184 protein-coding genes, 4 tRNA genes and 3 pseudogenes (1 of these 191 cut by a window edge) are annotated in these 230686 nt (G+C 67.6%); 84 read left to right on the forward strand and 107 right to left on the reverse strand.

Annotated features, from left to right (window positions below):
• The 3 genes from F1599_RS10005 to metC form a co-directional block, all read left to right on the forward strand.
• On the forward strand, nucleotides 1-433 hold a 433-nt coding region (locus F1599_RS10005), incomplete at its 5' end, for a rhodanese-like domain-containing protein (protein ID WP_263364034.1).
• Nucleotides 434-482: 49 nt separating this feature from the next.
• The gene (locus F1599_RS10010) at nucleotides 483-1463 is read left to right on the forward strand and encodes a Bug family tripartite tricarboxylate transporter substrate binding protein (RefSeq protein WP_395895383.1); all 981 of its coding nucleotides are present in this window, start codon (nucleotides 483-485) and stop codon (nucleotides 1461-1463) included.
• 22 nt (nucleotides 1464-1485) lie between these two features.
• Nucleotides 1486-2670, forward strand: coding sequence for a cystathionine beta-lyase (metC, locus tag F1599_RS10015; RefSeq protein ID WP_150082947.1), 1185 nt, complete (start codon nucleotides 1486-1488; stop codon nucleotides 2668-2670).
• Nucleotides 2671-2750: 80 nt separating this feature from the next.
• Here metC and F1599_RS10020 read toward each other — a convergent pair whose 3' ends face one another.
• Nucleotides 2751-3752 carry a tripartite tricarboxylate transporter substrate-binding protein gene (locus F1599_RS10020; RefSeq protein WP_150082948.1) on the reverse strand — a complete coding sequence of 334 codons (1002 nt, stop codon included), beginning with the start codon at nucleotides 3750-3752 and terminating at the stop codon, nucleotides 2751-2753.
• Between the two features lie 224 nt (nucleotides 3753-3976).
• Between F1599_RS10020 and F1599_RS10025 the strand changes: the two genes are divergently transcribed.
• Nucleotides 3977-5299 carry an NAD(P)/FAD-dependent oxidoreductase gene (locus F1599_RS10025; protein ID WP_187829235.1) on the forward strand — a complete coding sequence of 441 codons (1323 nt, stop codon included), beginning with the start codon at nucleotides 3977-3979 and terminating at the stop codon, nucleotides 5297-5299.
• Here F1599_RS10025 and F1599_RS10030 read toward each other — a convergent pair.
• A complete protein-coding gene (locus tag F1599_RS10030; RefSeq protein ID WP_190286336.1) occupies nucleotides 5275-6198 on the reverse strand; it encodes a LysR substrate-binding domain-containing protein in 924 nt (307 codons plus the stop codon). The two genes, F1599_RS10025 and F1599_RS10030, sit on opposite strands and share 25 nt — an antisense overlap.
• A gap of 634 nt (nucleotides 6199-6832) precedes the next feature.
• On the opposite strand from F1599_RS10030, the gene F1599_RS10035 reads away from it, so the two are divergent.
• The gene (locus F1599_RS10035; protein WP_150082950.1) at nucleotides 6833-7924 is read left to right on the forward strand and encodes a porin; all 1092 of its coding nucleotides are present in this window, start codon (nucleotides 6833-6835) and stop codon (nucleotides 7922-7924) included.
• On the opposite strand, the gene F1599_RS10040 is transcribed toward F1599_RS10035, so the two are convergent.
• Nucleotides 7915-9507 carry a glycine betaine ABC transporter substrate-binding protein gene (locus F1599_RS10040; RefSeq protein WP_190286339.1) on the reverse strand — a complete coding sequence of 531 codons (1593 nt, stop codon included), beginning with the start codon at nucleotides 9505-9507 and terminating at the stop codon, nucleotides 7915-7917. The two genes, F1599_RS10035 and F1599_RS10040, sit on opposite strands and share 10 nt — an antisense overlap.
• Before the next feature lie 387 nt (nucleotides 9508-9894).
• On the opposite strand from F1599_RS10040, the pseudogene F1599_RS10045 reads away from it, so the two are divergent.
• The 3 genes and pseudogenes from F1599_RS10045 to F1599_RS10055 form a co-directional block, all read left to right on the forward strand.
• Nucleotides 9895-10776 (forward strand): annotated as a pseudogene (locus F1599_RS10045) (LysR family transcriptional regulator); the annotation flags it as partial.
• 300 nt (nucleotides 10777-11076) lie between these two features.
• Nucleotides 11077-12570, forward strand: a complete 1494-nt coding sequence (locus F1599_RS10050; protein WP_150082953.1) for an NAD(P)-binding domain-containing protein — start codon at nucleotides 11077-11079, stop codon at nucleotides 12568-12570.
• 161 nt (nucleotides 12571-12731) lie between these two features.
• Nucleotides 12732-13898, forward strand: a complete 1167-nt coding sequence (locus tag F1599_RS10055) for a CMD domain-containing protein (protein WP_150082954.1) — start codon at nucleotides 12732-12734, stop codon at nucleotides 13896-13898.
• Between the two features lie 249 nt (nucleotides 13899-14147).
• Here F1599_RS10055 and F1599_RS10060 read toward each other — a convergent pair whose 3' ends face one another.
• From F1599_RS10060 to F1599_RS10070, 3 genes are all read right to left on the reverse strand, one after another.
• The gene (locus F1599_RS10060; RefSeq protein ID WP_150082955.1) at nucleotides 14148-17405 is read right to left on the reverse strand and encodes a DNA translocase FtsK 4TM domain-containing protein; all 3258 of its coding nucleotides are present in this window, start codon (nucleotides 17403-17405) and stop codon (nucleotides 14148-14150) included.
• 96 nt (nucleotides 17406-17501) lie between these two features.
• On the reverse strand, nucleotides 17502-17915 hold the full coding sequence (locus F1599_RS10065; RefSeq protein ID WP_149318773.1) for a DoxX family protein: 414 nt from the start codon (nucleotides 17913-17915) through the stop codon (nucleotides 17502-17504).
• A gap of 295 nt (nucleotides 17916-18210) precedes the next feature.
• Nucleotides 18211-19176: a LysR family transcriptional regulator gene (locus F1599_RS10070; RefSeq protein ID WP_149318774.1), complete on the reverse strand. Its 966-nt coding sequence runs from the start codon at nucleotides 19174-19176 to the stop codon at nucleotides 18211-18213.
• 150 nt (nucleotides 19177-19326) lie between these two features.
• On the opposite strand from F1599_RS10070, the gene F1599_RS10075 reads away from it, so the two are divergent.
• Complete coding sequence (locus F1599_RS10075) at nucleotides 19327-19950, forward strand: FMN-dependent NADH-azoreductase (RefSeq protein WP_150082956.1); 624 nt, start codon at nucleotides 19327-19329, stop codon at nucleotides 19948-19950.
• 245 nt (nucleotides 19951-20195) lie between these two features.
• Nucleotides 20196-21497 carry an ergothioneine biosynthesis protein EgtB gene (gene egtB, locus F1599_RS10080; protein WP_150082957.1) on the forward strand — a complete coding sequence of 434 codons (1302 nt, stop codon included), beginning with the start codon at nucleotides 20196-20198 and terminating at the stop codon, nucleotides 21495-21497.
• Nucleotides 21498-21536: 39 nt separating this feature from the next.
• Here the strand turns inward: egtB and F1599_RS10085 are convergent, their stop codons facing one another.
• From F1599_RS10085 to mltG, 6 genes are all read right to left on the reverse strand, one after another.
• Entirely contained in the window at nucleotides 21537-22253 is a 717-nt protein-coding gene (locus tag F1599_RS10085; protein ID WP_149318777.1) for an ankyrin repeat domain-containing protein, read from the reverse strand.
• Nucleotides 22246-23043: a TatD family hydrolase gene (locus F1599_RS10090; RefSeq protein WP_150082958.1), complete on the reverse strand. Its 798-nt coding sequence runs from the start codon at nucleotides 23041-23043 to the stop codon at nucleotides 22246-22248. Before F1599_RS10090 ends, F1599_RS10085 begins: the two co-directional genes overlap by 8 nt.
• A gap of 63 nt (nucleotides 23044-23106) precedes the next feature.
• Nucleotides 23107-23625 (reverse strand): GNAT family N-acetyltransferase, encoded by a 519-nt coding sequence (locus F1599_RS10095; RefSeq protein ID WP_149318779.1) that lies wholly within the window; start codon nucleotides 23623-23625, stop codon nucleotides 23107-23109.
• A gap of 91 nt (nucleotides 23626-23716) precedes the next feature.
• Nucleotides 23717-24748, reverse strand: coding sequence for a DNA polymerase III subunit delta' (locus F1599_RS10100; protein WP_150083106.1), 1032 nt, complete (start codon nucleotides 24746-24748; stop codon nucleotides 23717-23719).
• A 128-nt stretch (nucleotides 24749-24876) separates the two neighbouring features.
• On the reverse strand, nucleotides 24877-25491 hold the full coding sequence (gene tmk, locus F1599_RS10105) for a dTMP kinase (protein WP_150082959.1): 615 nt from the start codon (nucleotides 25489-25491) through the stop codon (nucleotides 24877-24879).
• 17 nt (nucleotides 25492-25508) lie between these two features.
• On the reverse strand, nucleotides 25509-26504 hold the full coding sequence (mltG, locus tag F1599_RS10110; RefSeq protein WP_149318781.1) for an endolytic transglycosylase MltG: 996 nt from the start codon (nucleotides 26502-26504) through the stop codon (nucleotides 25509-25511).
• Nucleotides 26505-26813: 309 nt separating this feature from the next.
• On the opposite strand from mltG, the gene ygfZ reads away from it, so the two are divergent.
• The 3 genes from ygfZ to F1599_RS10125 all read left to right on the forward strand — a co-directional run bounded on the left by ygfZ (nucleotide 26814) and on the right by F1599_RS10125 (nucleotide 29183).
• Nucleotides 26814-27821: a CAF17-like 4Fe-4S cluster assembly/insertion protein YgfZ gene (gene ygfZ / locus F1599_RS10115; RefSeq protein ID WP_150082960.1), complete on the forward strand. Its 1008-nt coding sequence runs from the start codon at nucleotides 26814-26816 to the stop codon at nucleotides 27819-27821.
• Between the two features lie 167 nt (nucleotides 27822-27988).
• The gene (locus F1599_RS10120; RefSeq protein WP_149318783.1) at nucleotides 27989-28279 is read left to right on the forward strand and encodes a DUF4936 family protein; all 291 of its coding nucleotides are present in this window, start codon (nucleotides 27989-27991) and stop codon (nucleotides 28277-28279) included.
• A gap of 61 nt (nucleotides 28280-28340) precedes the next feature.
• Nucleotides 28341-29183 (forward strand): NRDE family protein, encoded by an 843-nt coding sequence (locus tag F1599_RS10125; protein ID WP_150082961.1) that lies wholly within the window; start codon nucleotides 28341-28343, stop codon nucleotides 29181-29183.
• A gap of 117 nt (nucleotides 29184-29300) precedes the next feature.
• Here the strand turns inward: F1599_RS10125 and F1599_RS10130 are convergent.
• The 5 genes and pseudogenes from F1599_RS10130 to F1599_RS10155 all read right to left on the reverse strand — a co-directional run.
• Nucleotides 29301-30626, reverse strand: a pseudogene (locus F1599_RS10130) (MFS transporter); the annotation flags it as partial.
• Between the two features lie 159 nt (nucleotides 30627-30785).
• A complete protein-coding gene (locus tag F1599_RS10135) occupies nucleotides 30786-31226 on the reverse strand; it encodes a GNAT family N-acetyltransferase (RefSeq protein ID WP_149318785.1) in 441 nt (146 codons plus the stop codon).
• 265 nt (nucleotides 31227-31491) lie between these two features.
• Complete coding sequence (locus tag F1599_RS10145) at nucleotides 31492-31929, reverse strand: YbgC/FadM family acyl-CoA thioesterase (RefSeq protein ID WP_023264187.1); 438 nt, start codon at nucleotides 31927-31929, stop codon at nucleotides 31492-31494.
• Between the two features lie 205 nt (nucleotides 31930-32134).
• Nucleotides 32135-33121, reverse strand: a complete 987-nt coding sequence (locus F1599_RS10150; RefSeq protein WP_064573510.1) for a tripartite tricarboxylate transporter substrate binding protein — start codon at nucleotides 33119-33121, stop codon at nucleotides 32135-32137.
• Nucleotides 33122-33224: 103 nt separating this feature from the next.
• Nucleotides 33225-34202 (reverse strand): alpha/beta hydrolase, encoded by a 978-nt coding sequence (locus tag F1599_RS10155; protein ID WP_455423656.1) that lies wholly within the window; start codon nucleotides 34200-34202, stop codon nucleotides 33225-33227.
• Between the two features lie 362 nt (nucleotides 34203-34564).
• On the opposite strand from F1599_RS10155, the gene F1599_RS10160 reads away from it, so the two are divergent.
• Together F1599_RS10160 and F1599_RS10165 are read left to right on the forward strand one after the other, a co-directional pair.
• On the forward strand, nucleotides 34565-35713 hold the full coding sequence (locus F1599_RS10160; protein ID WP_149318788.1) for an iron-containing alcohol dehydrogenase: 1149 nt from the start codon (nucleotides 34565-34567) through the stop codon (nucleotides 35711-35713).
• 105 nt (nucleotides 35714-35818) lie between these two features.
• The gene (locus F1599_RS10165) at nucleotides 35819-36355 is read left to right on the forward strand and encodes an O-acetyl-ADP-ribose deacetylase (RefSeq protein ID WP_149318789.1); all 537 of its coding nucleotides are present in this window, start codon (nucleotides 35819-35821) and stop codon (nucleotides 36353-36355) included.
• Nucleotides 36356-36466: 111 nt separating this feature from the next.
• Here F1599_RS10165 and F1599_RS10170 read toward each other — a convergent pair whose 3' ends face one another.
• From F1599_RS10170 to F1599_RS10255, 18 genes are all read right to left on the reverse strand, one after another.
• Complete coding sequence (locus F1599_RS10170) at nucleotides 36467-37384, reverse strand: alpha/beta fold hydrolase (RefSeq protein WP_150082964.1); 918 nt, start codon at nucleotides 37382-37384, stop codon at nucleotides 36467-36469.
• Nucleotides 37385-37487: 103 nt separating this feature from the next.
• Nucleotides 37488-38390, reverse strand: a complete 903-nt coding sequence (locus tag F1599_RS10175; RefSeq protein WP_150082965.1) for an SDR family oxidoreductase — start codon at nucleotides 38388-38390, stop codon at nucleotides 37488-37490.
• Between the two features lie 106 nt (nucleotides 38391-38496).
• Nucleotides 38497-39351, reverse strand: a complete 855-nt coding sequence (locus F1599_RS10180; RefSeq protein ID WP_150082966.1) for a class II aldolase/adducin family protein — start codon at nucleotides 39349-39351, stop codon at nucleotides 38497-38499.
• A gap of 68 nt (nucleotides 39352-39419) precedes the next feature.
• The gene (locus tag F1599_RS10185) at nucleotides 39420-40430 is read right to left on the reverse strand and encodes an NADP-dependent oxidoreductase (RefSeq protein WP_150082967.1); all 1011 of its coding nucleotides are present in this window, start codon (nucleotides 40428-40430) and stop codon (nucleotides 39420-39422) included.
• 70 nt (nucleotides 40431-40500) lie between these two features.
• Complete coding sequence (locus F1599_RS10190) at nucleotides 40501-41766, reverse strand: serine hydrolase domain-containing protein (RefSeq protein ID WP_223819561.1); 1266 nt, start codon at nucleotides 41764-41766, stop codon at nucleotides 40501-40503.
• Between the two features lie 211 nt (nucleotides 41767-41977).
• On the reverse strand, nucleotides 41978-42424 hold the full coding sequence (locus F1599_RS10195; protein ID WP_149318794.1) for a PaaI family thioesterase: 447 nt from the start codon (nucleotides 42422-42424) through the stop codon (nucleotides 41978-41980).
• A gap of 19 nt (nucleotides 42425-42443) precedes the next feature.
• Nucleotides 42444-43226 (reverse strand): SDR family oxidoreductase, encoded by a 783-nt coding sequence (locus F1599_RS10200; RefSeq protein WP_149318795.1) that lies wholly within the window; start codon nucleotides 43224-43226, stop codon nucleotides 42444-42446.
• 60 nt (nucleotides 43227-43286) lie between these two features.
• The gene (locus F1599_RS10205; RefSeq protein WP_150082968.1) at nucleotides 43287-45152 is read right to left on the reverse strand and encodes an acyl-CoA dehydrogenase; all 1866 of its coding nucleotides are present in this window, start codon (nucleotides 45150-45152) and stop codon (nucleotides 43287-43289) included.
• 79 nt (nucleotides 45153-45231) lie between these two features.
• Nucleotides 45232-45657: a PaaI family thioesterase gene (locus F1599_RS10210; protein WP_149318938.1), complete on the reverse strand. Its 426-nt coding sequence runs from the start codon at nucleotides 45655-45657 to the stop codon at nucleotides 45232-45234.
• Nucleotides 45658-45787: 130 nt separating this feature from the next.
• Complete coding sequence (locus F1599_RS10215) at nucleotides 45788-46966, reverse strand: acetyl-CoA C-acyltransferase (protein WP_150082969.1); 1179 nt, start codon at nucleotides 46964-46966, stop codon at nucleotides 45788-45790.
• 81 nt (nucleotides 46967-47047) lie between these two features.
• Entirely contained in the window at nucleotides 47048-47695 is a 648-nt protein-coding gene (pncA, locus tag F1599_RS10220; protein ID WP_150082970.1) for a bifunctional nicotinamidase/pyrazinamidase, read from the reverse strand.
• A gap of 35 nt (nucleotides 47696-47730) precedes the next feature.
• Nucleotides 47731-49812: a 3-hydroxyacyl-CoA dehydrogenase NAD-binding domain-containing protein gene (locus tag F1599_RS10225; RefSeq protein WP_150082971.1), complete on the reverse strand. Its 2082-nt coding sequence runs from the start codon at nucleotides 49810-49812 to the stop codon at nucleotides 47731-47733.
• A 322-nt stretch (nucleotides 49813-50134) separates the two neighbouring features.
• Nucleotides 50135-50848 carry an ABC transporter ATP-binding protein gene (locus F1599_RS10230; protein WP_149318800.1) on the reverse strand — a complete coding sequence of 238 codons (714 nt, stop codon included), beginning with the start codon at nucleotides 50846-50848 and terminating at the stop codon, nucleotides 50135-50137.
• Nucleotides 50848-51672 carry an ABC transporter ATP-binding protein gene (locus F1599_RS10235; protein ID WP_149318801.1) on the reverse strand — a complete coding sequence of 275 codons (825 nt, stop codon included), beginning with the start codon at nucleotides 51670-51672 and terminating at the stop codon, nucleotides 50848-50850. Before F1599_RS10235 ends, F1599_RS10230 begins: the two co-directional genes overlap by 1 nt.
• Nucleotides 51669-52982, reverse strand: coding sequence for a branched-chain amino acid ABC transporter permease (locus F1599_RS10240; RefSeq protein ID WP_149318802.1), 1314 nt, complete (start codon nucleotides 52980-52982; stop codon nucleotides 51669-51671). The genes F1599_RS10235 and F1599_RS10240 overlap by 4 nt, the downstream gene beginning before the upstream one ends.
• Nucleotides 52983-52986: 4 nt before the next feature.
• Nucleotides 52987-53934: a branched-chain amino acid ABC transporter permease gene (locus tag F1599_RS10245; protein WP_150082973.1), complete on the reverse strand. Its 948-nt coding sequence runs from the start codon at nucleotides 53932-53934 to the stop codon at nucleotides 52987-52989.
• Between the two features lie 169 nt (nucleotides 53935-54103).
• Nucleotides 54104-55342: a branched-chain amino acid ABC transporter substrate-binding protein gene (locus F1599_RS10250; protein ID WP_149318803.1), complete on the reverse strand. Its 1239-nt coding sequence runs from the start codon at nucleotides 55340-55342 to the stop codon at nucleotides 54104-54106.
• A 158-nt stretch (nucleotides 55343-55500) separates the two neighbouring features.
• A complete protein-coding gene (locus F1599_RS10255) occupies nucleotides 55501-57126 on the reverse strand; it encodes a 3-(methylthio)propionyl-CoA ligase (RefSeq protein WP_150082975.1) in 1626 nt (541 codons plus the stop codon).
• 439 nt (nucleotides 57127-57565) lie between these two features.
• Here F1599_RS10255 and F1599_RS10260 point away from each other — a divergent pair, with 439 nt between their 5' ends.
• The 5 genes from F1599_RS10260 (at nucleotide 57566) to F1599_RS10280 (ending at nucleotide 61658) form a co-directional block, all read left to right on the forward strand.
• Nucleotides 57566-59233, forward strand: coding sequence for a YdiU family protein (locus F1599_RS10260; protein WP_395895288.1), 1668 nt, complete (start codon nucleotides 57566-57568; stop codon nucleotides 59231-59233).
• A 118-nt stretch (nucleotides 59234-59351) separates the two neighbouring features.
• On the forward strand, nucleotides 59352-59792 hold the full coding sequence (gene msrB, locus F1599_RS10265; protein ID WP_149318806.1) for a peptide-methionine (R)-S-oxide reductase MsrB: 441 nt from the start codon (nucleotides 59352-59354) through the stop codon (nucleotides 59790-59792).
• A gap of 86 nt (nucleotides 59793-59878) precedes the next feature.
• Nucleotides 59879-60442 carry a septation protein A gene (locus F1599_RS10270; RefSeq protein WP_149318807.1) on the forward strand — a complete coding sequence of 188 codons (564 nt, stop codon included), beginning with the start codon at nucleotides 59879-59881 and terminating at the stop codon, nucleotides 60440-60442.
• Between the two features lie 16 nt (nucleotides 60443-60458).
• Nucleotides 60459-60788 carry a BolA family protein gene (locus F1599_RS10275; RefSeq protein WP_223819562.1) on the forward strand — a complete coding sequence of 110 codons (330 nt, stop codon included), beginning with the start codon at nucleotides 60459-60461 and terminating at the stop codon, nucleotides 60786-60788.
• A gap of 75 nt (nucleotides 60789-60863) precedes the next feature.
• Entirely contained in the window at nucleotides 60864-61658 is a 795-nt protein-coding gene (locus tag F1599_RS10280) for a peptidylprolyl isomerase (protein WP_149318808.1), read from the forward strand.
• A 213-nt stretch (nucleotides 61659-61871) separates the two neighbouring features.
• Here F1599_RS10280 and F1599_RS10290 read toward each other — a convergent pair whose 3' ends face one another.
• The 3 genes from F1599_RS10290 to F1599_RS10300 form a co-directional block, all read right to left on the reverse strand.
• Nucleotides 61872-62474 carry a DUF1439 domain-containing protein gene (locus F1599_RS10290; protein ID WP_149318809.1) on the reverse strand — a complete coding sequence of 201 codons (603 nt, stop codon included), beginning with the start codon at nucleotides 62472-62474 and terminating at the stop codon, nucleotides 61872-61874.
• Between the two features lie 82 nt (nucleotides 62475-62556).
• Nucleotides 62557-62757, reverse strand: coding sequence for a SlyX family protein (locus tag F1599_RS10295; RefSeq protein WP_149318810.1), 201 nt, complete (start codon nucleotides 62755-62757; stop codon nucleotides 62557-62559).
• A 528-nt stretch (nucleotides 62758-63285) separates the two neighbouring features.
• The gene (locus F1599_RS10300) at nucleotides 63286-63474 is read right to left on the reverse strand and encodes a hypothetical protein (RefSeq protein WP_150082981.1); all 189 of its coding nucleotides are present in this window, start codon (nucleotides 63472-63474) and stop codon (nucleotides 63286-63288) included.
• Here F1599_RS10300 and F1599_RS10305 point away from each other — a divergent pair.
• A complete protein-coding gene (locus F1599_RS10305; protein ID WP_150082983.1) occupies nucleotides 63451-64506 on the forward strand; it encodes a DMT family transporter in 1056 nt (351 codons plus the stop codon). The genes F1599_RS10300 and F1599_RS10305 overlap by 24 nt on opposite strands.
• A gap of 188 nt (nucleotides 64507-64694) precedes the next feature.
• On the opposite strand, the gene F1599_RS10310 is transcribed toward F1599_RS10305, so the two are convergent.
• The 3 genes from F1599_RS10310 to F1599_RS10320 all read right to left on the reverse strand — a co-directional run bounded on the left by F1599_RS10310 (nucleotide 64695) and on the right by F1599_RS10320 (nucleotide 67169).
• Nucleotides 64695-65078: a hypothetical protein gene (locus F1599_RS10310; RefSeq protein ID WP_149318812.1), complete on the reverse strand. Its 384-nt coding sequence runs from the start codon at nucleotides 65076-65078 to the stop codon at nucleotides 64695-64697.
• A gap of 58 nt (nucleotides 65079-65136) precedes the next feature.
• A complete protein-coding gene (locus F1599_RS10315; RefSeq protein WP_150082985.1) occupies nucleotides 65137-65673 on the reverse strand; it encodes a nucleoside deaminase in 537 nt (178 codons plus the stop codon).
• Between the two features lie 71 nt (nucleotides 65674-65744).
• A complete protein-coding gene (locus F1599_RS10320; RefSeq protein WP_223819563.1) occupies nucleotides 65745-67169 on the reverse strand; it encodes a nucleobase:cation symporter-2 family protein in 1425 nt (474 codons plus the stop codon).
• A 151-nt stretch (nucleotides 67170-67320) separates the two neighbouring features.
• Between F1599_RS10320 and F1599_RS10325 the strand changes: the two genes are divergently transcribed.
• Nucleotides 67321-68235, forward strand: a complete 915-nt coding sequence (locus F1599_RS10325; protein WP_149318814.1) for a LysR family transcriptional regulator — start codon at nucleotides 67321-67323, stop codon at nucleotides 68233-68235.
• Between the two features lie 7 nt (nucleotides 68236-68242).
• Here F1599_RS10325 and F1599_RS10330 read toward each other — a convergent pair whose 3' ends face one another.
• The 14 genes from F1599_RS10330 to F1599_RS10395 all read right to left on the reverse strand — a co-directional run bounded on the left by F1599_RS10330 (nucleotide 68243) and on the right by F1599_RS10395 (nucleotide 87494).
• Nucleotides 68243-69364, reverse strand: coding sequence for a DUF6708 domain-containing protein (locus F1599_RS10330; RefSeq protein WP_150082987.1), 1122 nt, complete (start codon nucleotides 69362-69364; stop codon nucleotides 68243-68245).
• Between the two features lie 19 nt (nucleotides 69365-69383).
• Nucleotides 69384-70298: an energy transducer TonB gene (locus tag F1599_RS10335; RefSeq protein ID WP_150082989.1), complete on the reverse strand. Its 915-nt coding sequence runs from the start codon at nucleotides 70296-70298 to the stop codon at nucleotides 69384-69386.
• Nucleotides 70258-71193: a DUF6708 domain-containing protein gene (locus F1599_RS10340; RefSeq protein WP_150082991.1), complete on the reverse strand. Its 936-nt coding sequence runs from the start codon at nucleotides 71191-71193 to the stop codon at nucleotides 70258-70260. The genes F1599_RS10335 and F1599_RS10340 overlap by 41 nt, the downstream gene beginning before the upstream one ends.
• A gap of 1 nt (nucleotide 71194) precedes the next feature.
• Nucleotides 71195-73855, reverse strand: coding sequence for a T6SS effector BTH_I2691 family protein (locus F1599_RS10345; protein ID WP_150082993.1), 2661 nt, complete (start codon nucleotides 73853-73855; stop codon nucleotides 71195-71197).
• Complete coding sequence (locus tag F1599_RS10350) at nucleotides 73852-74709, reverse strand: DUF4123 domain-containing protein (protein WP_150082995.1); 858 nt, start codon at nucleotides 74707-74709, stop codon at nucleotides 73852-73854. Before F1599_RS10350 ends, F1599_RS10345 begins: the two co-directional genes overlap by 4 nt.
• Before the next feature lie 5 nt (nucleotides 74710-74714).
• Nucleotides 74715-77558: a type VI secretion system Vgr family protein gene (locus tag F1599_RS10355; RefSeq protein WP_150082997.1), complete on the reverse strand. Its 2844-nt coding sequence runs from the start codon at nucleotides 77556-77558 to the stop codon at nucleotides 74715-74717.
• 46 nt (nucleotides 77559-77604) lie between these two features.
• Nucleotides 77605-80373, reverse strand: a complete 2769-nt coding sequence (gene tssH, locus F1599_RS10360) for a type VI secretion system ATPase TssH (protein WP_150082999.1) — start codon at nucleotides 80371-80373, stop codon at nucleotides 77605-77607.
• Between the two features lie 20 nt (nucleotides 80374-80393).
• Complete coding sequence (gene tssG, locus F1599_RS10365; RefSeq protein ID WP_150083001.1) at nucleotides 80394-81632, reverse strand: type VI secretion system baseplate subunit TssG; 1239 nt, start codon at nucleotides 81630-81632, stop codon at nucleotides 80394-80396.
• On the reverse strand, nucleotides 81596-83449 hold the full coding sequence (tssF, locus tag F1599_RS10370) for a type VI secretion system baseplate subunit TssF (RefSeq protein WP_150083003.1): 1854 nt from the start codon (nucleotides 83447-83449) through the stop codon (nucleotides 81596-81598). The genes tssG and tssF overlap by 37 nt, the downstream gene beginning before the upstream one ends.
• 128 nt (nucleotides 83450-83577) lie before the next feature.
• Entirely contained in the window at nucleotides 83578-84051 is a 474-nt protein-coding gene (tssE, locus tag F1599_RS10375) for a type VI secretion system baseplate subunit TssE (RefSeq protein ID WP_149318824.1), read from the reverse strand.
• A gap of 98 nt (nucleotides 84052-84149) precedes the next feature.
• Nucleotides 84150-84653: an Hcp family type VI secretion system effector gene (locus F1599_RS10380; protein WP_006577978.1), complete on the reverse strand. Its 504-nt coding sequence runs from the start codon at nucleotides 84651-84653 to the stop codon at nucleotides 84150-84152.
• Between the two features lie 99 nt (nucleotides 84654-84752).
• Complete coding sequence (gene tssC, locus F1599_RS10385) at nucleotides 84753-86240, reverse strand: type VI secretion system contractile sheath large subunit (RefSeq protein ID WP_149318825.1); 1488 nt, start codon at nucleotides 86238-86240, stop codon at nucleotides 84753-84755.
• Nucleotides 86233-86754, reverse strand: a complete 522-nt coding sequence (gene tssB / locus F1599_RS10390; protein WP_149318826.1) for a type VI secretion system contractile sheath small subunit — start codon at nucleotides 86752-86754, stop codon at nucleotides 86233-86235. The genes tssC and tssB overlap by 8 nt, the downstream gene beginning before the upstream one ends.
• 98 nt (nucleotides 86755-86852) lie before the next feature.
• Nucleotides 86853-87494 (reverse strand): outer membrane protein assembly factor BamD, encoded by a 642-nt coding sequence (locus F1599_RS10395; RefSeq protein WP_149318941.1) that lies wholly within the window; start codon nucleotides 87492-87494, stop codon nucleotides 86853-86855.
• 300 nt (nucleotides 87495-87794) lie between these two features.
• Here F1599_RS10395 and tssJ point away from each other — a divergent pair, with 300 nt between their 5' ends.
• The 10 genes from tssJ (at nucleotide 87795) to F1599_RS10445 (ending at nucleotide 101725) form a co-directional block, all read left to right on the forward strand.
• Complete coding sequence (gene tssJ / locus F1599_RS10400) at nucleotides 87795-88424, forward strand: type VI secretion system lipoprotein TssJ (RefSeq protein ID WP_149318942.1); 630 nt, start codon at nucleotides 87795-87797, stop codon at nucleotides 88422-88424.
• Between the two features lie 72 nt (nucleotides 88425-88496).
• Nucleotides 88497-89843, forward strand: a complete 1347-nt coding sequence (gene tssK / locus F1599_RS10405; RefSeq protein WP_149318827.1) for a type VI secretion system baseplate subunit TssK — start codon at nucleotides 88497-88499, stop codon at nucleotides 89841-89843.
• Nucleotides 89840-90631, forward strand: a complete 792-nt coding sequence (icmH, locus tag F1599_RS10410) for a type IVB secretion system protein IcmH/DotU (RefSeq protein WP_150083005.1) — start codon at nucleotides 89840-89842, stop codon at nucleotides 90629-90631. Before tssK ends, icmH begins: the two co-directional genes overlap by 4 nt.
• An 89-nt stretch (nucleotides 90632-90720) precedes the next feature.
• Nucleotides 90721-93687 (forward strand): type VI secretion system Vgr family protein, encoded by a 2967-nt coding sequence (locus tag F1599_RS10415; RefSeq protein ID WP_150083007.1) that lies wholly within the window; start codon nucleotides 90721-90723, stop codon nucleotides 93685-93687.
• Nucleotides 93684-95117, forward strand: a complete 1434-nt coding sequence (locus F1599_RS10420; RefSeq protein ID WP_150083009.1) for a hypothetical protein — start codon at nucleotides 93684-93686, stop codon at nucleotides 95115-95117. Before F1599_RS10415 ends, F1599_RS10420 begins: the two co-directional genes overlap by 4 nt.
• 10 nt (nucleotides 95118-95127) lie before the next feature.
• Nucleotides 95128-96123 (forward strand): PoNe immunity protein domain-containing protein, encoded by a 996-nt coding sequence (locus F1599_RS10425; RefSeq protein ID WP_150083010.1) that lies wholly within the window; start codon nucleotides 95128-95130, stop codon nucleotides 96121-96123.
• A 130-nt stretch (nucleotides 96124-96253) separates the two neighbouring features.
• Complete coding sequence (locus F1599_RS10430) at nucleotides 96254-99001, forward strand: type VI secretion system Vgr family protein (RefSeq protein ID WP_223819564.1); 2748 nt, start codon at nucleotides 96254-96256, stop codon at nucleotides 98999-99001.
• A 16-nt stretch (nucleotides 99002-99017) separates the two neighbouring features.
• Nucleotides 99018-99410 (forward strand): hypothetical protein, encoded by a 393-nt coding sequence (locus F1599_RS10435; RefSeq protein WP_150083012.1) that lies wholly within the window; start codon nucleotides 99018-99020, stop codon nucleotides 99408-99410.
• Between the two features lie 42 nt (nucleotides 99411-99452).
• Nucleotides 99453-100694 (forward strand): hypothetical protein, encoded by a 1242-nt coding sequence (locus tag F1599_RS10440; protein ID WP_150083014.1) that lies wholly within the window; start codon nucleotides 99453-99455, stop codon nucleotides 100692-100694.
• A 2-nt stretch (nucleotides 100695-100696) separates the two neighbouring features.
• A complete protein-coding gene (locus F1599_RS10445) occupies nucleotides 100697-101725 on the forward strand; it encodes a hypothetical protein (protein WP_150083016.1) in 1029 nt (342 codons plus the stop codon).
• Between the two features lie 83 nt (nucleotides 101726-101808).
• On the opposite strand, the gene F1599_RS10450 is transcribed toward F1599_RS10445, so the two are convergent.
• The 5 genes from F1599_RS10450 to F1599_RS25815 all read right to left on the reverse strand — a co-directional run bounded on the left by F1599_RS10450 (nucleotide 101809) and on the right by F1599_RS25815 (nucleotide 108976).
• A complete protein-coding gene (locus F1599_RS10450; RefSeq protein ID WP_150083018.1) occupies nucleotides 101809-103587 on the reverse strand; it encodes a T6SS phospholipase effector Tle1-like catalytic domain-containing protein in 1779 nt (592 codons plus the stop codon).
• A 93-nt stretch (nucleotides 103588-103680) separates the two neighbouring features.
• Nucleotides 103681-104142 carry a DUF3304 domain-containing protein gene (locus F1599_RS10455; protein WP_223819565.1) on the reverse strand — a complete coding sequence of 154 codons (462 nt, stop codon included), beginning with the start codon at nucleotides 104140-104142 and terminating at the stop codon, nucleotides 103681-103683.
• Nucleotides 104143-104163: 21 nt separating this feature from the next.
• A complete protein-coding gene (locus tag F1599_RS10460; protein ID WP_150083020.1) occupies nucleotides 104164-105036 on the reverse strand; it encodes a DUF4123 domain-containing protein in 873 nt (290 codons plus the stop codon).
• Between the two features lies 1 nt (nucleotide 105037).
• Nucleotides 105038-107899 (reverse strand): type VI secretion system Vgr family protein, encoded by a 2862-nt coding sequence (locus tag F1599_RS10465; RefSeq protein WP_150083022.1) that lies wholly within the window; start codon nucleotides 107897-107899, stop codon nucleotides 105038-105040.
• Nucleotides 107900-108040: 141 nt separating this feature from the next.
• Nucleotides 108041-108976 (reverse strand): flagellar basal body-associated FliL family protein, encoded by a 936-nt coding sequence (locus F1599_RS25815; protein ID WP_190286337.1) that lies wholly within the window; start codon nucleotides 108974-108976, stop codon nucleotides 108041-108043.
• 328 nt (nucleotides 108977-109304) lie between these two features.
• Between F1599_RS25815 and F1599_RS10485 the strand changes: the two genes are divergently transcribed.
• The 6 genes from F1599_RS10485 to F1599_RS10510 all read left to right on the forward strand — a co-directional run bounded on the left by F1599_RS10485 (nucleotide 109305) and on the right by F1599_RS10510 (nucleotide 118038).
• Nucleotides 109305-110150 (forward strand): M15 family metallopeptidase, encoded by an 846-nt coding sequence (locus F1599_RS10485; protein ID WP_150083026.1) that lies wholly within the window; start codon nucleotides 109305-109307, stop codon nucleotides 110148-110150.
• A 104-nt stretch (nucleotides 110151-110254) separates the two neighbouring features.
• Nucleotides 110255-110521, forward strand: a complete 267-nt coding sequence (locus tag F1599_RS10490) for a PAAR domain-containing protein (protein ID WP_149318842.1) — start codon at nucleotides 110255-110257, stop codon at nucleotides 110519-110521.
• Between the two features lie 58 nt (nucleotides 110522-110579).
• Complete coding sequence (locus F1599_RS10495; RefSeq protein WP_150083028.1) at nucleotides 110580-112082, forward strand: hypothetical protein; 1503 nt, start codon at nucleotides 110580-110582, stop codon at nucleotides 112080-112082.
• Between the two features lie 153 nt (nucleotides 112083-112235).
• Complete coding sequence (tssM, locus tag F1599_RS10500; protein WP_150083030.1) at nucleotides 112236-116213, forward strand: type VI secretion system membrane subunit TssM; 3978 nt, start codon at nucleotides 112236-112238, stop codon at nucleotides 116211-116213.
• On the forward strand, nucleotides 116210-117235 hold the full coding sequence (tagF, locus tag F1599_RS10505; RefSeq protein WP_149318845.1) for a type VI secretion system-associated protein TagF: 1026 nt from the start codon (nucleotides 116210-116212) through the stop codon (nucleotides 117233-117235). The genes tssM and tagF overlap by 4 nt, the downstream gene beginning before the upstream one ends.
• A 2-nt stretch (nucleotides 117236-117237) precedes the next feature.
• Nucleotides 117238-118038, forward strand: coding sequence for an OmpA family protein (locus F1599_RS10510; RefSeq protein ID WP_265632348.1), 801 nt, complete (start codon nucleotides 117238-117240; stop codon nucleotides 118036-118038).
• Between the two features lie 160 nt (nucleotides 118039-118198).
• Here the strand turns inward: F1599_RS10510 and tssA are convergent, their stop codons facing one another.
• The 6 genes from tssA to F1599_RS10540 all read right to left on the reverse strand — a co-directional run bounded on the left by tssA (nucleotide 118199) and on the right by F1599_RS10540 (nucleotide 128985).
• Nucleotides 118199-119296, reverse strand: a complete 1098-nt coding sequence (gene tssA / locus F1599_RS10515) for a type VI secretion system protein TssA (protein WP_149318846.1) — start codon at nucleotides 119294-119296, stop codon at nucleotides 118199-118201.
• Nucleotides 119297-119398: 102 nt separating this feature from the next.
• Complete coding sequence (locus tag F1599_RS10520) at nucleotides 119399-119776, reverse strand: helix-turn-helix domain-containing protein (protein WP_150083032.1); 378 nt, start codon at nucleotides 119774-119776, stop codon at nucleotides 119399-119401.
• Nucleotides 119773-120030: a type II toxin-antitoxin system RelE family toxin gene (locus F1599_RS10525; RefSeq protein WP_149318848.1), complete on the reverse strand. Its 258-nt coding sequence runs from the start codon at nucleotides 120028-120030 to the stop codon at nucleotides 119773-119775. The genes F1599_RS10520 and F1599_RS10525 overlap by 4 nt, the downstream gene beginning before the upstream one ends.
• Before the next feature lie 177 nt (nucleotides 120031-120207).
• Nucleotides 120208-124254 carry a phosphoribosylformylglycinamidine synthase gene (gene purL, locus F1599_RS10530; protein ID WP_150083034.1) on the reverse strand — a complete coding sequence of 1349 codons (4047 nt, stop codon included), beginning with the start codon at nucleotides 124252-124254 and terminating at the stop codon, nucleotides 120208-120210.
• Nucleotides 124255-124589: 335 nt separating this feature from the next.
• Nucleotides 124590-128240, reverse strand: a complete 3651-nt coding sequence (locus tag F1599_RS10535; protein ID WP_150083036.1) for a hydantoinase B/oxoprolinase family protein — start codon at nucleotides 128238-128240, stop codon at nucleotides 124590-124592.
• Between the two features lie 136 nt (nucleotides 128241-128376).
• Nucleotides 128377-128985: a winged helix DNA-binding protein gene (locus tag F1599_RS10540; RefSeq protein ID WP_149318850.1), complete on the reverse strand. Its 609-nt coding sequence runs from the start codon at nucleotides 128983-128985 to the stop codon at nucleotides 128377-128379.
• A gap of 468 nt (nucleotides 128986-129453) precedes the next feature.
• Here F1599_RS10540 and F1599_RS10545 point away from each other — a divergent pair, with 468 nt between their 5' ends.
• The 8 genes from F1599_RS10545 (at nucleotide 129454) to pgi (ending at nucleotide 139801) form a co-directional block, all read left to right on the forward strand.
• Nucleotides 129454-130815, forward strand: coding sequence for an amidase (locus F1599_RS10545; RefSeq protein WP_150083038.1), 1362 nt, complete (start codon nucleotides 129454-129456; stop codon nucleotides 130813-130815).
• A 209-nt stretch (nucleotides 130816-131024) separates the two neighbouring features.
• A complete protein-coding gene (locus tag F1599_RS10550; protein ID WP_149318946.1) occupies nucleotides 131025-132014 on the forward strand; it encodes a TRAP transporter substrate-binding protein in 990 nt (329 codons plus the stop codon).
• Between the two features lie 167 nt (nucleotides 132015-132181).
• Nucleotides 132182-132694, forward strand: a complete 513-nt coding sequence (locus F1599_RS10555) for a TRAP transporter small permease (protein ID WP_149318852.1) — start codon at nucleotides 132182-132184, stop codon at nucleotides 132692-132694.
• 43 nt (nucleotides 132695-132737) lie between these two features.
• A complete protein-coding gene (locus F1599_RS10560) occupies nucleotides 132738-134036 on the forward strand; it encodes a TRAP transporter large permease (RefSeq protein WP_149318853.1) in 1299 nt (432 codons plus the stop codon).
• A gap of 5 nt (nucleotides 134037-134041) precedes the next feature.
• Nucleotides 134042-135316 carry a D-amino acid dehydrogenase gene (locus F1599_RS10565; RefSeq protein WP_150083040.1) on the forward strand — a complete coding sequence of 425 codons (1275 nt, stop codon included), beginning with the start codon at nucleotides 134042-134044 and terminating at the stop codon, nucleotides 135314-135316.
• 33 nt (nucleotides 135317-135349) lie between these two features.
• Entirely contained in the window at nucleotides 135350-137047 is a 1698-nt protein-coding gene (locus tag F1599_RS10570; RefSeq protein ID WP_150083042.1) for an NAD(P)H-hydrate dehydratase, read from the forward strand.
• Nucleotides 137044-137988, forward strand: coding sequence for a DMT family transporter (locus F1599_RS10575; protein ID WP_149318856.1), 945 nt, complete (start codon nucleotides 137044-137046; stop codon nucleotides 137986-137988). The genes F1599_RS10570 and F1599_RS10575 overlap by 4 nt, the downstream gene beginning before the upstream one ends.
• A 160-nt stretch (nucleotides 137989-138148) precedes the next feature.
• Nucleotides 138149-139801, forward strand: coding sequence for a glucose-6-phosphate isomerase (gene pgi / locus F1599_RS10580; RefSeq protein ID WP_150083044.1), 1653 nt, complete (start codon nucleotides 138149-138151; stop codon nucleotides 139799-139801).
• 21 nt (nucleotides 139802-139822) lie between these two features.
• On the opposite strand, the gene F1599_RS10585 is transcribed toward pgi, so the two are convergent.
• Nucleotides 139823-140521: an ABC transporter ATP-binding protein gene (locus F1599_RS10585; protein ID WP_053823111.1), complete on the reverse strand. Its 699-nt coding sequence runs from the start codon at nucleotides 140519-140521 to the stop codon at nucleotides 139823-139825.
• Between F1599_RS10585 and F1599_RS10590 the strand changes: the two genes are divergently transcribed.
• Nucleotides 140520-141227 carry an arylesterase gene (locus F1599_RS10590; protein WP_150083046.1) on the forward strand — a complete coding sequence of 236 codons (708 nt, stop codon included), beginning with the start codon at nucleotides 140520-140522 and terminating at the stop codon, nucleotides 141225-141227. The two genes, F1599_RS10585 and F1599_RS10590, sit on opposite strands and share 2 nt — an antisense overlap.
• Before the next feature lie 186 nt (nucleotides 141228-141413).
• On the opposite strand, the gene F1599_RS10595 is transcribed toward F1599_RS10590, so the two are convergent.
• The 8 genes from F1599_RS10595 to mnmC all read right to left on the reverse strand — a co-directional run bounded on the left by F1599_RS10595 (nucleotide 141414) and on the right by mnmC (nucleotide 152518).
• The gene (locus tag F1599_RS10595) at nucleotides 141414-143348 is read right to left on the reverse strand and encodes a SurA N-terminal domain-containing protein (protein ID WP_150083048.1); all 1935 of its coding nucleotides are present in this window, start codon (nucleotides 143346-143348) and stop codon (nucleotides 141414-141416) included.
• Nucleotides 143349-143532: 184 nt separating this feature from the next.
• Nucleotides 143533-143609: transfer RNA gene (locus tag F1599_RS10600), tRNA-Asp, on the reverse strand.
• A gap of 69 nt (nucleotides 143610-143678) precedes the next feature.
• Nucleotides 143679-143754 (reverse strand) — tRNA-Val (locus F1599_RS10605).
• Between the two features lie 230 nt (nucleotides 143755-143984).
• Entirely contained in the window at nucleotides 143985-146399 is a 2415-nt protein-coding gene (gene lon, locus F1599_RS10610) for an endopeptidase La (protein WP_149318860.1), read from the reverse strand.
• Nucleotides 146400-146642: 243 nt separating this feature from the next.
• The gene (clpX, locus tag F1599_RS10615; RefSeq protein WP_149318861.1) at nucleotides 146643-147917 is read right to left on the reverse strand and encodes an ATP-dependent Clp protease ATP-binding subunit ClpX; all 1275 of its coding nucleotides are present in this window, start codon (nucleotides 147915-147917) and stop codon (nucleotides 146643-146645) included.
• A gap of 215 nt (nucleotides 147918-148132) precedes the next feature.
• Nucleotides 148133-148783, reverse strand: coding sequence for an ATP-dependent Clp endopeptidase proteolytic subunit ClpP (gene clpP, locus F1599_RS10620; protein WP_006575957.1), 651 nt, complete (start codon nucleotides 148781-148783; stop codon nucleotides 148133-148135).
• Between the two features lie 83 nt (nucleotides 148784-148866).
• The gene (gene tig, locus F1599_RS10625) at nucleotides 148867-150225 is read right to left on the reverse strand and encodes a trigger factor (RefSeq protein ID WP_149318862.1); all 1359 of its coding nucleotides are present in this window, start codon (nucleotides 150223-150225) and stop codon (nucleotides 148867-148869) included.
• Nucleotides 150226-150454: 229 nt separating this feature from the next.
• On the reverse strand, nucleotides 150455-152518 hold the full coding sequence (mnmC, locus tag F1599_RS10630; RefSeq protein WP_150083050.1) for a bifunctional tRNA (5-methylaminomethyl-2-thiouridine)(34)-methyltransferase MnmD/FAD-dependent 5-carboxymethylaminomethyl-2-thiouridine(34) oxidoreductase MnmC: 2064 nt from the start codon (nucleotides 152516-152518) through the stop codon (nucleotides 150455-150457).
• Nucleotides 152519-152725: 207 nt separating this feature from the next.
• On the opposite strand from mnmC, the gene F1599_RS10635 reads away from it, so the two are divergent.
• Nucleotides 152726-153583 (forward strand): 23S rRNA (adenine(2030)-N(6))-methyltransferase RlmJ, encoded by an 858-nt coding sequence (locus tag F1599_RS10635; protein ID WP_149318864.1) that lies wholly within the window; start codon nucleotides 152726-152728, stop codon nucleotides 153581-153583.
• Nucleotides 153584-153669: 86 nt separating this feature from the next.
• Here F1599_RS10635 and F1599_RS10640 read toward each other — a convergent pair whose 3' ends face one another.
• From F1599_RS10640 to F1599_RS10660, 5 genes and pseudogenes are all read right to left on the reverse strand, one after another.
• Nucleotides 153670-154143 (reverse strand): aminoacyl-tRNA deacylase, encoded by a 474-nt coding sequence (locus F1599_RS10640; protein WP_149318865.1) that lies wholly within the window; start codon nucleotides 154141-154143, stop codon nucleotides 153670-153672.
• Nucleotides 154144-154418: 275 nt separating this feature from the next.
• Complete coding sequence (locus F1599_RS10645) at nucleotides 154419-154760, reverse strand: PXPV repeat protein (protein ID WP_223819567.1); 342 nt, start codon at nucleotides 154758-154760, stop codon at nucleotides 154419-154421.
• Nucleotides 154761-154926: 166 nt separating this feature from the next.
• Nucleotides 154927-155013 (reverse strand) — tRNA-Leu (locus F1599_RS10650).
• A 230-nt stretch (nucleotides 155014-155243) separates the two neighbouring features.
• Nucleotides 155244-158351 carry an efflux RND transporter permease subunit gene (locus F1599_RS10655; RefSeq protein ID WP_150083052.1) on the reverse strand — a complete coding sequence of 1036 codons (3108 nt, stop codon included), beginning with the start codon at nucleotides 158349-158351 and terminating at the stop codon, nucleotides 155244-155246.
• Nucleotides 158352-158619: 268 nt separating this feature from the next.
• Nucleotides 158620-159759 (reverse strand): annotated as a pseudogene (locus F1599_RS10660) (efflux RND transporter periplasmic adaptor subunit); the annotation flags it as partial.
• Nucleotides 159760-160174: 415 nt separating this feature from the next.
• Here F1599_RS10660 and hpnC point away from each other — a divergent pair.
• From hpnC to F1599_RS10680, 5 genes are all read left to right on the forward strand, one after another.
• Complete coding sequence (hpnC, locus tag F1599_RS10665; protein WP_150083116.1) at nucleotides 160175-161068, forward strand: squalene synthase HpnC; 894 nt, start codon at nucleotides 160175-160177, stop codon at nucleotides 161066-161068.
• Between the two features lie 99 nt (nucleotides 161069-161167).
• A complete protein-coding gene (gene hpnD / locus F1599_RS10670) occupies nucleotides 161168-162004 on the forward strand; it encodes a presqualene diphosphate synthase HpnD (protein WP_149318868.1) in 837 nt (278 codons plus the stop codon).
• 111 nt (nucleotides 162005-162115) lie between these two features.
• The gene (locus F1599_RS26445; protein WP_263364036.1) at nucleotides 162116-162250 is read left to right on the forward strand and encodes a hypothetical protein; all 135 of its coding nucleotides are present in this window, start codon (nucleotides 162116-162118) and stop codon (nucleotides 162248-162250) included.
• Between the two features lie 5 nt (nucleotides 162251-162255).
• Nucleotides 162256-163863 carry a hydroxysqualene dehydroxylase gene (locus F1599_RS26170; protein WP_223819575.1) on the forward strand — a complete coding sequence of 536 codons (1608 nt, stop codon included), beginning with the start codon at nucleotides 162256-162258 and terminating at the stop codon, nucleotides 163861-163863.
• A 35-nt stretch (nucleotides 163864-163898) separates the two neighbouring features.
• Nucleotides 163899-165161 (forward strand): Zn-dependent hydrolase, encoded by a 1263-nt coding sequence (locus F1599_RS10680; protein ID WP_149318949.1) that lies wholly within the window; start codon nucleotides 163899-163901, stop codon nucleotides 165159-165161.
• A 97-nt stretch (nucleotides 165162-165258) separates the two neighbouring features.
• On the opposite strand, the gene F1599_RS10685 is transcribed toward F1599_RS10680, so the two are convergent.
• A complete protein-coding gene (locus F1599_RS10685; protein WP_150083054.1) occupies nucleotides 165259-165639 on the reverse strand; it encodes a hypothetical protein in 381 nt (126 codons plus the stop codon).
• Nucleotides 165640-165845: 206 nt separating this feature from the next.
• Between F1599_RS10685 and ompR the strand changes: the two genes are divergently transcribed.
• From ompR to F1599_RS10710, 5 genes are all read left to right on the forward strand, one after another.
• The gene (gene ompR / locus F1599_RS10690) at nucleotides 165846-166568 is read left to right on the forward strand and encodes an osmolarity response regulator transcription factor OmpR (RefSeq protein WP_006576352.1); all 723 of its coding nucleotides are present in this window, start codon (nucleotides 165846-165848) and stop codon (nucleotides 166566-166568) included.
• A gap of 15 nt (nucleotides 166569-166583) precedes the next feature.
• Complete coding sequence (locus F1599_RS10695; protein WP_149318870.1) at nucleotides 166584-167933, forward strand: ATP-binding protein; 1350 nt, start codon at nucleotides 166584-166586, stop codon at nucleotides 167931-167933.
• A gap of 341 nt (nucleotides 167934-168274) precedes the next feature.
• On the forward strand, nucleotides 168275-168823 hold the full coding sequence (locus F1599_RS10700; protein ID WP_053823112.1) for a peroxiredoxin: 549 nt from the start codon (nucleotides 168275-168277) through the stop codon (nucleotides 168821-168823).
• Nucleotides 168824-168932: 109 nt separating this feature from the next.
• Nucleotides 168933-169454, forward strand: a complete 522-nt coding sequence (locus F1599_RS10705) for a carboxymuconolactone decarboxylase family protein (protein ID WP_150083056.1) — start codon at nucleotides 168933-168935, stop codon at nucleotides 169452-169454.
• Between the two features lie 268 nt (nucleotides 169455-169722).
• On the forward strand, nucleotides 169723-170298 hold the full coding sequence (locus F1599_RS10710) for a GNAT family N-acetyltransferase (protein ID WP_053821940.1): 576 nt from the start codon (nucleotides 169723-169725) through the stop codon (nucleotides 170296-170298).
• A 117-nt stretch (nucleotides 170299-170415) separates the two neighbouring features.
• Here the strand turns inward: F1599_RS10710 and ispF are convergent, their stop codons facing one another.
• Entirely contained in the window at nucleotides 170416-170925 is a 510-nt protein-coding gene (gene ispF / locus F1599_RS10715) for a 2-C-methyl-D-erythritol 2,4-cyclodiphosphate synthase (RefSeq protein WP_150083058.1), read from the reverse strand.
• On the reverse strand, nucleotides 170922-171764 hold the full coding sequence (locus F1599_RS10720; protein ID WP_190286338.1) for an IspD/TarI family cytidylyltransferase: 843 nt from the start codon (nucleotides 171762-171764) through the stop codon (nucleotides 170922-170924). Before F1599_RS10720 ends, ispF begins: the two co-directional genes overlap by 4 nt.
• A 230-nt stretch (nucleotides 171765-171994) precedes the next feature.
• Between F1599_RS10720 and mfd the strand changes: the two genes are divergently transcribed.
• From mfd to F1599_RS10760, 9 genes are all read left to right on the forward strand, one after another.
• Nucleotides 171995-175468, forward strand: a complete 3474-nt coding sequence (mfd, locus tag F1599_RS10725; protein ID WP_149318872.1) for a transcription-repair coupling factor — start codon at nucleotides 171995-171997, stop codon at nucleotides 175466-175468.
• A gap of 311 nt (nucleotides 175469-175779) precedes the next feature.
• Nucleotides 175780-177018 (forward strand): acetylornithine deacetylase, encoded by a 1239-nt coding sequence (gene argE / locus F1599_RS10730; RefSeq protein WP_223819568.1) that lies wholly within the window; start codon nucleotides 175780-175782, stop codon nucleotides 177016-177018.
• Between the two features lie 228 nt (nucleotides 177019-177246).
• Entirely contained in the window at nucleotides 177247-178716 is a 1470-nt protein-coding gene (locus F1599_RS10735; protein WP_223819569.1) for an amidohydrolase, read from the forward strand.
• 178 nt (nucleotides 178717-178894) lie between these two features.
• A complete protein-coding gene (gene serB, locus F1599_RS10740) occupies nucleotides 178895-179749 on the forward strand; it encodes a phosphoserine phosphatase SerB (RefSeq protein WP_150083059.1) in 855 nt (284 codons plus the stop codon).
• A gap of 409 nt (nucleotides 179750-180158) precedes the next feature.
• Complete coding sequence (locus F1599_RS10745; RefSeq protein WP_149318874.1) at nucleotides 180159-180434, forward strand: hypothetical protein; 276 nt, start codon at nucleotides 180159-180161, stop codon at nucleotides 180432-180434.
• Nucleotides 180431-180715, forward strand: coding sequence for a hypothetical protein (locus F1599_RS10750; protein WP_149318875.1), 285 nt, complete (start codon nucleotides 180431-180433; stop codon nucleotides 180713-180715). Before F1599_RS10745 ends, F1599_RS10750 begins: the two co-directional genes overlap by 4 nt.
• Nucleotides 180716-180725: 10 nt before the next feature.
• A complete protein-coding gene (locus tag F1599_RS10755) occupies nucleotides 180726-182357 on the forward strand; it encodes a PepSY-associated TM helix domain-containing protein (protein WP_150083060.1) in 1632 nt (543 codons plus the stop codon).
• Nucleotides 182354-182515 (forward strand): hypothetical protein, encoded by a 162-nt coding sequence (locus tag F1599_RS25830; protein WP_187829241.1) that lies wholly within the window; start codon nucleotides 182354-182356, stop codon nucleotides 182513-182515. The genes F1599_RS10755 and F1599_RS25830 overlap by 4 nt, the downstream gene beginning before the upstream one ends.
• A 150-nt stretch (nucleotides 182516-182665) precedes the next feature.
• Nucleotides 182666-184912 carry a TonB-dependent siderophore receptor gene (locus F1599_RS10760; protein WP_150083062.1) on the forward strand — a complete coding sequence of 749 codons (2247 nt, stop codon included), beginning with the start codon at nucleotides 182666-182668 and terminating at the stop codon, nucleotides 184910-184912.
• Between the two features lie 139 nt (nucleotides 184913-185051).
• Here the strand turns inward: F1599_RS10760 and F1599_RS10765 are convergent, their stop codons facing one another.
• The 8 genes from F1599_RS10765 to phaC form a co-directional block, all read right to left on the reverse strand.
• Nucleotides 185052-186293: a cystathionine beta-lyase gene (locus F1599_RS10765; RefSeq protein ID WP_150083124.1), complete on the reverse strand. Its 1242-nt coding sequence runs from the start codon at nucleotides 186291-186293 to the stop codon at nucleotides 185052-185054.
• Nucleotides 186294-186508: 215 nt separating this feature from the next.
• Nucleotides 186509-186955, reverse strand: coding sequence for a hypothetical protein (locus F1599_RS10770; RefSeq protein WP_150083064.1), 447 nt, complete (start codon nucleotides 186953-186955; stop codon nucleotides 186509-186511).
• A 2-nt stretch (nucleotides 186956-186957) separates the two neighbouring features.
• Nucleotides 186958-188142, reverse strand: a complete 1185-nt coding sequence (gene bktB / locus F1599_RS10775) for a beta-ketothiolase BktB (protein WP_150083066.1) — start codon at nucleotides 188140-188142, stop codon at nucleotides 186958-186960.
• 121 nt (nucleotides 188143-188263) lie between these two features.
• Nucleotides 188264-189676, reverse strand: coding sequence for a 30S ribosomal protein S12 methylthiotransferase RimO (gene rimO, locus F1599_RS10780; RefSeq protein WP_149318880.1), 1413 nt, complete (start codon nucleotides 189674-189676; stop codon nucleotides 188264-188266).
• A 182-nt stretch (nucleotides 189677-189858) separates the two neighbouring features.
• On the reverse strand, nucleotides 189859-190428 hold the full coding sequence (phaR, locus tag F1599_RS10785; protein WP_023264416.1) for a polyhydroxyalkanoate synthesis repressor PhaR: 570 nt from the start codon (nucleotides 190426-190428) through the stop codon (nucleotides 189859-189861).
• A 482-nt stretch (nucleotides 190429-190910) separates the two neighbouring features.
• A complete protein-coding gene (locus F1599_RS10790) occupies nucleotides 190911-191651 on the reverse strand; it encodes a 3-ketoacyl-ACP reductase (RefSeq protein ID WP_149318881.1) in 741 nt (246 codons plus the stop codon).
• Nucleotides 191652-191749: 98 nt separating this feature from the next.
• Entirely contained in the window at nucleotides 191750-192928 is a 1179-nt protein-coding gene (locus F1599_RS10795; protein ID WP_150083068.1) for an acetyl-CoA C-acetyltransferase, read from the reverse strand.
• Nucleotides 192929-193116: 188 nt separating this feature from the next.
• Nucleotides 193117-194949: a class I poly(R)-hydroxyalkanoic acid synthase gene (gene phaC, locus F1599_RS10800; RefSeq protein ID WP_150083070.1), complete on the reverse strand. Its 1833-nt coding sequence runs from the start codon at nucleotides 194947-194949 to the stop codon at nucleotides 193117-193119.
• A gap of 314 nt (nucleotides 194950-195263) precedes the next feature.
• Here phaC and F1599_RS26175 point away from each other — a divergent pair, with 314 nt between their 5' ends.
• Nucleotides 195264-195581: a hypothetical protein gene (locus F1599_RS26175; protein WP_223819570.1), complete on the forward strand. Its 318-nt coding sequence runs from the start codon at nucleotides 195264-195266 to the stop codon at nucleotides 195579-195581.
• Between the two features lie 104 nt (nucleotides 195582-195685).
• Here the strand turns inward: F1599_RS26175 and pgeF are convergent, their stop codons facing one another.
• Both pgeF and F1599_RS10815 read right to left on the reverse strand, forming a co-directional pair.
• A complete protein-coding gene (gene pgeF, locus F1599_RS10810; RefSeq protein WP_150083072.1) occupies nucleotides 195686-196600 on the reverse strand; it encodes a peptidoglycan editing factor PgeF in 915 nt (304 codons plus the stop codon).
• Nucleotides 196597-197838 carry an RluA family pseudouridine synthase gene (locus F1599_RS10815; protein WP_150083074.1) on the reverse strand — a complete coding sequence of 414 codons (1242 nt, stop codon included), beginning with the start codon at nucleotides 197836-197838 and terminating at the stop codon, nucleotides 196597-196599. Before F1599_RS10815 ends, pgeF begins: the two co-directional genes overlap by 4 nt.
• 16 nt (nucleotides 197839-197854) lie before the next feature.
• Between F1599_RS10815 and F1599_RS10820 the strand changes: the two genes are divergently transcribed.
• Entirely contained in the window at nucleotides 197855-198688 is an 834-nt protein-coding gene (locus F1599_RS10820) for an outer membrane protein assembly factor BamD (RefSeq protein ID WP_149318885.1), read from the forward strand.
• A gap of 225 nt (nucleotides 198689-198913) precedes the next feature.
• Here the strand turns inward: F1599_RS10820 and F1599_RS26180 are convergent, their stop codons facing one another.
• From F1599_RS26180 to F1599_RS10840, 3 genes are all read right to left on the reverse strand, one after another.
• Nucleotides 198914-201190 carry an ATP-dependent DNA helicase gene (locus tag F1599_RS26180; RefSeq protein WP_395895362.1) on the reverse strand — a complete coding sequence of 759 codons (2277 nt, stop codon included), beginning with the start codon at nucleotides 201188-201190 and terminating at the stop codon, nucleotides 198914-198916.
• Nucleotides 201191-201269: 79 nt separating this feature from the next.
• Nucleotides 201270-201473: a DUF465 domain-containing protein gene (locus F1599_RS10835; RefSeq protein WP_149318886.1), complete on the reverse strand. Its 204-nt coding sequence runs from the start codon at nucleotides 201471-201473 to the stop codon at nucleotides 201270-201272.
• Nucleotides 201474-201508: 35 nt separating this feature from the next.
• The gene (locus tag F1599_RS10840) at nucleotides 201509-202360 is read right to left on the reverse strand and encodes a hypothetical protein (protein WP_149318887.1); all 852 of its coding nucleotides are present in this window, start codon (nucleotides 202358-202360) and stop codon (nucleotides 201509-201511) included.
• 151 nt (nucleotides 202361-202511) lie between these two features.
• On the opposite strand from F1599_RS10840, the gene F1599_RS10845 reads away from it, so the two are divergent.
• Nucleotides 202512-204866: a Tex family protein gene (locus F1599_RS10845; RefSeq protein WP_150083076.1), complete on the forward strand. Its 2355-nt coding sequence runs from the start codon at nucleotides 202512-202514 to the stop codon at nucleotides 204864-204866.
• 178 nt (nucleotides 204867-205044) lie between these two features.
• Here the strand turns inward: F1599_RS10845 and F1599_RS10850 are convergent, their stop codons facing one another.
• The 7 genes from F1599_RS10850 to F1599_RS10880 all read right to left on the reverse strand — a co-directional run bounded on the left by F1599_RS10850 (nucleotide 205045) and on the right by F1599_RS10880 (nucleotide 214217).
• Nucleotides 205045-206943 carry a potassium transporter Kup gene (locus F1599_RS10850; protein WP_150083078.1) on the reverse strand — a complete coding sequence of 633 codons (1899 nt, stop codon included), beginning with the start codon at nucleotides 206941-206943 and terminating at the stop codon, nucleotides 205045-205047.
• Between the two features lie 406 nt (nucleotides 206944-207349).
• Nucleotides 207350-208051 (reverse strand): ABC transporter ATP-binding protein, encoded by a 702-nt coding sequence (locus F1599_RS10855; RefSeq protein ID WP_149318956.1) that lies wholly within the window; start codon nucleotides 208049-208051, stop codon nucleotides 207350-207352.
• A gap of 5 nt (nucleotides 208052-208056) precedes the next feature.
• Nucleotides 208057-208914 carry an ABC transporter ATP-binding protein gene (locus tag F1599_RS10860; RefSeq protein ID WP_150083080.1) on the reverse strand — a complete coding sequence of 286 codons (858 nt, stop codon included), beginning with the start codon at nucleotides 208912-208914 and terminating at the stop codon, nucleotides 208057-208059.
• On the reverse strand, nucleotides 208911-210020 hold the full coding sequence (locus F1599_RS10865) for a branched-chain amino acid ABC transporter permease (RefSeq protein WP_223819571.1): 1110 nt from the start codon (nucleotides 210018-210020) through the stop codon (nucleotides 208911-208913). The genes F1599_RS10860 and F1599_RS10865 overlap by 4 nt, the downstream gene beginning before the upstream one ends.
• Nucleotides 210021-210024: 4 nt before the next feature.
• Complete coding sequence (locus tag F1599_RS10870) at nucleotides 210025-210891, reverse strand: branched-chain amino acid ABC transporter permease (RefSeq protein ID WP_149318893.1); 867 nt, start codon at nucleotides 210889-210891, stop codon at nucleotides 210025-210027.
• A 114-nt stretch (nucleotides 210892-211005) separates the two neighbouring features.
• A complete protein-coding gene (locus tag F1599_RS10875; RefSeq protein WP_149318894.1) occupies nucleotides 211006-212199 on the reverse strand; it encodes an ABC transporter substrate-binding protein in 1194 nt (397 codons plus the stop codon).
• 344 nt (nucleotides 212200-212543) lie between these two features.
• On the reverse strand, nucleotides 212544-214217 hold the full coding sequence (locus F1599_RS10880) for a benzoate-CoA ligase family protein (RefSeq protein WP_150083082.1): 1674 nt from the start codon (nucleotides 214215-214217) through the stop codon (nucleotides 212544-212546).
• Nucleotides 214218-214466: 249 nt separating this feature from the next.
• Here F1599_RS10880 and F1599_RS10885 point away from each other — a divergent pair, with 249 nt between their 5' ends.
• From F1599_RS10885 to F1599_RS10940, 12 genes are all read left to right on the forward strand, one after another.
• A complete protein-coding gene (locus F1599_RS10885; RefSeq protein WP_150083085.1) occupies nucleotides 214467-215396 on the forward strand; it encodes a helix-turn-helix transcriptional regulator in 930 nt (309 codons plus the stop codon).
• A gap of 331 nt (nucleotides 215397-215727) precedes the next feature.
• Complete coding sequence (locus F1599_RS10890) at nucleotides 215728-216123, forward strand: antitoxin Xre/MbcA/ParS toxin-binding domain-containing protein (protein ID WP_370639503.1); 396 nt, start codon at nucleotides 215728-215730, stop codon at nucleotides 216121-216123.
• Nucleotides 216083-216841 carry an RES family NAD+ phosphorylase gene (locus F1599_RS10895; protein WP_150083088.1) on the forward strand — a complete coding sequence of 253 codons (759 nt, stop codon included), beginning with the start codon at nucleotides 216083-216085 and terminating at the stop codon, nucleotides 216839-216841. The genes F1599_RS10890 and F1599_RS10895 overlap by 41 nt, the downstream gene beginning before the upstream one ends.
• Before the next feature lie 79 nt (nucleotides 216842-216920).
• Nucleotides 216921-216997 (forward strand) — tRNA-Met (locus F1599_RS10900).
• Between the two features lie 188 nt (nucleotides 216998-217185).
• Nucleotides 217186-217770 carry an NUDIX hydrolase gene (locus F1599_RS10905; protein WP_053821981.1) on the forward strand — a complete coding sequence of 195 codons (585 nt, stop codon included), beginning with the start codon at nucleotides 217186-217188 and terminating at the stop codon, nucleotides 217768-217770.
• 166 nt (nucleotides 217771-217936) lie between these two features.
• Nucleotides 217937-218686 carry a leucyl/phenylalanyl-tRNA--protein transferase gene (gene aat / locus F1599_RS10910; RefSeq protein ID WP_149318898.1) on the forward strand — a complete coding sequence of 250 codons (750 nt, stop codon included), beginning with the start codon at nucleotides 217937-217939 and terminating at the stop codon, nucleotides 218684-218686.
• A 46-nt stretch (nucleotides 218687-218732) separates the two neighbouring features.
• Complete coding sequence (locus F1599_RS10915; protein WP_149318899.1) at nucleotides 218733-219485, forward strand: arginyltransferase; 753 nt, start codon at nucleotides 218733-218735, stop codon at nucleotides 219483-219485.
• A 273-nt stretch (nucleotides 219486-219758) separates the two neighbouring features.
• On the forward strand, nucleotides 219759-220793 hold the full coding sequence (locus tag F1599_RS10920) for a quinone-dependent dihydroorotate dehydrogenase (protein WP_150083090.1): 1035 nt from the start codon (nucleotides 219759-219761) through the stop codon (nucleotides 220791-220793).
• A 142-nt stretch (nucleotides 220794-220935) separates the two neighbouring features.
• Nucleotides 220936-221994 carry an aldo/keto reductase gene (locus F1599_RS10925; protein WP_150083092.1) on the forward strand — a complete coding sequence of 353 codons (1059 nt, stop codon included), beginning with the start codon at nucleotides 220936-220938 and terminating at the stop codon, nucleotides 221992-221994.
• A 346-nt stretch (nucleotides 221995-222340) separates the two neighbouring features.
• Nucleotides 222341-223312, forward strand: coding sequence for an ABC transporter substrate-binding protein (locus F1599_RS10930; RefSeq protein ID WP_150083094.1), 972 nt, complete (start codon nucleotides 222341-222343; stop codon nucleotides 223310-223312).
• A gap of 199 nt (nucleotides 223313-223511) precedes the next feature.
• Complete coding sequence (locus F1599_RS10935) at nucleotides 223512-224408, forward strand: ABC transporter permease (protein WP_053821985.1); 897 nt, start codon at nucleotides 223512-223514, stop codon at nucleotides 224406-224408.
• Nucleotide 224409: 1 nt separating this feature from the next.
• Complete coding sequence (locus F1599_RS10940) at nucleotides 224410-225204, forward strand: ABC transporter ATP-binding protein (protein WP_149318903.1); 795 nt, start codon at nucleotides 224410-224412, stop codon at nucleotides 225202-225204.
• Between the two features lie 114 nt (nucleotides 225205-225318).
• Here the strand turns inward: F1599_RS10940 and F1599_RS10945 are convergent, their stop codons facing one another.
• The 3 genes from F1599_RS10945 to F1599_RS10955 all read right to left on the reverse strand — a co-directional run bounded on the left by F1599_RS10945 (nucleotide 225319) and on the right by F1599_RS10955 (nucleotide 227845).
• Complete coding sequence (locus F1599_RS10945) at nucleotides 225319-225555, reverse strand: hypothetical protein (protein ID WP_149318957.1); 237 nt, start codon at nucleotides 225553-225555, stop codon at nucleotides 225319-225321.
• Nucleotides 225556-225656: 101 nt separating this feature from the next.
• The gene (locus F1599_RS10950; RefSeq protein WP_149318904.1) at nucleotides 225657-227069 is read right to left on the reverse strand and encodes a LutB/LldF family L-lactate oxidation iron-sulfur protein; all 1413 of its coding nucleotides are present in this window, start codon (nucleotides 227067-227069) and stop codon (nucleotides 225657-225659) included.
• A 50-nt stretch (nucleotides 227070-227119) separates the two neighbouring features.
• Nucleotides 227120-227845 (reverse strand): (Fe-S)-binding protein, encoded by a 726-nt coding sequence (locus F1599_RS10955; protein WP_150083096.1) that lies wholly within the window; start codon nucleotides 227843-227845, stop codon nucleotides 227120-227122.
• Nucleotides 227846-228095: 250 nt separating this feature from the next.
• On the opposite strand from F1599_RS10955, the gene F1599_RS10960 reads away from it, so the two are divergent.
• Nucleotides 228096-228881: an IclR family transcriptional regulator gene (locus F1599_RS10960; protein ID WP_006578410.1), complete on the forward strand. Its 786-nt coding sequence runs from the start codon at nucleotides 228096-228098 to the stop codon at nucleotides 228879-228881.
• 152 nt (nucleotides 228882-229033) lie between these two features.
• Nucleotides 229034-230446 (forward strand): FAD-binding oxidoreductase, encoded by a 1413-nt coding sequence (locus F1599_RS10965; RefSeq protein ID WP_150083098.1) that lies wholly within the window; start codon nucleotides 229034-229036, stop codon nucleotides 230444-230446.
• A 142-nt stretch (nucleotides 230447-230588) separates the two neighbouring features.
• Here the strand turns inward: F1599_RS10965 and pbpG are convergent, their stop codons facing one another.
• Nucleotides 230589-230686 carry the 3' portion of a D-alanyl-D-alanine endopeptidase gene (gene pbpG / locus F1599_RS10970; RefSeq protein WP_150083100.1) on the reverse strand. Its footprint extends 1138 nt past the window's final position, so 98 of the gene's 1236 nt are visible here — the last part of the coding sequence; its start codon lies off the right edge, out of view; its stop codon occupies nucleotides 230589-230591.

The raw sequence follows: 230686 nt of genomic DNA on the forward strand, positions 1-230686 counted from the left end.
CCGCGCGCTCGACGGCGGCGAGGCCGTCGCGATCGATCTGCGCGCCAGCATGGACTACCGCAAGGCGCATGTTCCCGGTGCGCGCTGGTCGATCCGCCCGCGCCTGGCGCAGGCGGTGGCCGGCGAGACCCGCCCGCTGGTGCTGATCGCCGATCAGCCGCAGATCGCCGCGGCCGCCGCGCTGTCGCTGCCCGCGCAGCAACGCGGCCTGGCGCGCGTGCTCGACGGCGGCATGTCCGCCTGGACCGCCGCCGGCCTGCCGCTGTCGGCCTCGCCGAACGAGCCCGCCGACCGCGACTGCATCGACTACCTGTTCTTCGTGCACGACCGCCACGACGGCAACAAGGCCGCCGCGCGCCAGTACCTGGCGTGGGAAACCAACCTGATCTCCCAGCTCGATGACGCCGAGCTGGGCAGCTACCGCCTGCCGTAGTACCACCACGCCTGGAGGAGTCCCCATGAAAAGAACCATATCCCTGTCGATGCTCGGCCTGCTGGCCGCGGCGCACCTGACCGCGGTCCCCCTCGCCACCGCCAGCGCGCAGCCGCTGACGCCGGTCGGCGGCTATCCGAGCCAGCCGATCCGCTTCGTCTCGCCCTTCCCCGCCGGCGGCGGCAACGATGCGATCACGCGCATCGTCACCAACAAGCTGACCGCCATCACGGGCCAGCCCGCGGTGGTCGACAACCGCGGCGGCGCGGGCGGCAATATCGGCGCGAAGCTGGTGGCCGAGACCAAGCCGGACGGCTATACGCTGCTGACCTCGCAGGTGTCGCTGATGGCCGTCAATCCGACGCTGTACTCGTCGGCGGGCTTCGATCCGATCAAGAGCTTCACGCCCATCACGCAGTTGAACGCCGCGCCGCTGGCCATCGTCGTCGCCGCCGATTCGCCGCTGAAGACCTTCGCCGACCTGGTCACGCAGGCCAGGGCCGAGCCGGGCAAGCTGACCTACGCGACGCCGGGCAACGGCACGCTGTCGCATCTGGTCGGCGTGGTGCTCGACAAGGACCACAAGATCGCGCTGACGCACGTGCCGTACAAGGGTGCGGGTCCGGCCATCACCGATCTGCTCGGCGGCCAGGTGGCGACGCTGATTACCTCGACCTCGTCGGTCGCGGGCTTCGTGCAGAGCGGCAAGATGCGCGTGCTGGCGGTGACCAGCCCGAAGCGCCTGGGCGTGTTCGCCAAGGTCCCGACGCTCGACGAGCTTGGCTACAAGAACACCAGCTTCGAGGACTGGTACGGGATCTTCGCGCCGGCCGGCACCTCGCCGGAGCGCGTCGCCTACCTGCGCGCCTCGATCGTGCGGGTGCTGCAGTCGCCCGAGGTCGTCAAGCTGATCCACGACGGCGGCAGCGAGGTCGTCGCCAGCACGCCCGAGGCCTTTGCCGCGCAGCTCAACAGCGATATCGCGAAGTGGTCGCGCATCGTCAAGCTGTCGGGCGCGAAGATCGACTGATTGCCGATGCCGCTTTGACGCCATGCCAGATCCCATCCAACATTCGCCGCTGACCACGCTGATCCACGCCGGCAAGGCGCTCGACTATCCGGGCGGCCGCCCCGTCAATCCTCCGGTCGTGCGCAGCAGTACGGTGCTGTTCGACACGGTGGCGCAGCAGCGCGAGGCACGCGCACGGCGCGGCGAGGAACGCCTGTTCACCTACGGCGCGCGCGGCACGCCGACCAGCTTCGCGCTCGAGGACGCGGTCTGCGCGCTCGAAGGCGGCTATCGGACGCGGCTGTATCCGACCGGGCTCGCCGCGATCGGCATGACGCTGCTGGCCTATCTGCGACCCGGCGACCATGTGCTGATGGCCGACTGCGTCTACGAGCCGGTGCGCCATCTGGCCGACACCTTCCTGCGCGATCACGGCATCCGCGTCGATTTCTACGCCGCCGACGGCAGCGACCTCGAGGCCCGCATCGAGCCCGCCACGCGCATGTTGTACGCCGAATGCCCGGGCTCGCTGGTCTACGAGATGTGCGACCTGCGCCGGCTGTCGGCGCTGGCGCGGCGGTACGGGCTGCTGCTGGTGGCCGACAACACCTGGGGCTCCGGCCTGCAATACCGGCCGCTGGCGCTCGGCGCCGATGTCTCCATCATGGCCGCGACCAAATACCTGTCCGGGCATTCCGACGTGATGATGGGTACGGTGACGACCACCGAGGACGCCTGGCAACCGCTGTCCACGCTGGCCGACAGCTTCGGCATCGCGGTGAGCCCCGACGATGCCTATCTGGTGCTGCGCGGCATCCGCAGCCTGGCGCCGCGGCTGGCGATGCACGAGGCCAACGCGCTGGCGGTGGCCGACTGGCTGACGCAGCGCCCCGAGGTCGCCACGGTGTTCTGCCCCGCGCTGCCCGCCGATCCGGGCCACGCGCTGTGGCAGCGCGATTGCACCGGCACCAACGGCCTGCTGTCGTTCGAACTGCGCAGTCACGACCTTTCCGCCGCGGAACGCTTCATCGACGCCCTGACGCTGTTCGGCATCGGCGCTTCCTGGGGCGGCTACGAAAGCCTGGCGACGCTGTCGGACGTCAAGCGCGCCCGCAGCGTCGGCGACTGGTCGGGCCGCGGGCCGATCGTCCGGCTGCATGTCGGGCTCGAGGATCCGCGCGATCTGATCGCGGATCTCGAGCAGGGGCTGGCGGCGATGGGCCGATGAACTGCAGGACGGCCGCGTAGCCGCCCGCCGTCGCTCGCTCTTGGTCGCCCTTGGTCGCTCTTGGTCGCCCGCAATCGCGCTCAATCCCCCTTGTACCCCGAGGTCCGGACGATGGGCGTCCAATGTTCGCTCAGGCGCTTCCTGCGTTCGACCACCTGTGCCGGCGTCGAGCCTGGCTGCGGCTCGTATCCGATCGCACGAATGCGTGCCTGCACGTCGGGCTGGGCGAGCACGGCCCGCATGGCCGTGTTCCAGCGCGCGATCTGCGCGGGCGGCGTACCGGCCGGCGCGTACAGCGCATAACCGGAACTGGCCAGCAGCGACGGGTAACCCTGTTCGCCAAAGGTCGGCACATCGGGAAGCTGGCTGCTGCGCTGCTTGCCCGATACGGCCAGCACGCGCACCTTGCCGGCGCGGTGCTGCTCGACGAAGACGCCGAGCCCGTCGATCGCCGAGCCGATCTGGTTGCCCACCAGATTGGTGACCATGGCGGGCCCGCCCTGGAACGGCACGATCGACATGTCGACGCGGGTCTGGCGAGTGAAATCGAAGGCGAGGAAGTGCAACACCGATCCGAGTCCCGATACGCCCAGCGTGGCGGCGGCGGGATTCGCGTGGGCCGCCTTGACGTAGTCTGCCAGCGTCCGGTAAGGCGAACTTCCGCTGACCGCGATGCCATAGTCGAGCGCAGCCACCTCGGTGATCGGCGCGAAGTCCTTGTCGCGGTCGTACCGCAGATTGCGGTAGACCAGCGGTGCGATGACCATCGTGTCGAACAGCGTCATCAGCACCGTATTGCCATCGGGCGCCGCCTGCTTCAACGTTTCGGCGGCTACCCGGGTGCTGGCGCCGGGGCGGTTTTCCACGATCACCGGCTGCTTCAGTTGGTCCTTCAGCCGGTCGACCAGCACGCGCGCCATCGCGTCGGCCGCGCCACCGGCGGGAAACGGAACGATAAAGCGGGCCGGCGCCTCGGCACGGGCCTGTCCCGGCGAACCCAAACCCAGGATGCAGCCCGCGGCCAGCGCGGAAATGGTGCCAATGGCGCGACGGCGCCCCGCTCGTGTTGCATTGCTCGACATGCCTGGTCTCCCCTGTCGTGTCTCGTGTGCTCGTGTGTCGTGTGTCGTGTTCTCGCGTGCTGGTGTGCTCGTGCCCTGCGGCGACGCCAGGTCATCATGGTCAAGCCCGGCGGGAATGTCGAATCACGGTTATGAATGCGCCATCACGAATCCGAAATGGCGGGACGGCGAGGCGGTGCCGCATGATGGCGAGGCGTATTTCCGCCGACTCATCGTCCCGACCCATGTCCCTGTCATCGCCCTGCACCATCTCGACCACCGCTGTTCCGCCTCGGCCGCAATCGGCGCCCAGCCGCCCGGCCGCTTCGGCCAGGATCGCCGTCGTCGGCGCCGGCATCGTCGGGCTGTGCATCGCGCTGTCGTTGCGGCGCCTGGGCCGCGATGTGGTCCTCTACGACGCCTTGCCTCCCGGCGGCGGCGCGTCGTTCGGCAATGCGGGCCTGATCAGCGTGGACAGCTGCATTCCGATCGCGCTGCCCGGCATGGTATGGCAGCTGCCGAAGTGGCTGCTCGACCGGCATGGGCCGCTGGCGATCCATCCGCCGCGGCTGCTGGCCGCCGCGCCATGGTTGCGCGCATGGGTGCGTGCCAGCCGTCCGCAGCAGGTCGAGCGCGCCGCGCGCGCACTGCGCGCATTGCATGCGCCGGCGCTGGACGGCTACCGCGAACTGCTGGGCGACGCCGCGGCCAGCGCGGTGATCCAGGCTCGAGGGCACTTGCACCTGTGGTCGGCCCAGCGCCCACCATCGCGCGCCGATCGGCTCGTCGCGCGCTTGCGGCAGGAACAGGACGTCGCCACGGAGCCGTTGACGCCGGCCCAGCTGAAGGCCCTGATGCCGGACCTGGCCGATCACGTCCGAGGCGGCATCCGCTTTCCGCGGCATGCGCACGCGATCGATCCGCAGCGGCTGACGCAGGCGCTGGCAAGCCAGTTCGAGCGCGAAGGCGGCAAGATCCGCCTGCGCCGCGTGCAGCGGCTGCAGCCTTGCCACGACGGCGGCTTCCGCTTGTGGACCCATCAGGGAGACGACCGTGCCGACCGTGTGGTGGTGGCGGCCGGCGCCTTCTCCGGGGAATTGCTCGATCCGCTGGGCGTGCGCCTGCCGCTGGAGGCCGAACGGGGCTATCACGTGCAATTGCCAAACCCCGGCGTGGCAGTGCCGGTGCCCTTCATCTACAAGGATCAGGCGGTCGCCGTCACGCCGATGGAAGGCGGCCTGCGCTTCGCCGGCACCGTCGAGATCGCCGGGCTGCGCCATCCGCCGGACGAGCGCCGCACCGAGGCGATCCTGGCCGCCGCGCGCCGCTTGTTCCCGGGCATCGATACGCGAGGCGCGAGCGTCTGGCTTGGCCTGCGTCCTTCCACGCCGGACAGCGTGCCGATCATCGACGAGCTGCCGGCGCATCCGGGCCTGTATCTCGCCTGCGGCCACGGCCACACCGGCTTGACGGGCGCGCCGATGACCGGCCGGCTGATGGCCGCGCGCGTGGCCGGCGTGCCGTGCGCGCTCGACCCGTCGCCCTACCGGCTCTCGCGCTTTTCCTGAGTTCCCATCCGCAGCAGGATGTCGCGGGCCAGTTCGATCAGCGCGCGCGGCTGCAGCTCCTGCGTCCGCGATTTCAGCCAGTAGGCGCGGTACGACAGCCGGCGCGACGACGACAGCGGCAGCACGCTCAGGCGGGATGCCCCGAACAGCTGCGCCGGCAGGCCATCGAACAGCATGAAGCCCAGGCCCTCGGCCACCATGCCGCACGCCGAGATGGCCGCGGGACATTCGGCAACCGGTACCGGCATGGCGCCGCAGGGTTCGAACAGCCGCTCCACCACGTCCTCGATGCCCTCGATCCGGGACAGCGAGATCATCGGCTCATCGAGCAACTGGCTCGGCTCCACCACCGCCTGGCGTGCGAGACGATGGCCAGGCGGCAGGTAGCAGAGCATCGGCAGCTCGGCCAGCAGTTCGCTGTCGACGCCCGGAATATCCGGCACCTCCAGCGCGAAGCCGATGTCCGCCTTGCGCGAGCCGATCAAGGCGGCCACATGGTGCGCGACGCGGGAATGCACCGAAAAAAAGATATCGGGATACTGCCGCGCATAGGTGGCGGCGAGCCGAGGCAGCACGGTCGCGCCAAAGGCCGGCGTGCACGCGATCGAAATCCGCTGGCGCTGGTCTTGCTCGATGCGCTGGCAGAAGGCGTTGATGGCATCGAGACCGATGAAGGACTTCTCGATTTCCTCGAACAGCATGTCCGCACCGGGCGTCGGCACCAGCCGCCCGCCGCGGCGATCGAACAGCAGGAAGCCAAGGCGCTCCTCGGCGTCGCGCAACACGTTGCTGATCGCGGGCTGCGTCACATGCAGGCGGGTGGCCGCGCCCGTCACCGAACCGGTCAGGATGATCGCGTGGACCGTTTCGATATGGCGGAAACTGAGTTTTCTTCGCATGACGGTACCGGGAATGGCCGGTGGCCTGCTGCCTTCGGCCGGGTGGAGGCACATCGCAGAACGGCGCGGAGAGCTGCGATCGGGCTGTCACTCGCGCTCCTCGGCGTTTAATCGAAGCTGTTTACCGATTAAATTTAGCCCACTTTCACAAAAATTATTTAAACATCACATTTCAGCGATGCCGCGAGGGCGTTCGCCAGGACAGTTTTCGCCGGCCAATGGCGCCCGTCACGCGGTCCCCAGGACCGCGTTTTTCGGGCCGGCTCGGCAAAGCAGGTAAACTACCGCCCGTTCGCCGTACCGGGGACGACCCGGAACACGCCTTCACCGTCCGCCCTGCACGAGCCGGAACGACGCGCGAGGTGGGCGCCGGCGAACCCAGCCACAAGGCCCTCGGGCCCACTCCCGCGGCGCCGGACCGTCCGGCATCGCACAGGCTTGCCCGGCTCCACTGCCGGCATTCGCCGCCAGCAAGGCAACGTCGCCCATCTCGACCTTCGCCCGGGACACGCGCCACCGCGCACGTCCCGATGACGACCCGCGTGCCCGCGCGGGACTGGTACCGCAGGCCATCGGCCTGACGGGTCCGCCGGCGCCGTGCGCGTCGGACGGGTCCGACCTCGGAGGACAATCCATGAAGAAGACAGCCAGCCCCTGGCTGCTGGCGGCCGGGCTGTTGCCCGTCGCCGCCCTGTCCGGCACCGCGCATGCGGAGCCCGGCGTCACGCTGTACGGCATCGTCAGTTCGGCGGTGCGCTACACCTCGAACCTCGACGGCCATCGCAACGACCAGCTTGCGCTGGTCTCCGGCGGCATGGTCGGCAGCCGCTTCGGCATCAAGGGCGATGAAGACCTCGGCGGCGGCAATCACGCGATCTTCCAGCTCGAAGCGGGCGTCGGCAGCGACGACGGCCGCCTGGGCTACAACGCGCTGTTCGGCCGGCAGGCCTATGTCGGCCTGAAGGGCGACTGGGGCAGCCTGACCTTCGGGCGCCAGTACAACGCGCTGAACAATATCGGCTGGGCCTTCAATCCGCTCGACCAGGGCTGGGGCAACTTCTGGTCGGACCCGCTGTACCTGGGCGGCGACATCTTCATCCAGGACTACCGGATCAACAACAGCGTGGTGTACCAGCGCACGATGGGCCCGCTGACCGTGCAACTGGACTACGGCGCCGGCGAGCAGCCCGGCAGCATGGTCCGCGGCACCACGCTGGGCGGCGGCGCGCTGTACCAGCAGGGACCGGTGGCGTTCGGCGTCGCCTACGACCAGCGCAAGAACGACGATGGCAGCGGCACGGTGCGCAACTACACGGTCGGCGGCTCGTATGCGTTCGGCAAGGCCAAGGCCTTCGTCGGCCATATGGGCCGGCGGGAATCGGCCAGCGATGCGCGCTACGCCATTGCCTTCGCGGGGCTCGGCTATCAGCTGACGCCGGCGCTGCATCTGTCGGGCGCCTACTACCGCTACTGGCAGAACGGCAACGTGGCCACGCAGTTCCAGGACGTGCCGGTGCCGCTGGGCAGCGGCAATGCCGACAGTGTCGCGGTGGTGGCCGACTACGCGCTGTCCAGGCGCACCCACGTCTATGTCGAGGCCGATGCCGCGCGAGCGCGCGGTGGCGCGGTCGGGCGCGAGACCGAGTACTGGGCCGGCACGCCCGCGCTCGATGTCGACAGCACCACGCGCGTCGGCGTGATGGTCGGCATGCGTCATCACTTCTGAGCGTTGCGCTGGCCGCGGAACAGCAGCCAGCGCTCGATGCCCTCGAAGATGCCCTGCGCCAGCAGCGCGAGCAGCGCCGAGGGAATCGCTCCGGCCAGCAGCAGCGTGTCGTCGTTGAGCGCAAGGCCCGTGGCGATGCGCTCGCCATAGCCGCCGGCGCCGACGAAGGCCGCCACGGTCGCCGTGCCGACGCTGATCACGACCGCGGTCTTGATGCCCGCCAGAATCACCGGCAGCGCCAGCGGCAGTTCCACATGGCGCAGGCGCTGGCGCGCGGTCAGCCCCAGCGCGCGGCCCGCGTCCGACAGCCCGGCCGGCACCTGCTGCAGCCCCGTGCAGGTATTGCGCACGATCGGCAGCAAGGCGTAGAGAAACAGCGCGACCATCGCGGGCCACAGCCCGATGCGGCCGAGCAGCGGAATCAGCCCCGCCAGCAGCGCGAGCGACGGCACCGTCTGCAGCATGCCGGCGATGGCCAGCACCACCTGCCCCAGCCGCCGGCGGCGCGCGGCAACCACGCCCAGCGGCACACCGACCACCACCGCGGCACCGACCGCGCCGGCCACCAGCGCCAGATGCTGGCGGGTCAGCCGCCAGGTGTCCGGCCCCAGCAAGGCGCCGAGCAGCCCTGCCCGCTTGTCCGCCGCCGTGCCATCGCCCTGCAGAAAACCCCGCGCCACCGAGGCGAAGCTGGCGCCGTCGAGTTCGGCCTGCGCGTTCATCGCGATCATCCGCTCGCCGTCGATGCGGCCTTCCAGCCCGGCGATCGCACGCCATGCGGCGGGATGGCGCCGCGGCACGTCCAGCCGGTACAGCACGATGGCGTCGTAGCGCGGAAACACACGGCGGTCGTCGTCGAGCACGCGCAGCCGATAGGCGCGGATCTTGGCGTCGGTGGAATAGATGTCGATCGCATCGACCTGTCCGGCCGCCAACGCTTCGTAGGCGATGCCGTGGTCCAGCCCGACCGGCTGCTGCGGCAGGCCGTAGCGGCTGGCCAGCATGGGCCAGCCGTCGGCGCGGCCGAGGAATTCGTGCGACAGGCCGAGCCGCAGTGCCGGTGCCTGGGCCAGGTCGGACAGCGTGCGCAGGCTGGCGGGCGCGGCGGAGGCCTGGGCGCTTTTGCCGCCCATGCGACCGGAGCCGGCCTCACCGCCCGCCGCAGCGGCGTGGGCGCTCTTGTCGCCCGCGCCTGCCATGCCGCCCGTGGCGCCCTCGCCGCGCACCGCGATCGCATAGGTGTTCTGGAAGCCGAACGGCACCGCCGCGCCCAGCCCCAGCGGCGCGAGGGCCGCATTGATCTGCGCCAGCGTCGCGGTGGCCGGCAGCTTCAGCAGCTCGGCCGCCACGGTGCCGGTGTAGTCAGGGTACAGGTCGATGCTGCCGGCGCGCAGCGCGGCGAACACGATCGCGGTATTGCCGAGCCCGGCCAGATGGCGGGCGGGACCGGCCGTCGCCGCGGTCTGGGTCAGGATTTCGCCGAGGACATAGGACTCGGTGAAACGCTTCGAGCCGATCTTCAGGGTGGCATTGGCGCTGGGCGCGGCGGACGGATCGCCCTGCGCCCAGCCTGCAGGCGGCATGCCGAAGAACAGGGACAGCACGGCCAGCAGGCCCGACAGCGGTCGCCGCAGGGGCTTCAAAAGTGGTCCCCGCAGCGGTCCCAAGAGCGATCCCCGCGACGGCTTCAACAGCCGCCCCAACAGCGGTCTCCGCAGCGTGCCGGACGCCCGGCCGCATGATTGCCTCATCCCGTCTCTCCAGGCACTCGACCGGCCCATGATAGCGACCCGCCGCCGGGACGCGCCCGCCGGCCAGCCCGGCAGCGGCGCCGGGCCGCAGAAGCGTATGCCGAAATAGTATTTGCATTCGGCATCATAAGCGCGCAAGAATGCGATATACGCATAGTGCGCTGCGTGCCTTGAGTCAGGGCCATGCGTGCCGCGTCAGCCAGATTGCCGCCCGGAACCATGGAAATCCGCCAGCTCGAAGCCTTCGCCGCAGTGATGTCGACCGGCAGCGTGACCGCCGCCGGGCGCCTGCTGGGCCGCTCGCAGCCGGCGATCACGCGCTCGATCCAGGAGCTGGAGAGCGAACTGGGCTTCGCGCTGTTCGCCCGCAGCGGCCCGCGCGTCAGCCCGACCGAGCGCGGCTTCCTGCTGTACGAGGAGGTCGAGCCGGTGCTGCTGGGCATGCAGCAGATCCGCGCCAGCGCCGCGGTAATCGGCCGCGAGGGCAGCCGTTCGCTCGATGTGGTGGCGACCCCGGCGCTGGCCGCGGGTCTGGTGCCCGCCGCGCTTGCCGCCGATCCGGCGCTGCCGGCGCAGATCCATCTGCACAGCGCCTCGCCCGAGAAGGTCGTCCACGCGGTGCTGACGGGTGCCGCCGAAGTCGGCGTCACCAGCCTGCCGCTCGAGCATCGCGGCGTGGCGGTGCACTGGATCGGCGAGGTGCAATGCGTGGCGGCATTGGCCGCCGACGATCCGCTCGCGGCGGCCGATACCGTGCCGCTGGCCGCCTGCGCCGAACGCGCGCTGGTGACGATGCAGAACCCCTACCGGCTGCGCCAGCTGGTGGACCGGGCGCTGCAGGACGCCGGCATTGCTGTGCCGCGCCGGATCGATACCAATACCTCGCTGAACGCGCTGGCGCTGGTGCGCGCCGGCCTCGGGCTTGCCGTGCTCGAGCCCGTCACGGCGTATGGCATGCCGGTCGACGGCGTGGCCGTGCGGCCGATCGACGTGCCGATCCCCTTCCATTTCTGCGTCATCACGCCGCAGGGACGGCCGCCGACGCCGGCGGTGCAGAGCCTGACCGAACAACTGGCGCTGGCCGCGGCGCGGCTGCTGCCGGGCTTCGTCCGGCGCGACGCCCGCGAGGGCGACGGCCTGGTGGCGCAGTACGAAACGGGAAGCAACCCCGGCCGCGACGCGGGCAGCAACGACAGCGGCGGCTCCGGTGACCGCACTGCCGACGCCACCGCGCGCGAGTCCGCCCGCACCGGCGCGCGTAGACACCAGCAGCCAACCCAGCCGGCCCCATCCGCCCGCGCGGCTGAACCCACCCGATCTGCCCAGGCGGCCCAGGCAGACCAGTTGGCCCGGCGCGCTCCATCCCGACAGAACGATTGATGTCCGCCTGAGATGTCCCAGATGTCCACCACCGAATCCACCCTCTCCCCCGCTCCCAGCGGCCTGCCCGCGCTGGAAGCCCGCCTGCGCCAGGACCTCGCCTGGCTCGACCTGCCCGCCAAGCCCTGGGTACCGCCGCGCCAGTTCGACGGCGCGCCGGTGCTCGACGTCGCCATCATCGGCGGCGGCATGGCCGGCCTCGCGGCCAGCGCGACGCTGAAGCATCTGGGCATCCAGGCCCGCATCTTCGACCGCGCGCCGGCCGGTTTCGAAGGGCCGTGGGCGACCACCGCGCGCATGGAGACCCTGCGCTCGCCCAAGCAGCTGACCGGCCCGGCGCTGGGCCTGCCGGCCCTGACCTTCCGCGCCTGGTACGAGGCGCAGTTCGGCACGGCGGCCTGGGACGCGCTCGACAAGATTCCGCGCCTGCAATGGATGGACTATCTGCGCTGGTACCGGCAGGTGCTCGATCTGGACGTCGCCAACGAGCACACCGTCGACACCGTGGTGCCGCGCGCCGACGGCCTGGTCGAGCTGCGCATGACGACGCCCGCCGGTCCGCTGCGCGTGATGGCGCGGCGCGTGGTGCTGGCCACCGGGCGCGACGGCCTGGGCGGCGCACTGCTGCCGGCCTTCGCGCAGGACCTGCCGCGCCATCTGTGGGCGCACTCGTCCGATCCGATGGATTACCGCGTGCTGCGCGGCAAGCGCGTCGGCGTGGTCGGCGCCGGCGCATCGGCGATGGACAGCGCCGCCACCGCGCTGGAGGCGGGCGCGGCCAGCGTCGACCTGCTGATCCGCCGCGCCGAGATTCCGCGCATCAACAAGAGCAAGGGCTCGGGCAATCCCGGCCTGACGCACGGCCACTACGGGCTGCCCGACCAGTGGAAATGGCGGCTGCGCCATTACATCAACAGCGAACAGGTGCCGCCGCCGCGCGGCAGCACGCTGCGCGTCTCGCGCCACGACAATGCGCGCTTCCATGTCGGCTGCCCGATCGAGCGAATTGAGGTCCACAGCGACGTCCGCAGCGACGTCAGCGGCGACACGCTGCATGTGCACACCGCCAAGGGACTGTTCGAGCTCGACTTCCTGCTGCTGTCGACGGGGTTCCGCGTCGATTTCGGTGCGCGTCCGGAGTTCTCCGTCATCGCGCCGCAGATACGCCTGTGGCGCGACCGCTTCCAGCCGCCCGCCGGCCAGGACGATCAGGAACTGAGCGATTCGCCCGACCTCGGCCCGGTGTTCGAGTTCCAGGAGAAGACGCCCGGCGCCTGCCCCGGCCTGTCGCGCGTGCATTGCTTCTGCTATCCGGCCGCGCTGTCGCACGGCACGATCTCCGGCGATATCCCGGCGATCAGCGACGGCGCGCGCCGGCTGGGCCAGGGCATCGCCGCGCTGCTGTACCAGGAAGACGTCGAGACGCATTTCGCCGCGCTGCAGGCCTATGCCGAGCCGGAGCTGTATGGCGACGAATGGACGCCGGCGCCGCCGCCTGCGCAGCCCGGCCGATGAATGGGCCGATGAATGGGCCACTGAAAGGCCCAATGCATGGACCGATGAATCGGCCAATGAGCCTGTGCGTGCCGCCCTGCTCCGCTGATCGCCCATCTGATCGCGCATCTGATCGCTCATCTGACCAGTTACCTGACCGCTGACTTTTCCACCCCGACACCATGACTGCTTCGTCCACCCAAGCCAACGCCACCGCCGAACTCGACCTGATCGACCGCCTCGCCGGTCTTGCCGCCGGCAGCGCCACGCATGTACTGCGCCATCAGCGCGACAAGGTCGCCGTCGCCACCGAAGGCAGCTATCGCACGATGTTCGATCCGGCCCTGCCCGGCCTGACGCTGACCGAACGCCTCGCGGTCGCGCTGTACGCGTCGCGGCTGACGCCGTCGGCCGAACTGGCCGCGCATTATCTCGATCGCCTGCAGGCGGCCGGCGCCGATGCGGAGACCGTGGCGGCGGTCGATGGCACCCGCCTCGAGGCCGTCGCCGATGCGCGGCTGCGCGCGATGCTGACGTTCACGCGCAAGCTGATCGAAAAGCCCGTCGAAGGCGACCGCGCCGCGCTGCTGAGCCTGCCGGCGGCCGGCCTGTCGACGCCCGAAGTCGTGACACTGGCGCAGCTGATCGCCTTCCTGTCGTACCAGGCGCGGCTGGTGGCGGGCCTGCGCGCATTGAGCGGCGCGGCCCAGGGCGAGGCGCTGCCGAGCGATGTGGCGCCGCCCGCGGCGGCCACCACCAGGCCCGGCGACACGATCCGCATCAACGGCTTCACCAACGAAGTGCTGGACTGGAAGGCGTGGCTCGACGTGGTGCCGGTCGATCGCGCGACGCCGGAGCAGATCGCGGTGCTGGAGGAAAGCCACCCGAAGGCCAAGGTGTCGGACTACTACCTGTTCCTGGTGCACCAGCCGGAAATCCTGCGCCAGCGTTCGGCGGCCTTCAACGCGATCATGTACGCGCCCGGCGGCATGGCGCGCGCCGAGCGGGAACTGGCTAGCACCGTGGTGTCGTGCATCAATGGCTGCGTTTACTGCGCGTCGGTGCATGCGCAACGCTTCGAACAACTGGCCAAGCGCAACGACGCGATCGCGCAGGTCTTCGACAATCCGCGCACGGCGGGCACCACTGCACGCGAACAGGCCATCGCACGCTTCTCGGTGGCGCTGACCGAGCACCCGGACCGCATTGGCGCCGCCTCGCTGGCAGCGCTGCGCGAGGCGGGACTGAACGACGCCGAGATCCTCGACGGCATTCACGCCATCGCGATCTTCGCGTGGGCGAACCGGTTGATGCTCAATCTGGGCGAGCCGGTGGTGGCGCAGGCGTAAGCGCGGATTGGAGCGGGGTTGCCCTCTCCCCCAGCCCCTCTCCCGCAAGCGGGAGAGGGGAGCAACAGCGCGCGCAAGCAAGGGGCGGCGTATTCTCCCTCGCCCCAAGCGGAAGCGGCGAGCAACCAATCGCGTGAGCAAAGGCTGGTGGTGTCCTCCCTCTCCCGCTTGCGGGAGAGGGCCGGGGAGAGGGCACACAGCGCTCGCATGACCGCGATCGCCTGACCCCGGCAACATCAATCCAAACCCCTACTCCTGCCCCCCGGGCGCCAGCACGTCCCGCGCGCCATTGCGCCCCATCGGCGAAACCAGTCCCGCCACTTCCATCTGTTCGATCAGCCGCGCCGCGCGGTTGTAGCCGATGCGCAGATGGCGCTGCACCGCCGAGATCGACGCGCGGCGCGATGTGAGCACGAAGGCCGCGGCCTCGTCGTACAGCGGATCGGCCTCGGCGTCGCCGCCGGGCCCGTCGCCGAACAGGTCGCCGCCGCCGGCCTCGGCCGGGTCGGGCGCCAGGATCGCGTCGTCGTAGTCCGGCTCGCCGAACTGCTTCCAGTGCTCGACCACGCGATGGACTTCGTCGTCGCCGGCGAAGGCCCCGTGCACGCGTTGCGGATAGCCGGTGCCCGGCGGCAGGAACAGCATGTCGCCCTGCCCCAGCAGGCTTTCCGCGCCCATCTGGTCCAGGATCGTGCGCGAGTCGATCTTCGACGAGACCTGGAAGGCCACGCGCGTCGGGATGTTGGCCTTGATCAGGCCGGTGATCACGTCGACCGACGGACGCTGCGTGGCCAGGATCAGATGGATGCCGGCCGCGCGCGCCTTCTGTGCCAGCCGCGCGATCAGTTCCTCGATCTTCTTGCCGGCCACCATCATCAGGTCGGCCAGCTCGTCGATCACCACCACGATCAGCGGCAGCGTCGACAGCGGCTCGGGCGCGTCCGGGGTCAGCGAGAACGGATTGCGGACCTTGTCGCCCGCGGCCTCCGCGGCGCGGATCTTCTGGTTGTAGCCGGCCAGATTGCGCACGCCCAGCGCCGACATCAGCCGGTAGCGCTTCTCCATCTCGCCGACACACCAGTTCAGCGCGTGCGCGGCCTGCTTCATGTCGGTGACCACCGGCGCCAGCAGATGCGGAATGCCCTCGTAGACGGACAGCTCCAGCATCTTCGGATCGATCATGATCATCCGCACATCGTCCGGCGTGGCCTTGTACAGCATCGACAGGATCATCGCGTTGATCGCAACCGACTTGCCGGAGCCGGTGGTGCCGGCCACCAGCAGGTGCGGGGCGCGCGCCAGGTCGGTGACCACCGGATTGCCGGTGATGTCCTTGCCCATCGCCAGCACCAGCCGCGACGCATGTGACTGGAACGACGAGGCTTCGACGATCTCGGACAGGCGGATCATCTCGCGGCGGGCGTTGGGCAATTCGAGACCCATGCAGGTCTTGCCCGGAATGGTCTCGACCACGCGGATCGAGCTGACACCCAGCGCGCGCGCCAGATCCTTCATCAGCCCGACCACCTGCGCGCCACGCACGCCCATCGCGGGCTCGACCTCGAAGCGCGTGATGACCGGACCGGCCGAGGCGCCGACCACGGACACCGGCACCTTGAACTCGGCCAGGCGCTGTGCGATCAGCTCGCCGGTTTCGGCCAGATGCTGCTCGGAAACCTGCTCGGCATGTTCGACCGCCGGTTCGAGCAGATCGATGCCGGGCAGGCGGTAGTCGACGATGCGGGGCGGTGGCGGCGGGGCGATCGGCGCAGCCGGGGCGATGGCCGCGGCGGCCGCGGCGGGCTTCGCCACGGCATTGGCGCCGGGCGGCTGCGATGCCGCGTCGAGCGGCACCGCGCGGCCGACCACGGCCGGCAGCACGATGCGGGGCTTTTGGGCCAGGGGTGGCGTGGGGGCGGTCGTTTCGGCCGAATCCGTCGTTTCGGCTGCTTCGATCGTTGTCGTTGCTTCCGTTGCTCCGGCCCCGTCGGTTGTGTCGGTTGTGTCGGTTGTGTCGGTTGTGTCGGTTGCGTCGGTTGTTGCCGTGGGTTCGGCTGCTGCGGTGGCATCCGCGGCCGATTCCTCCCATGGCGGCTCCCACGCTGCCGTGGGTGTCGCCACGGTCGCCGGCTCCGGCTCCGGCTCGGGCTCCGGCCCGGGCTCGGGCTCGTATATGGCTACGTCGTCAGCCGCGGGCCCGCTCTCCGGCTGTCCTTGCTCCGCGCCTGCCAGCGCGCGCAACTCGGCCAGCAAGGCCTGCGCCTCGGCGCGGATCGCCGCGTAGGCCGCCGTCTGTTGCGCGTCGGCGAGCTCGGACTCGGTCGGGTGAGTTTCGGCGGGCCCGGATTCGGTCGAGTGAGTGTCGGCGAGCTCGGCTTCGGTCGGGAGAGATTCGGCTGACGTGGCCGTCTGTTCGGCTACGGCCGGGGCTGCGGCTGCGGCACCGCTTGGCGCGGTGGCGCCCTGCTCCGCGACCGGCGCGGCCGGGGAAGGCGTCGCTACGCTGGCGCCATTCGTGGGCGCGGCGCCCGTAGCCCTCGCCTGCGGCTGCGCTTCGGGCAGCGTCGTGATCGCGCTGCGCAAACCCAGTTGCGGCTGATGGAAGGGGCTGGCGACGACGGTGGCACGCAATGGCCCGCGCGATGGCGCGGAGGCAGCGGAGAATCCCGAGGCGGAAGATGTCGACGAAGCGGACGAGGACCACGAGGCGGAGGCCGTCGAAGCGGTCGCGGCCATCGGCGCGGCGCCTGCCGACCGCGATGGCGCCGAAGGGGCCGCAGGGGTAGAACGGACCGGACCCGCGGTCCTGCCCGGCGCGGCGCTTTGCACTTGCGATGCCGGCGCGGAAGGCGCGGGTCGAGCCGGTCGAGCCGGTTGAGCGGTCCGGGTCGCCTGCGCCGGCTGCAGCCAGATCTCGCCGGGCTGCGGCGGCGATACGCGCGTGCGCGGCGGCGGTTGCCACGCCGGCGCGCGCCGTGCCGATACCGCTTCGATGCCCTTGTGGCGGGCCGTGGGCCGCCGGGCGCTGTCGTCGACCGGCGTCCAGCGCGTCGCCACGGGGGCAGGCATGGAGGCTTCGCGCACCGGCCGCGAGGCGGCCGGCATCGCGTCATCGGTCGCGTCGGCGGCAGCGGCATGGCGCCGCGGCTTGCGCGCGAACAGGCTGTGCCACGTCTCGCCGAACACCATCGGCGCGGCCAGCGCCAGCACGCCAAGCATCAGCAGCAGCGCACCGGTCCAGCCGAACAGGTCGGCCGCGATGCCGGCCACCCCTGCCCCGGCGGCGCCGCCGGAGGACGCGGTGGGCTCCACGTCGGACGAGGCCGACGCACTGGCCGTCAGCGCTTCGAGCGCCGCGCTCGCGCACAGCGTCAGCGCACTGCCGAGCCAGACGCGCAGCGTGCCAGGCCCGGAAAACACCGGCTGTCCCGCCAGCATGCGCGCCACCATGCGCCATGCCAGCGGCAATAGCCAGAAGGTCGACAATCCGAACCAGCCCAAACCCATATCGCTACGCCATCGAAAAAACCACGGGCAGCGATTGTAGCGGTTATGCAGCCGGTGCCGGCCCTGCCACAAGCAAAAAACGCCGCGCGCGGCGCATCAATTCAGCGGCCCGCCCGCTCCGCCGACGCTGAAGCGGCCTGCGCCGAGCAGCATCACCGCCACCGCGGCGCCGAGGAACATGCCCTGCAGCTCCAGCTCCCAGCCACCGCTCTTGTTCAGCATGCCGAGCTGATGCATATGGACCAGGCCGACCGCGAACAGCATGTTGATGACGATCACCAGTGCGGCCGCGCGCGTCCACAGGCCGATGATCAGCAGCACGGGCGCCAGCACTTCGCCGATGTAGACGCCATAGGCGATGAAGGAAGGCAGGCCCGCCTGGTCGACCATCTGCACGATGCCTCCGGGGCCGTTGATGACCTTCGCGATGCCGTGCAACAGGATCAGTATCCCCAGCACGATACGCAGCACCGCCTTGCCCAGATCCTGAGAACCATGAGTAGCAGCCATCGATGTCACTCCTTTGGTGATTGACGCAAACGGGTCCCCGGTTCGATCCGTGCGCAGAGGTTGTAGGCGCCTTGCGCTGCACGCGCAGGCGCCCCTGTACCTTAGCGCCGGTTCGCGTGAAGGTAAAGCCGCAAATGCGCGCGGAACCCTTGCTGGGCGCGGGTTGTGGCGCGGACGGCAACACCGCGGCGGACCGCGCTTCCCGCCGCGCGGTCAACGGCGACGGGTTGCGCCCCTCGCAGCGCGGCCAAGGGCGGCGGCCGCCCGCCTGGGAAGCCCGTGAACGGCGAGCGGATCAGCCCGGCGCGGTCGGCGGCAGCGGCTGGTGCATGCCCGGCGGCATGATCGGCTGCATGCCGGCCTGGCGCACGTTCTCCGGCAGGATCTCGGTCAGGAAATCCAGGAAGCGCCGCACCGCCGGCGGCATGCCATGCCGCGACGGGAATACCGCGTGCAGCGTGCCGACCGGCATGCGCCATTGCGGCAGCAGCACCTCCAGGTCGCCGCGCTCGATCGCCTCGCGGCAATACATGCGCGGCAGCATCGCGACGCCGATGCCTTCGACCGCCGCCGACAGCAGCACGGCGAATTCGTCGCAGACGAGGCGGGGATCGTAGGGAATCTGCGTGGGCGGCTCGTCGCCGATGGACAGGTTCCACACATGGCGTCCGTCGTGCGGCTTCTGCCCGACGCCGGGGACGCCTGCCAGCGCCTTGGGCGTGCGCGGACGGCCGATCGCGTCCAGCAGACCGGGGCTGGCCACCAGCGTCAACGGGCTCGAGCCGAAGGTGCGGATCGCCAGCGACGAATCGTCGAGCACCTCGCGCACGCGCAGCGCCAGGTCGTAGCCCTCCCCGATCACGTCGACGCGCCGGTTGGTGGCGTCGATCTCGACCTGCACGCCCGGGTTCTCGCGCATGAAGCGTCCGATCGACGGCGCCAGCAGGTTCTGCGCGATGCCGACCGCGCAGGCCACGCGCAGATGGCCGCCGGGCTGGGCGCGGGCCTGCTCGACGACGTCGCGGGCGGCCTGCGCCTCGGACAGCATGGCCTTGCAGCGCTCGTAGAAGGCCTCGCCCAGCGGCGTGACGCGGACCTGCCGCGTGGTCCGGCGCAGCAGCTGCACGCCAAGCTCCTTTTCCAGCTGGGCGATGCGCCGGCTCAGGCGCGACTTGGGCACACCGGTGGCGCGGCTGGCGGCGGAGAAGCTGCCGTGCTGGACCACCTGGGCATAGAGATAGAGATCGTTGAGGTCTTGCATGGTCGCCATCGTAAGGGCTGGGCGGCCGCTCGGGCCGGCGCAATGCGTTCTACGAGTAGAACAATAATTTCCATTATGGATCACTACCGACATCAATCGCCAGCCTTTATCTTTCCTCACATCCAAACCAATTCCGATGTGGAGAGCGTGATGAAGATTCTGCAAATCGATTCGAGCGTGCTGGGCGACAACTCGGTGTCCCGCAACCTGACGGCGCAAGTGGTGGCGGATCTGCGCGCCCGCCATCCGGAAGCGACCCTGACCGTGCGCGACCTGGACAAGGAGGCCGCGCCCCACCTGTCCGGCCATCTGCTGCCGGTGCTGGGCGGCCCCAAGGAAGGGCTGGACCCGGTGCAGCAGGCCGAGCTGGAGCGCACCGAGGCCTGGCTGAAGGAATTCCTGGAGGCCGACGTGCTGGTGCTGGGCGTGCCGCAGTACAACTTCGGCATTCCGAGCCAGCTCAAGGGCTGGATCGACCGGATTGCGCAAGCGGGCCGCACCTTCCGCTATACCGAGAACGGTCCGGTGGGCCTGGCCGGCGGCAAGAAGACGATCGTGGTGTCCTCGCGCGGCGGCATGCGCCAGGATCCGAACGGGCTGGACTTGCATGAGGTCACGATCGACACGGTGCTGCGCTTCCTCGGCATCACGGACATCACCTATGTCCGCGCCCATGGCCTGGCGATGGGTCCGGAATACCGGGCTGCCGGCCTCGATGCCGCCAAGCGCGAACTGGCCGCGCTGAACGACGAGGACGGCCGCCTGGCCGCCTGATCGCGGCGCTTCGGCGCGGTGCTCGGCGCAGTGCTTGCACATGCCGCTGGCGGCCCGCGCCGTCAGCGGTTGACCGACTCCCCGCAGGGAGGGATCGCGTCTATGATGGAGCGGTTCGTACCTGCGGTTTCGGCGTACGCCCACTCGGGGGAGCAGGCGCTGCCGCGCGATGCGCGGGCTGGCCGGAACCGGCCACGGCGACGGTGCCAGGCAGGCATCGCCTCGCCATCGACACCGGAGCCCGCATGCCCTCTTCCCTGTTGCCCGCCAGCGTCGTCCACCCTCCCCAGGAACCGGCGCTGCTGTCCCGGTACCGCCATATCCGCGCCGCCACCGAAGCGATGGTGGCCGATATCAGCGACGCCGACGCGACGGTGCAATCGATGGACGATGCCAGCCCGGCCAAATGGCATCTGGCCCATACCACCTGGTTCTTCGAGGAATTCGTGCTGACCGCGCGCATCCCCGGCTACGAGCCGGTCGATGCGCGCTACCGCTATCTGTTCAATTCGTATTACGAGGCGGTCGGCGCGCGCCATCCACGCCCGCGCCGCGGCCTGCTGAGCCGGCCGACGCTGGACGAGGTGCTGGCCTACCGGGAAGCTGTCGACGAGGCGATGTTCGATCTGCTGATGCGCGCGCAGACCGACGAGGAAGCCGCGCTGATCGAGCTGGGACTCAATCACGAGCAGCAGCATCAGGAGCTGCTGCTGACCGACATCCTGCATCTGTTCGCGCAGAATCCGCTCAAGCCCGCCTTCGCGCCCGAGCTGGTGGCGCCGGTGATCGCCGACCCGCGGCCGGTGCCGGAATGGTTGACGTTTTCCGGCGGCGTGGTGGCGATCGGCCATGAGACGGGCCCGGACCGCGCGGGCTTCGCCTTCGATTGCGAGGGTCCGCGGCACCAGGTGCTGCTGCGCCCCTATCAGCTGTGCTCGCATCCGGTGACCAACCGGCAATGGTTCGAATTCATCGAGGATGGCGGCTATCGCAGCGCCGGCCTGTGGCTGTCGGACGGCTGGCGCTGGGTCGGCGAGCAAGGCATCGAGGCACCGCTGTACTGGGAGGAGCGCGACGGCACCTGGTGGCAGATGACGCTGCGCGGCATGCATCCGGTCGACCCGGAGAGCCCGGTCACCCATATCAGCTACTACGAGGCGGACGCCTTCGCGCGCTGGGCGGAGCGCCGCCTGCCGACCGAGGCCGAATGGGAACACGCGGCCCGCAACCTGCCGGCCACCGGCAATTTCCTCGAGGGCCGCGCACTGCGGCCGCTGCCCGACCGGCAGAACACCGCGGGCGTGCTGCGCCAGATGTACGGCGATGTCTGGGAATGGACCGCCAGCGCCTTCCTGCCCTATCCGGGCTTCCGCCCCAGCCCCGGCGCGGTCGGCGAGTACAACGGCAAGTTCATGAGCAACCAGATGGTGCTGCGCGGCGGATCGTGCGTGACACCCGAATCCCATATCCGCGCCACCTACCGCAATTTCTTCTATCCCCACCAGCGCTGGCAGTTCACCGGCGTGCGGCTGGCGGACGATGCCTGAGCGGGCCGAGGGGAACGTGCGGCGCCGGCCCTGACGATCCTACCAACCGGCCTTGCCCTTCCCCTTGCCGCCGTCCATCGGCGTGTCCGGGAACTGCTTCTGCCAGCGCGAGCGCAGCCCCTGGGCGATTTCGGGCTGGTTGTAGCGCTCGGCGAAATCGATCGCCGTCATGCCCTGCTGGTTGCGGATCCGGATGTCGGCGCCCTCGTCCAGCAGCAGCTTGACCGTCTCGATATGGCCGCCGCGCGTGGCCATCATCAGCGGCGTGGTGCCGTTCGGGCTCTCCGCGTCGACATAGGCGGACTCTTCCAGCAGGTAGCGGACGATCTCCAGATGGCCGTTGGTGGCCGCGTAGTGCAGCGGCGTCCAGCCGGTCTTGTTGATCTCGACCTGGCGCTGCCCGACCATCCGCTTGACCATGTCGAGCTGGCCCTGCAGGCATGCCATCATCAGCGCGGTCTCGCCGGCGGCGTTGGTCTTGTCGAAGTCCAGGTTCTTGGCCTCGATCAGCGCCTCGGCCGCCTTCAGCGACTTTTCGCGCAGCGCCGCCACCAGCAGCGGATCGCCGCGGCGGTCGGTCAGGTTCGGATCGACGCCGCGCGAAAGCAGCTTGCGGACTTCATAGCCATTGTCGAGCTCGACCGCCAGCCGCAGGTCGTCGGCCGGCGCCGCCAGCACCGGCAGCGCGCCGCCGGTCAGCGCCGCGGCCAGCACGGTGGCCAGCAAGGGGCGGCGCAACGACTTGATATCAAGCATTAGCAGTCCTCTCCGTGTGCTTGAACAGATTGAAGAAGTTGTCCGTGGTTTGCCGCGCGACCTGCTCCACGGGCAGCCCCCGCAGTGTGGCGATGAACTCGCCGACATGCCGCACCCAGGCCGGCTCGTTGGTCTTGCCGCGGTACGGCACCGGCGCCAGGTACGGCGAATCGGTCTCGATCAGCATCCGGTCCAATGGCACCTTGCGCGCGGTCTCCTGCAGGTCGACCGCGTTCTTGAAGGTGACGATGCCCGAGAACGAGATATGGAAGCCCATGTCCAGCGCCTGCTTGGCGACGTCCCAGGTCTCGGTGAAGCAGTGCAGCACGCCGCCGACCGCGCCGGCATCCTCTTCGCGCATCAGCCGCAGCGTGTCCTCGGCCGACGAGCGGGTATGGATGATCAACGGTTTGCCGGTCTGGCGCGCGGCGCGGATATGGGTGCGGAAACGCTCCCGCTGCCACTCCATTTCGTCGATGCTGCGGCCGTTGAGCCGGTAATAGTCCAGCCCCGTCTCGCCGGTGCCGACCACCCTCGGATGGTTCGACAGCGTGACCAGCCGCTCGACCGTCGGCTCCTCGGCGCCCTCCTCGTAGTCCGGATGCACGCCCACCGAGGCGTACAGGTTCGCATGCTGCTCGGCCAGCGCCAGTACGCGCGGGAAGTCCTCCAGCGTCACCGAGATGCACAGCGCATGGGTGACCTGGTTCTCCTGCATATGCGCCAGCAGTTCGGGCAGCCGCGCGGACAGGTCGGGGAAATCGAGGTGGCAGTGGGAGTCGACGAACATGGCAGTTGGGGAAATCGGGCGGAGCGGGCGGGTTTGGGGGCGACTTTCGGCGTATCGGAAAGATCAGGCGCCCTGATCGACGCGCCGCCCCATGATGATCAGGTCGCGCTCGATGCCATCGAGCACCGCGACGCGCGGCAGTTCGCCCCAGCGGGCAAAGCCCAGCCGCTCGAACAGCGCCAGGCTGGGCGCGTTGTGGCCGAAGATGAAGCCGAGCAAGGTGTTGACGCCGATGGCGGGCGCGTGGGCCATCGCCCGTTCCAGCAGCAGCCGGCCCAGGCCCTTGCCGCGGTAGCGATCGTCGAGATAGATCGACACCTCGCTGGTGGCGCCGTAAGCCGGCCGGCCATAGAAATCCGAATAGCTGAGCCAGCCGGCCAGTTGGCCACCGGCATCCTCGACCACCCACAACGGCCGGCGCTCGGGGCCGTGGGCATCGAACCAGGGCTGGCGCGAGGCGACGCTGACCGGCTCGGTGTCGGCGGTGACCATGCGCGAGGCAACCGTGCCGTTGTAGATCGCGACGATGCCGGGCAGGTCCTGGCGCTGTGCGTCACGCACGGTGAAACCGCTTGCTTCCATGTTTCTCTTCTTTTAAATCAAGTTGTTATCGTAGGTACTTCAAGTCTTGCATAAGGTTGCCGTGGGGCCGGGCGCCGGGCGCCGGCCACGCTCAGGCCGGCTGCCGCTGGAACAGGTGGCGGTAGTCCATCAGCACCGCCTCCATCACCAGCCGCGCCGCCAGCGGATGCTGCTCGTGGCGCCGGTGCTGGACCAGCCGTGCCGCAAACGCCTGCAGCCGATGCGCGTCGGTGGCACCGGCGCAGCGCCGCAGCGCCGCCATCTCGCCGGGGAAGTAGCGCGCCCCGGCCTCGCCGCCCAGGCACAACGCCAGCAGATCGTAGGTCCAGCGTTGCAGGATACCGAGTACCGAGGGCACCGGCAGCTTCTGCAACTGCTCGGCGGCGGCCAGCGCGTCGAGCGACGGGCCGGTGGCGAGCTGGCCGACCAGCCAGCGCTGCAGCGGCAGCTCCTCCGCCTCGGCCGCATGCAGCGCGGTCAGCGGCGCGCCGCCGGCCTGGGCCAGCTGCGCCGGCGCATCGGCGACGCCCTGGGCTTTCAGCCATTCCAGCGCGGCCTGCTGACTCGGCCGGCGCAGCGCGACCTGACGGCAGCGCGACAGGATGGTCGGCAGGATCCGGTCGATGCGGTCGGTGACCAGCAGGAACACCGTCGCGGGCGGCGGCTCTTCCAGCGTCTTCAGCAGCGCGTTGGCGCCCTCGTGCTGCAGCGCATCGAGCGGATACACCACCACGGGACGCAGGCCCGAGCGGTGCGTGCCGATGCCGACCGCCTCGATCAGCGCCCGCACCTGCTCCATCCGGATGATCTTGCTCGGCGCCTTCTTCTTGCCGCCGCCGTCGTCCGCCTTGGCGTCGGTATCCGCATCGCCGCCTTCCATCGCCTCCGGCCGCACCACGGTGAAGTCCGGGTGATTGCCCTGGCCGAACCAGTGGCAGGCGGCACAGGTGCCGCAGGGCTGGCCGTCGGCGAGCGGCGTGTCGCACAGCAGCGCCTGGGCGAAGTGCAGCGCGAGGTCGCGCTTGCCGATGCCCTGCTGGCCGTGCAGCAGCAGCGCGTGCGGCAGCCGGTCGCGCAGCGCCATCAGTTGCCGCCAGTCTTCGGTTTGCCAGGGATAGAGCATGGAAATCAACGGGTTATCGACAGCAATTGATGTTGTTTGAGAGGATGCGACGTTGTTGCGGCGTTGTTGCGGATTCTGCAACGGCGGCGCGACCCCCCATATCATCGAGACTTGATACTGTCTTCAATTCAAAGACTTGCAAGAATCTGCTCAAGCGTTTTCTGAATTTCGGCAATCGGCCGCGTGCTGTCGATCAGCCGGAAGCGCGCCGGCGCCTCCTCGGCCCGCCGCAGGTATTCGGCCCGTGTCCGCGAGAAAAAGGCGGCCGACTCGGCCTCGAACTTGTCCGGTTCGCGCGCCCCGGCCAGACGGGCGCTGGCCACCTCCAGTGGCACGTCGAACAGCAGCGTCAGATCCGGCTGCAGATCGCCCTGCACCCAGCGCTCCAGCGTTTCCAGCCGCTCGCGGGCCAAGCCGCGGCCGCCGCCCTGGTAAGCGAAGGTCGCATCGGTAAAACGATCGGAGATGACCCAATCGCCACGTGCCAACGCCGGTTCGATGACCTCGGCCAGATGCTCCCGGCGGGCGGCGAACATCAGCAGCGCCTCGGTTTCCAGATGCATCGGCCGGTGCAGCAGCAGCTGGCGCAGGTCCTCGCCGAGCGCGGTGCCGCCCGGCTCGCGCGTGGTCACCACGCGCCTGCCCTGCCCCAGCCGTTGCTGCAGCTGCCCGGCGAACCAGGCCAGGTGGGTGCTCTTGCCCGCCCCGTCGATGCCTTCGAAGGTAATGAATGTTCCGCGCATGGCGATGCTGTTCGTGATTATTTGCCGCGCTGGTATTGATCGACCGCGCGATTGTGTTCGGGAAGCGAGTTGGAGAAGTGGCTGGTGCCATCGCCGCGGGCGACGAAATACAGCGCGTCGGTCGGCGCCGGCGTGGTCGCCGCCGCCAGCGACGCCACGCCCGGCAAGGCGATCGGCGTGGGCGGCAGGCCGGTGCGGGTGTACGTATTGTACGGAGTGTCGGCCTGCAGATCGCGCTTGCGCAGGTTGCCGTCGAACATCTCGCCGATGCCGTAGATCACGGTCGGATCGGTCTGCAGCATCATGTTCTTGCGCAGCCGGTTGATGAAGACCGCGGCGATCATCGGCCGCTCGGCCGCCTGCCCGGTCTCCTTCTCGACGATCGACGCCATGATCAGCGCCTCGTAGGGCGTCTTGTACGGCAGGTCCGGCGAGCGCGCGTTCCAGGCCTCGTTCAGCCGCCGCTGCATCGCCCGATAGGCGTGCTTGTACAGCTCGACGTCGCTGCTGCCGCGCGCGAACAGGTAGGTATCCGGAAAGAACAGCCCCTCGGCCGAGGGCTCGGTGGCGCCGATCGCCTTCAGCAGCTCGGCCTCGCTCATGCCTTTGGTGTCGTGGCGCAGCGCGGGATGGGCGTCCACGGCGGCGCGCATCCGGCGGAATTCCCAGCCCTCGATCACCGTCAGCACATGGTGGTTGACCTCGCCGCGGGCGATGCGGCCGATTACCTGCAGCGGCGTGACGCCACTCTCGAACTGGTAGCCGCCGGCCTTCAGGCTGGCGTGGTTGCCGGTCAGCCGGGCCAGCAGCACGAACAGCCGGGCATCGATCGGCACGCCGCCCCTGGCCACCTGGCGGGCGACGCTCGGCACGCTGGAATTGGGTTTGATGATGACCTCGAGCGGCGAGCTGCGCAGCGTCAGCGGCTGGTTGGCCCACCAGGCGAATGCGCCGGCGGCGGCCAGCGCGAATGCCACGGCGGCCAGAACCAGCCGGGAAAGAAAACGTTTCATCGACAAGCTTGGGTAAGTGCGGGTCTGAATGAGGGCCAAACTGCGGGGATAAACGCGAAGATAAGCGCGGATCTCTCGTGAATCGGGGCCGCCGGCCTGCCGGGCAGCGCGAAAACGGGCAAACGGCAGGAGTGGCAGGCTCAACAGGTGACCGAGAAGACGGCCGCCGGCCGCAATCACGGCAGACCCATATAATACCGGGAGCCTTGTCCGGGGCCGCCGCTCACCGCGTCACAAGTTGTGACAGGCCCCGCACAAGCCATCCGCCAACCGTGCCGGCCTGAGCCGGCTTCGAATCGAATTCCATCCATGCACGCCCCGAATCCCGCCCGCGCCGCCCAGTTCGCCGCCCTGCGCCAGGACGGCGTCGTTTGCCGCCCCGCCGAGCTGGGCCTGATCCGCGTGGCCGGCGATGACGCCGCCACCTTCCTGCATACCCAGCTCACCAATGCCGTCGAGGACCTGCCCGCCGGACAGGCCCGGCTGGCCGGCTACTGCTCGCCCAAGGGCCGCCTGCTGGCGACGCTGCTGATCTGGCGCGATGCCCAGGGCATCGCCATGCAGCTGTCGGCCGACCTGCAGCCGGCGATCCAGAAGCGGCTGTCGATGTTCGTGCTGCGCGCCAAGGCCAGACTGTCGGACCTGGGCGCCGAATCGGGCATCGTCGGGGTCGCTGGCGCCAAGGGCGCCAGCGCGCTGTCCGCCGCCGGCCTGCCCGCGCCGGCCGAGCCCTGGACCACCGCCAGCGCCGGCGAGGCGACCGTGATCCGCCTGCCCGATGCCGACGGCGTGCCGCGCTGGCAGGTCGTGGCGCCGGCCGCGCAGGCCGATGCCGTGCAGCAAACGCTTGGCACCACGCTGCTGCCCGCCGATGCCGAGCTGTGGGACTGGCTGGAGATCCGCGCCGGCATCCCGCGCATCGTGGTCGCGACGCAGGAACAGTTCGTGCCGCAGATGATCAATTTCGAGCTGATCGGCGGCGTCAATTTCCGCAAGGGCTGCTATCCGGGCCAGGAAGTCGTCGCGCGCAGCCAGTATCGCGGCACACTCAAGCGCCGCATGTGGCTGGTCAGCGGCGAAGGCGAGACCCCGGACGCAGGCGCCGAAATCTATCGCGCCGACGATCCCGGCCAGCCGAGCGGCATGATCGTCAACGCCGCGCCCAAGCCCGATGGCGCCGGCTGGGACGCGCTGGCCGAACTGAAGATCGATGCGGCCGGCGCCAGCCTGCATTTGGGCCACGCCGAGGGGCTGGCGGTCACCGTGGGCGAGCTGCCCTACCCGGTGCCGCTGCTGGCCACCGATCCGGCCGCCTGACGCCGCGTGAGGCCGGGCAGGCCGCAGCGTCCAACAGGTCCATCAATGGTCAATCAGCTCCATCAGGCCCATCAGGTGCATCAGGCCCATCAGGTGCATCAGGCCCATCAGGTGCATCAGGTCCATCACGTCCATCGGGTCCGCAAGATCCGCAAGGAGACGCCGCGATGAGCGACCACCTGTTCGTCTACTTCCGCGTGCGCGAGCACGAGGCCGCCGAGGCGCTGCCGCACTGGCACCGCTGGATGGCCACGGTGGCCGAAGCCACCGGGATCGGTGGTACGCTGATGCGCAGGCCCGAAACCCGCGCCGGCCTGCAGACCTGGATGGAGGCCTACGCCGACGTGCCACCGGCCTTCGATGCGACGCTCGACGGACTGTGGCGGCAAAGCGGTTTGCAGCACTGGCTCGAAGGCGAGCGCCAGGTCGAAAAGTTCGTCGACCTGGACCTGTTGTAGCGCGGCGCCGCCTGCATCGATGCACTGCACCGATGCAGCGGCCCGCAACAAGGAATGGCTTATGTGTTTGATCCTCGTCGCCTGGCAGGCCCACCCCGACTATGCGTTGGTGGTCGCGGCCAATCGCGATGAATTCTATGTCCGCCCGGCGGCGCCGGCGCACTGGTGGGACGATGCGCCCGAGGTGCTGGCCGGCCGGGACCAGGCGGACGTGATCGGCGAGCCCGGCACCTGGATGGGCGTGACCGCCGGCGGGCGCTTTGCCGCGCTGACCAATTACCGCGCGCCCTCCGAGAAGCGCACCGATGCGCGCTCGCGCGGCGAACTGGTGGCGGGCTTCCTGCGCGGCGAGTCGTCGCCGGAGCAATATGTCGGCGATCTCGCCCGTGGTGCCGGCATCCGCGGGCCTGGCGCCTACAACGGCTTCAATCTGCTGGCGGGCGATCTGGATGCGCTGTGGTGGTACAGCAACCGCTCGCCCGACGGTGCGCCGCAGCGGCTCAAGCCCGGCCTGTACGGCCTGTCCAACGCGCTGCTCGACACGCCCTGGCCCAAGGTCCGCAGCCGCGTCGGCGCGCTGGCCGAGACGCTGGCCGCCGATACCGGCGCGCCCAATGCCAGCGTCGAGCCCTATCTGGCGCTCTTGGCCGATACCCGCCAGGCCTGCGATTTCGAATTGCCGCAGACGGGCGTCGCGCCCGAATGGGAAAAGCTGCTGTCGTCGGCCTTTATCCGCTCGCCCTCGTACGGCACACGCGCCAGCACCGTGCTGCGGGTGCGCCACGACGGCCGCTTCGACCTGAGCGAGCGCAGCTTCGATGCGGCGGGGCCGACCGGCGAGGTGTCGTACCGGGGCCAGATGAACGTCGCCAGCCGCGCCGGCACGATTCCGGCGCCACGCTGACGCCTTGCGTCCTTCCCGCGCAGGCGGGAACGCAGCGACGTTGACGAGCGTAGACCGTAGACCCGTAGGCCGATAAGGACGCCGGGCCCGCATGCATGCGGCCGGCAGCCTTGGCACTCAACTCGACAGATAGCGCCGCACGGTCCGCGCGCCCGCCAGCGCGATCCATCCCATCGTCAGCGCCACCAGGCCGAGTCCATAGCGCAGGTCGCTGGCATGCGCGACGCCGCCGATCATCACCGGCCCCAGCATCAGCCCGATATAGCCGAAGCGCGCCACCCGCGAAATCCCCTCGGCCGGCGGGACCCCCGGCAGCTTCGACGCCGCCACGAAGAAGATCGGCACCATATTGGCCGCGCCCAGGCCCATCATCGCAAAGCCCAGCAGGCTCGCCCACGGCGAGGGCCACAGCAGCGCCAGGCTGATGCCGACGAAGGCCAGCCAGGCGCTCGCCGTCAGCGTGCCGCCATCGGTCCAGCGCGCCCGCGCCAGATCGCCGGTGAAGCGGCCGACCGCCATGCCGCCGGAGAAGGCGGCATAGCCGAAGCTGATCCAGCCGATCGGCGCCTGCGCGATCTCACGCATATAGACGCTGGTCCAGTCGTACATCGCGCCCTCGCCCACCAGCCCGAGAAACGCCATCAGGCCCAGCAGCCACAGCGCGCGGCCGGCATGGTCGTGGCCCTTGTCGGCGTGCGGCGCGGTCGGATGGTCGGGCAGCAGCCAGCGCTTCGAGGCCAGCCCGACGCCGGCGGTCAGCAGCGCCATGCCGATCGCGTGCGCCAGCGGCGCGACCTGCAGCGACAGCAACAGCCCGCCCACTGCCGCGCCTACCATGCCGCCGAGGCTGAACATGCCGTGCAGCGCGGACATGATGGGTTTGTGGCGCTGCGATTCGACCGTGGCGGCCTGCGCGTTCATCGCGACGTCGAACACGGCGCTGGCCATGCCGAAGGCGATCAGCGCGGGCACCAGCGCGTGGAAATGCGGCATCGCCAGGATCGCGATGGTGGCCAGGCCATAGGCGACGCCGCCCGACATGCAGGCGCGCGTGCTGCCGACCCTGGAGATCCACCGTCCCACCGGCCCCATCGCGATGATGGCGCCGAAGGCCACCGCCAGCATGGCCATCGACAGCACGGCGTCGGACAGGCCGAAGCGCGTCTTGATGGTCGGGATATGAACGCCCCAGGTGGCGAAGGTCGCGCCATTGACGAAGAACAGCGCCATCGTGGCCCAGGTGGCCGGCGCGGTGCGCGGCGGCGGGGGCGGATCGGCGGGTGCGAGAGATGGCGATACGGGCGCGGCGGACTGCCGCGGCAGATCGGTCGAAAGGTCGTTCATGCGAGACGGTTGGTACGGCTCGTTGCGGCTTGGTGCGGCTTGCCGCTTGGTGCGGCTTGCGGCTCGATGTGGCTTGGCACGGCGCCAAACGAGGACAGCCGCGCCAAGTGCAAAGCAATCTCAAGGCAATCTCAAGGCAATCTCAAGGCATGCCCAAGAGTGCGCCGACGGACCCTGCATGGTCTCATACCGCCGCCGCGGCGGCCGTCGGCCGATGGCTGACGCGCCGGCCGCCCGAGGACCCGAGCCCGCCCGGGGCTAGCCTTGCGTCCCGCCGGCCAGCCGCTTGCGCATCTCGATATGGGGAATGCCCGCTTCCTCGAACGGCTCGCCGACCTGCTGGAAGCCGACGCGGGCGTAGAACGGCGCCGCATGCGACTGCGCGTTGAGCACCAGTTCGGGATAGCCGAGTTCCTCGGCCTTGGCCATCAGCGCATCGAGCACCCGAGCGCCGATGCCGGTGCCGCGCGCGCTGGCCAACACCGCCATGCGGCCGATGTGGCCGTCCGGCAGCAGCCGGCCGGTCGCCACCGGGACGCCCTGCGTGTCATAGGCGATCGCATGCCAGCTGGGCTCGTCCCACTCGTCCCATTCGAGTTCGACCGGCACGCCCTGCTCTTCGACGAACACGGCATAGCGGATCGCGCGCGCGGTCTCGCGCGCTTCGGACCAGGGCAGCAGGCGAACGGTGAGAGTCATGATGGGAGGGATGACGCGACGGTTGCGAGGATCGGCATGATACTCGCGTCGGGCCGATCTTTCAGCGGACCTGGTCGGCGCCGGCGGGATGGCGAGATCGCGGGATCGCGATATGGCGAGATGGCGAGATGGCGAGATGGCGAGATGGCGAGATGGCGAGATGGCGAGATGGCGAGATGGCGAGATGGCGAGATGGCGAGATGGCGAGATGGCGGTCGCGCGCGGCAGGCGCGCGACCGCCTCTCGACCACCCCCGAAGGCAGGCTTACTGCTCCGGCGCCACCGTCTCGTAGGTCACGATCGCCTCGCGCACCGCGGCCGGCACCGGCGCCGAACGCTGCGTCGCCGGATCGGCGCAGACGTAGACGATCTCGCCGGTGATCAGGTGCTCGTCGCCGCGGTACATCTCGACGCGGAACAGCATGCTGGAGCGGCCGATGCGCGCGATGCGGCCGCGAATGTCGAGCATGTCGTCGAAGCGGGCCGAGCCGTGGTATTCCAGCGTCGATTTGACGACGTACATGTCGACGCCATGCGCGTGCAGCACGTCCTCGGGATAGCGGATGCCGACCGCGCGCCAGTACTCGGTCACGCAGATGTCGCAATAGGTCAGGTAATGCGCGTTGAAGACGATCGACTGCGGATCGACCTCGGCCCAGCGCACGCGCAACGGCATGCTGTGGCGAAACTCTTCCTTGGCCATGCGGATTCCTCGGAGTGAGTCGTGAAGGAGGCCGTCGTCCCCGCTGCGGCGGGGACGACGGCAAGGATCGCAGCGGCGGGCTCTTGCGGCAGCGCCTTGCGCCGGCCCTTGCATCGGCCCTTGCATCGGCCCTTGCATCGGCCTTTGCATCGGCTTTTGCATCGGCATTGACTTCGGGCCCTTGCAGGCCCCTAGCCGCAGCCCGTTACTGCGGCCGTGCCAGGCCCAGCTTCTCGATGATGGCCTTTTCCTTCTTGACCGTATCGGCGGCGAACTTCGCGTACTGCTCGCTGTTCATGTAGAACGGCTCCATGTCGAACTTGGCCAGCGACTCGCGGTAGTTCGGCATTTCCATCGCCTGCTTGAAGGCGTCATGCAGCTTCTTGACGATCTTCGGATCGGTGCCCTTGGGCGCGGCCAGGCCGAACGGCGAGGTCTGCACGATGCCCAGGCCGAGCTCCTTCAGCGTCGGCACGTTGGGGAAGCGCGGCGAGCGCTTGTCGCCCCACACCGACAGCAGGCGCAGGCGGCCCTGTTCGACGTATGGCGCCCACGCCGGCGTGTCGGCCACCGACATCACGTGGCCACCCAGCAGCGCCTGCATCGACTCGGAATTGCCCTTGAACGGGATGTGCGAAAACTGGACGTTCTGCTTCATCGCCAGCTCTTCCATCGTCAGATGCAGCGTCGTCATCGAGCCGGGCGTACCGTAGGTCAGCTTGCCCGGATTGGCCTTGGCGTAGGCGATGTACTCCTGCATGGTCTTGATCGGCGAATCGGCCGGCACGACCAGGCCGAAGGCATAGCCGGCCAGGTTGATCACATAGGTCAGGTCCTTGACCGGGTCCCAGTTGATCTTGGTGGTGTACGGCAGGCGGAACACCGGCAGCGGGATCTGCGCCAGCGTGTAGCCGTCGGGCGGCGTGGCCTGCATCATCTGCGCCGGCAGCACGCCGCCGGCACCGGGCTTGTTCTCGACGATCACCGGCTGGCCCAGGATCTTCGAGGCATTCTCCGCGAGCACGCGGAACGGGATATCGGTGGAACCGCCCGCGGTATAGCCGATGATGAGGCGGATCGGCTTCTGCGGGAAATTGTCCGCCTGGGCGTGGGCCGCGGGGGTGGCGGCCAGGCCGGTGACCGCGGCGGCGGCGATGGCGCCCGCACGGGCGAGGAAGTGGCGGCGTTGCATCTGTAGTCGTCTCCTGTTGCTACAAGGTACTGCTCGGGTACTCGATAACTGCCTGAAAAACCGGGGTTTCTGCGACCGCCTTGGCTTGGCATCGAGCGCGGCCCTAGACGGGCGGCGCGGTGCCGAAGGCCGTTCGCAACGCACGCACGGCATCGTCGTGCGCGCGCGCCACTGCCGGGACGAAGCGTCCCAGCTTGAAGAAATCATGGATCATGCCGGGGTAGTCCGCCACTTCTGCCGGCACGCCGGCCGCCCGCAGCTTCCGCGCATACGCGACGCCTTCGTCGTGCAGCGGGTCGTAGCCGGCCACCGCGATCCAGGCCGGACAGCATCCGGCCACGTCCGCGCCGCTGCCGCCGCCATCGAGCGGCGCAAAGCGCCAGTCGTCGCGGCTCTGCTCGCGGTCCAGATACTGCGCGAAGAACCACTGGATCATCGACGCGGTCAGCAGGTAGCCGTCGGCCAGCGCCCGCTGCGACGGCGTGTCCTGGCGCGCACTGGTGCCCGGATACAGCAGCATCTGCAGCACCGGCGCCAGGCCACGGTTGCGCGCCTCGACTGCGCAGGCCGCCGCCAGCGTGCCGCCGGCGCTGTCGCCGCCGAGCGCGATGCGGCTCGCATCGGCGCCCAGCCGCGGCGCCTGCTCGAAGACCCAGTGCAGCACGTCGAAGGCATCGTCGACCGCCGTTGGAAATTTCCATTGTGGCCCGAGCCGGTAGTCGACCGACAGCACCATCGCATCGGCGCGTGCGCACAGCAGCCGGCACAGTGGCTCGTGCGTGGCGATGCTGCCGACCGTGAAGCCGCCGCCGTGGAAGTACAGCAGCAGCGGCAACGGCTCGGCCCAGCTCGCCTCGCGCGGCGCATAGAGCCGCACCGGAATCGCATGGCCGTCGCGCGCCGGCACCGCCATGTCCTCGACGCTGTGCACCGGGGCGGGCGCCACGTCCAGGATCAGCGCGCTTTTCTCGTAGGCGATCTTGGCGTCGGCCGGGTCCAGATGATGCAGTGGTGGCCGCTTGGCGCGCGCCACCATGTCCAGCAGCTGCGCGATCTGCGGATCGAGCGGCTGCGCCGGCATGCCTGGCGGAACAGAGGAGGCGGAAGACGCGGGGAACCCGGACGGGACAGATGACATGAAGGCGAGGCGATCGTGCGGTGTGGCTTTGCGGTGGCGAACGGCCGGAACGCGCGGTCCAGTTGCTGCGGTGAAGTTCGAATTGTGAACGAGCGTTCGATTTTAGTATGATGCCACCGCTTTGTGGGCATACCGGCATGGAAAATGTGGCAATGCGACACCGCGTTTGCCCCCTCCCCGCCCGACGGAAAACGCTGCGACAATCTTCCGGGCCTGGATTTGCAACGCACCGCGGGCATGGCAGCGCAGCACGATGCCGCCACCCGCCCGCCCTCGCCGACATAACAATCACGGAGACAAGCACGATGGCCTTTATCTATTACCTGACCCATATCCATCTCGATTTCGGCGCGGTCAAGCTGCTGAAATCGGAGTGCGAGCGCATCGGCATCCGCCGGCCGCTGCTGGTGACCGACAAGGGCGTGGTCGCCGCCGGCATCGCGCAGCGCGCCATCGACGCGCTGGAGGGTCTGCCGGTTGCCGTGTTCGACGACACCCCCTCCAATCCGACCGAGGCGATGGTGCGCCAGGCCGCGGCGCAATACCGCAGCGAGGGATGCGACGGCCTGATCGCGGTCGGCGGCGGTTCCTCGATCGATCTGGCCAAGGGCATCGCGATCCTGGCCACGCACGAGGGCGAGCTGACCACCTACGCCACCATCGAGGGCGGCAGCGGCAGGATCACCGAGCGCGCCGCGCCGCTGATCGCAGTGCCGACGACCTCGGGCACCGGCAGCGAGGTCGCCCGCGGCGCCATCATCATCCTCGACGACGGCCGCAAGCTCGGCTTCCATTCCTGGCATCTGCTGCCCAAGTCGGCGATCTGCGATCCGGAACTGACCCTGGGCCTGCCGCCGGGCCTGACGGCGGCGACCGGCATGGACGCGATCGCGCATTGCATCGAGACCTTCCTCGCCCCCGCCTTCAACCCGCCGGCCGACGGCATCGCGCTCGACGGGCTGGAGCGCGCCTGGGCCCATATCGAACGCGCCACGCGCGACGGCAGCGACCGCGAGGCGCGTCTGAACATGATGAGCGCGTCGATGCAGGGCGCGATGGCCTTCCAGAAGGGCCTCGGCTGCGTCCACTCGCTGTCGCACCCGCTCGGCGGCCTGAAGATCGACGGCCGCACCGGCCTGCACCACGGCACGCTGAACGCGGTGGTGATGCCCGCGGTGCTGCGCTTCAACGCCGACGCGCCGAGCATCGTGCGCGAGGACCGCTATGGCCGCCTGCGCCGCGCCATGCATCTGCCGGCCGACGCCGATGTCGCGCAGGCGGTGTACGACATGACCGCGCGTCTGGGCCTGCCGACGGGGCTGGCCGCGATGGGCGTCACCGAGGCGATGTTCGACAAGGTCGTGGCCGGCGCGCTGGCCGACCATTGCCACAAGACCAATCCGAAGGAAGCCGGCGCCGAGGACTATCGGCGTATGCTGGCGGAATCGATGTAAGGCTCGATCGGTGCAGGGCGCAGTCGATGTAAGACGCAGTCGGTGTAAGGCTCGATCGTGTAAGGCTCAACCGATGCCACGCGCATCGGACGCAAGGAGGCAGGCATGGCTGGCGAACACTTGCAGGTGGTGCACGGCGATATCACGCGGATGGAGGTCGACGCCATCGTCAACGCCGCCAACAGCGGCCTGCTGGGCGGCGGCGGCGTCGATGGCGCGATCCACGGGGCGGGCGGTCCGGCGATCATGGCGGCCTGCCGCGAGATCCGCGAGCGCCAGGGCGGCTGCCCGACCGGCGAGGCGGTGATCACGACCGGCGGCCTGCTGCCGGCACCCTACGTGATCCACGCGGTCGGCCCGGTCTGGCGCGGCGGCGGCGAGAACGAGGACGCGCTGCTGGCCAGCGCCTATCGCAACAGCATCAGGCTCGCCGCAGAGCATCGGCTGCGCACGCTGGCCTTCCCGAACATCAGCACCGGCGTCTACGGCTTTCCGCGCGAACGCGCGGCCGATATCGCGATCGCCGCGGTGCGCCAGGCGCTGGCCGAGGCCGACACCATCGAACAGGTGACCTTCGTCTGCTTCGACGACGAGAACTACCGGCTGTATCGGGAGCGGCTGGGAGCGTTCGGGGGGCTTTGATTCGACGGGCGAAAAGGCGCGCGCTTGCCCGCTCCCCCGCCCCCTCTCCCGCAAGCGGGAGAGGGGCTTGGGGGAAAGGGCAACAGCGCTTGCTATCCCCTCCGCCGCCCATTACCCCAACGCGCTGCGGATCAAGCGATTGATCCGCTCCGGCTGCTCATGCACGACCCAGTGCGTGCCCTCCGGAATCCGCTCCAGCCGCAGCTGCGGCACGAAGCGATCGAGCCCATCCACCAGCGACTTCGGCAACGCCCGATCGTTTTCGCCCCAGATCACCAGCGTCGGCACGCGCACGACGAAGGCCTCGGGATCGAGCCGCGACAGATCGGGCGGCGGCTCGCCCGGCGCCGGCGGATGCAGCGGCGAGGCGCGATAGTAGTTGACGCTGCCGGTAAGCGGATGCGAACCGCCCTCGCCCGGCTGCGACCACGCGGCGAGATACTTGTCGCGGGTTTCGCCGGTGAACCACTCGGGCGGCGCGTCGCCCCCGGACAGCAGCGCCGCGAGTTTGGCGTAGTGGTCGGCCGCCAGCACCTCTTCGCAGCCCGGCTTGCGCAGCCAGTTCATATAGGCCGACGCCGCCTGCTGTTGCGGGTCCTCCGCCAGCGCGCGGGCGAACAGATACGGATGCGGCGCGTTGACGATGACCAGCTGCTGCACCAGCGCCGGATACTGGATCGCCAGATTCCAGCACACCGCCCCGCCCCAGTCGTGCGCCACCACCACGCAGCGGTCGTAGCCCAGCGCGGCGATGAACTGCACCAGGTCCTCGACCAGATGGCGCGGCTTGTAGGCCTCGACCGTGGCGGGCTTGCTCGACAGATTGAAGCCGCGCAGATCCGGCGCGACCGCGAAATGGGTCTGGCCGAATTCGGCGAGCTGCGCCTCCCACGCATACCAGAATTCGGGGAAGCCATGGACAAACAGCATCAGCGGCTTGCCGCGCTGCCCCGCGCTGGCGTAGTGCAGCCGCGTGCCGTTCGGCAGCGAGGCGTACTGCAGATGATGGATCACGGCCGATGTGCTCATGGTCTCCTCTCTGTGGTTTGCCGTTGTCGTCCCGCCCGCCCCATGCGGACGCGGCGCCGGCCGTGCCGATGCACGCTCCGTGCCTGCGCGCGAATCGCCCGCCTCAGCCGCGCAGCGCCGCCACCAGCTCGTCCCGCACCTGCGGCTTGCCGGCGAACGGATCGCCGGGATTGCGCTGGCCGACGATGTCCTCGAAGCGCTGCTGCACCGGCGCCAGCGCGTGGGGATGCGAATAGATGTAGAAGCGCTGCTCGCGGATCGCGTCGAAGGTCATCCGCGCCACGTCCTCCGCGCTGACCTTGCCCGAGGTGACCGCCTTGTCCGACAGCGCCTGCGCGACCAGCTGCGAGCGCGTCGGCGGGGCCTCGTTGCTGAGGTCGGCCGGGCGATTGCGGTGCGACTGGTGAATGCCGGTCGGCACGAAATACGGGCACAGCAGCGAGCAATGCACCTGTTCGGTCACCAGCGCCAGGTCCTGATACAGCGACTCGGACAGCGACACCACCGCATGCTTGGAGACGTTGTAGATGCCCATCGCCGGCGGATTCAGCAGGCCGGCCATCGACGCTGTATTGACGATATGGCCCTCGTACGAGGCGTCGCGCGCGGCGGCCTCGAGCATCAGCGGCGTGAAGATGCGCACGCCGTGGATCACGCCGTGCAGGTTCACGCCCAGCACCCAGTCCCAGTCCTTCTGCGAGTTCTCCCAGACCAGGCCGCCGGCACCGACGCCGGCGTTGTTGAACAGCAGGTTGACCTCGCCGAAGGCCTCGATCGCGGCATCGGCCAGCGCCTGCACCTGCTCGGCCTTCGATACGTCGACGCGCAGGCCGATCACGCGGGCGCCCTGCGTGCGCAGCTCCGCCACGGTGGCGTCGAGCGCGTCCTGCTGGACGTCGGCCAGCACCAGCCGCATGCCCAGCGCCGCGCCGAGGCGCGCGAATTCCTTGCCGAATCCCGACGCGCCGCCGGTGATCACGGCCACTCTTTCCTGGAACTGCTTCATCGTGGTCTCCTTCTGGATGCCGGCGCGCTCCCGTTTCGGTGCGGTTTCCCGCTGGCCCGCTCTGCTGGCGGGCTTCCGCGCGCCGGTCTCTCCGGCCCTTCCTGCCTCAATCGAGCAGGTCGGGCTGCTCCTTGACGATGCGCGCGTACAGCGGCTGGAACTGGAACCAGCCAGCCTGCGCGGTGCCGACGATCGAATACGCCTGGCGCGCGGCAGCGTCCGAGATCGTCTTCGGCGCGCCGCCGGTGCGCGCGGCGGCGGCCTCGGCCAGCAGCTGCACCTGGCACGAGCGCTCCATCGTGATGAACCACCAGGCCGCCTCGTCGACCGTGCGGCCCACCGTCAGCAGCCCGTGGTTCTGCAGGATCACGGCCTTGTTGGGCCCCAGCGCATTGGCGATGCGCTGGCCTTCGTCAAGCTCCACCACCACGCCGCCGAAGTCGTCATAGACGGCATGGTCCTGGTAGAAGGCGCAGACGTCCTGCGTCAGCGGATCGAGCAGCCGGCCCAGGGTCGACCAGGCGCGCCCATAGGTGCTGTGCGAATGCGCGGCGGCGACCGCGTCCTCGCGCGTCTGGTGCACGCGCGAATGGATCGCGAAGGCGGCGGCGTTGACCGGATGATCGCCCTCCACCACGTTGCCGTGGTGATCGCAGCGGATCAGGTCCGATACCTTGACCTGGCTGAAATGCACGCCGAACGGATTGACCCAGAACGTATCGGTGAACTCGGGGTCGCGCGCGGTGATATGGCCGGCCACGCCCTCGTCGAAACCGAACTTCGAGAACAGCCGGAAGGCCGCCGCGAGCCGCTGCTTGCGATGCAGGCGCTCCTCGGCATGGGTCTCGAAGCGCGGCGGGCGCGGCAGCACGCGGTACTTCGCCTTGATTTCTTCCGGCAGATCGGCGCCGATCTCGTCGGCACGGCTGGCACGTTGCGGTGCCGGGATGGGAGCGTTCATCGCGGTCTCCTGCGGATAGCGGATAGCGGATAGCGGATATCGGGCAGCCGATAACCGGGGCCGGCCGATCAGATCAGCTTGACCAGCTGCTTGCCGAAGTTCTTGCCCTTGAGCAGGCCCATGAAGGCCTCGGGCGCGCTCTCCAGCCCCTGCGCCACGCTCTCGCGGAACTTGAGCTTGCCCTGCGCCACCGCGCCGCCGAGCTCGGACAGCGCCTGCGGCCACACCTCCATGTGCTCGGAGACGATGAAGCCCTCGATCTTCAGGCGCGACACCAGGATCAGCTGCGGATTCTTCAGGGGCAGCGGCTCGCCGTCATAGCCGGCGATCATGCCGCAGACCGCGATGCGGCCGAACGGATTCATGCGCGACAGCACGGCGTCGAGGATCTCGCCGCCGACGTTCTCGAAGTAGCCGTCGACGCCCTGCGGCGTGGCTTCCTTCAGCATCGTGTACAGCGCCTTGGGATCGGATGCCGCCTTGTAGTCGACGCAGGCATCGAAGCCCAGCTCGTTGACCACGTAGTCGCACTTCTCCTTGCCGCCGGCGATGCCGACCGCGCGGCAGCCCGCCATCTTCGCCAGCTGCCCGACCACGCTGCCGACGGCGCCCGAGGCCGCGCTGACCACCACGGTCTCGCCGGCCTTCGGCGCGATGATGCGGTTCAGGCCGTACCAGGCGGTGACGCCGGGCATGCCGACCGCGCCCAGGTAGGCCGACAGCGGGATCCGGCTGGTGTCGACCTTCTGCATGCCGCTGCCGTCGCTGACGCCCATCTCCTGCCAGCCGAACATGCCCAGCACCTTGTCGCCGACCGCGTACTTCGGATTGCGCGAGGCCACCACCTCGCCGACGGTGCCGCCGATCATCACCTCGTTCAGCGGCTGCGGCGTCGCGTAGGACTTGCCTTCGTTCATGCGGCCGCGCATGTACGGGTCGAGCGACAGATAGTGGTTGCGGACCAGCACCTGGCCGTCGGCCAGCTCCGGCACCGGCACCTGCTCGAGGCGGAAGTTGTCCGGCGAGACGGCGCCGCTGGGACGGGAGGCGAGGACGATGCGCTTGTAGGTATCGGACATGGGACGTTCCTTTGTCAGGTGGTCGTTGGACGTTGTTGGGCTGGGTGTTGGCTTCGGGATCCGCGCGGCATCAACGCTGCATCAGCGCAAGCGCCAGCGCGCGATAGGCGCGCAGCGTGATCGGGTCGTTGGCGGCATTGCCGGCGATCGGATGCGAGGCGTAGCGCACGATGGTCATCTCGGCCTTCGGATCGATATGGATGCGCTGGCCGAAGATGCCGCGGGCCTCGAAGGCGCCGTGGTCGTCGTGCGAGACCCACCACATGTCGCGGTAGCTCCAGCCAGGCAGATGAGCATAGACCGATTTGGCGAACTTCGCGCGGTCGCCGCCGCCGCGCACCTCGGCAACCACCGCGGCGGGGATCACCTGGCGGCCGTTGAAGCGGCCGTCATTGCGCATCGCCTCGCCGAAGCGGGCCAGGTCGCGCAGCGTGGTGCTGATCGCGCCGCCGCCACCCGGCGTACCGATGCTGTCGACTGTGAAGTAGGCGTCCTCCTCGGCGCCGAGCGGCTGCCACAGCTTGTCGGACATCAGCTTCGGCAGCGGCACGCCCGAGGCGCGCTGCACGATCCACGCCAGCACCTCGGCGTTGACCGTCTTGTAGGCGAAGGCCTGGTCGTGCTCGCCCTCCTTGCGCAGCGTGGTCAGGAATTCGTAGAAGGAGCGCGGGCCGGCATAGTCCGGCGCGCGCGGAATCATGCCGCCGGCGCGGGCATAGTCGTTGACCTCGGCCTTCGGATCGGCGTAGTCCTCGGAGAATTTGACGCCGATCGTCATGTCCATCACCTGGCGCACGGTGGCGTCGCCATAGGCGGTGTCCGCGAGCTCCGGCACGTAGCGCGTGACCGGCGCGGCCGGATCGAGCTTGCCCTCGTTGGCCAGCATCGCGGCCAGCGTGCCGACGAAGCTCTTGGTGATCGAGAACGCCGCGTGCGGCAGCTGCGGCTGCAGCGCGCCGAAGTACTTCTCGTAGACGACCTTGCCCTTGTGCATCACCAGGATGCCGTCGGTATAGGTCAGCGCCAGCATGTCGGCGAAGGTGCGGCGCGTGCCGTCGGCATCGACGAAGGGCACGCCGCCGATGTCGCGCTCGGCGCGCGGCAGCGCGGACACGGGGCCCGGGCCGCGCCACACCGAGACGGTCGGCACCAGCTCGCGCACGTGCGAGAAGGTCCAGCGGTGGCGCGGGAAGCCGTTGCTCTTGCCGCTGAAGCTGATGACCTTGTCCGGCGCCGGCGGAAAACCCTGCATCCATCCGAGCGTGACGGGATCGGTGGCCGCCGCGTCGGCATAGGTGCGCGCCGGCGGCGTCTGTGCTTGCGTGGGGATCGCCATGGCAGTCAGCAGCACGGCCGCGATGGGCAGCGGCGAGGGGACGAAACGGCGGACACTACGACAAACGATGCGCCGAGCGATTCGACGAACGATCTGGCGAAGGCGCGTACGCCCGCGTCGATTGGCCTGCATGGTGTCTCCATTTGTTTTTTCTCTTTGGATTCGGTGGGTGCCGCGCTGCGCGGGCCGCGCAGCGATCTGCGGTCTGCGGTCAGCCGTCGGCGCCCGCATCCGGCGCGGTCTCGGCGCGCTGCGGCGGCGAGCGTCGCACGTACTTGAAGGTGCCCGAGCTGCGCGCCACCAGCTTGCCGTCGGCGTCGACGATCTCCGCCTCGCAGAACGCCATCGAGGTGGTGCGATGCACGCAGTCGCCGCGCGCGATCAGCGTGCCGCGCCCCGGCGCCATGAAGCTGGTCTTCATCTCGATGGTGACCACGCCGCGGCCGTCCTCGGTATCGGCCGAGCGGCAGGCCACCGCCATCGCGACGTCCAGCAGCGTCATCAGCACGCCGCCGTGCGCCATCTCCCAGCCGTTGTGATGGCGCGGCTCGATCTCCAGCTCGAGCTCGCTGACGCCGCCGCCCATGTGCGTGCAGCGCAGGCCGAGGTCGTCGACGAAGGGAATCGGAATCGGGAAGCCTTTGCGGGGCTCGGTCATGGTGTGGTGGTCCTTTGGTTCAAATCGCGCTGACGCCCCCATCGACCGCCAGGATCTGGCCGGTGATGTGCTTGCCGGCCTCGGTCGCGAACAGCAGCGCGGCGCCCTTCAGGTCCTCGTCGTCGCCCAGCCGATGCAGCGGCACGCCCTCGCACATCTTGTCGACGCCCAGGCGCGCCAGCGAGCCCTGCGTCATCTTCGACGGGAAGAAGCCCGGCGCCAGCGCGTTGACGGTGATGTTGTGCTCGCCCCATTCGGCCGCCAGCGTGCGCGTGAAATTGACCACCGCGCCCTTGGACGTGTTGTAGGCAATCGTCTCCATCGTGCCCGGCGGATTGCCGGCCAGGCCAGCGATCGAAGCCACGTTGATGATGCGGCCATAGCGGCGCGGAATCATCGACTGCTTGCCGATGCGCTGCGTCAGCAGGAACAGCCCGCGCACGTTCAGGTTCATCACCTTGTCCCAGGCCTCGACGGGGTGGTCCTCGGCGGGCGCGCCCCAGGTCGCGCCGGCGTTGTTGACCAGGATGTCGACGTGGCCCAGGCGCGCCAGCGACTCGTCGGCCAGGCGCGCGATCTCGTCGTCGCGCGAGCCGTCCGCGACGATCCAGTCGGCCTCGATGCCGCGCGCCTTCAGATGTTCCTGCGCGGCTTTCAGCTCGTCGGCCTTGCGCGCCGACAGCACCAGCCGCGCGCCCTGCTCGCCCAGCGCCTCGGCGATCTGCAGCCCGAGCCCGCGCGAGCCGCCGGTGATCAGCGCGGTGCGCCCCTTCAGATCGAACAGCTGTGCGATCGTCTTCATGGTGTCCCCTCCTTGTCCTGCGTGTCCGATGTCTCGTGGGTGCTGGTGAATGCGCCGGTCCTAGAACCAGGCGTCCTGCATGTCGAGCGTGGTGCGGTCCAGCGACGCCAGCAGATCGAGCTGCGGGCCGACCTTCGGCAGTTCCCAGCGGAAGAAGTAGTCCGCCGCCGCGAGCTTGCCGCGATAGAAGTCCGCGTCCGCATGGCCCGACGGCAGCGCCGCCAGCGCGCGTTGTGCCAGCATCGCCTGCTCCAGCCAGATCCAGGCAACCACCACGTGGCCGAACGCCTCCAGATAGACCGAGGCATTGGCCAGCGTCACCGCCGGATCGCCGGCCGCCCACAGCTGGGCCGTGACGTCGGCCAGCCGCGCGACGCGCGCCGCCAGCGCCCGCGCATGCGTGCCCAGGGCCTCGTCGCCGCTCGCGATCGCGCGCTCGATGGTGGCCTGCACCACCTGCCCCAGCGCCTTGAAGGCGGCGCCCTCCTTCATCACGACCTTGCGCCCGAGCAGGTCCAGCCCCTGGATGCCGTGCGTGCCTTCGTGGATCGGATTCAGGCGGTTGTCGCGATAGAACTGCTCGACGTTGTACTCGCGCGTATAGCCGTAGCCGCCATGCACCTGGATCGCCAGGCTGTTGGCCTCCAGGCACCATTGCGACGGCCAGCTCTTGGCGATCGGGGTCAGGATGTCGAGCAGCAAGGCGAGGCGCTGATGCTCGGCCGTATCCCCTGCGGTGGCCGCGGCGCGCTCTTCGTCGACCAGCCGCGCGCAGTACAGGTTCAGCGCGAGCCCGCCCTCGACGTAGCTCTTCTGCGCCAGCAGCATGCGGCGCACGTCGGCATGCTCGACCAGCTTGACCTGCGGGCTCGACGGGTCCTTGCCGCCGGGGCCGACCGGCCGGCCCTGCGGCCGGTTGCGCGCGTAGTCCAGCGCGTGCAGATAGCCGGTATAGCCGAGCATCACCGCGCCCAGGCCCACGCCGATGCGGGCCTCGTTCATCATGTGGAACATGCAGGCCAGGCCCTGGTGCGGCTGCCCGACCAGATAGCCGATCGCCCCCGCCTTGCCGCCGGGCCGGTAGCGCGTGCCCTCGCCGAAATTCAGCAGGCAGTTGGTGGTGCCGCGATAGCCCATCTTGTGGTTCAGGCCGGCCAGCACGACATCGTTGCGCTCGCCCAGCGAGCCGTCGGCATTGACCAGGAACTTGGGCACGATGAACAGCGAGATGCCCTTGACGCCGGGAATCAGCTTGCCGTCCGGGCCGGGGATCTTGGCCAGCACCAGATGCACGATGTTGTCGGACAGCTCGTGCTCGCCCGCCGAGATCCACATCTTGTTGCCGCGCAGGCGGTATTGCGCGCCCAGCGGCGATTCGCCCTCGTACTCGGCGCGCGTGGTGATGTCCGACAGCGACGAGCCGGCCTGCGGCTCGGACAGGCACATGGTGCCGAAGAAGCGCCCTTCCAGCTCCGGCTTGACGAAGGTGTCGATCTGCGCCGGCGTGCCGTGCGTCAGCAGCAGGTTGGCGTTGCCGATGGTCAGGAAGGGATAGGAGCTGGTGCCGACGTTGGCGCCCTTGAAATACGCGAAGCCGGCCTTCTCGACCACCACCGGCAGCTGCATGCCGCCCAGCTCGTAATCCTGCCCGGCCGCCATCAGGCCGGCCTCGCAGAACGCCTTCAGCGCGGTCCTGACTTCGGGGATGATGGTGACGGTCTCGCCGTCGAAATGCGGTTCCTGCTGGTCGTTCTTCTTGTTGTGCGGCGCGAACAGATCGGTGGCGATCTTCTCGCAGGTATCGAGCGCGGCGTCGAAGGTCTCGCGCGAGTGGTCGGCATAGCGCGGGATGCGCGTCAGCGTTTCGACATCGAGCCACTCGTAGAGCAGAAAATCGAGGTCGCGGCGGGAAAGGATCAACGACATGGCGATGGCCGCTCCTTGGGATGGGAATGAATGGGGAGAATGCGGACGTCGCCGTCCGCATCGCCGCCGGAAGGACCGCTCAGCCCGCCTCGCCCATCCGCGCGATGGTGCCCTGCGCGACCGCGCACAGCTTTTCCTCGCCGTCCTGGACGGCAAAGACATCGCAACGGACCACGGCCTGCTGCCGCCCGCGGCTGACGCACTCGGCACGCGCGATCAAGCGCTCGCCCAGCGCGGGGCGTACGTAATTGATCTTGTATTCCGAGGTCACCACCGGCGCCGCCATCGCGGCGCCGCCGGCATAGGTCAGCGCGTTGTCGGCCAGATAGCTGACCACGCCGCCGTGGGCAAAGCCATGCTGCTGCCGCAAAGGCTGGCGCAGCGGCAGTTGCAGCTCGGCCCGCTGCGGCGTCAGCGCGGTCAGCTCCGCGCCGAGCAGCACCGAGAACGGCTGCTCGGCGAGGATCGCGCGGCCGTGCGCCAGCAGGTCGCCCGACGCGCCCAGGTCGCGCGGCTGGCCGCGCTCGCCGGGCTCGTTGGCGGAGCCCGCCGGACCGGTGGACCCTGCAGGCCCTGTGGACCCGGCCGAGCCGGCGGACGGTGTGGCGGACGGTGCGGACACCGGCGGCCTCGGCTTACAGCACCTCGAACAGCCCGGCCGCGCCCTGGCCGCCACCGATGCACATGGTGACGACCACGTACTTGACGTCGCGGCGCTTGCCTTCGATCAGCGCATGGCCGACCAGGCGCGCGCCCGAGACGCCGTAGGGGTGGCCCACCGCGATCGCGCCGCCGTTGACGTTCAGGCGGTCCATCGGGATGCCCAGCTTGTCGGCGCAGTACAGCACCTGCACGGCAAACGCCTCGTTCAGCTCCCACAGGCCGATGTCCTCGACCTTCAGGCCGGCCTTCTTCAGCAGCTTGGGCACCGCGAACACCGGGCCGATGCCCATTTCATCGGGCTCGCAGCCGGCCACCGCGAAGCCGCGGAAGGCGCCGAGCGGCTTCAGGCCGCGCTGCTCCGCCAGCTTCGCGTTCATCACCACCGCGGCCGAAGCGCCGTCGGAGAACTGCGACGCATTGCCGGCCGCGATCACGCCGCCGGGCATCGCGGTGCGGATCTTCGACACGCCTTCGTAGGTGGTGTCCGGGCGGATGCCTTCGTCGGCCGAGACCGTGACCTCGCGCGTCACCAGCTGCCCGGTGGCCTTGTCGGCGACGCCGGCCAGCACCGTCAGCGGCACGATCTCGTCGTTGAACTTGCCGGCCTCCTGCGCCGCCGCCGCGCGCAGCTGGCTCTGCACGCCGTACTCGTCCTGGCGCTCGCGCGGGATGTTGTAGCGCTTGGCGACGTTCTCCGCGGTCTGCAGCATGCTCCAGTAGATCTCCGGCTTGTTCTTGACCAGCCAGCCTTCCTGGATCATGTGGCGATTCATTTCCTGCTGCACGCAGGAGATGCTCTCCACCCCGCCGGCCACGAAGATGTCGCCCTCGTCGGCGATCACGCGCTGCGCGGCCATCGCGATGGTCTGCAGGCCCGACGAGCAGAAGCGGTTCACCGTGGCGCCCGGCACCGTCACCGGGCAGCCGGCGCGCAGCGCGATCTGGCGCGCGATATTGGCGCCGGTCGCGCCTTCGGGATTGGCGCAGCCCATCAGCACGTCCTCGACCTCGCCCGGCTCGATGTTGGCGCGCGCGATCGCGTGCTGGACCACATGGCCGCCGAGGGTGGCGCCGTGCGTCATGTTGAAGCCGCCCTTCCAGCTCTTGGCCAGACCGGTCCGTGCGGTCGATACGATCACTGCCTCGTTCATTTGTTGCTCCTCAGTATTCTCGGTGTCTGGTGTGTCTCGATGTCTCGATGTCTCGGTGCCCGCGCCCTCGCGCGAGCCATGTCAGCTCAGCAGCTCGGCGGCGCGCATCCTGCCGACGCCCGCCTTGGCGAGGCTCGCCCAGGCGGCGTCCAGCGATCCGTTCAGGTCGATCGCGCGGCAGGCGTCCTCGACCACCACCGCGTCGAAGCCCGCGGCGCGCGCGTCCAGCGCGCTCCAGGCCACGCAGTAGTCGGTCGCGAGTCCAACGCAAACGACCCGGCGCACGCCATGCTCGCGCAGATAGCCGGCCAGCCCGGTCGGGGTCGTGCGATCCGCCTCGACAAAGGCGGAATAGCTGTCGACCTCGCGCTGATGGCCCTTGCGGATCACCAGCCGCGCGTGCGGCACCGCCAGTTGCGGATGCAGCTCGGCGCCCGCTTGCCCCTGCACGCAGTGCGCGGGCCACAGCACCTGCTCGCCATACGGCAGCGTGGTGGTCTGGAACGGCGCCGCGCCGGCATGGTTGACCGCGAACGACACGTGGTCGACCGGATGCCAGTCCTGCGTCAGCACCACATGCGTGAACGCCTCGGCCAGCCGGTTGATCACCGGCACGACCTGGTCGCCTTCGGGCACGGCGAGCGCGCCGCCGGGCATGAAGTCGTTCTGCACATCGATCACCAGCAGGCAATCGCTGTTGCCGAAGCGTCTGCGCAAGGTCGTGTCCATCGCGTCGCCGTTGTCGCCGTGGCCGCCGTCGCCCCTCAGCCGTTGAAGCCCTTGCCCTCGGCCGCCAGCTTCTTGAGCAGCGGCGCCGGCTCCCACGCTTCGCCGTGGTAGCCCTTGGCATAGCGCTGCATCGACAGCAGCACGTTGTACAGGCCGACCTGGTCCGCGTAAAGCATCGGGCCGCCGCGATGCAGCGGGAAGCCGTAGCCGGTCAGGTAGACCATGTCGATGTCCGAGGCCTTCGAGGCAATGCCTTCCTCGAGAATCTTCGCGCCTTCATTGACCAGCGCGTACACCAGGCGCTCGACGATCTCCTCGTCCGAGATCTTGCGGCGCGTGATGCCGAGATCCTTGGAATGCTGGACGATCATCTCGTTGACCTGCTGGTTCGGATACGGCTTGCGGTCGCCCGGCTTGTAGTCGTACCAGCCCGCGCCGGTCTTCTGGCCGAAACGGCCCATCTCGCACAGCAGATCGGCGGTCTTCGAATACTGGATGTCCGGCTTTTCCACCGCGCGGCGCTTGCGGATCGCCCAGCCGATGTCGTTGCCGGCCAGGTCGCCCATGCGGAACGGACCCATCGCGAAGCCGAACTTCTCGATCGCCTTGTCGACCTGCTCGGGCAGCGCGCCCTCGTCCAGCAGATAGCCGGCCTGGCGGCTGTACTGCTCGATCATGCGGTTGCCGATGAAGCCGTCGCAGACGCCCGACACCACCGCGGTCTTCTTGATCTTCTTGGCGACCTGCATGACCGTGGCCAGCACGTCCTTGCCGGTCTTGTCGCCGCGCACCACTTCCAGCAGCTTCATCACGTTGGCCGGGCTGAAGAAGTGCATGCCGACCACGTCCTGCGGACGCTTGGTGAACGAGGCGATCTTGTTGACGTCGAGCGTCGAGGTGTTCGAGGCCAGGATCGCGCCGGGCTTGGCGACTTCGTCCAGCTTCTTGAACACGGTTTCCTTGACGCCCATTTCCTCGAACACCGCCTCGATGATCAGGTCGGCGTCCTTGATGTCGTCATAGGACAGCGTGGTCGACAGCAGACCCATGCGCTGCTCGACCTTCTCCTGCGTCAGCTTGCCCTTCTTGGCGCTGTTCTCGTAGTTGCGGCGGATCGTCGCCACGCCGCGGTCCAGCGCTTCCTGCTTGGTTTCCAGCACCGTGACCGGGATGCCCGCGTTCAGGAAGTTCATCGAGATGCCGCCGCCCATGGTGCCGGCACCGATCACGGCGACCTTCTCGATCTTGCGGGTCGGCGTGTCCGACGGCACGTCGGGAATCTTGCTGGCGGCGCGCTCGCCGAAGAAGGCATGGCGCAGCGCGCGCGATTCCGGCGTATTGACCAGGAACATGAAGCCTTCGCGCTCCAGGCGCAGGCCCTCGTCGAAGGGCTTGAGCGAAGCGGCCACGGCCTCGACGCACTTGCCCGGCGCCGGGAAGTTCTTCGCCACGGCGGCAACGGTGTTCCTGGCGAAGGCGAGGAAGCCCTCGGCGTTTTCATGGCGCACCTTCAGGTCGCGCACCTTCGGGTGCGGGCCGGGCGCGGACGCCGCCTTGCGCGCAAAGGCGATCGCGGCGGGCAGCACGTCGCCTTCCACGATCTCGTCGAACAGCTTGGTGCCGGCGAACTTCTCCGACGGTACCGGATTGCCGGTCACGATCATGTTGAGCGCGGCCTCCAGGCCGATCACGCGCGGCAGGCGCTGCGTGCCGCCGGCGCCCGGCAGGATGCCCAGCTTGACTTCGGGCAGCGCGATCTGCGCACCCTTGGCGACGACGCGGTAGTTGCAGCCCAGCGCCAGCTCCAGACCGCCGCCCATCGCCACCGAATGCACCGCGGCGACGACCGGCTTGGTCGAATTCTCGATCACCTTGATCACCGAATGCAGCGTCGGCTCCTGCGTCGCCTTCGGCGTGTTGAACTCGCGGATATCGGCGCCGCCCGAGAACGCCTTGCCAGCGCCGGTGATGACGACCGCCTTGACCGCGGCATCGTCCAGCGCACGGGTCATGCCTTCGACGATGCCAAGCCGGGTGCTGTGACCCAGGCCGTTGACAGGGGGATTGTCGAGCGTGATGACGGCGATGCCGTCCTGAACCTGATACTGCGCTGTCATGCTGGTTCCTTTGGTGTCTTGGTTGTCTCGGGATTCGAATTCTCGAATATTGTTTTTACTTCGGCTGCGCCATGGGCACCCCTGGAATGGTACGCGCGAGCGGCCGGCCCGGGAGGCGCAGCGAAACAAGCATACACAAAATAGAACGGTCGTTCAATTTCTATTTTGGAGGAGAAATTCGCCGCTGCAGGCACAAAAAAAGCACGCCATGCGGGGGCTGCATGGCGCGCCTTCATGGCATGCATGGTCGAAACGGAAGCGGTCGATAACAGCCGCTTCACAGCCTCTTTAGCGGCCTCTTCAACAGCCTGTTCTGGGGCCCTCAAACCTCCAACCACTCCTTGCGCACCTGCGCATTGCCCTTGAGTTCGGCTGGCGTTCCCTCGAAGACGATATGGCCGTGGCCCATCACGTAGACGCGCTGCGAGATGTCGAGCGCGATCGCCAGTTTCTGCTCGATCAGCAGCACCGAGACGCCGCGCTCCTTCAGCACCTTCAGGTAGTCGGCGACCTGGGCGACGATCATCGGCGCCAGCCCTTCGGTGGGCTCGTCGATCAGCACCAGGTCGGGGTCGCCCATCAGCGTGCGGCACAGCGTCAGCATCTGCTGCTCGCCGCCGGACAGCACGCCGGCCGGCGTGTTCTCGCGCTCCTTCAGGCGCGGGAACAGCGCGAACATGTCGTCGGTGCTCCAGCGCGGCCGGCTCTGGCGCGGATTCGGCTTCTCGCCCAGCAGCAGGTTCTGGCGCACCGTCAGCGTGGGGAAGATGTCGCGGTTCTCGGGCACGTAGCCCACACCCAGATGCGCGATCTCGAAGGTGCGCCGCCCGAGGATCTCGTCGCCGCGAAAGCGCACCGAGCCCTCGGACTTGACCATGCCGAGGATGGCCTTGGCCATGGTCGAGCGCCCGACCCCGTTGCGCCCCAGCAGCGCGACGATCTCACCCTCGTCGATATGCAGATCGACGCCATGCAGGATATGGCTCTTGCCGTAGTAGGCGTGCAGCCCCTGCACTTCCAGCATGCGCTTGCCCATCAGTGCGCCCCCTCGCTTGCGCTTGCGCCCACCGCGCCCGCGCCTTCGCCCCCGCCTTCGCCCTCGTCCAGCGTCGTGCCCAGGTAGGCCTCCTTGACGCGGCGATCGTTGCGGATGGCCTCGGGCGTGCCGGTCGCGATCACCTCGCCGTAGACCAGCACCGAGATGCGGTCCGCCAGCCCGAACACCACGCTCATGTCGTGCTCGACCATCACCAGCGTCTTGCCCACGGTCACCTTGCGGATCAGCTCGACCGCATGGTCCGACTCCGAGCGGCTCATGCCGGCGGTCGGCTCGTCCAGCAGGATCACGTCGGCGCCGCCGGCGATGGTGATGCCGATCTCCAGCGCGCGTTGCTCCGCGTAGGTCAGCAGGCCCGACTGCGTATGACGCCGGTGCTGCAGGCCGATCAGCTCCAGCACCTCCTCGGCCCGTTCGCGTGCGTCGCGCAGCTCGGACAGCCGGTGCCAGAACGAGTACTTGTAGCCCAGCGCCCACAGCACCGCGCAGCGCAGGTTCTCGAACACCGTCAGCCGATGGAAGATGTTGGTGATCTGGAAGCTGCGCGACAGCCCCTTGCGATTGATCACGAAGGGCTGCAGGCCGCCGATCTCCTCGCCATTGAGCCGCACCGAGCCCGAGGTCGGCGCGAAGCGGCCCGAGATCAGATTGAAGGTGGTCGACTTGCCCGCGCCGTTGGGACCGATCAGCGCATGGCGCTCGCCGCGCGCGATGTTCAGCGTCACGCCGCGGATGATCTCGGTCTGGCCAAAGCGCTTGCGCACATCGGTCAGTTCCAGCGCCGCCGTGGTATCCCGCCTCATGCCGCTCCTCCCGCGATTTCCGCCTGCACCTTGTCCCAACGCAGGCGCGCCTGCCCCACCGTGAAGCGCCATGCGGCCAGCCCCACCAGCCACAGCGCGGCCGCCACGCCCCACGGCGCCAGCGTGCCGGCGTCGAACGCAATGCCGAACAGCGACATCGCGGTGCCGTTGGCGCTGTCGACCTGCACCTTGTAGACCAGCTCGACCGTCAGGATGATCGCCGCCAGCAGCACCACCCCGGCCAGCGCGCACAGCCCGTAGGACGGCAGCATCTGGCGGAACTTGCCGCGCGCCACCAGCGGCAGCTGCATCATCAGCAGGCTGGCGAGCCCGCCCGGCACGAACATCACCATCAGCACGAAGAACAGGCCCAGGTAGAGCAGCCAGGCCTTGGTCAGGTCCGACAGCGCGACCGCGAACAGCACGAACACTACCGCGCCGATGATGGGCCCGAAGAAGAAGCCGGCGCCGCCGATGAAGGCGGCCAGCAGCACGCCGCCGGAGCGCACCGCGCTGACGTTCTCCGCCGACACGATCTCGAAGTTGATGGCCGCCAGCGCGCCCGAGATGCCGGCGAAGAACGCTGACAGGATCAGCACCAGGTAGCGCACGCGCTGCGTGTTGTAGCCGATGAATTCGGCGCGCTCGGGGTTGTCGCGCACCGCGTTGGCGATGCGGCCCAGCGGCGTCTGCGTCCATGCGTACATCGCCGCCATCGACAGCAGGCACCAGATCGCGATCAGGTAATAGACCTGCCGGCCCGGCCCGAAGGTGATGCCCAGGAACGGCTCGCCGACCACGCGGTTGGTCGAGATGCCGCCCTCGCCGCCGAAGAACTCCGGGAACATCAGCGAGCTGGCGAACACCATCTCGCCGATGCCCAGCGTGATCATCGCGAAGGTCGTGCCGGACTTCTTGGTGGTCACGTAGCCGAAGATGACGCCGAAGAAGGCGCCCGCCAGGCCACCGACCAGCGGCAGCAGCGACACCGGCATCCACACCGTGCCGGCGCCGGCCATGTTCAGCACATGGACCGCGATGAACGCGCCCAGCCCCGAGTAGACCGCGTGCCCGAACGACAGCATGCCGGTCTGGCCGAGCAGCATGTTGTACGACAGCGCGAACACGATCATGATGCCCATCTGCGACATCAGCGTGATGGCAAACCCGCCGGTGAAGATCAGCGGCAGCACCAGCATCAGCAGCGCCGTGGTGCCCCACAGCACCCAGCGGCCCAGATTCAGCGGCCGGTAGCGCATCGTGCCGCCGCTCAGCGCGGTGTCTTGCGTGCGTTGCATCGTCGATTCCATCGCCTCAGCTCTCCCGGGTTCCCATCAGGCCGCGCGGGCGGAAGATCAGCATCACGACCAGCAGCAGATACGGCAGCACCGGCGCGACCTGCGCCACCGTCAGCCGCCACAGCGAATAGAACGGCGTTTCGCTGGTCACGTTCAGCCCCAGCGAATTGAACATGCCGGCCAGCGACGCGTCGATGGTGACCGCGAAGGTCTGCAGCAGCCCGATCAGGATCGACGCGATGAACGCCCCGACCAGCGAGCCCATGCCGCCGACCACCGCCACCACGAATACGATCGAGCCGACCGCCGCCGCCATCGACGGCTCGGTGACGAAGGCATTGCCGCCGATCACGCCAGCGAGGCCTGCCAGCGCCGCGCCGCCGCCGAACACCAGCATGAAGACGCGCGGCACGTTGTGGCCCAGCGCCTCGACCATCTCGGGATGCGTCAGCGCGGCCTGGATCACCAGCCCGATGCGCGTGCGCGTCAGCACCAGGTAGATCGCCACCAGCATCGCCAGCGACACCAGCATCATGAAGGCGCGGTACTTGGGGAAGGCCGAGGTGAAGACCGTGAACAGCGGACCGTCGAGCTCGGCCGGGATCCGGTATGGCACCGCGGCCAAACCCCACACCAGCTTGACGCCCTCCTCGATCAGGTAGGCCAGACCGAAGGTGAACAGCAGCTCGGCGACGTGGCCGTACTTGTGCACCGCCCGCAGGCCGAAGCGCTCGACCAGCGCGCCCGCCACCGCCACCAGCAGCGGCGCGACGATCAGCGCCGGCCAGAAGCCGATCGTGGTCGAGATCGAATAGGCGAAATAGGCGCCGAGCATGTAGAAGCTCGCATGCGCGAAGTTCAGCACGCCCATCATGCTGAAGATCAGCGTCAGGCCCGACGACAGCATGAACAGCAGCAGCCCGTAGCTGATGCCGTTCAACAGCGAGATGATGAAGAATTCCACAGCCAGTCCTTCCATCTGGCGCCGGGCTGGCGGCATGCGCCGCTGGCCGGCGAAGGCGAAGCGAGGGCGGGCGCGGCGGCCGTATCTGTGCCCCCAGGGGCCGGCAGCATACCACCGGCACTGGCGGGCATCGACTCCACGGGCGCGCCGCGCGTGGCGCGTCCGGAAATCAGCCTGGACGCTTCATCTGGCAGGAGGTGGGTTGGGCGGCGACATGCGCGTCCAGCACCGCGTTGGTCTTCCAGCCGTAGCCGGTGTTTTCCTGGTCGTACTTGACTTCCTTGCCGTCGACCTTGGTCCAGGTGGCGATGGTCAGCGGCTGCTGGGCCTGGTGGTCGGTCGCGCGCATCTCGACGGTGCCGTTCATGCTCTCGACCTTGATGCCCTCGAGCGCCTTGGCGACCTTGACCGGGTCGGTCGACTTGGCGGTCTGGAACGCCTTGCTGAGCATCGCGATGCCGGTGTACGAGGCCATCACGTAGAAGTCGTCGTTGTACTTCTTCTCGTAGCCTTCGATGACCTCCGAGCCGCGGAAGCCCTTGTTGTTCGGGTTGTAGTAGCCGACATAGCGCACGCGCTCGGCGCCGGCCGCGCCCATCGCGGTCGGCACGCCGGTGGTGGCCGCGTAGTAGGTGTAGAAGTTGGCGTTCAGCCCGGCGTCCTTGGCGGCCTTGATCAGCAGCGCGAGGTCGCTGCCCCAGTTGCCGGTGATCACGGTATCGGCGCCGGCGGCCTTGATCTTCGCCACGTACGGCGAGAAGTCCTTGACCTGCGCCAGCGGGTGCAGGTCCTCGCCGACGACCTGGATGTCGGGACGCTTGCGCTTCAGATATTCCTTGGCGGCGCGCGCGACCTGGTGGCCGAACGAGTAGTTCTGGTTGATCAGGTAGACCTTCTTGACGTTCTGGTCCTGCGCCAGGTAGGTCGTCAGCGCCTCCATCTTCATGTCGGAGTTGGCGTCCAGACGGAAATGCCAGTAGTTGCATTTCGAGTTGGTCATGTCCGGATCGACTGCCGCATAGTTCAGGTAGATGATTTCCTTGCCGGGATTGCGCTCGTTATGCTTGGCCACCGCGTCCTGCAGCGCCAGGCCGACCGACGAGCCGTTGCCCTGCACCACGTAGCGGATCCCCTGGTCGACCGCCTGCTTCAGGATCGTCAGGCTCTCCTGCGGCGACAGCTTGTTGTCGAATCCCACGACCTCGAACTTGTGCCCGCCGGCCCAGTTCTTCTGATTGGCCAGCTCGGCGACGTACTGCCAGCTCTTGAGCTGGTTCTGGCCGACCGGCGCCATCAGGCCCGACAGCGGATCGATGAACGCGATCTTCACCGTATCCGCCGCGGCGGCCCCCGGGCCCAGCGCAGCGAGCAATGCCACACCGGCGACGAGCGGACGCAATCTGATCATGGTTTGTCTCCTTCTCTCTTTCTCTCGTTGGCTATCGTGATGAGCGGGCGACCCGGGCTGCCGCTTGTCGCGCGGCTTTTCCCATGGGCCCGTTTGCTTCTACGGTGGCGCCACCGAGGGCGCCGCCGCTGCTGCACGTGCTCTGCGACGGCCCTGCGTCAGGCCGTCGGCAGCCGATAGTCCTTGAACTGCTCGCGCAGCTTGAGCTTCTGCATCTTGCCGGTGGCCGTCAGCGGGATCTCGTCGACGAAGGCCACATCGTCCGGGATCCACCATTTGGCGACCTTGCCCTCGAAGAAGGCCAGCAGCTCCTCGCGCGTCAGCTCGGTGCCGGGCTTCTTCATCACCACCAGCAGCGGCCGCTCGTCCCACTTGGGATGGTGGACCGAGATGCAGGCGGCCATATGCACCGCCGGATGCGCCGCGGCCACGTTCTCCACGTCGATCGACGAAATCCATTCGCCGCCGGACTTGATCACGTCCTTGCTGCGATCGGTGATCTGCATGTAGCCGTCGGCATCGATGGTGGCGACGTCGCCGGTCGGGAACCAGCCGTCGACCAGCGGCGAGCTGTCGCTGCGGTAATAGCGGTCGATGATCCACGGACCGCGCACCATCAGGTCGCCGAAGGCCTTGCCGTCCCACGGCAGCTCGCGGCCCTCGCCGTCGACGATCTTCATGTCGACGCCGTAGATGACGCGCCCCTGCTTCTCCAGGATGGCCTGCTGCTGCTCGGGCGGCAGCGCCAGATGCTTGTTCAGCAGCTTGCACGTGGTGCCCAGCGGCGACATCTCCGTCATGCCCCAGGCATGGATCACCTCGACGTCGAGCGCGTTCAGCGCCTTGATCATCGCCGGCGGCGCGGCCGAGCCGCCGATCACCGTGCGCTTGAAGCTGGAGAAGCGCAGCTTGTTGGCCTGCACGTGCTGCAGCAGGCCGAGCCAGACCGTCGGCACGCCGGCCGAGAAGGTGACCTGCTCCTGCTCGAACAGCTCGTACAGCGAGGCGCCGTCGAGCTTGGCGCCGGGGAACACCAGCTTGGCGCCGACCAGCGGCACCGAGTACGGCAGGCCCCAGGCATTGACGTGGAACATCGGCACGACCGGCAGGATCACGTCCTTGGCCGAGCAGCCGAGCGCGTCCGGCAGCGCCGACGCATACGAATGCAGCACCGTGGAGCGATGCGAATAGAGCGCGCCCTTCGGATTGCCGGTGGTGCCGGAGGTGTAGCAAAGGCTGGACGCGGTGTTCTCGTCGAAGCTCGGCCAGCTGTAGTCGCCGTCCTGGCTCTCGAGCAGATCTTCGTAGCACAGCAGCGGCAGCTTCGATTCGGCCGGCAGATGCGCCCGGTCGCTCATCAGCACCCAGCCCTTGACCTGCGGGCAATGCGGCGCGAGGCCTTCGACCAGCGGCAGGAAGGTCAGGTCGAAGAAGACGTAGCGGTCCTCGGCGTGATTGACGATATAGGCGAGCTGCTCGGGGAACAGCCGCGGGTTGATCGTGTGGCAGACCGACCCCATCCCCGACACGGCGTAATAGATCTCGAGATGGCGGTAGCCGTTCCACGCCAGCGTGCCGACCCGCTCGCCGGGCTGCACGCCCAGCTTGCCCAGCGCTTGCGCCAGCTTGCGGGCGCGCAGCTCGCAATCGCGGTAGGTATAGCGGTGGAGATCCCCTTCGGTGCGCCGCGAAACGATTTCGGTGCTGCCGTAATGGCGGGCGGCGTGGGTGATGATGGAGGAAATGAGCAGCGGCGCGCCCATCATTTGTCCCATCAATGCCATGGGAATGGTCTCCTGTATCGGTTGCCATGTCCGCCGCGGCGAGGCCGAGAAGCGAACAATCGTTCTTTTTTTAGGCCGACAAAAACCTTCCAGCGGAAGGCGTCGACAATCACGCTCGCGCTGCCCGTTCATGCACTACCCCGGTGCACTGCGGGCGTGCCAGCGGGCGACATGACGGGAAGACTGCCGGTGATGGCCGCGCCGCGATGGGAACCAGCGGGAATAAGCGGGTACAAGCGGGAACACCGGCCGCGGCGCCGCGGTCAGACCAGGGAAAATGCGGCGTGCAAGTACAATACTGCCAGCCATGTTGCACCTCAACATGTCGTTTTCCCTAGCCTGCAAGCGCACTTCCAGGCAGGCCACCGATTGCAGGCTGTTGCACCGCGCCGGTCCCAGCCCCTGCCCGCCCGGCGCGTGATGCCAAGGCCCTGATCTCATGTCCTCTCGTCCGTCTTCCGCTTTGCCTCCGTCGGGATCCACTCCGACGTCCGACGATTCCCTCGTTTTCACCGGACTCGACGCTTCGGCCGGGACGAGCGCGAATCCCGCCCCGAGCGAACCTCCCTTCTCCGTGGCGCCCGGTTTTGCCGCGCTCGGCGAGCGTTTCTTCACGCGCCTGCAGCCGACCCCGCTGCCCTCGCCCTACCTGGTCGCCGTGGCCCCGGCCGCGGCGGAACTGCTCGGCTGGCAAGCGGGCGACGCGACCAGTCCCGACCAGGCGCCACCGCTGCAGGACTTCGCCGAGATCTTCATCGGCAACCGCGTGCCCGGCTGGGCCGATCCGCTGGCGACGGTCTACTCGGGCCATCAGTTCGGCGTCTGGGCGGGCCAGCTCGGCGACGGGCGCGCGATCCGGCTGGCCGAGGCGCAGACCGCGAACGGTCCGTGGGAGATCCAGCTGAAGGGCTCGGGAAAGACGCCGTATTCGCGCATGGGCGATGGCCGCGCGGTGCTGCGCTCGTCGATCCGCGAATACCTGTGCTCCGAGGCGATGGCCGCGCTGGGCATTCCGACCACGCGCGCACTGTGCATCGTCGGCTCCGACGCGCCGGTGCGCCGTGAGACCATCGAGACCGCCGCGGTGGTGACGCGCCTGGCGCCGACCTTCATCCGCTTCGGCCACTTCGAGCATTTCGCCGCGCACGACGACGTGGCCGCGCTGCGCCAGCTGGCCGACTTCGTCATCGACCGTTTCATGCCGGAATGCCGCGACCGCGTCGGCGGCGAGACCGTCAGCCCCTACCAGGCGCTGCTGCGCGAGGTGTCGCTGCGCACCGCCGACCTGATGGCCCAGTGGCAGGCCGTGGGCTTCTGTCACGGCGTGATGAACACCGACAATATGTCGATCCTCGGCCTGACCATCGACTACGGCCCGTTCGGCTTTCTCGACGCCTTCGACGCCAACCATATCTGCAACCACTCGGACAACCAGGGCCGCTATGCCTACAGCCAGCAGCCGCAGGTCGGCTTCTGGAACCTGCATTGCCTGGCGCAGGCGCTGCTGCCGCTGTGGCTCGAGCGCGAGGACGGGCAGGCGCCCACCGAGACCGCCAAGGAGGCCGCGATCGAAGCTGCGCATGCCGGGCTCGATCCTTTCCGCGGCCGCTATGCGCTGCGCTTCTTCCAGCTCTATCGCGCCAAGCTGGGCCTGGCCAGCACCGGCATCGACGACAGCGCGGACGAGGCGCTGCTGACCGACCTGTTCCGCCTGCTGCATACCCAGCGGGTCGACTACACCTTGTTCTGGCGCAACCTCGCCCGCATCTCCTCGGCGGACGGCAGCCGCGACGCGCCCGTGCGCGACCTGTTCATGGACCGCGCCGGCTGGGACGCCTGGGCCGAGCGCTACCGTGCCCGCCTGCGCGCCGAGAACTCGGACGACGCGGCCCGCGCGGTGTCGATGCTGGCCGTCAATCCGAAGTACGTGCTGCGCAACCATCTGGCCGAGGTGGCGATCCAGCGCGCCAAGGAGAAGGACTTCAGCGAAGTGCAGCGGCTGCTGGCGGTACTGTCGCGGCCGTTCGACGAGCAACCCGAGGCCGAGTCGTATGCCGCGTTGCCGCCCGACTGGGCGTCCGGTATCGAGGTAAGCTGTTCGTCCTGATCGACCTGATCGACCTGACCGCACCGATCGTTCTGGCATCGCCCGATATTGGCCGATATAGACCGAAATCGCCCCCAAACACCGACCGTCCGATCGTCCCCCAACGAGGATCCGCATCATGCCCGTCAACAAGACCGAAGCCGAATGGCGCGCGCAACTGTCCGACATCGAATACCGGGTCACGCGCGAGGCCGCCACCGAACGCGCCTTCACCGGCCGCTACTGGGACCACTGGGAGCCCGGCATCTACCGCTGCGTGGGCTGCGGCACGCCGCTGTTCGAGTCCACCACCAAGTTCGACGCCGGCTGCGGCTGGCCCAGCTATTTCCGGCCCATCAACGGTGAGGTGATCGACGAGCAGGTCGACCGCAGCCACGGCATGGTCCGCATCGAGGTGCGCTGCAAGGAATGCGGCAGCCACCTGGGCCATGTCTTCGAGGATGGCCCCGCGCCGACCGGCCTGCGCTATTGCATCAATTCGGCTGCGCTAAAATTCGACGACCGCGAGCCCGAACCGGGCGACGCCGACGACGCCGGCAAATCCGGCAACCCTGGCTGACCCGCGGCGCCGACCCTGCGGCCAGGCCCCACGATAACGATTCCGCGATGCCGCCCGCCGGCATCGCCTTCCCCTGACGGACCCGCATGAAATTTCTGTTCGACCTGTTCCCGGTCATCCTGTTTTTCGTCACCTTCAAGCTGGCGGGCATCTTCGCCGCCACGGCGGTCGCCATCGCGGCGACCATCGTGCAGATCGGCTGGGTCTGGCTGCGCCACCGCAAGGTCGAACCGATGCAGTGGATCAGCCTGCTGATCATCGTGGTGTTCGGCGGCGCCACGCTGCTGCTGCACAACGAGACCTTCATCAAGTGGAAGCCGACCGTGCTGTACTGGCTGTTCGCGGTCGCGCTGCTGGCGTCCGCCGCGATCTGGCGCAAGAACCTGATCCGCGCCATGATGGAAAAGTCCGTCAAGCTGCCCGATCCGGTCTGGGGCCGCCTCAATACCGCCTGGGCCGGCTTCTTCGCCGTGATGGGCGTGCTGAACCTGTGGGTGGCCTACCAGTTCTCGACCGACATCTGGGTCAATTTCAAGCTGTTCGGCAGCATGGGCCTGATGCTGGTCTTCATCGTCGCGCAAAGCCTCTGGCTGTCGCGCCATATGCACGAAAACGCGCCGGAAAAAGCGCAGGAAAGCGCCCGCGATTGAGCGGGGCCATCGAACCATGAACGACGTCTCTTCTTCGTTGCCTGCCGAAGGTACCCCCCACAGCGCCGCCGGCGACACCGCCGCGCAGATCGATGCCCTGCTGCGCGCCGAACTCGCCCCCTCGCAACTGACTGTGCGCGACGACAGCGCGCTGCACGCCGGCCATCCGGGCGCCGCCTCGGGCGGCGGCCACTATCATGTCACCATCGTCAGCGAACGCTTCGCCGGCGCGAGCCGGGTTGCCCGGCATCGCATGGTGTATGATGCGCTGCGCAGTCTCTTCCCCATGCGGATCCATGCCCTGGCAGTGTCCGCATTCACCGAGCAAGAGTATTCCGCGCAATGACCATCATCCGCGCGGTGTCTGCACAAGCCTCTGCATAATCGTCCAGCCTTCCCCAGACTTCCCAACACTGATTCCATGAAGACCACTGTCCTCTCGTTCAGCCTGGCGGCTGTGCTTGCCGCTGGCAGCTTGCCCGCACTCGCCCAGAATGCCGCCGTCGTCAATGGCAAGGGCATTCCGTCGGCCAAGCTCGACAAGCTGATCGCCGGCACCGGCCAGCCGGATTCCCCGGAGCTGCGGGATCGCGCACGCAACATGCTGATCGATCGCGAACTGCTGGTGCAGGAAGCGACCAAGCGTGGCGTGACGCAAAACCCGGACGTGCAGGAGCAGCTGGAACAGGCCCGCCTGAACGTGCTGGCCGGCGCGGTGTTCGAGGACTATGTGCGCACCCACGGCACCAGCGATGCCGAGCTGCGCAAGCAGTACGACAAGATCAAGGCTCAGTTCGGCAACGGCAAGGAATACCGCGCCCGCCATATCCTGGTCGAGAAGGAGTCGGAAGCGCAGGCCATCATCGCCAAGATCAAGGGCGGCGCCAAGTTCGCCGACGTGGCCAAGGCCTCGTCGAAGGACCCCGGCTCGGCCGCCAACGGTGGCGATCTGGACTGGGCCAGCAGCAACAGCTATGTGCCCGAGTTCTCGGCCGCGATGGCCGGTCTGAAGAAGGGCCAGATGACCGAGACCCCGGTCAAGACGCAGTTCGGCTGGCACGTGATCCTGCTCGAGGACGAGCGCGAGACCAAGATCCCGACCTTCGAGGAAGCCAAGCCGCAGCTGCAGCAGATGCTGATGAGCGACCAGAACTGGCAGCGCGAGCAGTTCCAGTCGATGATGAAGTCGCTGCGGGACAAGGCCAAGATCCAGTAAGGCTGCCTGCCCTGGCGCCCCGGTCAAGGCCGGGCGTCGACGAGAAAACCGGCGCTTCATGCGCCGGTTTTTCTTTGGGGCCTTGGGCCTTGGGCCTTTGGCCTTTGGCCTTGGGCCTTGGGCCTTGGGCCTTGGGCCTTGGGGCCTTGGGGCCTTGGGGCCTTGGGGCCTTGCCGCCCAATGCGGGCATTCGCCCCGCGCGATCTCCGCCCCCTACTTCGTCTCGATCTTCACCGCGATACCGTCCTCCGTCACGGTGATCGCGCCGGGCTCGACCTGCTTGCCGTTGACCTGCAGTTCCTCGGGCTTGAAGGTGTGCAGCGGATAGTCCTTCAGCAGTTCCTGCGCCACCAGATTGCCCACCGCATTGAGCTGCGCGCTGTATTGGCCCGGCACGCCGTCGACCTGGACCTGCTCGACGGTCGGGTTGTCGAGCAGCACGGCACGCTTGACGGGGTCGTAGCGCAAGCCGCTGTTCAGGGCCAGCGTGCCATTGACCGGCGGCGCCGGCAGCAGGCTGTTGGTCAGTTGCGCGTCGACCTGCGTGGTGATCCGGTTGCCCACCGCATCGAGCGTCAGCCGCGGCCGGGTCAGCCGGACGTCGAGCACCTGGGCATAGCGCAGCGTCGCCGGAAAGCGGCCTTCGACGGCGCGCTGCAGCTCCTGCCTGGTGAAGGTGTATTCGCCGGTCCAGATGTTGTAGCCGGCAAGGGCCGCGCCGGACAGGACGCCAAGGCCCAGTGCCGCGGCGGCGGCCGTGGCCGCCAAGGGTCGCCGGATGCCCCGGCGGCGGCCATGCGAAGAGATCGAAGACATGCGCGATGCTGGAGTGGTCACCTCGGTCAGACCCGGGCGGCGTCCCGGCGTTCCACCATCGGCAAATCAGCGCCGTGGGCGCTCAGTAGTGCGGCGGGATTTCCTGCACCGATCCGTCGGCGGCGGTGCCGGTGGCCGCGGGCAGCTGCTGGTAGAGCGCCTGCATCTGCTCCTGCAGCAATTCGATCTGCCGCTGCTGCCTGGCGACGGTCAGGTTCAGCGTTTCCAGCAGGTCTTCCTGGAAGGCCAGCTTGACCTCCAACTCGGTGATTCGCGATTCCATGAGGTCCTCCAATGCCAGATGTCAGACATGCGCGCAGGCATGTGCCCGCGGGGCGCGCATTGTACCGGACCGGCGCACCGGTCCGGGGGCAAGCGCGGGCGGGTTGTCAGCACATCATAGAGCGTGTACGCTAGCGCGAGTCGTGCCGCGGACGGCATTCGATGTTCATCGACGGTTCGTCGATTGATAGTCGATTGATAGTCGATCCTACCCGCCGCCGGCGCACCGGCCGTCCCATGACGGTCGTGTGACGGTTTTCCACCCCCTTCGGTTCCATTTGGGTTCCATGACGCCTGTACGCCGCGCTTCCTCGATTGCAGATCCGGTCTTTCTGGCCGGTGGCACGCGCGCGTCGGCACCTCCCCCTGTTTCTCCTGTCTGGTCGCCGCCGGCCGCTGTCGGGTCGCCGCCCGCTGCGGTCGTGGCTGGCGTAGCACCGCCGCGCGCTGTCGTGGCCGGTGTTGCACCGCCGCCGCGCGCCGTCGTCGCAGCGGTAGCCCCGCCGCCCGCGGCCGTCCTCGGCTGATCTCAGCCGACCCCCAGTCTTCCGTCTGACCGTGCGCGCCCGGCGCGCGCGAACGCCTTTGCTGCCTGCTCGATGCCGCGCATCTCGACGATGCCCGGCTCGCATTCGCCGCCGGCGTTCGCCCACGGTCGACCGAAGCCCGTCACACCCAATGACAGGTGAAACCGATGAACTTCCAAAGATTCGCGCATGCGGCGCGATCGACCTTGTCCCTGCTGTCCTTGTCCCTGCTGTCCTTGTCGGCGCTGTCGTCGGCGCTCTCGTCCCGACTGAGCTCGTCCCGACCGAGCTTGTCGCGGCTGACCTCGTCGCGGCTGACCTCGTCCCGGCCCTCCTCCTCCCGACCGTCGCTGCGCTCGCGCGTCAGGCTGCCCGATGCCTGGGCCGCCCACGGCTCCACCGCGCTGTTCGTGCTGCTGTGGAGCAGCGGCGCGATCGTCGCCAAATGGGGCCTGGCCTATGCCTCGGCCTTTGCCTTCCTGACGCTGCGCTTCGTGCTGGCCTTCGGCGTGCTGCTGGCGATCGCCGCATGGCGGCGCCGCTGGCTGCCCGAGCCCGGGCAGCGCGCGCGGGTCGCGATGGTCGGGCTGCTGCTGACCGGCTGCTATTCGATCTGCTATCTGCTGGCGCTGGACCGCGGCGTCACGCCCGGCATGCTCGCCACGCTGCTCGGCGGCCAACCCATCCTGACGCTGCTGCTGACCGAGCGCCGCTTCTCGCCGCTGCGGCTGGTCGGGCTGATGCTGGCGCTGGCGGGGCTGGTGATGGTGGTCTACCAGGGCATCGGCATCGCCGGCACGCCCGTGGCCGGCATGCTCTATGCGCTGACCGCGCTGGCCACGATGACGGCCGGCACCATCGTGCAGAAAGGCATCCGGCAGGCGCCGATCGACGTGATGCCGTTGCAATACGGCATCGCGCTGCTGATGTGCCTGGCGCTGCTGCCGTTCGAGCCGATCCACGTCTCGCTGACGCCCGCGCTGCTGCTGCCGCTCGGCTGGATGGCGCTGGTGATCTCGATCGGCGCGACGCTGCTGCTGTACCGGATGATCCAGGGCGGCAATCTGGTCAATGTGACCAGCCTGTTCTACCTGGTGCCGGCCGGCACCGCGGTGCTCGACTATCTGATCCTGGGCAACCGGCTGGCGCCGCTGGCGCTGGGCGGCATGGTCACGATCCTGCTCGGGCTGGCGCTGGTGTTTCGCAACAGGCCGGGGGGCTGATTCGTGCCCTGCGCCGTCTCCGTCGCCGTCTGAACGACGCCTGCATGACCTCTGAACGATGTCTGAACGGCGCTTGAACGCCGTCCCAACTGGCACCCAAGACGCCGTCCCAGCGCCGTCCCAGCGCCGTCCCCAGCGCCGGCTCAGGGCGGGGGGCGGCACGGCTCAGCGCGGTGACCGGCGCCGGCTTACGGCGGCGGCCGGCGCCGGCGCGACAGCACGGCGCCGAGCACCACGCCGATGAGGAGGGCGATCACGATCCATAGCCATGACGCCGCTGTCGGCGGCACGGTGGCCGGTGTCCCAGGCGCACCGGGGGCGCCCGGGGCGGCGGTGGGCGTCACGCCGGCCATCGTCGCGGTCAGCGCCTGCCAGTCGGCCTTCGTTATCTGCGTCATGCGGGCCGCATCGGGCAGCCCGAACACGCAGATCTCGCCGCCGGGCAGCTGGCAGAAGCGCTCGGCCGGACAGCTTTTCAGTATCTGTGGAGTCTCTCCCGTGCCGCAGCGCGCGCCGGCGCTGCGCAACACCTGCAAGGTGACGTCCGGATGCTTGGTCAGTTGTTCCGGCATGGTGCCTCCCGCCGACTACGGTGACAAACAGTCGCAAGCGCGAGGCCCCTGCCCCGCCTTACTTCCAGAACCCAGTATGGGAGCGCGCGGCCTCCTCTTCCAGCATCGGTCCGTGCACCTCGATATGGCGCTGCCCCCGCACGAACACCTCGCGGCATGGCAGCGAGAAGGTCGGATTCTCCGGATGGTCGCCGGTCAGCCCCAACAGCGTGTGCTCCGACAGCGCATAGACCACGCGGCCGATATTGCACCAGTAGATCGCGCCGGCGCACATGCAGCAGGGCTCGGCGCTGGTGTACAGCGTGCAGCGGGCCAGTTGTTCGGGGCTCAGGCGCCTGGCGGCCAGCGCCGCCGCGGCCAGCTCCGCATGCTGGGTCGGGTCGCCCTGCGGCGGCATCGAGTTGTTGCCCGCCGAGGCGACGATATTGCCGTGCTCGTCCGCCACGATGGCCGCGAAGGGATGGCGGCCGTTCTGCTTCGATTCCTCGGCCAGCGCGATCGATTGGCGCAGCAGCCGGAGATCGAGCTCGGTCAGCTTGTCCGTGGTGATGTGGCTGTGGATGTGGGTCTGGGTCTGGGTGTCGATGGCTGGCATCGGACGATTCTCCTGCGAAGTGGGCGCCCTGGTGGCGCGATGCGATGGCGGCCGGCATGGCCGCGTTGGGATCAAGGCTGGGTGGTGGCGACGGCGTCGGCATGCTCGCTGTCGAGTGCCGCCGCTTGCGAAGTCCCGCGATTGAGCAGCAGGTTCAGCAGCACGGCCGTGATCGCCCCGAGGAAGATGCCACTGTCGAGCACCAACTTCAGCGGCCCTTCGACGCGCTCGAACAGCGCCGGCAGCGACATCGGCAGCACGCCCACGCTGACGGACACCGCGACAATGATCGCGTTGCGCGTACCGTCGAACCTCACGCGCGACAGCTCCTGGATGCCGGCCACCGTCGTCATGCCGAACATCACGATCGCGCAGCCGCCCAGCACCGGCCGCGGTACCGAAGCAATCAGCGCGCCAAGCTTGGGGAACAGGCCCATCAGCACCATGATGGCGCCCGCTGATGCCACCACATAGCGGCTCTTGACGTTGGAAAGCGCGATCAGCCCCGTGTTCTGCGTGAAGGCGTTATAGGGAAAGCTGTTGAAGACGCCGCCCAGCATGGTCGACATCCCATCGGCGCGGAAGGCATCGCCCAGCGTGCGCTGGGTCGAGGGACGGCCGACGATGGTGCCGATCGCCAGCACATTGCCGGTGGTCTCGGCCATGATCACGAGCATCGCCAGCAGCATCACCAGCGTCGGCATCGGGGCGAACGACGGGGCGCCGAACGCGAACGGCGGACTGATTTCGAACCAGGCGGCGCGCCCGACCGCGTCGAAGCTGGTCATGCCGCAGGCCATGGCGATCGCGGTGCCCGCCAGCAGGCCGATCAGCACCGACAGATTGCCGATCAAGCCGGAGAAGCGCGCGTAGACGAACAGCGTGATGGCGATCGTCGCCAGGCCGAGCAGCAGGTTCGGCGTCGCGCCGAAGTCCGGCGCGGCCGGATTGCCGCCGCCCAGCCAGATCGCCGCCGCAGGCATCAGCGTGACACCGATGATCACGATCAGGCTGCCGATTACCACCGGCGGAAACCAGCGCAGCAGCCGACTGAACAGCGGCGCAATCGCGATGGTCAGCGCGCCGGCCGCGATCACCGCGCCGAACACGTGGCTGAGCCCATATTGCTGGCCGATCAGGATCATCGGCGCGATCGCGATAAAGGAACAACCCTGGATCAGCGGCAGGCGCGCGCCAAAGCGCCAGAAGCCCAGCGTCTGGATCAGTGTCGCGATGCCCGAGGTCAGCAGATTGGCGTTGATTAGCGTGACCATCTGCTGCTGGGTCAGGCCGAGCGCGCTGCCGAGGATCAAAGGCACCGCGACGGCGCCCGCGTACATCACCAGCACGTGCTGCAGGCCGAAGCTGGCCAGCTGGCGCAATGGCAATCGTTGATCGACCGGGTGGACGGCCGGCTCCTTGGCCGGGTGCGCGGCGGGGTGCGCGGCCGCGTTCTGCTGCATGGGGTCCGAGTGCGCCTGCTGCTGCGAATTCATCGTGGTCTCCTCCGTCTGGTCTGTGGTCCCGCGCTTTTTGCGCCGGCCGGATCGGTGCGCCATAATCCGGCGGGTTTGCGCGGCGGGCCAAATCGGCAGCCATCGATTTTTTTGATAGGCAGTTTTCTGACAGGCAGGAGTCCAGGCCGCGATGCGCTATTCGCTCGATCAGCTGGAAATGTTCACCCTGGTGGCCAGCACCGGCTCGTTCTCGGCCGCCGCCCGGCAGCTGCGCAAGACGCAGTCCGCGGTCAGCACCGCGATCGCCAATCTGGAGGCCGACCTCGGCCTGGTACTGTTCGAACGCGGCGGCAAGGCATCGACGCTGACACCGGCCGGAGAGAAGCTGCGCAACGAAGCCGAACTGGTGCTGGAGCGCTGCCTGCAGCTGGAGGCGCATGCCAACGAGCTGGGCGAACGCGTCGAACCGGCGCTGACGCTGGCGATCGAGGTCCCCTACTCGACCTTGATGCCGCCGCTACGGGACTTCGCCGAACGCTTCCCGCATGTCGACCTGCAGATTCGCCATCCGCTGCATGGCGATGTGGCGGAACTGCTCGCGAGGGGCGAAGCGGACCTTGGCATCGCGTTCTCGCAGCCGGCGTACCCGCGCGATCTGGGCTTCGCGCAGATGGGCAAGCTGATCCTGTCGCACGTCGCGCACCGCGACCATCCTCTTTCGAAGCTGAAGCGCGTCGACTTCGCCGACCTGCGCGCGCACCGGCGCCTCGTGTTCAGCGGCCACAACCACAAGCTGCCCAGCAGCGAATACCTCGACGCGACGCGCTGCTGGCAGGCGGAAAGCTACGCGGCGCTGCTCGAGCTGGCGCGCACTGGTTTGGGCTGGACCACGCTGCCGCGGCAACTGATCCTGTCCGAACTGGCGTCAGGTGAATTGGTGGAACTGCCGCTGACCGCCTATCCGTACACCGACTGGCTGGTCGGCGTGGATCTGATCTGGGCCAAGGCGCACGTACTGGGCAAGGCCGGGCTGTGGCTGAAGCGCCGGCTTGGCGAGCACAAGGTGTTCGAGGTGGATCGGGAGGGGAAGAGGACGACGTTGTAGCGCAGTATCACAGCGATGCAATCGCGCGGGCCAGCGCTTCCTCGGTACCCCAACGGCGCAGGAACGCCAGTTCATCGTCCTTCGACAGCTTGCCTTTGGCGCGATAGACCATCGCCGTCATGACCGCCCCCGCCTGCACGGGCCTATCTTCCGGCTCGCCAACTCCAGAGTCGCTTTGCCACTCGTCCGGGAATCGTGGCCAGCGGCACGTTGCCTGGCTCAGCGTCTGATAGAAGGTCTCCATGACGCCGGGTCGCATTTCGAGCCTGTATTGTTCAGCGCTCGGCATTCCGCAGAAAGTCGTATAGACAGGGGGAAGGTGCCTCGGAATGGCGCGATACCCCTCTGGAGCGTTCTTCGGGATGTATTCGACCGTCGGCCCTTCTTCCATATAGAGGCGGATGTATTCCCACAGACCTGCGGTGTACTCGTATGAAGGCATGGTCGGCCCAACGAAGATCACGTCCTCGTCCTTCCCCGACATGTCGGCAGGATTGGCAGGCGGGTGATATAGCGCCAGTGCTTTCAGAATCTGTCGATCCTTAGGTGCCGTCCCCTCGGGCGCCAGCACCGCCAGCAGCCGGTCCCAGTCGTACACCCGGTTTCCACCGCAACAGCGGGGACGCAACACATAGACCTTGCGTGTTCTGCGATTGAAGCGGATGCGGCCTCGCGCGTAAGTGAAGAAAGCAGTGCGGCCCGCCATATGATGAAAGAAGATAAGCAAGAGTGCGGCCGCACCGATCGCCATTGGGAAGAACAACAGCCACCCTCCCCAAAACAGCGGCGCCATATCGGACTCATAGGGCAGCGAAGACAGGAACGGAACAATTGTCCCGAACAAGAGGGGGTGAACCGCCACGCTGTACCAGGCCCAGATAGCTGGCGGGCAGAATATCAATACCGTTGCTGCCCCCATCGCGTACTTCCATTGATATTCCCAGCCTGGATTGGTCAACTCCAGGTAGGTATCGTTCTGGGCGTACACGGAGTGATTTGGCAGAATCACCCCCTCCTGATCCAGGCTTTCCTTGACGCTCCACAAGCGCTGATCGTTGAGGCCGAGGCGTTCCCTGCTTCGGGCGATGGAGCTTCGGCTGCGCCAGTAGTCGTACTCACGAGGGAACATCGTCGCAGCAACTCCTTGGTTACCCGCCGGCCCGCACCACAAACGACTGCGTCGTCGTAAACGGCACCAAGGTCCCGCTACCCCGAGCCGAACAACGCATGCCGTTCATCGCCCGGCGCGCCGCGTTGTCGACCGGCTGAAAGCCCGACGGTTTTTCCACCGCGGTGCGGGCGACCGAGCCATCCTCGCCGATCCAAACGCGCACGGTCACCGAGACCGGCTTGTCGGGCAACTCGCTGACCAGGCTCAGGCGCGGCTGGGAGCAGCCGACATTGGGCGGTACCCCTTCCCGATAGTTGACCGGCGCGGACGCCGCGGGTCGCGGTGAGGCTTCTTCATTGCGGCAGATCGCCTGCTGTTCCTCGAACACTTTGCGCACCGCCTGCAGCGTCTTCGGTTGCGTGGCGGCGCCGGCGGACCACTTCGCCGCCAGCGGCGCCGGCAAGGCCTTGCCGACCGCCGCGGACTCCTCCGGCGTCAGCCGGAACACGAGATTGCCCGATGCCAGCCGCTCGGCACGCGCCTGCTGGATGCGCTTGCCTTCCGGGGTATCGAGGAAACGGGTCAGGGCCAGGAATTCCTCCTTGGAGAAATCCTCCGCCAGCGGATAGCCGATCCGGTTGGCGACCGTGCGCGGCTCCATCGCCGACAGGCAGGCGGCGCGTTGCGGCGGGACCTTGTCGCCTTGCTGCTTCAGCGTGCCTTTCGCGGCGGGGATCACTTCGGCGGTGGCGACGGCTTCGGAGACGCGCTTGGCGGCCAGTTCCAGCGCCGCGTCGCGGCCTTCAGCTCTGCCATGGCCGCCTGCAATGAAGAACATGGCCAAGGACGGCATAAGAGCGGCCCACCACCTACGTCGACAGGACCCGAGCGAGATGCTGACCATAGAACGTTCAGCGGAGATTTGGCGGATTGATGCTGGAATCGCGGGCATACAAATCACTCGGTTCCAACCGACACGCATCCTCTATCTCACGCGGCCACGTTGGCACCTTGCAGCTCTTCATCACGAGCCAGCGGCAACACGCTACTGCAGCATTGATGGGAGACATCAGCCAGTAGAAAAAAATATTTCCTGAATCGCCGGCAAAGATTCGCTCCAGGCCCGCGCGAAAACTTTCGCGTTTGCCGTCCACTGGCATACAGAACTCAATCTGGCTCACGAGGGCGGCAGGGCCATCGTCCATATACCGCCGCAGGAATTCCCAGTGGCTACGCAGTTCATCTTGATCGGAACTCCATGGAGCAAATGCGAACTCGTGCCTAACGGTTTCGGCATCGGCATTCAGGACCAGACCTCGAATGTCCCATGTTCGCCCATACATTGACGAGCATGGACTTAGGGTAAAAAAAACTTCATCCCACGGAACAGCAATTATGTCACCATCTGTCTTATGGACGTACAAGACCCGGTTCCGCCTATTCAGCCGAATAGGGTAGTATGTCAGCCGGAATAACTCCTTGCGAGCCATCCAACACGTCCAGAAGGCGAGCGCCCCACACAACACCACAATTGCCGCAACAAAGCCGAGTGAAATGCCTAGCGCCGCCTCACCAGAAAAATACAACCCAAGGATTGCACCACCTGTTCCCCAGATAAACCATGTACAGAAAGCCAGGATAACTAGGCAGCCAAAGGTCAATGCTCCGCGACTGTCGAAATATCTATCCACCGATTCTAGGAAGGTGGAGTTTATTTTAACTACAGCGAGTTGGTAACTCGGCTCAACATCAAGCCGACTCTTTTGCCAAAGCCGATTTTCCCTCTCCTCATCTGTTATTCGCCGATTTTTTTTATATAGTTTTGTGACCAACCCAGTGAAGTCCATATTACTCCTTGATCGCGAGTCGCAATTGCTTCATTTCGATCTCATGGGTGGCATAGCGCTCCTCCACCAGGTCTCCCCAATAACAACGTTCCAGCCAATCTTGAATGTCGTTGTCACCGAACCACACCAACAGCGCAGAGATCGCCAGAAGTACTACGGCCGCGACAATGCCAACGCCTGTTGCCGCTGAAAACGCGGCTGCCGCCAGCACGCCACCTGCAACGGCTGACAAAAGGTACAGCGCCGAAACGGCGTAGTTCCTTTCCTTGAACTCTGGGTAGATCTGCGCTACATCCAAAATCGCAATCGCAACACCCCCAAACAACGACACTCTCGCCCCGTACTTCCCTAAAAATGTCCCCAGTCTATTGGGAAGCGCTCGTCCAAATTGGCGACCGAATTCGACTCTTGAAGAGAGTACCTTGCTAACCGCTTCGCCGGCTCCTCCAACTACGCCTATAAGGCCGGCGCCAACTCGCGCCCAAGTATCATTCTTCTTGTGCGCCATAGATTCACCCGCATCGCTCCAAAGGTTCCACAACAATACGGCGTCAAGTGCAGCGCCGACAGCACCAACTTTAACGTCGGTCCGCACTACCTTGCGAAGCCCGCCTGGCAGATCGAGTAGGCGCAATTCATCGGACAGCTTTAGAGACTTCGCGAGCCACTGAGCTCGTTGTGCTTTCGTGAGCCCTTCTGGCATCGATGCAATATGGTTGGGATCGACGGCCACAAAGAACTCTTTAGTCGCCTTGCCCTTCATATTTACTCCCCGCGCTTCCAACCGGTTAAGTTCCAAGTCGACGGGGTCGAACATCGATTTTCTCGAGGGAACACTTTGCCCCGCCGACGTTGCGCTATCTCGGATTGCCTTGATTAGGTGGCGACGAAATGCGCGAGTATCGCCTGTCACAGCGACGGGAACAATTGCACGTCTCGATACTAGCCCGAGTATAACTGCGAGAGCTCTGGCAGAGGGCGCCGCGACGTTGTTTAGAACCGATACAATCGGGCCACTCAGGCTCAAGATAAGATGCGAAATGACATCAGCTCTATGCGCGGAGAAGTCATATGCCTTAATTAGCGAGGGCCACGAAACGTTCCAAAGATCAATCCCTTTCCCCTTCGTCTCTTTGGCTCTCTGCAGGACCTCGAGTTGATTCAGTACAAGCCCACGTAACAATAGATTTCGTCTTTCGTCCACATTTCCTTTGAGCCATTCTCTATATAGCTCAAAGCATGGTTTTTTGTCCTGAGTGTTTCCAACACACAAGGTCAGTGAGGATACAAATACCTCCCCACAACGCTGGTCGGCATGGTCGTAATTGGCGACGAACGCGTTCACCGTGCGATCGCTACTCATCCAGTCCCTATGCGCTTCAGCGAGCGGTGTGAGGACTTGTGCGTCAAATCGTTGTAACTGTGATTCAAACTCCTTCTGAAACGATTCTCGCGCGGCTTCATCGTAACGCCATTCTCCGCCATGGCGTTTTTGGTATTTCTCCCAAGCCTGCTTTCGGATCTTTTCCAATTCGCTTTCTGGCGGTTTGGCGTATGCTTCCTCCAGGGACTTATAATGAGCTGACACTTTATCGCCGCCTAGTTTTTCAGCAATCAGCTTTCCGAGCGCGGCCGCTCCCCCACTGTCTCCTGCAATCCCCGGATTGGGAGTCCCAAAGACCGACACACTGAGTGCATCCTGAGCGGCTCTGCTCCTCGCGCTATCTTCGGCTGCATTGCCGATGGCATCACGCAGAGACATGATGGCGCTAGACACCGCAATCTTGCGCTTCCATTCCTGGTTGCGAGCTATAAACGTGTCGTAGCTTGCCTGCATCAGGTGATCGAGCTCTACCAGCAAGCTTTGGGGATCCAATAGCGCCGTAACGATGGGACGGTATGGCTTGGCTGTCGCCTCACCCCAGAGGGCGAGACCGGAAGCCTCCTCCTGCAAACCATAGAATGCGAACGGTGAAAAGGAGAACGAATGGTTGTCCTTCGCGCCAATGGATTTTGACGCGTCTCCTTTCATCTTTGCTGGAATATGGCTCAGAGTACGCGGTGCGGAATACTCGGCCACGAGCTTATCGACCTCGCTGAGCTGAGCAGTATGAGCCTGCCCAGAACCGGCACGCCACGCCTGCAAGTCAATGCACCGCATATGTTTCTCTCGCCAAGCCTGGGACTTGTGTAGCGACTTGATGCTGTCAGTCCACAATACCTCGGAAAAACCAAGCCATATACGACCCGCGGACTGTGCGTCTGCCACTGTGATACAGCGCGCGATGATGTTGTCGCCTTTCCGAGTACACGAGAACTTGATGTCCGCCGGGAGAACGGGGAACGGATCGTTGAAATCGAACTCGTATAGATAGCCATCCTCGGTCACAACGTAGGCCGACCATGTCCCGCGCTTTTCGTTGAACACGTACAGGAAGCCTTCACGAAGCATGCGCAAGGTATACATTGCACTATCTTCAGGCAGCGGGATGGACAACACATCCCCACCGAAACCGGAGGCGAGAGCTGGAACTCCCGGTGCCCGGTTCTTTTGGTCGATCGCCTTGTCCGCGCGTCCGATCGCATAGCGAACCGGGAGAATGGGCAAGCCCTGTTTATCACAGAATGGGCACTTGCTTTCAATGGCCGGATTGTTCGTCATGCTTGTTCCCATAGTCGATCATCAGTCGAGGCAATCGCCGGCGCCCCCAACGGCTGATCTGTCAGTTCGGCGCAGGCACCGACGTAACTGCACTCGCCCTTCGCTGCTCGGGCAACGGCATGCTTGAATTGGGGATGCGCTTCGGCAGGCATTCCTGTCACTACAGTTTGCACGGCATAGAGGCGGCAATCCTCTGCGTCGCGGAGGCCCGTCTTCTCTGCAGCGTGGACTAGGGCCGCATCGACACGACCGCCTAGTATCACGGGATCGTCAACATGCCGCCCCGCGCGTAGCAGCATTGCTATGCACGCATTAACCGCTCCGACACGTTGAAGCAGCGCAAATTGCTCCGATCGGAGGCGGAACGGCGCATGCTGGTGCGGCCCGCGCATTCGGCATCGGCACATGCCCGCAAGGTCTGCCCAATGCCATTGATCAACCGGCCCCATCAACGCGTCCAATTGCACGTCGTCAAGGATGCGAAGCAATTGCGAAAAAATTCGGGGGTCCCAAAATCGCAGCAGAAACCGCTGCTTCGACGCGAGCCCGGCCACAACCGCGATGCTGGAAAGATGGCTGACGACATGCGGCGTGGTGGCGTCGCTGACCAGGCAGGCACTGAAGTACGGCTTGAAATAATCGTGCTGCCATCGAATGGCTTGATCGACGAGATCCAGCTTCTGCGTATGACCGAGCGCAACGAGAGGCAAAACAGCTGGCAACAGATGCGGCTGTATCCCGCGGACGGCCAGGGGAACAGCGGGAAGCGCGTCAACCGTGTCTCGTCCCAACTGAAGCGGGTTCAGCAGTACATGTGTGAAACCGTTTAGAAATCGATGGTGGAGATCGAACATGCTTATCACCCCAACGGCACCAGTGCGTCACCCGCGGAGTCGGCGCCACGGGCCTTGAATTCGCAAAGGCCTGTGTCCCCCTTGGCCAGCGAATTGCCCGCCTCCCCGCCCCCCGGCCCCACAAACCGATGCCCCGCCCCCTTGAACTCCACCTTGCCCGGCGCGTGCAGTTCGATCTTCCCGCCCAGCACGCGAATCTGCGCCCCGGCGGCGTTCAGCAGCACGTGCTGCTTGCCCTCGACCGTGACATTGGCCTGCGTCGAGGCGATCGTCACGGTGCGCTCGGCGGCGTAGCGGCTGGCGCCGGTCAGGCTGGCGACTTCGACCTTGCCGGTGGCGGCGTGCAGGGCCATGCCGTTGGCGTCGCCTCCCTTCTGCGCGGCCTGCGTTCGCTGGCCACTCGATGCGGAGCCCGATCCGGAGCCCGATACCGAGCCCGATCCGGCGCCCGCCCCGGAACCAGATCCCGCCGATCCGCCCTGCCCGTCGGTAAACAGGCTCAAGCCATCGGCCACCGCGACGGCCAGGTTGCCTCCGGCCGCCAGATTGACATGCTCCCCCGCCACCAACGTCGCATTGGTGCCAGCAACCAGTACCGCATCGGCCGGCGTCGACAGCGCCACGCCCTTCGGGCCCGACACGACCAGATGCGGCTCGCTGTAGGCGATCGCCGAACCGCCATCCTCTGCCTTCGCCTCGGTCCGCAACACTTCAGCGCTGTGCTTCAGCGATTCGAGCGCCGGCAGCGTATCGGTGGCCGGCTCGCCTGGCAGCGCGGCCTTCTGCTTGGCCGCCTGCTGTGCCAGCGTGCGGGCGAGCTCCAGGCTCTCTTCCACCTGCGTCGCGGCCTGCTCGCTCTGCAGCAGCGGTTGCGTGACGCTGCCGTCCTCGGCGGCGATCAGCAGGCCGGAACCGGCGCGGACGCTGCCGGAGGCGTCGGTGGCAAGCGCCGCGCCGTGGCCCAGATCGGCCTCGCGGGCGTTGTCGCGCTGGAACAGGTGGTGGCCGAGCGTCAGCGACGTCGCGGCCTGCGTGGTCGACAGCAGCGTGCGGCTCTGGCCCTCGGTGTCGTCGAACACCAACTGGTTGTAGCCGCCGTTGCCGGTCTGGCTGGCGGACAGCGCCTGTGTCTTGATACCGGACAGCACGGCGTTGTGCGCGTGCGCCTTGTCGTTCTTGCCCTCGCCGGCGAACCACGCCGGCGCGTTGCCGGTCGCGTTCGCGGCGCCGGCTTGTTGCTTGTTGATCTGCGCGTCGGTCTCGCCGGCGCCGTTGTAGGCCGCGCCGACGACCACCGGGCGGTCGATATCGCCATTGACGAACTCCACCACCACTTCCTGGCCGACGCGCGGCAGCGCGACACCGCCCCAGTTGTCGCCGGCCACCGGCGTGGCGACGCGCAGCCAGCAACCCAGCGCCGACTCGGCGCGGGCGTTGTCGTCGCCGGCCGGGTGGGATTGCCGGCTGGACGAACGCCCGCCGCGCTGCCAATGGAACTGGACCTTGATGCGGTGATCGCGGTCGGTATGGATCGGCCCGCCGTCGCCCACGACCAGCGCGGTCTGGCTGCCGCGCACGGTCGGCCGCGGATGCAGCAGGCGGCCGTCGTCGCCGCGCAGCGCGGGGCGGTATGGGACGCTCGCGCGCACGGCGGTGAAGCGGTTGCGGTACAGCGGCAGGGTTTCGTTGTTCCCGGCGGGGGCGAGACCTGTCAGCGCCAGCAGGGCCTGGCCGAAACCCTCGTTGAAGTTGTTGCGCGCCTCGTGCGTGACCGACAGCACCACGAAGCGGCGGCCGTCTTCCTCGTCGCCATCGTGCTCGTAGTGGTCCAGCAGCGAGAACGTGGTGGCAGGCGCCAGCGTGCGGACCGTGCCGCCGCCATGGAAGGCCTTGTTGCGGACCTCGAGCGATTCCATCGCGATGCGCGAGATGCGCTGCGCCTGCTCGGCATCCTCGAAGGCGTACTGGCCGACGTAGTCGGTGTCGGTCAGCGGGCTGGCCTGTTCGCCATTGTCATGGTGCGTGCTCAGCGTCGCGCTGCGCAGCGAGGCGGTGCGATAGTCCCAGGTCGCCAGCTCGACCGCATTGGTCTGCCATTGCCGCTCACCCTGCCATTCGGTGATCACGTCCTCCGAGGCGGTGGCATCGGCGCGGCCGAAGCGGATGCTGGCCTGGGCGTTGTCCTTGAAGACGTCGTTGCGATCGGCGATCACCATCCGATGCACGCCGAGGGCATCGCCGTCGGCCGCCTCGTGCTCGAAGTAGTAGAACAGCCCTTCCTCGGCCAGCAGCCGCGTCACAAAGTCGAAATCCGACTCGTCGTACTGCGTCACCACGCTGCGCTTCGGATAGACCGCGGTGTCGGCCACCGCCCAGCGCCATTCCGGCACCAGCTTGCCCTGCCCGCGGTAGTCGCCGAGCACGCTGTCGACGACCTCGATCACCGACATGTCCTGGAACAGGAAGCTGTCGCGCCGATGCCGCAGGAAGGCCAGCCACGGTTCGATCACGAGCCGGTAGCGCGCCAGGCCGCCATTGGCGCCGACGCGCTCGAACACCGTTACATGCCCGTGCAACGCGCGCGGCTTGTCGCGGCTGAGCTGCGTCAGCAGATCGATGCGGACCGGCTGCCCCAGCAGGGCGGCCGGGTCCAGCCTGGCGTCGTCCGACAGCGCCGACAACTCGATGCGGAAGCCGCCGCCATCGAGCTGTTCGCGCGCGAGCAGACGCTCGGCAAGCAGCACGTCCTCGCCCAGCGGCGTGGCGAGCCGCAGCAGCCGGTCGTGCTGGCGGAAGGCGGCGCGCAGTTGCGCCGCCAGTTCATGCGCCATATCGGTCAGTACGCCCATCGCTGCCTCGACTGTGAGTGACGGAGTCAATTGATTTCAATTGACTTCAATTGACCTTGTAGCGGAAGCCGCCGTTCTTGTTGACGCCCACCTTGATCTTCTGGATCGCCTCGCCCTGCGCCATCTTCGCCAGCACCGACTGCGCGATCTCGGGCAGCAGCGTGCCGTTCAGGATATGGTCGACCGCGCGCGCGCCGGTATCGACTTCGGTGCAGCGCTGCAGCACGGCCTCGGTCACGGCCGCATCCCACTCGAACGCCGCGCGGTGGTTCTGCTGCACGCGCTCGCCGATGCGGCGCAGTTTCAGCTCGATGATCTCGACCAGCGTGTCGTCGCTGATCGGGTAGTAAGGCACCACCTTGGTCCGGCCGATAAAGGCCGGCTTGAAGGTCTTGTACAGCGTCGGGCGCAGCGCCTCGGTCAGCGCGTCGGCATCCGGCAGTTCCTCGGCGGGCTTGTTCAGGCAAGCCTGCATGATCGCGGCCGAGCCCGCGTTCGAGGTCAGGATGATGATGGTGTTGCGAAAGTCGATGGTCCGGCCCTCGGCGTCCTCCATCCAGCCCTTGTCGAAGACCTGGAAGAACATCTCGAGCACGTCCGGATGCGCCTTCTCGATTTCGTCGAGCAGCACCACGCTGTACGGATTGCGCCGCACCGCCTCGGTCAGCACGCCGCCCTCGCCGTAGCCGACATAGCCCGGCGGCGAGCCCTTGAGCCCGGAGACGCTGTGGGCCTCCTGGTACTCGCTCATATTGATGGTGATCAGCTTGCGCTCGCCGCCGTACAGGATGTCGGCCAGCGCCAGCGCGGTCTCGGTCTTGCCCACGCCGGACGGGCCGACGAACAGGAACACCCCGCGCGGCTTGTGCGGGTCTTCCAGATTGGCCGCCGCGGTACGCACGCGCTGCGCCACCGCTTCGAGCGCGTGCGGCTGGCCGACCACGCGTTCCTCCAGCAGCGGCTTCAGGTTCATCACCGTATGCAGCTCGTCCTTGACCATGCGGCCCAGCGGAATGCCGGTCCAGGCCGAGACGATCTCGGACACGACCTGGCCGTCGACCTGGATCGGCACCAGCGGCTTTTCGCCCTGCAGTTGGCGCAGTTCGTCCTTCAGACGCGACAGTTCGTCGATGCGCGCGGCCGGGTTGGCGGCCGGCGTGGCGGCCTTGCGGCGGCGGCCGGCGGGGGCGATATCGCTGTTGGCGGCCACCGGTTCGGCTTCCTCGGCTGCGGTGTCGATGGTGTCGGCGCCGGTGTTGCCGACCGCGGCCGCATCGCCCGCACGCGCGTCGCGCGAACGCAGCAGTGCGACGATCTGCTCGACCAGTTCGCGCTCCCGTGCGAGCCGTTCGTTGCCGGCGGCAATGCGCTCGCGCAGCGCCTGCTCCTGCTTCTGCAACTCGGCCAGCCGCGCCTGGTGCTGTCCGCCGGTCGACAGCTCGCGTTGCAGCGCGCCGATCTCGACGGTCAGGCGCTCCAGCGCCTTCTGGTCCTGCTCGATCTCGGCGGGCGTCGCGCTCTGCGCCAGCGCCACCTTGGCGCAGGCGGTGTCGAGCACGCTGACGGCCTTGTCCGGCAACTGCCGGCCGCTGATATAGCGGTGCGACAGCCGCACCGCCTCGGTGATCGCTTCGTCCAGCACACGCACGTCGAAGTGCCGCTCCATCAGGCCGACCATGCCGCGCAGCATGGCCGAGGCCAGCCCCTCGTCCGGTTCCTCGACCTTGACGACCTGGAAGCGCCGCGCCAGCGCGGCATCCTTCTCGAAGTACTTCTTGTATTCGGCCCAGGTCGTCGCCGCGATCGTGCGCAGTTCGCCGCGCGCCAGCGCCGGCTTCAGTAGATTGGCCGCGTCGTTCTGGCCGGCCTGCCCGCCCGCGCCGATGATCGTGTGGGCCTCGTCGATGAACAGGATGATCGGCTGCGGGCTGCGCTTGACCTCGTCGATCACGTTGCGCAGCCGGTTCTCGAACTCGCCCTTGACGCTGGCGCCGGCCTGCAGCAGGCCCATGTCCAGCGTGCGCAGCGCGACGCCACGCAGCGGCGGCGGCACGTCGTCGGCCGCAATCCGCAATGCCAGCCCTTCGACCACCGCGGTCTTGCCGACCCCGGCCTCGCCGGTCAGGATCGGGTTGTTCTGGCGGCGGCGCATCAGGATGTCGATCATCTGGCGGATCTCGGCGTCGCGGCCGATCACCGGATCGATACGGCCGTCGCGCGCCGCGGCGGTCAGGTCGACGGTGTACTGGTCGAGCGCCGGCGTCTTCGACAGCGCGCCCTGCCCGGACGGCTCCTCGGCCGGCGCGGCGCCCGCGTCCGCAAAAGCCACCGCCTGCTCCGCCTCCTCGGAGCCCTTGGTCAACGCGCCCATCTCATGCTTGAGGCGTTCGACCGGGAACTGCCCAAAGCGCCGGGAGCCGCGCTCGGCCAGCGGCGCCAGGCTGGGCTCGGTCAGCAGCGCCAGCAGCAGATGGCCGGAGCGGATGCGCGTAGTCTGCGAATCGAGCGAGGCGATCAGCCAGGCATGCTCGAACAGCTTGGGCAGCCATGGCGAGAACGCCGGCGTGCGCCCATTGCCGGTCTGGAAGCGGCCGAGCTCCCTGTCGAGGTCGCTCTGCAACGCGGCAGGATCGATGCCGCTGGCCCGCGCCGCGACCGACACGTCGCTGCGCGGATTCTCCAGCAGCGCCAGGAACAGATGCTCCAGGTCGACCTCATAGTGGCCGCGCGCCATGCACAGCGAGGCGGCCCGTTCGGCGGCCTGCCGGCTGGTGGCATTGAGCTTGGCGATCAGCGTCTTCAAGGGGGTGGCCATGATGGCTCGGCTCCGGTCTATCAATGAATGGGCGACAGCGTGTAATGCGCGTCGCTGCGATCCTGCATGGCGGGTCGCGAAACGAGGAAGGTGTCCCAGCCGACGTGGCCGCTGCCCGCGGCGCCGAGCCGGGACCCGGTCACGTCCTGCCGGCGCAGGATCGGCTTGACTTCATATTCGAGCGTGGCGCCGCCCAGCACGGTCAGCATCTTGCGCAGCGCCAGCGCGCCCTCGGCGCCGGGCAGGAAGGCGCGGTACTGCTCGCGCGCCAGCGGACCGATCCACACGCGCACCCGCAGGTCGCGCTGCCAGACGCGCTGGCCGGCCAGCGCGGTGGCACCGAGCACGTTGTTGACGCCGCCCAGGCGCGACCACTGCGATGGCGGCACCCGATACCAGCCGCCGACGAACTGCTCGACGCGGACCGGCACGCGGAAATAATCGGACAGCACCTGCTGCAGATACGACGCCGACATCGGCCGATGGCGCACCGCGGTCGCATAGCCGGCGACCGCCTCGTCGTGGATGGTCCCCGGCGTCTCGCGCAGGCCGCGGCGGACGCCCCCATCGGCGACGCCGGCCAGCGACAGCAGCAGCGGCAGGTAGTGGCGCGTGCGGTCGACCTCGTGCTGGAACGGCAGCCGGTACTTCTTCCACGCCAGATAGAACAGGGCGGCGGCGCGGTTCGAGAAGATATCGAAGAAGGCGCGCGCGGCGCCGTCGCGGCGCAGGGTTTCGCGCTCGGCCACCACTTCGGTGTAATGCAGCGGCAGCGCGCCCTGCCCGCCCAGCATGCCGAAGAAGGCCGGCGTCACGGCGACATCGTCGAGCGGACGCTCGGCGATCGCCTCGGCGAAGGCCGCGTCGCTGTCGAGCGCCTGCTGCGCGATGCCGCCGGCCTCGATCTGCACGATCTCGCTGGCGGGAAACGACAGCGACAGCGCATTCGGAAAGCGCACGCGCGTGGCGAGCTGGTGTTCGGGGGTGTCGGCGACACGGGCGACGGCATTGCCGTTCGCGGCGCCGTACGCCGCGCCGTTTGCGCGATTCGCCACGCCGTTCGCCGAGCCGTTCGCCGAGCCGTTCGCTGTGCCGGTCGCCACGCCATGCATGCCGCCATTGGCACCGCCCTGCGTCCTGCCCTGACGCGCGAACTGGATCTGCAGCAGCCGCACTGCCTGGAAGAACTGGAAGCGATACGGCTGCCGCAGCAGCCGGCGTATCACACCAGGATCGATTCGCCGCTTCGGGGAGCGCATTGGATCAATTCCTTGCCGGTGCGGCGCGAGACGGCGACGAGCTGCACAAAGCTGTTCAGATGGACGTAAAGGCCGAAGAAATGGTCCATCACGCGGATGAAGCGGTGCAGGCCGGTGCCGACGAAAGCTTCCTCGTCCAGCGTCAGGCGGACCTGCAGGCCGCGCACGAACGTTGCAAACGGCTTGCCCGCCAGCCATTGCGTGCTGGGCTGATAGTCCAGGCCGACGATGCCCTCGATCTGGCGCGCCGAGATGCCGCTGCGGGCCAGGTCGTGCAGCCGCAGCATCTCCTTGAGCGCCGGCAGGCCGTCCTGCACCAGCGACAGGTGGTTCAGCGCCAGCAGCGAGATCAGGCGCCATTGCGCCGCGCGGCCGCCGGGCAGCCGCAGCGACGGCGTCGGCTTGCGCAGGAACGTGATCTGGCGCGCGATGGACGTGCCTTCCATGGTCAGATCGCCGTCGGCATGGCCGAACGACAGGCTGGCCGGCAGATCGCGATTGGTGCAGGTGACGTCGATGCTCAGCGTATCGGTCTGCGGCTGCGCCGGATCGAAATCCAGGTCGACGATCGAGATCTCGGTCTCGTAGCCCGGGCTGCGGCGCGCCACCAGCTCGTCGCGGCGCGCCAGCCAGAAGTGGCCCGCGCGGTTCGGATCGTCGGCGTGATGCAGCGAATAGAACGGCCGGAACTCGATCACGTCGTTGCCGTTGGCGGTCTCGCGCACCAGATGGACGCGGTCGATCGAATAGATGTCGTATCCGTGCGCACGGCGGCCGTCGGCCACCACCGGATAGGCGCTGGCCGTATGTTCGATGCGGATCGGATCGGCCTTCTGCGCGAACAGGTTGACCACCGGCGTGCAATGCAGCCGCAGATGCTCGGCCTGCAGGCTCTCCAGCAGGCGCGCGGTGTGCGAGTCGCTGCGGATGTCCGTCATCACCAGATGCAGCTGCAGGCGTCGGGTGTTGCCGCCCGCCGGCCCCAACGCACGGCGCAGCGCCGCCAGGTCGATGTCGACGAAATTGAATTTCTCGGCGAAGGCGAAATGCTCGCTGAGCAGGCGATAGGCCGGATGCGAGCGCGCCGGCGTGTCGATCAACGCTTCGTTGGCGGCAAAGCCCACCTCGCGCAGCGGCACGCCGGACAGCCGCTGCCAGACGCCGGGCCGCGGTCCCTCCAGATACGCCGCCGCGGTATGCAGGAACAGCGCGTCGCCGAGCGCGGCGACGAAGGACGGCTCGCCGTCCAGATAGACGCGCAGCGTATCGAGCGCCAGCGTGTCGAAGCCGCCCCGCTCGCCCTGGTATTCGAGCGAGATCGTCAGCGCCCCGGTCGCGCCCTTGGGCAACACGGTGGCAGCCGGGGCCACCGCCGCGCCCCGATAGCTGGCCTCGGCGATGCGGACCGGGGCGAACGTCACGTCGTAAGCAGTACGGAAGCGGCATTCGACCCGGTTGACGGGGCGGGTGCTCAGCATCGTGCCGCGCGGCACCGTCATCGGCGCGGACAACTGCGCGGCCGCGCCACGGACATCGAAATGCGCGATCGAGCAGGACGGAAACGGCCGCAGGTAATGCGGATACATGACCTCTAGCAGCGCTTCGGTCAGTTCCGGGTAATCGTCGTCGAGCTTCTTGCTGATGCGCGCCGTCAGGAAGGCGAAGGACTCGACCATCCGCTCGACGTGCGGATCGTCGCAACCGTCGGCCGACATGGCGAGCCGCCCGGCGATCTTGGGATATCGCTCGGCGAAGTCGCGCGAATACCGGCGCAGATACGCCAGTTCACGCTCGTAGTAAGGCAGTAGCTCTTCCATGGCTGCTCGGCGGTCGGTGCGTGGCGGTGGCGGATGGGATCGGCTCGGGCATGGAGGCTGGCATGCACGCGGGCATGAACGAGGGCGTCGAGCCCGTCAATGTCCCGGCCATGCGCGTGCCCGCCCTGTCAGGTTCGTCCGCGTGTCACCGAGTACTGCAGCGTCGACGGCTGCAGCAACGCATCGAAACTGACCGGCTCCCGCGCCGGCCCGACCAGCAGCATGGCGGTAATGCCGAAGCACAACGCATTGGTGTTGCGCTCGCTGACATCCAGCGACACGGTGACATTGCGAAGCCGCGGTTCGTGGCGCTCGATCGCCTTGGTCAGCGACTGGCAGATGTAATTGCGGTCGTAGTAGCTGGCCAGACTGAGCCCGGCGAAATCGTTGAGCCCGTACGTCAGCAGCGAACGCTTGCACTCCGGCAGGCCGCCCAACTGCGCTTCGTCGATCACGATGCGCGTATTGAGCAGCGCCTCGATGTCGCGCGCGACCGTCGACTTCAGCTCCTCCAGCGTCAGCTGCCGCATCGCGGTGGGCAGCGGCGCGTGGGGCTCGTCGTCGAACAGCTTGTCGAGCAGACTCGGTTCGAAACCTTTCATGGCAAGCGCCGGCACCCCGGCAACGGGCGCGTTGTCGCGCCGAATCGCCAGGATGCCGGCATCCGCATCAACCGATCATCGGCTGACCAGGAACGGCATCAGACCGAGTAGGTCTTGTCGTTCTTGGTCAGGCTCCAGGCGCCCTGCGAGTTGCCGCCCTGGTTGCCGCCGATCTTCTGCTGGGTGTACTTCCACTGCACCGCGGCGTACTTCAGCGAGAACTTGTCGGTCGGCAGGCCTTCGGCCGCGACCTTCGCGTCCACCGCGCCCAGGATCGCGTTCTTCAGCTTGATTTCCAGGTACTTGACGCGCTTGCCTTCGCCGTCGGCGCGCATGAAGTCGATCGTGACCTCGTCGAAGGTCGTGCCGCCAGACGCGTGCTGATACAGCAGCGGGCTCACCACGTCCATGTCCTTGGTAAAGATCATTTCGCCGTGCTCGCAGCGCTCGGCCGTGTGACCGCCCGCGGTCGAAGCGGTCGCCGAACGCGGCTGCTTGATGTTGTGCTCCCAGCTGAGGACTTCGATCCAGTCCTTGTGGTCCTTGTCCTGGGATTCACCCTTGATGGCGGGATTACCGAACTTGACGTAGATATCCTTCATGAGACCCTCGTTGAGATAGTGGCTTTGTTTTCGCCTGGTAAGTACTGCTGCCTCGACCGCCGGACGACGGCACGAACGCCGGCGCCCGACGGCAACCGGTTACGAGTTGGCGGCCTGCGGCAGGTCGGCGACCAGGCGCAGCGAAATCGACAGCTCGTCGAGTTGGAAATGCGGGCGCAGGAAGGCTACCGAACGGTAAGCGCCGGGCTTGCCCGGAATTTCGGAAACCTGGATCGACGCTTCGCGCAGCGGGAACTGCGCCTTCTGTTCCTGGCTGGCGTTGTCGTCCAGCAGAACGTATTGCGAGATCCAGCGGTTCAGGAAACTTTCGACGTTCTGGGCCGAAGCGAAGCTGCCGATCTTGTCGCGCATCATCGCCTTCAGGTAATGGGCGACGCGCGAGACCGAGAAGATGTACTGCAGCTGGGCCGACAGCACCGCGTTTGCATTGGCGCTGTCGGTGTTGTACTTCTTCGGCTTCTGCACCGATTGCGCGGCGAAGAAGGCCGCATAGTCGGAATTCTTGCAATGGACCAGCGGGATGAAGCCCAGGTCGCTGAGCTCCTTCTCGCGGCGGTCGGTAATCGCGATCTCGGTCGGGCACTTGAGCGCGATCTCGCCGTCGTCGGTCTTGAAGGTGTGGGTCGGCAGGTCTTCCACCAGGCCGCCACCCTCGACGCCGCGGATCGCCGCGCACCAGCCGAAGTCCTCGAACGCGGCGGTCAGGCGCGCGCCGAAGGCCCAGGCGGCGTTGCACCACAGGTACTTGCTGTGGTCGGTGCCGTCGACGTCCTCGACGAAGTTGAAGCCCTCGACCGTGGTGCCGTCCTTCGGGTTGTACGGCAGGCGGCCCAGGAAGCGCGGCATCGTCAGGCCGACATAGCGCGAATCCTCGGATTCGCGGAACGACTTCCACTTGGCGTATTCGACCGTGTCGAACACCTTGGCGAGGTCGCGCGGCTTGCCCAGGTCGGCGAACGACTCCAGGCCGAACAGCTCCGGCGACGCCGAGGCAATGAATGGCGCGTGCGCGGCCGAGGCGACATGCGACATCTGCTCGATGAAGTAGATGTCTTCCGGCTGGCGCGTGATCTCATAGTCGCCGATCAGCGCGCCGAACGGTGCGCCGCCGAAGGTGCCGAACTCTTCCTCGTAGACTTTCTTGAACAGCGCGCTCTGGTCGAAATCGATCGCGGTCTTGAAGTCGCGCACCAGGTCGCGCTTGGTCGCGTTCAGCGCCTTGATCTTGATCATCGTGCCGGTCTGCGTTTCCTTGACCAGGTACGACAGGCCGCGCCAGGTGCTTTCCAGCTTCTGGAATTCCGGGGCGTGCATCACGGCGCTCAACTGCGCAGAGATCAGCCGGTCCAGCTCCGCCACGCGGGCATCGAGCGTGGCCGACAGGTTGTCCGACACCACCACGGTGCCGTCCAGCACTTCCTTGACCAGCTCGCCGATGATGTCCTTGGCACGCGCGTGTTCGGCGTCCGACTTGGCGACACGGCTCTGCTCGACGATCTCGTCGAGCAGGCTGGCATTGGCGACGGGCGCCGCCTGTGCGGCGACTGCGGCTTGCGTCTCAGGCATCCTGACCACCCTTCGGTTCATTGCCGCCATGGCCGAGCTGCTGCAGCTTCTCGGTATTGGTCAGCACTTCGCTAAGCAGATCTTCGAGCTTGTCGTTGCCGGCAAGCTTGTTGCGCAGGTCGGCCAGCTTCGAACGGGCCTCGAGCAGCTTGCGCAGCGGCTCGATCTGGTCGACCACCGCTTCCGGGCTGAAGTCGTCGAGCGAGCGGAACTTCAGGTCGACGCCGAACTTGCCGCCGTCCTCGGACAGCTTGTTGGGCACCTGGAAGGCCGCGCGCGGCTCGACCGCCGACATCACGTCGTCGAAATTGTCCCGATCGATATTGACGAACTTGCGGTCGCGCAACTTCGGCAGCGCGACTTCGGACTGGCCGGACAGGTCCGCCACCACGCCGACGACGAAGGGCAATTCCTTCTGCTCGATGGCGTCGCCCTTCTCGACGTCATAGGTGAGCTGCACCCGGGGCGGACGCACCTTCTGCAGACGCTTTTGCACGCTTTCCTTCTTGGCCATGCGGATTCTCCGGTTGTTCCGGTCGTGTGTTTGTCGGGAAGTCGGGACGTTCGGGACGGGGTCGCCCGACTGTCGCTCAGCTGTCGCTCAGCTGTCGCTCAGCGCAGCGCGCCGAACGGATCGGCGGAACCGCCGCCGGCATTGGCGGCGGCCGGCGCGGCAGCCGGCGCGGCCGGAGCAGCCTGCTCGGCCGGTGCCGCCTTGGCGCGCGGCGCCGGACGGGCGACCGGACGCTTGCGCACCGGCGGCTTCGCCTTTTCCTCGGGGAACAGCACCTGCTCACCCAGCGTTTCGCGCAGCATCTTGGCCAGGACCTGCGCGTCGGTGCGAACGTCGCCGGCGAGCGCGCTGTCGTCGCGCAATTCCATCACCGAGCGGCGCGCCACGCGCAGGCCGCTGACGGCGAGAATGCTCTTGGCCTTGCGATCGTTGCCGTCGCGCTGCAGCGCCTCTTCCGCGGCCAGGATCGCCTGCGGATACTTCTCGTCGGCGTACTGGATCTGCGCGATCTGGGACCACGGCTCCTGACGCGCGGGATTCGTCTTCGCGATCTCTTCGTACAGGCTCACCGCCTGCTCACGCTGGCCGCCCTTCAATGCCGCCTCGGCCTGCGCCATGCTTTGCGCGAATGCCTCCTCCGATTGCGGGCCCGTGGTGCTTCCCGTGGAGGCGCAACCGGAAAACAATGCGGCGGCACCAATGGCAATTGCAAAAGATCGTGAAAAGCGAAAAGGGATCATGGCTCTGACCGTCGCGTGGCTTTGTTGTTGACGTATTGTTCGATGCCGTCCGCAATGAATAAAACAAAGCGGAGTAATAGATTGGTAAGCGATATTGGCCCAATCGGCGCGCAATAGTACACTCTGCGCGTCGCCGCTGACAACCATACCGAGGGTAGGTTCCAAACCGTGAATTAAATGAAACTGAACTCTGGTTTTCATGCGGCAATGCACCGTTGTGCAAGCCATTTCATAACGCCGCAGCCAAGCATCAGGGTCGCGCGCCCCATAGCACAGGCCAATAAGAAGAATCCGATTTGTATGACTTTTTTACAATTCTTTATAAATCCACGGACAGTGCTGGCCGGGCTGGCGGTCGTCACGCTGGCGTCATGCTCCGTTGGTACCCAAGTGCTGGCCGGCGCGGCCGGTGGAGCGCTGGAGGCGCTGGGAATCAAGCCTACCAACGTACCGGATGCGCAAAAGCCGCCGCGGCAGGTACCATTGCGGCTTTATGCCGGCAATAACCTGAATGCGGCCAATGACAATCGTGCGGCGGCATTGGTAGTGCGGGTTTACACCTTAAAGGAATCGACCGCCTTTATGCAGGCGCCCTTCGACGCCTTTGTCGATCCGGCGCGGGAAAAGCAGGTGCTCGGCTCCGAATTGGTCAATGTTCGCGAAATCACGCTCATTCCGGGACAGCGTTATGACGTGATGGAGAAAGTCTCGCGCGAAGCGGGTGCGATCGGGGTGGTCGCCTTGTTCCGCAGCCCGGCGCCGCAGCGCTGGAAATTTGCTTTCGATGCAGCAAAGGGAGAGAAGTCCGGTATCACGATCGGCCTGCATGCCTGCGCCATGACGCTGACGGCGGGCGAACCGCTGACGCCCACCGATGGCGTGCCGCGGTCCTCGTTGAACCTGCTGTCGCCGACCAGTTGCCGGGCGTGAGATTGCAGCGATGATGGCGACCCATTGCCGGCCGCCGGGCCGATCGGAAAAAGAAAGACAACAAGGCTTATTGTGAGTGATTCCGCCAAGATCCTCTGGGGCGAAGGGCTATTCCTTCGCCCGCAGCATTTCCAGCAGCAGGACGCCTATCACGAGGCGCGGCTGCACGCCACCGCGCAGGCGATCCAGCCCTACGCCTGGGGGGTGCGCCATGCCCGCTTCGATACCGACGCGCTCGCCAGCGGCATGCTGCGCATCAGCGAACTGTCGCTGTTCTTTCCCGATGGCGAATGGTATTGCGCGCCGCAATCGGACGAATTGCCGGCCCCGCTAGCCCTGGCCAATCTGCCGGCCGGCGTTTCCGAATCGACCTTCCATCTCGCGCTCTATCCCTTGCGCGATTTCGGCGGCAATTACCGCGAGGCCAGCGAAGGCTCGCCCTCTTCCCGCTTCGTCGGCCAGCAGCGCGATACCGCCGACCTCTTTACCGAGGCCGAGCCGGCGTCCATTACCTATCTGAAAAAGGCGGTCAAGCTGATCGCCGATTCCGAGCCGCGCGACCAATATATTTCGCTGCCGATCGTCCGCGTGCGCCGCACCGCCACCGGCGGCTTCGAACTCGACGAGAACTTCGTGGCGCCGAGCCTGGCGATCAATGCCTCGGCGGTGCTGTACCAGCGGCTGCGCCGGCTGCTCGATGCCTTGCAGGCCAAGGTCAATGCGCTGTACGGCTTTCATCGCGAGCCGACCAAGAACATCATCGAATTCCGCTCCGGCGATATCGCGTCGTTCTGGCTGCTGCATACGGCCAATGCCTCGTTCGCCGCGCTGTCGCACCTGTACCACCATCCCGAGGTCCATCCCGAACGGCTGTTCCAGGAATTGCTGCGGCTCGCCGGCGCGTTGATGACCTTCTCCAAGTCGTACTCGCTGGCCGACCTGCCGGTCTACGACCACGGCAATCCGGGCAAGGTCTTCGCGCAGCTCGACACGATGGTGCGCGAGCTGCTCGATACCGTCATTTCCACGCGCTATTTCGCCATCGCGCTCGACGAATCGCGGCCATCCTTCCATCTGGGCCGGCTGGACTCCGGCAAGATCGACGACAAGACCCGCTTCTACCTGTCCGTCTCGGCCGATATGCCGACCGTCGAACTGGTCGACGCGATTCCGGCGCGCTTCAAGGTCGGGGCCCCTGACGACGTCGACAAGCTGGTGCTGTCGTCGATGCCGGGCGTGCCGCTGACCTATACGCCGCAGGTGCCGCCGGCCATTCCGGTGCGTCCGGGGGCCTGCTACTTCGCCGTCGAGGCGCGCGGGCCGCTGTACGAACGCATGCTGCAGGCGGGCACGATCACCATCTATACGCCGGCCGGTATCCGGGAACTTCAACTTGAACTGATCGCGGTGACCTCATGAGCTCCACTTCGATGCCCTCGCTGTTTGGCGATGCCCCCGCCGGCGCGGCCAGCACCTTCGCCGATGCCGGCGACGCCTCGCGCCACGCGCGCACGCTGCTCGATCTGCTGTACGACGGCTTCTTCATGCTGTTCCTGCTGCGCAATGGCCAGCCGCCGGACAGCGCCGAGAATTTCCTCGCCAAGGTGCGCGGCTTTCTCGACGAATTCGACCGCGGTGCCAAACGCCTGCACGTGTCGGCCGACGATGTCTTCGACGCCAAGTACGCGTTCTGCGCGGCGATCGACGAGACCATCCTCGCATCGGACTTCGCGATCCGCGCCGATTGGGAACGCCGCCCGCTGCAACTGGTGCTGTTCGGCGAGCAGCTCGCCGGCGAGACGTTCTTCACCAAGCTCGAGGCCCTGCGCGCGCAGGGCGCCCCGCGCCTGCAGGCGCTGGAAGTCTTCCACATGTGCCTGCTGCTGGGATTCCGCGGCAAGTACATCCTCGAAGGGCCGGAGAAGCTCTCCTACCTGACCGCGCGGCTCGGCGACGAGATCGCGGCGATCAAGGGCAAGCGCGCGCCGTTCGCCCCGCACTGGCCGCTGCCGGACAAGATCGCGCACACGCTCAAGCGCGAGACGCCGCTGTGGATCTTCGGCGCCGTGTTCGCGCTGATCGCGCTGCTGGGATACCTCGGCCTGTCGTCGGTGCTGAACAAGCAGACCAACGATGCGATGCAGGAGTACTCGCAGGTGATCAAGCTTGGGCCGCGCTTCTCGCATCTGACGATTTCCCTGCCGTAATGCCAACGTCCATCGATCGCCGGATAGCGCTGCGCTGACCCAGCCCAACGCCGGACGCCGGAAGCCAACCACCACTCGCCAAGGTAGCCATGATGCCCACCACGTCGCTGCCGTCGGCCGTACTTGCCACGCTGCTCGGCCAGGGCACAAGGCAGATCGCGCTCGACACACCGCTTCGCGATGCGAATCTGATCGTCGAGCGCTTTACCGCGATCGAAGCGGTCTCGCGGCCTTTCGCCATCGAGATCGACTGCCTGTCGCCGTCGGCGCATCTCGATACGGTCGAACTGGCGCGGCAGGAGATCACGCTGCGGCTGATGCTGGCCGATGGCCGCTACCGCGCCTGGCATGGCTTCGTCGTCGATTGCGCGGCAATGGGCGGCGACGGCGGCCTGGCGGGTTACCGGCTCACCGTGGCGCCGTGGCTCGAACGCCTGCGCGGCCGCGTCGACTGCTACGTCTACCAGGACAAGACCGCGCAGGAGATCGTCGAGGAGGTCTTCCGCGACTATCCGGCCGCCAACTTCCAGTTCTCCGTCTCGCAACCGCTGCGCCGCCGCTCGATCTGCGCCCAGTATCGCGAGAGCGATTTCGACTTCGTGCAGCGGCTGCTGGCCGAGGAAGGCCTGTCGTATCGCTTCGAACACCTGCAGGGCGAGGACGACAAGCCAGAAGGCAGCCAGGCCCGCCACCGGCTGGTGGTGTTCGACAACGATGCCGAACGGCCGCCCTGCCCTCAGGCCAACATCCGCTTCCATCGGGCCGACATGACCGAGGAGTCGGACACGATGACGGTCTGGTCGACGCGGCACAGTGTCGGATCCAACGCGGTCACCGTCTCGTCCTGGGACTACAAGACGCTGGCCGCCGCCTCGGCGCAGGCCAATGCCACTTCGGTGACCGGCGAATGGCCGACGCTCGAAGCGTTCGATGCCCAGGGCCCCTATCGCTATCCCGATGCGGCGACCGCCGACCGGGCGGCGCAATTGCGCATGCAGGCCGAGGAAAGCGGCTTTGTTCGCTTCGACGGCGCCGGTACCGTGCGCCAGCTGGGCGCCGGACAACGCTTTGCCCTGACCGAACACTTTGCCGGTGACGGCGACGAATTCGTCGCGCTGTCGGTGCGCCACGAGGCCGCCAACAACCTCGGCGCCGATGTCGCCAGGCTGCTCGGCACCACCGAGGTCGAGGCCGGCGGCTATCGCAATACGCTGGAAGCCGTGCGCGCCGATGCCCCGATCGTGCCGCGTTTCCGCGCCAAGCCGACCGCGCCGGAAGGTCAGACCGCCATCGTGATCGCCGAGGGCGAGACGCCCTTGCACACCGACCGCGATCATCGCGTGCGCGTTCGCTTTCCGTGGCTGCGGGCCCCTGCACCGGCAGACCAGGGTGGCCACGAGGGCCAAGCCGCCGCCTTCACCGATCCCGGCTCTGATGACCTGACCCAGGTCACCGCCTGGGTCCGCGTCGCCGGCGCCATGGCCGGTCCCAACTGGGGCACCCACCACCTGCCGCGCGTCGGCACCGAACTGCTGCTGACCTTCCTCGACGGCGACATCGACCGGCCGCTGGCCGCGATGCAGCTGCACAACGAACAGGACACCCCGCCCTGGGCCAACGACGACAAGCCGCGCGCTTCCGTGCTGTCCGGCTGGCACACGCGCGGCCTGGGCGGCGACGGCTACAACCAGTGGGTCGTCGACGACTTCAAGGGCCGGCTGCGCATGCGCCTGGCCAGCTCCGCGGCGCAGACCCAGCTGAACCTCGGTTATCTGGTCACCCAAGGCCCGCAGGACGCGCAGCGCGGCCCATGGCGCGGCACGGGTGCCGAACTGCGCAGCGATGCGTGGGCGACGGTGCGCGCCGGTCAGGGGCTGCTGCTGTCGACCACCGCCCGGCCTCGCGCCACCGGCACCGTGATGAACATGGCCGAGGCCATCGCGCTGCTCAAGGGCGCGCAACGCACCGCCGACCGCTTGTCGACCGCCGCGCAGACCCAAACCGCCCTGCCCCTGGCCGCCAACGCGTTGTTCGAACCGCTGCTGACGATGGTCGAGCCGGAGCAGGACGGGCACTACACGGACACCGTCAACGGCCAGGACGCCAATCAGCCGGACGGCAAGCCGGTCGAGCGATTTGCCGAACCGCTGCTGGTGGCGGAGGCACCGACTTCCATCGCGGTGTCGAGCCAAGAGACCACCGCCGTCTATTCAGGTCGGCATCTGCATGGGACCGTGCAATCGGACTGGCAGCTGACCGCCGGCAAGACCATCGCGATGGCGGCCGCCCAAGGCGTGTCGCTGTTCGTGCAGCGCAACGGCTTGAAGGCCGTTGCCGCCAACGGACCGCTGTCGGTGCAGGCGCATGCCGGCGCGATGTCGATTCTGGCGGACAAGGAAGTGGTGGTGACTTCGTCAAACGAGGCGGTCGAACTGCTGGCGCAGCAGAAAGTCGTGCTGCATGGCGCTGAGTCTCGTATCGTGCTTGATGGGGGAACGATTACGTTTGAGACGCCGGGGGTGTTTGAAGTTAAAGGCGCAGGCCACCCATTTACAGGTGGAAGTAGCCAGCCCGCCGCGCTTCCTGCTCTTCCCTTCGGCGCCCTAGGGCTTCCGCCGAACTTCATTGAGCTCAATTATCACTACGACGATCTGTCGCCCGTGCCGGGTGCTCCCTATAAGCTGGTTTTTGACGATGGCACCGTACTCGAGGGAACGCTCGACGACAACGGCTTTGCGCGCATCGAGAACGTCCCCAACAGCCCGGCCAGGGTCTATTACGGTGAAGACCCACGGCCTTTCCAACTGGAGGCAACGCTTCCTCCAAATACGCTGAAGGTGGGCTCCGAAACCAACGAGGAAGCGTTGGCAAACATCGAACGCTATTTGGCGGAAGCCGATGAGTTCTGGGAGTCTCGGGCAACACCGGAACAAAAGGAATATCTGGCACTCCTTAACGACTCCGATGACGACCCGGGAGAAAACCTGTGGAACTACCTCGACGCACAGCAGCAGAAAGAACTCGAAGGTGAATTGCGGGGAGATAACAAAGCATGAGCGGTACCGCTACGCTTCCAAGGATGGGGAGAGCCGCCCCGCCCTCCAAACGACGAGGCTGGTTCCAGTCGCTTGCCGACGAAGCTGTCAGCTTCTTCAAGGGCGACAACAATGCGCCTTGGGCCATTCTGGCCGAGACAATCATCGGCTTCGTACCCGTGGTCGGGCAAGTCGTCGACGCGCGGGACATCATCAAAGGTCTGGTGGAGGTGTCCGGCGCTCCCGCCTCTCCAGCTGCCTGGTTCAATCTGATTACCGCGCTCATCGGCGTCATTCCGGGCGGCGGCGACGCAGTGAAGCGCAGTTTGCGCGCAGTCAAGAGTGGAACTGCCAGCATTGACAGCCTGCTCGATGTCATCCGCAGGTTCGGCAAGGGTGACCCAGAGAAATTCCTTCGCGACATGCTGGACCCGAGCAAGCTTCAGAAACTGCTCGACGACATGTTGAACAACCCTGCGCTGAAGCGCCGACTTGGACCCGATGCGCAGCGACGCCTCGACAGCATTCGCAGCAACCTTCGGCAGCAGTTCGACGCCTTCAAGCGCGAAGTCGATGGCTGGCTGAAACAAGGACGCAAAACTTCCGCAGAAGCACCGCCTGCCGGTCGCCCTCGTCAGAGTCCCGTACCCGCCAAGCCGAAGACCAAGGCGGACGCTGGCTCAAAGAGCCGTACGGACCCAAACGACCGAGCGAATACCAATCAATCCAAGTCCTCGGAACTTGCGCGTCGAACATTGGGGCAGCTTCAGCAGAAGGCGCTCGGCGTCCTCGGCGAGCATATGGCTGACTATCATTGCCAAGAGATCAAGCGTTGGGGAAAGCAGGCCGAGCATGACGGGGGCCACCGAAATCCTGCGAAGCTGAACGATGATGGCGAACTGGTTCAATTGTGGCCGCTGCGCGTCCGCGGGCGGGGCATCGACGCTGTTTGGAAGGCGGATGGACGTAAGCCCTATGCGATTATCGAGGCGAAGGCGAGCTATGATCCGACAAAGTCTTTGGCATCGCTGTTGCGCGACCTGAGAGATAAAGGCGGTGCAGATGCGCAGTCCGGAACCGCTGAAGGTCGTCGCACCGGACGCGCTCGTCGAGGTGCCAGTTCACCGTCTCCTCAAAACACGCGTGCGACCAGACAGCCATCACGCACACCAATGAGCCATGCCTGGATCAACAGCCGCCTAGCACTCGCAGTCAGGAACACACTTCTTGCGAGACGAATCATCAGCGCGGGATACTCCCGACATGTTCTCTTCTTCGCCGTCCCGCACGCCGTCGGTCACGCACAAGCGCTTCTGATGCACGGAGCGAACAAAAGCGTCAACGTAACGATGCATTCTGCCCATCAGGTAACCCGGGATTGGGGCGATAACCAGATCGAAAAGCTTGTAGATAGTCGCCAGGGTCTCATCGGCGAAGCCCGTAGGCAATAGCGAACACCATATGGACTTTCAAGAAAAACGTCGTCAGCGATTTTTGAATGAAAAGAACTATCAAACTGCATGCCTTGAGTTAGCCGAAGGCATCAAACTATTGGAATCGGCCCCTGCAGGTTCAGGCCGTTCCGAAGCGGAAGGTTGGTTGATCTCTTACCGGGTCGTGGCGGAAGATCGACTCAATCTGCTCACGCTTCGTTACACCGCCGGCGAACCAATTGAAACGCTCCGCACGGAACTGGACGACGTCGTTGCTGCGCACGAGCGAGCCACCCGTTACCTACGCGAATACGAAGGGGATCCGAACGCTGTTGGCTTTGATATCGGCTCTTTTGACGGGTATTGTCCCTGCGTGGGATTGATCGGTCTTTGCTTTCTTTTGCATCGCCGCGATCTACTTCCGCGCGTGGCCGAAATGCTAGACGGACCCGACAAGACCAATGTCGGCATGGATTTTCTGATAGAAGAATTTCTCGCCTACACACCATTGGACCGTTATGAGTGTGACATACTTCTGGCCACGAAGCCCTTTGCCTCTCTGGCCGATGCGATGTCAACAGAAGATAATGACGCAGCGCTAAGCGAGTTGCAGAGGTTCCTGAAGCGCTGGTACAAGGATCTAGCCGCAGCGCCGTGGCATGACGGCCATAAGTCGCCAACCCAAGCCGGCTACTACGGCTACTGGTCCTTCGAGGCAGGCGCGGCCGTTTTGCTGCTTGGTATCGAGGACGACACAAGCCTGCACTCCTTCCTCTACTATCCGAAGGATCTGGTTGCTTGGGCAAAGGCAAACATAGGGCTACAAGATAGCGGAGATACCTCGACAGCGGCCATGCGATGCGAACCTGGCCAGCCGTGTCCGCGCGCTGGTTATTGGTTGACTCCGGCTAAAGCGAACTCCCGTCGCTATTTCAGTGCGGGCGAGATCATGCCCGACGTGTCATCAGACTATGGCGCCGCCATCTGGCAGTGGGATGTCGATCAATCCGACCCGAGATTGTAGGTATTAGCTCTTCAGCGGAACGTCGTATCACGCCGTAAAGCTTCCTCAGGGCCATCCGTAGCACCATGCCACCATTCTTGCCGCGACACATTCGCCGCAAGGGACTTTGGTAAGCATGGGACTACGGATCATGACGCCCGCCCCTTTTCTTCCGCCTCATCTCATCATTGCTCTGCTGCGCCAGAGAAGCCGATTGATCGCCCTCGAAACGGGGCTGGTCGGAGTCAGCCTCGTAGTCGAACGCTTCACGGCGTTCGAAGCCCTATCCAAGTCCTTCGTCATCGAAATTGACTGCCTGTCGCCGTCGGCGCATCTCGATACGGTCGAACTGGCGCGGCAGGAGATCACGCTGCGGCTGATGCTGGCCGACGGCCGTTATCGCGCCTGGCATGGCTTCGTCGTCGATTGCGCGGCAATGGGCGGAGACGGCGGACTGGCCCGTTACCGGCTCACCGTCGCGCCGTGGCTCGAACGCCTGCGCGGCCGCGTCGACTGCTACGTCTACCAGGACAAGACCGCGCAGGAGATCGTCGAGGAGGTCTTCCGCGACTACCCGGCCGCCAACTTCCAGTTCTCCGTCTCGCAACCGCTGCGCCGCCGCTCGATCTGCGCCCAGTATCGCGAGAGCGATTTCGACTTCGTGCAACGGCTGCTGGCCGAGGAAGGCCTGTCGTATCGCTTCGAACACCTGCAGGGCGAGGACGACAAGCCCGAGGGCAGCCAGGCGCGCCATCGGCTGGTGGTGTTCGACAACGATGCCGAACGGCCGCCCTGCCCTCAGGCCAACATCCGCTTCCATCGCGCCGACATGACCGAGGAGTCGGACACGATGACGGTCTGGTCGACGCGGCACAGTGTCGGATCCAACGCGGTCACCGTCTCGTCCTGGGACTACAAGACGCTGACCGCCGCCTCGGCGCAGGCCAACGCGGCTTCGGTGCCCGGCGAATGGCCGACGCTCGAATCGTTCGATGCCCAGGGCCCCTATCGCTATCCCGATGCGGCGACCGCCGACCGGGCGGCGCAACTACGCATGCAGGCCGAGGAAAGCGGCTTTGTTCGCTTCGATGGCGCCGGCACCGTCCGTCAGCTGGGCGCCGGCCAGCGCTTTGCCCTGACCGAACACTTTGCCGGTGACGGCGACGAATTCGTCGCGCTGTCGGTGCGTCACGAAGCGGCCAACAATCTCGGCACCGATGTCGCCAGGCTGCTCGGCACCACCGAGGTCGAGGCAGGCGGCTATCGCAATACGCTCGAAGCCGTGCGCGCCGATGCCCCGATCGTGCCGCGCTTCCGCGCCAAGCCGACCGCGCCGGAAGGTCAGACCGCCATCGTGATCGCCGAGGGCGAGACGCCCTTGCACACCGACCGCGATCATCGCGTGCGCGTCCGCTTTCCATGGCTGCGGGCCCCTGCACCGGCAGACCAGGGTGGCCACGAGGGCCAAGCCGCCGCCTTCACCGATCCCGGCTCTGATGACCTGACCCAGGTCACCGCCTGGGTCCGCGTCGCCGGCGCCATGGCCGGTCCCAACTGGGGCACCCACCACCTGCCGCGCGTCGGCACCGAACTGCTGCTGACCTTCCTCGACGGCGACATCGACCGGCCGCTGGCCGCGATGCAGCTGCACAACGAACAGGACACCCCGCCCTGGGCCAACGACGACAAGCCGCGCGCTTCCGTGCTGTCCGGCTGGCACACGCGCGGCCTGGGCGGCGACGGCTACAACCAGTGGGTCGTCGACGACTTCAAGGGCCGGCTGCGCATGCGCCTGGCCAGCTCCGCGGCGCAGACCCAGCTGAACCTCGGTTATCTGGTCACCCAAGGCCCGCAGGACGCGCAGCGCGGCCCATGGCGCGGCACGGGTGCCGAACTGCGCAGCGATGCGTGGGCGACGGTGCGCGCCGGTCAGGGGCTGCTGCTGTCGACCACCGCCCGGCCTCGCGCCACCGGCACCGTGATGAACATGGCCGAGGCCATCGCGCTGCTCAAGGGCGCGCAACGCACCGCCGACCGCTTGTCGACCGCCGCGCAGACCCAAACCGCCCTGCCCCTGGCCGCCAACGCGTTGTTCGAACCGCTGCTGACGATGGTCGAGCCGGAGCAGGACGGGCACTACACGGACACCGTCAACGGCCAGGACGCCAATCAGCCGGACGGCAAGCCGGTCGAGCGCTTTGCCGAGCCGCTGCTGGTGGCGGAGGCCCCCACTTCCATCGCGGTGCCGAGCCAAGAGACCACCGCCGTTTATTCGGGGCGGCATCTGCATGGGACCGTGCAATCGGACTGGCAGCTGACCGCCGGCAAGACCATCGCGATGGCGGCGGCACAAGGCGTGTCGCTGTTCGTGCAGCGTAATGGCTTGAAAGCCGTTGCCGCCAATGGACCGCTGTCGGTACAGGCGCATGGCGGCGCGATGTCGATTCTGGCGGACAAGGAAGTGGTGGTGAAATCGATCGACGACGCGATCGAGATTGTAGCCAAAAACTTCATCGTCATACGTAGCGCGGACTCGGTGATTCAATTGGAGGGAAATGCCATCACGTTCGAGACGCCAGGAACGTTGGAGGTCAAAGGGCTCGAACATTCCTTTACACCCGGCGTGAGCAACCCGGCTCTACTTGAGGCGCTGCCCATGTATTTCCACGGACGCTACTGTGGACAGCTCTCCCTGGTGGACGCCCACGGTCACCCGATTGCGGAGGTGCCTTACAAGATCGTCTCCGATGATGGAACAGTCCTCGCCGAGGGCGTTACGGATGCAGCGGGCTTGAGCGCTGTGGTGGCGAGTGACTACCAGAATGCAAGGGCGTTCATCGGGAAGAGCGAATGGATCATCGCTGAGTACCCCCTAGCCACAGAACAATGTGGCTGCTGAGCCAGCCGTTCTTGCCATGGAGAAACGCGACGTCATGACTCATAGGCAAGGCGATTGTTTGCACATTGCAAGCGCCATTGTGAGATTCGAACATGGCCTCGGGATGGCCCTTGATGGATTGGTCGTTCAGCTGAAAGCAAACACCAGAATCTTCACAAGCACGACGGATGAGCTTGGAAGGCTTCCTGCGCTATTGCTGGACGCGCAGGCGAATCTTCACCTCGCCGACAGCGGCTGGATCATCGCGCGTCCATATCCGGTCACCATTGAAGTGAGAGCGCAACGACCAAGCGGCAGCTGGAAGCGCATCGGCTCATTCGAATTAAGAGAAGGCGACAGGAAGGAAGTCGTCATCTCTGCCGGCAATGCCGTCACGTCAATGCCTTTGGCAAGGATAGGAGCGAAATAATTCAAGGGCTACCCAATGTCACAGACGAACGCGCAAATCCCCGTGGAACAAGTTCGAGTCATCCAGAACGAAAGTGGCTTGCTTCGAACGATTGTTTCCATCAACCAGCGTTACTGGATCCATATCGACGTCCAAATGCGGGACAACGGGAACACGTGTGCAGCGGGGAATTTACCTTACGTTGTAACCCGTCAAGACGTCGTCGCAATTGGATGGAGAGTCGTCGAAACCGGCATCACAAGTACATCGACCGGTGAGGCGCGATTCTCAATTCCAGGGGCAGGACGCTACCGCCTCTACGTGAAGGAGCCCGGGAAGACTTTCATGCCGGACGCGACATTCCCAATTCCATTTCATCAGCTTGCGGGCGGCGAGAACAGCAACCGAGAAGTACAACCGTGGTGGGAAATGAATGTCGTTTCCACAGGCTTGCAATCCTTCAATATCGCCGCCGTATTGCCCAATACGATGGGCCGAGATGCTGCCACCTACCCTCGTTCCGTAACGACAATGAAACTCCATGAGCAACACACGACACCGGCACGAGCCCTCCACATGGGCAATTGCTGCATCACCAATCAATTGTGGAGCGACATCAGCCAAACCTATGGCGCTCGGCACCCTATTGTCGTTGCAAGCGTCAATAGGATTGCACTTGAAGCCATCTATAGCGAGAGTCTCTCGCCCGTTAGTGTAGATGAGAATAGCCGCCACCTGGAACACCGGGGACGTACGATCTACTTCGACGCGACGGCAACACAAGGGGGGAGAAACACACTTGGATTTGCTGGCGACATGGCGATGACTGCCGACGAGTGCCTGCGGAAGACACACCCTTCCGTTATGGAGTTCTGGCTCACCACGATGTCTGAGCTAAATATCAACTATGCCCGCGTAACGGGCGCTTGGCGTCCACACACAGGATCGACGCGCCATCGCTACTCCCTCGCACTCGATCTGACCCACTTGCGTGCACTGCGGGATGATGACGGTGCCTTGGTCGAGGTTGACATCCACTTGCACCGGGAGATTGGCTCTGATGCCAACCCCTTGGCATCAGACGCTCAAGCCAATACCGCTATCAAGCGGCGGCGCCGCGCCTTCTCACGGGCTTTTCATCGGTACCTTGCAGAGCGACGACAGGCTCGCGTTTTAGGATGGCTTGGCGGCCCTTGGGCACTAACCTACGCGGATGTGGGACTGACAGGCGCAACTCAGTTCATCAAATCAGATATCGTCCACGTGCATCACGTCCATCTTAGTGTTGGTCTTGATCAGCCATAGACATGAAGAGCCTTGGCATTTTCTCCCTTTTCCTAATGTGGTTGCTGTTCTGGATCGGAATAAGGTCTGCGCATTCGGCCGAGACGACCATCCCGCCGGACGCCGCGGCTGCGAGGGCTGACGACCACGGGTTGGTGCTGTTCTATAGATCCGAACGGGCGAAGAGGTCAATCGATGTTACGGTAGACGGCTCCCATGTCACGCGCCTTCAACCAGGACAAACCGTCAATTTCCTCCCAGCATCCGGTCCCTTCTTGTTGGATATTGCAGTCCGGTCGCCGGGACGCACCTCTTTTCAGCCTAGGTTAAAGATCCAAAAAGAAAGACCGAGCCAGGCCATGGTGATTGACTTCGACGGATCAAGGATTCGACTCACCGAGCAACGGCTTCACGCCCTTCCAAGGCACTACGATAAAGTCTTCGCCTTTGACGGGGAGGACGAAAGATGGATCGATGTGTCACCGCCTCCCGATACTGCGCTACGTCGTAGCGGAGAGCCGCTTAGTGGAAGTATTCAGTGGGTGGCACCGAAATCATGGCCGGTGCGCGTGCTTTTCATTTTAGGCCATGGGCTCTACGAATTCGATGACCAAGGAAACGTAATCCTCAGGGACGGTCAGCAGCCGAATGCGCCCGTATCGATAAAAGCAGAGCTGTACAACCACAAGCCGATTTGGTCCAACGGAGTTGTCTACGAACTCGTAAGCAGCGGCAAACCGCTCACCACCAAGGTGGACAGCGGTCGCACATTTGTGCTTACAAAGCGAGGGGCCGTTTGCCCCGTCACGCCCATCGCCGATGCCTACCGGCTTCTCCATGAGATCAGGTCGCCGATATATAGCGGCGACTGTGACAAAGCCGTCCGCTGGGGGCGATCAGGCACGCCGTTGCGGGCATACCCGTCGGACATCAACACAAGCGGTTACCCAGCACTGTTGTGGGCGGTCCAGTACTTCCGAGACCCGGTGCAGCCACTATACGATCTCGAGGGAAAGTGCGTGTATAGCTGTGCTGTGAGTCACCAGCCATGATGACGATCATGTCACACTGCAACGTGCAGCGGCGATCTCTATCCTTGGCCAATATGTGCTACTGGCATGAAGTTCAGAACCCCTCAATCGGCGGCAACCGGCTCATTGTCGACTCGGGAAGGCTTGCAAACCAAATCTGTCTTGTCGCCAGCGACTAGGTACGCGGTGCGGTAGCGCAAATACGTACCTTTCCGCGATACAGGGATCATCTGTGGCGGCTGCATGCTGTACGGACTAACCGCCACGGCGACTTCGACGAGCGGCAGTGTCAGTTCGGTATAGGTCCCGATATAGAAGCCAGCGAGCGAATCATGGGCATAGTCGTCGAACAACCGCACGACCGCGTCCGGAATAGGCCTCTCATCATTGACGTCTGCAAGCAACGTCGAGACATCCTTGACTGACTGTGCCGTCGCTTCCGCATGCCGTGAGATCGCTTCGGATCCGCCACGTCGCAACTCGCCAACAGTATGGGCAAATGACGTCTGGCCATTGGCCAGGTCAACTCGGTCCTCCGCATCTGCTTCGAGGAAAAAACGCTGCTTTAGCAAGTTCGATGTGCCGGTCCGCAAACGCAAACCACGCCACCGCATGCATTGACGAGTGTGCTCGCGTATCTGCTGAACAGCAGCGCCATCGGGAACTCCATGATTTGCGAGCCACCCGTTATAGGTATCGACTAGTCGCTTATCGCACGCGAATGCCTGGGCTAGCGCTGGACGTGCCAAAATTTCCTCAATGGTACGAAGAGGAACTCCTGCCTTGATCGCTTCATGATGCATATCGATCAGAGGAACCTGAGACAAGGTCGGCGACGCCCCCCAAGCTTTCATGCCTTTGCCTTGACTCGACGGCGAGTACCCGCCCCCCACATCGGAATGCATGCCGGGATATAGAACTTGTGTGACATTTGCGCCAGCAGCCAAGTCCACGGGAAAGTTGACACGCTGCTCATGAAGCGCAACGAAATGAACGCACTTCCGAATCGCAGGATGGATCGACATCATGTGGCTATCCGCCCACCCCATTTTTCCTTCCGCTCCTCGCACTGCCGCTGAAATCCCGACGGACGCGACGGTGTCGAAAATACCAAGAAAATTGAAGCGCAAAGGCACGCCCGCCAAGACATGATCACAACCGTCGTTATTCGCCTTTGCTATCTCATACAGCCAATGAACAAACGCACGCGCTTCGGCCGCGCCACGGGAGAATCCGAACACCGAGATAGTAAGTTCCCGCAACTTCCGTTGATGAGAGCGGACCACCTCCGCGAGCTTCTCTTCCCATGTCCTTAAGATCGTCCGCCTTGCAAAATTCTCGAAACCCAGCTGAGCAATCATGCTGCTCATGTTGTTGACGATGGTCTTCGCCTTGGACGCGGGAATGAGGTCTGCTCCGACGAGGTATTGATGCATTGCGTTATACACCTGCACAATACCCCAGTTGATGCGGTCCGCTCCTTTTCGCGCCGTTCCCGCCCCCAACGTACCGTCCCAGAAGCCGTCTCCGCTGTCGCCGATCTCTTTGAAGGGCGTACCGACGCCAGGGATATAAAAATTAAACAAACCGTTTTCGGGCTCATCAAGACGAGCATCGAACAGGCGTACGACGTTACTATGGCTGTTACGCTGGCGCTGGGTCAATGGGCTTACGCTTTTCCCGTCCACGAACGGTCCATTCCAATCCCAATTGTTTCCTGTTCCATCGAAGAACAGCGTTACATGGATCCGTCCCTGACAGGTTGTAGACTGCTTGTCCCGCACACAGGCCAACGCTTGCGCTCGCTGTAGCGCAGCTTGTGGCGAAAGTCTACGTACACCTCCATCTGGAAGTGGGTGGGCTCCGGTGGCGCTACGCGTCATCTCAAACCTCGTCGTAAATACAGGCTCGGGGAATTGATGATGTTTCCATCGACTTCCTCACAGTGATGCAATGTGGATTTCCCCTTCTTCGCGTCAATTCTTCCCCCCCGGTCCTACGGGGTCGACGCCAGGCCTTAGCTGTGCGTCTCTGCCTTTCAGCGGGTAGCTGGGTGACCACAAGGCGTACATCGTTACGAATACCTTGATTTCACCATTTCGCAGAAAGTGAACCGAGAAGTGGCCAATCTCGTCGTATTTGGGGACCGGCACAACCCGCTCCTGATAGTTCTTGTCGTACTCATCAGTCCAGCCCACCTTAACGGTAAGGTTTGGGCGCCAAGGGTCAGGCACCGCCACACAGCAAACGAATCCACCTCCGCCTTCGTGGGCACCAAGATAAGTTCCGCCCTTGCCATCCACGGTGAAATGCCCGATATCCTTGTCGGTGTGGTTGTAACCGACGATGTTCGTACCGATCATCTCCTGGCCACAGGCAGATAACATCCATACCGACAGCGCAATGCCAAGCCACCTGGAAACGCGCATCGCGGTCATCTTTCCGATTGCATCCAATTTCTACTGTCCTTGTTCGCCAAATGATTCGGCGCTATTCCACAATGGCGGTCCGGTTTCCCAAACTTCGTCAGGAATCTGCGTCATCCAAGCGGCAAATGGTTCGGCGTGTTCAATCGACGGCCTCATGAGCCGCTCTCGTACGATCGGGTGCTGCGTAAACCCACCCGAGGTAAACAGAGCCAACAGCAGATACTGGGCTTGCGCGTCAAGATCATGTAGTCCGTGTTGCCGCGCCGCGGTGAGATGCGCTTCGACAAACGGATAGAGCGCCACCATGGGGACACGACGCAACTCATCCCGAATAACGTCACGCAAGTGCGCAATGACAACATCCGTTTCCGCCGCTGTCAGTAGTGCGTTGTATTGGCTTTCTGTAAGTCGTAGCGGCGCAAACTCCGTAGCAGTAGCCCTGATTAGCTCCTCCGACAATGGAAGCAGGCGCTCTTCCCCGTATCGATCAAAATACCGCCACTCCGTTACGCCATAGGCGAACGCACGGCGCTGCGCCGACGTCATGATGTCCCACCACACGGGCAAGATTCGAGTGTCGTACCAGCGAAGGATCATTCGCTGTTGCCCCGGAAGTCCTATAAGGTGGTATGCGCGTAAGTGGATGGCCAAGTCGTCCAGAGATCGATCCGACCGGAGCAGGCTGATGCACGGCCGCGTTCTACCAAGCCGATGCGCGTCCATGATGACGCGATCACTGATATCGGCGGGCAGCTCCGTCATATCCAACAATAGCGGCGCGATGTCGATGAATCCCGCCTCAGCGTGCCCTTCGAATAGCGAACGATACTGAACCCGATAGTGATCCAGTCGCCTGTAGTAATCAGGCTGCTGCGCACTGTCCACGACGACGTAATCACGCATATCAGACCAACACCCCCGGGGCGCCTTGCCTCATGGCATCAAGCAAACAGCTCTTGCAGGACGAGCGGGGAAACTGAGGCAGAGCATAAGAACCGCTGACCGGCCCCTCAAACTTCCGCTGCGCACTCTTGTAAGTAATCGCCCCCGGACACTCGACCGTAATATTCCCACCCTCGATCGTGATCGACGCCCCGCCCGCCGTCGCCACCCGAATCCGCTTGGCCGCAGCAAAGTCCACCTGCATATTCGCCGATACGACCTTGAGTTCATCCTTGGCCTGCAGCTTCATCGCATCGTGCTGCGCCTGCACGTCGATATCCTCGCTGCCGGCGATCAGCTTCAGGCCGGTGTCGCCCTCGCCCGCTTTCTCGAGCGCCGCGGCGATGCCGATGGCCTGACCGCTGTGCAGTCGTGCCTGCTTGCCGATCGCCAGGTTGGTGTCCTGCCCCGACACCAGGCCCACTGATTTGCCGTTGACCAGTTGCAGTTCCTGTCCGGCGATCATGGCAAGGCCCGCACGGCCGGCCAGTTGGACGATTGCTTCACTCGGATGCGGTACCTTGCCCTGCGTCTGCTGGTTGCCGCTGGCGGCGTCCTGCATCGCCGCGTCCAGGTCCTTGCTGTCGACCATGCCGGACGCGGCGGTTTCCAGCTTGGCCAGCGGGGCCTCGTCGTCCTTGGCGGTCAGCAGGGCTGCCGTCTGGTGCTTGACCGCGCCCTCGCCCAGCGCTTGCGTCAGCGACTTCGCTTGGCGGATCAGCGCGATGCCCGCCGCGTTGTCGCCGGTCGGCACCGGCCGCTGGCTCTGCGCGTCGCGATAGGTGCTGATCAGCACGCCGGCCTTGCCCCGGATGGCACCGTAGCCGTCGGTGCGCAGCTCGAAGCCTTCGCCGCGGAAGCTGCCGCGGTAGTTGTCCTGCTGGTGGATCAGGTGACCGAGATTGAGTTGGGTGTGCTGGACCGTCGTCGCGAACTGCGTGCGCAGTTGACCGTCGCTGTCGTCGAACACCAGCTGGTTGGCACCTTCGCCGCCGTGTTCGCGGCTCTTGAAGCCGCTCAGGGCGGCGGCGTTGCGATGGCCGTCGGGGTCGGCACTCATGCCGTGCCAGGCGGGAGCATGGCCGCCGGCCACATTGGCCTGCGCGCTGGGCGCGGTGTCGCTGCCTTGCTGATACACGGAGCCATCGGCAGCAGCGGCCTGCTTGCCGCCCGGCGTCGGCGCAATGCCGCCTTCGCCCTGCCCGTTGTACAGCGCGCCGATCACGATCGGCTGGTCGATATCGTCGTCGGCGAACTTGACCAGCACCTCCTGGCCGATGCGCGGCAGCCATTGCCAGCCCATGCCGGCACCAGCCTGGCGCTGCGCCACCCGGATCCAGCGCGTGCTGCGGTCGTCCTCGCGCTCGCCCTTCTGCCACGGGAAGCGGACCCGGATCTCGCCGCGCGGGCTGACATGGTGTTCGGCATCGCCGCTCGGCTGCGTCTCGCCTTGCGGGCCGACCACGGTGGCGGTCTGCACGCCGAGCGCGGTAGGAGCGGAGAACAACCGTGCACCATCGGCATCGACCACGCGCGGGCGCCACGGGCGCCGCGCATCGCAGGCGCGGAACAGGTTGGCGTAGCCGTATTTCTCGGCGGCCTGGCGCAGCGACGCGGTTGGCGTATCACGCTCCACCGTATGACCGGGCGCGAGGAAGCCCATCGTCATCGGCCCATTCTCTGGCGCGCTGGGCGGCGTATCGAAGCACAGTGCGGCATCGAGCGGTCCGAGCCGCTGGCCCAGCGCCGCGCGCGTTTCGGCCGCCAGATTGTTCAGACCGCAATGCTCGACGATATCGAGCAGCAAAGGATACGCGGCCTCGGCGTCTTCCTGCCTCGGCAGATGCGGGCAATCGGAAACCGCCACACGGGTGCCGCTGACGAAGGTGCGCACGGTACCCTGCCCGGCAAACAGCTGCGCGCGTGCCTCGATGCTCTCCATCAATTGCTCGGCCAGCCGCTGCGCGCCGGCCGCATCGCCGACCACCGACTGGCTGACCGACAGATAGGGCTCGGGACATTGCGCGCCGCCGCCGAGCTTGGCCGGAGCATGGCCGCGCAGCGTGCGCTTGCCATTGCCGTCCCACGCGACCACCGCGACACCGGGCACCGTCACGCGGCTATGGCAGGCCAGCTGCTGCACGGCGTCGGCTTCTTCCTGGCTGTGCGCGCGGTGATAGCGAACGCTTGAAACCTGACCTTCCGGCAATTGCGGACTGTCGGCGAAGATCGTCAGTGCATGACCCGACGGCGCCTGCTCGTCCTCGACGAAGGCAAAACCCAACCCCGCCTCGGCCAGCAGCCGCGACAGGAACGCGTAATCGGTCTCGCGGTATTGGCTGACGTGCTCGCGCGAGCCGAGCGCATCGATGCGCTGTTGCGCGCCCGCGGTGTAGCGCCACACCGCATGGGGGGCGTACGGCGTCAGGATCTGTTCGGCGATATCGGCCAGCGTACGATTCTGGAATACCTGGCTGTGCCGCTGCTGCGTGGCCAGCCACAGCCACGGCACCACCGTCAGCCGATAGCGCGCCAGGCTGCCATCGGCGCCGAGCTTCTCGGCCTTGCGCACCAGGCCGCTGCGGCGAATGCGTCCGCCATCGGCCAGCGTGGTCCACAGCGTCACCTTCGCGCCGAGCAGCGACTTGAGCGGCAATCGCGCATTGGCGCTGACCGCGACGATGCGCCATTCGCTCAGTTCAGACAGCGCCTCGCGGCCGAGCCAGGCCTCGACGGCCAGTTCGCCGATGGCCCCCTCGCCTTCGAGCTGGAACAGCCGCCGCGCCGGGGAAAACAGGGTCTGAATCAGGGTGGTGTGGTCCATGGCGGTTCGGTGTTACAGCGGGTGTCGCAGCAAGGTGTCACAGCGAAGGACAGACACGCCGATCAGCTGCCCGACAACGGCAATGGCCGCGTCGACGCCGCGGCCATATCCTCTGTCAGCACCCTTGCCCCTCGGCCGTCATTACTGCGAGCGCTGGGCGGTGCCGCTCTTGCGCGTCCGCGAAGCGGTCGTGGTTTTCTCTTCGGGCGTGGGTGCCAGCAATGCCGCGAGCAATTCGGCGTCGCGATCATTGCCCATATTGGCGCCCGTCTTTTTTGAAACTCGGCGCGTATTGTTGGAGGCAATACGCGAGCGCTCGGTTTTCGTCTTCCCTACGGTCGTAGGGCCGGTATTCGAACGCGACGCGACCTTGGTCTCGGTATTGGAATGTTGCCGTTTTGCAGCGGCCTGATTCGACGCAGTGATCTTCGTCTTATTTACTTCTTGATTTCGGATTTTTTTATTCGGCTCGTTGGCAGCCAGTGTCGCGGTTTTGGCCTTGTTGGCCGCGGGTGTTTTTTCGGGACTCTGCGCCGCGTTGGCTGCCAACGCGGTGCCGCCTGCCAGTGCTGCGGCACCGAGCCCGGCCGCGGCAAGATCGCCCGCCGGCATCTTGCCGAGGCTGTCGAGCGCATCGTCGTCGGCATCGCGCGGGGGGCTGACATCGACAATGGTGGCCGAACCGGCCGGCGCATCGATGGGAGCTTCGACGAGTGCTGCGCTGGCCGCGGGGGCCTGCATTTCAGGGGACTGGATCACGCTGGAAGCGGCCGCCGTGGCGGGATTGGAGGCAGAATTGGCGCTCTCCGCCGGCACGACCGCGGCCACGGTCGGCGCGTCGCCATCGCTGCCCTTGCCCAGCCAGAAGGCCACGGCGCCCGCGCCGACCAGCAGCAACGCCAGCGTGGCGAACACGCCGTGGCGCTTGATGTCGGGGGTCTTCTTGACAGGCGCGTGACTGGCGACCCGCCCTTCGAGGCTGGCCAGAATGCGCGTATCCGGTCCCTGGTTGTCGGCATTGCCGGAGCCGAACAGCGACGGCGGTCCATTTCCTTTCAAGTCGTCGCTGTGGCTCATCTTTTGGCTCTCGAATTGCAATAAAATGCGCGTCGGGCAGCGCAGGGATGGAATTGAGTCAAGCGATCGGCAACATAACTCGAAGACAGGGCCCGAGCAGAAATTCGACGAGGTGGCGCCAGCTGCCGATGCGGACGAAGCGCGCAGATTTTATAGCTGGCTGCAACAAAAATGCAAATATGTGAACGACGCCGTGACAACTCGCAGACGGCGATTTTTTGCAGCCGAATGACATCCCGGAATCGAGCCAAATAAATGTCACAAAATGTAACTATTGAAGCGGCTGTCATGCGCGGTTTGGGCGTCGCGTGGTACGCGGACTGAGCGGATGATCTTTATTACGCTGTTCTTCTATTTCGCGCTGATGGTCGCCATTGCGGCCATTCTGCTGCTGCCGGACGTGCGCGAGCGCGTGCTGCTGGCCGCGCGTGCGCAATGGCAGCGGCTCAGTATCAATGCGAGCGCCGCGAGCCAGCGCTCGGCCGGAACCCTACGAACGTCGGCTTCCCAGGCGGCCGATTCGATGGAAGCATTGCGCGCCTTCGTTGCGCGCCGAAAGGTCTTTCTGCTGTGCGCGGCGGGCGTCGTCGCCACCCCGCCGATCGTCGCCCTCGCCTTGCGACCGAAACTGCTGTTCGAGTACGATGACGCGCTGCGCGAGCCGGACCAGAAGATTTCCGCCTTATTGAATGGCGAACGGCTGATTCCTCCGGCGCCATTGCCGCCCGAGGTATTCACCACGCAGGAAGTCGAACGGATTCGCCCGACCATTCGCGAAGCGAGCCGCAATTGGGATCTGCTCGACGCCGATTTTCGTCAGCGCCTGCTGCTGGTCTACAAGATCATGCGCGACGAGCATGGTTATGAAATGGCGCTGCTGGAGGGCTATCGCAGCCCCGAGCGCCAGGCCAGGCTCGCCGCGATGGGCGCGCATGTCACAAAGGCGGGCGCCTATCACAGCTACCATCAGTTCGGCCTCGCCGCCGACAGCGCCTTCTATCGCGACGGCAAGCTGGTGATCAGCGAGAAGGATCCGTGGGCGATGCGCGGATACGAGTTGTACGGGCAGATCGCCGAGTCCGCGGGGCTGACCTGGGGCGGGCGCTGGAAGATGATGGATCTTGGGCACGTCGAGTTGCGCCGGCCCGGCGTGCTCGGCAAGAAGCCCGGCTAGCGTGCGATGTGCGGGGGCACGGCGCAGGCAACGGCGGCCGGCGAAAGCAGGCCGCGAATCGATAGCTGTTGGCGGGATCGCCCTTCTCAGTCGAGAGAACAACAATGACACGGCCATTTATCGTATTGGGTGACAAGACCGACCACGGCGGCGTCGTGATCAGCGCGTCGGGCACCACGTCGACCAACGGCAAGGGCATCGCCTGCGTCGGCGATCGCGTGACCTGCCCGAAGTCCGGCCATGGCGAAACCACCATCGTCACCGGCGATCCGACCGTGATCATCGACGGCCGCGCCGCGGCCCGCCACGGCGACAAGACGGCATGCGGCGCGACGCTGCTGTCCAGCCAGGGAGTCACCGGCAGCGCGTAAGCGGGCGCCGTTCCGCTGCCGCGCTGTTGCGCCCCCTGTGCCGACCCTCCCCGACACCATGCTTGCACGCCTGTTCCGTTCCGGCCTGATCCTGTTTGCCGTCTTCGCGCTGGTCTGGACCGCGACGATCCTGTGGTGGCAATCGATCCACCGGATGCCGACCACGACCGATATCGTCACGCATCTGTTCCTGCTGCCGGCCGGCATGATCGCGGGCTATCTGGTCATTCGCCGCGCGCTGGACGGTATCCGCCGCAATGTCGCCGCCGCGGTCAGCACGCCGGCCGCCGCGCAGGATGGCGTGGCTCCGTCGGACGGCGCCGTGCCCGACGACGACCCCAGCCGCCGCTGGCGCGCGCTGGTGTTGGGCGCCGCCTTGCATACCGCCAAGGGCGGCGACACGGCCGCCACCGCCGCGGCCACCGCCGAGCAGCAGCGGCCGGACGTGGTCGACGTGCTGCGCGATGGCATGCCGATCTTCGCCGCGCCCGCCGAGGACATCGATGTCGATGGCACGCGCGAGGCGCTGGAGCAGGCCTTCGCGGATCTGCCGTGGAATGACGAGGCCGTGCGGACCGTCGCACTGGCCAGCGACGTGGCCGAGCGGCTGGTGGCCCAGGTCCTGGAGCAATATCCCGGCCTGTACTTCCCTTCCGCCGACGAGACACCCACGGCGCCGCAGGCCGAGGAGCCGCCGCGGCTGGTGCTGACGCTGCTGCTGCCGGAGCGCTGGCAGGCGCCAATGGCGGCGGCCGCGGGCCAATACGTGCGCGGCCGCCTGACCGGGCTGTGGCCGATCGAGCGGATCTCGATGGAGACGTTGACCGCCAAGGGCGACGGCGATGCGATGGTGCAGGTCGATCGCGCGATCCTCGCGCTGCATCGCGAACCGACCCACGAATTGCGCGGCGTGATCGCCGCCGATTCGCATATCGGCGCCGAAGCGATCGACCGGCTGCGCGCGACCAACCGGCTGTTCAGCGCCCAATGCGAGCACGGCGTCGCGCCCTCCGAGGCGGCGGCGGGCATCCTGCTGTATCCGCCGCAGGGACCGCTGGCCGCGATGCTCGCGCAGGACGCGCCGCCGGCATCGATCGTCCGCGCCACGCTGACGCGGCTGGACGCGCCGACTCCCGACAAGGGCCAGCCGCGTACCGCGGCGCTGGATCAAGCGATCGCGCAGACGCTGGGCCTGCTGGCCGAACCTGCCGACGGCTCCAAGGCCCAGGCCAACGACAAGGACGACAAGCCCGAAGCGTCCGCCGCCGAGCCGGCGCCCGCGCCGCAGCCCGTCGTGGTCACCGCCGACATCAGCCCGCATCCGGTCCGCACCGTCGAACTGGCACGCGTGTTCTCCGAACGCTTCAGTGAGCTCGACGTCAGCGCGGACCTGCTGCCGGTCGGCACCGCTTGCGGACACACCGGCAATGCCGGCGCGCTGCTGGCCATCGTGCTCGCCCATCAGCAGTGCGCCGAGCGCGGGGGCCCGGCGCTGGCGCTGACCGCGGCCGATCCGCAGCAGCGCGGGGCGATCGCGGTGGTGCCGCCGGCCACCGCCTAGCGGACATCTTCGCCAAGCACGAACGAGCACGAACCAGCACCAACAAGCCAGAACAAGCCAGAACAAGCCGAAGCCCAAGCCAGGCAAGCACAAGCAAAACGCACCAGCAAACGCACCAGAACCAGCACACGCATTCGCAAACCGCAGGCCAACATGCACCGATTCCTCAGTTTCCTGACCAACACGCGCACGCTGTCCGTGATAGGCGTCGTCGCGCTGACGCTCTTCCTGCTGCTGGCGGCCGATACCTTCGAGGTCGGGCTGACCTGGGTCGGCATCGTGCTCGGCCTGCTGGTGGTGGCGTGGCTGATCGCCTTCGCGTGGCGGCACTATCGCGCGCGACAAGCCAGCGGCAAGCTCGGCGCGCTGCTGGAGCAGCAGGCGAATGCGGCCGCCCAGGAAGCGCCGCAGGAAAAGCGTGGCGAGGTCGAAGCCCTGCGTACGCGGCTGGTCGATGCGGTCAAGACCATCAAGACCTCCAAGCTCGGCCAGTTGTCGGGCAACGAGGCGTTGTACGAACTGCCGTGGTACATCGTGATCGGCAACCCGGCGGCGGGCAAGAGCACCGCGGTGCTGAACTCGGGCCTGCAATTCCCGTTCGCCGACAAGAACAACGCGATCATCCACGGCATCGGCGGCACGCGTAACTGCGACTGGTTCTTCACCACCGAGGGCATCCTGCTCGATACCGCGGGCCGCTATTCGGTGCACGAGGAAGACCGCAAGGAATGGCTCGGCTTCCTGGACCTGCTCAAGCGCTACCGTCCGCGCGCGCCGATCAACGGCATCGTGGTCACCGTCAGCATTCCCGAGCTGACGCAGAACCGCCCCGAGTTCGCCATCCAGCTGGCCAAGAACCTGCGCCAGCGCGTGCAGGAACTGACCGAACGGCTTGAAGTGTTCGCGCCGGTCTACGTGATGTTCACCAAGGCGGACCTGATCACCGGCTTCACCGAGTTCTTCGGCGACAGCGACAAGCACGAGCGCGACCGCGTCTGGGGCGCCACCCTGCCCTTCGAGCCGGGCGAAAAGCGCGATGCCGCCGCGATGTTCGACGAGCGCTTCGACGAGCTGTACGACGGCCTGAAGGAAATCAGCGTGGCGCAGATCGCCCAGCACCGCAACGGCAAGCTGTCGCCGGGGCTGCTGAGCTTCCCGCTCGAATTCGCGTCGATCAAGCCGGCGCTGCGCGCCTTCCTGGTGACGCTGTTCGACGAGAATCCGTTCCAGTACAAGCCGGTGTTCCGCGGCTTCTATTTCACCAGCGCGGTGCAGGAGGCAAGCACTACCAGCGCCTCCGCCGAACGGATCGCGCGCCGCTTCGGCCTGAAGCTCGACAGCGCCGCGCATAGCCGCGAGGTGTTCTCGAAGAACGGCTTCTTCCTGCGCGACCTGTTCTCCAAGGTGGTGTTCGCCGACCGCAAGACCGTGCGCCAGTTCTCGAGCCCGGCCAAGACGCGGATGCGCTTCGTCACCTTCTTCGGCCTGGTGCTGGTGCTGGGCCTGCTGCTGGGCGGGTGGACCTGGTCGTTCATCGGCAACCGGCAGCTGACGGCCAACGTGCAGGCCGACCTCGACAAGATCGTCAAGCTGCAGCAGAACCGCATCGACCTGCAATCGCGGCTGGAGGCGCTCGATATCCTGCAGGACCGCATCGAGCAGCTGGAGCGCTTCCGCGCCGACCACCCGATCGCGCTGTCGCTTGGCCTCTATCAGGGCGATACGCTGCAGCACAAGCTGCTGGACGAGTACTACAACGGCCTGCGCCAGGTCATGCTGAAGCCCGTCGGCACGTCGATCGAACGCTTCCTGGCCGAGGTCAACGCGCATCCGGACCAGCTCGCGCAGAACGTGCGTGCCCCGGCCGCCAATGGCGCGGTGGTGCCGGCCTCGGCCCAGGCCGGCGCGGCTGGCGCAAGCGCGGCGGCAGCGACCGCCCCCGCTACGGCTACGGCGGTCGCAATCGCCGCGACGGCACCCTCGGCGGCCGACATGACGGCCGCCCTCAACACCGAATCGCCGAACGCCAAGCGCTATGCCGATGCCTCCCCGACCAACGTCGAGGACGCCTACAACGCGCTGAAGACCTATCTGATGCTGGCGGACAAGCGCCATGTCGAAGTCGCGCACCTGACCGACCAGGTCACGCGCTTCTGGCGCGGCTGGCTCGAGGAGAACCGCGGCAGCATGCCGCGCGAGCAGCTGATCCGCGCGGCCGAGCGCAACATTTCGTTCTACCTGGCGCGCGTCAATGACGACAACTGGCCGCTGCTGGAGAGCAACCTGTCGCTGATCGACCAGACCCGCGAGAACCTGCGCCGCGTGGTGCGCGGCATGCCGGCACGCGAGCGCGCCTATGCCGAGATCAAGGCGCGCGCGGCCACCCGCTTCGCGCCGATGACGGTGGCCCGCATCGTCGGCGACGCCGGCGCGACGGTGGTCGCCGGCAGCTACGCGGTGCCCGGCACCTTCACCCGGGAAGCCTGGCTGCAATACGTGCAGCCGGCCATCCGCGAGGCGGCCAGCAAGGAGCTGCAGAGCAAGGACTGGGTGCTGAACGTCGCCGCCCGCGACGACCTCACGCTCGAGGGCAGCCCCGAGCAGATCCAGAAGACGCTGGTGTCGATGTACAAGAACGAATACGCCAAGGAGTGGCAGCGCTTCATGCAGGGCGTGGCCGTGCAGGAGTTCAAGAGCTTCGACCAGGCCGTGACCGCGATGAACCTGCTGGGGGATCCGGTCAACTCGCCGATCCGCAAGCTGTTCGACGCCGCCTATGAGCAGACCTCGTGGGACAACCCGTCGATCGTCAACGCCGGCCTGAAGCAGGCCAAGACCGGCGTGATCGAATGGTTCAAGCGCTGGGTCTCGCGCGGCACGCCGTCGGGCGTCAGCGTCAATGTCGACAGCGCGAGCCTGGCCTCCGCGTCCGACGCCGGCAACATCCCGATGGGGCCGGTCGGCAAGGAGTTCTCGGGCCTGGCCAAGATCGCCGTGATGCGCGACAACAATTCGCTGCTGCGCGGCTATATGGAGGCGCTGTCGAAGGTCCGCACGCGCTTCAACACCATCAAGAACCAGGGCGACCCCGGCCCCGGCGCGCGCCAGCTGATGCAGCAGACGCTCGACGGCAACGGCTCCGAGCTGGCCGACGCGCTGAAGTACGTCGACGAGCAGATGCTGACCGGCATGACCGACAGCCAGCGCCAGACGCTGCGTCCGCTGCTGGTGCGTCCGCTGCTGCAGTCGTATGCGGTGACGATCCGCCCTGCCAGCGTGGAGATCAACAAGGTGTGGAACGCGCAGGTCTACCAGCCCTTCATGCAGACGCTGGCGACCAAGTACCCGTTTGCCTCGGATGCCAAGATCGAGGCCAGCGCGGCCGAGATCGGCCAGGTGTTCGGTCCGGACGGCGCCATCGCCAAGTTCGCCGGCACGACCATCGGGCCGCTGTCGGTTCGCCGTGGCGACATGATCGCCGCGCGCACCTGGGGCGATCTGGGCGTGACCTTCGCGCCGGAGTTCACCACCAACTTCACGCGCTGGATCGCGCCGCTGACAGGTGGCGCGGCGGCCGGTGCCGGCGGTGCCGCCGCTGCCGCCCCGCAGACCGTGTTCCAGATCCTGCCGTCGCCGGCGGCCGGCACCACCGAGTACACGATCGAGATCGACGGGCAGCAGCTGCGCTATCGCAATACGCCGCCGCAGTGGACCAACTTCGTCTGGCCCAATCCGCAGGGCACGCCAGGCGCGCGCATCACCGCGACGACCTTCGATGGCCGCACCGTCGAGGTGCTCAGCGAACCGGGCCGCTTCGGCCTGGAGCGGCTGATCGCCACGGCCTCGCGCAAGCGCCGTCCGGATGGCGCGTTCGAGCTGTCGTGGACGCAGGGCGGCACCACCGTCGCGGTGGCGCTGCGCATCGTCAGCAGCCCGCAGACCACCACGGCCGCGGCCGACTCGCCGCAGGGACAGGGCCTGCGCGGCCTGAAGCTGCCGCCCGCGATCGCCGACGCGTCGGCGCCTGTCACCGCCACGGAGGCGGCGCAGCCGGCCCCCGCCGCCTCGGCGCCCGTCGCACAGTCAGGTGCGCAGCCTGGCGCGCCCGTGCGTGCAGGAGGTGCGCAATGAGCCAGGCAGCGCAATTGCAGCTCGCGTACTTCGGCAAGCTTCCGTCGCGCGGGGATTTCGTCAAGAGTCCGAACCAGACCCAGCTGCTCGATACGCTCGACCGCTGGCTGTCGCAGGCGATGGAGATGCTGGCCGAGGACCCGGGCTGGAAGACGGTCTATGACGCGTGGCAGCCGGTCCAGTTCGCCTTCCTCGGTTCGCAGAGCCGGCTGGCGATCGCCGGCACGGTGATGGCCAGCAACGACCAGTCGTCGCGCCGCTTCCCCTTCCTCGCCGCCGCCGCGCTGGAAATCGACCAGCCGCTGCCGTTCATCGCGCGCAGCCCGCTGGCGCTGACGCGGCTGTGGACGCGCGCCAGCCATCAGATGCAGGAGCTGGTCTCCGCCGCCGATCCGGCCGAGGGCCTGCGCAATCTGGCGCAGACCCAGTTCGCGGTCGAGATCGGCGCGGGCGCGCAGGCCTACGACGCCAGCTTCAAGGACTTCATCGAATTCCAAACCGTGGCCGGCCTGGAGCAGATGCTGCGCGCCGACGGGCAGACGCTGTGCCTGCGCCGCACGCTGGTCGCGCTCGGCATCCTGCTCGAACCGGTGATGAGCGCCGGCACGTCGCGGCTGGACAAGGGCCTGACGCTGCCGTTGCCGTCCGACCCCGTCTATCGCAGCCTGGTGGCAAGCTTCTGGCTCGACCTGGTGTCGGGCTTCCTGAAGCGCGGCGACTTCGAGCTGTCGCTGTTCCTCGGCCGCGTGGGTAACGAGACCACGGGACAGGGACAAGGACAACGCGGCCGCAGCGAGCGGCTGGTGATCGGCTTCAACGGGGCCTCGTCGCGCACGCTGCACGGCATCATGTCGCCGCTGGCGTACGGCGAAGTCAATATCGACATCGACGACCCGCAGTGGGTGGACCAGCATGCCGGCTCGCGCTATGGCGTGGCCAAGCTGGCCAGCTATCTCGAGCAGCCGCAGCTGTCGCTGCGCGCGGCACTCGACACCTTCCGCGAAGTCTTCATCGGAGAATGATCATGCGTTCGGTTTTCCCGGCCTGCCGCGCTGTTGCGCTGGCGACGGCCCTGACCTGGCTGCTGGCGGCGCCCGCCTCCGCCCAGACGCCTGCCGGTGCGGATGCAGCGGCAGGCCGCGTGGTGGCCGGCGGCGCGGTGCCGGACGAGGCCACCAAGGCCGAGGTATTGGCGCGGCTGCGCGAGCTGTATGGCGCGGCCAATGTCGTCGATCAGATCGAGGTCGGCGGCGTGGTGTCGCCACCGAACTGGACCGCCAACGTGCAGAAGGTGCTGTCGCCGCAGATCAAGCAGGTCAAACGGGGCCAGCTGAGCATTGACGGCACGCAGATCGCGCTGTACGGCGATGTCGCCGACGAGGGCCAGCGGCAGCAGATCGCCACCACGATGTCGAGCGGGCTGGGCCAGAACTATACGGTCAAGAACGGCCTGCGCGTGCCGGCCTCGGGGCAGGATCTGCTGGACCGCACGCTGGCGAACCGGATCATCGAATTCGAGACCGGCAGCGCCACGCTGACGCCGAAGGGCCGCGTGATTCTCGACGAGATGGCGGCGGTGCTGCCGAAGCTGTCGGGACGAAAGATCGAGATCGTCGGGCACACCGACAATTCGGGCAGCCGCGCGCTCAATCTGGCGCTGTCGCAGTCGCGGGCGGAGACGGTCAAGAGCTATCTGGCCGGCAAGGGGATCGAACCGTCGGTGCTGTCCGCGGTCGGCGTGGGACCGGATCAGCCGATCGCGCCGAACGACAAGGAAGAGAACCGGGCGCGCAATCGGCGCATCGAGTTCAGGGCGAGTCAGTAAGGGCTGGCGGCACTGGCTGTGTCGTCCCAGCTTTCGCGGGAACGACGGTGTCGGGGGCGCCTGCCCACGACTTCCGGGGACGACGGTTTCGGCGGGGTGTTTGCCCCCACCGTCTTTCTGGGACGACGGTGTCGGCGTGGCGTCTGCCTCGCCGTCTCCTTCAATGGCTCGAATCGCTCTCCGCGTCCGGCATCACGCCCAGCAATTCCTCGATCTGCGACAGCGTGGCGTCGTCCTTCACGACGGTGCGCAGCCAGGCGTGCAGCGGCATCTCGCCCCACTTGGCCGCGCGCGCGGCCAGGTACGCGACCGGGCTGTGGGGTTCGGTACGGCGGAAGAAATCGGCGACTTCGCGCAGCTGCGCCAGGGCCTGCTGGCGCGTGCGGATCGGACCGCTGACCGCGGCCGCGCCCTGCCCGCTGACGGCGGGCGCTTCGGCACGACCGACTGCGGTAGGTATGGCCGCCTGCCCGGCCTCGTTCGCACCGGCAGCCGGCGCGGCGGGCTTGCCGACGAAGCGCTCGACCAGCGCCCGCACGGCCTCCAGCGCTTCACGCGCCTGCCGGAAGCTCGGCGCATGCTCGCCCGCCTTGGCGTCGAGCACATCGCTGAGCCTGGCCAGCGCCTGCTGGCACGACACCACGTCCTGCAGCAGCGCGACATGGAAGTCGGCCGGCGTCGCCTTGCGCGCGGCCTCGAACGCTTCCTGCGTGACCTTGCCTTCGGCCAGTTCGTCGGCGTGATCGGGATCGCGGCGGATCGCCTCGGTCAGCGCGGTCGCGACCTCCCAGTCGACATAGCCATAGCCGCCGGCGGCCTCGTCGACCAGCGGAATCTCGCGAATCAGCTGGCGCGAGCGCGTCGCCAGCCAGGCCACGCTGCCGGTGCGATATTCGAGGTCTTCCTCGTCGGCGCGCGGATGCAGGCCGCTCCAGAACGCCTCGCACAGCTGCGCGGCCAGCGTATAACCGTCGCGCAAGCCCGCAAATCCTCTCGTCTTGGCCAGCGCCTCGGTCAGCCACACCGCCAGCCGCAGATCCTTGGTCCGCTCGGACAGCAGCCGCGTCGACAGCTCGACCACCTGGCGCCAGTCCGCCTCCTTCAACTCGGTCACCCACTCGCCCTGGTCCAGCGAGGGATCGTCGAAACGGCGCGCCTCCTGAATGCGGTCGAATTCGGCCGAGAACAGCAGATCCTCGCCGCAAGGGTCGTCGCCCGGAACAGGTTGCAGCAAACGGTCGAAGGAGAGAGTCGCCATATCAGCCCGCAGGAAATGGAATGGCGGGTAGTGTAGCGCGTGGACATCATGACAACCAATGCCAAAGCCATCGCCGCGGAAACGGATGCCGCATTGGAAGACTCAGTCGCGTCGTTCGAGCAACAGTTCGATCGGTACGTTGAGCGCATCGGCAAGGCTCTGCAACACATCGATGCTGCCGCCCCGTTTGCGGCTCTCGATCTGGCTGAGATAGGGCTTGCTCAGGCCCGCGGCGTTGGCCAGTGCATCCTGTGTCAGCCGGCGATAGTCGCGCCACGCCTTTACGGGATGGTCTCCAGCCAGTTCGGCGTCCAGTACGGCCGCCGGAACACGAAAGCCGTCGTCCTGCGACTTCGCACGGTCGAACAGGGCTACATCGTCCAGGTCCTCCATCAAATGCTTGACCCGCTCCCATACCTCGATGGGTACGACGGCAAACTCCGGCTTGCCGTCGCGCTGGATGAATTGGATCTGGGTCATTGGTATGCACCTCCGCGTGGTCTTACAGCCAGCACCACGATAACCAGCCGGCCATCCTCGATCTGATACAAGACTCGCCAGTCGCCGACGCGCAAGCGGTAGCCGTCGCGGCCTACCAGTTTCTTGACGTTGCGATTCGGCGCAAAAGGATCGGCGGCAAGCGCTTCTATCTTTGCCCGAATATTGACGGCCATGTTCGTCGGCATTGCCCTCAGCGCCTGGGCGGCCTGTTTGGTGAATTCGACGGAGTACATGGCCGCATGTTAGCGGCCAGCTAATATTGTAGCTAATAAAGTTAGCTACGGAAAGGTGACGATTCGTGTCGCCCCGACAAAGCAAAAAAAGGCCCGCATCACGCGGGCCTTCTGCTTCAAACGAACCTCAACCGGAATCGAAACCGGAATCGAAACCGGAATCGGAACCGGAACGGCTTACCCCACCCACTTCCGCGCATTGCGGAACATGCGCATCCACGGGCTGGCGCCGTCGGGGATCTGTTTCCAGGCGTCGGGGGCCCAGCTCATCGTGGCGGTGCGGAACACGCGTTCCGGGTGGGGCATCAGCACGGTGAAGCGGCCGTCGACCGTGGTCACCGAGGTGATGCCGTCCGGCGAGCCGTTCGGGTTCAGCGGGTAGGTCTGCGTCACCGCGCCGCGGTTGTCGACGAAGCGCAGCGAGACGTCGACCTTGCTCTTGTCGCCCTGCTGCGAGAAGTCGGCGTAGCCTTCGCCGTGCGCGACGACGATCGGGATGCGGCTGCCTTCCATGCCGGCGAAGAAGATCGACGGCGATTGCTGGACCTCGACCGTGACGAAGCGCGCTTCGTACTGCTCGCTCTGGTTGCGCGTGAACTTCGGCCAGGCACCGGCGCCGGGGATGATCGGCGCGAGATTGCTCATCATCTGGCAGCCGTTGCAGACGCCCAGCGCGAAGGTGTCGGTGCGGTTGAAGAAGGCCGCGAACTGCTCGGCCATCGCGCCGTTGAACAGGATGGTCTTGGCCCAGCCTTCGCCCGCGCCCAGCACGTCGCCGTAGCTGAAGCCGCCGCAGGCGACGAAGCCGACGAAGTCGTCCAGCTTCGCGCGGCCCGCGATCAGGTCGCTCATATGGACGTCGTAGGTATCGAAGCCCGCGCGGTCCATGCTGTACGCCATCTCGATCTGCGAGTTGACGCCCTGCTCGCGCAGGATCGCCACGCGCGGCCTGGCGCCGCTGGCGATGAACGGCGCGGCGATGTCCTCGGCCGGATCGAAGGTCAGGCTCGGCGTGATGCCGGGGTCGGCGGCGTCGAGCAGCAGCTCGTATTCGCTGTCGGCGCACGCGGGGTTGTCGCGCAACCGGGCGATGCGCCAGCTGACCTCGCTCCAGACCCGTTGCAGCTCGGCACGCGGAGCACCGAACACCTTCTTGGCGTCGCGGTAGATCTCGATCTGGTCGCTGCCGTTGGGCTTGCCGACCACATGGCTGCAGGCCGACAGGCCGGCCTCGCGCAGCGCGGCGAACACGGCGTCGCGATCCTCGAGCTTGACCTGAATCACCGCGCCCAGCTCTTCGGAGAACAGCGCGCGCAGCGTCTGGTCGTTGCGGCGCTCGGCGATCTGCTGGGCCCAGTTCTTGGCGTCGCCGTAGTCCTGTTCCTGCGTCGGATCGAGCGTCAGCATGTCGACGTTCAGCGACAGGCCGCAATGGCCGGCGAAGGCCATTTCGGCCAGCGTCGCCATCAGCCCGCCGTCCGAGCGGTCGTGATAGGCCAGCAGCTTGCCCTCGCGGTTCAGGCGCTGGATCGCGTGGAAGAAGTTGCGCAGATCGGCCGCGTCGTCGACATCGGGAACGCTGTCGCCGACCTGTTGGGTGACCTGCGCCAGGATGCTGCCGCCGAGGCGGTTCTTGCCGCGGCCCAGGTCGATCGCGATCAGCACGGAATCGCCCAGGTCGGTGCGCAGCTGCGGCGTCAGCGTGCGGTTGACGTCGTCGACCGCGGCGAACGCCGAGATGATCAGCGACACCGGCGCGACCACTTCCTTGGCCACGCCCGCATCGTCCCACTTGGTGCGCATCGACAGCGAATCCTTGCCGACCGGAATGCTGATGCCCAGCGCCGGGCACAGCTCCATGCCGACCGCGCGCACCGTGTCGTACAGCCTGGCGTCCTCGCCCTCGACGCCGCAGGCAGCCATCCAGTTGGCCGACAGCTTGACCTTGCCGAGGTCCTTGACCGGGGCCGCGGCCAGATTGGTCAGCGCCTCGCCGATCGCCATGCGGCCCGATGCCGGGGCGTCGATCACGGCCAGCGGGGTGCGCTCGCCCATCGTCATCGCCTCGCCGGCCTTGCCCTGGTAGTCCAGCGTGGTGACCGCGACATCGGCCACCGGCACCTGCCACGGGCCGACCATCTGGTCGCGCGCGTTCATGCCGCCGACGCTGCGGTCGCCGATCGTGATCAGGAAGGACTTGCTGGCGACGGTCGGGTGGCGCAGCACGTCACGCACCGCCTGCTCCAGCGCGATGCCGGTGACATCGACCGCCGGCAGCGATTGCTCGACGCGCTTGACGTCGCGATGCATGCGCGGCGGCTTGCCAAGCAGCACGTCCATCGGCATGTCGACCGCGTAGTGCTCCTTCAGCGCCTGATCGACGCTGGCATCGACCAGCTGCAGCTGCTTTTCCTCGGTGGCCACGCCGACCACGGCGAACGGCGAACGCTCGCGCTCGCACATCGCGGCAAAACGCGGGAAGCTGTCCGGCGCGATCGCCAGCACGTAGCGCTCCTGCGATTCGTTGCACCAGATCTCGGCCGGCGACAGGCCCGACTCTTCCAGATGGATCTGGCGCAGCTCGAAGCGCGCGCCGCGGCCGGCGCCGTCGACCACTTCGGGGAAGGCATTGGACAGGCCGCCCGCGCCCACGTCGTGGATCGACAGGATCGGGTTCTCGTCGCCGAGCTGCCAGCAGGCGTTGATCACTTCCTGCGCGCGCCGCTCCATTTCCGGGTTGCCGCGCTGGACCGAGTCGAAATCGAGGTCGGCGGTATTGGCGCCGGTCGCCATCGAGCTGGCCGCGCCGCCGCCCATGCCGATGCGCATGCCCGGGCCGCCCAGCTGGATCAGCAGCGAACCGGCCGGCAGCGGCTCCTTGTGCGTATGCGAGGCGTCGATATTGCCGATGCCGCCGGCGATCATGATCGGCTTGTGGTAGCCGCGCACGGTGCCGCCGACGTTCTGCTCGTAGACGCGGAAATAGCCGCCCAGGTTGGCGCGGCCGAATTCGTTGTTGAAGGCGGCGCCACCCAGCGGGCCTTCGATCATGATCTGCAGCGGCGAGGCGATGCGCTCAGGCTTGCCGGTCACCGCCGGCCGTTCGTCGGGATTGCGGAAGGCCAGCGGCTGGGCGGCGTCGCGCGCGTTCTCCCACGGCTCGACCGCGCCGGGCAGCATCAGGTTGGACACCGTGAAGCCGGTCAGGCCGGCCTTGGGCTTGGCGCCGCGGCCGGTCGCGCCCTCGTCGCGGATTTCGCCGCCGGCGCCGGTCGAGGCCCCGGGGAACGGCGAGATCGCGGTCGGGTGGTTATGCGTCTCGACCTTCATCAGCGTATGGGTCAGCGCCTGATGGCGGCCATACTGGTGCGCGTCGCCGCGCGGGAACCAGCGTTCCGCGACATCGCCCTCCATCACCGCCGAGTTGTCCGAATACGCGACGATCGAACCTTGCGGGTTCAGCTGGTGCGTGTTGCGGATCATCGCGAACAGCGACTTGTCCTGTTCCTCGCCGTCGATGGTCCAGGTCGCGTTGAAGATCTTGTGGCGGCAGTGTTCGCTGTTGGCCTGCGCGAACATCATCAGCTCGACGTCGGTCGGGTTGCGGCCGAGCTTCGCGTAGGCATCGACCAGATAATCGATCTCGTCCTCGGACAGCGCCAGGCCCATCGCGATGTTGGCCTCGGCCAGCGCGGCGCGTCCACCCGCCAGGTCGATGAAGCGCAGCGGCTTGGCCGGCAGTTCGTCGAACAGCCCGGCCGCGGCGTCGCGCGTGGCGACCACGGTCTCCGTCATGCGGTCGAACAGCAGCGCCGCCACGGCGTCGCGCGTCAGCGGGTCCAGCGTCTTGCGCCCGCGCAGCAGGCCCTTCTTGCAGATCACCGTGAATTCGATGCCGCGCTCGATCCGGTGCACATGCGACAGGCCGCAGTTGTGCGCGATATCGGTGGCCTTGCTGGCCCACGGGGAGATCGTGCCGAAACGCGGAATCACGACGAAGCGGTCGCCCTCGGGCTGCTCCGCGAACGGCGCGCCATAGGTCAGCAATGCGCGGATGCGGTCGGTATCGCCCTTGTCCAGCGGCTGGTCGGTGTCGACGAAGTGCAGGAACTGGCCGTGCACCGACTCGATGTCGGTGTCGATCTGTTGCAGGGCGGTGAGCAGGCGTTGCTGGCGGAAGGCCGACAGGGCCAATGCGCCGGGGAAGCACGAGAAATGCGCCATGATCTGAGCGGTCGGAGGGCGATGGAGGTGGGACTGCGGCCGGGACCCGGCCGTGGCGTCCGGCCGGACGGGCCGCAAGCCAGCCGGGCGGCGCCGGCGAAAACCGCTATTGTACCCTGCCGAGGGGGATTTCTTGCAGTGCAGTATCGGGCGGATTGGGGGGATTGGGGGATCGGCGCACCGGGGCTGCCCTCTCCCCCGGCCCCTGTCCCGCCGTGCGGGACAGGGGGAGAAAACCAGCAGACCAATCTGTCATTGTCGCAAGCCGCCCGGGGCTCCCCTTTCCCGCCTGCGGGAGAGGGGGCAGAGGGAGAGGGCAACGGCCCCCGCCCGGCCTACGCCACCCCGTATCCCCCGCCTCCCGGCGTCTCGATCACGAACACATCGCCCACGCCCATCTCCGTGCGCGCCACGTGGGGCAGCGTCTCCTCGCTGCCATCGGCGCGAATCACGCGGTTGCGGCCCGTCGCGCCCGGCTCGCCGCCCGCCATGCCGAACGGGGCATGTACCCGGTTGTTCGACAGGATCGACGCCGTCATCGGCTCGAGGAAGCGCACCTTGCGCACGCCGCCGTTGCCGCCGTGCCAGCGCCCCGTCCCGCCCGATCCGTGCCGGATCTCGTAGCTGTCCAGCCGCACCGGGAAGCGCCACTCCAGCACCTCGGGATCGGTCAGGCGCGAGTTGGTCATATGCGTCTGCACCACGTCGCAGCCGTCGAAGCCGTCCCCGGCGCCGCTGCCGCCCGAGATCGTTTCGTAGTACTGGTAGCGCGCGTTGCCGAAGGTGAAATTGTTCATCGTGCCCTGGCTCGCGGCCACCACGCCGAGCGCGCCGTACAGCGCGTTGGTGATGCACGAGGACGTTTCGACATTGCCCGACACCACCGAGGCCGGATAGCGCGGATTGAGCATCGACCCTTCCGGTATCACCACATGCAGCGGCTTCAGGCAGCCGGCGTTCAGCGGGATGTCCTGGTCGACCAGCGTGCGGAATACATACAGCACCGCGGCCATGCAGACCGCGCGCGGGGCATTGAAGTTGTTGGGCAGCTGGTCCGAGGTGCCGGTGAAATCGACCGTCGCCTCGCGGCGCTCGCGGTCCACCGTTACCCGCACGCGGATCTGCGCGCCATTGTCGAGCGGATAGGCATAGCTGCCGTCCTTGAGCGCCGTGATCACGCGCCGCACCGCTTCCTCGGCGTTGTCCTGCACATGGCCCATATAGGCGCGCACCACCGGCAGGCCGAAGTGGGCCACCATCTTGCGCAGCTCCTCGACGCCCTTCGCGTTCGCCGCGACCTGCGCCCGCAGATCGGCCATGTTCTGGTCCACGTTGCGGGCCGGGTAGCGCGCGCCGGCCAGCAGCGCGCGCATGCCCGCATCGTCGAGCACGCCGCCATCGACCAGCAGGAAGTTGTCGATCAGCACGCCCTCCTCCTCGACCACGGTCGAGTCCGGCGGCATCGAGCCCGGCGTGATGCCGCCGATATCGGCGTGATGGCCGCGCGAGCCGACGTAGAACAGCACCTCGCGGCCGTCGGCATCGAACACCGGCGTGATCACCGTCACGTCGGGCAGATGGGTGCCGCCGTTGTACGGGTCGTTCAGCACATAGACGTCACCGTCCTTCATGCGTCCGGCATTGCGCGCGATCACGGTCTTGATGCTCTCGCCCATCGAGCCCAGATGCACCGGCATATGGGGCGCGTTGGCGATCAGATTGCCTTCGGCGTCGAAGATCGCGCAGGAGAAGTCGAGCCGCTCCTTGATGTTGACCGAGTAGGCGGTGTTCTGCAGCCGCAGCCCCATCTGCTCGGCGATCGACATGAACAGGTTGTTGAAGACCTCCAGCATCACCGGATCGGCCTCGGTGCCGATTGCGCGCCGCTGCGGACGCGGCACCGCGCGCGTCAGCACCAGATGGTCGCGCTCGGTCAGCAGGGCCTGCCAGCCGGGCTCGACCACCGTGGTGGCGTTCTGCTCGGCGATGATCGCCGGACCGGCGAGGCGGTCGCCAGGACGCAGGGTATCGCGCCGGTAGAGGCCGGTCTCGTGCCAGGCGCCGCCGCTGAACATGCGCACCGTCTCGGCGGGCTGCGGCGGACCTTCCCGTGGCGCCGGCGCGGGCGGGCGCTCCTGCGGCGCCTGCGCGACGCCGACCGCCTCCACCGAGACCGCCTCGACGATCAGGCCCTTGTCGGGCATCAGGAAGGCATAGCGCTGGCGGTACGCGGCCTCGAAGCCGGCGCGCATCGCGGCGGCGTCGCCGAACGGCACCACCAGCGCCGAATCGGTACCTTCGTAGCGCAGATGGACGCGCCGCAGCACCTCGATGCGGCCGGCGTCCTCGCCCTGCTCCAGCAGCTCGTCGCGCGCCTGCTGCGCGAGCGCATCTAGCCGCTGCGCCAGCATCGGCACCGCGGCCTCGTCCAGCTTCGCCTCGATCGACAGCTCGCGCATCGCCGTGCGGTCGGCCAGGCCCATGCCGTAGGCCGACAGCACGCCGGCCAGCGGATGGACGAACACGGTCTGCATGCCCAGCGCATCGGCCACCAGGCAGGCGTGCTGCCCGCCGGCGCCGCCGAAGGTGGTCAGCGTGTAGCCGGTCACGTCGTGGCCGCGCTGCACCGAGATCTGCTTGATCGCGTTGGCCATGTTGCCGACCGCGATCTCGATGAAGCCCTCGGCGACCTGCTCCGGCGTGCGGCGGTCGCCGGTCTGCTCGGCGATTTGCGCGGCCAGGTCCTCGAAGCGCGCGACCACGGCATCGCGATCGAGCGGCGCGTCGGCGCGCGGGCCGAACACCGCCGGGAAATGCGCAGGCTGGATCTTGCCGAGCATCACGTTGCAGTCGGTCACCGCCAGCGGGCCGCCGCGGCGATAGCTGGCCGGCCCGGGATTCGCGCCGGCCGAATCGGGGCCGACGCGATAGCGGCTGCCGTCGAAATGCAGCACCGAGCCGCCGCCCGCCGCCACCGTATGGATGCTCATCATCGGCGCGCGCATGCGCACGCCGGCCACGCTGGTCTCGAACACGCGCTCGAAGTCGTTCGGGTGCCTGCCGCTGAAGTGCGACACATCGGTCGACGTGCCGCCCATATCGAAGCCGATGATGCGGTCGAAGCCGGCGCGCTGCGAGGCGCGCACCATGCCGACGATGCCGCCGGCGGGTCCCGACAGGATCGCATCCTTGCCCTGGAAACGATGCGCATCGGTCAGGCCGCCGCTGCTCTGCATGAACTGCAGGTTCACGCCCGGCATCTCGCGCTCGATCTGCTCGACATAGCGGCGCAGGATCGGCGACAGGTAGGCGTCGACCACCGTGGTGTCGCCGCGCGGCACCAGCTTCATCAGCGGCGATACCTCGTGCGACACCGAGACCTGGGCGAAACCGAGCTCGCGCGCGATCCGGGCGGCGCGGGCCTCGTGATCGGCATGGCGATAGCCGTGCATCAGCACGATCGCCACCGCGCGGATGCCGTCGGCCCGCACGCGCAGCATCTGTTCGCGCAGCGCCGCCTCGTCCAGCGGCTGTACTACCTCGCCATGCGCGCCGATGCGTTCGTCGACTTCCACCACCTCGCGATACAGCAGCTCCGGCAGCACGATGTTGAGGTCGAACAGCCGCGGCCGGTTCTGGTAGGCGATGCGCAGCGCGTCGCGATAGCCGCGCGTGATGAACAGCGCGGTGGGCTCGCCCTTGCGCTCGAGCAGCGCGTTGGTGGCCACCGTGGTGCCCATCTTCACCGCGGACACCAGGCGCGGCGTGATCGGCTCGCCCGGGGCCAGACCCAGCAGATGGCGGATGCCGGCCACCGCCGCATCGGCGTATTGCTCGGGGTTCTCGGACAGCAGCTTGTGCGTGACCACGGTGCCGTCCGGGCGCAGGCCGACGATATCGGTGAAGGTGCCGCCGCGATCGATCCAGAACTGCCAGCGTGGGTCGGGCGTGGCGGCTTGCGTTTCGGCTTGCGTTTCGGCTTGCAAAGCGGACTGCGATGCGGCGGACTGCGATGTGGCTTGCGACTCGGAATGGGACACGCGGAAGTACCTCGGAAGGAAATGAGGATCGTCGTCGGGCGTGCAGCCGCACGCGAACTCGACGCGGTGAATTCGTGCGGCGCTACAGCGACGTCGCGGAACGCGCCGCCTGCTCGTACAGCCCGGTCAGCACGCGCAACAGCCGTGCCAGTTCGCCGATCTCGGCGTTCTCCGCGCTGCCCGGGGTCATATTGCTGGTCAGGCATTGCTCGCGGATTTCCCGATATCGCGCGCACGCCTCGGTGCCTGCCGTGGTGGTGCTGTAGGTCGCCTCCTTGCCGACGCGCACGCCGGCAACCAGGCCCATGCCCTGCAGCTTCTTCAGCGAGTAGGTCACCAGATGGGTATCCTCGACGTTCAGCACGAAGCAGATGTCCGCGAGCCGCTTGGCGCGGCCGCGGTGGTTGACGTGGTGGAGCACCAGCACGTCGAGAAAGGTCAGGTCGCGTACGCCGGCCGCGCCCATGCAGCGCACCACCCAGCGGCTGTAGGCGTTGTAGGCGGTGTTCAGGCCGAACTCGAATTCGGACAGCTCGGGACTGCGCGACGACACCAGATGCGCGGACGACACGATGCCGGCGCCGGCCTGGCGCGCGACACCTTCGGCGGCCGCGGCATCGGTGGACACCACCACGGCGGAAGGCATGTCGGGAGAAGCAACATCGTCGCGGCGGCTCGGCTTTCGGGCCATGGACAGGACTCCTGCAGTGGGACAGCGGAGAACGAACGGCTTGGCGCGTCGCGGATCGCGTGGTTTGCGGATCGCGGATTCCTGATCGCGAATCTTCGATCACGGGCGCCGTCTAGGGATTTCCCGGAGGCCGCGGCGGTAATTTCAGCTTGACAGTTTATCGACAAATTATGAGCATGAGTACCCGGTAACGATGGGGATTGCGCGGCACTGGAGCGACCGCTTCCGTGCGCAATTCGCGCACGAATCCTGGGCATCCGGCGCGCCGCGCACTGTCGCGGGGCAAGCGGCAACGACATTCAGGGCGCGCGCCTGCCTGCGTCTTCACGCTTTCCCTTGTCTGCATTGTTTGCCTTATCGTTGTCTGCTTGCAGCGAACGTACGGTCTCGATGCGCATTACCGTTTCCGACTCGTTTCCGACGTTGTTCACCGCCCGATCTCACCGCCCGAGCCTGCACCCGATGACGATGCCCGCCACACTGCTTCCCGATATCGACACGCTGAACCGACTGGCTTGCGATGGCCGGCTCTCGCGCACCGCGCTGTTGCAGCAGGCGCAGGCACGTGCCAGGGAACCGGCGGCGCAGGCGGTATTGCTGCAGACCAGCTTCGATACCGCCGTCAGCGCAGCGCAGGCCGCCGATGCCGCGGCGCTCGCCGGCAAGCCGCTGCATCCGCTGGCCGGGCTGCCGGTATCGATCAAGGACCTGTTCGATATCGGCGGCGAAATCACGCGCGCCGCCTCGACGGCACGCGCCGATGCGGCGCCGGCAAGCGAAGACGCCCCGGTCGTCGCACGGCTGCGCGCGGTGGGTGCCGCGCTGGTCGGCCGCACCAACATGACCGAGTTCCCCTTCTCCGGCGTCGGCATCAACCCGCACTACGGCACGCCGGTCAATCCGCACGACGGCGCGGTGGCGCGCATCTGCGGCGGCTCGTCGTCGGGCGCCGCGGCCTCCGTGGCGCTCGGCCTCTCTGTCGCGGCGCTGGGCAGCGATACCGGCGGTTCGATCCGCATCCCGGCCGCGCTGTGCGGCCTGACCGGCTTCAAGCCTACCGCCCGGCGCGTGCCGCTGACGGGCGCCTTTCCGCTGTCCTTCTCGCTCGATACCGCCTGCGCGATGGCGCGCACAGTGGCCGACTGCGTGCTGGTCGACGGCGTGATCGCGGACCAGGCGCTGGTCCCCGTGCGCAAGGCCGCCGGCGCGCTGCGGCTGGCGGTCCCGCGCCAGCTGTTGCTCGACGATCTCGACGAGACCGTGTCGCGCGCCTTCGATCGCACGCTCGGGCGGCTGTCCGCCGCCGGCGTGCAGATCGAACATGTGGACCTGCCCGAGCTGCTGGAACTGTCGACGCTGAACGCGCAGGGCGGACTGACCGCGGCCGAAGCCTATGCGATCCACCGCGGCACGCTGGCGTCGCGGCGCGCGCTGTACGACCCGCGCGTGGCGGCCCGCATCGATCGCGGCGCCGCGATCGGCGCGGCCGACTATGTCGATCTGGTGCGCGCCCGCGCCGCCTGGAGCGCGCGCGTGATGGCGCGGCTCGAAGGCTACGACGCGCTGGCCTGCCCCACCGTGCCGGTGGTGGCGCCGCCGATCGCGCCGCTGGTCGCCGATGACGCGCTGTTTACGCGCACCAATGCGCTGCTGCTGCGCAATCCCTCGACCATCAACTTCCTCGACGGCTGCGCGATCTCGCTGCCGTGCCACCAGCCCGACGAACTGCCGGTCGGACTGATGCTGGCGCACGGCCCGATGCGCGATGCGCCGCTGCTGGGCACGGCGCTTGCATTGGAAGCCGTGCTCGCGCCGGGGCCGCAGGCCTGAGCCGGGATCCCGGACGGGGTGACGGCACGCGACAACCTGCAGGACAACCTAGTGGACGACCCAGTGGACGAGCCACCGCTGGCGGCGCAAGATCCACGCACGCGCGCGCAACGATCGAGCGCAACGATAAAGCGCACCGATCAAGCGCACCGATCAGGCGCAAAGACGACGCGCAACGACGCGGTAAAGACACAACCAGGAGAGAAATGATGCAGCGCAAGGGATTGCTGAAGTCGATGTCTGCGTGCGGGCTGCTCGCCTGCGCCTTCGCGATGGCGCCGCTGGCGCAGGCCCAGGTCAAATGGGATCTGCCGACCGGCTATCCGGCCAACAACCCGCACACGGTCAACCTGGACCAGTTCGCCAAGGAGGTCAGCGCCGCCACGCAGGGCAAGCTGGCCATCACGCTGCATCCGAACGGCTCGCTGTTCAAGGCCAACGAAATCAAGCGCGCGGTGCAGAGCAACCAGGCCCAGGCAGGCGAGGTGCTGATGTCGCTGCTGGAGAACGAGAACGCGCTGTTCGGCGTCGACGCGGTGCCCTTCCTCGCCACCGGCTTCGATGCCTCGTACAAGCTGTGGCAGGCGCAGCGCCCGGTGATCGACCGCCTGCTGGACCGCCAGGGCATCAAGCTGCTGTATGCGGTCGCGTGGCCGCCGCAGGGCATCTACGCCAAGAAGGAAATCCGCTCGGGCGCCGACATGAAGGGCCTGAAGTGGCGCGCCTACAATCCGGCCACCACGCGCATCGCGCAGGCGGTCGGCGCGCAGCCGATGACGATCCAGGCGGCCGAGCTGTCGCAGGCGCTGGCCACCGGCGTGGTCGACAGCTTCATGTCGTCGGGCGCCACCGGCGTCGACAGCAAGGTCTGGGAGAGCCTGTCGCACTTCCATACGGTGGACGCCTGGCTGCCGAAGAACATGGTGATCGTCAACAAGCGCGAGTTCGACAAGCTCGACAAGCCGTCGCAAGAGGCGCTGCTGAAGGCCGCGCAGGCGGCCGAGACCCGTGGCTGGCAGCGGATGCGCGAATACACGCAGCAATCGCTCGACACGCTGGCCAAGAACAAGATGACCATCGTCAAGCCCACGCCGCAACTGCAGGCCGACATGAAGAAGATCGGCGACGAGCTGCTGGCCGAGTGGGAAAAGAAGGCCGGACCCGAGGGCAAGGAGATCATCGCGGCGTATCGCAAGTAAGGCGAACAAGGTGGTGCCGGCCAGCCCGTGATTCCCGTCGTCCCTGCGAAGGCAGGGACGACAGCGGCTCGCGACGAGACAGCTGGTCCTCGCCCTCGCGGGGACGGCAGCATGACACCGGCGCGGCATCGCCCTCCGCTTCCTTCCCCCAGCCTTCCGGACGCATCATGACTTCCCGCTTCCAGTGGTTCTACCAGGCGCTCGGCGCGCTGGCCGCCGTCTTCATCTGCCTGACGCTACTGATCGAACTGGCCATCATCATCGGGCGCTTCGCCAATTTCCAGATCGACGGCGGCGACGCCTATGCCGGCTATTTCATGGCCGCGGGCTCCTTTCTTGCACTGGCCGCGACGCTGCGCCAGGGCGACCATATCCGCGTGACGCTGATCCTGCAGCGCCTGCACGGCAGGCCGCGTGTCTGGGTGGAGATCTTCTGCCTGGCGGTGGCCACGCTGCTGACCGCGTACTTCACCTACTACGCGGGCAAGCTCGCGTACGACTCGTACATCTATCACGACATCTCGCAGAACACCGACGCCACGCCGCTGTGGATTCCGCAGCTGTCGATGGCGGTGGGCCTGTTCGGGCTGTTCGTCGCCTTCGCCGAGGAGTTCGTCTACGTGGTGCGCACGCGCCGTCTGCCGCGCGAGGAAAGCGGCGAAATGGCGCGCACCGAGTAACGCCGACGTATCGACCGGTCAGCCCCCACAGGAACGCAACCACATGGATCTCTGGATCACCTTCTTCCTGATCGTCGCCATCTTCGCCGTGCTCGGCGCCGGCGTCTGGATCGGCATCGCGATTCTCGGCGTCGCCTGGATGGCAATGGAGCTGTTCACCAACAAGGTCGGCGGCGAATCGATGGCGCTGACCGTCTGGGGCTCGCTGTCGAGCTGGACGCTGACGGCGCTGCCCCTGTTCATCTGGATGGGCGAGATCCTGCTCAAGACCAGGCTGTCGGAGGGCATGTTCCGCGGGTTGTCGCCGTGGCTGCAGCGGCTGCCCGGCCGCCTGCTGCATGTCAACGTGATCGGCTGCACGATCTTCGCGGCGGTGTCGGGCTCGAGCGCCGCCACCTGCGCGACGATCGGCAAGATCTCGCTGCCCGAACTGGCCAAGCGCGGCTATCCCGAGTCGATGGCGATCGGCTCGCTGGCGGGCGCCGGCACGCTGGGCCTGCTGATTCCGCCGTCGATCATCATGATCGTCTATGGCGTCACCGCTGATGTGTCGATCGGCAAGCTGTTCATCGGCGGCGTGCTGCCGGGCCTGATGCTGGCGCTGCTGTTCATGGGCTACGTCGCGGTCTGGGGCTGGCGGCATCGCGATGCGATCCCGGTGCCCGAGCATCGGCTGGACCTGCATGCCAAGCTGGCCGAATCGCGCCACCTGATCCCGGTGGTGCTGCTGATCGGCGCGGTGCTCGGCTCGATCTACGCCGGCATCGCCACCGCCACCGAGGCGGCCGCGCTCGGCGTGGTCGGCGCGCTGGTGCTCGCGCTGGCGCAACGCACGCTGACGTGGGAAACGTTCCGCGATTCGCTGATGTCGGCGACGCGACTGTACTGCATGATCGCGCTGATCCTGGCCGGCTCGTCTTTCCTGACGCTGGCAATGGGCTTCATCGGACTGCCCCGCCATCTGGCCGAGTGGATCGTCGGCCTGAACCTGACGCCGTTCATGCTGATCATCGCGCTGATGGTGTTCTTCATCATCCTGGGCTGCTTCCTCGACGGCATCTCGATGGTGGTGCTGACGATGTCGGTGCTGTTGCCGACGATCCAGGCGGTCGGCATCGACCTGCTGTGGTTCGGCATCTTCGTCGTGCTGGTGGTCGAGATGGCGCAGATCACGCCGCCGGTCGGCTTCAACCTGTTCGTGCTGCAGGGGATGACCCGGCGCAATATCAGCTATATCGCCTGGGCCGCCTTCCCCTTCTTCGTGCTGATGGTGGTGGCGGTGCTGCTGATCTGGGCCTTCCCCGGCCTGGTGACCTACCTGCCCGCGCAGATGAAGATGTAGGCGCCATGCGTGCGATCGTGATCGGGGCCGGCGTGATCGGCGTGTGCTCGGCCTGGTATCTGCGCGAGGCCGGCTTCGAGGTCACCGTGCTGGACCGGCGCGCCTCTCCCGCGCAGGAGACCAGCTTCGGCAACGCCGGCGTGATCGCGCCCGGGTATGTGACACCGTGGGCCGCGCCCGGGATGCCGGCCAAGGTGCTGCGCACCCTCTTCGCCAGTACCTCGCCGGTGGTGTTCCGCCCCAGCGCCGACCCCGCGATGTGGCGCTGGATTGCGCGCTGGCTCGGCGAATGCCGGCTCGAACGCTACCGCGTCAACAAGCTGCGCATGCAGCGGCTGGCCTTCTACAGCCGCGCCTGCCTGCACCAGCTGCGCGACCAGCTGCAGATCGACTACGAGCAGTCGCAGGGCTATCTGCAGCTGTTCAGGACCGAACGCGATCTCGACATGGCCCGGCCCGCGCTGGCGCTGCTGCGCGAGAACGCGGTGCCACACCGGGTGATCGATGCCGCCGAATGCCGCCGCCTCGAGCCCGGGCTCGCTCCGGACACCGCGCTGGCCGGGGGGCTGCATCTGCCCGAGGACGAATCGGGCAATTGCCCGATGTTCACGCGCCGGCTGCGGCAATTCGCAGAGGCGGCGGGCGTGCGGTTTCAGATGGACACCACCGTGCATGGCATCGGCGCGCCGCGCGACGGCGTGCTGTCCGTCTCCGTGCGGTGCCAGGGAGGGGACTCGATCCTGCGCGCACCGCACGTCGTGGTGGCCGCCGGCGTCGCCAGTGCCGCGCTGCTGCGCCCGCTCGGCCTTCGCGTGCCGCTGTATCCGGTCAAGGGCTATTCGGCGACGGTGCCCGTCCGCGATGCCCTGCAGGCGCCGCTGGCCGCGCTGATGGACGAGTCGTACAAGGTCGCGATCACGCGCATGGGCAATCGCATTCGGCTGGCCGGCACCGCCGAGCTCGGCTCGCGCAAGCTGGATCTGCGCCAGGCCGCGGTGCGCACGCTGCTGAAGGTCGGACGCGACTGGTTCCCGGGCGCCGCCAACTACGGCGAAGCGTCGCTGTGGACCGGTGCCCGGCCGATGCTGCCGGACGGACCGCCCTTGATCGGCGCCACCGACGTGCCGGGGCTGTTCCTCAATCTCGGCCATGGCTCGACCGGCTGGGCGATGGCCTGCGGCTCGGGCAAGCTGCTCGCCGCCCAGGTGGCCGGCGCGGCGGCCGAGATCGACCTGGAAGGGCTGACGCCGGACCGCTACGGCCTCGGTCCGCGGCGATGAGCCGCTTGCGGGCAGCGCTGCGATAATGCGCCGATGACGCCCTTCTCCTCTCCCGGCGCTGCGGGGACGGCCGCTGCAGGGACGGCCGCCGATACCGCCCACGCCGCCCAAGCCACCGAAACCACCGAAACGGCCCAAGCCCCCGTGAGCGCGGATTGGCTGCGCTTCGATCCCGCCAGCGCCACGCCGGTCCCCTTGTTCGACAGCGCCGCGATCCGCCGGCTCGAACAGGCCGCCTACGCCGGCCTGTCGCCATTCACGCTGATGGCCCGCGCCGGCGCCGCGGCTGCCGCCTGGCTGAGCGCCCACGCCCCGGCCGGACCGCTGCTGTTGCTGGCCGGGCCGGGCAATAACGGCGGCGACGCGCTGGTCGCGGCCACGCACCTGCATCGGGCCGGGCGCGAGATCCAGGCTTGGCTGCTGGCCGACCCCGCGCGCCTGCCCGCCGACGCCGCGCGCGCGTGGCAGCAGGCGAACGACGCCGGCGTGCCGCTGCAGGTGCTGGTGCCCGATGCCGCCTCGCCGCAGACGGCCCCTCCCTGGCCCGCGACAGCGCCGCGTTTTGCCGCCGTGGTCGACGGCCTGTTGGGCATCGGGCTGAACCGTCCCGCCAGCGGCGCGCTGGCCGAATGGATCGCGCGCCTTGGCGCCCTGGCCGACCAGGGCGTGCCGGTGTTCGCGCTGGACGTGCCGAGCGGCCTGTCGGCCGATACCGGTGCCGGTGCGCCCGCGGTGCGCGCGACGCGCACGCTGACCTTCATCGCCGCCAAGCCCGGGCTGCTGACGCTCGACGGCCGCGACTGCGCCGGCGAGCTCGATATCGCGCCGCTCGGCCTCGGCTATCCGCCGCAGGACACGCCGGCGGCCTGGGCCAATACGCCGGCCCGCTTCGCCGCCGCGCTGCCCGGCCGGCGGCATGCCACCCACAAGGGCAGCTTCGGCACGCTGGCGGTGATCGGCGGCAGCATCGGCATGGTCGGCGCGCCGCTGCTCGGCGCCCGGGCGGCGCTGCATCTGGGCGCCGGGCGCGTGCACATCGGCTTTCTGGCCGACCCCGCGCCGCCGTTCGATCCGGTACATCCCGAACTGATGCTGCATCCGGTCGACCGGCTGCAGTTGGCCGAGATGTCGGCACTGGTCGCCGGGCCGGGCATGGGCACCGGCGAGGACGCGCGCCAATGGCTCGGGGTCGCGCTGCAGGCCGGTACGCCCACGGTGCTCGATGCCGATGCGCTGAACCTGCTGGCCACCGACGCGGCCCTGGCGGCGTTGGCCGGGGCCGGCACTGCGCCACGCGTGCTGACGCCTCATCCGCTCGAAGCGGCGCGGCTGATGGGCTGCACCGTGGCGGAGATCCAGCGCGATCGCCTCGCCGCGGCACGCGCGCTCGCCGCGCAATGGCAGGCGGTGGTCGTGCTCAAGGGCTCGGGCACCGTGATCGCCGGTCCCGGCAAGAACGCGGGCGAGCACGCGGCCACCATCAACCCGACCGGCAATGCGGGCCTGGCCACCGCCGGCACCGGCGACGTGCTGGCCGGCATGATCGGCGCGCTGCTGGCACAGGGCATGGCGGCCGAGTCCGCGGCGCTGGCCGCGGTCTGGCTGCATGGCCGTGCCGCCGATCGCCTGGTGGCGGGCGGCGAAGGCCCCGCCGGGCTGACCGCCGGCGAATTGCCCCGCGCCGCGCGGTACGAACTGAACGCGCTGGTCATGCCGGGTGCGCGGCAATGAGCGGCGCGATCCCGATACAGGGCGCGGCGCCGAGCCGCCGGCAACTGTTGACCGGCATCGCGCTGCTGGTGCTGGGCCAATGGATCCTGACGCTGCTCGATGCCACCGGCAAGACGCTGACCCAGCAGGGCCTGCCGATCATGGCGGTCGCGTGGGTGCGCTACGTCGGCCATGTGGTCGCCATCTTCCTGCTGCTCGGCCCGGCGCGCTTCCGGGCACAGGTCCGCACCGGCCAGCCACGGCTGCAATGGATGCGCGGCGGCCTGATGCTGGCCTCGACGCTGGTGTTCTTCTCGGTGCTGAAGCTGATGCCGCTGGCGACGGCCACCGCGCTGAACTTCTGCGCGCCACTGTTCGTCGTCGCGCTGTCGCCATGGCTGCTCGGCGAACGCCCGGGCCGCCACGCCCGCCTGATGCGCTGGAGCGGCGTGCTGATCGGCTTTGCCGGCATGCTGGTGGTGGTGCGCCCCGGCGGCGAGCTGACGCCCGGCGGCGTGGCGCTGGGCCTGACCTCGGCACTGCTGTTCGCGCTGCTGCAGATGCTGACGCGGCGCATGGCGGCCCACGATGCGCCGATGACCACGCTGATCTGGAGCGGCATCACCGGCGCCGCGCTGACCACGCTGCTGGTGCCCTTCTTCTGGTTCACCGCGATGCCGACGCCGCTGCAATGCGCGCTGCTGCTGTCGGCGGGCATCACCGGTTCGCTCGGCCACTACTTCGTGATCCGCGCCTTCCAGTACGCCGACGCATCGTTCCTGAGTCCCTTCCTCTATCTGCAGATCATCTCGGCCACCACGGTCGGCTTCCTCGCCTTCGGCCAGCTGCCGGACTGGACCACGGCGCTGGGCATCGCGGTGATCTGCGCCGGCGGCGTCTGGGTCGCGGGCGGCGAATCGGCATTGCGGCTGGTGGCCAGGAGCCTCGGCGGAACGCGCTGATTGCGGCGTTGTCTGACAGTGTTCGCGGAATGTGCACGCTATACTCGGCACGTTCCGCGTCGTCTGCGCTCGTTTTTTTGCGCTCGTTCGGCGCTCGTGATCCGCTTGCATCATCCGCTCGACTTTTTTGCGTTCGACCCTACTCCGCCCGTATTTCGCAATGCCTACTGATCTTCCCGCCTGGCAACGTCTGCAGCAGCACTACCAAGCGATCCGCGACCAGCGGATGCGCGACTGGTTTGCCGCGCCCGACGCCCGCGAGCGGGTCGACCGGTTCTCGCTGGAAGCGGCCGGCCTGTTCCTGGACTACTCGAAGAACCGCATCGTGCGGGAGACGATGGACCTGCTGGTCCAGCTCGCCGAAGAGGCCGGCGTGCCCGCGCGGCGCGATGCCATGTTCGCTGGCGCACATATCAATGCGACCGAGGATCGGGCCGCGCTGCATATGGCGCTGCGCGCCGCGCCCGATGCCCCGTTCCAGGTCGATGGCAAGCCGGTGATGCCGGCGGTGCACGATGTGCTCGCGCGCATGCGCGACTTCTCGCAGCGCGTGCGCAGCGGCGAATGGAAGGGGCATAGCGGCAAGACCATCACCGACGTGGTGAACCTGGGCATCGGTGGCTCGGACCTCGGGCCGCGCATGGTGTGCCGCGCGCTGGCGCACCTTGCCGGCGATGGTAGCGAAGGTCGCAAGGTTTCCGGGCCGCGCGTGCATTTCGTCTCCAACGTCGACGGCACCGAGCTGGCCGAGACGCTGGCGCGGCTCGATCCCGAACGCACGCTGGTGATCGTCTGCTCGAAGACCTTCACCACGCTCGAGACGATGGCGAATGCCAACAGCACGCGCCAGTGGTTTGTCGCGCGCGGCGTGCCGGAGGGCGGACTGGCGCGCCATTTCGTCGCGGTCTCGACCAATCTCGAGGCGGTGCGCGCCTTCGGCATCGACCCGGCCAATATGTTCGAGTTCTGGGACTGGATCGGCGGCCGCTTTTCGCTGTGGTCGTCGGTCGGGCTGTCGATCACGCTGGCGCTGGGCTTCGAGGCCTTTGCCGAATTGCTGGCCGGCGGCCGCGAGATGGACGAGCACTTCCGCACCGCGCCGCTCGCGCGCAACATGCCGGTGATCCTCGGCCTGCTGGGGGTCTGGTACCGCAATGTGTTCGGCCTGCCGACCAGCTGCATGGCACCGTACTCGACCTCGCTGGAACTGTTCCCCGCCTTCCTGCAGCAACTGGAAATGGAGAGCAACGGCAAGTCGGTGCAGCGCGACGGCCAGCCGGTGCGCGTCGACACCTCGCCCGTGGTCTGGGGGACGGCCGGCACCAATGGCCAGCACGCCTATTTCCAGCTGATCCACCAGGGCTCGCAGATCGTGCCGGTCGACTTCGTCGCGCCGCTGTCCGCCCCGCGCACGCTGCCGGGCCATCATGCCAAGCTGCTGGCCAACTGCTTCGCGCAGGCCGAGGCGCTGATGCGCGGACGAACCGAGGAAGAACTGCGCGCGGCCGGAATCGTCGAGCCCGAGCGCATCGCGCATATGCGTTTCGCGGGCAATCGGCCCAGCAATATGCTGCTGATCGAGGGCATCACGCCGCGCGCGCTGGGCGCGCTGATCGCGCTGTACGAGCACCGCACCTTCGTGATGGGCGCGATCTGGAATATCAACTCGTTCGACCAGTGGGGCGTCGAACTGGGCAAGCTGCTGGCGCGGCCGATCGAGGCCGAGCTGAACGGACGCGGCGAAGGCCCGCACGATCCGTCCACCAGCGCGCTGATCGCGCGCGCGAGAAGCGCGCTGGCCCGAGGAGGCTGAGCGCCGGCCCTGGCCGCGTGCTCAGACCTCGGCGCCCATCCACTCGTCGCTGGCGACCTTCCCTGCCTCGATGGTCAGGATGCGGCCGCAGCGCGCCGCGACCGAGCGGTCGTGCGTGACCAGCACCAGCGTCGAGCCGGCGTCGCGGTTCAGTTCGAACATCAGCGCGATCACCGCTTCGCCGGTCGCGGTATCGAGGCTGCCGGTCGGCTCGTCGGCGAACAGGATATCGGGCCGCGTGACGAAGGCACGGGCCAGCGCCACGCGCTGCTGCTCGCCGCCCGACAGCGTGCGCGGATAGTGCGACAGGCGCGCGCCCAGGCCCACCCGTTCCAGCATCGCCTTGGCGCGCTCGCGCACGCCGTCGGTCTCGCCGCGCAGCTCCAGCGGCAGCATCACGTTCTCCAGCGCGGTCAGATGGCCGACCAGCTGGAAGGACTGGAACACGAAGCCGACATGCCGGCCGCGCAGCGCGGCGCGCTGGTCCTCGTCGAGCGCGAACAGGTCGTGCCCGTGCAGCGACACGGTGCCGCGGCTCGGCAGATCGAGGCCCGCCATCAGCCCGAGCAGCGTCGATTTGCCCGAACCCGAGGCGCCGACGATGGCCAGCGTTTCGCCGGGCGTGACGGAAAAGGACACGTCGTGCAGAATCGTCAGCGAACCGGTCGCGTCCGTCACGGTCTTTCCCAAGGATTCGACAGCAAGAATGGATGAGGACATGAGCAAGGGTTTCCGGAACGGTTTCTGGCGGGACATCGGTGGACGCTGGCGCGCCCTGGTGCTGGGCGGGCTGCTGGCGCTGGCGGCGATGCCGGCACTGGCGCAACGCGCGCCCACCATCCTGGTGCTTGGCGACAGCCTGTCGGCGGAATATGGCATCGCACGTGGCGCAGGATGGGTCAAGTTATTGGAAGACCGCCTGCGCGCGGAGAGGTTCGATTATAGCGTCGTCAATGCAAGCATCAGCGGCGAGACCACGGTGGGCGGCAAGACCCGTCTGCCCGATCTGCTGACCCGCCACCGCCCCGCCGTCGTGGTGGTCGAGCTCGGCGCCAACGACGCGCTGCGCGGCCTGCCGCTGCAGAGCACCGAGTCCAATCTGCGCCAGATCGTCACCAGCGCGAAGGCGGCCAAGGCCAGCGTGCTGCTGATCGGCATGCGGATCCCGCCCAACTACGGGCCCCACTACACCGAGCGCTTCTTCGCGCTGTATCCGAAGCTGGCGAAGGAGTATCAACTGCCGCTGGTGCCCTTCCTGCTCGACAAGGTGGTGACGCGGCCCGACTGGTTCCAGGACGATCGCATCCATCCGACCGCGCAGGCCCAGCCGGCGCTGCTCGACACCGTCTGGCCGCAGCTGGAGCCGCTGCTCAAGCGCCAGCGGCGCAGCGCGGAGGAAGGCAAGGCGCAGCAGCGCCGCGGGTAAGCCGCAGCACGGTGCCCTGCAGGATGGATGGGTGAACGACCGCACGGCGGCCTTGACCGCCGGTGCCTGAACGGCAGCCCGGTGGCCCTGACCACCGGCGCATGAGAAAGGGGCCCCGCGGGGCCCCTTTCCTCCATGCATTCTCCATGACTACCGGGCAGACCCTGCCGGGCCTGTCCATCGCCATCAGCCTGCCGGCTGGGATTCCGCCGGCGCCGCGGGCTTGAGCACCTCGACGTCCGACCGCGCCTTCAGGCTCTCGAAGAACGCTTCCAGCTCGCTCTGGCCGGCCAGCTGCGACAGCTGCTGGGCATCGGCCTGGCGCTGCGCGGGATTGGCCTGCGCCGGCTGCGAAACCTTGGCGATGCGATAGATCGCATAGCCCTGCGCGCCCAGATCGACGCCAACCATCGCCGGCAGCTTCGACGCATCGGCACGCATCACGGCCTCAACCGCCTTCGGCGCCAGACCGGCCGGCTGCTGGCGCGACACCGTCACGGCCGCGCCGAAGCCGTCGGCCGAACCGCTCTGCTTGAGCTTGGCGAGCTGCGCTTCGCCGTCCTTGCGCGCCAGTTCGGCGGCCTGCTCTGCCACGTACTGCGCGCGGACCTGGTCGCGCACCGCGTCGAACGGCCGCACCGATGCCGGGCGGTACTCGACCACACGGCCGGCGACCAGCGTTTCCGGTCCGACCTGGATCGCTTCGGTGTTGCGCTTGTTCTTGATCGCGTCATCGCTGAACAGCGCGGTCAGCACCTTCTCGTTGTTCAGCGGATTGTTGGCGCCCAGCGCGGGGTTCGGCGCGCGGGTCACGTTGTCGGCGGTCTGGATCGTCAGCTTGAACTTGTCGGCGGCCGGCTTCAGGCTATCCGCTTGCTCATAGACGGTATTGCCGAAGGCATCGGCCTGCTCGGTGAACTGCTTGGCCGCCAGCTGCTTGCGCAGTTCGGCTTCGAGCTCGGTCTTGACCGCCTCGAGCGGACGCGTCTGCGACGGCTTGATCTCGGTCACCTTGATGATGTGATAGCCGTAGTCGGTCTCGACCACATCGCTGAGCTGGTTCGGCTGCAGCGCGTACATCGCGTCCTCGAACGGCTTGACCAGCGCGCCCCGGCCCATGAAGCCGAGGTCGCCGCCCTTCTCCGCCGAGCCCGGATCCTGCGACTGCTTGCGCGCGACGTCGGCGAAGGTGTCCGGATGCTTGCGCAGCTCTTCCAGCAGCCTGGTCGCCTTGTCCTTGGCGGCCTGGCGTTCGGCGGCGGGCGCGTCCTTCGAGGCGGCGATCAGGATATGGCTGGCGCGGCGCTGCTCGTCGGTACGGAAGCGCGCGATATTGCTGTCGTAGTAGGACTTGAGCTGCTCGGGCGTGATGCTGATGCCGGCGGCCAGCGCATCGGCGGACAGCACCAGGTATTCGACCTTGGCCTGCTCTGGCACGCTGAAGGCTTGGCGATGCTTGTCGTAGTACGCCTTCAGCGCGGCGTCGTCGGCCGTGACCTTGGCGGCGTAGTCGGCGGCCTTCAGCAGCAGCGGCTGGACCTCGCGCTGCTGGTCGCGGGCGGCGATCAGGCGGTCGAGCAGCGACTTCGGCATGAAGGCTGTCGCACCGATCGACTGGCCGAGCTGCTGCGTCGCCAGGTCGAAGCGCATGCGCGCGTCGAACTGTTCGGGCGTCATGCCCTGCGAGGCCAGGAGTTCGATATAGGCCTTGTCCTCGACCGTGCCGTCCGCCTTCTTCGGCAGCTGTGCGATCGCGGGGATCGCGATGATTGCCTCGTACAGGCGCTCGTTCGACACGGTCAGATGCTCGCGATTGACTTCGTCGGCGACCACACGCTGCAGGATCAGCTGGTCGAGCACGGCCTTGCGCGCCTCGGGCCCTTCGAACTGGCGCGGATCGTAGGCGGCGCCCAGCACCTGACGCATCCGCTCCGACTGCTCGCGCAGCACGTTATCGACTTCCTGTTGGGTGATGGCGCGGCCACCGACCTTGGCGGCGTCGTGCGAGCTGTCCATGAAGCGCGAATAGCTTTCCACGCCGAAGAACACGAACGACGGAAACACCAGCACCAGCAGCAGCAAAAGCATCAGGCGCCGGTTGTTGCGAACGAAATCAAGCATGCTGACTCGGGATCAAGTTGGGACGGAGGTCAAACTCCGCGATTCTAGCAGGCTGCGCAGGGTCGCCCTGTGGATGTGGCGTCGGCGGCCGCTGCGGACTGGGCAAAAAGACGGGCTACAAATGAAAACAGCCGCATGGAGGCGGCTGATTCGGCCGGCCACCTGGCGGTGCCCGGATGCAATGTGGCGGAGTGGACGGGACTCGAACCCGCGACCCCCGGCGTGACAGGCCGGTATTCTAACCGACTGAACTACCACTCCGATGTCGGTCTCGCCACCGGCGACACGGCCTGACGACGCGGAGGCATGGCGATCGGGCCATCGAGTGAGTGGTGGGTGCTGAGGGGATCGAACCCCCGACCTACGCCTTGTAAGGGCGCCGCTCTACCAGCTGAGCTAAGCACCCGCTCGATGTTGCCGCGATATGGCCGCAATGCCGCCAATCAGGCTGTATCGCCGCGCACGTATCAGCCGTTGACTGCCGTTTGCGCTGCGAGGCCGCAAGTGTAATACAGCGCGTTTGGCTTTGCCAAGCCGAACACCGCGCGGCGCGCAAAAAAAAACCGCAGGGTTCGCCCTGCGGTTTTGCGGCGCCGGCGGGCGCGGTCGGGATCGCCCCGCCCCGCCCTCACGCGATCAGTGGTGAATCATCTCGTGCGTGGCGGCCGCGCCCTTGTCCTTGACTTCGGCAGGGCTGGCGACTTCCTCCGGCAACGGCTCGGGCTTGCGCTCGAGCGCCATTTCCAACACCTTGTCGATCCAGCGCACCGGAACGATTTCGATATTGTTCTTGACGTTGTCCGGGATGTCGGCGAGGTCCTTGACGTTCTCCTCGGGAATCAGCGCCAGCTTGATGCCACCGCGGTGGGCGGCCAGCAGCTTCTCCTTCAGACCGCCGATCGGCAGCACTTCGCCGCGCAGCGTGATCTCGCCGGTCATCGCCACATCGGCGCGCACCGGGATGCCGCTGAGCACCGACACCAGCGCCGTCGTCATCGCGATACCGGCGGACGGACCGTCCTTCGGCGTCGCGCCCTCGGGCACGTGGATGTGGATGTCCCGCTTCTCGAACATCTCGTCCGTGATGCCCAGCCGGCGGGCGCGCGAACGCACCACCGAACGGGCTGCCTCGACCGATTCCTTCATCACGTCGCCCAGCGAGCCGGTGCGGGTGATATTGCCCTTGCCCGGCATCAGCGCCGCCTCGATCGTCAGCAGATCGCCGCCGACCTCGGTCCACGCCAGACCCGTGACCTGGCCCACCTGGTTTTCCTTGCCGGCCAGACCGAAGTCGTACTTGCGCACGCCGAGGAATTTGTCCAGGTTGTCCGAATCGACCTTGACCGTGCCGCTCTCCTTCTTCAGCAGCAGCATCTTGACCACCTTGCGGGCGATCTTCGACACCTCGCGTTCGAGCGAGCGCACGCCGGCTTCCCGGGTGTAGTAGCGGATGATGTCGCGGATCGCCGCTTCGGTGACTTCGATCTCGCCCGGCTTCAGGCCGTTGTTGCGGATCTGCTTCGGCAGCAGGTAACGCTGGGTGATATTGACCTTCTCTTCCTCCGTGTAGCCGGACAGCCGGATCACTTCCATCCGGTCGAGCAGCGGCGGCGGAATGTTCAGCGAGTTCGAGGTTGCGACGAACATCACGTCGGACAGATCGAAGTCCACCTCGATGTAGTGGTCCTGGAACGTGTGGTTCTGTTCCGGGTCCAGCACCTCGAGCAGCGCCGACGACGGGTCGCCGCGGAAGTCCATGCCCATCTTGTCGATCTCGTCGAGCAGGAAGAGCGGATTGCGCACGCCGACCTTGGTCAGGCTCTGCAGGATCTTGCCGGGCATCGAACCGATGTAGGTCCGGCGGTGACCGCGGATCTCGGCCTCGTCGCGCACGCCGCCCAGCGCCATGCGCACGAACTTGCGGTTCGTCGCACGCGCCACGGACTGGCCCAGCGAGGTCTTGCCGACCCCGGGCGGCCCGACCAGGCACAGGATCGGCGCCTTGACCTTGTCGACGCGCTGCTGCACGGCGAGGTATTCCAGGATCCGTTCCTTGACCTTCTCGAGACCGTAGTGGTCTTCGTCGAGCACGCGCTCGGCGTTGGCCAGGTCGTTATTGACCTTGCTCTTCTTGCGCCACGGCAGGTTGACCAGCGTGTCGATGTAGTTGCGCACGACGGTCGCCTCGGCCGACATCGGCGACATCAGCTTGAGCTTCTTGAACTCGGCCTCGGCCTTCTTCTTGGCCTCCTTCGGCATGCGGGCGGCCTTGATGCGCTTGTCGAGCTCCTCGAGATCGGCGCCCTCTTCGCCTTCGCCCAGTTCCTTCTGGATGGCCTTGACCTGCTCGTTCAGGTAGTACTCGCGCTGGCTCTTCTCCATCTGCCGCTTGACGCGGCCACGGATGCGCTTCTCGACCTGCAGGATGTCGATCTCGCCCTCGAGCTGCGACAGCAGGCTCTCCAGGCGCTCGGTCACATTGACCATCTCCAGGATCTTCTGCTTCTGCTCGAGCTTGATCGGCAGGTGCGCGGCGATGGTATCGGCCAGGCGACCCGGCTCGTCGATGCCCGACAGCGAGGTCAGGATCTCCGGCGGGATCTTCTTGTTCAGCTTCACGTACTGGTCGAATTGCGACACGATCGCGCGGCGCAGGGCCTCGGTCTCGGCGCTCTCGCCCGGGCCCAGGGGCACCGGCACGGCCTCGCACATGAAATGCGAGTCGTCCTCGCTCACTTCGCGGATATTCGCGCGCTGCGTGCCTTCGACGAGCACCTTCACGGTGCCGTCGGGCAGCTTCAGCATCTGCAGGATATTGGCGATGCAGCCGACCTCGTACAGGTCTTCGGCGGTGGGCTCATCCTTCGCCGCCGTTTTCTGGGCCACGAGCATGATGCTCTTGCCCGACTCCATCGCAGTTTCCAGCGCCTTGATGGACTTCGGGCGACCCACGAACAGCGGGATCACCATGTGCGGAAACACCACCACGTCGCGCAGCGGCAACAGTGGGAGGCGAATCGGCTCAGCCGGGAGGAGTTGTGTTCCAGACATCAGTTTCCCCAGTCAGTCATTTAAGGCGTAAATTGGGTCGCACGAACCGATTACAAGACAGCAATCACCGGTTCGCAGCATCAGTCAAATGACGGCCCCGACACTTGCGAATCCCGCGCAAACAGCATACCCGCGTTTCCTCCCGTTCGTTTGGCGAAATGAAGAAAAAAAGCCGCTCGCTTTTCGCGAACGGCCTGTCGGTTGGCTGCCGGCGCGGGATCCGCCCATGCGCCGGCGTTCGCGTCAGTTGGAGCCAGCCACTTTGGGCTGGTCCTCGTACATCAGCAAGGGAGGTGCGTCGCCCGTGATGGTGCTTTCGTCGATCACGACTTTTTGCACGCCCTTGTAATTCGGCAGGTCGTACATGACATCCATCAGCGATTGTTCGAGGATCGAACGCAGGCCGCGCGCACCCGTCTTGCGCTTGATGGCCTTGCGGGCAATCGCGGACAGCGCTGCCGGCCGGATTTCCAGTTCGACGCCTTCCATGGCCAGCAGTTTCTGATACTGCTTGACCAGCGCGTTCTTCGGCTCGACCAGGATCTGCATCAGCGCGGCCTCGTCGAGCTTGGACAGCGTCGCTACCACCGGCAGGCGGCCGATCAGCTCGGGGATCAGGCCGAACTTGATCAGGTCTTCCGGTTCGGTCTGCGGCAGAACCTCGCTGACGTCGCGCTCTTCCTTGCTCTGGACCTGCGCGCCGAAGCCGATGCCGGTCTTGTCCGAACGCTGCATGATCACCTTCTCCAGTCCATCGAAGGCGCCGCCGCAGATGAACAGGATGTTGGTGGTATCGACCTGCAGGAAGTCCTGGTTCGGATGCTTGCGCCCGCCTTGGGGCGGCACCGAGGCCATGGTGCCTTCGATCAGCTTCAGCAGCGCCTGCTGCACGCCCTCGCCCGACACGTCGCGCGTGATGGACGGGTTGTCCGACTTGCGCGAGATCTTGTCGATCTCGTCGATGTAGACGATGCCGCGCTGGGCCTTCTCGACCTCGTAATTGCAGTTCTGCAGCAGCTTCTGGATGATGTTCTCGACGTCCTCGCCGACATAGCCGGCTTCGGTCAGCGTGGTCGCGTCCGCGATCACGAACGGGACGTTGAGCAGGCGTGCCAGCGTCTGCGCGAGCAGCGTCTTGCCCGAACCGGTCGGGCCGATCAGCAGGATATTGCTCTTGGAGAGCTCGACATCGTCCTTCTTGCCGAGATGCTTGAGCCGCTTGTAGTGGTTGTAGACAGCCACGGCCAGGATCTTCTTGGCCTGCTCCTGGCCAATCACATACTGGTCCAGGCTTTCGCGGATCTCGTGCGGCGTCGGCAGATCCGACTTCGCCGCGGCCGGGGCGTCCTTGTCGGCGCCGGCGGCTTCATCGCGAATGATCTCGTTGCACAGGTCGATGCATTCGTCGCAGATGAACACCGACGGGCCGGCGATCAGCTTCTTGACCTCGTGCTGGCTTTTGCCGCAGAAGGAGCAATACAGAAGCTTCTCGCTGGATGAACCTTTTTTGTCCGCCATAGGAATCGTCACATTAGCAGGGGCGCGCCAGGGCGCAGAAAGGACCTTGGCGATACGCGTCAAACGCATCATACGCCAAAACCTTTCGGGCAGCGGGCGGAACCCCCAAGGTGTGGGGGCAAACACCACAAACGAGGCGCAGGGCCTCGTTATGTGGTGTAGGCTTGGCCGTTTGAGGCCGGATCAGGGTTCGAAGCCGGCGCGCCGCGCCAGGCTCAACCGCGGCGGGCGATCACCTTGTCGATCAGGCCGTAGTCGACCGCCTGGTCGCCGCTCATGAAATTGTCCCGGTCGGTATCGCGGGCAATCTTCTCGACCGGCTGACCCGTGACCTCGGCCAGGATCGAATTCAGGCGCTCGCGCAGATAGAGGATCTCGCGCGCCTGGATCTCGATGTCCGAGGCCTGGCCACGCGCGCCGCCCAGCGGCTGGTGGATCATGATCCGCGAGTTGGGCAGCGCCAGGCGCTTGCCCTTGGCGCCGGCGGCCAGCAGGAACGCGCCCATGCTGGCGGCCATGCCCATGCACAGCGTCGACACGTCCGGCTTGATGAACTGCATCGTGTCGTACACCGCCAGACCGGCCGATACCGAACCGCCCGGCGAGTTGATGTAGAGGAAGACATCCTTGTCGGGATTCTCGCTCTCCAGGAACAGCAGCTGCGCGATCACCAGATTGGCGGTCTGGTCGTTGACTTCGCCCACCATGAACACCAGGCGCTCCTTCAGCAGGCGCGAGTAGATGTCATAGGCGCGCTCGCCCCGACCGGACTGCTCCACCACCATCGGCACCAGCCCGAGGCCCATGGTCTCCAGCGCCGAGGCTTGCGTGGTGGCGAGACGATCGAGCAAATCATTGCGGGTCATGCAGGGTTCTCCAGAATTCGGTGGCAGGCCAGTGGCCTCGGCGAAAGGCAAACAAGCCGCCCGAAGGCGGCTTTTTCTTTCGATCAGGCTTGCTGGCCGCCGTTGCCTTCGGCCGTCAGCTCTTCGAAGGACACCGGCTTGTCGATGACCTTGGCCTTCTCGCACACGAAATTTACCACGTTGTTTTCGAGCACGTAGGCTTCCATCTCGGCCAGGCGCTGCTGGTCGCCGTAGTACCAGCGCATGACTTCCTTCGGATCTTCGTAGCTCTTGGCGAACTCCTCGATCTCGGCCTTGATCTGGTCGGCCTTGGCCTCCAGGCCGTTGGCCTTGACGATCTCGGCCAGGATCAGGCCCAGCTTGACGCGGCGCTCGGCCTGCTGCGCGAACATCTCCGGCGGAATCGGCATGTCCTTGGCGTTCGGCATGCCACGCTGCTCGAGGTCGCGGCGGGCCATCTGCACCAGGCGCTCCTGGTCCTGCTCGATCAGCGCCTTGGGCACGTCCAGCTCGCTGGCCTTGATCAGCGCTTCCATGACCTGGTCCTTCAGCATCGCGTGCGTGCGGCGCTTGACCTCGCGCTCCAGGTTCTCGCGAATGTCGGCGCGCATCTTCTCGACGCTGCCGTCGGCGATGCCCAGCGACTTGGCGAAGTTGTCGTCGACCTCGGGCAGGTGAGCCCACTCGACCTGCTTCATCGTGATGGTGAATTCGGCGGTCTTGCCGGCGACTTCCTTGCCGTGATAGTCCTCGGGGAACGCCAGCGGGAACGTCTTGCTCTCGCCAACCTTCAGGCCCAGCGCGGCCTGCTCGAACTCGGGCAGCATGCGGCCTTCGCCCAGCACGAAGACGAAGTCCTCGGCCTTGCCGCCGGCGAACTCCACGCCGTCGATCTTGCCGACGAAGTCGACCGTCACGCGGTCGCCGTTCTTGGCCGCCACTTCACCGCCGCCGTCGCCGTGCTCGCCGGCTTCGCCGCGGGCGTGGTAGTGGACGCGCTGCTTGCGCAGGATCTCGATGGTCTTGTCGATCTCGGCGTCGGTGATCTCGGTCTTGGTGCGGACCACTTCGGCGGCCGACAGGTCACCGATCTTGACTTCCGGGTAGACCTCGAAGGTGGCGTCGAATGCCACTTCGTCGTCCGCCACGCCTTCGGTCTTGATCTCGAACTTGGGCTGGCCGGCGACCTTGACGTCCTGCTGCTGGGTGATGTCGAAGAACTTGCGGGCGGCCTTGTCGAAGCGCACTTCGAACTCGACCTGCTGGCCGTACTGCTTCTCGACCATCTTCATCGGCACCTTGCCCGGGCGGAAGCCGGCCATCTTGACCGTCTTCGACAGGCGAACCAGGCGCTCCTGCTTCTCCTTCTCGACCTCGGCCTTCGGAATGGCCAGGGTCACCTTGCGGTCGAGTTTGCCGAGGTTTTCAATCACATTCGACATGGTCGTCAATCCAATCCAGAAATGTTGTTGTGTTCGTCAGCGCGTTCCGCTTGCGTGCCTGCGTGCAGGGTTTTCTCCCTCAGGCCGTCGAACGGTTCGCACGCACCAGCCACGCATGAGGCACGCGGACAAGCCGCCTGAGCCCCGATCGCGAACTCGCGCAAACAAACACACCGCGCAAACGGAAAACGCGGATTATCGCACGGTTTCGATCCGGTTCCGGCAGTTTTTACCCTGACAGGGCTTGGCCGGGCCGCCCGGCGCCCTGCCCGGCATCCGGTTCAGCATCCCGCCCGGTATCCCGTTCGGCATCCTGCCCGTCGCCGCCGTGCTGCCCATGCCGCAGCGCCCGCAGCAGCAGCCGCGCCGGATCCAGCGCGTCGGCGAGATCGCTTTCCACCGGCAGCGGCTCTCCCTCGATCCGGCTGGCCAGCAGTTCGCCGGCCAGCGCCGCCCAGGTCAGCCCGCGCGAGGCGAACGCGAGCGCCACATACAGGCCCGGCAGCCGCGGCAGATCGCGCAGATGCGCGCCGCGCAGCGAGGCCGCCCGGCGCTCGCACTCGGCCTCGTCGGCCACCTGGCCGACCCACGGCAAGCGATTGTGCGAGACGCTGCGCACGCCGACATATCCGTGCAGCGCGGCGGGATCCAGCGCACTGACCGCCGCGCTCCGGTCCGGCAACAGCGCCGACAGCCGGCGCAGATTGTCGGCATGGGTCTCGACCCGTTCCACCAGCGACCCTTCGTCCGGCTCGTAGCTGGACCCGATCCTGGCGCTGCCGTCGCCGTCGCGCGGCAGCAGGTAGCCGCTGCCCGTCACCACGCAGTCGGGCCAGCGGCCCAGGCGAGCGACATCGCCCGGCTCGAGCGTGGTCAGTTGCCCCCGCACGCGCCGGATCGGCAGATGGCGCAGCGGCAGCAGGCCGCTGGCGTGGTGCGCATTGGCGAGCACCAGCACCGGCGCCTCGGCCACCGGCCGCCCTGCCTCGTCGAATACCTGCCAGCCGTCATCGGTCCGATGCAGGGAGGCGATACGGCAGCCGAACCGCGTCTCCACGGCCGCCCCCGCCATCGCCAACTGAGCGCGGCAGACGTCGGGCGGCGCGACCCATCCCCCCTGGGGGAACCACAAGCCGCCGCGCGCCACCGTGGCGCCATGCTCGTCGGCAGCCTGCTGCGCCGACATCCAGCGTACGTACTCCGCGGGGAACCCGAGTTCAGCCAGCGCGCGCTGCTGCAGCGCCGTGTCCTCGTCGTCCTGACCGACCTGCAGCACGCCGCAACCGTGCCAGCCGACCGGATGTCCGGCCTCGGCCAGCGCCTGCCAGGCCCGCAATGCATGGAGATTGCCGGCGCGCGACAGCCGCGACAGCACGCTGTCGTCCGGCGACAGATGCGGGTGCATGGCTGCCGCGCGATGCGCCGAAGTCTCGCGCGCCGGGCCGTCGTGCGCGTCAATCAGCGTCACGCGCCAGCCGCGCGCCGCCAGCCGCTCGGTCACCGCACAGCCGGCCAATCCGGCGCCGATCACCATCGCGTGGCGCCGCGTCCAGGCACCGGGCGAAGGCGGCGCATGGCGGCGCCGGCGCTCGGCCGGCACGCGCGCGACCGTCATGTCGCGCTTGCTGCCGAAGCCCGGCGCCTTGCTGACCTCGAACCCCGCCGCCTGCAGGCCGCGCCGCACGAAGCCGGCGGCCGTATAGGTCGCCAGCGTGGCGCCGGGACGCGCCAGCCGGGCCAGCCCCTTCATCACCACCGGATCCCACATGTCGGCATTGCGCGCCGGGGCGAAGCCGTCCAGATAGAAGGCATCGGCACCGACTGCCAGCCGCGGCAAGAGTGCCTGCACGTCCCCCAGCGCGAGCGTCAGCACCACCGCGCCGCCGTCGAAGGCGAGCCGATGCAGCCCCGGCAGCGCTAGGGGCCACGCGGCCTGCAACTGCTGCGCGAGCGGTGCCAGCTCTTCGAGGTCGGCATGCAGCGCCGCCAGGCCTTCACGGGTAAATGGATGCTTCTCGATCGAGACGAAATGCAGGCGCGCGCAGCGGCGCGGGTCGTCGCGCCAGGCCTGCCACGTCGCCAGGAAATTGAGCCCCTGGCCGAAGCCCGTTTCGACGATGACGAATTGTTCCCGCCCCTGCCACGCCTGCGGCAGGCCATTGCCGCCGAGAAAGACATGCCGCGCCTGCGCCAGCCCGCCCTCGACGCTGTGATAGACGTCGTCATAGCGGGGCGAGTACGGCGTACCCTGGTCGGACAGGATCGGCTCGGCGGGATCGAGGGCGCTGGGCATCGGAAGAACGGAAAAACAGGACGGAGGACGACGCGGCGAGACGCTTCGCGGCACGCCAGGACCGGCGCACGATCGCCGCAAAAAAAACGGCGCAAAAAACGGCGCAAAGCCGGCCCAAAACGAGCGCAAAACGCTGCATGACGGCCACGGGCGCCGCGGAAGGTCGGCCGGATGGTAGCATGGCGCCCTGCTCCGCCCGCCCCTGCCATGCTCAGCTATCGCCACGCCTTCCACGCCGGCAATCACGCCGACGTTCTCAAGCACGCCATCGTCACCCATCTGCTCGATTACCTGACGCAGAAGGACAAGCCGTTCTGGTACATCGACACGCACGCCGGCGCCGGCCTTTATGCGCTGGACGAGGGCTATGCGACCAAGAAATCGGAGTTCGAGACCGGTATCGCTCCGCTGTGGCGGGCCGCCGCGGAAGGCCGCGCGCTGCCGCCGCTGCTGCAGGAATACCTGGACCAGGTGCGCACGCTGAATCCGGACGGCCGCCTCCGGCACTATCCCGGCTCGCCGTGGCTCGCCTGGCAGATGCTGCGCGACGCGGACCGGCTGCGGCTGTTCGAACTGCACAGCACCGAGATCCAGGTGCTGCGCGAGAACTTCCGCGGCGCGGGACGCCGCGTGATGCTGTACGACGGCGACGGCTTCGGCGGCATCAAGGCCATCCTGCCGCCCCCGCCGCGCCGCGCGCTGGTGCTGATCGATCCGTCATACGAGGACAAGCAGGACTACGCGCGCACCGTGCAGTGCCTGCGCGATGGGCTGCAGCGCTTCGCCACCGGCACCTATGCAGTCTGGTATCCGCAGGTGCAGCGGCGCGAGTCCGTGCAATTGCCGGTCCAGATGAAGGCGCTGCCGTTCAAGGGCTGGCTGCATGCCACGCTGACGGTCAAGCACCCGGTGCCCGGCGGGCTCGGCCTGCATGGCAGCGGCATGTTCGTGGCCAATCCGCCCTGGACGCTGCGGGCGGCGCTTGAGGCGGCGCTGCCGGCGCTGGTCGAACTGCTCGGCCAGGACGCCGGCGCGACCTTCACGCTGGAAGGCGAGCAGCCCTGAGCGACGGCGCGGCGGCGTTTCGCATCACCGGCGCCGTGCAGCGCGCCGACAGCTACCGTTCGCACACGGCGGCCTGCCTGTTTCCGCTACATCATCCGGCGGGTGAACTGCCCTCGCTCGGCGCCTGCCATCAGGTCGAGGAACGCCTCCGTGGTCATGTGGATCAGCTCCTCGTGATCCCCCGCCTCGAAATAGACCTCGGGCTGGCCAAGCAGGCTCTCGTCGATATAGGTGCGCATGCCATAGGCCATGCCGACCGGCGGGATCGCGCCCAGCACGCAGTCCTTGAACACTTCGCGCACCTCGTCCTCGCTGGCCATCGTCAGCCGGCGGCCGGTGCGTTCGCATAGCTCGGACAGATCGAGCAGGCGGGTCGACGGCATCACCGCCACCACATAGCCCGCCTCGTCCTCCAGCAATACGGTCTTGACCAGGCGATCGCCCGGCACATGGGCCGCTTGCGCGGTCGCCATGCTGCCCAGCGCATACGGGTGGCGGATGATATCGAAATGGCTGTTCTTGCTGCTCAGGCAAGTCGCCAGGGTGGTTGCCAGTGCCATGATGGTTCCCCTCTTCGAGATACAGGGATGGCGCGCACTGGCGTGAGGCGCGTGGCGCGCCGTCCGCGAATGGGGGGCGCCGGTGCAACGCTGGCCTGCGGGTATCTACTATAGGACGCGGGGGACGGGACGCGGGGACGCCCGGAACGCGGGCGGCCGCGATGGCGCCGCCACGCTGGAACGGGAAAGCCGCGGCGAACCAGCGGCGAACCAGCGGCGAATCAGCGGCGAATCAGCGGCGAATCAGCGAGGAGTCAGCGGGGAACCGCGGCGGATCAGCGCGGGAACGTCACGGTGCCGTGGACGGTGACGCCCGGCGGCACATGGACCGGGGCCGGCTCGACATAGACCGGGGCCGGCTGGACATAGACCGGCGCCGGGCCGTAGTACCCGTAGCGCGGCCCCTTGCACTTGCGTTCTTCCTTGTAGTCGCCGTTGCCCTTGAACTTGCGTTCGACCTTGCAGTTGCCGTCCCAGTACTCTTCCTTGTAGTCGCCGCCATGGTGATGACCGCGCCATTTGCCATGGCCACTTTCGTCCTTCCACGGATCGGCGTGGACGGCCAGCGGCAGCGCGAGCAAGGCGGCGAGACAGAGGGTTTTTGCTGTGAGGGTCATGATGTTGTCCCGATTCGACGCGGGCGCGACGGCGTTCTTCTTGTCGAGCAGCTTAGCGCCGGCGCGGATCCCCGGCGAGCCATCCGGTGAAACGTCGGTAAGCAAATGTTTCACCAATCGCGGCGGCCGGGCGCTGCCGTACGGGAAACGAGACGATCAGGAAGTGTGGTGCGAGGGAGGGGACTCGAACCCCTACACCATTGCTGGCGTCAGGACCTAAACCTGGTGCGTCTACCAATTTCGCCACCCTCGCGGTCCAAGCGGTGCCGCCCTGACGGGAGGCTCCGCGGTCTGTCGGGCATCAAGGCCGAAAAAACAAAGGAGGCGACCGGAACTGCATGCGCCCCCCTGCTTCTCCGACCGGCCTGCGGCGTTGCACCGCTGCCCGGCAAAGACCGCGGATTGTAGCGCATGGTTCGGCGCGAATCCAGTCCCCCGGGCAGCCCATGACCAGGCTGCGATCAGGCCGCGATCACGCCCCGATCAAGCCATCACGCCGCTGGCCTCCTCCGGCCGGCGCACGCGGAACCAGGCGGCGTACAGCGCCGGCAGGAACAGCAGCGTCAGCACCGTGGCGACCAGCAGGCCACCCATGATCGCGACCGCCATCGGCCCCCAGAACACCGAGCGCGACAGCGGGATCATCGCCAGCACGGCGGCCGCCGCGGTCAGCATGATCGGCCGGAAGCGGCGTACCGCGGCCTCGACGATCGCGGTCCAGGCCGGCACGCCGGCGCGGATGTCCTGCTCGATCTGGTCGACCAGGATCACCGAGTTGCGGATGATCATGCCGACCAGCGCGGTGATGCCCAGCTGGGCAACGAAGCCCATCGGCGCCTGCAGCAGCAACAGCGTCGCCGCGGCGCCGATCAGCCCGAGCGGGCCGGTCAGGAACACCATCACCGCGCGCGAGAAGCTGTGCAGCTGCAGCATCAGCAGCGTGAAGATCAGGAACACGCACAGCGGCAGCTGCGCGGCGATCGACGCGCCCGCCTTGCCGCTCTCCTCCTCGGCGCCGGCCACCGTGATCAGGTAGCCGGCCGGCAGCTCGGCGCGCAGCTTGTCGAGCTGCGGGTTGATCTGCGCGGTCACGGTCGGTCCCTGGATGCCGTCGACCACGTCGGCCTGCACGGTCACGCCGAAATCGCGATTCTCGCGCCAGACGATGCCCGGCTCGGAACGGATGCCGATGCGCGCCACCTGCGTCAGCGGCACCGCGCGCCCGCTGGCGGTCGGCACCTGCACGTTGTGCAGATCGGCCAGCGCCTCGCGTTCGTCCCGGGCCGAGCGCATCACGATGTCGATCAGCTTGTCGCCGTCGCGATACTGGCCGACCGGCGCGCCGGTCAGCACGGTCTGCGTGACGCGGGCGATCGCATTGGTGGTCACGCCGAGCGCGCGCGCCTTTTCCTGATCGATGTCCAGGCGCAGCACCTTGACGTTCTCGTTCCAGTTGTCATTGACGCCGACCGTATTCGGATTGGCGCTCATGATCGCCTTGACCTGGTCGGCGATCCGCCGCACCCCCGCCGCCTCGGGCCCGATCACGCGGAACTGCACCGGATAGGCAACCGGCGGCCCGTTCGGCAGCAGCTTGACGCGGCCGCGTAGCTGGGGAAAGTCGCTTGCCAGCAGCGCGATGATGCGCTGGCGCAGCCGCTCGCGCACCTCGACGTCGACCGGCAGCACGATCAGCTGCACCACATTGCTCTGCGGGAAGATCTGGTCCAGCGGCAGATAGAAGCGCGGCGCGCCGGTGCCGACGAAGGTGGTGATGCTGCCGACATCGGCATCGCCGCGCAGCGCGGCCTCGAAGCGCCTGGCCTCGGCCTCGCTCTGCGCGAAGCTGGCGCCCTCGGGCAGCCACATCTCGACCATCAGCTCGGGCCGGCTGGAATCGGGGAAGAACTGCTTCTCGACGAACTGGAAGGCAAAGATGCCGAGCGCGAAGGTCCCCAGCGTGATCGCGATCACGGTCTTGCGCCAGTCCACGCACCAGTCCACCGCGCGGCGGAAGCGCGCATAGAACGGCGTGTCGAACACCTCGTGATGGCCGCCCTCGCTCGGCGTGACCTTCAGCAGCAGATAACCCAGATACGGCGTGAAATAGACCGCCGCCAGCCACGACAGCACCAGCGCGAGCGCCGTCACCGCGAAGATGGCGAAGGTGTATTCGCCGACCGTCGAACGCGCGAGACCCACCGGCAGGAAGCCCGCGGCGGTGATCAGCGTGCCGGTCAGCATCGGCATCGCGGTCGAGGTGTAGGCGAAGGTCGCGGCCTCCATCTTGGAGAAGCCCTCCTCCAGCTTGCGCACCATCATCTCGACCGCGATGATGGCGTCGTCGACCAGCAGTCCGAGCGCGATGATCAGCGCGCCCAGCGAGACCTTGTGCAGGCCGATGTCGAACACGTTCATGAACAGGAACGTGACCGCCAGCACCAGCGGGATCGTCAGCGCCACCACCAGGCCGGGGCGCGCGTCTAGCCGCAGCGGCTTGGTGTGCAGGCCCAGCGAGATGAAGCTGACCGCCAGCACGATCACCACGGCCTCGATCAGCACGCGCACGAACTCCCCGACCGAACGCTTGACCGCCTCCGGCTGGTCCTGCACCTGCTCCATCTCGATGCCGACCGGCAGCTGCTTGCGCAGCGTGTCGGCCTCGGCGCGCAGCGCCTCGCCCAGCGCGATGATGTCGCCGCCCTTCTCCATCGAGATGCCCAGGCCGATCACGTCCTTGCCGTTGAAGCGCATGCGCGGCGCCGGCGGATCGACGTAGCCGCGATAGACGCGCGCGATATCGCCGAGCCGGATGTTCGCCGCGCCGTTGGGGCCGCGCAGCACCATATTGCGCAGGTCGCCGACATCGGCGAACTGGCCCGACACGCGCACCTGCACGTTGTCGCTGGGCGTCACCAGCACGCCGCTGGCGGTCAGGTTGTTCTGCTGGGCGATCTGGTCGGCAATCGCGTTCAGGTCCAGCCCGAGTTGCGCGAAGCGGGTCTGGTTGAACTCGATATAGATCTTCTCGTCCTGCAGGCCGATCAGCGACACCTTGGCGACCGACGGCACGCGCAGCAGCTGCTGGCGCACCAGGTCGGCATATTCGCGCAGTTCCTTGTAGGTGAAGCCGTCGGCGGACAGCGCGTAGATGGTGCCGTAGACATCGCCGAACTCGTCGTTGAAGAACGGCCCGCGCACGCCGGCCGGCAGCGTGCCGGCGATATCGCCGATCTTCTTGCGCACCGTGTACCAGATCTGCGCGGTCTCCTTCGCCGGCGCGTCGTCGCGCAGCTGGAAGATCACGGTGGTCTCGCCCGGCTTGGAGAAGCTGCGGATCTTGTCCGCGTAGGGGACTTCCTGCAGCTGGCGTTCGAGCTTGTCGGTGACCTGCACCGCAATCTGCTCGGCGGTGGCGCCGGGCCAGAAGGCCTGCACCACCATCACGCGGAAGGTGAACGGCGGGTCTTCGTCCTGCCCCAGCTGGAAATACGACATCAGCCCGGCCAGCAGCAACACCACCAGCAGATAGCGCGTCAGCGCCTGGTGCTCGAGCGCCCAGCGCGACAGATTGAATCGGGAGTGCTCCATCGCGGCGCCCTTAGCTGCGAGCGGTGGGCGCGCTGGCCGGGGCGCTGGTGGGCGCAGGGGCCGGCGCACTGGCCGGGGCACTTGCCGGCGCGCTGGTCGGTGCGCTGGTCGGTGCGCTGGCCGGAGCAGTGGCGGGCGCAGCGGACGGAACCGCGGTACCCGTCGATCGCGGCGCCGACGCCGACGCCGTCGCCGGCGCCGTCCCTGCAGCCGTCCCCGGCGCCGTCCCTGCTGCCGTCCCTGCTGCCGTGCCTGCAGCCGTCCCAGGCGCCGACGCGGACGCGACCGACTGCAGCGGCCGCACCTTCTGGCCCGGCTTGAGCAGATGCACGCCCGCGGTGACGATGGTCTGGCCCGGACGAAGTCCGCTCCTGACCTCGATCTCGTTGCCGATCGGCTGCCCCAGCGTGACCGTCACCGGCTGCACCGTGCCGGCCGCGCCGTCGTAGACCCAGACCTGGTTCGTGCCCTGCTGCTGCAGCAGCGCGGTCAGCGGCACGCGCACCGCGGGCGACGCGCCGGTCCGCACGAAGGTGACCATCGCGGTCATGCCGAACTTCAGGTCGGCGGGCGGATTGGGCACCGTGATGCGCGCCGCGTAGGTGCGCGTGACCGGGTCCGCGGCCGCGGCGATCTCGCGCACGCGGCCCGGCAGGATGCGGTCGGGCTCGGCCCAGGTCCGCACGCTGACGTCCCGGATGTCGCGCAGCCAATCGACCTGATCCTCGGGCAGGCCGATCGCGACCTCCTTCTCGGCGGTCTGCGCAACCCGCACCACCGACTGCCCGGCGCTGACCACCTGCCCCACTTCGGCATCGATCGCGGTGACCACGCCGTCGGCGTCCGCGGCCAGCACGGTATAGCCGGTCTGGTTGCTCTGCTCGCGCAGCGCGGCCTCCGCCTGGCGCAGCCGCGCGGCCGCGGCCTCGTAGCTGGCCTGGCGCCGGTTCTGCTCGGCCGCGCTGATAAAGCCCTTGGCGAACAGGTCGTTGTAGCGCTTCAGGTCGGCGGCCGCCAGGTCGCGGTCGGTGCGCGCCGCCTCGTACTGCGCGCGCGAGCCCTGCTCGGCCAGGTTCAGATCGGTCGGATCGAGCCGGGCCAGCGGCTGCCCGCGCCGCACCGTGGCGCCCACGTCGACCAGGCGCGCGGCGATCTTGCCGCCGACGCGGAAACCGAGACGGGATTCGATGCGCGGCCGCACGTCGCCGGAGAACTCGTAGGAGGACTGGCCGGTGGCGGACTGCAGCTGCAGCAGACGCACCGGCCGGACCTCCGGCGCGCGCTCGGGCTCGCGCGAGCAGCCGCCCAGTACCAGCACGGCACCGAGCAACACCGCGCCGACGATCGACGGCGAGGTCCTGAAAGCGTTGACGGCCGCGACTTCCGGCCCGGGACAAGGCACTGGCATGGGATGGCGATAAGACGGGTGCAACGGCATGACGAGAGGCGACGTGCGCCGGCACGGCCGGACTGGCGGCGAACAGCAGCGCTGCCGCGCGACACGACAATGGCGCCGCCCCTGGGACGGCGGGTCCGGCAGTAAATAACCGGCCGGTCAGCAATATATCCAGCCGTTCGGGGTGCGTCAAACGCGACGCGACGAATGGACTGATTTGAGGACCGAAACCGGGGATTTACCCGCTATTTGGCGTCCGATGCGTGCCCGCATGCCCCCTATCGGTAGGGTGGAAAGCGGCACATGCGCGGCGTTTGCGTGGCTTCCAGGTGCCCGTGGGCGCGCCCGTGATTACAATGCTGCGGCCATGTCCAACCCCGGCGAGCCCGCCGCCGCCGACACGATCCCAATCCAGACCCCGATGCCGATGCCAACGCCGCCCTCCGCAGCCGCCCCCGACGGCCTGGCCATCGGCCACTACGAGAACTTCCCGGTCGCCAGCGTGCTGCTGCCCAGGCGGCTGCGCCGGCCGGTCGCGGTGATCTACCGCTTCGCCCGCACCGCCGACGATCTCGCCGACGAGGGCGATGCCGCGCCGCAGGAGCGCCTGGCCGCGCTCGGCGCGCTGTCGGATGCGCTCGACCGCATCGACGCCGGCACCGATCCGGGCACGCCGATGATGCGCGCGCTGGCCGAGGTCATCGCCGAATACCGCTTGCCGCTGCCGCTGTTCCACGACCTGCTCGACGCCTTCCGGCAGGACGTGACCGTGCACCGCCATGCCGACTGGGACAGCCTGCTCGACTACTCGCGCCGCTCCGCCAATCCGGTCGGCCGGCTGATGCTGCATCTGTACGGCGCGGCCACGCCGGACCGCTTCGCGCGCGCCGATGCGATCTGCACCGGCCTGCAACTGGTCAACTTCTGGCAGGACGTCGCGATCGACTTCGCGCGCGGCCGCGTCTACCTGCCCGCCGACGCGATGGCGCGCCACGGCGTCGACGACGACGCGCTGGCCGAGGGCCGCTGCGACGCGCGCTGGCTGGCGCTGATGGAAGAGCTGAAGATGCGCACGGAGGCGATGCTACAATCCGGCGCTTCGCTCGCGCTGGACCTGCCGCGGACGGCGGACTGGCGCATCGACTGGGAGTTGCGGCTGGTGGTGCAAGGCGGCCTGCGCGTGCTGGAACGCATCGAGGCCGTCGGCTACGATGTCTTCCGGCGCCGTCCGACGCTCGGGCCCGCCGACTGGCTGCTGTTGGCATGGCGGGCGGCAGCGCGCTACCGGACCGGCACCGCGCCGAGCAAGCCCGCTCATTGAGATCAGGCGTTGAACGCCGCCTGAGCCCGGACAGAGCTGGATCAAGCCGGATTGAGCCCAGATAAAGCCCCGAGTGTGTCCCTAGCGAGCCCGAGACCGGTGACGCCCGATCAGTACTGCCAAGACAAGGCCGCCCAGAGCGGCTCCAGCTTCTACTACAGCTTCCTGTTCCTGCCCCCGGAACGGCGGCGTGCCATCACCGCGCTCTATGCCTGGTGCCGCGAAGTCGACGACGTCGTCGACGAAACCCAGGACCTGACCGTCGCCCAGCAACAGCTGGCCTGGTGGCACGGCGAGCTGAACCGCCTGTTTGCCGGCGCCCCCACCCATCCGACCACGCTGGCGCTGCAGCCGCATCTGGCCTCCTGCGGCCTGACGCAGCCGATGCTCGCCGAGGTGCTGGAAGGCATGGAAATGGACCTGATGCAGACGCGCTATCTGGACGAGGCCGGCCTCGACCGCTACTGCCATTGCGTGGCCGGCGTGGTCGGCACCATGAGCGCGCGCATCTTCGGCTACCGCGACCCGCGCACGCTCGAATTCGCCGAGAAGCTCGGGCGTTCGCTGCAGCTGGTCAATATCATCCGCGACGTCGGCGAGGACGCGCGGCGCGGCCGCCTCTATCTGCCGGTCAATGTGCTACAGCGCTTCGAGGTGCCGGCCGCCGACATCATGCAGGGCCGGCATTCGCCGCGCTTCGTCGCGCTGATGGCCTATCACGCCGAGCGCGCGCGCACCTTCTACCGCGAGGCGCTGGCGCTGCTGCCCGATACCGACCGCCGCGCGCAGCGTGCGGGGCTGCTGATGGGCGCGATCTACCACGCCCTGCTCGACGAGATCGAGGCCAGCGGCTTCCAGGTATTGAACCAGCGCATCTCGCTGACACCCATGCGCAAGCTGTGGATCGCATGGAAGACGTGGATACGCAACCGCTGAGCACCGCGATGGCAGAACGCCCCGCCACGCCCGACGCAGTGTCGCCGCAAGCCGGCGGCGCGGTCGACGCTGTGGGCGCTGTGGGCGCTGTGGGCGCTGTGGGTGCGGTGGGTGCGGTGGGTGCTGTGGGTGCTGTGGGTGCTGTGGGTGCTGCGGGCGCTGTGGGCGCTGTGGGCGCTGTGGGTGCTGCGGGTGCTGCGGGTGCTGCGGGTGCTACGGGTGCTGCAGGCGCTGCGGATGCGGTGAGCTTGGTGGGCGCAGACGGCTCGGTGGGCATCATCGGCGGCGGCTGGGCCGGCATGGCCGCCGCGCTCGAACTGGCGCAGGCCGGCCGCGTGGTCCATGTGTTCGAAGCCGCGCCGGTGCTCGGCGGCCGCGCGCGCCGCGTCGCCCGCCGCCATCCGCAGGTCGCCGGCGAACTCGACAATGGCCAGCATCTTCTTCTCGGCGCCTATCGCCATACCCTTGCCCTGATGCGCCGCGCCGGCGTCGATCCCGATGCCGCGCTGCTGCGGCTGCCGCTGCAGATGGCCTACGCCGACGGCTGGCGGCTGCAGGCGCCGCGCCTGCCCGCGCCCTGGCATCTGGTCGGCATGGGCCTGACCGCGCGCGGGCTCGGCTGGCATGAGCGCGCGGCGTTGGCGAAGGTGCTGTCGCTGCTGCGCGCGGACGACGAAGCCGAGCACGCCGACGGCGCCGCCTCTGCCGCCTCTGCCGCCTCTGCCGCCTCGGCCGCCTCGACCGCCTCTGCCGCGCCCGCCGCGCCCGCCACGTCCACCACGTCCACCACGTCCTCGAACTCCGTCCCCTCTGCCGACTCCACCGACTCTGCCGGCGAGACCGTTGCCGCATGGTTGGCGCACGCGCCGCCCGCGCTGCAGCAGCGGCTGTGGTTCCCGCTGTGCGTGGCCGCGCTGAACACGCCGGCCGAGCAGGCCGATGCCCGCGTGTTTCGCCGCGTGCTGCGCGACAGCCTGCTGGCGGCGCGCGACGACAGCGACATGCTGGTGCCGCGCTGGGACCTGAGCCGGCTGTTCCCCGAAGCCGCCGCGCAGGCGATCGTGGCCGCGGGCGGCACGGTCCGGACCGGCGCCGCGGTGCAGACGATCGCGCGGAGCGCGCGCGGCTGGGTGCTGCGGACCGCCTCCGGCCAGCAGGAGGTCGCGCAGCTGATCATCGCCACCGCGCCGCGGCAGGCGGCACGGCTGCTGGCGCAGATATCGCTGGGCCCGGACCCGGCCGCGCACCCGGTCGCGCACCACGCCGCCGCACTGAAGGCCGCCGCCGCGACGCTGCACGCCTTCGACCATGTGCCGATCGTCACGCTGTATCTGAACGTCGGCGCGCTGCGTCTGCCGCGTCCTTTCCTGGCGCTCGACGCCAGCGCCGCCGCGCCGGGGCAATTCGTCTTCGATCGCGCCGCGCTGTCCAGCGAGTACCACGGCGCCTTGCAGGACCCAGCCCGCGACAACGTCTGGTCGGTCGTCATCAGCGCCGCCGACGATGCCGCCGCGCTGCCGCAGGGCGAGCTGGCGCGGCGCGTGCGCGCGCAACTTGCCGCGCAACTGGCGCCCGTCATACCCGATGCCGCGCGCCTTGCCGAAGCGCGCGGCGAGTTCGTGATCGCCGAACGCCTGGCCACGTTCCGCTGCGTGCCCGGCCTGGCGCGTCCCGGCAACGATATCGGCGTGCCGGGTCTGGCGCTGGCGGGCGACTATACCGACGGGCGGGCCGAACCGGGCGGAGCTTGTGGCGCCTATGGCCCCTACCCGGCCACCATCGAAGCGGCGACGCGCAGCGGCTCGGCGGCCGCGGCGCTGCTGCAACGCGAACGCGTGCCGTCCGCCCCGACGGCATGACTCCCCTTTTCACCGACGTACCGAAGAGCCAGCACATGCATTCCCCCTCTCCTTCCCTGGGCCAGTCCATTCTCGATGCCGCCGACGCGCTCGCGCGCTTCTCCGATATGGAAGGCGGCCTGACCTGCGCCTATCTGACGCCGGCTCACCGCGCCGCGGCGGCCATGCTCGCCGAGCGCATGCGCGCGGCCGGCATGCAGGTGCGCGTCGATGCGATCGGCAACGTGATCGGCCGCTACGAGGCCGATCCGTCGGCCGGTCCCGACGCGAAGGTGCTGATGACCGGCTCGCATTTCGACACGGTGCGCAACGGCGGCCGCTATGACGGGCGCCTGGGCATCCTGTTGCCGATCGCGGTGGTCGGCGCGCTGAACGAGGCCGGCATCCGGCTGCCCTATCACTTCGACGTGGTGGGCTTCGCCGAGGAGGAAGGGCTGCGTTTCAAGACCAGCTTCCTGGCGAGCAGCGTGCTCGCCGGCCGCTTCGATCCGGCGCTGCTGGCGCGCGCCGACGCCGACGGCATCACGCTGGCGCAGGCGCTGGCCGAATCCGACCTGCCGGGCCGCGGCGATCCCGATGCGCTGCGCGCGGCGGCGGTCGATCCGGCGACGCTGCTCGGCTTCGTCGAAGTACATATCGAACAGGGACCGGTACTGCTGCACCATGACCTGCCGCTGGGCATCGTCACGCAGATCGCCGGCAGCAGCCGCTTCCAGGTGCGCGTCGAAGGGCTGGCCAGCCATGCCGGCACCACGCCGATGACGATGCGCAAGGATGCCGCCGCCGCGGCCGCCGAAATGGTACTGCTGGTCGAGTCGCGCTGCGGCCAGGCGCCGACGCTGGTCGGCACGGTCGGCCAGCTGCAGGTGCCGAACGGCTCCAGCAACGTGATTCCGGCCGCGTGCCACTTCTCGATGGATATCCGCGCCGGCGAGGACGCGGTGCGCGAGGCCGCGATCGCCGATATCGTAGCCGGCATCGAGGCGATCGCCGCGCGGCGCGGCGTGCGTGCGGAGGTGGAACGGGTGCCGCCGGTCAACAACGCGCCGTGCGCGCCGTGGCTGCGCGCGCAGTTCGCGGCGGTGCTGAACAAGCGCGGGCTGCAGGCCTTCGAGCTGCCGTCGGGCGCCGGGCACGATGCGATGATGATGCAGCGGATCACCGATGTGGCGATGCTGTTCGTCCGCTGCGGCAACGGCGGCATCAGCCACAACCCGCTGGAGACGATCACCGCCGAGGATGCGCAGCTGGCGGCGGAGGTGTTTGTCGATTTCCTGCGGCATTTCAAGCCGCGGTGAACGGCGCCGCGCGGATGGAGCCATCGCTCGCTTTGCGCTTGCGCGGGAGGGAAAAGACCGCGGGCATGGGCGAAGGCAGGGCGGATGCCATTGCCGCTCAGTTGCCCTGGTACATCTCCCTGCTGATGTCGTAGAGGCTCTGCCGCAGCTTGCGCCGTTCGTCGGCCGACAGCTTGCCGCCGCGGCCCGGCCGCTCGCCGGCCTCGCGCTCGGCGCGCTGGCGGTTGGCGCGGCCCCGGGTCTCGCGCGGCGGGGGGCGCTCGCGGTCCTTGCGCGCATGCCCCGGATAGCCCTCCGCGCCCCGGCCCGGATGGCGCCCGTGACCCTGCAGCAGCGCGCCGAGTCCCGGCGACTGCGCGGACGCGCTGGCGGCATGCAGCAGCATCGACGGCAGCAGCAGCGCAAGCAGGGCTCCGGCGACACGGCGTCGGGCGCCGGAGGCGCGGCGCGGTTCGGACCGGGTGGATTTCGCTTTCATTGATAATGGCGGTCTGGGGCTTGCCCGGTTCGGGCTTCCGCTGGACGACGCCAGAGGCTCCCGGATCGAGGCTGACCGATTTGCCCTTTGCGGGCAGCGCGCAGTGTAAACGCTGCCCGCTGTGCACTTGGCGAGCCGCAAGGTAAAGTATGTAACCTTTTGTTAAGCCATTTTGACCCCTAGCGAGACTCGCTAAGATTAGCGCCATGGAAAATACCAGCCACAAGATTCTCGTCGTGGACGACGACCCCCGTCTCCGCGATCTGCTGCGCCGCTATCTCGGCGAGCAAGGCTTTACCGTGCTGGTCGCGGAAAACGCCACCGCCATGAACAAGCTCTGGCTGCGCGAGCGTTTCGACCTGCTCGTGCTCGACCTGATGATGCCGGGCGAAGATGGTCTGTCGATCTGCCGCCGTCTGCGCGGCGCCAACGACCAGACCCCGATCATCATGCTGACGGCCAAGGGCGAGGACGTGGACCGCATCGTCGGCCTCGAGATGGGCGCCGACGACTATCTGCCCAAGCCGTTCAACCCGCGCGAACTGATCGCGCGCATCCACGCGGTGCTGCGCCGCAAGGGCCCGGCCGAAGTGCCCGGCGCCCCGTCGGAAACGCCGGAGACCTTCGCCTTCGGCGATTTCGTGCTGAACCTGGCCACGCGCACGCTGACCAAGAACGACGAGGAAATCACGCTGACCACCGGCGAGTTCTCGGTGCTCAAGGTGTTCGCCCGCCATCCGCGCCAGCCGCTGTCGCGCGAGAAGCTGATGGAAATGGCGCGCGGCCGCGAATACGAAGTGTTCGACCGCAGCCTGGACGTACAGATCTCGCGCCTGCGCAAGCTGATCGAACCCGATCCGGGCAATCCGCGTTTCATCCAGACCGTCTGGGGGCTGGGCTACGTCTTCATTCCCGATGGCGTGAAGTAAGTCCCGGCCGTTATCGTGGCGACCGTGATCCGCCGCACGGCCACGCGTTTCTTCGGTTCGCTGTTCTGGCGGACCTTCATGCTGATCGCGCTGCTGCTGGCCATTTCGCTGGGCATCTGGTTTCAGAGCTACCGGCTGTTCGAACGCGCCCCGCGCGCGCAGCAGATCGCGATGCAGGTGGTCAGCGTGGTCAAGCTCACGCGCGCGGCCCTGCTCTATTCCGACCCCGCGCGGCGTCGCTTCCTGCTGCTCGACCTGGTGCAGAACGAAGGCATCAAGGTCTATCCGCGCGAGCGCGACGACGACTTCACCACGCCCACCGCGAACCCCTTCCTGACCCAGCTGGTGCAGCAGGAAATCCGCAGCCGTCTGGGCGGCGATACCGTGATCGCGACCACGGTCAACGACATTCCGGGCGTCTGGGTCAGCTTCGAGATCGAGGGCGACGACTACTGGGTGGCGATCAGCCCGGAGCGCTTCGAACGCGTGCCCGGACTGCAATGGCTGTGGTGGACCGTGGCGGCGGTGCTGCTGTCCATCTTCGGCTCGGCCTTCATCACGGCGCGGGTCAACCGGCCGCTCAAGCGCCTGGCCGATGCCGCGCGCGCGATCGGTTCGGGCGGCGATCCCCCGCCGCTGCCCGAGCGCGGCGCCAGCGAGGTCGCGCAGGCCAACCACAGCTTCAACCAGATGGTGCGCGACCTGCGCCAGCTCGACGACGACCGCGTGGTGATGCTGGCCGGCATCTCGCACGATCTGCGCACGCCGCTGACGCGGCTGCGGCTCGAGACCGAGATGTCCCCGGTCGACGACACCACGCGCGAGGCGATGATCGCCGACATCGAGCAGATGGACGCGATCATCGGCCAGTTCCTGAACTACGCGCGCCCCGCGCAGGAGAGCAGCGAGCCGGTGGACCTGTCCTCGCTGGTGCGCGACGCGGTGAACGTCTATGCCGCGCACGACGACATCCGCATCCGCGTGCATGCGCCCGAGCCGGTGATGGCGATGGCCAACCGGATGGAGGTCCAGCGTATCCTCGACAACCTGGTCGAGAATGCGCGCCGCTATGCCAAGCATCCCGACAGCGGCATCGCCGAGGTCGAGATCACCACGCGCAACCATGACAAGGAGGCGATGCTGGTGGTGGCCGATCATGGCGACGGCGTGCCCGAGGCCCAGCTGCCGCTGCTGACGCGGCCGTTCTACCGGCTCGACGCGGCGCGCAGCGAGGCCAAGGGCGCGGGGCTGGGCATGTCGATCGTCAACCGGATCATGCAGCGCAACGGCGGCCGCCTGGTGCTGACCAATCGGCCGTCGCCGGGCAGCGGCCTGGTGGTCAGCGCGTGTTTCCGGCGCGCGTGATGCAGGCCCGATGCAGGCCCGATGCGAGCCTGATGAACGCCTGACTCGCTTCTGACTCACGGCAGATGAGCGCCCGAAACGCGCGCGTCGCCGTTCCGTCATCGCGATCGTGTATCGTTGCCGGACGGCGCAAGCCGGCGTGCCATGCCGCTTTCGCGCCGTCCCTCGCAGCTCGGCCGGCTATCGGGCTCTTTGAGATTTTCAATTAGCCGTGCCGGACAGGATGCTGCATACTTCCCATTCGTTGCGTGGCACGCGCAGCGGCCCGAGAAAATCGTCTTCGACGATGGCCGCTTGCGATGCCCCGCTGGCGTCTGTTCAACCGTATCCAGGAGAAGTCCATGAAGACCGTTGGTGACAAGCTCGAACCGTTCCACGTCGTCGGTGTCAAGCCGGGTTTCAACGCCCACGAAGAAAACGGCCAGTCGGCCTTTGAAGACATCACCGAGAAGTCGTTCGAAGGCAAGTGGAAAATCATCTACTTCTACCCGAAGGACTTCACCTTCGTGTGCCCGACCGAAATCGTGGCCTTCGCCAAGCTGAACCAGGACTTCGCCGACCGCGACGCTGTCGTGCTGGGCGGCTCGACCGACAACGAGTTCGTCAAGCTGGCATGGCGCCGTGAACACAAGGACCTGAACAAGCTGAACTCGTGGCAGTTCGCCGATACCACCGGCTCGCTGATCGACCAGCTGGGCGTGCGCGAGAAGGATGCCGGCGTTGCGCTGCGCGCCACCTTCATCGTCGACCCGGACAACACCATCCAGCACGTGTCGGTGAACAACCTGAACGTCGGCCGTAACCCGGACGAAATCCTGCGCATTCTGGACGGCCTGCAGACCGACGAGCTGTGCCCGTGCAACCGCGCTGTCGGCGGCGCCACGCTGTAATTCGCGCCTTGTCGATGTTGCCGGCGGCATCGCCGCCGGCAACGCGCCCCAGTGCGCACCGAAACCCGCCCACGCGGGTTTTTTTCGCCCAAAGCGATAGGAGAATTTGATGGAATTCCTCAACACGATCAAGAATCTCATTCCCGACTATGCGAAGGACATCCGCCTGAACCTGGACGGCACCATCGCACGCTCCTCGCTGGAGGGCAACGATGCGGTGGGCGTCGCGCTGGCCGCCGCCTTCGCCGCCAAGAGCAAGATCATCGTCGACGCGATCCGCAACGCCGGCGTGCTGTCGCCCGAAGAGCTGAACGGCGCGCTGACCGCGGCCGCGCTGATGGGCATGAACAATGTCTGGTATCCGTATGTCGAGATGGCCGCCGATCCCGATCTGGCAAGCCAGCCCGCCGGCCTGCGCATGAATGCGTATGCGACCCACGGCGGCGTCGACAAGCGCCGTTTCGAGATGTACGCGCTGGCCGCGTCGATCGTCGGCAAGTGCCACTTCTGCATCCGCTCGCACTACGAGCTGCTGAAGAGCGAACAGGGCATGACCTCGCAGCAGCTGCGCGATGTCGGCCGTATCGCCGCCGTGATCACGGCCGCGGCCAACGTGATCGCCGCCGAGTAAGGCGGCACACGCCGAGTAAGGCGGCACACGCCGAGGGCTTCTGCAGGCCTCGCCAGGCCACGGCAGTCCTTGCGAGGGTTTTCTACGGGCCCTTGTTGCCGATGTTTGTCATGTTCGTCGATGGCCGCCCCGCGCGGCCATCGGCATTTCAGGCCCCGCGAACCCGACTCCGCGTCCGCCGCGCGCCCCGCCCGCGTCCGCATTTCTCCGACTGCATTTGTGCACGGTCCGGCCTACAATCGAGGCAGATTCTGCTTCGCGGACCATCATGAGCCAACTGCCCTCGCCCTCCTCGCCGCATTTCCACTATCGTCTCGCCACGGCTTCCGACTGGGGCCAGATCGCCGCGGTCACGCAGGAAGCGTATGCGCAGTACGAGCTCGAAATCATGGAGGACTGCCGCGCGTCGTTCCAGCAGGGCATGCGCTCGGTGCTGGCGACCAATACTTCCGATATGGAATGGTGGGTTGCCGAGACCGATCACGGCATCAGCGGCGCGGTGCTGTTCTGCCATCCCGGCGCGACGCTGCAGGCCCTGGACGGCAGCACGGTGACGCTGGCCCTGCCCGAGGCGCGGTTGCTGTCGGTCAGCCCGCAGGCGCGCGGCCTGGGTCTCGGCCGCACGCTGATGCAGATCTGCATCGAGCGTGCGCGCGATATCGGCGCGCAGGCGCTGGTGGTGCGCACCATGCCGGAAATGGGCGCCGCCAACCGCCTGTGCCAGCAGATGGGCTTCGTCAAACGGACCGAGGCTGGCGCGCGCTCCGGCCCGCTGGAACGGCTGGTCGACTACGTCTACGCAATCGAGCCGAAGGAAGCCGACGCGCCGCAGCCGGGCCTGTAACGGCCGGCAGGCCCGCACGACGGCGCCGCGCAGCACGTCCAGTCCTGTGGCGCGACGACGGCGCCGCGCGGCCTGCTCGGTCCTGCCGGTGCGACGATGCCCCCCCCCGCAGCCTGCTCAGTCCTGCGGCGCGACGATCGCGCCGCGCCACAGCAGCACCACCGCCTGCGCGACGATCCCTTCCTGGCGCCCTTCGAAGCCCAGCTTCTCGTTGGTCTTGGCCTTGACGTTGCAGCGGCCGGCCGCGATACCCAGATCCTCGGCCAGATTGGCCACCATCGCCCCGATATGCGGCGCCAGCTTCGGCGCCTGCGCGATCACCGTCGCATCGACATTGCCGACTTCGAAACCGGCCTCGCGCACGCGCCGCACGGCCTCGCGCAGCAGCGCGCGGCTGTCGGCGCCGGCAAAGGCCGGATCGGTATCGGGGAAATGCCGGCCGATGTCGCCCAGCCCCGCAGCCCCGAACAGGGCGTCGGTGATCGCGTGCAGCAGGGCATCGGCGTCGGAATGGCCGAGCAGGCCGCGATCGTGGGGGATCTCCACGCCGCCGAGCACCAGCTTGCGGCCCGGCACCAGCGCGTGCACGTCGTAGCCTTGTCCCACGCGGATATCGAAGGGCATCATCGCGATCGGTCTCCAGAAGAACCAGCAGAAGGGGCGGCGGACGGGCCGCCGAGCAGGACTTCGGCAAGCGCGAAGTCCTCGGGATAGGTCACCTTGAAATTGCGCAGCGAGCCGTTGACGAGCCGCGGCTTCAGGCCCAGCCGCTCGATCGCGCTGGCCTCGTCGGTCACGACCGCGCCGCTGGCGAGCGCGTCTTCCAGCGCCTGGCGCAGGACGCCGACGCGGAACATCTGGGGCGTCTGCGCCTGCCACAGCCCTTCGCGCGGCACGGTGCCGCCGATGCGGGACGGCTGCGAGCGCTGCAAGGACTGCGAAGGCTGGGACGGCTGGGAAGATTGCGACGGCTCGCTCGGCTTCGGCTCGGCCTCGGCACGCTTGAGCGTATCGGGCACCGGCACCGCCAGGATGCCGCCGATCGCCGCGTCGGGGCCGTCGCCATCGTCCCCTTCCACCGCGCGGATCAGCGTCTCGATCATCAGCGGCGTCAGCCCCGGCCGCGCGGCATCGTGCACCAGCACCCAGTCCTGGTCCTCGGCGCCCAGCTGGACCAGATGCCGCAGCCCGTTGAGCACCGATTCATGGCGCGACTGGCCGCCGACGAAGGCGGTATCGAAGCGCAGGCCGGCAAAGGCCGCCGAGCCGAAGCGCGCCTCCAGCGGCAGATCGTCGGGCGCGAGCACCAGCGCGGTGGCGCTGATCGACTCGCACGCCGAGAACGCGGCCAGCGCGTACCAGATCATTGGGTGGCCGGCCAGCTCGCGATACTGCTTGGGCAGGCCGGCGCCCGCGCGGCTGCCGCTGCCGGCACAGGGAATCAGGGCAAAACGTCGTTCGGACATGCGGCGGACTGACGGATCAAGGGAAGGCACGAAAGCGGCCGGTATGCACCAGGCGTGGAGCCGGCGTGCAGCCGGAATGCAGCCGGCGCGCAGCGAGCATTGCACCGGGAATGCGGCGCCGGTATGCGACGCCGGATGGCCGGGCGCTGCGCATTCTATAATACGACCCTCTTCTCGACACCCCCGCCCGCGCTGCCGGCGGGGTGTCGTCGTTTGAACCGAACCGCTTTATGTCCGACGCCAAATCGCCTTCCGCGCTCCCCGTTTCCACTCAGCTGCCGCTGGTCAAGGCCGGCCAGCGCCATCAGGTCGCCGGCCTGCACGGCTCGGCCGATGCGCTGGCCCTGGCCGCCTATGCCCGCGCCCACCACGGCCAGATGCCGATGCTGGCGGTGATGTGCGCCAACGCGGTCGACGCGCAGCGGCTGGCCGACGAGATCCCGTGGTTCGCACCGGAGCTGCGCGTGCGCGTGCTGCCCGACTGGGAGACCCTGCCCTACGACAGCTTCTCGCCGCACCAGGACCTGGTGTCGGAGCGCCTGGCGACGCTGCACGACATCCAGACCGGCCAGTGCGACGTGATGCTGGTGCCCGCGCAGACCGCGCTGTACCGGCTCGCGCCGCCGGCGTTCCTCGCCGCCTATACCTTCTTCTTCAAGCAGGGCGAACGGCTTGACGAGGCCGCGCTGAAGGCGCAGTTCACGCTGGCCGGCTACGAGCATGTCAGCGCGGTGATGCGGCCCGGCGAATACAGCGTGCGCGGCGGCCTGATCGACCTGTTCCCGATGGGCTCGGCGCTGCCGTACCGGATCGACCTGTTCGGCGACGAGATCGAGACCATCCGCGCGTTCGATCCGGACACGCAGCGCAGCCTCTATCCGGTCAAGGAGGTGCGCCTGCTGCCCGGCCGCGAGTTTCCGCTCGACGAGGCCGCGCGCACCGCGTTCCGCGGCCGCTGGCGCGAGGTGTTCGAGGGCGACCCGAGCAAGTCGCCGATCTACAAGGACATCGGCAACGGCGTGCCGTCGGCCGGCATCGAGTATTACCTGCCGCTGTTCTTCGACGCGGCGGCGACGCTGTTCGACTACCTGCCGGCCGGCACGCAGCTGGCCTATGTCGGCGCGATCGACGAGGCGATCCGCCGCTTCTGGACCGATACGCAGCAGCGCTACGACTTCATGCGGCACGATCGCGAGCGGCCGCTGCTGCCGCCCGCGCAGCTGTTCCTGAGCGAGGAGCAGTTCTTCAGCGCCGCCAAGCCGCTGGCGCGGCTGGTGCTGCAGCAGGGCCCGGCCGGCGCCGACGCCGCTCCGCTGTCGGCCCCGCTGCCCGACGTCTCGGTCAATCGCCGCGCCGAGGACCCGCTGGTCAATCTCGAGGCGCTGCTGCTGCGCAAGCAGGCTCGCGTGCTGATGTGCGCCGATTCGGCGGGCCGCCGCGAGACGCTGCTGCAGCTGTTCGCCGACAGCGGCCTGCGTCCGCATCCGGTCGAGGACTGCGCGGCCTTCCTCGCCGGCGACGCGCCGTTCGGGATCGCGGTGGCGCCGCTGCAGAGCGGCTTCGCGTTGCCGCCGATGGACGGCCAGCCGGGCCTGGCCTTCGTCACCGAGGCCGAGCTCTATGCGAATACCGCGCGCCGCGCCGGCCGCCGCAAGCAGGAGCAGGCCAGCAGCGTCGACGCGATGGTGCGCGACCTGGCCGAGCTGAAGATCGGCGACCCGGTCGTGCACAGCGAACACGGCATCGGCCGCTACCAGGGCCTGGTCACGCTCGACATGGGCCAGGGCGACGAGGAATTCCTGCATCTGGACTACGACAAGGGCAGCAAGCTGTATGTGCCGGTCCACCAGCTGCACGTGATCTCGCGCTATTCGGGCGCCGATCCGGATACCGCGCCGCTGCATTCGCTGGGGTCGGGACAGTGGGAACGCGCCAAGCGCCGCGCCGCGCAGCAGATCCGCGATACCGCGGCCGAACTGCTGAACCTGTACGCGCGCCGCGCGCTGCGCGAGGGCCATGCCTTCGCGCTGTCGCCGAAGGACTACGAGACCTTCGCCGAGAGCTTCGGCTTCGAGGAAACGCCTGACCAGGCCGCGGCAATCGCCGCGGTGATCGCCGACATGACCTCGGGCAAGCCGATGGACCGGCTGGTCTGCGGCGACGTCGGCTTCGGCAAGACCGAGGTGGCGCTGCGCGCGGCCTTCGTCGCGGTGATGGGCGGCAAGCAGGTGGCGATGCTGGCGCCGACCACGCTGCTCGCAGAGCAGCATTTCCAGACGCTGTCGGACCGTTTCGCCGACTGGCCGGTGCGCATCGTCGAGCTGTCGCGCTTCAAGACGAAGAAGGAGGTCGACGCGGCAATCAAGCAGATCAACGACGGCACCGTCGATATCGTGATCGGCACGCACAAGCTGCTGTCCGACGACGTGCGCTTCCAGCGGCTGGGGCTGGTCATCATCGACGAGGAACACCGCTTCGGCGTGCGCCAGAAGGAAGCGCTGAAGACGCTGCGCGCCGAGGTCGACGTGCTGACGCTGACCGCGACGCCGATCCCGCGCACGCTGGGCATGGCGCTCGAAGGGCTGCGCGACTTCTCGGTAATCGCCACCGCGCCGCAGAAGCGGCTGGCGATCAAGACCTTCGTGCGGCGCGAGGAAGACGGCGTGCTGCGCGAGGCCATCCTGCGCGAGCTCAAGCGCGGCGGCCAGGTCTACTTCCTGCACAACGAGGTCGAGACCATCGAGAACAAGCGCGCGCGGCTGGCCGAGCTGGTGCCCGAGGCACGCATCGCGGTGGCGCACGGGCAGATGCACGAGCGCGAGCTGGAACGCGTGATGCGCGATTTCGTCGCGCGGCGCGCCAACATCCTGCTGTGCACGACCATCATCGAGACCGGCATCGACGTGCCGTCGGCCAACACGATCCTGATCCACCGCGCCGACAAGTTCGGCCTGGCGCAGCTGCACCAGCTGCGCGGCCGCGTCGGCCGCTCGCACCACCAGGCCTACGCCTATCTGCTGGTGCACGATCCGGAAGGGCTGACCAGGCAGGCACAGCGCCGGCTCGAGGCGATCCAGCAGATGGAGGAGCTCGGTTCGGGCTTCTACCTGGCGATGCACGACCTGGAAATCCGCGGCGCCGGCGAGGTGCTGGGCGACAAGCAGTCGGGCGAGATCCACGAGATCGGCTTCCAGCTGTACACCGACATGCTGAACGCCGCGGTCAAGGCGCTGAAGGCGGGCAAGGAGCCGGACCTGATGGCGCCGCTGGCGGCCACCACCGAGATCAACCTCGGCACGCCGGCGCTGCTGCCGAGCGACTACTGCACCGACGTGCACGAGCGGCTGTCGCTGTACAAGCGGCTGGCCAACTGCGAGCGTCCCGAGCAGGTCGACGATATCCACGAGGAGCTGGTCGACCGCTTCGGCCGCCCGCCCGCGCAGGCGCAGGCGCTGATCGAAACGCACCGGCTGCGCATCGCGGCGGTGCCGCTGGGCGTGCGCAAGATCGACGCCGGCGAGGCCTCGATCAGCGTGCAGTTCGTGCCGAATCCGCCGATCGATGCGATCCGCATCATCGACCTGGTGCAGAAGAACCGGCATATCAAGCTGGCCGGACAGGACAAGCTGCGCATCGAGGCGAAAATGCCCGACGTGGCGGTGCGCGCGCAGACGATCAAGCAGACGCTGCGGCAGCTGGCTTGAGGGGCGGCGGAGGCCGGTTGCCCTCTCGCCGACGCTCTCGCCGACCCTCTCGCCGACCCTCTCGCCGGCCCTCTGCCCGACCTCTCGCCGCCCCCTCGCCGACCCTCTTGCCGACCCTCTGCCCGACCCTCTCCCGCATGCGGGAGAGGGAGCCGGTTTGCGGCGCTTCGGCAGAGGCCGACGCCGGCAGCAGGCTCCCCTCTCCCGCCCAGCGGGAGAGGGGTCGGGGGAGAGGGCTCGCGGAGCGGCAAGGTGGACCCGGGCACATATCCGGGTGTAGGATCGGACATCCATCAGCGTGATCCTGCCGCATGTCAGCCCATACCCCTGCCCCCGCCGACGCCCTCATCGACGCCACCACGGACGCCCTCGCCGACGCCCCCGAACACTCCGCCCTCGACTGGACCCGCCGGCTGATCGCGTTCGACACCACCAGCCGCGAGTCCAATCTGGGCCTGATCGAAACGGTGCGCGACCACTTCGTGGCCCAAGGCCTGAAGCCCCACCTGAGCTACAACCCGCAGCGCAACAAGGCCAACCTGCATGTGACCGTGCCCGCCGCCGACGGCAGCGAGCAGCGCGGCATCGTGCTGTCGGGGCATACCGACGTGGTGCCGGTGGACGGCCAGGACTGGAGCACCGATCCGTTCCGCCCGGCGCTGCGCGACGGCAAACTCTACGGCCGCGGCGCCTGCGACATGAAGGGCTTCATCGGCACCAGTCTCGCGCTGCTGCCCGCGCTGCTGCAGGCACGGCTGCGCGAACCGGTGCACTATGCGCTGTCGTTCGACGAGGAGGTCGGCTGCATGGGCGCGCCCTATCTGATCGACGACCTGCGCGAGCGTGGCATCCAGCCGGCCGGCTGCATCGTCGGCGAGCCGACCAGCATGCGGGTGATCGTCGCCCACAAGGGCATCAACGCCTATCGCTGCTGCGTCAGGGGCCAGGCCGCGCATTCGTCGCTGACGCCGCGCGGCGTCAATGCGATCGAATACGCGGCGCGGCTGATCTGCTTCATCCGCGACCTGGCCGACGAGTTCCGCGCCAAGGGCCCGTACGACGAGGCCTTCGACGTGCCCTTCACCACCGCGTCGACCGGCACCATTCAGGGCGGCATCGCGCTGAACACGATCCCGGCGCTGTGCGAGTTCGTGTTCGAGTACCGCAACCTGCCGGGTGTCCATCCCGAAGCGATCCGCGCGCGCATCGAGGCCTATGCCAACGACGTGCTGCTGCCCCGCATGCGCGCCGAGCATGCCGACGCGGACCTGAGCATCACGCGCATCGCCGCGGCGCCGGCGCTCGACGCCGCCGAGCGCGATGCCATCACGCAGCTGGTGCGGGCGCTGACCGGCGACAACGCGATCAGCAAGGTGGCCTACGCCACCGAGGGCGGCCTGTTCCAGCGCGCCGGCATCCCGGCCGTGGTCTGCGGCCCCGGCGACATCCAGCAGGCCCACAAGGCCGACGAGTTCGTCGCGCTGGAGCAGCTCGCCCAATGCGAGGCCTTTCTGCACAAGGTCGTCGACAGCCTGCGCATCGCGGCCTGACGGTTCCGCCGGCACGGCGGCACACCAAAGACATCCACTCCCGGAGGCGCATCGCGCCTTCTCACCGATGGCCTGAACGGCCGGGCCGCCGATGGCCCGGCCGCATCGACAAGGGGCACGCAGAGGCCCCGTTGCAACGCGAGCCGCAACGTCGACCGCAATGTCGGCCGCCGCATCGGCAGCAACACCGACCACAACGACCACAACGACATCAAAGGAGAACTCGACATGGCAGCACGCCGCTCCCCCGCTTTCGCCCGCTCCCGACGCTTCCTGCCCCTGCCGGCCGCCATCCCGGCGCTGGCCGCCGCGGCCAGCCTGCTGTGCGGCTCGGCCCTGGTCTCGCCTGCGCTGGCGCAGACCGCGCCGCCGGCCACATCGGCTGCAACGCCGTCCGCCCCACCGTCCGCGGCCTCGCCGGGCCAGGCGAGCACCGGCGATCCCGCGCTGCACGCGCAGATCGAGACGCGCGCCAAGGCAGCCGAGGCGCGCCTGATCGCCTGGCGCCGCGACATCCACCAGCATCCCGAACTCGGCAACTACGAGACGCGCACCGCGAAGCTGGTGGCCGATCATCTGCGCAAGCTCGGCATGGAGGTCAAGACCGGCGTGGCCAAGACCGGCGTGGTCGGCCTGCTCAAGGGCGGCAAGCCGGGGCCGGTGGTGGCGCTGCGCGCCGACATGGACGCGCTGCCGGTCAAGGAGCGCGTCGACGTGCCGTTCGCCTCGAAGGCCAAGGGCAAGTACCTCGGCAAGGAGGTCGACGTGATGCACGCCTGCGGCCACGACACCCACGTCGCGATTTTGATGGCGACCGCCGAGGTGCTGGCCGGCATGAAGGATCAGCTGCCCGGCACGGTGAAATTCATCTTCCAGCCGGCCGAGGAAAGCCCGGCGGACATCGAACCGGACGGCACCAATATCTGGGGCGCCAAGCAGATGGTGGCCGAGGGCGTGCTGGAGAACCCGAAGGTCGATGCGATCTTCGGCCTGCATGTCAGCAGCGGCATCGAGTCGGGCAAGCTGGCCTGGCGCAGCGGCCCGGCGATGGCGGCGGCCGACCAGTTCTGGATCGACGTCAAGGGCCGCCAGACCCATGGCGCGCGTCCGTGGGGCGGCATCGATCCGATCGTGGTGTCGTCGCAGATCGTGCTCGGCCTGCAGACCATCCAGAGCCGGCAGGTCAATGCGATGCTCGAGCCCTCGGTGATCACCGTCGGCACGATCCATGGCGGCAACCGCATGAACATCGTGCCGGAGAAGGTCGAGATGATGGGCACCATCCGCACCTACGACGAGGGCATGAAGAAGGACATCCACGCGCGCATGAAACGCACCACCGAGTCGATCGCGGCCAGCACCGGGGCCGAGGCCACCTTCCGCGTGGTCGAGCTCTACAACGCCACCGTCAACCAGCCGGCGCTGACCGAGAAGATGGCGCCGACGCTCAAGCGCGTGGCCGGCGACGGCAACTGGATGCTGGCGCCCAAGGCGACCGCCTCGGAGGACTTCTCGTTCTACCAGGAGAAGGTGCCGGGCCTGTTCTTCAATCTCGGCGTGACGCCCAAGGGCACCGATGTCACCAAGGCGCCGTCGAACCACTCGCCGGAGTTCTACGTCGATGAGCCGGCGCTGATCAATGGCGTGCGGGCGCTGTCGAACCTGACGGTCGACTTCATGACGATGGCGCAGCGCTGATCGGCATGACGCAGGGGCGGGCGCGGGGCGATTACAATAGCGTCCTTTCACCGTCCCCCGTGCCCTGCACCGTCGTCCCCGCGCATGCGGGGGCCCGGCGGCTTCGGCGCCGCTGCCGGCCGGACAAGCCGCTGGATCGCTGCCTGCGCGGGGACGACGCAAGGTTCCAACTTCTCTCATGCCCCTGATCGTCCAAAGCCTGCAACCCATCGCCTCCGCGGATATCGACGCGCTGCGCATCCTTGCCGACGCGCCCGGACTGAGCCTGCGCGGCGACACCGTCGCCACCGCCGAGGCCTGCGCGCCGCTCGACGCGCGGCTGCGCGATGCGCTGGAGGCGTTCTGCGAGCCGCGCCGGCTCGACTGGGCCGTGCTGCCGACGCACCGGAACCTGTCCGACTTCCGGCTGGTGGCCATGGACATGGATTCGACGCTGATCACGATCGAGTGCATCGACGAGATCGCCGATTTCTGCGGGCTGAAGGCCGAGGTCTCGGCGATCACCGAGGCCGCGATGCGCGGCGAGATCACCGACTTCAACGAAAGCCTGCGGCGCCGCGTCGCGCTGCTCAAGGGGTTGGATGCCAGCGTGCTGGACCGGGTCTACGAGGAACGACTGCGGCTGTCGCCGGGCGCGGAGCGCATGCTGGGGGCCGCGCGCGCGGCGGGCCTGCGCACGCTGCTGGTGTCGGGCGGCTTCGTCCACTTCACCGAAAAACTCAAGGCCCGGCTGGGCCTGGACTTCACCCGCGCCAATACGCTGGAGATCGTCGACGGCAAGCTGACCGGCCGCGTCGAAGGCGAAATCGTCAATGCCGAGGTCAAGGCCCGCACCGTGCGCGAAGCCTGCGAGGCGATCGGCGCCGATCCGCGGCAGGCGATCGTGATGGGCGACGGCTCCAACGACCTGAAGATGATGGCGATCGCCGGCCTGTCGGTCGCCTTCCGCGCCAAGCCCGTGGTACGCGCGCAGGCCAGCGTGGCGTTCAATCATGTCGGGCTGGATGGGTTGCTGAATCTGTTCGCGGATTGATTTGGCGCGGTCGGCTGTGCTGCCGGTCCACCCTGTAGTCCCATCGGTAGTCCCCGGGTAGTCCACCGGTAGTCCTCCACCGCCTTACCGCTCTCTCCCCAGCCCCTCTCCCGCAAGCGGGCGAGGAGAGCTCGGTTTGCCGGTGCCATCGGTGATGCCGATCGCGCTCGGTTCGCCTGTGCCGGCTGGGTTCTCCCGCTCCCGCCTGTGCGGGCTAGGTTCTCCCTCTCCCGCCTGTGTCGGCTGGGTTCTCCCGCTCCCGCCCGCGGGAGAGGGCGGGGAGAGGGCAACCTCCGCCGCCAGCACGCCTCCCCCGTCTATCAATACATTGCAAACAATATCAATAACTTGCATCGCCAAATACGAATCATTACCATTTGTGTTTTGAATTCGGTAACAAAATCTTGCGATGCAACTCTTTGCCGCTCTCCTCGGCCTGGCGGGCGCTGCCTGCCTGTATCTGGCCGGTCCCAATCAGGTGCTGCTGCGCCAGCCGCCCCAACGCCGCATGATGGTGTGGCTCGGCATCGTGCTGACGTGCTCGGGCGCCGTGGGCTGGTCGGTCGAGCACAGCTGGCCTTCGGCCATCGCCGCGACACTGGCCACGCTTGGCACCGGCCTGTCGCTGTGGCCCTTCCTCGGCTGCTATCTGCACAAGCGCCGCGGCGGCGAGGAGGCGGCATGAACGGCGGCATCGGCACCAAATGGCTGGCCGGCACGCTGCTCGGCTTCCCGCTGTCGCTGGCGGTCTGCACGCTCGCCATCCTGTGGCTGCCGGGCGGCTGGCAGAGCGGCATCATCGGCGCGGTGACCGCCAGCCTGCCGCTGTGGGTCGCCATCATCAGCACCAGCCTGCTGTTTTCCAGCAGCCGCGCCGCCTGGCTCTGGCTGGGCGCGGCCAACCTCGTCTGTTTCGGTGCGTTGTGGGGATTGCGGCTGATGGCCGTGCCCGGCGCGGCCGCGTAAGGAGTACCCCATGAAGGCTGCAACGCTGCGCGTTTACCAGACGCTGCATACCTGGGTCGGCCTGATGGCCGGCTGGGCCTTGTTTATCGCGTTCTTCGCCGGCGCGATCACGGTGTTCCACCACGAGCTGCACGAGTGGCAGTCGCCGGCGCGCATCCGCGGCGAGACCCACGCCGCCGCCAAGCCGTCGCCCGAGGATCTGGACCGCTTCGTCGCCACGCTGGTCAAGGCCCATCCCGAGGCGGCGGCCAGCGTCTATATCGGCCTGCCGACCGAGGGCGAGCCGCACACCACCGCCTACTGGATGGACGGCAAGGGCGAGTGGCAGACCACCAATGAGGAAAAGCTCGGCGCGGGCCGGACCTCGCCGCAGGACACCTCGCTCGATGGTGTGCGCGGCGAGCTGTCGAACTTCCTGAACGCGCTGCACTACACGCTGGGCCTGCCGATGCAGGTGGGCATGCATTTCATGGGCGTGGTGTCGGTGCTGTACGGCCTGGCGCTGGTGTCCGGCGTGCTGCTGCACCTGCCGCGGCTGAAGAAGGACCTGTTCGCCGTGCGCCCGGGCCGCAACCTGAAGCGCTTCTGGATGGACGCGCACAACGTGATCGGCCTGTTCAGCCTGCCCTTCCATCTGGTCATCGCGATCACCGGCGCGCTGTTCTGCGTGTCGATGACGCTGGCGATGGCCTTCAACGTGCTGACCTTCGATGGCAAGCTGATGTCGGCGCTGCCCACCGCGATGTCGTCGGTGCCCGAGGTGCAGGCGGCCGGCAAGCCGGCGCCCCTGATGCCGGCGCGCGAGCTGATCGAGATCGCGCAGCGCACCGCCGGCGACGGCTTCAAGCCCAATTCGGTGCGCTACCAGCGCGTGGGCGACGCCAATGCGCTGATCGAGGTGCGTGGCGACAGCGAGCGCGCGCTCGGCAACTTCGGCTCGGTGGGCATCCACGCCGCCGCCGGCCAGCCCGACAGCGGCCGCGTGATCGCCAACCAGACCGCCAGCGGACGCGACGCGAACCATGGGCTGTACAGCGCCCTGTTCGCGCTGCATTTCGGCACCTACGGCGACCTGGCGCTGCGGCTGGTCTATCTGATCGCCGGGCTGGCCGGGGCCTTCCTGTTCTACTCCGGCAACCTGCTGTGGATCGAATCGCGCCGCAAGGCGCGCCAGGCCGAGCAGCCGCGCGTGCACCGGCTGCTGGCGCAGGCCACCGTCGGCGTCTGCATCGGCTGCTGCGTCGGCGTGGCGGTGGCCTTCACCGGCGCGCTGCTGTGGCCGGAGCGTCCGTCGTCCTTCGTCTACTTCCCGGTGTTCTTCGCCGCGTTGGCCTGGGCGCTGCTGCGCCCCCCGGTGCGCGCGGCGATCGAGCTGCTGTACGTGGCGGCGCTGGCCTACCTGGTGGTGCCGGTGGCCAATGCGATCCTGACCGGCGACCATCTGCTGCGCAGCGTGCAGCAAGGCGAATGGGCCGTGGCCGGCTTCGACATCGGCGCGCTGGTGTTCGCGGTCGGCTTCGTCGCGCTGGCGCGTGCCACGCAGCGCCGTGCCCGTACGGGCCCCGCCGATTCGGTATGGGCGCCGCGCCCGAGCCGCGGCGATCCGGGCCCGTCGGCCCCGCCGGTGGTCGACGCACCGTGACGCTTGCCGCGCCGGCCGTGCCGATCATGTCCATCGTGCCGATCATGTCGTTCATCCAGATCGCGCCCAGCATGCCGATCGTGCAGATGATGCCGATCTCGCCAACCGCTCCACCCGAGGCGCGGCGGGACTGGTCGGCGCCCCGATTGGCGATCTGATCGGCGCCCTGGCCGGCGCCATTCGCAGCGCCCCGCCCCACTAGAACCACCCCCCCCAACCCAATTTGCATTGCCCTCAGGCGCACGCGGTTCTCCGCGGCGTCCGGGGAGCCGTGCGCGTTCGCACAACAAACGAAGAGGAAACGAGCCATGTCCACCCCCCGCCGCGGCCGCCCCGCGCTGACACCGCTGGCGCGCCAGCTGGCCCTGATCGTCGCCGTCGGCGGCGCCGCCGCGCCGGTGCTCGCGCAGACCGCCGCGGGCACCACTGCCAGCACCACTGCCGGCGCCACTGCCGGCGCCACTGCCAGCACCACCGCAAGCCCCACGGCGACCGCTACCGCGCAAGCCGAGCTGCCGACCGTCCATGTCACCGCGGGCAGCGAGCCCGCCTATCGCGCCCGCGATGCCAGCACCGGCGCCCTCGGTGACAAGCCGCTGCAGGACACGCCGTTCTCGGTCTCGGTGGTGCCGCAGGAACTGATCGAGAACCGCCAGGCCATCACGCTGGGCGACGTGTTCCGCGGCGATCCGTCGGTGGCGCCGATCGGCGACGGTTATATCGGCGAGTCGGCGGGTTTGACCATCCGCGGCCTGCATCTCGACCTGCTCGAGGGCTACAAGATCGACGGCCTCGCCATCCCGAACTGGGGCAGCGACGTGCCGCTCGAACACTTCGAACGCGTCGAGCTGCTCAAGGGCCTGGGCGGCTTCATGTACGGCTTCGGCGCGCCCGGCGGCATCGCCAACTTCGTCACCAAGCGTCCCACCTCGAAGTTCGCCGGCAGCGCGTCGCTCGGCTACGTTTCCGACGGCGTGCTGCGCGAGGCGATCGACGTCGGCGGCCGCTTCGGCGCCAACGACATGTTCGGCGCGCGCGTCGGCTTCGTGCACGAGGAAGGCGATACCTTCGTCGACGGCGGCCATATCAAGCGCGATTCCGCCTCGGTGGCGCTCGATGCCAGGCTGAGCCCCAACCTGCGCTGGTCCCTCGACGGGCTCTACCAGCAGCGCAACGTCAAGGGCGCCTACTACGGCATCATTCCGGGCCAGGACTTCGGCGCGCCGGTGACCGAGTTTGTCAACACGCCCCGCACGCTCGACGGCAGCCAGCGCGTGGCCAGCAAGGGCACCTATTACGAGACCGAGATCAAGAGCATCGGGACCGAGCTCAACTGGGGCTTCGCCGACGACTGGAACCTGCGCACCTCGTACCGCTTCACGCAGCAGAACCGCGGCAATGCCGACAGCGCGATCCTGCTGCTGGACAACGCCGGCAACTACGCCGAGAACCAGTACAGCTCGTATTCGCGCTACCACTACCAGCACGCCCAGACGATGGCGACCGGCAAGGTCCGCACCGGCGGCATCGAGCACGACATCGCCGCGGGCCTGTCGTGGCAGAGCCTGGTGCAGAACTGGGGCAACTTCAGCGGCGGCGGCATCATCGGCTATGGCAATCTGTACGATCCGGGCCAGTTCGTGCCGACCGGGCTGCCGCTGTCGCGCGTGCCGTCGTCGGATGTGCTGTACCGCGCCTCCAGGATCGAGCAGAAGTCGGTCTTCTTCAGCGACACCATCAAGTTCAACGAACAGTGGTCGGTGCTGGCCGGCCTGCGCTACACCCGCTACGACCAGACCGGCTACACGCCGGAGGGCGCGATCTCGAGCACCTACAAGAAGTCGCCGGTCACGCCGACCCTCGCGCTGATGTACAAGCCGGTGCAGCCGCTGACGCTGTACGGCAGCTATGTCGAATCGCTGGAGGCCGGCGGCTCCGCGCCGCTGACCGCGCGCAACGCGGGCGAGGTGTTCGGCCCGCTGAAGAGCCGCCAGTACGAGATTGGCGCCAAGGCCGAGCTGGAGGACTGGACGCTGAACGCGGCGCTGTTCCAGATCCAGCGCGGCCTGAACTACCTGCGCAACGACAACGTCTACACGCAGGACGGCGAGACCCGCTACCGCGGCATCGAGCTGTCGGCGCGCGGCAAGCTGGCGCGCGACTGGACGCTGATGGGCGGTGTCACGCTGCTCGATTCGGAGAATGTCGAGGCCTCGCCCGACGTGCTGGGCAAGCGCGCCTACAGCGCGCCGACCTTCAAGGCCACCGCCTATGTCGAGTACGCGGTGCCGCCGGTGCCGGGCCTGGTGCTGAGCGCCGGCGGACAGTACGTGTCGAAGATGGCGCTCGAGGCCAACAACAGCAACTGGGTGCCGGCGTACCACACCTTCGATGCGGGCATCCGCTATTCGACGAAGCTGGGCAAGACGCCCGCGGTGTTCCGGCTGGTGGTCGACAACCTGACCAACGAGAAGTACTGGCTGCCGAGCTACGGCTTCATCCTGACCCAGGGCGCGCCGCGCACGGTGCGGGCCAGCGCGACGTTCAGCTTCTGAGGCTGCGACCTCGGGCCGGCGGAGCGTTTACCTGGTGATCCCGCGAAGGCGGGATGCCAAGCGCCCTTGGGCAAGGCGCTGGGTCTTCCCCTTTCGCGCGGTCGACGTGGCTTCGGTCGCGGAAGTTCCGCGTCCCCTTTCAACCGACCAGCTTCGCTTCCATCGCCGCCTTCAGATCGGCGATCAGGTCGCGCGTATCCTCCAGCCCGATATAGAGCCGCACCAGCTCGCCGGCATCCTGCCAGCCGGCGGGCGGCCAGCTGCCCGCCGGGCGCATCGTCTGCACGTGGTATGGCACCGCCAGGCTGTGCGCCCCGCCCCACGACCAGCCGATCGAGAACAGCCGCAGCGCTTCGACGAAGGCGTCGACCTGGGCGCGCGGATAGCGCGCGCGCAGCACCACCGCGAACAGGCCGCTGGCGCCGGAGAAGTCGCGGCGCCAGAAGGCGTGGCCGGGGCAGTCGGGCAAGGCCGGATGCAGGACCCTGGCCACCTCCGGCCGCTGGGCCAGCCACTCGGCGACCTCGCGTGCGGCGCGGTCGTGCGCCGCGAGCCGCACCGGCATGCTCGGCAGCGAGCGCAGCACCAGGTAGCAGTCGTCGGCCGACACGCCCCAGCCCATCAGCATGCGCACGCCCTTGATGCGCTGGTAGAGCTTCTCGTCGCGGCACAGCACCGCGCCCATCAGCACGTCGCTGCCGCCCGACTGGTACTTGGTCAGCGCCTGCACGGAAATATCGATGCCCTTGTCGAAGGGCCGGAAATAGATGCCGGCCGACCACGTGTTGTCGATCGCCGTCAGCACGCCGCGCGCCCTGGCGGCGGCGACGATGGCCTCGCTGTCGGGCACCTCCATCGTCACCGAGCCCGGCGCCTCCATCCAGATCAGCCGCGTATTAGGCTGGATCAGCTCGGCGATGCCGGCGCCGATCATCGGATCGTAGGGCCGCACGGTGATGCCGAAATCGCGCGCCAGCCATTCGCCGTGCTCCCTATTGGGACCGTAGACGTTGTACGGCACCAGCACGTCGTCGCCGGCCTTCAGCAGCGCGAAATAGACCAGCGAGATCGCGCCCAGGCCCGACGGCAGCAGCAAGGCGTGGCTGGCGCCTTCGAGCATCGCCAGATGCTGGCACAGCGCCTCGCTGGTCGGCGTCGCGTGGATGCCGTAGCGCCAGTAGGTGGTGGCGCCGTCGCCATGCGCGCGCAACTCGGCGAGATTGCGGAACACCACGGTGGAGCCGCGCTGGGTCGGCTGGGAGAAGGAGGCGAAACCGGGGGGAACCTGCAGGGGCGGCTGCACCGCCAGCGTCTGCACGTAGCAGTCGGGCGTTGCGGCGGGATCGTTGTCGTTCGGGGAAGCGGCGTTCGTATCGGTCAGGGGACGGTCGGACACGGCGGATTCCTTGTCTGGCGAGTGCGGATAGAGCCTCCGAGCTTACCAGCAATGACGGCGGCGCCGCCATGGGGGCCGATGGCCGCTGCGCGGCCGGCCGCGCTTAACCTGCTTGAACGGCTTGACGTGCTTGACCCGCTTGTGCGGCGTGACCGCTTGATCTGCTCAAGCCGCTTGGCCCGCTTGCGCCCTTGAGCCGCTTAACGCTTGCGGTCTTCGACGATCCCCGAGCGCGGCGGCGGCGGTCCGTAGACCACGCCGCTGTTGGGCGTCATGTCGATCGACGGCACCGCGACCACGCCGTCGGGGCCGACATAGACGGGCATTTGCTGGCCGGAAGGATAAGGCTGGGGCGGCGGCAGGGCCGGCGCCGCCGGCACCGCCGGCATGCCACGGGCGGCGTCGCGCTGGCGTTGCGCCGGCGCCTTGGGGTTGCCGTCAGCGGTGCCGGTGCCTGTGCGGGCGCCATTACCGACACCATTACCGACACCATTACCGCCGCCAACGCCCGCACGCGGCGGCGACGCGGTCGACAGCACCGTGTCGCCGGCCGCCGTGGCCGGCGCGGACCACGCCAGCACGGCGGCGGCCGCGGCCCCGGCCGCACCGATCGCTGCAACCAGGCCTGCCACGCGCCGCCGGCTCATGGTCAGATCCGCTCGAAGATCGCCGCGATGCCCTGGCCGCCGCCGATGCACATCGTCACCAGCGCATAGCGGCCCTGCACCCGCTGCAGCTCGTACAGCGCCTTGACCGTGATCAGTGCACCGGTGGCGCCGATCGGGTGGCCCAGCGAAATGCCCGAGCCGTTCGGATTGACCTTCTGCGGGTCCAGGCCGAGCGCCTTGTTGACCGCGCAGGCCTGCGCGGCGAACGCCTCGTTGGCCTCGATCACGTCCAGATCGGCGACCGACAGGCCGGCGCGCTCGAGCGCCTTGCGCGTAGCCGGCACCGGGCCGATGCCCATGGTCTTGGGGTCGACGCCGGCGTGGCCATACGACACCAGCCGCGCCAGCGGCTTCAGGCCGCGCCGCTCGGCGACGCTGCGCTCCATCAGCACGACCGCGGCGGCGCCGTCGTTCAGGCCCGACGCGTTGCCGGCCGTCACGGTGCCGTTCTCCTTGACGAAGACCGGCTTGAGCTTGGACATGTCCTCGGCCTTGGCGTCGTGGCGCACATGCTCGTCGGTGTCGAACACGACGTCGCCCTTGCGCGACTTCAGCGTGACGGGAAGGATCTGCTCCTTGAAGCGCCCTTCGCGGATCGCGGCCGAGGCGCGGCGATGCGATTCCAGCGCGGCCTCGTCCTGCTGCGCGCGGCTGATGTCGTACTCGCGCGCGACGTTCTCGGCCGTGACGCCCATGTGGATCGAATGGAAGGGGTCGTGCAGCGCGCCGAGCATCATGTCGAGCAGCTTCGCGTCGCCCATGCGCGCGCCCCAGCGTGCCGCGGGGGCCAGGTACGGCGCGCGGCTCATGCTCTCGGCGCCGCCGCCGATGGCGACATCGGCGTCGCCCAGCATCACGGTCTGCGCCGCGCTGACGATGGCCTGCAGGCCGGAGCCGCACAGCCGGTTGACCGTCAGGGCCGGCGCGTCGATCGACACTCCGCCCTCCACCGCCGCCACGCGCGCCAGATACATGTCGCGCGGCTCGGTCTGGATCACGTTGCCGAACACCACGTGGCCGACTTCGTCGCCCTGCACGCTGGCGCGGGCAAGGGCCTCGCGCACCACCATCGCGCCGAGCTCGGTCGGCGACAGGTCTTTCAGGCTGCCGCCAAAGGTTCCGATCGGGGTCCGTACGCCGCTGACCACCACCACTTCACGGGTCATGTCTGTCTCCATTGGGTAATGTTGCACCGCAAAGTATAGCCCTGCGGTCCATTTTCCGAACGATCGTACTTTTACCTAATGTCGGCCCGGCGATTAGGCCCCGGCTGGCATGCCGGTGGTGTTACGCCACCGCCTCGCCCCACAGGTCGTGGCCGTCGGCGCCGGTGATTCGCACCGAAACGAACTCGCCGGTCTTGTAGCGCTGGTACGGCTTTGCGGGCGGATCGATATAGACCAGGCCGTCGATCTCCGGTGCATCGGCGGCCGAGCGGCCGATGCCGCCATCCTGGTTGACCTCGTCGACCAGCACGCGCAGCGTCTGGCCGACCTTGCGCTCCAGGCGGCGGGCCGACACGGCCTCGGCGACTTCCATGAAGCGCGCGCGGCGCTCCTCGCGGACCTCATCGGGCAGCGCGCCGGGCAGATCGTTGGCGGTGGCGCCCTCGACCGGCGAGTAGGCGAAGCAGCCGACGCGGTCCAGCTCGGCCTCGGCGATGAAGTCGAGCAGCGTCTGGAATTCGGCCTCGGTCTCGCCCGGGAAGCCGGCGATGAAGGTGCTGCGGATGGTCAGGTCCGGACAGATCTCGCGCCAGGCGCGGATCCGCTCCATGGTCTTCTCGGCGTTGGCCGGGCGCTTCATCCGCTTGAGCACGTCCGGGTGCGCGTGCTGCAGCGGCACGTCCAGATACGGCAGCACATGGCCGTCGTTCATCAGCGGGATGATCTCGTCGACGTGAGGATACGGATAGACGTAATGCAGGCGCACCCAGGCGCCATATTCGCGCGCCAGTTCGCCGAGCGCGCCGACCAGTTCGGTCATGCGCGTCTTCAGCGGGCGGCCGTTCCAGAAGCCGGTGCGGTACTTGACGTCGACGCCGTAGGCGCTCGTGTCCTGGGAGATCACCAGCAGTTCCTTGACGCCGGACTTGAACAGATTCTCGGCCTCGAGCATCACCTCGGCGACCGGACGCGACACCAGGTCGCCGCGCATCGACGGGATGATGCAGAACGAGCAGCGGTGATTGCAGCCCTCTGAAATCTTCAGATAGGCGTAGTGCTTGGGCGTCAGCTTGATGCCGGCCGGCGGCACCAGATCGATGAAGGGATCGTGCGGCTTGGGCAGGTGCGTGTGCACGGCCTGCATGACCTCGCCCAGCGCATGCGGGCCGGTGACGGCCAGCACCTTCGGATGCACGCTGGTGACGATATCGTTGCCGCCGGCATCCTTCTTGGCGCCAAGGCAGCCGGTGACGATCACCTTGCCGTTCTCGGTCAGCGCTTCGCCGATCGCGTCCAGGCTCTCCTGCACCGCCTCGTCGATGAAGCCGCAGGTATTGACGACCACCAGGTCGGCGCCGTCATAGGTGCCGCTGATGGCATAACCCTCGGCACGCAGCTGGGTGATGATCTGTTCGGAATCGACGAGGGCCTTGGGGCAGCCGAGTGATACGAAGCCCACCTTCGGCGTGGTGGCGGCCGCGCCAGTGACGGCGCCGGCGGAAGACGAGGACGGAGAGGACGACTGAGACGACATGGATTTCGCGGTGTGGGGGGCGCGCCCTTGGGTGGCGCGCGCTGTCTTGGGCCGCGACCTGCCATCCCGAAGACGGCCGTGGCGGCGGAACGACCGCGATTCTACCCCGAGACCACCGCGTCGGCAGGCGGGCGCCGGGCCCGCCGTTACTGCAAAGCTAATGCAGTGGACGCCGTCGCCGTTCAGCCCTGGCCGGTCTTCTTGTTGTTGTCCGGCTGGTTGAACGGGAAATTGCCGAACATGTTCTTGGCCTGGTTCTGCATCTGCTCCTGCATCTGCACGAACAGGTTTTTGCTCTGCTCGATGTAGTTGCTCATCATGCCCTGCATCATCGGCGCCTGCATGTTCATGAATTGCGACCACATGTCGGGGCTGAAGGCCTCGCCCGAATACAGGCCCTTGGAGTTTTCGGCCAGCTTGTTCTGGATGTCGATGAAGGCCTGGATGTTCTTCTCCAGGTAGGTGCCCATCATGCCCTGCATCGCGTGGCCGTAGAAGCGGATGATCTGCGACAGCATCGCGCTGGAGAACATCGGCACGCCACCGGTTTCTTCCTCGAGGATGATCTGCAGCAGGATGCTGCGCGTCAGTTCGTCCCCCGACTTGGCGTCGACGACCTTGAACTCCTCGTTGTCCATCACGAGCTGCTTGACATCGGCCAGGGTGATATAGGTGCTGGTCTGCGTGTCGTAGAGCCGGCGATTGGGATATTTCTTGATCAGTCGCTCTGCGCCTTTCTTGGTGGTGGCCATCGGTGCTCTATCCTTTTGTAATCCGCTGCCGGTGCGCTGACGCCGCAGCCCATGCTCGTGCGGCACGGTCGATCGTTTGCTGTTGCACCGCATGCCGTGCAGTGCGCAATCCGGCAACGCTTGCGGCGCGGGGCCGACCCGCCGGCCAAGGGCGCGATCCATGTCGAATTTCCGGATGTCCCAAATTGGTGCCGACGGCGTTGATTTCCTGATTCTATGCTTAACAAGGCACTGTGAAAAGGCGCGGGCGCTAAGGAAAACCCGCAAGCAAACGCGCGAAATCGCCGGGTAAACAGGGGAAAAAGCCGGGGAAAAAAGCGAGGTGCGAGCGCCGGACGCGCGCACGCGCCGGCACGGTGCTGCGGCGCGTCCAACGCAGCGCAACACCGGCCGCCGCGATGTTGGCGTCGGGCCAGTATCGCGCCGGTGCCGGACCGGTGCCGGGCCGGCAGATCGCCGGCCCGGTCGGTCAGCCCGACGGATCAGCCCATGTGCAGGCCGCCGTTCAGCGAGAAGTCGGCACCGGTGGCAAAGCCCGATTCCTCGGAGGCCAGCCAGGCGCAGATCGAGGCGATCTCCTCCGGCTGGCCCAGGCGCTTGACCGGGATCGTACCGACGATCTTGTCGAGCACGTCCTGGCGGATCGCCTTGACCATATCGGTAGCGATATAGCCCGGCGACACCGTGTTGACCGTCACGCCCTTGGTCGCGACTTCCTGCGCCAGCGCCATCGTGAAGCCATGCAGGCCCGCCTTCGCGGTCGAGTAGTTGGTCTGGCCGAACTGCCCCTTCTGCCCGTTGACCGACGAGATATTGACGATCCGGCCCCAGCCGCGATCCGCCATGCCGTCGATCACCTGCTTGGTGACGTTGAACAGCGAGGTCAGGTTGGTGTCGATCACCGCGTCCCAGTCGGCGCGCGTCATCTTGCGGAACACCACGTCGCGCGTGATGCCCGCATTGTTGATCAGCACATCGACCTCGCCGACCTCCGCCTTGACCTTGTCGAACGCGGCCTTGGTCGAATCCCAGTCGGCCACATTGCCCTCGGAGGCAATGAAGTCGAAGCCGAGCGCCTTCTGCTGTTCCAGCCAGCGTTCACGGCGCGGCGAATTGGGGCCGCAGCCCGCGACCACGCGATAGCCTTCCTTGGCCAGGCGCTGGCAGATCGCGGTGCCGATGCCGCCCATGCCGCCCGTTACGTATGCAATGCGCTGAGTCATATCCACTCCTGATCAGATTCTTGTTATCGACGCCGGCGCGCCGCACGGACGGCGCCATGCCGCCCGCATCCACACCCTGCCCGCCGGCACACCCCTCCTCACCGTTCCACGGCGAGCGCCACCCCCATGCCGCCGCCGATGCACAGCGACGCCAGGCCCTTCTTCGCATCGCGCCGCTTCATCTCGTGCAGCAGCGTCACCAGAATGCGGCAGCCCGAGGCGCCGATCGGATGGCCGATCGCGATCGCGCCGCCATTGACATTGACCTTGTCGGTGTCCCAGCCCATCTGCTTGTGCACCGCCAGCGCCTGCGCGGCGAAGGCCTCGTTGATCTCCATCAGGTCCAGGTCCTGCACGCTCCAGCCGGCGCGCGACAGGCAGCGCTGCGAGGCCGGCACCGGGCCCATGCCCATTACCTTCGGATCGACACCGGCGTTGGCGAACGCGCGGATCGTGGCGAGCGGGGTCAGTCCCAGCTCGCGCGCCTTGGCGGCCGACATCACCACCACCGCGGCGGCGCCGTCGTTGATGCCCGAGGCGTTGGCCGCGGTCACGGTGCCGGCCTTGTCGAAGGCCAGCTTCAGGCCCGCGATGCTCTCCAGCGTGGCGCCGTGGCGCACGAACTCGTCGGTGGCGAAGGCCAGCGGCTCGCCCTTGCGCTGCGGGATCATCACGGGGACGATTTCCTCGTCGAAGCGCCCGGCCTTCTGCGCGGCCTCGGCCTTGTTCTGCGAGCTGACCGCGAACTCGTCCTGGGCCTCGCGCGAGATGCCGTATTCCTTGGCCACGTTCTCCGCGGTGATGCCCATGTGGTACTTGTTGTAGACGTCCCACAGGCCGTCGACGATCATCGTGTCGATCAGCTTGGCGTCGCCCATGCGGAAGCCGTCGCGCGAGCCCGGCAGCACGTGCGGCGCCGCGCTCATGTTCTCCTGGCCGCCGGCCACGACGATCTCGGCATCGCCCGAGGCGATCGCGTTGGCGGCGAGCATCACGGCCTTCAGGCCCGAGCCGCACACCTTGTTGATCGTCATCGCGGGGACCATATGCGGCAGCCCGGCCTTGATGGCCGCCTGGCGCGCCGGGTTCTGTCCCGAGCCGGCGGTCAGCACCTGCCCCATGATTACTTCGCTGACCTGCTCCGGCTTGACGCCGGCGCGCTCGAGCGCGGCCTTGATGACGATGGCGCCCAGTTCGGGTGCCGGCACCTTGGCCAGCGACCCGCCGAATTTGCCTACCGCGGTGCGTGCGGCCGATACGATCACAACGTCAGTCATGTTCAGTCCTCTCAATGGAATACGGATACTGCGGATTCAGGAAGTCGATGTCGATGTCGATGTCTGTCGGTTTCGATGTCGATGTCGATGTCGATGCCGGGGCGCGGACGGGAAGCGGCCGATGAAGGCGGTCGCCCTGGGCGGCTTGCCGGTCCGGTGTTCTCCCCCTCTCGCGTTGCCCCGGTTGCCTAAGCCTTGGCCTTGACGTAGCGGCCCGGCGCCGGCTCGATGGCCGGATAGTCGCGGCTGCCGTACTGGGTCGGTGCCGCCTTTTTCGCGCCGGCGTGCTTGCCGAGCCAGGCGAACCAGTCCGGCCACCAGCTGCCCGGCGCCTCGGTCGCGCCGGCCAACCAGTCGTTCGGACTGTCTGGCAGGTCGTCGTTGAGCCAATGGCTGCGCTTCTTCTTCGCCGGCGGATTGATGACCCCGGCGATATGGCCCGAGGCACCCAGCACGAAGCGCAGGTCGTTGGACAACAACCGCGTCGATGCATACGCCGCGGTCCACGGCACGATATGGTCCTCGCGCGAACCGTACAGATAGGTCGGCACGTCGATCTTGCCCAGGTCGACCGGCACGCCGCAGACGGTCAGCTTGCCCGGCACCTTCAACTCATCCTGCAGGTAGGTATGGCGCAGATACCAGCAATACCAGGGACCCGGCAGGTTGGTCGCGTCGCCGTTCCAGAACAGCAGGTCGAACGGCACCGGCGTATTGCCCTTCAGATAGTTGTCGACCACGTAGTTCCAGACCAGATCGTTCGGCCGCAGGAACGAGAACGTGTTCGCCAGCTCGATGCCGCGCAGCAAGGCACAGGGCGCGCCGGCCGCGCCGCCGAGCGTGGCTTCGCGCAGTTGCACGTGCGCTTCGTCGACGAAGACGTCGAGCACACCGGTGTCGGAGAAATCGAGCAGCGTGGTCAGCAGCGTCAGGCTCTGCGCGGGACGCTCGCCGCGGCCGGCCATCACCGCCAGCGCGGTCGACACGATGGTGCCACCGACGCAGAAGCCCAGCACGTTGATGCGGTCCTGCCCACTGATCGCGCGCGACACCTCGATCGCGCGGATCGCGCCGTGTTCGATGTAGTCGTCCCAGGTACGCGCCGCCATGCTCGCATCGGGATTGCGCCACGACACCAGGAACACGGTATGGCCCTGCTCGACGATATGGCGCACCAGCGAGCTCTCCGGCTGCAGGTCGAGGATGTAGTACTTGTTGATGCAGGGCGGCACCATCAGCAGCGGGCGCGCATGCACCTTGGCGGTCAGCGGCTTGTACTGCAGCAGCTGGAAGTACTCGTTCTCGTAGACCACCGCGCCCTCGGTGACCGCGACATTGCGGCCGACCTCGAAGGCGGATTCGTCGGTCTGCGAGATCTTGCCACGCGTCAGGTCCTCCAGCATGTTGCGCAGGCCCGCGCGCAGCGATTCGCCGTTCGATTCGATCAGCCGCCGCTGCGCCTCGGGATTGGTCGCGAGGAAATTGGCCGGCGACATCGCGTCCACCCACTGCGTCACGGCGAAGCGGATGCGCTGCCGCGTCTTGGCATCGGCCTCGACGGCGTCGGCCATCTCGCTCATCGCGCGCGCGGTCAGCAGATAGAAGGCGGCGGCATAGCGATACGGCGCGTTGCTGCGCCAGGCATCGCCGGCAAAGCGCCGGTCGGTCAGTTGCACCTGCTGCTGGTCACCGGCCGCCATCGCGCGCCACAGGTCGGTGAAGCCCTGCATGAAGCGCTGCTGGATCTCGGCCAGTTGGGCCGGGGCAATCTTGATACCGGGAAATGCAGCGCCGGGAAATCCGGCACCGGGGAATGCGCCGCCGGGAAATGCGCCGCCGGGGAACCCACCCAGCGCGGCAAACGCTTCCGCGCCCGGCATGCCGCCGGCCGCGCGGCCATTGGCTTGGGCCTGCCTGGACCACTCCAGCCATGTCGCTGGATCGAATGGCCCCGGCGTCGATGAAAACGGTGTGGTCTTTTCTTCCTGTCCGGAAGCTGCCGCGCCTTTGCCGGTCGCCATGATGTCGTGTCTCTCTGCCGTCTGATGGGTGAGCCGGCCCGGAGCGCCGTGCTGCGATTCGCTCCGGGAGAACCGGCACGCGTCGCGCTCCTCCGGCCACGGAGCGCGTGCGGTATGCTTGCCGAATGACGGCCAGCGCGCTTTCCACGGCATACCGTGGTGCGGGGCGCTGCGGGCCGCACAGTTACTCGCCGTCCGGGGCATTGTTGCCTTGCAACGATGACGCTGTCAATGCGGGAAACGTCTTGACGCAAAGGCGCTCCGCGGCCGGCGATGACGCGCCCGGCAGTGTCCACGAAGAGGATGAAATTCCGATGTATATCGTCGCGATCGGCTGGCTCTACGTCGCGCTGATGATGGCCATCACCGAACACACGGTGGTGGCCGCGATCGCCACGTTCCTGTTGTATGGCGTGGGGCCGGTCGCGCTGCTGCTCTATATCCTCGGCACGCCCGGACGGCGGAAGCGGCGGCGGGCCGCGGAACAGGCTGCGGAACGGGGACCAGCGCCGGCTGCGGAACCGCCAGCGGGACCGGCTGCAAAGCGGGCAACCGAAGACGTCGCAACACCAGCGGCACAGCGGGCCGCCGAGCCTGCGCCAGCGACACCGCGGGACGGCGGCGCGTCGTGACATCAAATGTCATGTCGTCCGGACAATAGAGCAGCTGCATTCGGTGCGGCTGCCCTCCACCCTTGCCCGGCCGCTTCCTGCGCTGCCCCTTGCCCGGCCGCTTCTTATTTTTCCTTCGATGCCGGCTCGAGCCAGACCAGGCTCGCCATGCGTCCCGTCACGCCATCGCGCCGATACGAGTAGAAGCGCTGCGCATCGCTGACCGTGCAGGCATCGCCGCCGTAGACGTCGACACAGCCGGCGCGCGCGAGCCGGATGCGGGCGAGCGCGTACAGGTCGGCCAGATATTTGCCTGGCGCGCCGGGCCGGAACGCCTGCTCTACGGCATCGCGCTCGTGCGTCAAGGCCTGCTCGAGAAACGCGGAACGGACTTCGGCGCCGACCTCGAAGGCATCGGGCCCGATCGCGGGACCGAGCCATGCGAGCCACTGCGGCGGCGATCCGGTGTCCGGGCGTTGCCGGTCCATGCGGGCCAGCGTGGCCTCGATCACGCCGGCACACAGGCCGCGCCAGCCCGCATGCGCGGCACCGACGACCGTGCCCGCGCGATCGCACAGCAGGACCGGCAGGCAGTCCGCCGTCATCACCGCGCAGACCTGCCCCGGCGTCGTGCTGATGCTGGCATCGGCGCGCGGCGGCGCGTCCGGTGCCGGGCGATTGCCGGCCTCTGAGCCATAGTCCTCAGCGACCCGATCGACGCCATTGACCCCATCGCTGCCCTGGCCGCCATCGAGGACCTCGACACCATCGGCCGTCACCACCGCGCATCCGTGCACCTGTTCCAGCCAGCGCGGCGCGGACGGCAGCCACGTCTGGAGGCGCCGGCGATTCTCCGCCACCGCGTCGGCATCGTCGCCGACATGGGTGCCGAGATTGAGCCCACCCGCACTGCCATCCGCCAGTCCGTATGGGCCGCGGCTGACGCCGCCGATGCGCGTGGTGGACAACGCGCGCACCCGCGCGGGCGCGGGCCAGTCAGGGACCAACTGCGCCAGGCGGCCGTCGTCAGCGCCCGTCATGCGCGCCCCTCGCCATCGTCGCCATCGTCGTCATCTTCGTCATCGCCACCCTCATCGCCCTCGAACAACACGCCGTCCCAATCGTCGTCGTCCTCGTCGTCGTAGCGATCGCGCTCTTCCAGCGTAGTGAAGTCGAGCGTGTCGATCAGCGCCTGCAGATCGTCCGGCGCCGGCGCACGCCACGACATCGGCTTGCCGCTGACCGGATGCACCAGCCCGAGCCGATAGGCATGCAGCGCCTGCCGTTCGAACGGCACCGGCAGCGGCGCCTTGATGGCCGGGCGCTGGCCGCGCTGGGTGGCGCGGTGATAGACCGGGTCGCCCAGCAGCGGATGACCGATCGATTCGAAATGCACGCGGATCTGATGGGTGCGTCCGGTCTCGAGCTGGCACATCACCATCGACACACAACCACGTCCGAGCGGCGCCACGCCGAGCGTGCGGAAATGCGTGCGCGAGGGCTTGCCGCTCGAGGTATGCACGATCGCCATGCGGGTGCGCTCGCGCGGATCGCGTCCGATCGGCGCATCGATGGTGCCCTCGTCGGGCGCCTCGCCCCATACCAGCGCGAGATAGGTCCGCTTGACCGTGCGGGCCTGCAGCTGCCGCACCAGATCGGTCTGCGCGGTCAGCGTGCGGGCCACCACCATCAGGCCCGAGGTTTCCTTGTCGAGCCGATGGACGATGCCCGCGCGCGGCAGCGAGGCAGCGGCCGGATCGCGATGCAGCAGCCCGTTGAGCACGGTGCCGCTCCAGTTGCCGGCCGCGGGATGCACCACCAGGCCGGCCGGCTTGTCGATGACCAGCAGCGCCGCGTCTTCGTAGACGATCTGCAGCGGCACCGGCTCGGGCGTGAAGGCCAGCGTTTCGGGCGCCGCCTGCGGCCGGACCTCGATGCGCTGCCCCATCTGCACGCTGTCCCGCGGCCGGCGCACCGCGCCGTCGACGGTCACCGCGCCGCTGTCGATCCACTGCTGGATGCGGCTGCGCGAGAATTCGCTGAGCTGGCGGGCCAATAATTTATCGAGCCGTTCTCCGTGTGCGGCGCTGTCGACTTCCAGCACCACGGGAACCATGTCGGCGCCGCTTTCCGCCTCGACAAGTGCGGCCGCGGGCAGCTCGTCGAAATCTTCCAGCTCGGTTTCGACCGCCGCATCGCGTGCGGCCTCGCCGTCGAGGGCCGCTTGCGGGCTGGCGACCGAGGGGCTTGGGCTATAATGCTTGACGCTTTTTTTCATCCGGAATAGGTTGCCCATGCAATCGATGAGCATGAGACGCGCCAGTTGGCGCGCAAGATTTGGAGCGATTCTGCTCGCGGGCGGCTGCGTCATGCTGTCGGCATGCGGCCTGCTCTCGGAACAACCCGACGAAACGGCGGGTTGGTCAGCCAACAAATTATATTCGGAAGCCAAGGACGCCCTCGACAGCGGCGACTATCCGCGCGCGGTCAAGCTGTACGAAAAACTCGAGGGCCGCTATCCGTTCGGCCGGTTCGCGCAGCAGGCGCAGATCGATACGGCCTATGCCAACTACAAGGACGGCGAAACCGCCGCCGCGCTGGCCTCGGTCGACCGCTTCATCCAGCTGCACCCGAATCACCCCAGCGTCGATTACGCCTACTACCTGAAGGGGCTGATCAACTTCAACGACAACCTCGGCTGGCTCGGCCGCTTCTCGGGCCAGGACCTGAGCGAGCGCGATCCGAAGGCGGCGCGCGCGGCCTACGACGCCTTCCATACGCTGGTCACGCGCTTCCCCGAAAGCCGGTACACGCCGGACGCCGCCGCGCGGATGCAGTACATCGTCAATTCGCTGGCCCAGCACGAAGTCCACGCGGCGCGCTACTACTATCGCCGCGGCGCCTACCTGGCGGCGGTCAACCGCGCGCAGCAGGCGCTGAAGGAATACGATGGCGCGCCGGCCAACGAGGAAGCGCTGTACATCATGATCCGTTCGTACGAAGCGCTGGGCATGAAGGACCTGCGCGACGACACGCTGCGCGTGATGGAGATGAACTTCCCGAACAGCGACTTCATGAAGTACGGCGAGCGCCGCGAGAAGGACAAGCCGTGGTGGAAGCTGTTCTGAACGATCTGACGCCACTGCGACAGGCATGAGAAAAGCCCGGTTCGATTCACCGAACCGGGCTTTTTGTTTTCGGAGGCCGTACCGGACCCCGTTTGAAGGCGGTAGCCATGCCTCGCTTGGAGGCGGCACCCGGTCGTGTTCCGAGGCGGCACCGGGCCGCTTTTCTTGAAGGCGGCTACCGCTCGTGATTGAGCGCGGCACCGGACCGCGCTCGCCGCCGCGCCGCTACGCCTTCTTCAACCCTTCCAGAAACGCCACCACCGTGTCCCGTTCGCGCGTGCGCTTGAATGGCGGCAGGCTCTGCCAGATCTGGCGTCCGTAGGGCTTCTCGACCAGCCGCGTGTCGCAGATCACCAGCACGCCGCGATCGGTCTCGGAGCGGATCAGCCGGCCGGCGCCCTGCTTCAGCGTGATCACCGCGTGCGGCAGCTGGTGCACGGCGAACGGGCTCAGTCCCTTCTTCTGCAGCGCCTCCATGCGGGCGGCCAGAACCGGATCGTCGGGCGGCGCGAACGGCAGCTTGTCGATCACCACCAGCGACAACGCTTCGCCGCGTACATCGACGCCCTCCCAGAAGCTCTGGCTGCCGACCAGCACCGCATTGCCGAGCTCGCGGAAGCGGTCGAGCAGCTCGGTGCGGCTGGCCTGGCCCTGCACCAGGATCGGCAACTGCAGCCCGCGTTCGGCGAAGGCCTCGTACAGCAGATCGGAGGCGCGCTGCACCGCGCGCAGCGTGGTGCAAAGCAGGAAGGTGCGCCCGCCGGCCGCCTCGATCAGCGGCAAGGCGGCGGCCACCACGGCATCGGTGAACTGCGGCGACTGCGGCGCCGGCAGGTCGCGCGGCACATACAGCAGGCCCTGCTCGCCGTAGTCGAAGGGGCTGGGCAGCGACAGCGAACGATCCTTGTCGAGCCCCAGCTGCGCGGCATAGTGGGCAAAATTGCCTTTGACCGACAGCGTCGCCGAGGTAAAGATCCACGCGCGCGGATGGCCGGCACGCTGACGCGAGAAGATCGGCGCGATCGACAGCGGCGTGCGATGCAGCTGCACGGTATGCGAGAACACTTCGACCCAGCGCACCGTTTCGGGCGGGTTCCAGGCCGGCGTGGAGGCGGTCGCCGGGTCGGATGCCGAAGCGGACGCGGACGCAGACCCTGAAGCGGCATCGGCAGCCGCATCGGGCAACGCCCCTGCAATCGATTCCCCACGCGCTGCATTGGGCTCCGACAATGCGCCCCCCGAAGACGCGGACCCCGACAACGCCGACTCGGACAACGCCGCCAACGCCGGCTGCACCGCTTCGGCGCCCGTCCCGCCCGCCTCAACCGCCGGCTGCGGCGCCGGGCTGTCGTCGCGCCAGGCTGCCAGCCGCTGCGCCAGCTCCAGCGCGCGGCGATGGCACTGCTCCAGCGATTCGGCGCGCTCGGCCTGGCCCTGCAGCAGCGCCACCACATCGCTCAACGCCTTCTCCAGCGCGTCTAGCGTGTCGAAGAACGGCTCGCCGATGCGGGCGTCGGCCTCGATCTGCCCAAGCGCCAGCCGTACATTGTCCTTGCCGAAGGCCAGCCGCAGATCGCGCGTGGCGCGCTCGAGCGGCGCGACGATGCCGACCCAGTCGGCCGCATCGCGCGCATGCGACAGGCCCTCGGCGACCGTATCGCGCGCCAGTTCCAGCAGCTGGCTGGTCGACAGGCTGTCGCCGAAGAACAGCGTCGCGGTCTCCGGCAGCTGGTGCGCCTCGTCGAAGATCACCGTATTCGCCGCCGGCAGCAGCTCGGCCATGCCGGTATCGCGCAGCACCACGTCGGCGAAGAACAGATGATGGTTGACCACCACCAGGTCGGCCTGCTGCGCCTCCTTGCGTGCCCGCATCACGAAGCACTCCTTGTGGTGCGGGCATTCGGTGCCGAGACAGTTGTCGCGGGTCGAGGTCACCAGCTGCCATACCGGCGCGTTCTCCGGCACGCTGGCCAGTTCGGCCTTGTCGCCGGACGAGGTGGTCTTGGCGAAGTTGGCGATCTCGCGCAGCCACGCCGCGTCCTGCCTGGACGCCAGCCGCCCGTTCAACTGCGCCCGCTCCATGTGGTAATGGCAGACGTAGTTGGCGCGGCCCTTGAGCAGCGCGACCGAGACCGGGACATTGAGCGCGCGGCGCACGGTCGGGATATCGCGCAGGAACAGCTGGTCCTGCAGGTTCTTGGTCCCCGTCGACAGGATCACCTTGCCGCCCCAGAGCATCGCCGGCACCAGGTAGGCGAAGGTCTTGCCGGTGCCCGTGCCGGCCTCGACGATCACCGTGTCGTGCGCCTCGATCGCATCGGCCACCGCGACGGCCATCTTCGCCTGCGCATCGCGCGGCCGATAGCCGTCGATGGCCTGCGCCAGCGTGCCGGTCGGCGCGAAGATGCGCGCCAGCGCCGCGGCGCGCGCGTCGGCGGCGTCCGGCTGGATGGCGGGGCCGGCGGCTTCGTCGCCGGGATGGGAGAGATCGGAATCGGACAAGGCTGGCAGGAATTCGGTGCGCCGCAGGCCGTGGCCGGCGGCGCTGGCATGGCGGCCCGCGGGATCGCGGACCGGGGGATCAGGCGGGTACGTCGGGCTCGAGCTGCAGCTGCAGCAGCGTGATGGCGTCCTTCAGCTTCAGCCGGCGCTTCTTGAGCCGGCGCAATTGCAGTTCATCGTGGCCGGCCTCGCCGGACAGCCGGTCGATCAGATAGTCCAGATCGCGGTGCTCGATCTGCAATTCGATGATCTGGCGTTCGAGGGTGTTCAGATCGCGGTCCATCGTCCATTGGCCTCCCCCACCGGCGACGTCCATCATCAGAAGCCGAACGGCCGCGGCGACTCGCCGCTGCTCTGCTTTTCCCTCGCCTTGGCGCGGCGCTCCTCGACCTCGCGCTGGCGCTGGATCGCCTGCTGCTGCTTGGCCTCGTACGCCTTGACGTTCTCGGCGCGCTGGCGGGCCTGCTCGGCACCGCGCTCGCGGGCCTCGCGCATCCGCGCGTCGTAGTCGGCCTGCTTCTGCTGGTACTCGGCGGCATTGGCGGCGCGCTGCGGCGCCTCGGCCTGGCGCTGCGCGTCGCGCAGCTTCTGCTCCTGCTGCTTGCGTTCGAACTCGGCGCGATTGGCCTGTTCGTCGGCCGCGCGCTGCGGCTGGCTGGCCTCGTACTCGGCCTGGCGCAGCGCCTGTTCACGATCGCGTTTGGCGGCCTTGAAGGCACGCTCGGCCTCGCCGATCTCGAGCTCGCGTTCGCGCAGCACGGCCAGCTCGGTGCGCTGGGTTTCCTTGGCGCGCTCGATGCAGTTGGTGACGAAGAACTTGTCGTAGCAGGCGCGCTCGGCGGTCGCGAAGCGGTAGTTGGTCCAGGCGCGCGAGTCGGCCACGGCCTTGCGCTCGGCGTCGAAGTCGCGCGGCGCTTGCAGTTCGCCCGAGGCGGAGGCAGAGGTGGAGGCCGGCGTGGAGCCGGCGGCCGGGGCCGAAGCCGGGCCCTGCGCCAGCGCGGCGGGCAGCGGCACGGCCAGGCACGCCAGGGCCAGGGTCCGCGCCAATATCGGCGCCAGCGTCCGCGCCGACATCGAGACCTTGGGCAGCCTGCCGTCAGGCATCGTTGCCGCGCGATCGGCGGCCGGAAAACATGCCGGCAGAGCGGCCCGTTGTGGCTTGAGGTTCATGGGCGGATTCTACCATCGGGGCATACCGCCGCGCCCGCGCGCGGCCTGCCCGGCAGGGCGATTCAGAATCGATCCCCGTGCGTACCGCATGCCGGATGACGCGCCGTTCGCTTGTGGCAAAATGCCCCGCTTTCGACTGAGTGTTTTTCCGATGTCCAACCTGCCAGCTTCCGTCACGCAAAAGATCGTGTCGCTCATCGCGGCCGAGCTGTCCGTCCAACCCCGCCAGGTGGCGGCGGCCGTCGAACTGCTCGACGAAGGCGCCACCGTGCCGTTCATCGCGCGCTACCGCAAGGAGGTCACCGGCAACCTCGACGACACGCAGCTGCGCGCGCTCGAGGAACGGCTGCTGTACCTGCGCGACATGGAGGAACGCCGTGCCGCGATCCTGGCCTCGATCGAGGAACAGGGCAAGCTGACCCCCGAGCTGCGCACCGCGGTCGAAGCCGCGGTCACCAAGCAGGCGCTGGAAGACCTGTACCTGCCCTACAAGCCCAAGCGCCGCACCCGCGCCCAGATCGCGCGCGAATGCGGCCTGGAGCCGCTGGCGCAGGCGCTGCTGGCCGACCCGACGCTGGACCCGCAGGCCGAGGCGGCCAAATACGTCAACGGCAAGCCCACCGCCGACGGCGGCGTGCCCGACGTCAAGGCCGCGCTGGACGGCGCGCGCGACATCCTGTCGGAGCAGTTCGGCGAGACCGCCGAGCTGCTGGGCAAGCTGCGCGAGCATCTGTGGTCCAACGGCGTGGTGACCTCGTCGGTGGTCGAAGGCAAGGAAACCGCCGAGGAAGAGAAGTTCCGCGACTACTACAACTACAGCGAGACCATCCGCACGATCCCGTCGCACCGCGCGCTGGCGCTGTTCCGCGGCCGCAATGCCGGCGTGCTGATGATCAAGCTGGGCCTGGGCGAGGAACAGGACGCGCTGGTGCCCCACCCGTGCGAGGCGATGATCGCGCGCCATGTCGGCATCCAGAACCTGAACCGGCCCGCCGACAAATGGCTGGGCGATGTCTGCCGCTGGTGCTGGCGCGTCAAGGTGCAGCCGCACCTCGAAACCGAGCTGCTGACGCAGCTGCGCGAGAGCGCGGAGAGCGAGGCGATCAAGATCTTCGGCCGCAATCTGCATGAGCTGCTGCTGGCCGCGCCGGCCGGCCCGAAGGCGGTGATGGGCATCGACCCGGGCATCCGGACGGGCTGCAAGATCGCGGTGGTCGATGCGACCGGCAAGCTGCTGGAAACCGCGACGATCTATCCGCACGAGCCGCGCCGCGACTGGAACGGTTCGCTGGCCACGCTGGCGCGCCTGGCCAAGCAGCACGGCGTCTCGCTGGTGTCGATCGGCAACGGCACGGCCAGCCGCGAGACCGACAAGCTGGTGCAGGACCTGATGCGCCAGGCGCCCGAACTGAAGCTGACCAAGATCGTCGTCAGCGAGGCCGGCGCCTCGGTCTATTCCGCCTCGGAGCTGGCGGCCAAGGAATTCCCCGATCTCGACGTGTCGCTGCGCGGCGCGGTGTCGATCGCGCGCCGACTGCAGGACCCGCTGGCCGAACTGGTCAAGATCGATCCGAAGTCGATCGGCGTCGGCCAGTACCAGCACGACGTCAACCAGCGCGAACTGGCGCGCACGCTCGACGCGGTGGTCGAGGACTGCGTGAACGCGGTCGGCGTCGACGTCAATACCGCCTCGGTGCCGCTGCTGGCGCGCGTATCGGGCCTGAACAGCGTGCTGGCGCGCAATATCGTCGAGTTCCGCGATGCCAATGGCGCCTTCCCCAACCGCGACGCGTTGAAGAAGGTGCCGCGGCTGGGCGACAAGACCTTCGAGCAGGCGGCCGGCTTCCTGCGCATCAACGACGGCGACAATCCGCTGGACCGCTCGTCGGTCCACCCTGAGGCCTACCCGGTGGTCAAGCGCATCCTCGACCATATCAAGAAGGACCTGCGCGACGTGATGGGCAACCGCGACGCGCTGCGCGGGCTGTCGCCGACGCAGTTCACCGACGACACCTTCGGCCTGCCGACCGTGCGCGACATCCTCAGCGAGCTGGAAAAGCCGGGCCGCGACCCGCGCCCGGAGTTCAAGACCGCCACCTTCCAGGACGGCGTCGAGGACATCAAGGACCTGCAGCCCGGCATGGTGCTCGAGGGCGTGGTGACCAACGTCGCCGCCTTCGGCGCCTTCGTCGATATCGGCGTGCACCAGGACGGGCTGGTCCATATCTCGGCGCTGTCGAACAAGTTCGTCAAGGACGCGCACGAGGTCGTCAAGGCCGGCCAGATAGTCAAGGTCAAGGTGATGGAGGTCGACGTCAAGCGCAACCGCATCGGCCTGTCGATGCGCCTCGACGACGAGCCGGGCCAAGGCGGCAATCGCGCCGCCGGCGGCGAGCGCCCGGAGCGCGGCGGCAACCGCCCGAGCCGCGGCTTCCAGGGCGGCGGCCGGCGCGAAGCCGAACCCGCCGGCGCGATGGCGGCGGCATTTGCCAAGCTGAAGCGTTAAGCAGATACGGGCGGCCCTGGTGCCGCCCGAGGGCCCGCGCGCCTGCGCGGCCCACGCCTGCGCCCGCGCGGCGGCCCCGCTGCGACCACGGACCAAACAAAAGAGCCTGCAAGCGGCAGCGCCGCATGCAGGCTTTTTGCTGATCCGATCGGCGGCCTCCGTGGGCGCGCCGCCGCGGTCAGATCTCGACCTTGGTACCCAGCTCCACCACCCGGTTGGCCGGAATGCGGAAGAAGTCCGAAGGCTTGGCGCCGTTCTGATGCATCCACGCGAACAGCGTCTCGCGCCACATCGGCATGCCGGGCAGGCGCGACGGGATCACCGACTCGCGCGCGATGAAGAACGAGGTCTCCATCAGCTCGAACTCCATGTCGAGCTTGCGCTTGGACAGGTCGAGCACCTTGTGCACGTCGGGGGTTTCCTTGAAGCCGTACTCGGACTTCAGGATGAAGACGCCGCCGCCGAGGTCCTTGCAACTGAGCCGGTGATCGTCGTCGACATAGGGAATGTCGCGTGTGACGAAGCTCAGGAACACCACGCGCTCATGCAGCACGCGGTTGTGCTTCAGGTTGTGCAGCAGCGAGACCGGCACGAATTCGGTGTTGCCGGTCAGGAAGACCGCGGTGCCCTCGACGCGGTGCGGCGGATGGGCCAGCAGGCCGGCCATGAAGGGCTCGAGCGGAATGCCCTCCTCCAGGCTGCGCGCGCGTAGCAGCTTGCGGCCGCCGTACCACGTCATCAGCAGGAAGAAGGCGGCGCTGCCCAGCAGCAGCGGGAACCAGCCGCCCTCCGCGATCTTCAGCAGATTGGCCGACAGGAACGACAGGTCGATCACCAGGAAGGCGGCGCCCGCCGCTCCCACCACCGCCGGCGGCCATTTCCACACGTGGCGCATCACGACGATCGACAGCAGCGTGGTGATCACCATCGTCGTGGTCACGGCGATGCCGTAGGCGGCGGCCAGGTTCTCCGACTTCTTGAAGGCCAGCACCACCAGCACGACGGCCACCAGCAGCACCCAGTTGATCACCGGAAGATAGATCTGGCCGATCTCGGCTTCCGAGGTGTAGCGGATGCGCATGCGCGGAATGAAGCCGAGCTGGATCGCCTGGCTGGTCAGCGAAAACGCACCCGAAATCACCGCCTGCGAGGCAATGACCGCGGCGCAGGTGGCCAGCAGCACCATCGGGATCAGCAGCAGGTCGGGCACCATCAGGTAGAACGGATTGCGCACCGCGCTGGGGTCGCCCAGCAGCATCGCGCCCTGGCCGAAGTAGTTCAGCATCAGGCAGGGCATCACGATGGCGAACCAGCCCCGGCGGATCGGCGCGGGACCGAAATGGCCCATGTCGATGTACAGCGCCTCGGCGCCGGTCAGCACCAGGAACACCGCGCCGAGCACGATGAACGCCTGCAGCGAATGTTCGATCAGGAAGCGCACGCCGTACAGCGGATTGATCGCGGACAGAATGGCGGGCGACTCGATCAGGTGGTAGATGCCCAGCCCGCCGAGCGACAGGAACCACACCATCATGATCGGACCGAACAGCTTGCCCACCGACGAGGTGCCGCGCCGCTGCAGCAGGAACAGCACCAGCAGGATCGCCAGGGTGATCGGAATGACGTAGTGCGACAGCGCGGGCGTCGCGATCTCGATGCCTTCCACGGCGGAGAGCACCGAGATGGCCGGCGTGATCACCGCATCGCCGTAGAACATGCAGGCGCCGAAGATGCCCAGCATCATCAGCACCTTGGCCCGCCGCGTGCGCGGTGCGGCGCTGCGCAGCGCCAGCGCCATCAGCGCGAGCACGCCGCCCTCGCCGTCGTTGTCCGCGCGCATCACGAACACGACGTACTTGATGGAGACCACCAGGATCATCGCCCAGAACAGCAGCGAGATCACGCCCATCACCGCTTCGGGACTGAACGGAATGCCATGCTCGGCGCTGAAGCACTCCTTCAATGCATAGAGGGGACTGGTGCCGATATCGCCGAAGACGACACCGATCGCCGCGAGTACCAGCATGCGCATGCTGGGCGTCTCGACGAAATAATGGCTCGTGGTGGGTTGTGTCATGGATTCGGAGCGGGAGGCGCACTATGCCGCGGCCGGCCGCATCGTTCGAGGATTTTTTTGCAATGCACAATCGGGCGCCATTCTAGTGGAAACGGGCCGGCAGCGTCATCAGGAATCTTTTTGAGACCGTGTCGGGCGCGCCGCGGGTGGCGCGTGAAGACGTTGGCTGGCCGGCGTTCGCCCTACCCAGGAACGCAAGGATGCGAGCGAAGCGGCGCTCGGTCAAGCCCGAGGTGTGGCGTGCCCGCCATAGAAAAACGGCGCGACCCGCGGTATTCGCGCCGTTTGGTGTCCGCCCTGTCCGCCATGCCTGACTGTCCGCCTTGTCGGCCCTGCCCATGTCTGCCATGTATTCCTTCTTCGCCGCGCCAGATACGGCCGCGGGTGCAGACGACCATCGCGGTGGTCAGACGCCGAGATACCGTTCGAGCAGGCCGGGCGTGGCCGCCAGCTCGGCCGCGGGGCCGCTGGCCGCGACCAGGCCCTTCTCCAGCACCACCACGCGGTCGGCCTGTGCCAGCACGGCGCGATAGTTGCGGTCGACCACCACGGTGGAGATGCCGGTGCCGCGCACGGCGGCGATCACGTCCCAGATCTCGCGCACGATCTTCGGGGCCAGCCCTTCCGTCGCCTCGTCCAGGATCAGGCAGTCGGGGTTGGTCATCAGCGCGCGGCCGATCGACAGCATCTGCTGCTCGCCCCCGGACAGCTGCTGGCCGCCGTGGTCCAGCCGCTCCCTGAGCCGCGGGAACAGGTCGAGCACCCTCGTCTCGTCCCAGTCATTGCGGCCGTTGCAGCCCTTGCGCGCCGCCATCAGCAGGTTTTCGCGCACCGACAGGTTGGGGAAGATGCCGCGGCCTTCGGGCACGTAGGCCACGCCCAGGCGCGCGACATCGTATGGCCGCGCGCGCGACACGTCGCGGCCAGCGACCACGATGGTGCCGGCGCGCTGCGTCACGTGGCCGAGCAGCGTCCGCAGCAGCGTGCTCTTGCCCATGCCGTTGCGCCCCAGCAGGCCGACGGTCTCCCCCGCGTCGACGCGAAAGTCGACACCGCGCAGCACATGGCTGGTGCCATACCAGGCCTGCACGCCGGTGGCTTCGATCATCGGCTTCACGCTGCGCACTCCTTGCGCGTGCCGGCGGCCGCGCCGGCGCCTGCGCCATGGGGATTGGCGTCGTCCGCGACATCGGCAAGCTCGCCGGCGCCCTCGTCGTCGCCCAGGTAGGCCTGCTGGACCTCGCGATTGGCCCGGATCGCGGCCGGTTCGCCCGAGGCGATCACCACGCCGTTGACCATCACGGTGATGCGGTCGGCGACCGCGAACACCGCGTCCATATCGTGCTCGACCAGCAGGATCGCGTGACCCTCGCGCAGGTCGCGCAGCAGCGCCAGCATGCGCGCCGATTCCTCGGCGCCCATGCCGGCCAGCGGCTCGTCGAGCAGCAGCGCCACCGGCTGCGTAGCGAGGCACATCGCGACCTCGAGCTGGCGCTTCTGGCCGTGCGACAGGGCCATGGCTGGCAGCGCCGCGCAATCCGCGAGACCGGCTCGTTCCATCGCCTCGTCGCCGAGCGCGCGCGCGGTGCGGCAGGACTGCGCGCTTTCCCACAGCCGCCAGGCACGCTGCGCGCGCGATTGCGCCGCGAGGCGGCAGTTCTCGCGCACGCTCAGTGGTGCGAACACGTTGTTGCGCTGATAGCTGCGTCCCACGCCGGCGCAGGCGAGCCGCGGCTGCGGCCAGCCGGTGACGTCGTTGCCGTGCAGGAACAGCTGGCCCGCGCTGGGCGCGAGCTCGCCCGACAGCAGATTGATCAGCGTCGACTTGCCGGCGCCGTTGGTGCCGATCACGGCGTGGATCTGATGCAGGTCCAACGCCAGATCGACGCCGGACACCGCGGTCAGGCCGCCGAAGCGGCGCGTCAGTCCGGCCGCGCGCAGCACCGGTTCGTTGCCATGGCGCGCGTTCATCGCCGCTCTCCCCGCATGTCGCTCACTTTGCCGCCCGCCTTGCCTTCGGCCCTGCCTCCGGCTCCGCGGCCCACGCCGCCACCCAGCCGGCGCCGCAACAGCGCGGCCAATCCGACCAGTCCGCCCGGCAGCAGCGCCACCGCGGCGATGATGAAGCCGCCCATCAGCAGCTGCCAGTGCTTGGTCAGCGTGCTGAACCATTCGGCCAGCAGCACGAAGGAAAACGCGCCGATCACCGCGCCCGCCAGGCTGCCGACGCCGCCCAGGATCACCATCAGCATCGCGTTGCCCGACTGGTGCCACGACGCGATCTCCGGATTGACGAAGCCGAACTGGATCGCATACAGATAGCCCGCCAGCCCGGCGAACGCACCGCCGGCGACGAAGGCGCCAAGCTGGTAGCGGTAGGTGGCGAAGCCGGCCGCGCGCATGCGCTGCTCGTTGTGGCGGATGCCGATCAGCGCGTGGCCGAAGCGCGAGCGCAGCACCATCGCCAGCGCCGCCACGGTGAAGATCAGCGCGCCCAGCACCAGCCAGTAGAAATGCACGGGATCGTCGATGCCGAGCGGACGCGCGCCGAACACGCCGAACTCGGGCCGGAAATAGATATAGGTGCCATCGCTGCCGCCCGCGATCTTGGTGTCGTGGAAGATGAAGTACACCATCTGCGCGAAGGCCAGCGTGACCATGATGAAGTAGATGCCGCGCGTGCGCAGCACCAGCATGCCGACCAGCAGCGCCAGTACCGACGCCGCCGCGACCGCCGCCACCAGCAGCCACCAGCCATTGCCCGGCTCGGACTGCGGCGCCAGCATCGCGGTCGCATAGGCCGCGGTGGCGAAGTACGCCGCGTGGCCCAGGCTGACCAGCCCCGTATAGCCGATCAGCAGCTGCAGCGACAGCGCGAAGATCGCCATGATCATGACCTTGCTGAGCAGGTCGATGTAGAACTTGTTGCCCTCGCCGCCCAGCGCGAGCGGCAGCGCCGCCAGCACCGCGAAGGCGATCGCCCACGCCAGCGTGGTCCAGCGCAGGTTGGCGCGCCGCTGCAGGTCGAAGGCCGCGCCGATGTCGGCGCCGAGATCGGTCGGAGGTGTCGATGCCATCGCGCTAGCCCGCCTTGAACAGGCCCTGGGGTTTCCAGAGCAGAATGATCGCCATCAGCAGATAGACCAGCACGCCCGCCGCCTCCTGCCAGAAGACCTTGCCGAAGGTATCGACGAAGCCGAGCAGCAGCGCGGCGACCATCGCTCCCTTGACCGAGCCGATGCCGCCGATCACCACCACCACGAAACAGACGATCAGCACCTGGCTGCCCATGCCGGGATAGACCGACGACACCGGCGCGGCGATCATGCCGGCCAGCACCGCCAGCGCGACGCCGAGCGCGAACACCAGCCGGTACAGCCGGCCGATGTTGACGCCCAGCGACTGCACCATCTCGCGATTGCTGGCGCCCGCGCGGATCGTCATGCCCAGCCGCGTGCGGCGGATCACGTAGTACATCGCCGCGGCCACCAGCAGGCACACCGCCGAGATGAACAGCCGGTAGACCGGATAGGTCATCTCGTTGCCGATCGGCAGCGCGCCGTCGAGCAGCGGGGGCACCGGCACGCCATGCACGTCGTCGCCGACCAGGATGCTGCGCATCTCCTCGAACACCAGGATCAGTCCATAGGTCATCAGCACCTGCTGCAGGTGGTCGCGTTCGTACAGATAGCTGAAGAACACCCACTCGAGCAGATAGCCGAACGCGACCGCCAGCACGATGCCCAGCGGCAGCGCGATGAACAGGCTGCCGGTCATGCTGGCCAGCGTGAAGGCCAGATAGGCGCCCAGCATGTAGAAGCTGCCGTGGGCGAGATTGATCACGCCCATGATGCCGAAGATCAGCGTCAGGCCGCTGGCGACCAGGAACAGCAGCAGGCCGTACTGCACGCTGTTCAGGCACTGGATCAGGAAGGAGACGAGGTCCATGCGAGGCGATCGGTCGTTGACGGGGCCGCGGCCGGCGCGAGCCGGTATGCCGCGGCCGTTAAGGCATGCAGGAGCCAGGCGATCGAGTGGCCGACTGGCGCGGTCAGCCCCACATTACAGGCGGCAGCCGCGCGCCGGATCGGCCAGCGCCTTCACCGCGATGCCGCTGACCTTGTTCTCGCGCCCCTCGACCTTGCGCAGATAGAAGTCCTGCACCGGATTGTGGGCGCGCGACAGCGTGAAGGTGCCGCGCGGGCTGTCGATGCGCGCCGCGGCGATCGCCTTGTAGACGTCCGCCTTGCGGCTCATGTCGCCCTTGACCGCGCTGGCGCCGGCGGCCAGCATCTGCGCGGCGTCGTAGCCCTGCACCGCATAGACATCGGGCTGCAGCTTGTAAGCCTTCGCATAATTGAGCCGGAACTGCTTGTCGCGCGGATTCTGCAGGCCGTCGGCGTAGTGCAGCGTGGTCTCCAGGCCTTGCGCGGCGGCGCCCTGCGCCTCGAGCGTGCCGTCGGTCAGGAAGCCCGACGCATACAGCGGAATCTTGTCCTTCAGGCCCGCCGCGGCCCAGTCCTTGACGAACTTGACCGCGCCGCCGCCGGCGAAGAAGACGAACACGGCATCGGGCTTGAGCGAGGCGATCTCGGTGATCTGCGCCTGGAATTCGACGTTGGGGAACGGCAGGCTCAGTTCCTTGACGATCTTGCCGCCCTTGGCCTCGAACGCCTCCTTGAAGCCGCGCACCGACTGCTCGCCGGCCGCGTACTTCCACGTCAGCGTGACGACCCGCTTCATGCCGCGTTCGGCCACCACCTGGCCCATCGCATAGCCGGGCTGCCAGTTCGAGAACGAGGAGCGGAAGATGTTGGGCCCGCACAGCGGACCGGTGGCCTCGTCGGCCCCGGCGTTCGGGATGATCAGCAGCGTGTTGCTTTCCTTGGCGACCTTGACGATGCCCATCTGCACGCCCGAGTGCACGGTGCCGACCACCACGTCGACCTGGTCGCGCTTGACCAACTTGTTGGCGTTCTCGGGCGCCTTGGCCGGATCCGATTCATCGTCGACCTTGAAGTACTCGACCTCGCGCCCGCCCAGCCGGCCGCCCTGCTCCTGCACGTACATGCGGAAGCCGTTCTCGATCGCCGTGCCGAGCGCCGCGTAGGTGCCGGTGTAGGGCAGCATGAAGCCGACCTTGATCTTGCCGGCCGCCGCGGATGGCGCGGGCTGCCCCGTGGCGGCGCCCGCCAGCGTCAGCGCGGCGACGGCAACACAGGCCGGCGCCAGGCGGCGCGAGATGAAGCGATGCATGGATGTCTCCTCCTGGTGGTTCAGCGGGTCGCTCGCGCGACGGTGCGACGGCGTCCGTTCCATTGCGCCATGCCTGCCCGCCGAGACCGCGTGGTTGCTTGCGAAGTTGCATGCGGCGCGGCCTGCGGTCGGGCGTGGCATCGCGGCGGTGCGGCGCCAATTATTTTAGGTTTGAAGTTTTCGCCGTTATAAACCCCGCCATGGATGGCGTCAATGCAGTGGAACCCGGCGCCGCGGCCACAAAGGCTGGCGGGCCCCCGGGGCTATCGAAGCGACCGGGCCGACCGGCTCGCGCCCGAGTGTAATGACGCGCGGGCCGCGGGGATATCGCGGCTTACCCTGTCTCATGGCGCGGATGGCGACGGAACGGCGCCCGCCGCGTCGGTCGCGGACGTGCGCGCCTGCTCCGCGTCGGTCGCGCCCTCGCGTGCCTGCCGCTCGCGCTGCCGCAGGCGGAAGCGCTGGATCTTGCCGGTCGCGGTCTTGGGCAGCTCGGCCACGCATTCGATCCGGCGCGGATACTTGTACGGCGCCAGGCTGCTCTTGACGAAGGCCTGCAGCTCGGCCTCCATGCCGTCGTGCCATTCGTGGCCGGGACGCAGCACCACGTAGGCCTTGGGCTTGACCAGACGGTCGGCGTCCTCGACGCCGATCACCGCCGCCTCCAGCACCGCGGGATGGCGCGCCAGCGCCGCCTCGACCTCGAATGGCGAGACATAGATGCCGCCGACCTTCAGCATGTCGTCGCTGCGCCCGGCATAGACGTAGTAACCGTCCGCATCGCACAGATACTTGTCGCCGCTGCGGGTCCATTCGCCGACGAAGGTATCGCGGGTCTTGTCGCGATTGCCCCAGTACATCAGCGCGGCCGACGGCCCCTTGATGTACAGGTCGCCGATCTCGCCGGGCGCGCAGGGCTGGCCGGCGTCGTCCAGCAGTTTCAGCTCGTAGCCGGGCACCGCCTTGCCGGTAGTGCCGTAGCGGACGTCGCCGGGACGATTCGACAGGAAGATGTGCAGCATCTCGGTCGAGCCGATGCCGTCGAGGATGTCGCAGCCGAAATGGGCGCGGAACCGCTCGCCGATATCGCGCGGCAGCGCCTCGCCCGCGGAGGTACAGACGCGCAGCGCGACCGCTTCGCGCGCCGGCAGGTCGGGGGCGGCCAGCATGCCGGCAAACAGCGTCGGCACGCCACAGAACACCGTCGGCCGCTGCCCGGTCAGGCGGCGGAACACCGCCTGCGGCGTCGGCCGCTCGGCCATCAGCACCGTGGTGGCGCCGACCGACAGCGGAAAGGTCAAGGCGTTGCCGAGCCCGTAGGCGAAGAACAGCTTGGCGGCGGAGAACACCACGTCGTCCTCGCGCAGGCCCAGCACCTGGCGGGCATACAGGTCGGCGGTATGGAACAGGTTGCCGTGGGTATGGACGGTGCCCTTGGGCCGGCCGGTCGAGCCCGATGAATAGAGCCAGAACGCCATGTGGTCCGGTCCGGTGGCCGCAGGGTGCGCCAGCGGCGTACCGCTGCCGGCCAGCCCCGCCACGGTCGCCGCCGCGGGCGCCTCGCCTTGCGGCAGGTGTCCATCGTCGGGCAGCGGCGCCGCGACGATCCACAGCGGCTCGACCCCGGCGCGCTGCGCCGCCTCGCGCAGGGCCGGCAGCAGCGGCGCGGACACCACGGCGGCACGCGCGCCGCTGTGTTCGAGCATGTAGGCGTAATCGTCCACCGTCAGCAGCGTATTGACGGCAACCGGCACCACGCCGGCCAGCAGGCAGCCGAGAAACGCCACGGGGAAATCGATGGTGTCGAGCGCGCACAGCAGCAGCCGCTCCTCGGGCCGCAGCCCGGCCGCCAGCAGCGCGCCGGCGAAGCCTCGGCTGCGCGCATCGAGCTCGGCGTAGGTCAGCGTCGCGGTGTCGTCGCGATAGGCCAGCTTGTCGCCCCGGCCGGCATCCAGATTGCGCGACAGCAGATCGGCGGCGGCGTTGTAGCGCGCCGGCAAAGCGGTCGGGGACGTCATGTCTCACTCCTTGGGCGGCCCGAAGGCGGCCTCTTGTCGGCCGTTGGTGCACGCCCCGGCGGCAATTTGCGGCGGCACCTTATCGTTGTTGATGCATTTTATTGCACATCGACTAAGATGCAAGCTCAGGAATGCACTATATGGCAGCGAAAAAGGCTTGGGGTGAACCCGGGGTATGCCGCCCATGTGCCCTATAATGCCGCACCCAGCGCCAGTCGCTGCTTCCCTCCTTCCCAACCCTTGCCCGCCATGCGCCGCGCCACCGAAGCCACTGCGCCTTTGTCCGACGCCGAGCCCCGCCACCCCGGCGAGCGCGATCCGTACCTGACCCAGCTGGGCGAGCGCATCCGCTCGCTGCGCGCGGCCCGCGGCATGTCGCGCAAGGATCTGGCGCGCGGGGCCGGGGTCTCGGAGCGCTATCTGGCCAATCTCGAAACCGGTACCGGCAACGCCTCCGTGCTGCTGTTGCGGCAGGTGGCGGCCGCGCTGAACGTGCCGCTGCCGGTGGTGCTGGCCGAGGCCGACGGCGGCAACGGCGCGCGCGCCGCCGAGTTCGGCCAGCTTCTGCAATGGCTCGCGCAACTGCCGCCCGCCGATCTGGCCCGCGTGCGCGAGGCCTGCCGCAATGCCCTCGCACCGTCCGCCCCCTTCGACGCGCGCCATCAGCGAATCGCGCTGATCGGCCTGCGCGGCGCCGGCAAATCGACGCTGGGCCGGGCGCTGGCCGCGGCGCGCGAGTTGCCCTTCGTCGAGCTGAACGGCGCGATCGAACAGGAGGCCGGCGCCACGCTGTCGGAAATCCATTCGCTGTACGGCCAGGCCGCCTACCGCCGCTACGAACTGCGCGCGCTGGAACGCGTGCTGCGCGAGCATGAGCGGCTGGTGCTGGCGACGCCGGGCAGCCTGGTGTCCGAGCCGGCCACGTTCAATCTGCTGCTCGCCAACTGCTACACGGTGTGGGTCAAGACCTCGCCGGAGGAACACATGGCGCGCGTGGTCGCCCAGGGCGACATGCGGCCGATGCAGGGCAACAGCGAGGCGATGGCCGACCTGCGCCGCATCCTGCAGGCCCGCACGCCGCTCTACGCGCGCGCCGACGCGGTGATCGACACCAGCGGGCAGAGTCTGGACGCGTCGCTGCAGGCGCTGCAGACGGTGCTGCAGGACGCCGGCGCCTGAGCCACGGCCGCGGCCGCGGGCCGGTTTGCGCCGGCGCCGAGCTACCGGCCTCGGCGGCCGTTGCGCCGGCACCTGAGCCACGGCCCCGGCGGTCGGTTCGCACTATATTTCATCGCCGTGCTGCCCCTTCCCGGCAGCCGGGTGTACGCGCGGTTTGCTTCGCCGCGGGAACGGCCCCGGAACGGCCCAGGAATGGCCCTGGAACCGCCCCGGGGAACGGCGCCGGAAAGGCGGCGGTCGAACGGGCGTACGCAAGGAATCCCCGCAAAAGTGGTTTTCCTGCTTCCCTTGCGAAACAAGTGGCCTATAATGTTTCCAAGGAAACAGGAGCATGGCGATGCAGACCAAGCAACTTCGGCAGCAGCTTCCCGCCGGGGCCCCGGATGCCGGGGCAACCCTGACCAAGGCCGTGATGCGCGCGGCCGGCTTCCTCGGTATCAGCCAGGCCGTGGTCGCCAGCGTGCTGGGCATCAGCACGGCCTCCGTCTCGCGCATGGCCTCGGGCCACTACGTGCTGGACAACCACCGCAAGGAATGGGAGTTCGGCGTGCTGTTCGTGCGCCTGTTCCGCTCCCTCGATGCCATCCTCGGGCATGGCGACCAGGCCCGGCTATGGCTGGCCAATGACAATCTCGCGCTGGGCGGCAAGCCGCTCGAACTGATCCGTACTACCGAAGGCCTGGTTCGTGTCGTTCACTACCTGGACGCCACCCGCGGTCGCATCTGAGCGCAAGCCGTTTGCGCTCACGTTGTGGCGGGCGGTGGAAGCCCAGCATGTGGTTTCCACGATGCCGCTGGTCGACAGCCTCGAAGAGCAGGCTGTGCTGGAGGCCGTGCTCGATGCCGGCAAACCGGCGGTTCCCTCCTACGCCCGCCATCTGCACTACCTGCTGTTCACGCCGTTCCGCTATCCGCCGTCGCCGTGGGGCTCGCGCTTTCGCGCGGCGCACGATCCGGGCGTGTTCTACGGCGCGGACGAGATCCGCACCGCCTGCGCGGAGCTGGGCTACTGGCGCTGGCGCTTCCTGCGCGACAGTCCCGCACTGCCGCGCATCGATGCGCGCGCGCAGACGCTGTTCCAGGTCGGCGTGCGCACCGACGGCGTCGCGCTGGACGAGGCGCCGTTCGCGCGCGATGCCGCGCAATGGCAGGACCCGGTCCACTACGAGGGCTGCCAGGCCTTCGCCCGCGTCGCCCGCGAGGCCGGGCTCGGGCTGATCCGCTACCGCTCGGTGCGCGATCCCGGCCAGGGCCATTGCGCCGCCGTGCTGACGCCGCTGGCCTTCTCCTCGCCCGCGCCGCTGGTCACCACCACGTGGATGCTGACGGTGCGGCCCGACCGCGTGATCTGGCAACGCGACGATCTGCTGCAACGCGAGAATTTCGAGTTCGAGGCGGTGCTGTGGGAACGCCCGAACGGCAATGCGGCCCCTGCAAGCGCTTGAAATGCGGCCCACGATACTTTCGCTCATATCTCCTGTTGCATTGCGAAAGCGCTTGCCCTATAATCACTTCTTCGACGGACGCGGGGTGGAGCAGTCTGGCAGCTCGTCGGGCTCATAACCCGAAGGTCGCAGGTTCAAATCCTGCCCCCGCAACCAACCGATCGAAACAGCAAAAAGAACCCAGCAAAAAGCAGCCGCCCCGATTCACCGGGCGGCTTTTTTGTTTCTGCGTGCTTTCCGCAGTTCGCTGCCGCTCATTCGAGCGTGCGCCAGGGTCACGGCTCCACGGTCGTGCCGCCTCAGGGCCGGTGATAAACTGCGCCCATTCCTCCCGGACCGAATCCATGAAATTCTGCTCGAACTGCGGCCATGCGGTCGTGCTGCGCATCCCCGATGGCGACAACCGGCCGCGCCATCTCTGCGATCAATGCGGCACCATCCATTACGTCAATCCGCGCAATGTGGTCGGCACGGTTCCGGTCTGGGAAGACAAGATCCTGCTGTGCAAGCGCGCGATCGAGCCGCGCTACGGCTTCTGGACGCTGCCGGCCGGCTTCATGGAGATCGGCGAGACCACCGCCCAGGCCGCCGCCCGCGAAACGCTGGAGGAAGCCGGCGCGCGCGTGCAGATCGGCGAGCTGTTCTCGATGCTGAACGTGCCGCACGTGCATCAGGTCCATCTGTTCTATCTGGCCAGGCTGGAAGACCTCGATATCGCGCCGGGCGAGGAAAGCCTCGAGGTCAAGCTGGTCGACGAGGCGGACGTACCCTGGGACGAGTTGGCCTTCCCCACCGTGATCCACACGCTGCGCTGCTTTTTCGCCGACCGTGCGGCCGGGCGTATCGCGGATGGCAGCTTCCGGCTGCATACGCTCGATATCGACAAGCCGATGCGCCCGCTGGCGGCGCGCGCGACGGTGGAGCCCTGAACGCGCGGGCCGCCTTCCGGGCCGCCTTCCGAGCCCCCCCTCAGCGCCGCATGCAGAGCCAACATCCACGCTGCCACCGCGCCACCTCCGTGACGATCGCGCTCCCCGCCCCGTTCAACCGCGCCTTCCACCGCGCCCTCGCCCGCGCCCTCGCCTCCTCTCGCGCATGATCGCCTGGCTCGACCCGCACGATCCGTTTCCCCCGGTCGATGCCGCGCTGGGCCCCGACTCCGAAGCCCCCGGCCTGCTGGCCGCGAGCCGCGATCTGACCCCGCAGCGCCTGCTGCTGGCCTACCGCCACGGCATCTTTCCCTGGTACGCGCAGGGCCAGCCGGTGCTGTGGTGGAGCACCGATCCGCGCATGGTGCTCGATCCCACCGCGCTGCGGGTCTCGCTGAGCCTGCGCAAGACGCTCAAGCGCGTGCTGCGCGAGGACGACTGGCAGATCCGCGTGGACGACGATTTCGAATCGGTGATGCGCGCCTGCGCCGAGACCCCGCGCGCGGGGCAGCACGGCACGTGGATCACGCCGGAGATCGTCGAGGCCTACGGCGCGCTGCACGCGCGCGGCATGGCCCATTCGGTCGAGACCTGGTATCGCGGCGAGCGCGTCGGCGGGCTGTACGGCGTCGCGCTGGGCCGCATGTTCTACGGCGAGTCGATGTTCGCGCGCCGCACCGACGCCTCGAAAATCGCGCTGGCGGCGCTGTGCGGCTTCCTCGCCGGCCACGGGGTGACGATGATAGACTGCCAGCAGGAAACCGAGCACCTCGCCTCGCTGGGCGCGCGGCCGATTCCGCGCAGCGAGTTCGTCGCGCATCTGCGCACGGCGACCGCGCAGCCGCAGATCGTGCCGTGGCGGTTCGACAAGACGGTGCTCGAATGGTGGACACGGGCGCGCCAGGCCGAGCGCTAGCGCCCCGCGCTCCGACCGCGGCAGCACCCGACGGCAGCATCCGATCATGAGCAAGCTCAAGGAATTGCCCCTTTCCGCGCTGCAGTTCTATGCAACGGCGCCCTACGCTTGCAGCTATCTCGAAGGCCGCATGGCCCGCTCGCAGGTGGCCACCCCCGCGCACCTGATCAATGCCGACGTCTATTCCCGCCTGGTGCGCGCCGGCTTCCGGCGCAGCGGCGTCTTCACCTACCGCCCCTATTGCGACGATTGCCATGCCTGCACGCCGTGCCGGCTCGCGGTCGACCAGTTCGAGCCGGACCGCAGCCAGCGCCGCGCCTGGCAGCGCCACCGCCATCTGCAGGCGCTGGTCGCGCCGCTGACCTACGTCGAGGAACACTACGCGCTGTATCTGCGCTACCAGTCGATGCGGCACGCCGGCGGCGGCATGGACCAGGACAGCCGCGACCAGTACGAGCAGTTCCTGCTGCAGAGCCGCGTCAATTCGCGGCTGGTCGAATTCCGCGATCCGCCCGACGCCGCCGAGCCCGGCAAGCTGCGCATGGTCAGCATGATCGACGTGCTCGACGACGGCCTGTCGTCGGTCTACACCTTCTACGATCCGCTGCAGCCCAAGACCAGCTACGGCACCTACAACATCCTGTGGCAGATCGAGCAGACCCGCGAACTGGGCCTGCCGCATCTGTACCTCGGCTACTGGATCGCCAACAGCCGCAAGATGGCCTACAAGGCGCGCTTCCAGCCGCTGCAGGTGCTGGTCGGCAACCAGTGGCGGCCGTTCGAGTCCGAGGGCGCCTGAGCGCGCGGCTCGGCACGCGCATTACGCCCTCGCGCTCTACCGCGCGATCCACGGCCGCGCATCACCGCTTCACCGCTTCAGGGCGTCACCACGGTATCTACCCCCGCGCCGGCCTCCCCGGCGCCGCAAGCGCCGCTGCCGTTACAATATCGCCCTGACCGCGCCGCCACCCGCCCGCGGTGCATCGCCGGACCCGCCCCGCCGCTCTCCGCTTGGTCGCCCGTGGCCGCCCGGCCTCCGATTCCCTGCCCCGACTCCCTGCCGATTTCCGCCGTGCTCAACGCGCTCTATCCCCTGTTTCGTCCCGCCCTGTTCTCGATGGACGCCGAGGACGCCCACCATCTGACCCTCGACAACCTGCGCCGCGCGCAACGCCTTGGACTGGCCGGCTGCCTCGGCAACCGCATCGAAGACGATCCGCGCACCGTGATGGGCGTGCGCTTCCCGAATCCGGTCGGACTGGCGGCGGGCCTGGACAAGGACGGCGCCTATATCGACGGCCTGGCCGCGTTCGGCTTCGGCTTTATCGAGGTCGGCACGGTGACGCCGCGCCCGCAGCCCGGCAATCCGCGCCCGCGCATGTTCCGGCTGCCGAAGGCCGAGGCGCTGATCAACCGGATGGGCTTCAACAACGGCGGCGTCGACGCCTTCGTCGCCAACGTCAACGCGTCGCGCTGGAAGGCCGAGGGCGGCGTGCTCGGGCTGAACATCGGCAAGAACGCCGATACGCCGATCGAGCGCGCGGTCGACGACTACCTGTATTGCCTGGAACGCGTCTATCCGCACGCGAGCTACGTCACCGTCAACATCTCGTCGCCGAACACCAAGAACCTGCGGCAACTGCAGGGCGCCAGCGAGCTGGACGGCCTGCTGTCGGCGCTGAAGACCGCGCAGCAGCGGCTGGCCGACCAGCATCGCCGCTACGTGCCGCTGGCGCTGAAGATCGCGCCGGACCTCGACGCCGACCAGATCGGCAATATCGGCGACGCGCTGGTGCGCCACCGGATCGACGGCGTGATCGCCACCAACACGACGATCTCGCGCGAGGCGGTCAAGGGCCTGCCGCATGCCGAGGAAGCCGGCGGCCTGTCGGGCCGGCCGGTGTTCGATGCGTCCACCGCGGTGGTGCGCGCGCTGCGCGCGGTGGTCGGCGACGCGCTGCCGATCATCGGCGTCGGCGGCATCTTCGACGGCGCGCAGGCGCGCGCCAAGATCGACGCGGGCGCGCAGCTGGTGCAGCTCTACACCGGGCTGATCTACCGCGGCCCGGCGCTGGTCAAGGAATGCGCGGCCGCGCTGCGCGCTTGATACGGGCTCGATAGGCGCTCGATACGCGCTTGATGCGGGATCGACGCGCAACATGATGAACGCTTGATGCGGGATGGATGTCGGATGGATCTCGGATGGATACACCGCTTCCTTTCCTCCCGCCCCATATAGAGGAACACGCATGGAAACGATCCGACTAGGCCAGAGCGATTTGCAGGTCTCGCGCATCTGCCTCGGCACGATGACCTTCGGCGAACAGAACACCGAGGCCGAAGGCCACCAGCAGCTGGACTATGCGCTGTCGCGCGGCATCAACTTCATCGACACCGCCGAGATGTACCCGGTCAAGCCGCGCGCCGAGACCTATGGCCGCACCGAGCAGATCGTCGGCAGCTGGCTCAAGCGCCAGCCGCGCGACCGCATCGTGCTGGCCACCAAGGTCGCCGGCCCGGCGCGCATGCCGTGGATCCGCAACGGCGGCGACCTGACGCCGCAGAGCATCCGCGCCGCGGTCGACGAATCGCTCAAGCGCCTGCAGACCGACTACATCGACCTGTACCAGATCCACTGGCCGGCACGCAACGCGCCGATCTTCGGCCAGAAGCAGTTCGACCCGTCGCGCGAGCGCGCCTGCACCAGCATCGCCGCGCAGCTCGATGCAATGGCCCAGCTGGTGCGCGCCGGCAAGATCCGCCATGTCGGCGTGTCGAACGAAACGCCGTGGGGCATCGCCGAATTCGTCAAGCAGGCCGAATTGCACGGGCTGCCGCGCATCGCCACCGTGCAGAACCCCTACAACCTGGTCAATCGCAGCTTCGAGCAGGGCCTGGACGAGGCCTGCTACCGCACCGGCGTCAGCCTGCTGATCTACAGCCCGCTCGCCTTCGGCCAGCTGACCGGCAAGTATCTGCGCGCGAACGCCTCCCAGCCGACCTTCGATCCGTCGGCGGCTGGCCGGCTGACGCGCTTCCCCGCGGACTGGAGCCCGCGCTACATGCGGCCCGAAACGCTGGCGGCCAGCGCCCGCTACGTCGAGCTGGCGCGCGCGCACGGCCTGTCGCCGGCCACGCTGGCGCTGGCCTGGTGCTACTCGCGCTGGTTCGCGCACAGCACCATCATCGGCGCGACCACGCTGGCGCAGCTGCAGGAGAACATCGACGCCTGGGGCGTGCAGCTGCCGGAAGAGGTGCTCGCCGGCATCGAGCGGATCCATGCCGAGATCCACAACCCGGCGCAATGACCGCGCAATGACCGCGCATTGAAGGCGCATTGACGGCGCATTGACGGCGCATTGACGGCGCAGCAAGGACGCAACGAGGGCGCGGCAAGGGCGCGGCAAGGGCGCAATAACGGGCAACAACAGGGCAATGAATCCGCAGCGAAACCCGACCTCGGTGGGGGTCCCGCACCGCGCCGCAACAGGGCACCGCGGGCCGGGGAAATGGTATCCTCGCGGGCTTGACGCCGCCCCCGTTGGCGGTGCGCGAACCACGCGCGCCAGCCGGCGATCCACTGGAACCACCGAGGCAGAGGGGCGGCCGACCCAACCGAAACCCACAACCAAATATTCGAGGGGAGATTCGACCATGACCATGCTGAAAACTTCGACCAAGACCTTGCTCGCCGGCGCCGTCGCGCTGGCCCTGCTGCACGGCGGCGCGGTGAACGCGCAGACCGTCAAGGTGCTCTCGATCGTCGATCACCCCGCGCTGGACGCGATCCGCGACGGCGTGCGCGCCGAACTGAAGTCGGCCGGCTACGACGCCGACAAGAACCTGAAGTGGGAATACCAGAGCGCCCAGGGCAATACCGGCACCGCCGCGCAGATCGCCCGCAAGTTCGTCGGCGACCAGCCCAACGCGATCGTCGCCATCGCGACGCCGGCCGCGCAGGCCGTGGTGGCCTCGACCAAGACCGTGCCGGTCGTCTACTCGGGCGTCACCGACCCGGTCGCCGCGCAACTGGTCAAGGGCTGGCAGGCCAGCGGCACCAATGTGACCGGCGTGTCCGACAAGCTGCCGCTGGACAAGCAGGTCGCGCTGATCAAGCGCGTGGTGCCCAAGGCCAAGACGGTCGGCATGGTCTACAACCCGGGCGAGGCCAACTCGGTCGTTGTCGTCAAGGAACTGAAGTCGCTGCTGGCCAAGGAAGGCCTGACGCTGAAGGAAGCCGCCGCGCCGCGTACCGTCGATATCGGTCCGGCCGCGAAGAGCCTGGTCGGCAAGGTCGACGTGATCTACACGAATACCGACAACAACGTGGTGTCGTCCTACGAGGCGCTGGTCAAGGTCGCCAACGAATCGAAGGTGCCGCTGGTCGCTGCCGATACCGACAGCGTCAAGCGCGGCGCGATCGCGGCGCTGGGCATCAACTACGGCGACCTGGGCGTGCAGACCGGCAAGATCGTCGTGCGCATCCTGAAGGGCGAGAAGCCGGGCGCGATCCCGTCCGAGACCAGCGACAAGCTGGAGCTGTTCGTCAACACGACGGCCGCCGAGAAGCAAGGCGTGACGCTGTCGCAGGACCTGATCAAGGAAGCCAAGCAGGTCATCAAGTAATGACGCAGTGACGACCCGCCGCCCGGCTGCCGGCATGCCGTGCAGCGGGCGACGGGCCGGCGCCACGCCCTACCGGGCCGCGCGCCGACGCCGCTGGTTGCACCCTGCGGCCCGCCCAGGCGCATGATCCGCCGGCGGCGTCCGCGCCAGTCAGCACGCCCGGCCACCGGCGGGCGCGCATACCGCAACAGGATTCACCATGTCCCTCTTCTCCCTTCTGGGCGCGCTGGAGATCGGCCTGATCTTCAGCCTGGTCGCCCTCGGGGTGCTGATCTCCTTCCGCATCCTCAATTTCCCCGATCTGACCGTCGATGGCAGCTTTCCGCTGGGCGGCGCCGTCGCGGCCACGCTGATCGCCATGGGCCAGGACCCGTTCCTCGCCACCGCGCTCGCCATCGTCGCCGGCGCGATCGCCGGGCTGATCACCGGCTGGCTCAATGTCCGGCTCAAGATCATGGATCTGTTGGCGTCGATCCTGATGATGATCGCGCTGTACTCGATCAACCTGCGCATCATGGGCAGGCCCAATGTGCCGCTGATCACCGAGCCGACGATGTTCACGGTGCTGCAGCCGGAATGGCTGCCCGACTTCATGCTGCGCCCGCTGGTGCTGGTGGTGATCGTGATCGTGGCCAAGCTCGGCCTGGACTGGTTCTTCTCGTCGCAACTCGGGCTGGCGATGCGGGCGACCGGCGCCAATCCGCGCATGGCGCGCGCGCAGGGCATCGCCACCGGCCGCGCCACGCTGGCCGGCATGGCGCTGTCGAACGCGCTGGTCGCGCTGGCCGGCGCGCTGTTCGCGCAGACCCAGGGCGGCTCCGACATCTCGATGGGCATCGGCACCATCGTCATCGGCCTGGCCGCGGTGATCATCGGCGAGACCATCCTGCCGGCCCGCCGGCTGGTGCTGACGACGCTGGCCGTGGTGCTTGGCGCGATCCTGTACCGCTTCTTCATCGCGCTGGCGCTGAACAGCGATTTCATCGGCCTGAAGGCACAGGACCTGAACCTGGTCACCGCGCTGCTGGTGACGGTCGCGCTGGTGCTGCCGGCCACGCGCAAGAAGCTGTTCGGCCGCAAGGCGAATGGAGGCTGACATGCTGCGCGCACAAGACCTGAAGCTGACCTTCAACCCCGGCACGCCGATCGAGACGCGCGCGCTGCGCGGACTGAGCCTGGAGATTCCGTCGGGCCAGTTCGTCGCCGTGATCGGCTCGAACGGCGCCGGCAAGTCGACCTTCCTGAACGCCATCAGCGGCGACCAGATGGTGGACGCCGGCTCCATCACGATCGACGGCAACGACGTCACGCGCAAGCCCGCCTGGGACCGCGCGCCGCTGGTCGCCCGCGTGTTCCAGGACCCGATGGCGGGCACCTGCGAAGCGCTGACGATCGAGGAAAACATGGCGCTGGCGATGGCGCGCGGTTCGCGCCGGGGCTTCCGCCCTGCGCTGAACCGTTCGTCGCGCGAGCTGTTCCGCGAGAAGCTGCGGCTGCTGAACCTGGGGCTGGAAAACCGGCTGACCGACCGCATCGGCCTGCTGTCCGGCGGCCAGCGCCAGGCGGTCAGCCTGCTGATGGCGTCGCTGCAGCCCTCGCGCATCCTGCTGCTGGATGAGCACACCGCGGCGCTGGACCCGAAGACCGCGGCCTTCGTGCTCGAGCTGACGGCCCGCATCGTCGAGGAAAACAAGCTGACCACGATGATGGTGACCCACAGCATGCGGCAGGCGCTGGACTACGGCCAGCGCACCGTGATGCTGCACCAGGGCCAGGTGGTGCTCGACGTGTCGGGCGAGGAACGCAAGGGCCTCGACGTGCCGGACCTGCTGCGCATGTTCGAGCGCAGCCGGCACGAGCAGCTGGACGACGACGCGCTGCTGCTGAGCTGATTCGTCGCCTGCTTCGCCATGCAAGAACCCCGGCCTCGGCCGGGGTTTTTTGCTTGTTTGGGTTTCTGCCTGGGTTTCTGCGTAGCTGCTGCGTGGCTATGTGGGTGGGGTGGCTCAGGCGGTCGCCGCCTTCGCCAGCCATCGCTCCAGCTGGTCCGTCACCGCGGTGCTGGAGAACGAGCAGCTGTCCTGCGCGAATACCGCCGACATCTCGAGCCGGCGCAGCAGTTCCTCCATCGCCTGGCCGAACACCGGCGGCAGCGTCAGTGCCGGGGCCTGTTCGCGCCAGGCGCGCACCAGGGCCTCGGCGGGCAACGCCCCGGCACGATGGCGGTCCAGCGCATCGCGCATGGCGCGCAGCGGCGCCTGATTCGCGTGATTGCTTGCGTGATCCGCCACGTGATGGCTCGGATCGGCCTGATTGCCCCGATGGGATGGCTTCGCCGGTTCGCTCATGCCTTCGCCCTCCTTTCCTTGTAGAGGTCGCGGAAGGTTCGGCCGCTCGGTGCCGGCATGTCCCGCGTATCGGTCCAGCCCCGGCCGCCGAGCGGCAGCTTGCCGATGCGTCCGTCGTTGCGGCCCATGCGCGCCAGCAGGCCTGCGCCGAGCCGCGTCGCCAGCGCGTACAGGCCCGGCCGCTTGGCGACATAGCCCCAGGCGCGCAGCGCCCAGCGCTCCTGCCAGGGCCGCATGCCGCGCTCCATCTGCTTCTCGCGCAGCTTGCGCAGCAGGTCAGACAGCGGGATCGACGCCGGACAGACGCGGTTGCACTCGCCGCACAGCGTGGCCGCCTGCGGCAGGTCGATGGCATTGCCCAGGCCCACATAGCTGGGCGTCAGCACGCTGCCCATCGGACCCGGATAGACCCAGCCATAGGCGTGGCCGCCGATCTTCTGGTAGACCGGGCAGTGGTTCATGCAGGCGCCGCAGCGGATGCAGCGCAGCATCTCCTGGAAGTCGCCGCCGATCAGGCCGGTGCGGCCGCCATCGACCAGCACGAAGTACATATGCTCCGGGCCATCCTGCTCGCCAGGCGCGCGCGGGCCGGTCAACAGCGAGAAATAGTTCGAGATCGCCTGGCCGGTGGCCGAACGCGGCAGCAGCCGCATCACGGTGGCCAGGTCCTCCAGCGTCGGCAGCACCTTCTCGATGCCGGTGACGGCCACGTGGACGCGCGGCATCACGGTACACATGCCCTCGTTGCCCTCGTTGGTCACCACCGCCACCGAGCCGGTTTCCGCGATCAGGAAGTTGCCGCCGGTCACGCCCATATCGGCCGACAGGAACTCCGGGCGCAGCACCTCGCGGGCTTCGCGGGTCATGTCGGGGATCTCGGTCAGCCGCGGCTTCTGGTGGACCCTGGCGAACAGATCGGCGATCTCGTCCTTGTCCTTGTGCACCACCGGCGCAATGATGTGCGACGGCGGCTCGGCGTCGTTGATCTGCAGGATGTATTCGCCCAGATCGGTCTCGATGCTCTGCACGCCCAGCTCGCCGAGCACCTCGTTGAGCCGCATCTCCTCGGTCACCATCGACTTGCTCTTGATGACCTTGCGCACGCCGTGGCGCTGCGCGATCTCGCCAACCAGCCGTGCCGCGTCGGCGGTCGTCTCGGCGAACAGTACCGTGGCGCCGCGGCGCGTGGCGTTCTCCTCGAAGGTCGCCAGCCAGACGTCGAGGTTGGCCAGTGCACGGTCGCGGCGCTCCTTCAGCGCCTCGCGCGTGGCGGCGAAGTCGATGTCCTCGATCGCCGCCGCGCGCGCGGTGACGAACTTGGTCGACAGCTTCTTCAGGTTCTGCTGCAGGCGCTGGTCGGCCAGCTTCTGGCCGGCGCGCGCCTTGAATTCCATGCTGTGGACTTGCATGCGTGGGGGCCTCTTGCGGGATGCGCGTGGATCCGCGGTCGATGCGGGGTTCAGGCGTCGCCGGCCAGGACCTGGGCGATATGCAGCACGCGGGTGCGCGTATCGCCGGTCCGGCGCAGGCGGCCTTCGATATTGAGGATGCAGCCGAGGTCGCCGAGCACCACCGCGTCGGCGCCGCTGGCGGCGATATTGGCGCACTTCTCGTCGACGATCGCGGTCGAGATATCGCCGTACTTGACCGAGAAGGTACCGCCGAAACCGCAGCAGGCCTCGCAGTCCTTCATCTCGGTCAGCTGCACGCCGGGCAGCTTGCCCAGCAAGGCGCGCGGCTGCTGCTTGACGCCGAGCTCGCGCAGGCCGGAGCAGGAGTCGTGGTAGGTGATGTGGCCGGAGAAGTTGCTGTCGAGCTTGTCGACGCGCGCCACGTTGACCAGGAAATCGGTCAGTTCGTAGACCCGCGGGCGCAGGCGCTCGTAGCGGCCGTTCAGTTCGGGATCGTTGCGCAGCAGGTCGCCGTAGTGATGCAGGATCATGCCGCCGCAGGAGCCCGACGGCACCACCACGTAGTCGAACATCTCGAACTCGCGCAGGAATTTCTCGGCCAGGTCCCGCGAGGCGGCGCGCTCGCCGGAGTTGTAGGCCGGCTGGCCGCAGCAGGTCTGGGCCTCGGGGACCATGACCTCGTAGCCGGCCTTCTCGAGCAGCTTGAGCACCGAAAAGCCGATCTCAGGCCGCATCAGGTCCACCAGACAGGTGACGAACAGACCGACTCGCATGGTTTCCTTACCTTTTTCCAGACCCAAAACCCCCCAATTATGCGCTTTTGCGCCGCGGGTCCGCCACTGCGGCGAGCCGCGACGGTCGCTTTTTATCGGCCGCGGGGGCCTTTCAGGGACCTTCCGCTGCCCCAATTTGGGGCTTTCGACGTGCCGAATGCCCGACTATGACATTTCACGTATTGAAATTTTCACGATGCGAGATAGAATCAGGCAGTCGCTTAATATGCCGCATGGCAACAATTTCCCCATGGCTGAAGCAGAGAAGGAACCCGGCAAGACGTCGATCCAGGTGATCGAACGCATGATGACGCTGCTCGATGCGCTCGCGCGGCATGCCGATCCGGTCAGTCTGAAGGAACTCTCCCAGGCTACCGGGCTGCATCCCTCGACGGCGCACCGCATCCTCAACGACATGGTCGCGTGCCGCTTCGTCGACCGCTCCGATCCGGGCAGCTACCGGCTCGGCATGCGCCTGCTCGAGCTCGGCAATCTGGTCAAGGCCCGGCTCTCGGTCCGCGAGGCGGCGCTGGCGCCGATGCGCGCGCTGCACCGCGTCACCGGCCAGACCGTCAACCTGTCGGTGCGCCAGGGCGACGAGATCGTCTATATCGAACGCGCCTACAGCGAGCGCTCCGGCATGCAGGTGGTGCGCGCGATCGGCGGCCGCGCCCCGTTGCATCTGACCTCGGTCGGCAAGCTGTTCCTCGCCGCGGACGAGGTCGCGCGGGTGCGCAACTACGCCACGCGCACCGGCCTGGCCGGCCATACCCGCACCTCGATCACCGACCTGTCCAAGCTGGAGCGCGAACTGAACTGGGTCCGCACCAACGGCTATGCGCGCGACAACGAGGAGCTCGAGCTCGGCGTGCGCTGCATCGCGGCAGGCATCTACGACGACTCCCGCCGGCTGGTGGCGGGCCTGTCGCTGTCGGCGCCGGCGGATCGGCTGCAGGACAGCTGGCTGCAGAACCTGAAGGAAACGGCGTTGCAGATTTCGCGCGGCATGGGCTATACCGCCGATAGTGACGTGTAGCGACGGATAGCGACATGCAGCGGCGCGCAGCCTCGCGCCGCCCCTGCCGCCGGCCGTGCCGCGGCCCCTGCCGCCGCCCCTCATGCCACGCCCCGGAGCGCGATTCCGCGCGCTCCGCCCCTTCCCGATATCGACAGACAGCACACGACGAGATGCAAGACTCCGGTTTTCTGCCGCGCCTGCTCGAGGCGCTGGGACCCGATGTGGTGACCACCGATGCGCAGGCGATTGCGCCCTGGCTGAGCGACTGGCGCGGGATCTACCGGGGCGATGCCCAGGCCGTGGTGCGGCCCCGGAATACCGACGAAGTCGCGCGCTGCCTGGCGCTGTGCCAGCAGTGGCGCGTGCCGGTGGTGCCGCGCGGCGGCAATACCGGCCTGTGCGGCGGCGCGACGCCCGACGATCGCCCCGCCAACGTGGTGCTGAGCCTGGACCGGATGAACGCGATCCGCTCGGTCGATACCATCGCCAACACGATGGTGGCCGAGGCCGGCTGCATCCTCGGCAATCTGCGCCGCGCCGCCCACGACGCCGACCGCCAGCTGCCGCTGTCGCTGGCCGCCGAGGACTCGTGCCAGATCGGCGGCAACCTCGCGACCAATGCCGGCGGCGTCAACGTGGTGCGCTACGGCATGGCGCGCGAGCTGGTGCTGGGGCTGGAAGCGGTGTTGCCCGACGGCGAGGTCTTCCACGGACTGCGCACGCTTCGCAAGGACAACACCGGCTACGACCTGAAGCAGCTGCTGATCGGGTCCGAAGGCACGCTGGGCGTGATCACCGCCGTGGCGCTGCGGCTGCTGCCGCGCACCGATCAGCGCGCCGTGGTGCTGGCCGCGGTGGAATCGCCGCAGCAGGCGCTGCAGCTGTTCTCGCTGCTGTATTCGCGCTGCGGCGCGCGGCTGCAGGCATTCGAATTCTTCACCGGACCCTGCCTCGACCTGGTGCTGACGCATGCCGAGGGCGTGCAGGCACCGTTCGCCGACCGCCATCCCGCCTATGTGCTGGTCGAACTGGCCGACACCACCGACGAGGCGGGACTCAACTCGTTGCTGGAAGCGACGATCGGCGACGCGCTGGAACAAGGGCTGTGCCTGGACGCCGCGGTGTCGGCCTCGCTGAGCCAGGTCGAGGCGATGTGGAAGCTGCGCGAGGAAATCTCCGAAGCGCAGCGCGCCGACGGCCCGCACCTGAAGCACGACATCTCCTTGCCGATCGAATCGATCCCGGTATTCATGGAGCGGATGGCGGCGCGGCTGCGGCAGCTGGACGCGGCGATCCGCCCCTTCGTGTTCGGCCACTTCGGCGACGGCAATCTGCACTACAACCTGTCGCGTCCCGCCGGCGCGCCCCAGGACTGGGCGACGACCCACGGCGAGGCCGTCACGGCCGAGGTACTGGACGAGGTCATGCGCCATGGCGGCAGCATCAGCGCGGAGCATGGCATCGGCCAGCTCAAGCGCGAGTATTTCCACCGCTACAAGGATCCGCTGGAACTGCGGCTGATGGTCGGCATCAAGCGGCTGCTCGATCCGGCGGGCATCATGAATCCGGGCAAGCTGCTCTGATCGGCTGACTGCTGCCAGGCCACGCAGCCGGCCAAGCGGCCGGCGGGCTCAAGAAACGACGACGCGCCCTCGAGGGGCGCGTCTTTCGTTGCGGGCTTCGTTGCGGGCTTTCGTTGCAGCAGGGGCTTGCCCGCGCTGCCGTTCAGATGCCGCGGGCCTGCTGCGACGTCAGCACATAGTGAGGCGAATTGGCGGGGCCTTGCGTCAGGTTCGGCGTGCTCGGGAAGCGGTTCGGCGCCG

This window comes from Cupriavidus cauae (assembly GCF_008632125.1).
Classification (GTDB): domain Bacteria; phylum Pseudomonadota; class Gammaproteobacteria; order Burkholderiales; family Burkholderiaceae; genus Cupriavidus; species Cupriavidus cauae.

Excerpts from the sequence above, each read along its gene's own strand:
- F1599_RS10010 (WP_395895383.1), top strand. The coding sequence starts at position 483 with ATGCTCGGCCTGCTGGCCGCGGCGCACCTGACCGCGGTCCCCCTCGCC.
- metC (WP_150082947.1), top strand. The coding sequence starts at position 1,486 with ATGCCAGATCCCATCCAACATTCGCCGCTGACCACGCTGATCCACGCC.
- F1599_RS10020 (WP_150082948.1), bottom strand. The coding sequence starts at position 3,752 with ATGTCGAGCAATGCAACACGAGCGGGGCGCCGTCGCGCCATTGGCACC.
- F1599_RS10025 (WP_187829235.1), top strand. The coding sequence starts at position 3,977 with ATGTCCCTGTCATCGCCCTGCACCATCTCGACCACCGCTGTTCCGCCT.
- F1599_RS10030 (WP_190286336.1), bottom strand. The coding sequence starts at position 6,198 with ATGCGAAGAAAACTCAGTTTCCGCCATATCGAAACGGTCCACGCGATC.
- F1599_RS10035 (WP_150082950.1), top strand. The coding sequence starts at position 6,833 with ATGAAGAAGACAGCCAGCCCCTGGCTGCTGGCGGCCGGGCTGTTGCCC.
- F1599_RS10040 (WP_190286339.1), bottom strand. The coding sequence starts at position 9,507 with ATGCCGCCTGCAGGCTGGGCGCAGGGCGATCCGTCCGCCGCGCCCAGC.
- F1599_RS10050 (WP_150082953.1), top strand. The coding sequence starts at position 11,077 with ATGTCCACCACCGAATCCACCCTCTCCCCCGCTCCCAGCGGCCTGCCC.
- F1599_RS10055 (WP_150082954.1), top strand. The coding sequence starts at position 12,732 with ATGACTGCTTCGTCCACCCAAGCCAACGCCACCGCCGAACTCGACCTG.
- F1599_RS10060 (WP_150082955.1), bottom strand. The coding sequence starts at position 17,405 with ATGGGTTTGGGCTGGTTCGGATTGTCGACCTTCTGGCTATTGCCGCTG.
- F1599_RS10065 (WP_149318773.1), bottom strand. The coding sequence starts at position 17,915 with ATGGCTGCTACTCATGGTTCTCAGGATCTGGGCAAGGCGGTGCTGCGT.
- F1599_RS10070 (WP_149318774.1), bottom strand. The coding sequence starts at position 19,176 with ATGCAAGACCTCAACGATCTCTATCTCTATGCCCAGGTGGTCCAGCAC.
- F1599_RS10075 (WP_150082956.1), top strand. The coding sequence starts at position 19,327 with ATGAAGATTCTGCAAATCGATTCGAGCGTGCTGGGCGACAACTCGGTG.
- egtB (WP_150082957.1), top strand. The coding sequence starts at position 20,196 with ATGCCCTCTTCCCTGTTGCCCGCCAGCGTCGTCCACCCTCCCCAGGAA.
- F1599_RS10085 (WP_149318777.1), bottom strand. The coding sequence starts at position 22,253 with ATGCTTGATATCAAGTCGTTGCGCCGCCCCTTGCTGGCCACCGTGCTG.
- F1599_RS10090 (WP_150082958.1), bottom strand. The coding sequence starts at position 23,043 with ATGTTCGTCGACTCCCACTGCCACCTCGATTTCCCCGACCTGTCCGCG.
- F1599_RS10095 (WP_149318779.1), bottom strand. The coding sequence starts at position 23,625 with ATGGAAGCAAGCGGTTTCACCGTGCGTGACGCACAGCGCCAGGACCTG.
- F1599_RS10100 (WP_150083106.1), bottom strand. The coding sequence starts at position 24,748 with ATGCTCTATCCCTGGCAAACCGAAGACTGGCGGCAACTGATGGCGCTG.
- tmk (WP_150082959.1), bottom strand. The coding sequence starts at position 25,491 with ATGCGCGGAACATTCATTACCTTCGAAGGCATCGACGGGGCGGGCAAG.
- mltG (WP_149318781.1), bottom strand. The coding sequence starts at position 26,504 with ATGAAACGTTTTCTTTCCCGGCTGGTTCTGGCCGCCGTGGCATTCGCG.
- ygfZ (WP_150082960.1), top strand. The coding sequence starts at position 26,814 with ATGCACGCCCCGAATCCCGCCCGCGCCGCCCAGTTCGCCGCCCTGCGC.
- F1599_RS10120 (WP_149318783.1), top strand. The coding sequence starts at position 27,989 with ATGAGCGACCACCTGTTCGTCTACTTCCGCGTGCGCGAGCACGAGGCC.
- F1599_RS10125 (WP_150082961.1), top strand. The coding sequence starts at position 28,341 with ATGTGTTTGATCCTCGTCGCCTGGCAGGCCCACCCCGACTATGCGTTG.
- F1599_RS10135 (WP_149318785.1), bottom strand. The coding sequence starts at position 31,226 with ATGACTCTCACCGTTCGCCTGCTGCCCTGGTCCGAAGCGCGCGAGACC.
- F1599_RS10145 (WP_023264187.1), bottom strand. The coding sequence starts at position 31,929 with ATGGCCAAGGAAGAGTTTCGCCACAGCATGCCGTTGCGCGTGCGCTGG.
- F1599_RS10150 (WP_064573510.1), bottom strand. The coding sequence starts at position 33,121 with ATGCAACGCCGCCACTTCCTCGCCCGTGCGGGCGCCATCGCCGCCGCC.
- F1599_RS10155 (WP_455423656.1), bottom strand. The coding sequence starts at position 34,202 with ATGCCGGCGCAGCCGCTCGATCCGCAGATCGCGCAGCTGCTGGACATG.
- F1599_RS10160 (WP_149318788.1), top strand. The coding sequence starts at position 34,565 with ATGGCCTTTATCTATTACCTGACCCATATCCATCTCGATTTCGGCGCG.
- F1599_RS10165 (WP_149318789.1), top strand. The coding sequence starts at position 35,819 with ATGGCTGGCGAACACTTGCAGGTGGTGCACGGCGATATCACGCGGATG.
- F1599_RS10170 (WP_150082964.1), bottom strand. The coding sequence starts at position 37,384 with ATGAGCACATCGGCCGTGATCCATCATCTGCAGTACGCCTCGCTGCCG.
- F1599_RS10175 (WP_150082965.1), bottom strand. The coding sequence starts at position 38,390 with ATGAAGCAGTTCCAGGAAAGAGTGGCCGTGATCACCGGCGGCGCGTCG.
- F1599_RS10180 (WP_150082966.1), bottom strand. The coding sequence starts at position 39,351 with ATGAACGCTCCCATCCCGGCACCGCAACGTGCCAGCCGTGCCGACGAG.
- F1599_RS10185 (WP_150082967.1), bottom strand. The coding sequence starts at position 40,430 with ATGTCCGATACCTACAAGCGCATCGTCCTCGCCTCCCGTCCCAGCGGC.
- F1599_RS10190 (WP_223819561.1), bottom strand. The coding sequence starts at position 41,766 with ATGGCGATCCCCACGCAAGCACAGACGCCGCCGGCGCGCACCTATGCC.
- F1599_RS10195 (WP_149318794.1), bottom strand. The coding sequence starts at position 42,424 with ATGACCGAGCCCCGCAAAGGCTTCCCGATTCCGATTCCCTTCGTCGAC.
- F1599_RS10200 (WP_149318795.1), bottom strand. The coding sequence starts at position 43,226 with ATGAAGACGATCGCACAGCTGTTCGATCTGAAGGGGCGCACCGCGCTG.
- F1599_RS10205 (WP_150082968.1), bottom strand. The coding sequence starts at position 45,152 with ATGTCGTTGATCCTTTCCCGCCGCGACCTCGATTTTCTGCTCTACGAG.
- F1599_RS10215 (WP_150082969.1), bottom strand. The coding sequence starts at position 46,966 with ATGAACGAGGCAGTGATCGTATCGACCGCACGGACCGGTCTGGCCAAG.
- pncA (WP_150082970.1), bottom strand. The coding sequence starts at position 47,695 with ATGGACACGACCTTGCGCAGACGCTTCGGCAACAGCGATTGCCTGCTG.
- F1599_RS10225 (WP_150082971.1), bottom strand. The coding sequence starts at position 49,812 with ATGACAGCGCAGTATCAGGTTCAGGACGGCATCGCCGTCATCACGCTC.
- F1599_RS10230 (WP_149318800.1), bottom strand. The coding sequence starts at position 50,848 with ATGGGCAAGCGCATGCTGGAAGTGCAGGGGCTGCACGCCTACTACGGC.
- F1599_RS10235 (WP_149318801.1), bottom strand. The coding sequence starts at position 51,672 with ATGAGGCGGGATACCACGGCGGCGCTGGAACTGACCGATGTGCGCAAG.
- F1599_RS10240 (WP_149318802.1), bottom strand. The coding sequence starts at position 52,982 with ATGGAATCGACGATGCAACGCACGCAAGACACCGCGCTGAGCGGCGGC.
- F1599_RS10250 (WP_149318803.1), bottom strand. The coding sequence starts at position 55,342 with ATGATCAGATTGCGTCCGCTCGTCGCCGGTGTGGCATTGCTCGCTGCG.
- F1599_RS10255 (WP_150082975.1), bottom strand. The coding sequence starts at position 57,126 with ATGGCATTGATGGGACAAATGATGGGCGCGCCGCTGCTCATTTCCTCC.
- F1599_RS10260 (WP_395895288.1), top strand. The coding sequence starts at position 57,566 with ATGTCCTCTCGTCCGTCTTCCGCTTTGCCTCCGTCGGGATCCACTCCG.
- msrB (WP_149318806.1), top strand. The coding sequence starts at position 59,352 with ATGCCCGTCAACAAGACCGAAGCCGAATGGCGCGCGCAACTGTCCGAC.
- F1599_RS10270 (WP_149318807.1), top strand. The coding sequence starts at position 59,879 with ATGAAATTTCTGTTCGACCTGTTCCCGGTCATCCTGTTTTTCGTCACC.
- F1599_RS10275 (WP_223819562.1), top strand. The coding sequence starts at position 60,459 with ATGAACGACGTCTCTTCTTCGTTGCCTGCCGAAGGTACCCCCCACAGC.
- F1599_RS10280 (WP_149318808.1), top strand. The coding sequence starts at position 60,864 with ATGAAGACCACTGTCCTCTCGTTCAGCCTGGCGGCTGTGCTTGCCGCT.
- F1599_RS10290 (WP_149318809.1), bottom strand. The coding sequence starts at position 62,474 with ATGTCTTCGATCTCTTCGCATGGCCGCCGCCGGGGCATCCGGCGACCC.
- F1599_RS10295 (WP_149318810.1), bottom strand. The coding sequence starts at position 62,757 with ATGGAATCGCGAATCACCGAGTTGGAGGTCAAGCTGGCCTTCCAGGAA.
- F1599_RS10305 (WP_150082983.1), top strand. The coding sequence starts at position 63,451 with ATGAACTTCCAAAGATTCGCGCATGCGGCGCGATCGACCTTGTCCCTG.
- F1599_RS10300 (WP_150082981.1), bottom strand. The coding sequence starts at position 63,474 with ATGCGCGAATCTTTGGAAGTTCATCGGTTTCACCTGTCATTGGGTGTG.
- F1599_RS10310 (WP_149318812.1), bottom strand. The coding sequence starts at position 65,078 with ATGCCGGAACAACTGACCAAGCATCCGGACGTCACCTTGCAGGTGTTG.
- F1599_RS10315 (WP_150082985.1), bottom strand. The coding sequence starts at position 65,673 with ATGCCAGCCATCGACACCCAGACCCAGACCCACATCCACAGCCACATC.
- F1599_RS10320 (WP_223819563.1), bottom strand. The coding sequence starts at position 67,169 with ATGAATTCGCAGCAGCAGGCGCACTCGGACCCCATGCAGCAGAACGCG.
- F1599_RS10325 (WP_149318814.1), top strand. The coding sequence starts at position 67,321 with ATGCGCTATTCGCTCGATCAGCTGGAAATGTTCACCCTGGTGGCCAGC.
- F1599_RS10330 (WP_150082987.1), bottom strand. The coding sequence starts at position 69,364 with ATGTTCCCTCGTGAGTACGACTACTGGCGCAGCCGAAGCTCCATCGCC.
- F1599_RS10335 (WP_150082989.1), bottom strand. The coding sequence starts at position 70,298 with ATGCCCGCGATTCCAGCATCAATCCGCCAAATCTCCGCTGAACGTTCT.
- F1599_RS10340 (WP_150082991.1), bottom strand. The coding sequence starts at position 71,193 with ATGGACTTCACTGGGTTGGTCACAAAACTATATAAAAAAAATCGGCGA.
- F1599_RS10345 (WP_150082993.1), bottom strand. The coding sequence starts at position 73,855 with ATGACGAACAATCCGGCCATTGAAAGCAAGTGCCCATTCTGTGATAAA.
- F1599_RS10350 (WP_150082995.1), bottom strand. The coding sequence starts at position 74,709 with ATGTTCGATCTCCACCATCGATTTCTAAACGGTTTCACACATGTACTG.
- F1599_RS10355 (WP_150082997.1), bottom strand. The coding sequence starts at position 77,558 with ATGGGCGTACTGACCGATATGGCGCATGAACTGGCGGCGCAACTGCGC.
- tssH (WP_150082999.1), bottom strand. The coding sequence starts at position 80,373 with ATGGCCACCCCCTTGAAGACGCTGATCGCCAAGCTCAATGCCACCAGC.
- tssG (WP_150083001.1), bottom strand. The coding sequence starts at position 81,632 with ATGCGCTCCCCGAAGCGGCGAATCGATCCTGGTGTGATACGCCGGCTG.
- tssF (WP_150083003.1), bottom strand. The coding sequence starts at position 83,449 with ATGGAAGAGCTACTGCCTTACTACGAGCGTGAACTGGCGTATCTGCGC.
- tssE (WP_149318824.1), bottom strand. The coding sequence starts at position 84,051 with ATGAAAGGTTTCGAACCGAGTCTGCTCGACAAGCTGTTCGACGACGAG.
- F1599_RS10380 (WP_006577978.1), bottom strand. The coding sequence starts at position 84,653 with ATGAAGGATATCTACGTCAAGTTCGGTAATCCCGCCATCAAGGGTGAA.
- tssC (WP_149318825.1), bottom strand. The coding sequence starts at position 86,240 with ATGCCTGAGACGCAAGCCGCAGTCGCCGCACAGGCGGCGCCCGTCGCC.
- tssB (WP_149318826.1), bottom strand. The coding sequence starts at position 86,754 with ATGGCCAAGAAGGAAAGCGTGCAAAAGCGTCTGCAGAAGGTGCGTCCG.
- F1599_RS10395 (WP_149318941.1), bottom strand. The coding sequence starts at position 87,494 with ATGATCCCTTTTCGCTTTTCACGATCTTTTGCAATTGCCATTGGTGCC.
- tssJ (WP_149318942.1), top strand. The coding sequence starts at position 87,795 with ATGACTTTTTTACAATTCTTTATAAATCCACGGACAGTGCTGGCCGGG.
- icmH (WP_150083005.1), top strand. The coding sequence starts at position 89,840 with ATGAGCTCCACTTCGATGCCCTCGCTGTTTGGCGATGCCCCCGCCGGC.
- F1599_RS10415 (WP_150083007.1), top strand. The coding sequence starts at position 90,721 with ATGATGCCCACCACGTCGCTGCCGTCGGCCGTACTTGCCACGCTGCTC.
- F1599_RS10420 (WP_150083009.1), top strand. The coding sequence starts at position 93,684 with ATGAGCGGTACCGCTACGCTTCCAAGGATGGGGAGAGCCGCCCCGCCC.
- F1599_RS10425 (WP_150083010.1), top strand. The coding sequence starts at position 95,128 with ATGGACTTTCAAGAAAAACGTCGTCAGCGATTTTTGAATGAAAAGAAC.
- F1599_RS10430 (WP_223819564.1), top strand. The coding sequence starts at position 96,254 with ATGACGCCCGCCCCTTTTCTTCCGCCTCATCTCATCATTGCTCTGCTG.
- F1599_RS10435 (WP_150083012.1), top strand. The coding sequence starts at position 99,018 with ATGGAGAAACGCGACGTCATGACTCATAGGCAAGGCGATTGTTTGCAC.
- F1599_RS10445 (WP_150083016.1), top strand. The coding sequence starts at position 100,697 with ATGAAGAGCCTTGGCATTTTCTCCCTTTTCCTAATGTGGTTGCTGTTC.
- F1599_RS10450 (WP_150083018.1), bottom strand. The coding sequence starts at position 103,587 with ATGACGCGTAGCGCCACCGGAGCCCACCCACTTCCAGATGGAGGTGTA.
- F1599_RS10455 (WP_223819565.1), bottom strand. The coding sequence starts at position 104,142 with ATGACCGCGATGCGCGTTTCCAGGTGGCTTGGCATTGCGCTGTCGGTA.
- F1599_RS10460 (WP_150083020.1), bottom strand. The coding sequence starts at position 105,036 with ATGCGTGATTACGTCGTCGTGGACAGTGCGCAGCAGCCTGATTACTAC.
- F1599_RS10465 (WP_150083022.1), bottom strand. The coding sequence starts at position 107,899 with ATGGACCACACCACCCTGATTCAGACCCTGTTTTCCCCGGCGCGGCGG.
- F1599_RS25815 (WP_190286337.1), bottom strand. The coding sequence starts at position 108,976 with ATGAGCCACAGCGACGACTTGAAAGGAAATGGACCGCCGTCGCTGTTC.
- F1599_RS10485 (WP_150083026.1), top strand. The coding sequence starts at position 109,305 with ATGATCTTTATTACGCTGTTCTTCTATTTCGCGCTGATGGTCGCCATT.
- F1599_RS10490 (WP_149318842.1), top strand. The coding sequence starts at position 110,255 with ATGACACGGCCATTTATCGTATTGGGTGACAAGACCGACCACGGCGGC.
- F1599_RS10495 (WP_150083028.1), top strand. The coding sequence starts at position 110,580 with ATGCTTGCACGCCTGTTCCGTTCCGGCCTGATCCTGTTTGCCGTCTTC.
- tssM (WP_150083030.1), top strand. The coding sequence starts at position 112,236 with ATGCACCGATTCCTCAGTTTCCTGACCAACACGCGCACGCTGTCCGTG.
- tagF (WP_149318845.1), top strand. The coding sequence starts at position 116,210 with ATGAGCCAGGCAGCGCAATTGCAGCTCGCGTACTTCGGCAAGCTTCCG.
- F1599_RS10510 (WP_265632348.1), top strand. The coding sequence starts at position 117,238 with ATGCGTTCGGTTTTCCCGGCCTGCCGCGCTGTTGCGCTGGCGACGGCC.
- tssA (WP_149318846.1), bottom strand. The coding sequence starts at position 119,296 with ATGGCGACTCTCTCCTTCGACCGTTTGCTGCAACCTGTTCCGGGCGAC.
- F1599_RS10520 (WP_150083032.1), bottom strand. The coding sequence starts at position 119,776 with ATGACCCAGATCCAATTCATCCAGCGCGACGGCAAGCCGGAGTTTGCC.
- F1599_RS10525 (WP_149318848.1), bottom strand. The coding sequence starts at position 120,030 with ATGTACTCCGTCGAATTCACCAAACAGGCCGCCCAGGCGCTGAGGGCA.
- purL (WP_150083034.1), bottom strand. The coding sequence starts at position 124,254 with ATGGCGCATTTCTCGTGCTTCCCCGGCGCATTGGCCCTGTCGGCCTTC.
- F1599_RS10540 (WP_149318850.1), bottom strand. The coding sequence starts at position 128,985 with ATGGCCCGAAAGCCGAGCCGCCGCGACGATGTTGCTTCTCCCGACATG.
- F1599_RS10545 (WP_150083038.1), top strand. The coding sequence starts at position 129,454 with ATGCCCGCCACACTGCTTCCCGATATCGACACGCTGAACCGACTGGCT.
- F1599_RS10550 (WP_149318946.1), top strand. The coding sequence starts at position 131,025 with ATGCAGCGCAAGGGATTGCTGAAGTCGATGTCTGCGTGCGGGCTGCTC.
- F1599_RS10555 (WP_149318852.1), top strand. The coding sequence starts at position 132,182 with ATGACTTCCCGCTTCCAGTGGTTCTACCAGGCGCTCGGCGCGCTGGCC.
- F1599_RS10560 (WP_149318853.1), top strand. The coding sequence starts at position 132,738 with ATGGATCTCTGGATCACCTTCTTCCTGATCGTCGCCATCTTCGCCGTG.
- F1599_RS10565 (WP_150083040.1), top strand. The coding sequence starts at position 134,042 with ATGCGTGCGATCGTGATCGGGGCCGGCGTGATCGGCGTGTGCTCGGCC.
- F1599_RS10570 (WP_150083042.1), top strand. The coding sequence starts at position 135,350 with ATGACGCCCTTCTCCTCTCCCGGCGCTGCGGGGACGGCCGCTGCAGGG.
- F1599_RS10575 (WP_149318856.1), top strand. The coding sequence starts at position 137,044 with ATGAGCGGCGCGATCCCGATACAGGGCGCGGCGCCGAGCCGCCGGCAA.
- pgi (WP_150083044.1), top strand. The coding sequence starts at position 138,149 with ATGCCTACTGATCTTCCCGCCTGGCAACGTCTGCAGCAGCACTACCAA.
- F1599_RS10590 (WP_150083046.1), top strand. The coding sequence starts at position 140,520 with ATGAGCAAGGGTTTCCGGAACGGTTTCTGGCGGGACATCGGTGGACGC.
- F1599_RS10585 (WP_053823111.1), bottom strand. The coding sequence starts at position 140,521 with ATGTCCTCATCCATTCTTGCTGTCGAATCCTTGGGAAAGACCGTGACG.
- F1599_RS10595 (WP_150083048.1), bottom strand. The coding sequence starts at position 143,348 with ATGCTTGATTTCGTTCGCAACAACCGGCGCCTGATGCTTTTGCTGCTG.
- lon (WP_149318860.1), bottom strand. The coding sequence starts at position 146,399 with ATGTCTGGAACACAACTCCTCCCGGCTGAGCCGATTCGCCTCCCACTG.
- clpX (WP_149318861.1), bottom strand. The coding sequence starts at position 147,917 with ATGGCGGACAAAAAAGGTTCATCCAGCGAGAAGCTTCTGTATTGCTCC.
- clpP (WP_006575957.1), bottom strand. The coding sequence starts at position 148,783 with ATGACCCGCAATGATTTGCTCGATCGTCTCGCCACCACGCAAGCCTCG.
- tig (WP_149318862.1), bottom strand. The coding sequence starts at position 150,225 with ATGTCGAATGTGATTGAAAACCTCGGCAAACTCGACCGCAAGGTGACC.
- mnmC (WP_150083050.1), bottom strand. The coding sequence starts at position 152,518 with ATGCCCAGCGCCCTCGATCCCGCCGAGCCGATCCTGTCCGACCAGGGT.
- F1599_RS10635 (WP_149318864.1), top strand. The coding sequence starts at position 152,726 with ATGCTCAGCTATCGCCACGCCTTCCACGCCGGCAATCACGCCGACGTT.
- F1599_RS10640 (WP_149318865.1), bottom strand. The coding sequence starts at position 154,143 with ATGGCACTGGCAACCACCCTGGCGACTTGCCTGAGCAGCAAGAACAGC.
- F1599_RS10645 (WP_223819567.1), bottom strand. The coding sequence starts at position 154,760 with ATGACCCTCACAGCAAAAACCCTCTGTCTCGCCGCCTTGCTCGCGCTG.
- F1599_RS10655 (WP_150083052.1), bottom strand. The coding sequence starts at position 158,351 with ATGGAGCACTCCCGATTCAATCTGTCGCGCTGGGCGCTCGAGCACCAG.
- hpnC (WP_150083116.1), top strand. The coding sequence starts at position 160,175 with ATGCCAACGCCGCCCTCCGCAGCCGCCCCCGACGGCCTGGCCATCGGC.
- F1599_RS10680 (WP_149318949.1), top strand. The coding sequence starts at position 163,899 with ATGCATTCCCCCTCTCCTTCCCTGGGCCAGTCCATTCTCGATGCCGCC.
- F1599_RS10685 (WP_150083054.1), bottom strand. The coding sequence starts at position 165,639 with ATGAAAGCGAAATCCACCCGGTCCGAACCGCGCCGCGCCTCCGGCGCC.
- ompR (WP_006576352.1), top strand. The coding sequence starts at position 165,846 with ATGGAAAATACCAGCCACAAGATTCTCGTCGTGGACGACGACCCCCGT.
- F1599_RS10700 (WP_053823112.1), top strand. The coding sequence starts at position 168,275 with ATGAAGACCGTTGGTGACAAGCTCGAACCGTTCCACGTCGTCGGTGTC.
- F1599_RS10705 (WP_150083056.1), top strand. The coding sequence starts at position 168,933 with ATGGAATTCCTCAACACGATCAAGAATCTCATTCCCGACTATGCGAAG.
- F1599_RS10710 (WP_053821940.1), top strand. The coding sequence starts at position 169,723 with ATGAGCCAACTGCCCTCGCCCTCCTCGCCGCATTTCCACTATCGTCTC.
- ispF (WP_150083058.1), bottom strand. The coding sequence starts at position 170,925 with ATGATGCCCTTCGATATCCGCGTGGGACAAGGCTACGACGTGCACGCG.
- F1599_RS10720 (WP_190286338.1), bottom strand. The coding sequence starts at position 171,764 with ATGTCCGAACGACGTTTTGCCCTGATTCCCTGTGCCGGCAGCGGCAGC.
- mfd (WP_149318872.1), top strand. The coding sequence starts at position 171,995 with ATGTCCGACGCCAAATCGCCTTCCGCGCTCCCCGTTTCCACTCAGCTG.
- argE (WP_223819568.1), top strand. The coding sequence starts at position 175,780 with ATGTCAGCCCATACCCCTGCCCCCGCCGACGCCCTCATCGACGCCACC.
- F1599_RS10735 (WP_223819569.1), top strand. The coding sequence starts at position 177,247 with ATGGCAGCACGCCGCTCCCCCGCTTTCGCCCGCTCCCGACGCTTCCTG.
- serB (WP_150083059.1), top strand. The coding sequence starts at position 178,895 with ATGCCCCTGATCGTCCAAAGCCTGCAACCCATCGCCTCCGCGGATATC.
- F1599_RS10745 (WP_149318874.1), top strand. The coding sequence starts at position 180,159 with ATGCAACTCTTTGCCGCTCTCCTCGGCCTGGCGGGCGCTGCCTGCCTG.
- F1599_RS10750 (WP_149318875.1), top strand. The coding sequence starts at position 180,431 with ATGAACGGCGGCATCGGCACCAAATGGCTGGCCGGCACGCTGCTCGGC.
- F1599_RS10755 (WP_150083060.1), top strand. The coding sequence starts at position 180,726 with ATGAAGGCTGCAACGCTGCGCGTTTACCAGACGCTGCATACCTGGGTC.
- F1599_RS10760 (WP_150083062.1), top strand. The coding sequence starts at position 182,666 with ATGTCCACCCCCCGCCGCGGCCGCCCCGCGCTGACACCGCTGGCGCGC.
- F1599_RS10770 (WP_150083064.1), bottom strand. The coding sequence starts at position 186,955 with ATGAGCCGGCGGCGCGTGGCAGGCCTGGTTGCAGCGATCGGTGCGGCC.
- bktB (WP_150083066.1), bottom strand. The coding sequence starts at position 188,142 with ATGACCCGTGAAGTGGTGGTGGTCAGCGGCGTACGGACCCCGATCGGA.
- rimO (WP_149318880.1), bottom strand. The coding sequence starts at position 189,676 with ATGTCGTCTCAGTCGTCCTCTCCGTCCTCGTCTTCCGCCGGCGCCGTC.
- phaR (WP_023264416.1), bottom strand. The coding sequence starts at position 190,428 with ATGGCCACCACCAAGAAAGGCGCAGAGCGACTGATCAAGAAATATCCC.
- F1599_RS10790 (WP_149318881.1), bottom strand. The coding sequence starts at position 191,651 with ATGACTCAGCGCATTGCATACGTAACGGGCGGCATGGGCGGCATCGGC.
- F1599_RS10795 (WP_150083068.1), bottom strand. The coding sequence starts at position 192,928 with ATGACTGACGTTGTGATCGTATCGGCCGCACGCACCGCGGTAGGCAAA.
- phaC (WP_150083070.1), bottom strand. The coding sequence starts at position 194,949 with ATGGCGACCGGCAAAGGCGCGGCAGCTTCCGGACAGGAAGAAAAGACC.
- F1599_RS26175 (WP_223819570.1), top strand. The coding sequence starts at position 195,264 with ATGTATATCGTCGCGATCGGCTGGCTCTACGTCGCGCTGATGATGGCC.
- pgeF (WP_150083072.1), bottom strand. The coding sequence starts at position 196,600 with ATGACGGGCGCTGACGACGGCCGCCTGGCGCAGTTGGTCCCTGACTGG.
- F1599_RS10815 (WP_150083074.1), bottom strand. The coding sequence starts at position 197,838 with ATGAAAAAAAGCGTCAAGCATTATAGCCCAAGCCCCTCGGTCGCCAGC.
- F1599_RS10820 (WP_149318885.1), top strand. The coding sequence starts at position 197,855 with ATGCAATCGATGAGCATGAGACGCGCCAGTTGGCGCGCAAGATTTGGA.
- F1599_RS10835 (WP_149318886.1), bottom strand. The coding sequence starts at position 201,473 with ATGGACCGCGATCTGAACACCCTCGAACGCCAGATCATCGAATTGCAG.
- F1599_RS10840 (WP_149318887.1), bottom strand. The coding sequence starts at position 202,360 with ATGAACCTCAAGCCACAACGGGCCGCTCTGCCGGCATGTTTTCCGGCC.
- F1599_RS10845 (WP_150083076.1), top strand. The coding sequence starts at position 202,512 with ATGTCCAACCTGCCAGCTTCCGTCACGCAAAAGATCGTGTCGCTCATC.
- F1599_RS10850 (WP_150083078.1), bottom strand. The coding sequence starts at position 206,943 with ATGACACAACCCACCACGAGCCATTATTTCGTCGAGACGCCCAGCATG.
- F1599_RS10855 (WP_149318956.1), bottom strand. The coding sequence starts at position 208,051 with ATGATCGAAGCCACCGGCGTGCAGGCCTGGTATGGCACCAGCCATGTG.
- F1599_RS10860 (WP_150083080.1), bottom strand. The coding sequence starts at position 208,914 with ATGAACGCGCGCCATGGCAACGAACCGGTGCTGCGCGCGGCCGGACTG.
- F1599_RS10865 (WP_223819571.1), bottom strand. The coding sequence starts at position 210,020 with ATGGCATCGACACCTCCGACCGATCTCGGCGCCGACATCGGCGCGGCC.
- F1599_RS10870 (WP_149318893.1), bottom strand. The coding sequence starts at position 210,891 with ATGGACCTCGTCTCCTTCCTGATCCAGTGCCTGAACAGCGTGCAGTAC.
- F1599_RS10875 (WP_149318894.1), bottom strand. The coding sequence starts at position 212,199 with ATGCATCGCTTCATCTCGCGCCGCCTGGCGCCGGCCTGTGTTGCCGTC.
- F1599_RS10880 (WP_150083082.1), bottom strand. The coding sequence starts at position 214,217 with ATGACGTCCCCGACCGCTTTGCCGGCGCGCTACAACGCCGCCGCCGAT.
- F1599_RS10885 (WP_150083085.1), top strand. The coding sequence starts at position 214,467 with ATGCGCCGCGCCACCGAAGCCACTGCGCCTTTGTCCGACGCCGAGCCC.
- F1599_RS10890 (WP_370639503.1), top strand. The coding sequence starts at position 215,728 with ATGGCGATGCAGACCAAGCAACTTCGGCAGCAGCTTCCCGCCGGGGCC.
- F1599_RS10905 (WP_053821981.1), top strand. The coding sequence starts at position 217,186 with ATGAAATTCTGCTCGAACTGCGGCCATGCGGTCGTGCTGCGCATCCCC.
- aat (WP_149318898.1), top strand. The coding sequence starts at position 217,937 with ATGATCGCCTGGCTCGACCCGCACGATCCGTTTCCCCCGGTCGATGCC.
- F1599_RS10915 (WP_149318899.1), top strand. The coding sequence starts at position 218,733 with ATGAGCAAGCTCAAGGAATTGCCCCTTTCCGCGCTGCAGTTCTATGCA.
- F1599_RS10925 (WP_150083092.1), top strand. The coding sequence starts at position 220,936 with ATGGAAACGATCCGACTAGGCCAGAGCGATTTGCAGGTCTCGCGCATC.
- F1599_RS10930 (WP_150083094.1), top strand. The coding sequence starts at position 222,341 with ATGACCATGCTGAAAACTTCGACCAAGACCTTGCTCGCCGGCGCCGTC.
- F1599_RS10935 (WP_053821985.1), top strand. The coding sequence starts at position 223,512 with ATGTCCCTCTTCTCCCTTCTGGGCGCGCTGGAGATCGGCCTGATCTTC.
- F1599_RS10940 (WP_149318903.1), top strand. The coding sequence starts at position 224,410 with ATGCTGCGCGCACAAGACCTGAAGCTGACCTTCAACCCCGGCACGCCG.
- F1599_RS10945 (WP_149318957.1), bottom strand. The coding sequence starts at position 225,555 with ATGCGCGATGCGCTGGACCGCCATCGTGCCGGGGCGTTGCCCGCCGAG.
- F1599_RS10950 (WP_149318904.1), bottom strand. The coding sequence starts at position 227,069 with ATGCAAGTCCACAGCATGGAATTCAAGGCGCGCGCCGGCCAGAAGCTG.
- F1599_RS10955 (WP_150083096.1), bottom strand. The coding sequence starts at position 227,845 with ATGCGAGTCGGTCTGTTCGTCACCTGTCTGGTGGACCTGATGCGGCCT.
- F1599_RS10960 (WP_006578410.1), top strand. The coding sequence starts at position 228,096 with ATGGCTGAAGCAGAGAAGGAACCCGGCAAGACGTCGATCCAGGTGATC.
- F1599_RS10965 (WP_150083098.1), top strand. The coding sequence starts at position 229,034 with ATGCAAGACTCCGGTTTTCTGCCGCGCCTGCTCGAGGCGCTGGGACCC.